This window comes from Fluviispira multicolorata (assembly GCF_009208585.1).
GTDB classification, from domain to species: domain Bacteria; phylum Bdellovibrionota_B; class Oligoflexia; order Silvanigrellales; family Silvanigrellaceae; genus Silvanigrella; species Silvanigrella multicolorata.
In genome coordinates this window covers 376,156-606,841 of the sequence record NZ_WFLN01000005.1, presented here as the reverse complement: position 1 = coordinate 606,841, position 230,686 = coordinate 376,156, and the positions used below count along the sequence as shown (strand labels likewise).

The following is a 230,686-nucleotide window of genomic DNA, read 5'->3' as shown; positions in this document are numbered from 1 at the left end:
GCTCCACCCTTTAAATGGGCACTTGCTTTTTCGCCATCAGTAAAGAGTCCAGTGCACTCAAGTACGATATCTACGCCATTTGCAGCCCATGGAATTTCTGCAGGATTGCGAATTGCAGAAATTTTAATTTCTTTTCCATCAAGAACAAGTGAGCTTTCTTTTGTTTCAACAACTTGTTCAGCCTTGCCATGAATAGAATCGTATTTATAAAGATGAGCTAAAGTCTTTGCATCAGTCAAATCATTAATAAGACAAACTTCAATATCACGTTCATTTTTTAATGCTCTAAGGACGCAACGACCAATACGACCAAAGCCATTGATACCAACCTTAATTGTCATAAGATACCCTCCAAAATATGAAAAAAGACTTAAAGATAGTCTTTCTATAACAGAACGAAAGCATAGAAATGACTGTCGCTCATAAAACTCTTATACATATATCTGAAAAAAGAACAGAATCTGCAAGCATCAATTATGAGAATCGTTGCTTGTACTATCGAGGAGATATAAAAATTCTTCGGCATTTTTACAATCAGAGAAATTTCTTCCAACAATATTACGACCATTAACTTTTAATGGTTCATCCATAATGATTTCTAAATTAGAAAAAATGCATTCTTTGAATTTACAGTTTTCAAAATCAATGCCTTGAAGATCACAGGTATCAATTTCACAATCTTGAAAATCGACCGTATGAAAATTCAAACGGGAAAGACGACTGCCAGTGATAGTCGTTTCTGTAAAATCAGATTTAACCACAAGATTTTCTGTGAAATCAGACTCTTTGATGCAAACATCTGAGATAGATGTACGCGAAAATTTATTATTTTCTAAACGTGCCTCTTGCATTGTTACGTTACTTAGGCGTGCCAAGCTAAATTGTGATGTACAAAAATCAGTTCGAATAATTGCTAACTCAGAAAACTGTACAGCTGTGAATTTATTATTCTTTACTTCAGAGTTTTCAGAAATATTGACTCCAAACCATTGCGAGCCAACAACAAGATTATTTTTAATAAGGCAATCCGTACCAGAATGAAAAGCTCTAAAGACAGAAAGCTTTGATTCAAGCCCAGAAATATTTGGAGAAAAACCAATTGGTTGTAAATTATGTGCTATATTTTCTTGTATTTTTTCTATTTGAGGCATATTTTCAGAAATTTGACTTACTAAATTACTTGATATTTTTATTAATTCCTCAATATTTACGGTTTTTTTTAATTTTTCAAAAGCACTTTTCAAACCCTCTTGAGATTCTTCTTTTGCATTTTGAAATTCTTCAGAAAATCCTTTTTTTTGTTTTTTTAATACATAATTTTTTTCAATTAACGATTTTGCTTTCTCAACATTCATGTTTCCATTCGCAACGGAATCCAGAATAGAATTTAAATCCAACATATATTTACTGTCCTTTATCTAATTTTCTTATAAGCAGGTAACTTAACATTGCCACTAATACATTCATAGACCATGCCGCAATAAAAGGGTTGAGCGCACCTTTCACAGCAAAGCTACGCAGTGCCATATTTCCAAACCAATATATTAGAGCCGCAATGAGACAAATAACGATTCCAATATATGTTTCTTCTTGCCGTTCTTTTTTTAATGCAAAAGGCAGAGTTAAAAAAACAAACAGCAAATTTGCAAAAGGAGTGCTGATCTTCATATAGAGATCTACTACTCTATCAGATATATTTGTTCCTGCAATCTCTGCTTCGTCTATCAAACGTCTCAAATCCCAAAAACTTAATTGACTTGACTCACTTTCCCTTTTTAATATTTTTGGAGGAGCAAAATCAATATTCGTCACATAGAGAGGTTTTATTTCTGTAATTGTTATTTTATTTAAAGTTTCAAATTGTCTAACAAGTGCAGAACGTAAAACCCATTTACCAATATTGTCATCAAAATAACTCGACTTCGCATGAACGATTTGTTTTAAGCTTTTAGAATTCTCTTCTTTAAAGTATTCAATATTAACAAGTTCCTGTTTATTTTCATCATATTTGTGAAAATGCAAAATTGTATTTGGAGCCTTTAACCATTGACTTTCTGTAAATACATTATTTGGTTTCTTTTTTTCAATCTCTACATTTCGGACTCTCAAATACTGAGTGGAACTATTTGGAATTATAATTTCACTCAAAGTAAATTGAATTGCAGTAAATAATATACCCACACTTATAAGTGGGAGAGAAATTTTAAGCATTGACATTCCTGCTGCCCTTAAAGCTGCTATTTCACCGTGCTTTGCTAAAATCCAATTTGTTATAATTCCCGCCACAAGAACTGAAAAAGGGAGAAATTGAACTGCAATTGAAGGAAATTGCCAAAAATAATAAAAGAAAATAGTTCTATTTGAAGGTTTGTATTTATTAAAATAATGCTGGCTGTCTTCCATATAAGTTAAAATAAAATAAAGACTCAATGAAAATAATAAAACACCCAAAGCTGTTTTTAAAAACTGAGTGATAAAGTAGAGCCATATCCTCATAGTTTAATCCTTTTTTGTGAAAAATTTAATTTTAATTAAGTCATCTCTCACAAAAGCGATGAAACCCGTTGAGGGGGGATGGCGCAATCGCCATCGTAATAAGAAAAGAATAATAAACATCAAGACGCATGGAGTCACAAATAATATAGAAAATGGACTGATAATAAAACTCAGTGCCAACTGCTGACAAACTGATAGTGAAGCATATAATGAAAAAATAACAAGGCCAATTGCAAAATAAACACCATACTGTTTCCGTCTTGGATCTTGAATTCCTAAACAAACACCTATTATTGGCAAAAATAAAGTTGAAAGAGGAATGGATATTTGTTTTAAGATAAAAAGATATTTTTCAATGATCGTCCGATCATTTTTCCAGTCCGGACTTTTTGCTTTTTGTTGGTTTAAATATTTAAGGAATTCTGCAGGATAAAATTGATCTGCACCGCCCGAAACAGTTGCATCTGTTTTAAACTTACTTTTAAATGTATTAACTAAAGAAATATCCATATCTTTAAATTCAGTAATAATTAAATCAGACGGTTTTGGAAAAAGATTAAATGCGCTGTTCGCAGGTAAAACTTTTGCTTGAAAATAAGTATTTGGAAATTCTTTTGTCAAATTTAATAAGGTCTGTTTACTTTCTCTTTCTGAATACGCAGTCCCATTATGTAAAGAAAAAACATAATCAGGCAATCCATTATTAAGCGTTTTCTTTAATCCACCGGTTTCAGAGACGACAATAGAAAAAAAGTTTTCATTTGGAGGCTTAATACCCATAAAAACATCTTTAAATTCACTTTTATCAGTTGAAACATTTTGGAAATAAAGTGACAAATTTACCTTTTCTGAGGAAGGAACATCATATATAAATGATTTCTCACGTATTGTATTTGCTAATACAGCTTCGACAACTCCCCTTGTTTGAATCCATTTAAATTTATTAAACTGTTGAGTTGAGTATGGTTCAAAATAAAGTGCGCTGAATAAAGAAATAAGCATTACAACAATTCCTAGAACTGTTGGCATAGCAGCAAATCGAAAAATACTGACACCGCTTGCCATCCAAGCTTCAAGCTCTCTATCTGCAGCCATTCGGATTGTAACGATAGCAGAGGCAAGTAAAAGAGATATTGGTACAGTTAATTTAAGTACATTTGGGAAAATATAAAGTAACAACATTAAAAAAGTTGTTACACTGTCGGGGGCTGAAAATAGTAAATCAGCATAACGCGGCAGCTTAGCCATAATCATTATTGAGCTGAGACTTGCCGTAACGACAAAGGTCAATGATATTATTTCAGTTGCCATCAAACGATCGAGTTTTTGTAAAACGGCCATTCTGGCTCCAAATCAAACAATGTGCAAAATCTGCACTGAGTCAAGTTCATTCCCATATGTTATGAAATTCATAATTGCAATGCTTTAAACATGATTGCAATTGATTTGCGGAATGTGAATGATAAAATCAGAGCGAAAACTTCGACTTCGAAAAACACATTCATTGAAACTTGAGACTACTTGTATCTTGCGTTACAAACAAGCCGCTGTTAGCCTTTTCGTTGTGGAGGAATATTATGAGCGAGCAATCTAACAATGTTAAATACGAAAAACGGATAATTGATAATGCCGTGTGCCGACGTCGATTTCATTTAGTTTACGAAGAAGGCACAAAAAAAGAAAGTCATGTTGAAATAAAATGTCCCCACTGTGGAGTGATTTTATTTGAAGAAAACAATCATCCGACGACTATATTAGCGCGTGATGAAAACTTAATTAAAAGCCCAGATGGAACTGAGCCAATAGTCTATGAATGCAAATTTCTTAAATAGTTTCTTTTTGCAAACTTACTTTGGCATTGCTTTTGTCTGTCTTCTCATGGTATTTTTTACGGGAAGGCTTTCTTACTACGCAACATATATTTTTAATTACTTACATTGGCGCTCTTTAATACTTCCATATCAAATAAAAATATTTAATAAGATATTGTTTATTATACGAACTATTGTAGATAAAGTACCTTTTATTAGCTTACTCATTTTAACAACAGAAAAGCTTCATATTTCTTTACTCTATGCATCATGTATCGGCTTCTTATTAGGTCTTATTCGACTTGCATCCACACAAGATTGGAACTCAAATATACCAAATATAAACAAATGGAGATTTGAACTTGGTCTTCTCCACTTAGAAAAAAAACTTTCTTCAATCACCTTAAAAAAAATGATTGTTAAAAATATAAAAAAGCTTGCCGCACCAAATGCTAATAATAAATTTGAAATATCAAAAGCTGATTTTCGCTGTTATATTGCTTTATCTTTACTATTATTACACGTTTACTTATATCGAGATGGTTACCAATTCATTAGATTAGATCTCATTGCATTTTTTTTAATTTCTTGGTGTTCTATAGATGCTCTCTTCTGGAATTTTAGGTTGAACCACAAACCGCACTCTTCGGTCGAAACTTTTTTAGAAAGACCAAGCGAATTTTTTAAGAAATATTGGATTCGCTTAACTTGTCTTCTTATAATATTATCTATTCTTTATCTTATTAATTATTGCTTGGGCAATGATTTTTCAAGATACAATGTTGCAAGTTTTATTCTTTTTTTTATGTTTATAAATAAATTTTTAAGAATTTGGAATGAAGCCCTTATTGCAAAACTTAATTTACAAAAACAATACTACCCAGCAAGCTATACTAAAAATCATATTTTTAAATTTGAAAATGTGCGCATTTGGCGTGACATTGGTGCACAAAGAAGTCAATCCATCCACCCGTTTGTCAGACTGGTTATGTTTAGAACTATTTTTGAACTCTCTGACAGAAGTATTTTTATTGGCATTATCACACATCTTGATTTAATAGTTGCATCCTTTTTCTATATCCTTTTAATAGCGAAATAAATATATTTTTTAAATATAAGGCTGAATTTGAGAACCTAATATTTCAAATGATGCCTTAACTTTTTTACCAATATTTTCAATAATCAGAAATTTTCCTGTTAACCAAACAGGTCCATATGACATTTTAGCTTTTTTTCCAGACGCCATTTTTACGTGAACAATTTGATTCGGGGGTGGAGGTGGAACGTGTATACATGCCATTGGTGAAGGCACAAACAAAAATTCATCAACAAAATCTTGATTATCTTCAAGAGGAATTATAAATCCAGGAATTTTAACTGTATGCCCGTTTAATGCATTTAAATCTTTAGGGATATTACCTGTGGACACGTCGAGTTGTTGTAAAAAATTCCAATCTATTTCTGTTACTCGAGTGCTCATATATTGTGAATTATTCTGTTCAACTGATTCTCCACTCGACAATAAATAAACAGCCAAACCACCAATTAAAATTCCAAATGCTATATATAAAATAATTTTAAAAGAGATTTGCATTTTATGAACTCATTTTAGATTGATATAAAAACATTTTCCTCATCTACTGTACTCCTTCGCAAAACCGTCGTAAACAGGTGTCGTACGAAATGAGTGAGGTCTATGCAAACAGATTTTATCCAAAAATGCGAAGAATTCGCAAAGAATAATTTTTCCCTTTCTGAATTACGTCCCGCCCAACGGGAAGTCCTTGCGCAAATTTATGAAAAAAGATTTGTGATTGCAACACTTCCAACGGGAGCTGGAAAAACTCTTCTTTATACTTTACCAGCTTTATTTTTTGAAAATGAACCTGTTCTCGTTATCAGTCCCTTAATTTCATTGATGCGTGACCAAGAGAGACGCATGAGTGAAGCCTCAATTCCATGTGTCATTTTTACTTCAGAACAATCTGAAGAGGAACGAAAAGAATCATGGAATAAGTTAAAAAGTGGAGAAGCTAAAATTATTTTTGCTTCTCCAGAACGTTTTGTGTTACCTTCTTTTATAAATGCAATTTCAAAAATTAATTTAGGAATGGCGGTTGTTGATGAAGCGCACTGTGTGGTTGCATGGGGACATAATTTTCGTCCAGAATATTCTGAAATTGGAAAAATATTAACAAAATTGCAACCACCCCGTATTCTTGCAATCACAGCAACAGCAGGACGCAACAGCAGGCAAGATATTATTAAAAGAGTTTTCCCTGAAAACATTCAAGTTACTGAGTATATATCAAAGCCTTTAGCAGAAAATATTTTTGTTGAAAGCCATCGAGTTTTTTCAATTGAAGAGCAGTGGAATAAACTCGTTGAGATATTAAAAGATTCTAATTCACAAAAAATTCTCGTTTATTTTCAATCTCGCATTCTTTGCGAAGATTCTGTTCGAAAGTTAAGAAAACTTAAAATACACTCTGTCGCTTATCATGCTGGTTTACCCAAATTAGAACGCAAAAGTGTTGAACAATATGCGCATGACACAACACAAAAAACTGTTATCTGCGCCACAACTGCATTTGGTATGGGAATTGACGTTTCAGGCATTCGACTCGTTGTCGTTTATGGTTTCCCGAGTAATATTGAAGAGTTTTTTCAGATGCTCGGAAGAGGTGGCCGCAGCGGTGAGCCTTCAAAAGGTTTGTTACTTTGGACGGGTTCCGATCCAATCAAAAGAGAGTTTCAGTTTAAATCATCCTTTCCAGAACCCTCTTTATTTTTAGAACTCAGCGCATTATTTATACGATTTATGCCCACTCATTTTGGTGAGAGTTGTTTTGTTAATAAAAATGATCTTCTTGAAGTTATTAAAACTAAAAAAGAACAAGATAAATTAAAAAAATTAGAAAATATTATTGCAGGTCTCAGAATTTGTAATGCATTAGAGGATACACGCACGGGAGATACTTATTATATTATTAAGGTAGCAGCTCATTTGACATTTATTGATATTCTTGCAGGTCTTCCCGAAGGCATAACAAAACGTAAAAAAATATTAGATGGACTTACATCTCTTGTAGAAAAGTGTTGGCTTTCGCTGCGAGGAGGACAATGTGTTGTTTCTTTAAAAAAACTTATGGATGCATCGGAAATGAATGTCACAAGTTGTGAACAAGTTTTTTTGCACTATAATGAACAAAAAATCATAAATTTTGCTAAAATAGATAATGAACAAGCAAAACAAGGTGTAATATTGAAAAATGGCTATGCGCATTTGCAAAAAGAACTTCCGAGATATATTTCTGCCCGAAGCCATTTTCATGCAAGCTTGCGTGAACTTGACAAATTGTCTACTTCAACAACGTGTAGGTTGTCTGCAAGCTTTGAATTCTTTGCCCCACGACATATACAAGGTGCATCAAAAAACATTTGGCGTTGCATGCAGTGTGATATTTGCATTAGAAAGAGGACGGAATGAAAAATAGCAAAAGAACGGAAGCATCACTTACTCAAAATATATTACAAAAAAGAGAAAAAGAATTTCCAGTAGCCCTGAAACTGCAAAAAACCACACTTGGGTTTCGTCGCCTCAATGCAGAAGAAGTTTATAGATTTTGTGATTTACAGACGACTGCTCAAGATAAAAAAGCCAAATCTGAGCCAAATTATGACATTATTTCACAAGTAAGAGCTGTGCGGGCAATTAATTTAGGTCTTGGTATTCAAAAGCCAGGATATAATATTTATGTTGCAGGCGTGCAAGGAACGGGTAAAACAAGCGTTATTCGTTCTTTTCTCAAAAAAACAGCAGAACGCTGCTCCACTCCAGGCGACTGGATTTACGTTTATAATTTTAAAAATCCTGAGTCCCCCCACGCAATGGAACTCAAAACAGGAGTTGCTAAGCGCTTTAAAAAGCAAATGGATGAACTTGTTGAACAGCTTACAGTTGAACTCGTAGATGCATTTCAATCTGAAGAATATGAAACCAACGTCAATTCAACGGTAAATGTGAGCAATGAGAAAAAAGCAAAGTTATTCAGTGAGCTTGAAAAAACTGCAAAGGTAAAAAACTTTGGCGTTAAATCAACACGCATGGGCATTGTCACGGTACCTATCATTGATGGAAAACCATTAAGTGAAAAAGACTACTCTGAATTAAACGATGAACAAAAAGAAAAAATTGAAGGGGAAAGAAATCTTTTAGAACCTGAGGTTCTTGATTTTGCACGAAAAGTGCGCTCCATTGAAAATGATACAAAAAATAAATTAGAAGAATTACAATCTGAGCTTGGTGATTATGTCGTGAGTCAAGCGCTTATACCATTTTTAAAAGAGTATGAAGCTCAAAAAAATGTTCTCGAATATTTAGAGGATGTAAAAAAACATTTGCTTGAAAATTTAAATGAATTTTTACCGGATGAAGAAGAAGGCGAAGGTGAAGGCGAAGAAATATCAACTCCAAGTTCTTATCATCTTAAAAAAGGTGATCCTCATCTACCTTATCGAATAAATGTCTTTGTCGATAATACAGAAATCGAAGGCGCTCCTATTATAATTGAAAATAATCCAACCTTTTATAATTTATTTGGTAAAATTGAGAAAAATATCGAATATGGCGTTTACACCACTGATTTTAAAATGATCAAAGCAGGTTCTCTTGCCAGAGCAAATGGCGGGTACCTTGTTTTAAATGCGCTTGATATTTTAAGAGCACCGCAAGTTTGGGATACTTTAAAAAGAGTTGTAAAAAATCAAAAATTATTTATTGAAGATCTTGGCGAACAATACAGTATTTTAGCAACAAGTGGCTTACGTCCTGAACCCATTCCATTAAATGTAAAAATAATTTTAATCGGTTCTGATTGGATATATCGCATGCTTTATCAACATGATGAAGATTTTAATAAGATATTTAAAATTAAAGCTGATTTTGATGCACAAATGGATAGAAGTAAAAAAACCATGGAGGACTATGTTGAATTTATTTCTACCAGAACAAAAGTTGAAAATTTATTGCCATTTGATGACACAGGAATTGCAGCCATAATAGAATTTGGCAGCCGAATTGTTGATGATCAAGATAAGTTAACAACACGCTTTAGCTTAATTAAAGATATTACTATTGAAGCTGATTTTATGGCAAAGGAAAGAAAAACTAAAAAAGTTTCTCGTAGCGATGTTGAAAAAGCAATTGAAGAACGTTACATGCGATCTGCAGCAATCGAAGATCATATCATCGAAATGCTTAAACGCAAAGATATTATTATTTCAACTTCTTCCCGCAGAGTTGGCGAAATAAATGGTCTTGCAGTTTATTCCTTAGGTGATCTTTCTTTTGGTGTTCCCACTAGAATCACTTGCAGAACTTACAAAGGAAAACCAGGAATATTAAATATTGAAAGAGAGGCATCTCTTTCAGGCAAACTTCACAACAAAGGTGTTAGTATTTTAACAAGCTGGTTAAATGCAACTTTTGCAAGAAAATCTCCAGCAAATATTTCTGCCACAATCTGTTTTGAACAAAATTATAATGGAGTCGATGGAGACAGTGCTACACTTGCAGAATTATGTCTAATTTTATCTACTATTGCTAATATTCCAATTGACCAAGGAATAGGTGTTACGGGATCCGTAAATCAATTTGGAGAAATTCAACCTATAGGTGGAGTTAACGAAAAAATTGAAGGATTCTTTAAAACCTGTCATTTACAAGGTTTAAATGGCCGTCAAGGCTGCATAATTCCAGTTCAAAATGTCAAGCATCTCATGCTCAATCGCGATGTACGAGAAGCCATTGAAAAAAATGAATTCCATATTTGGCCTGTTTCTCGTGCAGAAGAAGCTTTTGAACTCCTAACAGGCTTTCAAGCAGGAGCTTGGGACGAAAAAAAATCTCATTTTGAAACTGGCAGCGCATTTGATAAAATTTACAAAACCCTTCACCAAAAAAGCGATCATAAAGATAAAAAGACAAAATCAGCGCAAAAAAAAGTAACAAAAGTTAAAGCGAATGCAACGCGCAAGTCACCTTCAACAGCTCGAAAAAAAAGTAACAAAAAATGAATTTCAAAAAAAACACTCTTCTTTTACAAAACTTATTTGAACTTCGTAAAGTTCATTCAGTCACAAAAAGGCAATCAATAGGAAGAGTGTTTTTTATAAATTCGCACATGGGTCTTTGTGATTCCTCAGGTTCTATATGGCCTGTTTTATTACATAAAAACATAGCCATAGAAAATTTAAAGTCTGGAGATATTCTTTCATTCAACTGTGAAATTATTTTTAGTAACACAAAAAATAAAAACAGTTATGAAGATAATTGTTACTTAATTGAAATAAATGAAATAGTAAAAAAAATTCCATGCCTTGAGGATTGGAAAAATGCAGTTATTCCCTCCCCCCTACCCACAAAATCTTTTTTGTTTCCCCAACAGATTATTACTGAAGAAAGACTCAGTAACACTCACTTTTATCCCTCACCTTCTTCAGAAAGAATTAAGTATATTAAACAACGAAATCGTTGTTTAGAAAGAACTAAAACTTTTTTTAATAATCGAGGATTTCTAAATATCGAAACGCCTACACTCGTTCCAAGTGGGGGGGTTGAGGTCTATTTAAATACCTTTGCAAGCGAATATATAGATCACCGCGATCAAAAATGGCAACTCGAACTGCCAACAAGCCCTGAATTTGCTTTAAAAAAAATTATGTCTGAAGGGACCGATAAAATATTTCAACTCTCACGAGCATATCGTAACAAGGGTGAGTTATCTCATCATCATGAACCTGAATTTATTATGCTTGAATGGTATCGTTCAGGAGCAACTTTACAACAAATAATGCATGACACTCAAACACTTGTGCAAACTTTAGCTTACTTTTTAGGAAGCAGTGAAGAGCTGCCTAAACAGTGGCCACAATATAGAGTGGATGATCTCTTTAAAAAACTTATTCATATTGATTTAGAAGAAGTCCAAGACAGAGATATATTTTATGCAAAAGCAAAACAATTAAGTCCATCCATCATAGAAACAGACGATTGGGATTCTTTATTTTATAAACTCTTTATGGAAAAAATAGAACCTTTTTTAAAAGAACAAACTGCTTGTTTCGTTACTCATTATCCTATTCAAATGGGAGCTTTAGCGGCACAAGAAGTTATATTTGTAAAAAATAAAAATCAGCAAAGCAATAGCACAAAACCTTTTGCGGAAAGGTGTGAAGCCTTTTTATTTGGGGTTGAAATTTGTAACGCATATTTAGAACTTGTAGATGCAGAAAATTTATTAAATCGCTTTCAAAAGACAACTCAATTCAGAAAATCTCTTAAAAGAGATCCCATTTTTGAAAATACCATGCAATTTGGCCTGCCTCCCTGTGCAGGAAATGCTTTGGGGATTGACAGAGTGATTGCTCTTTTACTTGGATTAAAAGATATTTCAACTCTTTATCCCATCCCCTTCTTAAGCCAATTTATTGCAGAAACGGTTGCCAAAGAATAAGCCAAACTTCCCACGACAAAATTTCTTCAGAATTAAAAAAGAAACTCAACAAAACTTTTTCTCCGTGCTAAGATAGTTTGAATGAGTGTTGAGCACTTTATTTTACTTTTATTTTGGATAAGTAATGTCGTCAGAGATTTCAAACACTGCAGTTTTTTCAAAACGATTTCAATCGCTCGCCCGTTGGGTTGTGGTAATCGTTCTTTGGCTTATTATTGGATCAATTGCAATTGGAAAAGCTGGAATTTCAAATTTTATGGAACTGATTAGTGAACGAAACATTTTAGCTCAAACAAATATGGAAATTGAAATTCAAAATCAGGAGCTCGAGCAAACGATTTTTCGCCTTAAAAATTCTCCCAGTAGACAAGAACGCTATTTAAAACAAAATTTTGGTTACGTTGAACAAGATGAATTTATATTTCAATTCAATACAAAAAATTCATTTTCATTCGGTGCTAATAACAAAACATCTCCTATTCTTTCAGCTGAAGCTAATCATTAAAAGACAGATTTATTTTTTCTTAGGTGCTTATAATTTTTCTACCTTTATTTATGACTATGCCTTTTTCATTTTCAAAAATAAATAATGTCATACTTTAAACTTCAAATGCATTGTTTCAAATGGGTTGACTTTTTCATATAAAAATATCTATAAAACATTCATTGTTTTTATTTTTAATAATAAATTCATGTTTATAGCAAAATAGCAAAGCACTATAAAATTATTAAAACCATTATATAATAACATAATTATTATATAATTTTAATTATAAAGAAAGATAACAAATGTTACTTAGTCGTTATATTAATAATTTTTTAAATAATATAACTTCCGAAAAATTGCTTAAATCGCAATCTTTTTTTATTTCATGTTATAATACATTTGGAGAAATCGTTTACGTCAGCCAGAACTGTGATGAGTTTTATGGATATGCAAGAGATGAGTTTACGAAAAAGCTTGTTCATGAATATTTAGTGCCAGACGAAATTGAATATCTCAGTGAAGAGGTACTCAGTATGATTTATAACGTTGAAAAAATTCATAAAATTAAAGCGCAGATAAAAACAAAATCTGGGAAAATTATTGCTATAAAAGCCTATGCAAAAGGAATATATATAGAATCTTTAGAAGAGACATTTATCATTATTATCTCTCAAAAATGTAACTAATTTTGCAAAACTAAATAGAAATTTTATAAAAATTACCAAAATTATATTGACTTATATATCAAGACATATATTTATAACTGATAGATATTTTTTTTGGGATTTTACAAATGAACCATTTAGATATAAAAATAAAATCTTTAATTCAAATTGAAACAGATATGTTTCAAAAGAATCAATTTCATCAGAACTTCCCTTTTATTATTCTTAATATTATTGGAGAAATCATTTATACTCCGCAATCATTTATCAATCTCATTGGATACAATTCTAAAGAGTTATTAGGAAAGTCAGCTTATAATTTTACTTTAATTGAAGAAAATGAATTCATTTCAAATGCTCATTACAATCTTATTAATAACTTAGGATCCATTACAAAAATATCATTTAGAATTATCCATAAGTCAAGGAATGTTTTTTGGGTCGAAGGAACCTCAACTTCTGTGCACATTCCTTTACTCGAAGAATTAGTTATAATTAGCTCATTTAAAAAGCTTAATAGCTTTTAATCTTTGCACATCATGTTGAATAATGGGGTTTGGGTAATCAACCCCAAGCCTGCATTTAGCTGAGTTTAAAACTTTATGATTGGCACTGCTGGGAGCATGAATACTTTTCTCGTCAAATAACTTTAATTCAGGACAAAATTGTCTTATATAATTTCCATTTGGATCAAACTTTTTTGATTGAGCTTCAGGATTAAAAATTCTAAAATAGGGTTGAGCATCACAACCTGTTGAAGCACTCCATTGCCAACCCCCATTATTTGCAGAGAGATCATAGTCTAATAAATTTTCTGCAAAATATTTTTCTCCTTTTTTATAATCAATAAGAAGATCTTTACATAAAAAAGAGGCCACAACCATTCTTAAACGATTGTGCATCCAGCCTGTTTTATTAAAATGCCTCATTGCTGCATCAATAATTGGATAACCCGTCATACCCACACACCATTTTTCATAAAATTCAGAATTATTTTCCCATTTTATATTTTCATATTCTCTTTTAAAACTTGAATTTTCTACATTTGGAAATTGGCAAAGAATCATTTTATAAAACTCACGCCATATGAGTTCATTTTTCCATATGACAGCACCCTGAGAATTGTGTTTATCCGCAAAGCAAAAAAGTTCTCTAATAGATATTGTGCCAAACCTTAAATGCACAGAAAGTTGTGAAGTTCCATCTTCATCAAAGAGATCACGATTTAAATGATATCTGTCAATTTTTTTTGCAAATATTTTTAGCTTTTCTAAAGCACCCTCACGGCCTGGTAAAAGATGTATTTGAGAACTTTTAAATCCAATATCTTGCAAAGAATAATCTATTTTAATTTCTTTAATATTATTTAAATCAATTAATTTATCTTTGTTGAAAATATGCTGTTTAAGATTCACTTCTTTAAGTTTTTTGAGCCACATATTTTTATATGGTGTAAAAACTTTGTAAGGTTTGTCTTGTAAATTTAAAATTTCATTTTCTTCAAATATGACTTGATCTTTTAAGGAGTAAAAGGAAATCCCACTCCCATTCAATTCATTACATATATAAGAATCTCTTTTTTTAGCGTAACCCTCATAATCTTTATTACAAAAAACAGCTTCAATATTTAATTTTTTTACAATTTTTGGAACTTCAAGCATTGGATCGCCATAAAGTATAAGCAATCCTTTCTTAGACTCTTTAAGCTCTGCTTCTAATTTCTTTAGAGTTTGAAAAATAAAACTCACTCTGCGATCTTCATTATTTTTCAATTGATTTAAAATATTTGTATCAAAAATAAAAATAGGAATTACGCATTCAGAAAGTTCACAGGCTTTGCTCAAAGCTACATTATCTTGCACTCTTAAATCTCTTCTCAACCATACAATCGTTTTCTTATACTTCAATTTATACCTCTGTGTATATGACATTAATTTGCAAATCAAATTGAAATGTTAATATCAAACTCAATGAGTTTGTCTGATTTTAATTAAAAAAAAAGTCTCGCTCAAAAAAAAAGAATATGTTAATATTTTTGTTCAGTATTTATTTTTGAGGGTTTATATGCTCCAATACAATTATGATGGTTTTGAAATCTATGAATACAGTCCAACTCAAAATGAAAAAATAGAAAAAGCTCTCTTTTTCGCCCATGCAAATGGCGTGCCAGCCCAAACATATCGAGCTCTTTTTGAAAAGATGGCCCTTCAATTCAATTGGCTTATTGTCACATATGACATGCGTGGGTTTGGAAAAACAAAGGCAAAAGCTAAATTAATAAAAGACAATTCCTCTGACTGGACTTGGGATCTTTTAATCCAAGACCATATTGCAGTCTTTCAAAAAGTAAAAGAGCAAAAAAACAAAAATATTTCTTGGTTGTTAGGGGGGCATAGCTTGGGGGCTTGGTTAGCACTTCTGTCAGCCAATAGACTGAAAATTGATGATTTAATTCTTTTAGATCCCGCAATTCTTCCCCCAAAAATTCTTTGGAAATGGAGTTTCATTAGCTTTTTAAAAATGAAACATTTGAGTCCTATGGGGAAAAGAGTAAAAAAAAGAAAAATCAAATTTCCTTCTGAAGAAATAGCTTTAACTGAATACAAAAAAAGTTCTTTTATGCAAAAATGGAGCGATGAATCAATTAGGGACTATATTAAGGGGAGTTTTTTAGAACAGGAAAATGAAATACACCTCAGTCACGATCCAAAGTGGGAGGCAATGATGTTTGAAGAATATCCAGCTTTGGCAACCATCGCTTTTCTAAAAATACCATTTCAAACCCGAAAAAAAATACGCCCCCTTTTCTTTGTAGGTGAACTGAGTGACACATGCTATCCAAATGCAGAAAAATGGGTTAAACTATTTTTTCCAAATCTAAAATGGATTCTTATTCCAGAAGGAAAACATATGTTTCCTATTGAAATGCCAGATCTCCTTATTCAAATAATTCAAGATCACTCATAGGATTTTTGATCCCAACAAATAAATAATCACTTCTTCCGCCATTTAAACGCATTTTAGTCATAGCCTTCATTTGTATTGTCTCTTTAAATAGATCCTCTTCATCTTCAAGCGCTTGTAATTGAATAAGAGGATCTATTTTAAGTGTTGCAAAAGTTTCTTGACACACTTGTTTTACCTCATTCCACAATTCTTTTTCAGAGATTGAATAATTTTTATACAAATCAATAATAATTTCACCAATATTATTTTGGAAAAAAGAATAAAATAAATTTTTATGTAATGTACATATATTTTTACAAAATATTGGGGCATCTTCACTGATTAAATTTAATGTGAAATTTTGTTTTTCTAAACGTTCTTTATATATACGAATATGAGAAAAATCTCGAATAAAAAATGCCACAGGCTCTCCCCGAGAAAAAACGGGAACGCAGTTTTGTAAATGTGCCGATAAACTCAAACCGTAGCGACTTAATAAGGTTAATAAAGAAGGAATTGAAAGTGATATATATTTTTTAAAAAAAGATTTTGCAGCCTGTTCGATGAGTGTATAATTACATTTTTCACAATATTCTTCAATGAACTCTACCATAATACTTTTACCGCTGATGGGTGATTTTTCGAGCAAAGCGGCAGCCGGTAAACACACTTCATTTGCTTTTAAATTATCTTCAGGATTTTCGCGCAAAAGACAACTTAAATTTTGACTTAGTTCTTCTTTTTCTATTTTTGAAAACTTATCTGAATATTCAATATAACTGACACCAGAAACCTCAGCGTGAATTCTAAATTGACCTGTTTGAAACCCTTTTAAGTCTCTTTGAATAGACTGAAGCATTTTTGAAACACGTGGAGCATATTCTGTTACTTTTGAAGAAAGGAGTCCAAAATCACTCGGTGATAATAGATTGAGAGTGGTTTTAATATGATGACGCTTATGCTCAATACTTTGTTCAGGGGCAAATGATCGAAATGAAACCATAGAAAGCGAAGGAATATTTACAGACTTTAAAGGAATAATCTTTAAATCTGCAATTTGGGTTTTAAATTTATGTAAAATTAAATTTTTACGCTGCCATGGATGCACAGGAACAAAATCATAATTTATAAAATCAACACCCTTATTTTCCAGTTCTATTTTTATCTTTTCAATGAAAATTGGGTACTCTTTAAATAAAAGATCTGAAAAAGAGTAACCTTCAAGCAATGTCAGTTTACAATGTGATTTTTTAACTGCCACTAACTCTAAAGAAACAACATTTCTCCATTCAGGTGAATAAGATATAAGTTCTTCAATATCAAAGCCGATCTTTGTTTTTGCGCTTGGGTGTAATGGATGTCCTTGAATTACACATTGCTCATAAAATGAAAGAGGACTAAATTGACAGTTCAGTGTTTTTTGCAATTGAATCCATTGCAATGATGATTTCACATTGCTCTCTTGAGAAGATTTTTGATACTCATTTTTAATGAGCTCATAAGAGATTTCAGCTAAAATTAAATTTGACAAACTATTGTTTATTTCTTCACAAAAATTATTGAAATTATCTTTACTGCAAAATTGATCAAAAAAAGAATTGTCTTTTAAAAGCTGTAATAATTCAAGTGGGTGGTTGATATTTTGCACACCTTGCTGCGAAACATACTGCAAATCACTCAGGAGATCGAATCTTTCGAATGAGTTAAAAGAATCAATCAGAGCGATGAGTTTACTTTCATCCTGAAGAGTAATTTCAATGCTATTATCAATTTTACATATTTTAATGCTTTCTTTATTGAAGATCGATTCCCTAACGAGAGCTTGCAATAATTTACTTAAGATTGTTCTTTTGGCATGCTTTTTATCCACTTTTAACCTCATTCCGATTTTGCTAATTTATATTATTTTTATTTATTTTATTGTTTCAGATCTTTTTTCATAATTTTTTGTTGAAAAATATTTTTCATAGGCCACTCCAATGAATCACATAAATGAGAATGATTCTCAGTATCGATCTTACTGATATTCTTTCTGGACAAAAAATCAATAGAAAGGTAAAAAAAGATGTCTCTGTATCAGAGTTATGCTTTTTTATAAATAAATAAAAATATTTATAAAAATCGAAACTCTCTTAATAATTATATATTTAATAAAACAAAATAGGATTTTTATGTATATCAAAAATAATACAGAAATTAACAAAGATTACATTGATTATTCTGAATTATTAGCCGCTCTTAAAAATCTTCTAGAACATGAATCAGACTGGCTTGCTAATTTAGCTAATATCAGTTCTCTTCTAAACGAATATATTCCTCATATAAACTGGGTTGGTTTTTATTTTTATAAAAAAAAGGAACTGATCGTTGGTCCCTTTCAGGGAAAAGTAGCTTGTACGCGTATTGCTCTTGGCAAAGGAGTTTGCGGAACAGCTGCAGAGCAATTAAAAACAATTCTTGTTAAAGATGTTCATGACTTTATTGGACATATATCCTGCGACAGCGCTTCTCGCTCCGAAATAGTAATACCCCTCTTCAAAAATCACGCTCAGAAATCTTTAGACACACTCATTGGCGTTCTCGATATTGATAGCCCTAAATTAGCACGATTTACTGAGGATGATAAAATAGGTTTAGAAAAAATAGCAAATTTAATTTCTGAAAAAATAATATGGCCTGAACTTTTTATTTAATCTTTTTCATCTTTTAAATTTTTGTGTAGCTTTGTTTAATAATTCTTTTAAATGGGTAGGTGCAAAAAATTTAATAAGGAAAAAATTTATAACACAAAAAACAATTCCACCAACACTTAAAATTAAGAATTGACTCACAAAATTAAGCTCAAATGAAATATACCTGCTAAAATCTTGCCAAAAATATTTAACTAAAACAACGCCGGATAATCCTAAAATATATGCTAAAAAAGCAAAACAGAAAATACGTAAAGTAAATTTACTTCCCCCTTCAATATATGGACTATCGCCAAAAAAATTCTTTTGAAATCGTCTTTTTAGAAAATAAAAATTGAGGAAAAAATCAAACGCTGTAGAAGTTCCATAAGAAATTCCCAGTCCTAATATACCAAATTTAGGTGCTAAAATTGAACTCAAGGTTGCATTTATTACTAAATAAAAAAAAGCATTGTAAACAATTTGTTTTGTACTATTTATCGCATAAAAAGCATTTAATAATATTTTTGAACCCGACGCAAATATTATTCCAATTGAATAGGCACAAACAGCTATTGAGTTTTGCAATGTATCATTATAATTAACAGCTCCATGTTGAAATAAAACAGCATAAAATGGCACAATTAAAAATGCAAAACAAGCTGTCGTCATAGCTGCGAGCCACATTGCAGTGTCTAAACTTTCTACTAATAAGTTTGAAAACCTTTTATTTTGGCCTTCCACAATTGCTTTGCTTAAAACGGGGAGAGCCGCAAATCCTGTTGCAACTCCAAATAAGCCGATTGGAACTTGAATTATCATCGTAGCTGTTATGATATAAGTTAACGCACCTGCACCTACTTGAATTGCAAAAAAAGTATTAATTAATAATGCTAAAATCATGGCTCCTTGCCCTAAAGCCCTAGGCAACATTAAAATCAAAACTTCATGTAGAGGTTTATATGAGATCCATTCTTTTATATTAAAGCTTGGCCAAGTTAACATTCCTAATTTATAGAGGGGTAAAAACTGATAAATCATTTGGAATATCACTCCCAGCATAGCTCCAATTGCAACAGCAACAACAGGATTAAAACCAAAATGTTGAAAGAAAGGCGAAGACAATGCCATTCCAATAATTCCCACATTTAAAAATACAGAACCATTCATTGCTCGGAAGGTCTGACCCAAAACACCTAAAACAGCCATAGCGACTGCATTTAACATTGTAAAAGGCAAATAAAACGCTAAGATCTTAAATAAAAATGAAGCGAGATCAAGTCCCCCAGATCGTTTAAATTCATCACTTCCAATAAATTCCATAAATGGATAAGAAAAAAAAGCAGCAATGATTGCAATTGAAAACGTAACAAAGGAAAAAAAACCAATCACAGTTCTTATCAGTTTCTTTTCTGCATCCCCCCCCTTAGTTCGTTCTTCTACCAAAACTTTGATAAATGATGCTGAAAGCGCCCCATCTGCAAATAGATCTCTTAAACTATTTGGAAAACGAAAAGCGGCATTAAAAGCATCTAACGAAACATTCACACCAAAAGTTGCATTAACCACGGAAGTTCTTACCACTCCCGAAGCACGTGAAAAAAGAACACCTGCTATTGCTGCAAAACTTGCTTTTTTTAATTTTACCGATTCATTTTCTGTTGCAATGCTTGAAGTTTTATTATCAGACATAATTTATTAATTCCTTAAACTCTCATATTGCCATTGCTCGATTGCCATTCTATAAGTTTATCAAGCTCGGTAAATCCGAATGCTTAGATATTACATCAGCCGTAACGAATTTTTTTAGAATGCGATAGATAAACACTGGAGTGATTATGAAGACAAATGAAATTCGCCGTAAGTTTATTCATTTTTTTGAAACAAAAAAGCACACTTACGTGCCAAGTGCCTCTACAATCCCCATTGCCGACCAAACCATTTTATTTACCATTGCAGGCATGACTCAATTTAAAGCTTGCCTCACTGGTGAAGAAGTTCGTTCTTACAAGCGGGCAACCAACTCGCAAAAATGCATCCGAGTGGGTGACCTCGATGATGTGGGCAAAGATGGACGCCACTGCACCATGTTTGAAATGTTGGGTTCTTGGAGTTTTGGCGATTACTATAAAAAAGAAGCTATTAAGTGGGCTTACGAATTCACTCGCGACGAACTCAAACTCGATCTATCACGTTTTTGGGCGACAGTTCACCACACAGACGAAGAAGCTCTTGAAATTTGGAAATCCATAGGCGTACCCGAAGAACGTATTGTGCGCCTAGGAGATAAAGATAATTTTTGGGCAATGGGACCAACAGGACCCTGTGGCCCATGCTCTGAACTCTATTTAGATCAAGGTGAAAAAGTAGGTCAATGTTATGAAAAAGGTCTCATCTGTAAAGGACCTGGTTGTGACTGTGACCGTTACTTAGAGTATTGGAACCTTGTCTTTATGCAATACAATAGACAAGAAGATGGGACACTTCTCGATCTTCCTATGAAAAGTGTTGATACAGGAATGGGTCTTGAGCGGGTTGCGGCTCTCTCTCAAGGTAAAACAGCTCTTTTTGAAATCGATTTATTTGAAAAAATAAAGGAAGAAATTCTTTTAACCGCAAAAATAAATGCAAAAATAAATGACTTATCTGAACAACAAAAAGAAAGTTGTAATGTGGTCGCTGATCACATTCGCTTATTAACTTTCACAATTGCAGATGGAGCAAATTTTTCTAATGAAGGACGTGGTTATGTATTAAGACGTGTTCTTCGTCGTGCCGTTAGACATGCACATCGTCTTTCCCCAAATTGGCCTAAAGATCAATCATTTTTAGAAAAAATAGTTAAAACAGTTGTGACTGAAATGGGTGAGTTTTATCCTGAAATTGTTAAAAATAAAACAAGAATTGAAGAAGCAATCCGCAATGAAGAATTACGTTTTAGTAGCACTTTAGAAAGTGGCCTTGCAAAATTCAATCACTTTGTTGAAGAAGCTAAATCGAAAAATTTAAAAACAATTTCAGGAGAAAATATTTTTATTTTACATGATAGCTTTGGCTTTCCTTCAGATTTAACGAGAGTTCTTTGTGAGGAAATCGGTTTTAAAGCTGACCTTGAGAATTTTGATAAACACATGCTTGAGCAAAAAGAAAGAAGCCGAGCAGAAGCAAAATTTTATAAATTTGATCAAGATGACTCTCCTTGGTTTGAGCTAAATAAATTAAATCAAAATGATGATAAAAATTTTGCGGGATACAACCTCAAAGTAACAACAAAATCAAAAGAAAATATTGAATACTCTGAAGTGCAAATTCCAAATTCAAATATTAAAAGAGTTCGTCAATTAAAAAATAAACTGTTTGAAATTATTATTGCCAATACTGCTTTTTATCCTGAAGGTGGTGGACAAATCAGTGATATAGGATATATTGTTGCACTAAGTAAAGAGATAAAAAATGAGTTTGAAGTTCTTGATGTAAGAAAAACCGTTTCAAGTATAATTCATCTTTTAAAACATACCGAGTATAGCTCTGAATCCGCAGATTATTTAAAGCATGATCAAATTAAAAATTTATTTGCTAACCAAAATAAAGTAACTGCTCTAGTCGATTTTTCTGCACGTCAGTCCACTATGCGTAACCATACAGCGACCCACTTAGCACATAGAGCCTTACAATTAGTTGTTGGTGAAAATGTAAGACAAGCTGGTTCGTTAGTAAATTCACATGCTCTTCGTTTTGATTTTTCACATAACAAAGCAATGACTGCTAAAGAAATAGAACAGGTTGAGCTATTAGTAAATTCAGAAATATTAAAAAATATTCCAGTGAAAACCCTTGAAAATGTTCCTTTAGCAAAGGCAAAAGAAATGGGTGCAATGGCAATGTTTGATGAAAAATATGATGATCATGTTCGCATGCTCGAAATCGCTGGATTTTCACTTGAACTGTGTGCAGGAACTCATGTTTCAAGCACAGGTCAAATTGGTTTATTTAAAATCATCTCTGAAGGAAGTGTTACAAGTGGTGTGCGTCGAATAGAAGCTGTAACAGGTTTTTCGGCACTTGATTATATTAAAAAAATTAAAAATACTCTTGCACACACTGCGGAAGTCGCGAAATGCTCAGAAACTGAAATTTCACAACGCATTCTCGCTATGCGTGAAAATGCAAAAGATCTTGAAAAGAATATTGCTCAATTGCAAAGCAGGCTTGTGAATGCGCAAATTTCTGAATTGATGCTAAATTCGATTCAACTTAAAAATAATATTCGCCTAGTAGTTACTTTAATTGAGACATCCGATGTTAAAGAAATGGAACTTATGTGTGACCGTTTAAAAGAGAAATCAGACATGATTGCAGTTATTGCTGCAATATTAGATAATCGTGTGCTTATAATGTCTGCTATAAATCCTACCCTTGTAAAACAGAACAAAAAACTTTCTGCTGGAAATATTGTTAAGCAATTATCCGAGATGCTGGGCGGTAAAGGCGGAGGTCGTCCAGACTTTGCTCGTGGCGGAGGCATAAATACCGAGCAATTACCATCCGCAATAAAAAAAGTTGAAGAAATTGTAATTCAAATGATTAGTTGATTAAAAAATAAAATTGGTCACCTTCTACTTAGAAAAACTAAATATGAGGTGACAATATTTATTAAATTACAAATCAATTCTCATCTTAAATACGTAAACGATAATATTCGATCATTTTTATATATTTGACTAACCAGCAAAAAAGAAATAAGTAGGGTATGAAAATTAAAAATGGGTTTTTACTTTGGGAATCTTCAGTATTTCCTTTAAGAGATCCTTTACTATAAATTATTTTAAGTTCGGAAGGGGAAAGTCAACCGTGAAACTTAAACGAAGTATTGGCTGGTTTGGAATAATGTGTGCCAGTCTTGGTGGGATTGTAGGTTCAGGCTGGCTATTTGGCTCTTTATTTGCAGCCCAAATGGCAGGTCCTGGAGCTATAATTGCTTGGCTAATTGGTGGTTTTGGTATCATGTTTTTAGCACTCACATTTGCAGAATTAAGTGCCATGTTTCCTATATCTGGAGGCGTTGCTGCTTTCCCAATTTTTACTCATGGTAAACTTGTTGGTTTCATATTAACCTGGCTCACATGGATTACTTATGTGGTCTCTATCTCTCAAGAAGTTCAGTCTACAGTGCTTTATATGGGCAACCGCTTCCCTTCGCTTGTTCAAAAAGTAGATGGCGTGACTGTTTTTACTTCGTTTGGATTTGCAATTTGTTTTGGAACTATGCTGATTCTTATTTTATTAAATAGTTTTGGTGCAAAATTCCTTGCTAATGCAAATAGTATTATAAGTGTTTGGAAATTAATTGTTCCTTTTGCTGTTGTCATTATGTTTCTTATAACTTCCCATAACTCTGAAAATATGGGACTCAGCGCGACCTCAACTCAAGAGTTTGCTCCCTATGGAGTCACAGGTATTTTATCTGCAGTTGCTCTAGCAGGTGTTGTTTATTCTTACTGTGGTTTCCAACATGCAGCTCTTTTAGCAGGCGAATCTAAAAAACCACAACGTGATATTCCTCTTGCCCTTGTTGGTTCTATTCTTATTTGTATGGTTCTTTATTGTGGTCTACAATATTCATTCATCACTGCACTTCCAGAAAGTGCAATTGCAAACGGCTGGAACAATCTCTCTTTCGTAGGTGACGCAGGTCCGCTTGCTGGATTAGCTGCAACTCTTGGAATTTATTGGCTTGTCAGTGTGCTCTATGTTGATGCAATTATCTCTCCTCTGGGCACAGGTGTGCTTTATGTTGCCTCCAGTGCACGTATCGTTCAAACTATGAGCCAGTCAGGCAACTCTCCAAAGTTCTTTGGAAAAATTGCAAGATCAGGTATTCCAATGCGTGCCATTTTCTTAAACTTAGTTGTGTCAATGCTTGCTTTCCTTCCATTTAGTGGCTGGAAATCTATTGTTTCCTTCCTATCATCTGCACTCGTCTTTTCTTTTGCGGTTGGCCCTATTTGTCTTGTTGCGCTTAGAAAACAACAACCCGAAAGATTTAGACCCTTTAAGTTACCCTACTATCAATTTATGTCATTTCTCGCTTTTTATGTCTGTAACCTAATGATCTACTGGTCTGGTTGGAATGTTGTTTGGAAACTGGCTGTGACAGTAACAGCGGGACTGGCTGTTTTTGTTGTGACGAATTTTTTAAATAGAAATAGACTTGATGTTGAACACATAGCAACAAAACTCGACTATAAATGTTCACTTTGGCTCTTCCCATATATGGGTATTTTCTGTATTCTTTCTTACTACGGTTCATTTATAGGTGGAACACAAGACATTCCACTTGGAATAGATTTTATTCTTGTTGGTATATTTAGCCTTATTATTTTCTATCTATCTCAAAAAATGTGTCTACCAAAAGCAGAGTCTGATAAAAATACAGCCTCCCTTTTAGAAAAGAAAAAGTCAGCTTAATTTCTTAATATTGTCACTTAAAAAGATCAGATCTGCTTAGCTTAAATTAAGCAGATCTGATCTTTTTATTATTTAATTAATTACAATAAAGATTTATAAAAAATAAAATATTGAGTCATTTATAAGAAATAAACAAATCCAATTTCTGGAGTGATTTGATATGTTCCAAACTGATAACCAAAATTTAATCCTGCTAAAAGATGCAAATTATTTGTCAATAGCCAATGATAACCAGGAATAATTCCACCTATAGGATCTTCGTATTTTTCCCAATTTCCTGAATCTTTTTTAATTTGTACAGATTCAAATCCACCAGCAAGAGCCAAATAAATTCCATTTTTATTAATTTGAGAAAAATAATAGGTCATTCTATATTCTGCAAGCCAACCTTCTGCCTGAGGATCAAGATTCCGAGTCGAATAATAAGTTCCTGTCATTCCAACTTGTAAATTAGATGTAATAAAGGTTGAAATACCTAAAGAATATACCCCAAAAATAGGTCCTAATACACTGACTGTGAAACCAATATTAGGAGACAAATTCGTGCTCGCATACTGAGCATAAGAAGATGAATGAATCAAAATAGTAAAGACTGTAATGAACAACTTATTTTTCATTTCAGCTCACCATATTTTTCAATCCGTGTCATTAATTTTGATGTTTCAAAATTTGGTTTAAAATCGTTCTCATTTAAATTAAAGTGAAGTATATAAGAACCCGATAAAAACCCTTTTTTACAACTTAATATCTCTATCTGAGAATCAAATTGTTTTGAATTTTTTTTCAAAGGATTTTCAAAAGATATTTGCAACATCTCAGTACATCTCTCACCTGTATCAAGAACTGAAGAAAAAAGAATTTTTTCAGACATGCCATTTTTATTAATGCGCACAGAAATAAGCTCAGAGTGCACATCAACCTGAGTACTTTTTGTTCTCTTACCAACAAAAATAAAAAAACCATCTTCATCTTTAAATTCAAGAGGAGGTGAGTCAAATAGAATATTTTGAAAAAGCTGTTCTCTGCGCCAACCTCCAAAACCCTTTCGCACGATAAGAACAGAGCCATTGTCATCACTGCGACCACAACCTTTCATAAAAATGACTGCTTCTTCTTCTCCTTTTCGTAAAAACGAGCCCCTTACAGAAGAAAAATATCGGAAATTATTATCATTTGTAACCTTTGCAAGATACTTAGGACAATAAGCGCATCCAGAAAATGTTTGTGAAAGATTTATCCTTGGGATTTCTCCACACACTGCTTCATAGATATCTGAATTCAGAAAAATGGGGACATTTGGTAAAGTAACTCTCTTAGGAGAGTTTTCTATAGAAATTGGCTTTTTAATGGGAGGTCTTTCAATTTGTATATACATTTCTAGGGGAGGATATTGCTTAACTATTTTCACTTTTAATATTTCAATTAAATTTTTCGAATCTGATGGATAATAGCGATATAAAACAAGCCCAGCTAATATTGATGGTAAAAATAAAATAATTAAAAATAAGATTAATTTTTTCATTGCATCCAAAGAACTCTTTTAGATTTAATAATGTTGCAAATGTTGTGTTGCTAATTTTACAGCCGATGAAACCTCTTGATTGCTAATCCCAAGTTTATCTAAATCTACTGAATTTACACGGGTATCTCTATAATAATTTAAATATGCATTTCCAAAGCGATGTGCAATTGTATCTGATAAACAGAGTACGCTAATGCAATTATTTTGTTCGCTAGTTAAGTTCTTCGATCTAAAAGCTTCTTCTGTATGATGATTTTTTACCAATAAAATAACTCCATCTGGAAATTGCCAGTTCTTCAACAGATCAGCTCCCAGAACTTCATGGCCATCTAATTTTAATTTTTTTTCAGCTGAATTAAAATCAATTTTTTCAGAAACACAAGTTTCTGTTATTTTTTTCATAAGTACTTTATCTGAAATAGCTCGCACAAGTAAGCCGATATCATGAAAAAGTCCCGCAACTAATAGATCAGTAATCTGTGCAGTTTTTACAACCTTACCAAGCTCAAATGCTACTTGGGAAACCCACGCACCATGTTTTGTAAAGGCCTTAATATTAAAAAAATCAAAAGAATCAAATTTAAAAAGATTTTCTACAGAGTACTTAACTAAAATTTGCATTAAAGAGGTCATGCCAATGCGAGTTATTCCAACTTTTAAATCACTTGTTGACTTTCCTACACCGTATATAGATGAATTCGCAAGCTTTAATACACTTGCTGTGATACCGGGATCTTTTTGTATTAGGTTCGCCATTTTATTAAGATCAGCTTCTAAACTGTACATCTGCGCAAGGCATTCACGAACAGTGTCAGGCATGGAAGGCAGTTTGAGATCTTTTGAAGAAGTTTTATCTACCATATGTTTTTGTTCACTCCATTTATTGAAGAAACTTTTGCCACCCCTGCTCTAAATCCATAGCAGCTGCACAATAAGCACTTAGTTGAAAGGGGGCTCCCCACTCAAACAATGCCGACAAAGGCAATGGCTCCATTCCATGCTTTAAGCACATTTCTGAAAAATCAATTGTTGCTTTATCACCATATAGCAAATTATTCAGTTCACACTTTAATAATAGAATAGGATAAAAGAGATTGGATTCCAACCAACAGAATCTCCCTCTTTTGGCTGCACCTAAACCCAAGATAAAAACTCTTTCTGCATTCAAAGCATTTTTTTCTGAAAGAAAAAGATTTTCATAAAACTTAGAATAACTCTCATCTTTCATAATTTCTTTCTTATTATCTATTAATATATTTTCATAATTATCTATATCTAATAAATGCTGAAATTCATGAATAACTAAGGCCGCCTCAAAAAGATCAAAGTTTTCAGATTTAGGTAAAAATAAATGGCATCTATGTTCTTTCCCAATGATTGAAAAATATCTATCAATTTTAGGAATAACTTGCACACTGTACTCAGGTTTTAATTTATTTCCAAAAAAGTATTCTTCAATTTCTTGCAAAGAAAACTTTCGATTGGGTAAGACGCCTAGGGGAGAAAGAATAGGTTTCCAACTCTCTTCCAATAATGAAAAAATGGTATCAATATATTGTTTTGGAATTCCATAAACTCTTTCTAAGAAAAACATTAAAAAATTAAGAATACTATTTCTTTCTTGTTTTAAAGGTTGATTCCAAATTCGCGCTAATTCTAATAAAACTGAAAAATGATTAAGTGGTTTTTGATAAATATTATCTTTTTTAGGCATTAAGATTGATTGTCTTTTCTCTAAAGCATTCTTTAATAAGAAATGATCTGTTTTTTCTCTTGGACTATTTGAATTCTTTTGCCAATTTAAAGAAAGCCAGCTATAATATCTTAGATAAATTTTTTGAAAGACTATATTATTATCTTTTTGATATTCATTGATCACTGTTTGAGCTGCAATAACTTTTTGCAAATAGGAATGCTCTGCATAAGATACATTTCCATGCTCAATTTTTAAAACAAGAGATGATATATAATCCAAATCAAAAAATAAATTCACAGAGAATCTCCCAACAAAAAATTGAGGTCCTATCTTGAATAGTCAAAAAACTACGTTGTGGCAAAAGTTTTCGTTTTCAGATGTCACACCCGTCATGAAAAAACTAGCAAAGCATTCTATCGATAAATCAGACTTAAAATCTGTTCCTTTTATCAATGATACTTTGGCAAAAGGAGACGATTATCCCGACTTTGAAACATCACTCAAGGATCTAAGACAATCCCCTTTTAAAGCTCTTATAAAATATGAAAGAAAACAATTTGTATATATGTTTTGCATTCATATTACAGATGTCATAACTTCATTAATTTCTGCTTTAGCAGCCATTCAGCTTTTAAGAAGTTTTGAAAAGTCATCCTCAAATTTCAAATTGATAAATCTTTTTTATCATGAATCCACTCCAAATCAAACTCTTATTTTTACTATAGCTCTTGCTGTCGTGATCTTTCTTTTAAAAATTTTAGCTGCAAGTTTACATGCCCAAAAAATTGAAAAAGAAATGCTCCTTTCCTGGCGTATACCTTTTAAACTTATGCAATCACTCTATTTACAACTTCTTAGAATCAGTAAAAGGGATCGATCTCAATATCAATCAGGAGATATTACAAATCTTGCACAAAATGATTCAAGATTTTTAGGAAATTTTCTTGCACATGCACTTGTTGATATTCCAGTTCTAATTGTTTCCTGTGCACTTGTCTTAATTTTAATGATCTCAATTCTTGGGAACGTTGCTTGGATTGGCTTTGCTGTTATTTGTATACAAATTCCTCTTTCACTTTTCTTTTCTTGGATTGGAAATATTCTACACGAAGAAATGATGAAACGAGGTGACAAAAGATTACAACTTATCACGGAATGGATTCAAGGGATGCGGCTGATTCGTTACTTTGGCTGGGGAAAATATTTTAAAGAAGAAATAAATCAAGCAACCCTTTCTGAATTCATACAGGATATAAAAATTACAGTTAAATATTGTTTCGCATTTGCTCTAACTCTTAATTGGTGGATGGTGGTTAGCAGTGCTATTTTTGCAGGAATTGTTTATTTTAATGGACAAAAAAGTGCTTCTACCATTTTTGCAGCCATTTGGTTATCAAGTATTTTAGGTCAACAAATCACTCCATTGCCATGGTTTGTCAATGCCTGGTCACAAGCTTTAGTTGCTTCACGCAGATTAAAGTCTTTTTATAAAATGAGAATCCAAGAAGAAGAGTTTAATTTAGAAAATAGTATAGAATATAGTGAAGAAGAAATAAAACTTATTGATAAAATCATCAATAAAAAAGTAACTGACGAAATATCAATTTCTTTTTCAATAAAAAATGTTTCACTCCGATTTTCAGAAAATGAACCATACGTATTAAAAGATATAAACATTGAAATTCCTGCAAAAAAAACTCTTGCAATAATTGGTCCAGTTGCAAGCGGTAAATCATTGCTTATTCAAGTTCTCATGGGTGATATTATTCCAAATTCAGGAGAAGTTTTATTTTTTATTCACATTAATGATAGTCAATATAAAATAAATTCTATAACTGGAAATGTACACACCTCTATTGGATTACAACTTTTAAGATCCATTCAAAGCTATGTCCCACAAGAAGCATTTATAATTAGTAGCTCTATTCGAGAAAATATTCCGCTTAAATATAAGTATATTGATGAAAATTATGAAAATGAAAATGCAATTATGAATTCACTTTATGTTGCTAGTTTCCATGCTGATTTAAAAGGATTTTCCCATGGAATTGACACAGAAATTGGAGAAAGAGGAGTTAATTTATCTGGCGGTCAAAAACAAAGAATCAGTTTATCTAGAAGTTCGTTTGCAAATTCATCACTTATTTTTTTGGATGATCCTTTAAGCGCTGTTGATGTAAAAACTGAAAAGGAACTTGCTCAAAATATCTTTCAAGGTGAATGGGGAAAAGAGAAAACGGTTATTTGGTCAACTCATCGCTTAGATTTTTTGAAATATACAGATGAGATTATATTTTTAGACAATGGGAAAATATCAGAAATAGGCACTTACAAAGAACTAAAAGAAAATATAAATTCAAGACTCAATCAATTCATTTTAGGATTAAATGAAAATGACCGAAAAAATTAATTTTATTGCACAAGAAGAAAGACAAACAGGAACAATTGGATTGGGAGTTTATTCCCGATATATTGCTGCAATGCAATTGCTTGCTCTTTTTGTGCCTCTTATATTAATCCTTCTTGTTTTAACAAGTCTAGGAGAAAGTGGATTTCGCTATATTGTTTCTTTATGGACAACGGATTGTAATCTTATTTCATGCGGAGATCCAACTCAATTAAAAAATGTAATTCGAATTTGGTTACAGAGTGCCAATGCATTTCATTTAACACTTTTCTTTTTCTTATTTTGTCTAGCAGCCATTCTTTTACGAGCAATCAGTTGGCTTGTATTAATAGGATTTTTAGCCAATGGCGCACGTATTTTACACAATCAAATGGTTGAAAGTTTTTCAAACGTTCGTGTCACTTTTATAGATGAAAACCCGACTGGTAGACTTATTAGGCGATTTAGTGGTGATTATATTCAGCTTAAAGATGAAATTCCTAATATATTCACTGACATTATATGCTCAATTATAGAACTCTTAATTGTGTCATTCATAGTCATTTTTCAAGCTCCAAGTGCAATTATTTCTGTTATTCCATGCATATATTTTTATTATGCTGTGCAAAATTTATTTAAAACTGCATCGCGTGAAGTACAACGATATACTAAAGTCCTTGAAACACCCATTTGGAGTTTATTTACTGAAACCGTTGTTGGTTATCAAACCATTCGAGCTTATGGGAAAAGTAAAAATTTTTATAATCGATTGATCCATATTTCAAATGATTATGCAAAATCCGTTTTACTACAAAGTAGAATGTTGCGATGGCTAAATTTACGTCTTAAAATAATCTCAGAGTGCTTTGGTTTATCAGTTACATTAGTTGCCGTTTTTCTTGTCGCAAATGAAAAAATTGGCGTGGGTGAAGCTGGTTTTCTAATGAGTTTAACTATTGGTCTTGATGCAACAATGCAATGGCTCACCCGCAGTCTTTCTATGATTGAATCAAAAATGGTATCTGTTGAGCGTGTTATTGAATATAAAAGTTTACCAAGCGAGCACATCGAACATAAAGTAACAATAAAATCTTTAAAAAATGACTGGCCTCAAGAGGGAGAAATCATACTTGAAAATATTCAAGCTTCATATAGAAAAGACTTACCAATCGTTATAAATAATTTATCATTACGATTTGAAGCTGGAAAAAAAACAGGCATTATTGGTAGAACAGGCGCAGGGAAAAGCACATTATTTCAAGCCTTTTTTAGAATGCTTTATTTACACACAGGTCGCATATTAATTGATGGAATAGATATTACTCAACTTCCACTTGAAGAAGCTCGAAGTGCATTTGCAATTGTCCCACAAGAACCTCATCTCTTTTCTGGTACTTTAAAATACAACTTAGATAGAACTGGCAAATATACTGAAGATCAAATGTGGGAAGCTTTAAAAGAAGTTCAATTAAAAGATTATATTGAAACTCTTCCAAATAGACTTAATTATATTTTAACAGAAAGAGGACATAATTTTTCTGTTGGTCAACGCCAACTCATTTGTATGGCACGTGCCATTTTAAGCAACGCTAAAATAATTCTCATGGATGAAGCAACCGCAAGCGTAGATATGGAAACAGAAGGCCTCATTCAAGAAACCTTAAAAAAAGCTTTTGCACATAAAACGGTCATTATAATTGCCCATAGGCTCGAAACGTTAAAAAATGCGGATAATGTAGTTGTACTTGGCAATGGTCAACTCGTGGATTATGGTACGCCAGCTAAAATACTCTCAAAATTAGGTGAGAGTTTACATTCTCATTTAACTTAAGCCATAGGAAAAATACAGATGGAAAAGGCAGTTAAGATTCTTATTACAGGTAAACTCCATGAGATAGCCCTCAAGCTATTAAACCAGCAACCGCCTGAGCTTACTGTTTCTGAGTCACTTAATATCGTCTATCTTCCAGATGCTCCTCGCGATGTTATTTTAAAAGAAATTGAGGACACAAATGTTCTCATCAGTCGCTCCGAAACCGATGTTGATGCTGAACTTTTGCGAAAAGCAAAAAAACTCAGTGTGGTTGCCCGTGCTGCTGTTGGTTACGGCAATATCGACTGTGATCTCGCAACCGAAATGGGTATTCTTGTTGTCAATACTCCAGGTAAAAATACCAATTCAGCTGCTGAACTAACTTTTGGCCTGTTGCTTGCCCTTGTCCGTAAAATTCCTCAAGCCCATCTCAGCACCAGCGCTGGAGGCTGGAATCGTCACAAATTTTCAGGAACTGAACTTGGGGGTAAAACCATAGGTTTAGTTGGACTTGGGAATGTTGGACACCGCGTGGCACGCTTTGCAAAGGGTTTTGACATGCGTGTGATAGCTTATGACCCTTATATTTCTGAAGATGTATTTCGTAAAAACCATGCAGAACGTAAGAATACATTAGAAGAATTACTAGCAGAATGCGATATACTTTCAGTTCACGTTCCTCTTAATAAAGAAACAAAAGGAATGGTCTCCACTGTTGAACTTAAAAAAATGCGTAAAGGTGGAATTGTATTAAATGCTGCACGAGGTGGAATTGTTTCTGAAAAAGCCCTTCTTGAAGTTTTAAATGAAGGCTATGTTGTAGGAGCAGCGGTTGACACATTCGATAATGAACCAAAGCCATTACAAGAACTTATCAAACATCCAAACGTCATTGTGACACCCCATATCGGAGCAAGCACAGCCGAAGCACAATACCGAATTGGTGAAACAATTGCCATCCAAGTTCTAAAAGCACTGCGAGGAGAAATTGTCGACTATCCTGTAAATCTGCCGCATGTTTCTTTACTTGGCACAAATGATCTCAGAGTTTTCTCAGTCCTATCTGAAAAAGTTTCTCGCTTTGGTGCCCAAATATTTGACTTTCAACCAGCACTTTTAAAGCTCTCTATAAAAGCAAATATCAATAAAGAAGATCTACAAGTTTTAAAACTTTCTAGCATTAAGGGTTTTTTATCACACGCTTCTGATGAATTTGTTTCTTATGTAAATGCGGAAAGACTCCTCACCCGCAAAGGTTTAAAATTTGAAATAGATATAATGCCTTCTACATCAACTAAAAATGAACTTTTATTTGAAGTTTTTGGCAATGGAACAAATGAAAAAATCTCGGTTGGCGCAGTCATCTATGATGGAAAATACGTAAGATTGAGTTCAATTAACGATTTTCTTTTTGAAATCGAACTTGATAGCGACCTCATAGTTATGCAAAATCATGACAGACCGGGTGTGATTGGTGATGTTGGATCCTATTTGGCAAAGAACAATGTTAACATTGCTCAGTTTGAACTTTCTCGCAATCGGCGTGGGGGAATGGCTATGAGTCTTATCCGTATTGATGGAGAACTCGAAAGCGAAGTGATTGCTGGACTTCGTAAACTCCCAAATTTAATATCGGCACGTTTGGTAAGTGGGCTCTAATATTAGACACAAAAGGCATTGAAAGAACAAATGCCTTATGTTACATACAACAGTTGCTCTATTTTATCTCACAAGGAGATTCCCTTTGAACCCAAATTATGAAATCATTGAACAACTCTATCGTTTAGACATCGACTCTGGACTCGTCACTCAAGACCAGCGTGTTGCTCAAAAAGAACTTTCTGAACTTGCTAAAAAATCTCGTATCAGCGAGGAAATTATTGCAAAAACACGCACAGACATGGTTTTCCACGAAGCTGAACTCCGTCGTCTTTACAAAAAACTCGATGACCTCGATGAACGTAAAGCAGAACGTTCTGCACGTTTATTTGCTGCTAAAAATGACGATGATCACCGTGGACTCAAACGTGAGCTTGACCATGTAGAGCGCGATATTCGCGAAACTCAACGTCGTGCCGACGAAACCGAAAGTCGTATTGAACAGTCAAAAGCTGTCTTTCAAAAAGCTGAAACAGAATTGTCAGCATCTATCAGTGCATCCGAAGGTGAACGCAAAAAAGCTCAAGAAGCAGAGAATAATTCCGCTGGCCGTTTAAATGAAATCAATAAAGTACGTGATTCTTATTTGTCACGTCTTGATGATCGCATTGCGCAGCACTATATGCGCGTTTCTAAAATCACTCGCAATCCAAATGGCCCTATTTGTCGTGTTATTGAAAGAGCTTGTGGCAATTGCCGCATTGGCCTATCTCCGCAAATTCTAAATAATATTGCCCGTGGAAAATCTGTAGAGTTTTGTCCAAACTGCTCACATGTATTGCTTCCACAAAATAATAATTAATTATTTTGATATAATTTTCTGTTATATTTAATAAAAAGATCTTGGTATTAAAACCAAGATCTTTTTATTATTTAGCAGAATTATTATTTCATAATTTTAATATCAAAAATATTTCTCTAAATTATTGAGAAAAATACTCATCGATTTAAATAAAAGCCCTTGCTATTTTTTTCATCAGCCATATCTGCAAATATTTTTTGGAAAACGAGACGATCATTATTTAAAACATCATCACTTGTCTGTCTGTAAACAAAATCTGACAGCACCCCAGAGCCTTCAATATAGCGTTCTTTTTCATTTGCAGCATTGTGACGGAAAATTTTGTTCCAAGCAAAACGAATTTCACTTCCACGGGGCAAAGGTTTTCCGTTAGGAATAATAGAGGATTTTGTTCCATTTGCATCAATTACAACGGGTTTTAAAAAGTCTCCCCATTCAATAACATTTGCACCACCACCACCTGTCTGTTTCATTGTTCCAAATATTTTTGCAATTTTATAGTCTTTAAATAAAGAAACAAAGACATCGCAAGCTGAATAGCAATTGCTATTTGACAGGACTGCAATTGGTTTATCAGTTAAAATTGGCTTTAAAATATCTGTTGTATCTTTTTTATAAGTGTCAGGCAAAGCATCATTTTCATCACCATCATACCGATCGGCTGGAGCAAGTATTAAATTCCTATTTTTAATTTGATCTTCATATGCAATGTCATTTAAATACTTATCCATTTCTTCTACAGTACTGAGCATTGGTTTTGCCAAAGGATCAACTGTATTTAATCTTGAAAAGTAACGAGCCATTTCTAAATTATAAAAGGTATCTCGATTTACTTTTGAAACAATAGGGCGAACGCTCATATTTGAGACAAATTGATGCGTAAATGCATTTGCAATCAGTTGTGGAAAGCTTCCAAAACCTCCACCATTGCTCCGTACATCAAAGAGAACTCCATCAATATTATTTTTATTTTGCTCAATAAAATTTCTTATGTCATTTACTTCAGAATTTATGTATTCACGTGCAGTTAAGTAATCTGAATAATCAAAATTTCCATCAGGAATAAACATATTTAAACGAATAACAGCAAAACTTTTGTTCTTAAATTGTACAATTTTTTTCTGAATATTTCCACTATTCGAGCCAACAGTATAAAAATCTTTGACAAAAAACTCTTCAACTTTTTTATTATTGGTAATAGCATTATTGTTAGATTCTAATAAATCATTTTGCTTTTCTCTTCCTTTATTTTTCTTACTAGCAGCATAATCTGCACAAATAACTTCATTAGAAAAGTAGGAAAGCCATGGAAAAGTATAACTAACAATACGCCCATCCGAAACCTTCTTTACTTTTAATGTAAATTTTCCTTCAGGAATTTTTATATAACGACCGCTTCGAGAAAAAAATCTCTGAGCTGCTCGACTGTTAAATGCTTCTGGATTGGCTCCACGCCCAACTGCACCTACTAAATTAAGTGCATTATTTGCATATATTTCTTGATTTTCAAAACCTTCAATACCAACATTTCTTATGGTCAGAATTTCGTCGCCTGCCTCAATGGCTTTATAATCGTCTATTTCCTTTTCATTGGCGATTTTTGGATTTAATTCTTTTAAAAGTTTTGCAGAAATAATTAGCTTTTCTTGGTTATTTTCATAAGCTAACCCGACGGTCAATGGAAAACCACCTGTATAGCAACGAGCTGGAACAGGATAAATAAAACCAGTGTGCAAATCTTTAATATTAAAAAATATACTCATTGTGTTTTTAAGTAATGTTGCAGAATCCATGCTTTCATTTAATTTATTCGCTTCAATAATTGCATCATAATTAAATTCTTTTTTCTTTTGATTTCGATTAACATAGTAGTCATTAAAGACAATTTGAACAGAGGAAATGAGATTTTTTTTCTCTTCTAAAGTTAATTCTGGCAAGCCCCACTTTTTGTCATTTTCGTTCACTGGTATATTTGTTTTATTTAGCTGATTTAGTAAATCATTTGAAATATCCTTATCAGACTTTTGACATGCCGTGATTAAAATTAGAGAACTAAGCAAAATAGATTTCTTTAGTTTTATCATAAAACAAAGCCTTTTCAAAATTGAATTTTTATAAGCAAAGGTATAGTAATAATTTGCGAATATATAATTATCGAATTTTATTGTCAAGAATCAAATAAGGAATTATTTTATAGAAATTTATAAATTGAAAATAATATTTTTTTATTAATGATGTATATTTTTTATTAAAAAATTAAAATAACATGAAATAAATTAATATAATTTATTTCATGTTATTTTCTTGCTCTTCTATTTAAAAAGCGCTTAGTAGACTAATCATCCATTTCAACATAAACAGTTTTTAATTGAGTGTAACACTCAATAGCGGCTAAACCATTTTCTCGACCAAAACCAGAACCTTTCATACCTCCAAATGGAACTTCAACTGGAGAGATATTATAGTTATTTATCCAACACATTCCTGCTTGTAAATTTTCAATCACACGATGGGCTCTCTTAATATTATGTGTTAAAACACCAGCAGCTAACCCATATTCTGTATTATTAGCTCTTTGAATAACTTCATTTTCATCTTCAAATTCGAGAATTGACATAACGGGTCCAAATATTTCTTCTTTAACAATTTTCATTTCATCATGACAATTTGTAAATACTGTCGGCAAAATGAAATTTCCATTTGCAAATTTAATTTGACTTGGGCTCCATTCCGGCTGTGTTCCACCACATAACAAGGTTGCCCCTTCTTCTTTACCAGATTCAATGTAACTTAATACTCTTTGTAAATGTTGTTTGCTTATTAATGAACCCATTTGTGTATTTGAGTCAAAAGGATCCCCCACTTTAATTTTTTCAACTTTACTTAATAAACTTTCTATAAATTTTTCTTTAATTTTTTTATGAACAAAAACACGTGTCCCATTACAACAAATTTCACCTTGAGTGTAGAAATTTGCAAGAATTGCAATAGAACTGGCCCTGTCAAAATCAAAATCATCAAAAATAATAAGAGGTGATTTTCCCCCAAGTTCTAAACTAACATGTTTTAAACTCTTAGCAGAGTTTTCCATAATTCGTTTACCGGTTGGAATTGAACCCGTTAAAGATATTTTTCTAATTTCAGGATGCAAAGACAACATTTCTCCAACCTCACGGCCGCCTTGAACAACTTGAAAGACACCTTCAGGAACTCCTGCTTCCAAATAAATTTGCTCTAATTTATTTGCATTCATGGGAGTCAATTCAGATGGCTTAAATATCATTACATTTCCACATGCTAGAGCTGGAGCTGATTTCCAACAAGCGATTTGAAAGGGGTAATTCCAGGCACCAATTCCTGCACAAATACCAAGAGGTTCTCTTCTTGTGTAGGCAAAAGATTTTCCTAATTGAATATGCTCCCCCTGCACACTCGGAGCTATTCCTGCAAAATACTCTAAAGCATCAGCCGATGTGGGAACATCAACTTCAAGCGCCTCTGTAATAGGCTTACCACTGTCAAGAACTTCAAGTTGTGCAATTTCGAAACTCCGTTCACGGATTATGCGAGCAGCTTTATTTAATATTTTCCCTCTTTCTAAACCACTCATTCTTGACCAGATTTTAAATGCGGACTGCGCTTTACGAATGATATTATCAAGAGCTTGCTCGCTTGTAATTTCGATTTCACAAATTTTATTTCCTGTTGATGGAGAGTAATTTGAAAAATATTTTTGCATGATATTTCCTTTATTTTAAAGTTACACTTCTGGCAATATACAATGTACTTAATAATTATACGATTTACAAATTATCAATTATTATAAAAATCTTAAAGCTTATCATTTGAATTTATTTATTCGATTTTTTAATATAAATATATCTCAAGACTTAAGCTCTATCCCATTGCAAATTAACAAAGTCTATGTGAAAGATGAAAGGGATTGTGACGTTTTATTTTAGGAGAGCGACAACATGACACAAGAAAAAAGACTAGTTTTAGACTGGACAAAAGTACACGATGTTTTTCCTATAGAAAAACATCTAGCCAGTGAAGCAAATAACCTTATTGCTGCAAAAAAAGCCCTCGTTTCAGGTAAAGGAAAAAGCCCAGAGTTCACAGGTTGGGTTGATTATGTAAAAGAAGAATCCCAATCCGTATTAGGATCAATCAAAAAACATATCGACACAATTTGCAATCACTCCGATGCCGTTGTTGTTGTCGGTATTGGTGGCAGTTTACTTGGCACAAAAGCTGTCTATGAAGCATTGACTCATTCTTTTGCAATTGTAAATCAGGAAACCCTTCACCGACGCCCTCTTTTATTCTGGGCTGGCCATCATATTGCTATAGATGAACTTTCCGAACTTCTTGATGCTCTTGACTCCTACTCCCCCAGCCTTATCGTAGTTTCTAAATCTGGAGGAACAACCGAGCCTGCCTTAGCATTTCGTGTTTTAAAACAATATATTGATGATCGTTTTGGCAGTGAAGAAGCGAGTCATCGAATCTTTGCAATCACAGATCCAAATGATGGGACACTCTTAAAAATTGCCAAGGAAAATAACTACCCACATTTTCCAATCCCTAAAAATATTGGTGGGCGCTATTCAATTTTTACACCTGTTGGTTTGTTACCTTTAGCAATCGCAGGAGTTAACGTAACTGAATTTGTAGCAGGTGCACAACAAGCATTTGCAGACAGCACTTCAGAAAAAAATCATTCACTCGAAACAAATCCAGCACTTTGCTATGCAGGAGTTCGTAATATTTTATATGCAAATAAATATAAAATAGAATCTTTTTGCACTTGGACACCAAAGGCAAAAGGAATAGCAGAATGGTGGAAACAACTTTTTGGTGAAAGCGATGGAAAAGAAAACACAGGTATATTTCCCGCAAGCGCTAATTTCACAACCGATTTACATTCTCTTGGTCAGTATTTTCAAGAAGGTGAACGCCATTTATTTGCAACTCATTTAAAAATTGGTGATGAATATTCTTTAACAAAAGGATCCTTAAAAAGAAAAATTAAAATACCTGACCCTTCCTTAAAAGATGGTTTTGATTTTCTCACAGGCATCGATCTTTCAAATGTTCAAAATGAAGCTCAACAAGGAACTTTCTTAGCTCATTCCGATGGAAAAGTACCCACCCTCATTTGGGAATTGCCAGAATTAAACGCATGGTGGCTTGGGTACTGGATGTACATAAATATGTTTGCTTGTGGTGTGGGTGGATATGCGAGAGGAATCAATCCATTTGATCAACCAGGCGTTGAGGATTATAAAAATAATATGTTTGCTCTCATGGGTAAACCTGGATATTCAGACAAAGCGGCTCATATTCGCAGCCGATTGAGCAGCAGCAGTCGATTGCGCTCGCTTGGTCACACAAGCAAATAAAAATTGTTTGATGCCTAAATAAGTAGAATATTATTATGACATAAATGCTTTTAACTGTCTTATATAAGTTTCCAAAACTTCAAACAGTTTTTACCTTTAGATGCCCCTTTCTTATACAAATAATCAAATAATTCTTTTAAAGTTTTTTCTTGACTGTCTTTTTCTGCTGTGGAGTTTTTAATAAATTCATTTACTATATTAGGCAGAGCATTTAAATCACTTAAAGTAGAACAAGCTAAATAATTATAATAAATTTGAAAGGCAGTAATCATCATTCCTGTACGCCCTTGCCCAAAACCACAGTAAACCAGTGCTGCTTCGCCTTTAGGGGTTTTTTCTAAGTATTTACATGCGTTTATAATCTCACTGACTTTAGGGGCGCAAAAATCTTTTACTTTTAAATGATGAAATTCAATTTTATTTTTAGCTAAAAAAGGAGTATTTGCTTTTTCATAATTCAAACTTAAAATTCTTTTAATTTTAGCTGTTTTAAGTATATTTATCGTTTCTTCAGTATACATTTGATATGAATCATGAGAACCACCATAGTATGGTTGTGAACTTCGAAATAGACATGGATCTGCCCCACTGTTGAATGGAAATGAAATACCTAAATCTGGAATACTAAGTAAACTAGAAGAAGTTGATGTCTTTCTTAATGGAGCTGGAGTGCTGGGAGTCCTTAATGGACTTTGAGTGTTTGGTGTCCTTAATAAAACGGGAGCCCAATTTTGAAAAACAGGCCTTTTCCCGTTACTTGGTACATTTTCCACATAATGAGGAAGACTTGAAACAGATTCATACATAAATTATTCCTTTTTGCTTTATTCCGACAAGTCATTTCATTTACTAAAGTAGCGGTTTATTTTAACTTCAAAATTTTAATTTGTAATAGAAACATTAAAACTAAAAATTTTTCACATAAAAAATTTAGAAATATTTTTAGAACTGAGTTTCGAATTTTTTCTAAAGTAAAAAAAAATAACCGTCCATAAAAAATGGTTATGGAATTTTTTTAATAGCAAAACTATCAAACTTATGTCAAATGTATTTTATTAATAATAATTAATACCAAATTAATATTAATTTAATTGCAAAGTTTTTACTTTATTTTAATTTATTTTGTTAAAATAATAAAATATATATATAAAATAAATATTATAAATAATTTGCCGAATCTGCAAGCAATCTAAATAATCATCTTCTTCATTATTTGAGAAAATGCCCTACTTATTCTTAAGAAATTTATTAATGACATCTACAAATCGATTATTAAAACCATTAAATTCAATTTCTTGTGCAATTTTCTCTGCTTTTATTTTAAATGAAGAGTTACGGATTACTTTACGAATTGCACTTGTTAATTTTCTTTTACTTAATGAATCTGCTGGAATTGTTAAACCAATCCCTAAATTAACAATTCTTCGTGCATTATCTGGTTGATCATGTGAAAATGGGATCAATATTTGAGGTTTTGCCGCAGCTAAAGCCTGACCCGTAGTTCCTATTCCGCATTGATGAACAACAACGGAGCAATGTGAAAAGAGTGCAGAAAAAGGTTCATAATCTGAAATATGAATTCCTGAATCCTTATATGCTGCGATAGGAACTCTATTTGGAGTTTTTCCAACTAAAAATATAGCGCGCAGGCCAATTTCTTTTACGGCTTCATATGCATTTTCATAAAAACTATTTGATGAACGTACAACTGTTGATCCCAATGTAAAAACAACGGGTGCCTCACCCTTATCTAAAAATTTTTGTGTTTCATTTGAGATTGTCGCAGAACTCTCTTGATCAAAGAGTGGAAATCCTAGTTGATGGATACCCTGTGGCCAATCAGATTGTTTATTAGCAAACTCCTTAGGGAAAAGAGCAATAATACCTTTTTGTGAGAACTCTCCAAAATGCTGTTTATGACTTAATTTAGGTTGACCTAGTTTTAAGCGCAATTCATTCACTGGAGATAATACTTCATGCCAATTGCGAAATAAAAATGGATGAATTAAATTTAAAAACCGTGGTCCTAAAAATTTAAAGTAACTTAAATATTTTAAATTACCTATATAAGGTGGGTCATATACAGAAAAAATTGCTGAAGGCTGCAAAAGACATGAAAGCCATGGAACTTTGTATTTATCAGCAACTAAGGGAGCAGCAAAAGTCAAAAAGTGAGGGATTACAAGATCATATTTAGGAATTTCTTTTTCTAATAATTGAAAACTTTCTTCAAGATAAGGTAATATTAATTCTTTTATAAAATATTGAGTGCCTGTATTAGGATTATGAGCTTTTTCCGCCCAGTTTATATTTGCAATAAAATCTTCTTCACTTGGGCGCATAGCTATAAATTTAAGGCCAAATTTTTCAACATTTTCTTTATATTGTAAATGAGAAATAAGTGTCACTTCATGTCCTGCGGCTAATAATGCTTTTCCCATTCCAATATATGGATGTAAGTCCCCGTATGATCCATATGTAATTAACAGAATTCTGCTCATAAAATTAATCCTATGAATTTTAGATAAAAATATATTTGAAATTATTGCTTATAAAAAAGAAAATGTCTATTCATATATAAAATTAAATTCTATCCATATTTTTAAATAATAATAATTACAATATCAATTATGGGAAAAAATAATTATTTTAATAAAATAAATATGAAATAATTGCATTAAAATTTAATATACTATAACCGCCAGAAGAACCAGAAAGCATAACGCCATTATAACTAGAATTTCCGTAGTCTGCCACACCCCGTGCAAGAAAGAAACTTGCTCCAATTGCAAAATTATTTGTTAAGTTAATAGATGCTTTAAAACTTGCTCCAATATTATAATCTGAATTCACAGTAGGATTGGCCTGCCCAGAACTTCCATTAACTGCAATATCATTTTCATAAGCTGCAAATGGTGAAATATTTATAGAGACAACTGCATATAAATTTAACCAATTTGTAGGAACTATTTTAAAACCGATATCCCCACCCAATTGAATCACTTTATATTTGCTTATTATAGAAGAAGAATTACCATTGGTAGTATCTGACGAAGAAGCATGTGTCATTTCAGCACGTGCGCCAGCACCTAATAAAAGCATAAATGTATCAGAAGACCCCGGATAAAAATAACACCTTAAACTTGCATTTTCTCCCGTAAGGCTTGTTCCTCCTAATTTTACTTTAGAGTAACCACCCTCAGCCATTAATTCATATGAATATGCCTTATTTTCCTCTATTGAAACAAATAGGATTATATAAATAAAAATAGTATAATAAAATATTTTCAAATACACTGATAAGACTCCTTTTGCGGATCATTGAATATCTAATAATATATTTTAATTATCTTCTATTAATGCTACAATTTTTTATAAAATCTATTATTTAAAATTTGACACATTTCATAAGATACCAATTTTAATTTAAGCATTTATTTAAATGGAGTGCCGCACTTGCTTTCCACTCACATAAACTTCAGGTAATCTCAAAATGACCCTGATTTGGGAAAGGACGAAAAATGACAAAGACTGATTTCAATAAAAATCAAGAACTAATTCAAATTGGTAATATTACTGTACGCCTTGCAAAAGAATATGAAGTGGACGCTAATTGGATGGGCAATGATCTTGCTTCACATCAGCTTAGAGCTTCTTGGTTACGTCTTTCCGATGATGACCTTCCCATGAACCCTCGCCTTGTTGGAAAACCAGGAGTTGGAAAAACCACTTTAGCAGTCGCAGTTGCTCGTGAACTCAACTTTCCTGTTTACCTCATGCAAGGAACCAGCGACACACGTCCTGACGATCTTATTATCACTCCAGTTATAACTGAAGGAAAACAAATTTCCTATGTTGCAAGCCCGCTCGTAACAGCAATGTTAGTTGGAGGCGTCTGTATATTAGACGAAGGTAACAGAATGTCCGAAAAAAGTTGGGCAAGTCTAGCCTCATTGCTCGATCATCGCCGTTACGTTGATTCTGTCATTGCAGGCATTCGTTTGCATGCACATAAAGAATTTCGTTTTGTTACAACGATGAATGATGATTCAAGTGTTTATGATCTTCCCGAATACATACAAAGCCGACTCAATCCTCAAATTTTTCTTGATTTTGCAGATATCGAAACAGAAGCACGTATTGTACGCTATGCAGTTCCGTATATTGAAGAAAATCTTTTAACTTTACTCGTGAGTTTTTTATCCATTGCCCATAAATATGATGAATCATATTCTGTTCGTGATGGAATTCAAATTGCTAAATATGCACAACGGCTTCGTTCCCTTAATAAAGAATTAACTCTACCCAAAGCTTTAAAAACCAGTGTATATTCAATTTTAGGAGAAGAAGCACTGAAGTATTTTCCACCGGACGAGCAAATGCAAAATGAAAACAATCCGTCTTCCCGTCCAAATTTAAGACCTGTATGATTATGAAGCAAAAAAATTTAGATAAAAAAATACAAATATCAGAAAATTATTTTTTTGAATTTGATAAAAATCTTCTGGAAAAATTTAAAAATGAAGAAAGTTTCTTAGGTTGGGAATATACAGTTGGCAAAATTCATTCTGCATTGCTTGAAAAGTTTATACCTCATTGCAATGTTACTTTTTTACCGATCATGGGGAGCAGTTTACAAGAAAATTGCATTCTTAAAAATTTGCCAGAAGAAGCAGAAATTTTTCTCCCAAAAAATATGCAAATATTAGTTGATTGGCCTGAAGAAGGTTCAGAAATTATCACACAGATCATAAAAAGTTTTCCAAGTTGCGTTTCTCTTGCAACTCATAAAACAGTTGATCAAAATGCTTATATTGAAAGCAATGACAGTCTCGTTAATCAAATTCAAAATAATCCGGTTGTATTTATAGAATCTCTTGACTCTCGCCGCTTTTTACTCAACAAATTATCTAAAAATACTAGCTCTGTCCATTGTATTGGAGGAATTGAAACATATTTGCAATGGCAAATTTTAAATAAAATGTCTCCCTATCAAAACTTTAACATTCCTTCTGAATTACAACTTTCAGGTGCAAGTCTGACTTGGTTACAGCTAAAAATGTATGAAGTATTTTCATTTGATAACGACACACATAACTTCATTCATAAAAAATTAGAAAAAGCTGTCTATAAAACAATACAACATATTATTGCTCATAATTCAAAACCAATTCTCATTATTTGTGGAATTGAACTTTTTAAAAAAATTGAAAATACATTAAAAATTATTAAAAATAAAACAGAGTTTAATAATATATTCAGCAAAAAAGTTGTTCAAATCAAGAAAAATCAAGATAAAAATAATGCAAATAATCTTTTACTGTGTCAACCTTCTAAAGAAACAGCATCTGATTATATAAATCTTCCTAGTTTCTTTGCCAATGATCTCCTTAAATTAAATGAGAAAATAACCAGTTGGCTTGATTTCGCAAGACATAGTTTTGCTCAAGCATTCATACGAACTTCTGATAGATATGCAGAATGGACAAAGTTTAAAATAAATGCGAGTCAAGAAAGAGATTATTTTCGCTTTGTTTATAGGCTGGCCAAAGATCGAAATATGATCTTTCCAAATACCTTCGATCTCCTTCTGTCAGCAAGCGCTGTCATAGATTCAAACTTTGCCTTTGAATTCTTAAAAGAATGCAAAGACTATCCTACAAACCCTAATTTTGTGGCAGCTTTACCAGTGGTTGATTTTCCTTTAAATCATTTTATAAAAAATACAGCAAAAATTAGCATTCAAAAATTTGAAACTCTGCAAAGTAAAAAAACCTTTAAAAAAGCAAAATTAAAGTCAGTAGATAAAATAAAAAAATTTTATAAACCCGTGCCAGTCAATGAAGACAAGTACGCTGATAATACCTGGGTCAATGAAGATCATCCCTATTCCTGCTCATTTCCCAGTGAAGATATTTTCATGGAAAGATTAGCTGCAAATGTAAAAAAGAATATGAACGAAAAAATTCGTTCACAAGAAATTGTCTTTAGAGAATTACAAGCCGATTTTTGTGATGGTCTCGATTTACGAGAAACAATACGCAATTGGCATAAAGAAAAAATAATAATTAAAGATCTACTCAATGTTGGAAAGGCAGATATTGGTGCCGTTGTGTTTAGTTTTGCAGACTCCCAAAAAGATAACTTATACTCATGGAAATCTTTTTGGTTAGCAGAACAGCATGATGATAGCAACCTCATGTTTTACGCAACTCCTTTTAAGGATAATCTTATTGGCCCTGGAATTGCTAAAAGTGAATTCGGTGGATTTGCAGTGATACCACTGCCAAGCGCGATGGAAAATCCTTGGGGAAATCCATTTATTTCACATTATGCACAAAATTCAACAGAATGTTTAATATTAGCAGGAGCCTTATCTACAGAGCATAAAAGTATTTTATTTATTTCTAATCATCCCCCTTCCCAACACATCTCAAAAATTCTAAAACAAAGTGGGAAAGGCATCATTTATGCAAAGCTCGATGAGTTCCCTCCAGAGGACATACGCCTTGTCCGTACTTTCCATATTCTTGCTGAAGCTGGCGTAAGAGAATATGCTCAAAAATATATCAGAAAGGATTAATTAAATATGCGCAATTTAAATATTAAACAGAAGCGCAAGAATATTTTTTACTTTTTTGTAAAAAATTATTCTCTAGCGGTGTTAAATTTATTTCCTATAATCGCTCATGCGAAAGTAGATGATACTAAAATAAAACACTCTATATCTAATAATATTAATCATGTTGTAGCAATTGATACTAAACTTATTCAATCCACATCTATTATTCCTGGGTCAACCATACAAGCGCATCAATATATATTAAATAATGGATTAAAACTTATTGTTGTTCCCGACAATAGAAATCCAATTGCAACAGTTCATTTTATTCTAAATGCTGGAAGCAATCGTGAGCATAAAGGAACAACTGGATTAGCTCACTTTTTTGAACATATGATGTTTCGCAAAACAAAAGACACTCTCGAAGGAAATTATGACCGAGTTATAAATGCGGTGGGTGGAAGCGGGAATGCAGGTACAAGTGATTCTTTTGTGACTTATTATTCAACTTTCCCAGGTCCTGCATTAGAAACAATGTTAAAGCTTGAAGCCGATCGTTTCATACACCTCGATTTAGCAGAACCTTATTTTTCTATAGAAAAAGGAGCTGTTATTTCTGAAAGAAAATTACGGGTTGAAAACGATCCTTTGCAAAGAAGCAATGAATTTATACGTGCCATTACGGAACGAGAAACTCCTATGGAGTGGATGACCATTGGCTCGAAAAATGACGTCGAAAATATGAGTATTGCAGCCGCAAAAAGTTTTTATGAAAATTATTATACACCAGACAATACCACTATGATTGTAGGTGGACCCTTCGAACAAAAAAATGTAGTGAATTTAGTGCAAAAATATTTTGGTAATTGGCAAGGTAAAGTTTCTCATCAACAAGAAAAATATCCTACAGATTATTTTACAAGAGATTTTGGTAAAAAATTTATTTGCAGCGCACCTGTCTTTAATAAAAGATTTAAAATTGTCTATCCCGCTGCTCAAGGTACTTTAAAATCACTAACTTATTCTTTAGTTTTTCAAGCTATGCTTGATGATCATCCCAATGGAACATTTGAACGTAGACTCGTAAAAGATAAACTTGCAACTGATTTAAGTTTTTATAAAACATATTGGCAAGATCAAAACAATCCATTTGTCGTTAATTTTTCTCTGACAAAAGAACAGAAATATGAATCTGTTGTTCAGTTCTGGCAAAAAGGAGTTCAAGAAGTTTTAAATAAACCTGTCAGTGAAAAAATTAAAAGGCAGATTTTAAAACAACTTGCTGTTTCAAATGCCGATACAGCAGAACGCATGACTGCACTCACAAATACAGTACTTGATAATTATTTTTTCTTAAAAGATTTTAATGCATCTGGACAAGCCGAAAAAATTATTCAATCGATAACAACAGAAAATTTAAGACAATGGGTTCATGAAAATATTTCACCTCAAAAATATTACATCACTGGAATAGTAACTCCAAACGAAGCCCATAGCTGTGCTGATATGTTTGCTGAATTTCAAAAAAGCAATTAATAAGGAAACAAATCATGAAAAAAAATTTAACTTTATTCATATTATCATGTAGCTTTTTTACAAATTCATTTGCCCAAGACTCTTTACAAAGTAAACGGCCTAGCGTTGTTGTAAAACCCTTACAACTCGATTGGCGTTCCATCAAATGGCCCAGCGTTAACTACACTCGAACTCCTGTCGATGGAGGCGCTGCAATATACAGTCTGCACAGCACATCTGCTTTAAAATTTAAATTAACTTTTATTTTTCCAGGTGGAGTTTATACTTTTCCACAAGTTGAAAGAACTGCGTTTGGAGCATTTGCAGATCTTATTACTTTAGGAGGATTTGGCGATCTCAATTTCGACCAAATTCAAAATTATACGACTGAATATGGAATAAATATCCGTACAAGCGTTACCCCTTATGGACAATTCGTCATCACAGCCGATGCCTTGTCACAAGACTTCCCTCGCTTACTTGCACTCATAAATAATATGGTATTAAAACCAAAGTTTGAAAAAAATGCTCTTGACCTTTGGAAGCAACAAGCCATTGACTCTTTTAAAAACTTAATCGACAGCAATACATTGGATAAACAGTTTCGCTTTGTCGATCTTGAAGCAACCGCTCTCGCTTTTGGAAAAGATCATTATATAGCAAAAGCAATTGAGCGCTCATCCCCAAGCGTCGTTAATAAAGTAACTTACGATCAAATCAAAAATATTTATGCAAAAACAATCACACGGAATGGTTTAAATGTTTCTATCTCAGGCTCTTTCTCACAAAAAGATTTTGACTCATTAAGACAATTTATAGGGAAAATTCCATATTTGGAACCATCTATAAAAACTTGGTATCCATCTCGTAAAATGAATGAAAGCAATTCTAAGAAAATTCGCACAGAAATAATTACAAAACCTGATATGACTCAATGTAATATTTCGTTACGTTATTATTACCCTAAATTAGGCAAACTTAACTCTATAGAAACCACTCAATTCGATTTATTAGAAGAAATATTTTCTTCTACAGGCGGAGTCATAGGGAATGATCGCTTCTCTAAAGCAATGCGCGCAGATTCGGGTATCAGCTATTCACCTCATGCTTATTTTAATGATACATTGCTTTTTCCAAATACAGATGTTGGAGTGTTTAATCTTAATTTTCAAAGTCCAAATGAACGCCTAGCCGAAGCTATTAAATTAGCCACTCAAACATGGAATAAATTTATTAAAGACGGTATTTCCCAAGATGAACTGGACAACTCTAGAACTTCACTCATTAATAGAATGCTTGCCAGTGAATCCACTGTTTTTAACAAAAGTGATGAAATCATGTCACAGGTGATAAAAGGTCAGTTGCCCAGTGTAAATCCTATTGAATTTACTTTAGCAAAACTTGAAAAACAGCATTATGCAAATGCATTAAATGAAACACTTAAAAAACTATCCTCTTCAGAAATTGTACCTGTGCTTGTTATTATGGGGAACCCAAATGCAGAACAGATTAATTTATTAAAAAAGATAGACGAACTTGACTTAATTGGCGTGAAAGATTTAACTTCTCTAACGAAACCGTTATTGTAAACACTTTTTGGAGACCATATTTATGATTAAATCCTTTGCAGTAGAGTCTTCTTCTCCTGCTGATTTTATTAAAAAAGTAACCGACTCTTTAACAGGCAGAGAACTTGGCAAAATTGCCAGTATGACTGTTAAAGAAAATAATATCGTTATTATGTTCTCTAAACTTGGTAAAAGTGAAGTTATCTTTAATGTAAAAAACGAAGGCAGTGGTTTTAGCTGTAGCCATAGCTCCGAAAAAATTGCTCTCACACACAAAGCTCTCCGCAAAGATATCGAAGGAAAACTTGCAAAAGTTCTTGAATCAAACGGAGCTAAAGTCACAGAAGGATAAAAATCTCTCATTAAATTGAGAGATTTTTCAATAGAAAACTGCACTTAAAATTTAATTTAAATTTTTAGCTTTTTCTGTTAAATAGACTCCTGTTAATGAGAATTTTCTTTTAACATCCACTTTCAAACCCTTTACATTTTCTTTTAATAGAAAACTCATTGTACCGCTATAAATAGGCATAACAGGAACTTCCTCAATTATAATTCGACCTAACTGCTCCTGCATTTTTTGTCTTTTACTTGGGTTTAATTCATTCTTAGACATTTCAAAATATTTATCAAATTCAACATTTTTAAATTTTGAACTATTTGTATTACTCTTTGAAGTAAAATCAATTAAAAAGTCATATGGATCGTTTAAATTGGCAACTCCCCCCATTCGCATCACCTCAAATTTGCCAAGCTCTCGTGTATCAAGCATAGTTTTCCATTCTTCGTTAACAGGCTCTGCAACAATGCCAAAAGCCTGTTTCCACATAGAAGCGATGGCGACTGCTACTTTTTTATGATTTTCGCTCGTATTATACAAAATTTGTATTTTTAAAGATTTACCATCACTATAACCAGCTTCTTTGAATAATTTTTTTGCTTCGAGCAGTTGTTTTTCCCGTGGCCAATCTTGCCAATAAGCTTTATTTTGTGCGTAATTTTTCATTCCATAGGGAATTAAATCATACAATGGTTTTTGACCAAGCCCTAAAATTGTTTTTGTAATAATTTCTCTGTCAATAGCAATATTTAATGCTGTTCTAAGTTTTTTATCTTTAAATTTAGGATTATTTAAATTAAATATATAAAAATAATTTGACAAGTAAGGTTTATTATTAAATTCTTTGCTATATTTAGCTTGAATTTCTTTATATCTATCCGCCGGGATTTCATAGGTTTTATGCAATTGTCCTGATTCATACATACGGTATTCTGAATTTAAATCATTCGTTATTATAAAATTAACTTTATCTAAATAGATATTTTCTTTATTCCAATAATGCTCATTAGGTTCAAGAATAATTTTATCACCATTTCTTCTATAAAGTAATTTGAAAGCGCCATTGCTTACTAATTTCCCAGCATGGTTAAACTCTTCAGAACCATATTTTTCAAGATTCTTTTTTTGGACAGGATAGGTATTTAAAACCGACATTATTTCTAAAAAGTAGGGTGTGGGTTTGCTTAACACAACTTCAAGGATATTATCACTTAATGCTTTCACTCCTAAAGTATCGACTGACTTTTGACCAGCTGTAATTTCTTTGCCATTTAATACATTTTCAAGAAATGAAGACTGCTCTGAAGCGACTTTAGGATCTGCAAGTCTCTGCAGAGAATACACATAATCATAAGCTGTTACTTTTGATCCATCAGACCATTTAAGGTTTTTTCTTAAATAAAAAGTATATACTTTTCCATCGGGGCTCATACTCCATTTTTCTGCTTGCGAGGGACGTATTTCTCCATTTTCATCGGAACGAACAAGACCTTCAAATAATTTATCTATAATGTCAGAACAAACTGTTTCATTGCATTTTGTAGGATCTAAAGTCTGAGGTTCTGAACCAGCCCCAATATTAATTTCTTGAACTTTTGCAGCTAGAGGATCTTTAGGAACCACAGCAAAAACAGTCTGTGTCATAGTAAATGAAAGGGAAATAAGTTTAAATAAATATTTCATAGTAAGTCCTCATTTATTAATTTAAATTTTTATTTTTATCTCTTAAATAAACACCTTTTAAGTAATAATTATTCATAGCATTATATTTCAAACCTATGACATAGGGTCGCATTAAATTTGTACTTACGTAACTATACATTGGAATAAGAGGAACTTCATCGACTAATATTTTGCCCGCTTTTTCAAATAATTCTTTTCGCATTTTAAGATTGCTTGCATAAGATGCCTTATCTAATAAAGCATCATATTCTTTATTTTTAAAATGGGCATGATTTTGCGGATCATTACTGCGCATTTGCACTAAATAATTCACAGGATCGTTAATATCTGCCCGAAACCCCAAACGAATAATTTCAAAATCACCACTTTTTCTTTTATCAAGCAATGATTTCCACTCCTCATTCTGCGGAATAGCGTTCACTCCCAATTCTTTTTTCCACATCGAGGAAATGGCTGTAGCAATTTTGCGATGAGACTCTAAAGTATTATACGAAATGTGCATAGTTAAAGGATTTTTTTCAGAATAGCCGGCTTCTTTTAGGAGCTTTTTTGCTTCTGCCAATTGTTTTGCACGTGGCCAATCTTGCCAATAGGTCTTAGCCTGCGTGTAACCAAAAATTCCATAGGGAACAAAATCATACAGTGCCCTTTGTCCCTGTCCTAATAAGGATTTTGTAATAACATCTCTATCAACAGCAATGCTTAAAGCTTGTCTTACTTTTACATTGTCAAAGGGAAATTTTTTTAAATTAAATAAATAATAATAACTCGATAAATATGGAGTGTTCATAAATTCTTTTCCATATTTTTTTTGAATATTCTTATATAAATCTAATGGAATAATAGCAGTGACATCGAGCTGACCCGATTCGTACATTCTATATTCTGAATTTGCGTCTGTAATAGAATAAAAATTAACTTTGTCTAAATAATAATTATCTTTATTCCAATAATTTTTATTTTTTTCTGCAGAGACTTTATCACCAACTTTTCGTCCTGATAATACATAAGGTCCATTAGACACTAAGCGTCCAACAGCTGTAAAATGATCTGTTTCATTTGCAAATTTTTCAACATTTTTTCTTTGCACAGGAAATGTTTGATTGAGAGTTAAATACTGTAAAAAATGTGGTGTCGGTTTAGCTAACTTTACTTCGAATGTTACATTATCAATTGCTTTCACGGCAAGCGAATCAGGATTTTTTTTGCCGTCTAATATATCTTGAGCATTTTCAACACTCTCTAAAAAGTTTGCCAATTCTGAAGCCGTAGCAGGATGAACCAGTCGCTTAAAGGAATAGACAAAATCATGGGCTGTTAAGTCTGAACCATCAGACCATTTTAAGTTTTTTCTTAGATGAAAAGTATAAATTTTTCCATCAGGACTTATTTTCCAACTTTCTGCGGCAGCTGGTTCTATTTCTCCTGATAAAGTATTTTTAACTAGCCCTTCAAACAATTGGAGCAATATTCTACCACAATTCACTTCATTACAGTTTGCTGGGTCCAAAGTTTTTGGATCGTCTAGATTTCCAATATTTAATTCTTGAATTTTTGCTGCTAGAGGATCATTTGGAGATGCAGCATAAGCAAAAGAGGTTATTAAAGTAGATAATGCAATATACTTTTTCATTGTTATTCCTTTATAAGTAAAATTAATTTATTTTTTTCCCTTTATCTTTTAAATAAACACCAACAAGTGAATATTTATCCATTGCATTCTTTTTAAAACCAACAACATCATCACGCACTAAATAATTTTTAACATAATTGTATATTGGGGAAAGAGGAACTTCTTCTATTATAATTTTTCCTGCTTTTTCAAGTAAAATTTTTCTTTTTTCTGGATCAAGTTCATTATTGGAAAGCTGAACTAACTTATCATATTCAACATTATTAAATTTTGAATCATTATTTATATCAAAGGAACGAAACTGACTAAAGAAATCATATGGATCATTCATAACTGCTATATTCCCTAAACGCAAAACTTCAAATTGACCCGTACCGCGCTTATCAAGCATACTTTTCCATTCTTCATTAACCATTTCAACCTGCACGCCTAAAGCTTGTTTCCACATAGAAGCAATAGCTGAAGCTAACTTTCTATGTCCTTCACTGGTATTGTAAAGAATTTGAATTTTGAGTGGATTCTCATTAGAATAACCGGCTTCTTTGTATAGTTTTTTTGCTTCATTAAGTTGTTTTTCGCGAGGCCAATCTTGCCAAAAAGCTTTATTTTGTGTGTACGATTTCATACCATAAGGAATAAAATCGTAACTAGGAAGTTCGCCTGAACCTAAAATTGATTTTGTTATTGCTATGCGATCAATTGCTATATTTAATGCTTGTCTTAAGTTTCTATTTTTTAACTTTGGATTCCTTAAATTATAAATATAATAATATGTAGCAAGAGATGACTCTGTTTTAAATTGAGTTGGATATTTTGATTTAATTTCTTTAAATTGATCCCCAGGAGTTTTCGATGTCACATGCAATTGTCCGGACTCATACATACGAAATTCTGTCGTTAATTCTTTTATAGAATAAAAATTTACTTTGCTTAAATAAATATTATCTTTATTCCAATAATTATTATTAGGTACCAATACAATTTTATCACCTACTTTTCTTTGCGCTAAAACAAAGGGACCATTGCTGACAAAATTATTCTGTTGAATAAAGGAACTTTTTCCATACTTTTCTATATTTTTTTTCTGCACAGGTGCAACACTTGATACAGATATAGCATCTAAAAAGTATGGAGTGGGACGTATAAGGTTAATTTCTAAGGTATGATCATTCAATGCTTTCATACCAAGAGAATTTAAAGGCATTTTTCCAAGATTAATTTCTTTAGCGTTAACAATATTTTCAATTAAAGAAACATTTTCAGACGCTATTTTAGGATCAACTAAACGTTGAAATCCATAGATATAGTCATAAGCTGTTATATTTGTTCCATCAGACCATTTTAAATTTTTACGTAAATAAAACGTATATTTTTTCTTATCCGCACTTATATCCCAACGCTCTGCTTGAGCTGAAACAATATCTCCCTTATAATTAGTATTGACGAGGCCTTCAAACATCTGTTCAATAATGACTGCACATGCCGACTCATGGCAGACATGCGGATCAAGTGAGGTTGGATCATCCGAATTCCCAATATTTAACTCTTGAATTTTAGCCGCTTGAGAGTCTTTGGGTATGGCAGCGAATGCAGCGTGCGAAAAGGTAAGCGAGATAGCACAGATCTTTAAATATCGATTCATAGCTTTTCCTCTCTAGCATAAATAAGGGTCTGTCAATTAATGAATTTATCTTTTTCCTTTAAGTAAACACCTGTTAAAAAGTACTGCATTAAATTATTCTTTTTAAAACCAACTATATATGGTTTCTGTAAAAAATTATTTTTATTACTAAAAATCGGAATAAGGGGAGCTTCATCAACTAATATTTTTCCTGCTTTTTCAAGAAGATCTCTTCTTTTTTGGAGGTTTAATTCAATCATAGCAGCATTTACTAATTGATCATACTCTTTATTACTAAAGCGAGCATCATTTTGTGGATCATTGCTGCGTAACTGAACTAAATAATTGATAGCATCATCAATGTCTGCAACATAAGAATAGCGCAAGAGATCAAAATCGCCATTTATTCTTCTGTCTAGTAAAGTTTTCCATTCTTCATTTTGTAGAATGGCATTCACACCCAATTCTTTTTTCCACATTGAAGAGATGGCTGTTGCAATCTTTCTATTAACATCAAGAGTATTATAAGAAATATTTATTGTTAAAGGTTTCCTTTCTGAATACCCTGCTTCTTTATATAACTTTCTTGCTTCTTCTAATTGCTTTTCTCTTGGCCAATCGAGCCAGTAAGGTTTGGCTTGAGTGTAAGCATTTATTCCATAGGGAACAAAATCATATAAAGACCTTTGTCCACTTCCTAAAATCTTTTTTGTTATTGCATCTCTATCAACAGCAATACTCAATGCTTGTCTTAAATTTTTATTTTTAAAAACTTCTTTTTTTGTATTAAATACATAATAATAGCATGCTAAAAAAGGATTACTTTTGAACTCATTTTTATATTTTTCTTTAATTTTATGATAAAGTTCAACTGGAATCCCTTCAGTGATATCAATTTGCCCTGTCTGATACATTTTATATTGAGTCATCATGTCATTAAACGAAATGAAATTCACCTTTGTTAAATGAACAGAATCTGCATTCCAATAATTTATATTTTTTTCAATTATAATTTTATCTGATATTTTTACTGTAGTTAACTTAAACGCTCCATTGGACACAAGTTTACTTGGTTCAGTGAAATCAGCTTCTCCTTTTGATTTCTCTTCCACATTTTTTTTCTGTACTGGAAAAGTATGATGCATAGTTAAACTTTGTAAAAAATGCACCATAGGTTGTTCTAAATTTATTTCAAGAGTTAAATCATCAAGCGCTGTAACTCCGAGTAAATTTGATTTTTTATTACCTAATATAATTTCTTTTCCATTGACCACATTTTCAAGCAATGCTGCAAATTCAGAGGCCATTTTAGGGTCAACAAGGCGCTTGAGAGAGTATTCAAAGTCATACGCAGTGAGTTTAGATCCATCGGACCATTTTAAATTTTTTCGCAAAGTAAATGTATAGGTCTTCCCTGCATTCGATATCTTCCAACTTTCAGCAGAAGCACCTTCTACCGTGCCAGAGTCGCCAATCATTACAAGGCCTTCAAACAATTGAAGAAGAATTAAATCGCAGGTTGTCTCATTGCATCTTATAGGATCTAAACTTTTTGGATTGTCAAACATACTAATATTTAGTTCTTGGACTTTAGCAGCTTGAGCATCTTTTAGAAGGCTAGCGAAGACATTTTGTGATAAAAGAAAAGGAATTACAGAAAAAAACAATAATTTCAACATAATAAACCTCTTAACTTTCTAAATATTAACTTAGGCTACACTTTTATCAAAAATTTTCATATTTAGCCAGTCGGTCAACATAATATTTAAGACAATCGGAATTTGAACTTAAATGTGACAAAGGAGAATAGAACTTGAGTCTCTAATAAGCTTGCGCTATGTGGTAAATTGACTTTTTGGTCTGACTACTTAGGAGATAACTATGACATTTACTTCATCCGCAGTTTCTTTAGAATGGAACCGCAATAACTTGATCCTTCGCCGTGGAGCAAGCCAGCTCCTTATCGATGCTGAAAAAGTACAAAATTTACGCACACAAGATTCCGAAACAGGGTTCAATCAATACTTTCGTACGACAGCCTTACAAAATCGTGAAGCACGTCGTGTATTTGAAGCTTGGGAACGCAAAGATAAAGAACTTCTTACTAAGATTTACAAAGAAATGATGTCTTAATTATTGGCATCATTTTTATTTTAAAAATTAAATATAAACAATGAGTAGATCTCATTGTTTTAAATTTCAATACTTTACAAGGTGAAATTTATGACTAGCACATGCCTTTCTGCTTCTCATCCTTATGTCAACATTGCATATTATAAATTCGTTGAGATCGAAAATCTAGAGTCCTTTCGAGAAACTCTTTTAAGTTTCTGTAATAAATTAAATATTAAAGGAACAATTCTGCTTGCCCATGAAGGAATTAATTCCTGTTTGGTAGGAAGCGATGACAGCATTCAACAATATATTGATTATATGCATGCTGACAGTCGTTTTGCTGATATCGAATTTAAAAAAAGCTACAGTGATCACATTCCATTTCGCCGCATGATTATTAAAGTGAAAAAAGAAATTATTCCAATGGGAATGGACTCTATTAAACCTGCTCACTTTACAGGCAAATATGTCGAAGCCCTTGAATTAAAAAAATGGCTTGATGATGGCGAAGATCTTGTTATTTTGGACACACGCAATGACTACGAAGTGGATCTCGGAACTTTTCGTGGTGCAATCGACCCACGCTTAAAACAATTCCGTGACTTTCCTCAGTGGATTAAAAGTAACTTTGCTGAACATAAAAATAAAAAAGTTGTTACTTTTTGCACGGGTGGCATTCGCTGTGAAAAAGCAACAGCTTTTATGCGCCAAGAAGGTTTTGAAGAAGTTTATCAACTCCAAGGTGGTATTCTTAAATATTTTGAAGAGACAGCAAATAGGGCATCAAATGAAGATAATTATTATGATGGTGATTGTTTTGTATTCGACTACAGAGTTGCTGTGGATAAAAAGTTGAACGAAGCAAAATATGAAATCTGTTATGCGTGCTGGTCTCCTTTAAAGCCTGAAGATCTCACAAGCTCTCAATATAAAAAAGATCATCATTGCCCTCACTGCTTTGAAAAACATTTAGAACGCGAGTCAAAGCGCTCTGAAATAATGCGCATGAATAACATGAAGGCATTGCAAGTACGCCAAGAAAGAGCTAAAGAAGTGCGTGCAAAATGGGAAAAAGAAAAGCAAGAATCTACCTAAATTTAATATTATTTTTGCAGTAAGAACTTAATTATTGAAAAAGGATTATCCCAAAATACGGCGTGCCCTGAATTCGGAAAAATTTCTGTAATATCAGAAAAGTGTTTTTTTAAGTATTTTAAATTAATTCTAGGATCCTTTTCACCAACCAAAATTTTTACTTTTTCTCTTTGCTTTTCGACACATTCCTTTGGACTTAAGCCTTTCATTTCCATTAAGGATGCAAAACTGATTTCACGCATGTTTCCGTTGGCTCGTAAAAAGGCCTCTATCACTCTTTGGACACTTTGAAAGCTGTGGATTTGGGTTGAAACAATTCCACCTTTCTTCAAACAATCAATTGCTTCATCATATGTGTAAAATTTTTTAATAATAAGACGTGCTACTTTATTAAAAAAATATGCTTTGCGGTGATTATTTTGAATATATGAAACTGGGGTGCAACTATCAATTAAAATTTTTTTAATTCCAGAATATTTTTCAAGCAATTCAATTGCAATAGAACCTCCCATAGACCAACCATAAACCGTTACATCTTTTGCATCTATACTGGTTAAAAATTCGGTAATAACATCAGAAAATCCACTTACAGTATAAACATATTCATGATCATGAGTCGCATTTTCACTTGCACCATGACCTAATAAATCAATTGCAATAATACGGTATTGATTATTCAATAATTCAATTTGTTTATAAAAAACTTCTTTACTGACTGAAAGACCATGAATAAAAAGAAGAATATCTTTTTCTAATTTATTATCATAATAACACATCTTTCCAAAGCGAGAAGAATATAGATAGCAACTATTATCATGCATAAAACACCCTAATTTTTATAAATATCAATATTTAAATAATACCACTTTATTTTTAGCGTTAGAATGTCTGTCATTAAATTTTGATAGAAACTTTTTTGCAGGGTAAATATATAAACATATATTTATTTTCTAATTTATCTATAGTTTTAATTAAAAAATTAATGGACATCCTATATAAATTAATATATGAAAAAAATGCCTTGTTAAAAATGAAAGACTCTTTTTAATTGATTTGGGAATTTTATAAAAATGCACTCTTTAGCTCTTCTCACAAATATACGTATAAAACGAACTTCACTAAGCTTATAAAGCATTATAATTAAATACATATTAAATGCGCAAAAATTTTTTTATTAAAATAGAAAATATATCTTTAATAAAATCCATAGTTCTAAAATTAACAATTATATTCTTTTATTAGGAAAAAATATGAAACGTTTCATAAACAAAAACATACTCGTCACAGGCGCTGCAAGTGGAATAGGAAAAGCGACAGCTTTACGCATAGCATCGGAAGGAGGAAACCTAGCCCTCCTCGATAATCATGCTGATAATTTAATAACTTTAGTTGAAGATCTTAAAAAATTTGATGTCAAAATAGTCTACTCACAGTGCGATGTCTCTGAGTTTGAGCAAACTAAAATCTGTATAGATAAACTGTGTAATACCTTAGGTGGAGTTCAAGGTTTAAGTCATAATGCTGGAATTTTAAGATCCTATAAGACACATGAAATGCAACTCAGTCAATGGAACGAGTTGATTGCTGTTAATTTAACTGGAACATTTAATGTTAACAGACATGCTCTCCCATGGTTGTTAAAAAATGAAACCAGCTATTTAGTAAATACCTCATCATCAGCATGTGAACAACCTCACCCTTGGTTAGCAGCCTATGCCGCAACAAAGGGTGCTATTAAATCTTTTACCCGTTCTTTATTTGTAGAGTATTTTCAACAAGGATTACATGCAAATTGCATTTTACCCGGAGCAATAATAACTGATCTTGGAAATTCATTTGATATTCCGAAAGGAGTCAACCCAGAATTAATTAAAACCTTAAACCCACTTGGTAATAAACTTTATGCAGAACCTTCAAAAGCTGCTGGTGTAACTGCTATGCTACTTTCTGATGAAGCATTTCATATAAATGGTACAGAAATATCAATTGATGGCGGGAAAGTTTAAATTTATTTTTAAATCTCATTCCCATGCAAACGCATAACCACATCTTGCACACTGGCAATAACTCGCTTCCAAGGTTCATCTGCTAAAGTTGGGAAACTATCTCCACAGCAATAAAGACCTTTGATTCCCATTTTAGTCTCTTTCACTTCGATATTCACAGGAATATTATTGGGAATAGATTGCGCTACTGGTAATAAAACAATTCTCTCTGTTACTTTATTTTGAGGAATACGCGCTCCTCTTTTAATTTCTTCCGCAATTTCTGGTTTAACAACACGTGCAACGGCTCGGCGCAATCTTGCAACGGCTTCACGCACAGCAGGAGCTTGCAAAGAATCCTCATAATCAAGTTGAGTCGAAAAGAGAAGGCGTCCATCCGAAGTTAAAAATCCTTGCACACGTTCCACTGGAAAAAGAAGTCGGTCGCAAGCCCCAACATTATCAGGCCAATGTTCTGAACGCACAGAAAGAAAGTCTGAAATTTCTGACACAACAAGAGAAAGTGGTCGCACCCGGGAAACAAAGCGAGATTGCTCTGGGGAAAAGTTTTCTTTTGCAATTATTCCCAAACATTGCACAAGGGGAATTGCGAAGACAAGTTTCTCACATAAAATTGTTTTATGACTCGGATTAACCTCATCGGCTAATATTAGATTGAAACTTGTTTCTTTATTATGATTAACACGCAGTACTTCACACAATGTACGAACTTCAATTCCGCGTCCTCTCAGAATATTTTCAATAAATAACTCAAGAGCAATTTTTCTTTTAAAAAATTTTGGTAAAGGTTCTTTGTATGCGTTAAAAAATGTCCATAAACATTTACAGACATAAATAAAAGTTGATTTTTCCCACTCAGGCCCAATAATAGAAGAAAAAAGAGCGCTCAAAGTTTCTTTACTTGCTTTTGAAAGCTCATTCCATTGTGATGATTTTTCAAATGGAATGTTGTTTCTTTCTGTATTTTCCTCATACGAATTCTGAATGGGAGAATAAAAATCAAAAACAAAAGAACGCAATAATTCTGCTTCTCTCTTTGTTAATATTTCAGAAGACCCAGAGAGAATTTCGCTGTCAGTTACAAATTCTTTTTTTATAAAAAAACAACGATTTCTTCTTTCAGATTCAAGCTCATCGATCCTATTAATATACTCTTCAAATTGAACACTCTCTTCATCTGTTAAATGAGATTGTAGATGTCTTAGCATTGCATTTAAAGATTCAACATTCATAAACTCAAAACCTGGTCCACTTAAATGCTGAGAGTGAGATGAATGAAACAAAATTTCTTGATTTATTTTACTATGGGATTTGCCAGAAAAGCTAAGAGGAGAAGAAAAAAAATTACGCCCCCCCAGTTGAGGTTGTTGCTCAATTAAAACAATTTTCTCGTTAAATTTTTCTTTATCTCTGGAAAGACGAAGTGCCAACAAAATACCGGAAAGGCCACCACCAACAATAGCAATATCAAAATTATTTTTGTTACTTTCTTGTGTGCTTGACATAAATATGACCTTTTCTTTTATTCTTCTTCAACTTTTATTCTCATAATTTCTTTAAGCTGTTCTTCACCGATATTTTCATGATTTTTATTTTTTAATTGCTCTTCATCTCTCATTTGTACTCGAGCTTTTAAATCGGCAATCATACCAGCATCAGTTGAATCACCTTCTCCTTCACGAAAACTCAAACCTTTTAAAATACCAAGGTAACTGCGATAGCGTTCATAAGAAATTTTAGTTTCTGCAAGCGCTTCCTTTACCCCACAACTTGGTTCATGATCGTGTGAACATTCACGATATTTACATTTAAATGGGCGAAATTCTGGAAAACAATGACTTAACGTAATCGCATCGTATTGACTGATATTAAAGGAACGAATACCTGGGGTATCAATGGCATATGCGCCAATATCAAGTTGTAATAAACTGTTATAAGTTGTTGTGTGACGTCCCTTATAAAATATTTCAGGATTCTCATCAACAATTTGTTCAAATTCAGGACGCATTAAATTGAGGATACTGCTTTTTCCAACTCCAGAATGTCCCGCAAAACCGACTAGTTTTCCTTTAAATAAACGACGCAATTGTTTAACAGATTCTGGTGTTTTTTTAGGTTTTAATGCACAAATTTCTACAACTTCATAACCGATGTTACGATAAATTTCCACACGCCGTTTATAAGTTTCAAGAAACTCTGCATTCGCAAGATTTGTATTTGTTAAAAGATCAACTTTATTTAATACTATGACTGCTGGAATCTGCTCAAGCTCGGCTTGCACCAGAAAGCGATCAACAAGCCCCCAACGCACTTCAGGGTTTAAAACAGATGCAACAATAACAACCAAATCAATATTCGCAAGCATGACGTGCTCCCAATCAGGGTGCATGGGATCTTTACGAGATATTTTACTGGTTCTTGCAAATGAATGTTGCACGACTCCACGAGGGAGATCGGTGTTAAGAGGTTGCCCCTCAGTATCAAACTCAATGGTGCTATCAGGTTCAAATAAAATGCGATCGCCTACAACAACGAAATTGCGTTCTTTATGAGCTCTTTGAAAATGTCTTTTTGCCACTGAACAAAGCCAAAGATTTTCAGTTTCAGGCAGTCCTTTTTCATTTTCTTCGGCAATAAAAATGTTTCTTTTTTGCACTTCGATAACACGTCCTCTGCGCATACCATTTTTTAATAAATTTTTTATATATTCTTTTATTTCTATTTTTGACTTATTTTGTTCAAGAGAGTCAACAATCCAATCATCTTCATTACGGCCACGTACGGATCTTTTTTCTTTTTTTATCTTTTCAATTTTTTGAAAATGATCACGTCGCTCATCCTGATTGATGTAATTTTTACCACGAGCCACGTATCTACTCCCTATTGAAGTTTGTTTATAATATGTTTATACATCATCCCGCTACGCTTGGAAACCAATCTACAAACGGTGTGTGATTCTTATGGAACATGAAAGCAACATTGACAATAGCTCTATGAATTTTCTTCGCAAAGATGCACTTGAGCGTCTTGAATGGAATAAACTAACAAAATATCTTTCCGAATACTCGATTTCCCCTCATACTAAAACTCAATTATTACAATTAGATCCTTGGCTTGATGCATCAGAAAGAGATTTCTTTTTTGTAACAACCGCTGAAATGCTTGATTTGACGACTCAAGGAAACAACTTGACACTCGAAGCATTCGATTTAGAAATGTTTGAAAAGCCTTTAAAACGCGGTGCGCTTTTATCACCCCATGCTTTATTCCAAGTACTGATAGTAGTAAGACTTTGCCACATTTTACAAGCTTTTTTTAAATTTGAAAGATCAAGAGCTCAACGCTTTCCAAAACTATATGAATTGATATTAGAGCTTAAACCTCAGGTAAATCTTTGCGCAAAACTACAAAAAAGCGTTGATATTGAAGGACATATTCTTTCTTCAGCATCAACTGAACTGCACTCTGCACGCAGTCGATTAGAAAATGCTAAAAGACGGATAGTTGAACATCTCGAAGATATTTTACGAAAACAAGAAGTTAAAAATGCTGTGCAAGACAGTGTTTGGATGTTGAGAGATGGTCGTTACGTTCTCCCAGTGAGAGCAGATAGAAAAGGCGATATCGATGGAATTCCTCGCGGTGTCAGCCAATCTGGTTCAACTATTTTTTTAGAACCGCATGCACTTGCTCAACAACACACTCAACTTGAAAAAGCACAAAGTGACGTTGAAATTGAAGAGCAGAGAATAATAAAAGAACTTTCAAAAGACTGTTACCTTGTCTGTGAAGATATAATAAATTCTTCAGATATTTTAACCAAATTAGACAATATATCAGCACGCACTCGCTTTGCAGGTGCCATTGTAGGAACAAAACCTAAATTTTTAAATGCAAATGAAAAAACAAAACGTTTTTCTTTAATTGAAGCAAAACATCCACTTTTTTTACTTGAGAAAAAAAAGTGTGTTGCCAATGATCTCGAATTAAAGCCACAAAAAGAAAATCATATTTCCCCTAAAATTTGGGTATTAAGTGGTCCCAATGCAGGTGGTAAAACTGTTGCTATGAAAACAGTTGGTATGACTGTCTTAATGGCAAAAGCAGGTCTTTTTGTAGCCTGCGAAAAAGCAGAAATTTTAGATTATGAAAATATTTTTGTTGAACTCGGCGATAGACAAAATCGTGAAGAGGATCTTTCTACATTTTCAGGACATCTTTCTCAAATAAAAAAGGTAACAGAAGCTGCCAATGAATTTTCACTTATTTTACTTGATGAAGGTTTTGTCGGCACAGATCCAGCTATTGGAGTTGCCATGGCAAGAGCAACTCTCGAACTCTTTGCTGAAAAGAATGCAACCGTTATTATTACAACTCACTTTTCAAATTTAAAAACTTTAGCCGATGGCGACCCACGCTTTTATAATGGCAGCATGGAGTTTGAACCGCATAAACTTTTACCAACCTATAAAGTATTATCAGGAATTCCGGGACAAAGTTACGCCATAGAACTTGCTGAACGGATGGGTTTGAGCAAAGATATTATTTCTAAAGCTCGCCAATATTATGGTAATGAATCACAAAGAATGGAAAATATTCTTCGTGATCTTCAATTAAAAAGAATTCAAATTAAAGAAGAATTAAGTCAACAGGCGGAATTAAGCAAAAATTTAGAATCAGAATTAAAAGCTTTAAAACATGAAAGGGAAAAACTTTCAGAGTTACGCAATGATCTTGTCGATGGATATCGTGCAAAATTGCAAAAACGTTTGAACGCCTATGAAAATCGTCTTGATATTCGAGAAAGGCAATTTGAAAAACAAAAAGAGAGTTTTTTAAAAGATTTAAGAAATGAACATTCTGAAAATATAAATACAATTGAAAATATTGGATCGCAGTCAGATGATTCTTCGGCAGTAAATAAATATACAATCCCTACAAAAGAAATTCAAAGCAGAGATTCATCAAAACCACAAAAACTTTCTGGTTTTGATGCCCTTGCCGGCTTAAAACTTCCTAAAAAGAAAAAAAATGAAGAAGAAAAACAATTCACTTCCTTAGATGAACGGGCACAAAAATTTCGTGCCCCAAGACATATGTCAACACGCTCATTGCTTGATGAAGCAAAAGAAAGTCTTGAACTCCTAAATGATTCATTTGATGATATTGAAAGTAATTTAGAGGATGACATTCACTCGCTTGAAGATCTTGAAAATAGCACAAAAAATAAGGCTAAAAAAGCCAAAGAAACCGCACAGACCATTCAAGCACAAGGTCGCACTGCTGATCACTGGCAAGTCGGAATGAAAGTAAAGTCATCTAAATTTAAAGATAATGGAACAGTATTACGTTCAGCTGATGGCAAGGGAAATGTTGAATGTCAATTTGGCATTATGAAAGTTAAAATTCATTTTCATGAATTAAGCGAAATTGATGATCAAATTAGCAAAGCGCAAAATAAAACAATTAAAATAAACGGAAAGTCAAAAAATAAAACTCAATTAAATTCACAAAAAAAGTTTACAAATATTCAAGATCATGAAATTCCACCCACACTTCAACACTCAGGTAATACAATTAATTTACGAGGTAAAACAGTCGACGAAGCTCTCGATAAATTAGATATTGAACTCGATAAAATGAGCCGTCTGGAAGTGGATCGTGTTGTGATAATTCATGGTCATGGTATGGGCAAAATCAAAGAGTCTGTACGAAAATTCCTCGAAGATGCTAGCTATAAATTAAAATTTAGGGCAGGCAGACAAGGAGAAGGAGGCGATGGAGTTACGATAGTTGAATTTGAAAATTAAAAGTACCATTTTCATTCTCACGTATTTCTTAAGGTTATGAATATGTCAAAACTCCGCTTGATTTTATAATAGTATATATGAAATAATCTTTTCAGAAACTTTTATAAAAACTGAATAGGAGGATCCCCATGAGTCGCGAAGATCTCTTGAGCGTGGAAGGAACTGTCACTAATGTCTTTGCTGGAGGAAAATATTCAGTAAGTCTTAAAACAGGTCAAACCATATCTGCTAAAATTTCAGGCAGAATGCGTAAATATCAAATAAGTGTGATTATAGGTGATAAAGTTACAGTGGGCTTATCTCCCTACGACTTTAGCCATGGATTGATTATTTCACGAGAAAAATTATCTGCAAGAAGTCGTTAAAAGATTTTTTTTAATATCAATTATTCTATACATTATTGCTTGCTACTAACCTAATAGAATTTAATTTAAGATGATTGAAAATAAAGCCAAAACATTCCCATCAATAAAAATAAAAAAAATATGAAATAAAAAGAGGATTTCTTTTTTAATTTTTTTGACATTCTACCCCTCTCTTAGACTTATAGTATGTCATACAATATTTAATTATTTTTTTCAAATTAAAATTTTTAATCTTAATATTGTAACTATTTATACTTTAATGCAAGAAGCTTTTTAAATTGCATAGAAGTTAAATAATATGTCAAGAATTTAGAAACAACATAACCTAAAAATGCTCCTGCAATGACATCACTGACAAAGTGATAGTGCATACCTATTTGGCCAATACAAACTGCAAGCATGGGAAGAATAAATAAATACTTAAGTTTTGGATAATATAAAATACAAACTGTGCAAAATGCAAAAGTAACGGTGGTGTGACCTGATGGAAATGAAGAACTCGCTTTTTGAAAAAATTGAAAACCATACACATTATTAACAATTAAAGATGGGTTATTATTAATCCAAGTGTCAGCCCAATAACGCCCAAAAATATATTTTAAAAAATCTTTAATTTGAGCGGCCATAAGAACGGAAAAAGTTGCACTAAAAAACATTTGAAAAATCTTATGATTCATGTACTTCTTAAATAAAAAAGGCGATAAAATCACAAAAAAAACGAGTATTGGAATAATTAAATTAGGTGTTTCTGATAATTTTTTCAAAATATAGTATTTATTAATTTGATGGGATTCAATGTAAAAAACTACATTCACATCAATATAGTAATATGAAATAACAATACTAGCCAATGTAACTAAAAAAAGTATTAATAACCTCAAACACAGCTCCTTTTCAGATATTATAAAAATCAATGCTCTTGTAACGCACTGAGAACTCTATTTTTATGTTCAGCTGTTTTATTGGAAATATGCAAATGAACATCTCGCTGAGGAAAAGGAATTGTTATTCCAGAATTTTCAAGCGACTCCTTAACAACCATATTTAAATTATAATTTATATCCCAAAAATCATCCACTCGAGTCCAGCAGCGCATAAGAAGCTGAACAGAATTATCTGTTAGAGATGTTACAACGACTAAAGGAATAGGGTCTTTCAAAATTCTTTTATCAGATTCAGCAATGTTCAAAAGTAACTTACTCGCGATGTTAAGTTGATCTGAATAAGCGATTGAAACAGTGAAGTCAAGTCTTCTTAGACCATTGCGAGTATAGTTTTTAATGGAAGCATTCCATAACAAATTATTTGGAACAAATAAATAAAGCCCATCAACCGTTTTTAATGTTGTCGTAAATAAATTGATTTCAATGACTGTTCCAGAATTTGAATTGCACTCGATAAAATCATTAATATTAAACGGGCGTAAGAAAATAAGCATAATACCTGATGCAATATTTTTTAAAGTATCTTGTAATGCAAGAGCAAGACCTAAACCAGCAGCACCTATAAAGGCCACTATTCCATTTGTATTTGCCCCAAAAATACTTAAAATAACTAAAATAGATATTACAAAAGCTGTGTATTTAATTACAGTCACTGTAACTGGCATTAACGTAGGATCAATTTTTTGAACTTTTTGATTGGTTTTTAAAAGTCCTTTTATAATCAAGACTCTAATAAAATAAATAATAACAAAAGCAACAATGGCAAGAATAACCTTATAGGCCGTGTCAAGCATAGCTTGAGATTCAAAGTTAATATAGTTAAACATTTATGAACATATCCTTCTAAAATGGAGATTTGAAAGCAAGTTAAAATTTAAAAAAATGTAAAAGTCAGTCAAAGACAAGACAAAAAAGAATACAAAGATCAATCAAGCAAAGCAAGTTAGTAAATCGTGTTTTTAAACAACTATTGTTAAACAGTTAAAATTATTTAAATTAGGCAAATACCTTCAATCGCTCATGGAAAATCCAGAAATAGGACTTAGCTTAATTTTACTTAATAGCATTTGAGCTTTTAGTTTCAGTGAATATTTATTTTTAATATCTTCAATAATTTTTCCTGCAACCTCTTTTGCTTTCAATTCTATTCTATCAAATTCCAAAACTGCGGAAGTTTGAAGGCTCTCTTCTAATTTGTTCCAAGAATGCACTCCCATCATGTCAAGCCGACGACTCGAAATTTCCATTTTTTTTAAATTTTCAGATGAGACTTTTGCTTGAGCTTCTAAAATAAAATCTGCTTTTACTTTATTTGAACTTTTATAAGGATTAATATTTGTGCAGGAGACTTCTACAATCCATGTGTCCCCATCAAGATCGAGAAAAGTAAAATTCAAAAGTAGCCATGGGAATTTATGCTCTGGGAGTTGTTTTAAAGGATCTCCTGTGCAAATTTTTTCTAATTTCTCATAACGTTGATTATGCCAAAATACCATTTGTCCTTCTCCCTTAATTTATATTTTTTGATCTATTTATAGCTTAATTGAAGAACTGATTTCAAACAAAGCATATTTTTTTCTAGAATTTTCTTGACATGGGCTACATCTATTATATGTGAAAAACGGGCTTCCTTCGCTCGCAAAGATTTTGCGAACATTCTTTTTAACTCCTTTTTTGAATGGGGGTGTGTCGATGTTGAAAAACGTCATTCAAGAGTCTCGTGACCTTTATGGTATTGATGATTGGGGATCTGGTTACTTTGGTATTTCCGATAAAGGAACAGTTGAAGTCTATCCTTTTGGAAACAAATCCACTTCTATAGAGCTGGCAAAAATTCTCGAAATTGCCGCCGAAAAAAAAGTTCAAACTCCCCTCATTGTTCGTTTTCCTCAAATTCTCGACACACAACTGACACGACTGCAAAATGCTTTTCGCAGTTCAATGGAAGAATTTAAATATGAAGGAGATCTTCGCGCAGTATTTCCATTTAAAGTAAATCAAAGAAAAGAATTTATTGATGAGCTAGTAAAAAGCGGTCTCAAACACGTTTACGGCCTTGAGGTTGGTACGAAACCAGAACTCTTCGCTGCTCTCGCCTATGACCTCCATCCTGAAGCTCTTTTTGTCTGCAATGGATTTAAAGATTCACATTTTATTGAATTAGCTTTTGATGCCAAAAAAATGGGTAAAAACGTCGTACTTGTTATTGAAGGTACTGATGAACTCAAATTTATTATAAATCATGCAAAAAAAGTAGGATACTGCGTAGACATAGGCTTGCGTGCAAAACTGTATGCTAAAGGTTCTGGAATGTGGGAAAAATCCGGGGGCATTGGGAGCAAGTTTGGTCTCAATAGCGTTGAAATGATGGAAGCCCTTTATCTACTTGAAGAAGCCGGGTTTAAAGATCATTTAGCCATGATTCACTACCATATCGGATCACAAATTACAGAAATAAAACGTGTAAAAAATGCTATGAAAGAAGCAGCACGTGTTTATGCAAAAATATTAAAAAGCGGATTCAATTTACGTTACTTAAATATTGGTGGTGGAATTGGCGTTGACTACGACGGAAGCAAAACAAGTTTTTATGTTAGCCATAACTACACAATGCAAGAATTTGCAAATGACGTTATTTATATTATTCAAGACATATGTAAATCTGAAGGATGCAAAGCTCCCCATATTGTCAGTGAAAGTGGGCGTGCCGTGGCAGCATATCATGCAGTGCTTCTTACAGATGTACGTGAAGTTGAAAAAACGGGCGGCGACATTGAAGAATGGAATATCGCTGATACAGATCATAAATTACTTGCAGATATGATGAACGCTATAAAGCATATGAACGGTAAAAATTTCGTCGAATATTATCACGATACTCTTCAATCACGTGATGAACTTTTTACATTATTTAATTTGGGTTATCTTGAAATTGAAGAGCGTGCTAAAACTGAAGTTCTCTATTATGAACTCTGTAATAAAGCATTGTATTTTTATCGTCAATCTGGAATGCAACTCGAAGAATTTGACGAACTCGAAAAGAGTCGTTTTGGTAAGTACATGGCCAACTTTTCAATGTTTCAATCCATTCCAGATGTATTAGGAATTGATCAACTTTTTCCTGTTATGCCAATTACAAGATTAAATGAACGTGCTCAGCACCATGGTGTCATTATGGATCTCACATGTGACAGCGATGGATGCCTCGATAAATTTGTTGATAAAAGAGATATTAAGCATTCTCTCGCTTTACATATTCCAAAATCAAATGAACCCTATCATATTGGATTTTTTCTAGTTGGTGCTTACCAAGAAGCTTTAGGAAACAATCACAATCTATTTGGAGCTGTGAATGAACTTATCGTTAGAATTGGAAAAAATGGTGATTTAGAGTCCATTGAAGAAGTAAAAGGTGAAGATGTCGGCGAAATCTTGCGTATTATGAATTATCGTGATGAAGATATATTCATGGGCTATAAAAATCAACTCGATAGAAATGTTAGAGCAGGTCTTATTACTCAGCAAGAATGTGATCGAATATTAAAAAAAGTAAAAGGGTTTTTTAGCGAATATCCTTATCTATTAACAAAGAGTTCAATTGAAATTATTGGATAAAGGTTTTAATATGAAGTTTTTTTCTCGTGCACAGAAGTTAGGATTTATTTTACCCGATTTCTCTAAAACAGCTCAAGTTTACGAAGGAACAAATTGTAAAATAATGGATGGCAAGACATTAAGTACAAACTTAATTTCACAAGCCAAAACTTTAAAAGACGGAAAAAAAGTTCCCTGCCTAGCCGTTATTCTTGCTGGGGAAAACCCAGCTTCCCATGTTTATGTAAAAAACAAAATAAAAATATTTAAGGAAGCTGGATTTGATTCTCAGAGTTATATTATTTCATCAGATGAAATAAGTGAAGAAAAAATAATTTCACTTATTTTAAGTTTAAATAAAGATAAAAATGTAGATGGAATTCTAGTCCAATTACCTCTTCCAAAAACTATCAACACCGAAAAAATACTTAATGCCATCTCACCCCACAAAGATGTAGATGGTTTTCTCGCACATAGCATTGGTACCTTAGCTACAGGCGAATTTACAAACGCAATTGCCTGTACCCCTTTTGGAATCTTAGCTATGCTTGTTTCTTACGGAATCGAAATAAGCGGAAAAAATTCTGTGGTTGTTGGTAGAAGTAATATTGTTGGCAAACCCATGTCGTTACTTTTATTAAGCTCCGATGCCACAGTTACAATGGCGCATTCAAAAACAAAAGATTTAAAACAAATTTGTAAAAATGCAGATATTCTTATTGCTGCTGCCGGTCAGCCAGAATTAATCGATAAAAGTTATATTAAAGAAAATGCTGTGATCATTGACGTAGGTATACATAGAAAAGAAAATGGAAAACTTTGTGGAGATGTGCATTCGAATGTGAAAGAAATAGCATATTCTCTAAGTCCTGTTCCTGGCGGCGTTGGTCCTATGACTATCGCAATGCTCATGCTCAATACAGCTCTTGCTGCTTGGGCAAAAGATTAAATTTCTTTTTTTAAATAAACAACAATATTTAAATTCTCTTTTTCCATAGTATCTACAAAATTTTCACTCATTTTTAATATATGATAACCAAAGGGTAAAATTTCTGGATTTATTTTTAAATTTTCAATTTTACCTCTTTTTAAAATTACTTTATTCCCGACATATATTGCATCTGGAATAGAAATTATAGAATATCCTCCAACATTATTTACTATATTTTGTAAATTCTCTTCTTTTTTATTTTCAACCAACACAAATCTTAAATTGACGACTGTGTAATAAGGAATATCAAGTTCAACTTTCTTTTCAAGATCATTTGTTTCTTTCAATATTTCAGACTTACTTTCTATTGCACCTTTTTTTATTTTAATTTCGAAATTTCCATTTTTTTCAACATCAATAAATTCATAATACCCCTTGTCGTCTGTTTTAGTTTCTCGAATTTCCTTACTCGGGGATGTTAATTGTACTTCCACATTTTCCTCTGGAATATTTAAATTAGAAAAAACATGCCCTTTTATTTTATGAGTTTTCATATAGTTTATTGCATAATTTAAACTATTTGTAGGATAATATGAAATACCTGTAGAAAACTGCCAATTTAAATCTCCCCAATTGTTATCTCCTGTAGGTTTGAGTAAGAGCGAAGAATAAGCCACCCACTGCGTTGCTTCATAGTCAAGAGTCACTCTGACAGATGAATCTTGATTTAAATAGACAAGAGGAACACTCAAAGTCGCATAAAAACTATCGAAACGCTGTCTTAAATTCATTAAAGAAAAAAATCTGAATTGCGAATCTGAAACATTTGTTTTCGTAACATCCGATTTTTGAAAAAAACCGATAGGATCAAACTTCTTTGAGTAACCCAAAAGAATATCAGACTGATTCCAAAAATATTTTTGCAAGAAAAGATCTACGCCATGTGGAATAAAATTATACTTTAACTGTAAGCGAGTCGTTAAATTTTGAAAGTTAAAGGTCGTTAATAAATTATCAACTTTACACGTATTTGATCCAATACAAAAAAGATCCGAATTAATTTGTTGATAAATAAATGAAGAGAAAAAATAAGTGCTAAAATTATTAAGAATATAAGAATCTTCGACTGTTGCTTTTTGATTTGAATTATTTAAATCAATTTTTTTATACTCTTTTTCTGCATTTAAAAAATGGTAACTTTGAAAGTTATTTATTCCAAATGAAAAAGCTCTTTGAGCAGAGTATTTTTCTCCCCCATCTGTTTTCCTCTCATAGGTCAAATACAAGCGAATAGGATTCGGTAAATTAAGTGAAAGACGCCTACTATAAACGCCTTCATTGATATATTTTCGATGCTGATAAGATAAAATATAATCATATAAACCTATCCCAGATTGAAATGTAAAATACTTTCCATTGGCATCATTTCCATTTCCTAAGAATAAACCGCTGTAAAAATTATTTTCAAATTTTGAATCAGATTTATCGCCAGTATAATTTAACTGTAAATTATTCTCAAATTGCCCTTCATCATATTCAAAACGTGCAGATTTAAAATATAAGTTAGGAGAGGAGGTATCAATATATTGAATAGATTGGACTTTTGAGTTATTGCTATCAATTTTAAAATTATAGTTTAAAAATGTTCTTCCCTTAAATTCTCTCTGATAAAATAATGAGGATTGAGAAAATCCATGTTTATATAAAATTCTATAAATATATTGATCCCTTGCACAATCAAAAATGACAGTAGCACTTTTTTCATCAACTTTATTTGCTTTTATAAAAAAATAATTATCTGATTTTTTTATAACTTCATAATTAATACTATTATCCAAAATAAATTCACATTTGCTATCACTTAAGGAAACCTTATAAGAGTCATCTTCTATATTTAATTGTATTGTTTCATAAATTAGAGAATATACTTTTTTAGTATTAAACAAGGAAATTAAAAGAGTAAGGAGAAATGTGAAAAATTTTAAATTCATGTACAAGTGGGTGATTTTATTTTATAAGCAGTGTTAGATGTCAATTCTTGCAACAATAATTCATAACAAAGACCTTTTTCGTTTTCCTTACTTTTATCAATTTCTCCTTTTAGCACTAATTTTTTTCTTCTTGGATCAATTAGCTTCTCTTTGCCTAAATCTAAAAATCTAATAAGTTTATTTGTTTTACTATCAATTATTTTTGCATTTACACTTACAACTTGAGGATTACTCAATTTTGATATATCAAAAACAAAATTTACACTTCTAACGCCTTCCTTAGAATTTTTTGCTTTAAATTCCTGTAAATCTAATTTTGGACTTGCAGAATTCCAAGAAAATAAAATTCCAGGCACAAATTTAAAATCAAATCCTAAAGAGTTTTTCGGTCTATCAACATCTGAAGCAACAGTAAATTCAGGAGTAAAAAATGCTGAAAACTCTTCTTTTCCATTTGGTTTATTCAATAATTTAATCGGAATCTTTTTTTGAGTATTGGCTGGTAATGTAATAATATTATCTTGTAACATACCAGAAAGATCAAAAGAAAAAAACTTCTCACAACCTTTGTCAACATATTCTACTTTATTTACTATACATTTACTTTTAAAGATAAATTTTCCAAGTGTATTTGAAGTATTCGCTAATGTTAAGAACATTTCATCTGAGTTTACCGAAAATGCGGAAATAGGAGATACAAAAATACTACCTATAGGTTTATTTTCCTGCGCTAAACTTACCTCTATAAAAATAGGAGATAAATTAATGCAAATAAAGATCAATGAATTTTTTAAAATTATTTTCTTCATACTCTTTCCTTATTCTATATAAATTAATGAAGCATTCACTCTGCATGAAAAAGTTCCGTAATGATTATTACTTAAGCCTTTAATACGCACAGATATTTCAGCTCCATTATCTCCATAATTAAAATCAGTGACACTTAAATATTGATATTCAAGATATTCTTTAGAATTGACAAGTAAAAAAATATTTGAATCTGGAATATTTTCTCCATTGCTAAAGCTGCAACCACTCATTTTTTTAAAATTTACTCTTGAATTTTTATTTTTGGCATTTACAAGTTTTACAAAATAGCTATTAAATTCAAGTATGCCATTTGATGACAAAAATTGATTTGCATTAAAAACAATTGCATTTAATTCATCACTGCCATTTACAATCCAATGAGGAAAATCATCTTTTACAGGAAATGCAAAAGATGATTTTATATAAAAACAAAATAAATAGTATTTATACTTTGACATGATTTTTTCCAAAAAACTGTCTTAATAAATAAAAATCATGTCAATTTAAACTTATTTAAATTAATAAATATAAGTTAAACTACCATTTGCAGGACATGACAATGCACCTTGAACATTTTGGCTTAAACCAGATATTCTAATACTTGTTGCACCATAGGAGCCAGTGTCAGGAAATTCTGCAACACCGATTGTAGCATTATTTGCATAGGTATTATTATTTACAACAAACTGAGTATCATTAACGCTAACTGCAGTTCCACCAGGACCACCAATTGTGCAGTTTGATGGAAGTGATAATTCAACATTAGATGAAGCGCTCACAGGATGAACAAGTGAAACACCAACAATATTTGTATCAATTACGCCATTAGCAGGTACATACCCGTTGTAAGAATAAATAACTTGTTTAGCAACTGAAACGCCGCCATCTGTGCTCCAAAATGGTGTCTGAGTAATAGTACCATTTAAAAGCAATTCGAGAACGGATGAATTGGATGCAAAAACATTGAAAGTGCATAAAACCGAAGAGACCAAAACGAGTTTCTTTAGCATAAGTCTACCCTTTCTATGATAGATGTATTAAGTACACGAACAAACATCTTTAAGTTTCTATTTGTAATGAAAATAAATCATGAATATTTTTATGTCAAATAATTTTAAATTTTTTTTTATTTTTTTTTATTTAAAAATTTAAGCCTATGGATAGAAAAAATAAATTAGATACTCTTCTAAATTTTTTGCTATTATTTGCAAGAGCAACATCTGTTGTGTATTCTGAAAAGTAATGAGATAATCCAGTTCTTAAAAGAATAAATTCTTTATGTGTATAAAATATATAAAACTCTGAATTAAGACTGCCAAGATCATTTATATTATAAAGAAACAAATTATATTGAGCAGGATTTGCTTTTACATTTGAATTTTCGACAATTTTCTGGCCGCCAAATGAAATACCAAAAAGATCAAGATTAAAACCAAAACCTAAGTTAGAAAGAAAATCAATATTCCCGACAAAACCTCCATTTAGCGAATAAATATTTGGAGATTTTATCTGTATTGAATTTGCAGAGGATTTTTCAGAGGAACTTGAATCAGTATAAAACAGATCAATATTTGAACTAAAATTACTAAAACGAATAAGATAACCTAATTTAATTCTATCAAGTGGATCATTTAATTTAAAATCTTGATAAAAAAATGTTGAGTATGCTGAAGCTTGACCGTCTGTCCCATAACTTATACTAATTCCTTTTTCTGCAGAAACCGAAAAATCTATATAAAGTAACAATACTAAAATGTAATTTCTTAGAAAAGAAATCATATATTATATAAAACCTTTTTTCTGGGCCCAATTTCTAAATTCAGACTCCAATTCATCAAAAGATTCTATTTCAAAAAGCTGATCTTGCATATGATGAATGTCAAAATCAGTTTCACTAATTACATCTAAAGAAAAAGGATGTTTTTTTACTTTATCAGATAAACTATAAACAATCTCTCCGCATGACGAAGCGATACCTGCACCATATATTCTACATTGATTATCAACTCTATTTCTTCCGGCATGTGCGGTAGGATTTATGAGTCCAAATTCGACGGTAAACCAATAAATACGATTAAACCACATCACTTCTTCGTCATCTTTTGCTTGCGCACCCGCTATTCCAAATAAATTAAAAAATTCTGCAAATCTATGATTTGTAATCATAGCTAAATGGCCTGCTTGATCATGAAAAGTATCCGGAGCAGGTGTGTAATCAATTTCTTCAATGTGTCGAATAAAATCAGTACAAGGAAATACTTTATTTGCGAGCAATGCAAAAAAATATTTTGGAGATACGAGACCTTCAGCGCGAATAATTTGCCAGCCTGTGCTCTTTTTCAAACTTTCACTTGAATGAGACAAAGAAGGGATTTTTTCTTTAGGAAAATTTAATAAATTCATCCCTTCGAGATATTCTTTACACAGATAATCTTTAACAAGTTGAGATTGCTTTTTCAGCATTATTTTCCATGTTTCATGCTGTTCTTGAGAATATGTGGGAGAAATAATTTCTGCCCCAATAGTACCTTCACAGGATGGGCTTGCTACAATTGGATAAGAAGACTTAGCTTTATATGCTACCTCTATGGAAAGCGCGCCTTCTGGAATTGGAATATGCAATTGTTTATGCATCAAATTTGAGTTCATAAAATAATACCGTTATTTAAAGTTAAAAAGGAGTGACTGTACATTTAGGTTAAAATCATAACATGTCCGTTTCTATTTTGTCATGTAACCTTAGTGTGCTTTTTATCTTTTTTCGAATTTTTACTATTTTGCATACTTTCTTTATTTTCATTGACGATTTTATGATTAGAGTAATCCATCTGTCTAAATAAAAATGGATAATGTTTTTTATGATTTTCATCATGAATTTTACGCATTTTCTTTGAATTTTTTGAATTTATTTTTCTATAAATGAAAAAAATAAAAATTGACAAAGGTGTTCCAAAAATAAGAATAAAACCGACATACATGAATGAGGACTCTTTAAAAGGCATACTTTCAAAATTCATTCCGAATATTCCAGCCAATACGCTCATAGGTAACAAATAAGCAGATAGCATGGTTAATTTACGCATTTGCTGATTAGATCGTTCTCCCGCAGAACCATAATAAATATCCATTAATGCCATGGATTGGAAGCGTAAGTGCATTACATTTTCCAAGAGACGATTATGGTGATCAACAATATTTCTCATTCGAAACTTTTGATCTAAATTAAACTCATACTTTTCGAGTTGATGAAAAATAGTGCCAACTGCACCTACAGTTTGTTCCAACTCATTCACAAGATATTTCATACGCAACATTTTTTTCGGATTGATTTGTTTCGTAACAATTCTTTTTTCAAGGACATGCATGCCATACTCAAGAGCTGCTACATACATTTCAGAATGTTCGACAAGAACATCAAACATTTGGCAAATAGCATCATATAAAAAAATACTTTGTCCTTTTGGAAAGCAAAGCATCTTCCAATCTGTAGCTATCCGAAGAGGAGTTTCATTGGTTATAAGTAAAAGAAAATCTTTTCCAAGAACAATATGTAGTTCTATTGGCTTCTCTAGAGAGGGATTAAAATAATACCAAACGATAAAATGATATTCACCAAAAGATTCTACTTTAGTTCTTTGATTTCTATGTACACAGTCTTCAACTGTTAAATAATGAAGTTTAAAGCGAGTGGCAATGCCCTGCATTTGAATGTAAGCATCTTGAGAGGTTTGGCTTAAAATGAGCTCTTCAAAAATATAATTACGACCCTGAAATTTTTTAGAAAGTATAATTTCAGACAAAAAAAACCTCCTGTTTTTCTTGTTCGTCTTCTAAAGACTTAACAAAGAACATCTACGAAGGCATTTCGTAAGAAAACAAGGAGATCTTAATTGAATTAACAAATATTAACCGCGTTGCGCGTAGTATTCAACCACAAGGCGCTCATTAACTTGAAGAAGAACTTCTTCACGTGAGCAAACGCTTACAACAGACGCTTGAAGCTTGTCTGCGCTGAGGCTTAAAAATGCAGGTGGTTGTGCATTTTGACGGTGAACGAGATTGTTTTTAACAAGGCTAAGAGTTGCCTCTTTGTTTGTTGGAACAATAACTTCGCCCGCTTTGCATTGATAGCTAGGCATGTTTACTCTACGACCGTTAACATGAACGTGACCATGACGAACGAGCTGACGCGCCGCTGGAATTGAAGGTGCAAAACCAAGACGGAAAACAACGCTATCGAGGCGCATTTCGCACATACGGAGAAGAGCTTCACCAGTAAGGGTTTTTGCCTTACGAGCCGCTTTGACATAACGTTGCATTTGTCTTTCAGTAAGACCATAATTGAAACGAATTTTTTGTTTTTCCTCAAGCGCAATAGCGAACTCCGACTTTTTGTGTGGAGCAGCGCCGTGCTGGCCTGGACGAGATTTTCTTTTAATTTCTTTGCTTGTAAGCCCTGGTAATGTGCCAAGACGACGAGCGATACGCATGCGTGGACCAGTGTAACGAGACATATGTACTAAGTACCTCCATAAAATGTTCAAAACACAGGCGCACTATATGTTTTTTATTTTCATAAGGAAAGCCCTTATTGAAAATCTTTACAACGTTTTTTAAAAAAAGTTGTCTTTATTGACGTAACAATTTGATATTATAATAATAAAAAAATTTAAGCTCCTCTTATTTTATGCTCTTTAAAAATCTTTCGCCACGAAATTCAGGAAAAAAATGCTCATTTCTGTCTGTAGAAAAGAGAATTCCAACCATTTTACCGTAAATTGAGTTTTTATCCACATAACCAAATGCTCGACTATCATATGAATTGTCTCGATTGTCCCCCAGAACAAATAATTTATCCGTAGGGACAACAAAACGACGGCTTTCAAAAAAAGTTTGCCCTGCTTCGCGAGCAGAGAGAATAGAATGTTCAGGTAAGCCAAATTCATCTGACTTTTCAATGACTTCTATATATTCAAAGTGCTCATAAGTAATCTTTTGTATGGGCGTCTCATTTACAGAAACTCCATTTACAAAAAGAATTCCGTTTTGAAAATGAAGAACGTCGTTAGGCAAACCCACAACTCTTTTTACAAATGTGTTTTTATCCTTTGGTGACAGGAAAACTATTATTTCTCCTCTTTTAGGTAAGCTCCAGTTGAATAAAGGCTTACTCATAAAAGGTATACGTAAACCATAGGCAAGTTTATTTGTAAGAATACGATCCCCAAGAATGACCGTAGGCATCATGGAACCAGATGGAACATAATAAAACCACAAAGCAGATGATTTTATTAGAATTAAAAGAAAAATAAATGCCAAAACCCAGATTGATTCAATTAAAAATTTCTTATTCAAAACTCATCCTTTGTTCGATATTTAAGAAGGACAATCACTCATTACAGTGGATTTATACACTGTCTCTTCTTTTTAAGGAATTATCTTAAAAAACTGTACGGATATATTATAAATTTGCTATACCCTTCGCATTACTGGTGAATCCGGTTTCCACTCAAAAGATGAGTAGGATATGTATCTGTAAGATTTAATTCTTACAAACACGAGTTGTAAGAGATATACAAACTTATATAAGTTTATGATATCTCTTTAAAATAAACAAAAGTGACAAATTTCAAAGGGAGTTTCAATGCAAGTCGAAAAACCAGCCAGGGGAATTGATTTCCCTGCGGTAGAGAAAGAAATGCTTAAAAAATGGGATAATGAAAATATCTTTCAACGAAGCATTTTGGAGCGCCCTGAAAATAAAAAATACAACTTTTATGATGGCCCTCCTTTTGCCACAGGACTTCCTCATTTTGGTCACTTTGTCCCTAGCTCTATTAAAGATGCATTTCCTCGTTATTTTACAATGAAAGGAAACAGAGTTGAAAGACGGTTTGGCTGGGATTGTCATGGAGTTCCTGTAGAGCTTCTAGTACAAAAAGAACTTGGTTTGAATGGAAAACTTGATATAGAAAACTATGGAATTCCAAAATTTAATCAAGCTTGCCGCGAATCTGTTGTCCGCTATACAAGAGAGTGGAGAAACTACATACGCCGTCTTGGACGTTGGGTGGACATGGAAAATGAATACCGCACAATGGACACTCCATTTATGGAAAGCGTATGGCATGCTCTCAAAACTCTTTGGGACAAAGGCTTTATTTATGAGAGTAAATTTGTTGTAAGTTACTCATCAGCATTAGGAACAACTCTATCAAATTTTGAAGCAAGCCTTGACTATAGAGATGTGCAAGATCCATCTTTAACTGTTAAAGCCAAACTAAAAGGCAAACACGCCGCTAAAAACCTGCTTGTGTGGACCACGACACCTTGGACACTTCCTGCAAACTTAGCTATCGCAATTGATGGAAAAGGAATTTATGCAGAGGTTCACGACAGTGCTTCAAACGAATCTTTCTATATTTTAAAAGATAGGATTTCTGCCTACTGGCCTAAAGAAAACACATATAAAATTGTCCGCGAAATTTTAGGTGAAGAACTTGAAAATACAAGTTATGAGCCTTTCTTTACCTCATGGCTCGAAGAAGCAGGTGAAAACGCATTTAAGGTATATGCAACAAATTACGTATTACACGACACAGGTACGGGAGCTGTACATACGTCTCCTGCCTTTGGTGAAGATGACTTTAACACTGCTAAACGCTATGATTTGCCTATTTTAGACCATCTAGATACCAATGGAAAATTCAAAGAAGGAAATCATCCAGAACTTGTAGGCTTAGATTTTAAATCTGCTGATAAACTCATTATCTCGGATCTTAAAAAGCGTGGTTTTGTCTTTAAACACGAAACCTTTGTTCACAGTTATCCGCATTGCTATCGTTCAGGCTTACCTCTTATGTATAGAGCTGTTCCTTCTTGGTTTGTAAAAATTGAAGAAAATAAAGAACTTCTCTTAAAAATGAATAGCCAGATAAATTGGATGCCTGATCATATAAAATCAGGACGTTTTGGAAAATGGCTTGAAAATGCTCGGGATTGGAATATTGGTCGTTCCCGTTATTGGGGAAATCCAATTCCAATCTGGAAGAATGCTGAAACAGGCGAAGAAATATGCCTAGGCTCTGTTGCAGAACTACAAAAATATACTGATAAAAAAATCACTGATATTCATATGGAATTTATTGATGATATTGTAATTCCATCTAAAAAATATCCTGGCACGGTCTTAACTCGTGTGCCGTTTGTACTTGACTGTTGGTTTGAGTCAGGCTCAATGCCTTATGCTCAACATCATTACCCTTTTGAAAGGGCAGAAGAATTTAGAGACCTTTTCCCTGCAGATTTTATTTGTGAAGGTCTCGATCAAACTCGAGGTTGGTTTTACACATTAACTTTACTTTCTGGCTTGCTTTTTGAGAAACCTGCTTTTAAGAACGTGGTTGTGAATGGCCTCGTGCTTGCTGAAGATGGCCGTAAAATGAGCAAGAGCCTCAAAAACTATCCCGACCCCATGGCAACACTTGACGAATTCGGAGCAGACTCCGTTAGACTATTCTTACTTTCTTCGCCAGCCACTGTTGCTGAAGAAGTTCGCTTTAGTGTCGATGGTGTAAAAGAAAGCACCCGTCGAGTGTTGTTACCTTTATGGAATGCTTATTCATTTTTTGCCACATACGCTTCAATTGACTGTTGGGATCCTGAAAAAGATCTTGTTAAAAGTGAAAACTCTTTAGATAAATGGATCTTATTACGTCTTAATGAACTTGTAAAAAACATAGATGAAGCTATGAATTCATACCAAATTGCGAAGGCAGCACCTACAATAATTGAATTTTTTGATGATTTAAATAATTGGTATATTCGCAGAAGTCGTAGACGTTTTTGGAGTAGCAATAAAGAAGCATATTCAACATTATATGAAGTTCTCTTACAAGCAACTCAAATTCTTGCCCCATTTGCTCCTTTTGCAGCGGAATATTTCTTTGGAAAGCTTGCACTTACAAAAGAACTTAAAAAAGTGGGAAGTGTTCATTTATCAATGTTACCTGAGCACAGGGAATTAAACTCTACGGAACAAGCTCTCTTAAAAGAAGTTGCAATTGCTCGCAGAGTTGTGGAACTTGGAAGAACAATTCGAGTCTCACATAAATTAAAAAATCGGCAACCTTTAAAAAAACTAACAGTAGGCGTTCTTTCTAAAGAATATGGCGAACAAATTTTAAAAATGAAGCATGTTATTTGTGAAGAGTTAAATGTCAAAGATGTATTGATTACATATGATCCATCTGAACTTGCAAAAATTATTGTTAAACCTAATTTTAAAATTCTTGGTAAATCTCTTGGAGATCGGATAAAAGAATTACAAACACTACTTTCTGACATTTCTCAAGAAAATGCAGCCAAGGCCCTTCGTAAAGAAACAATTCAAATTAAAGATTTCATTTTACATCACGAGCAAGTTCTTATTGAGTTACGCCCAAGTGGAAGTAATTTAGTAGCTACCGACGCAGAATTGGTAGCAGCACTTGACCCTACATTGACTGAAGAGCTTCGCTTTGAAGGAATTGCAAGAGAACTTGTTAGCCTTATTCAAAAGGCAAGAAAATCAGCTGATTTTAATGTTGAAGATAAAATGTATTTACAATTAAAAACAAGTTCTGCGCTTGCACATGCAATAAATTCTAATAAAGAATATATTGAAGATGAAACGCTTTCCCAAATTGTAGATACTTTAAAAGTAGAAGCAAAATATGTTGCTGAATTAGATTGTGAAGGGGAAAAAATAGAAATTTTAATGGCTCTAATAAACTGAGAAATAAATTAAGGCAAAGTTTATAAAAATTTTGCCTTAATCTCAATGCTTACTTTAAAATCTTCTACTGATTCAAAAGAATTTCCTGTATCTAGATGAGTTGCAAAACTCATCTCAGTATTATTTTTTAAGTTAACTTCTTTAAATTGAATTGGCTTCTCTACTTTTTGACGAACTTTTTGAACGAATAAAAAAATATTATTTAAGTCGTTTTGATTATAGAAATCAGGAGTGTAATAAGTACTTGGAGTAACAACAAAAACCTTAGTATACATTTTGATAGTCTTAATTTTTTTAATTCTTAATTTTGATTTCTGTTTATTTAATGCATGTTCAATTTTCTGATCATAAGCTTTTTCAGTCGCAAATAATTTAAATTGAAACAAACAAAAAATAATAAAGAATATGCTCTTAAAAAAAGCCAACTTAAAGACCTCTTATTTTTTAATTTTGGGTAAATATTTTGAGAACGAATGACTCGAACTCGTAGATGTAATATATTAGCACAAACAGGAGTTGAAATAAACAAATTTTATTTTTATATTATATTAATATTTATAATATGTTACAATGAGGTTTATTTATTTTTTATATTTTCAATAACTTAAATGTCGCTTCAAATAAAAAAAACACCCTTTTGGGGTGTTTAAAAACTCTTTTTCTTCTAATTAGTTAGAAGCAGGAGCTTCTGCTGCAGGCGCATCAGACTTAGCAGCTTCTTTTTCTTTCTTATTTTTCTTGCTTGCCTTGTTCTTATGCTGAGCTTTCTTCTTATGTTCAGCTTTCTTCTTGTGCTCTTCTTTCTTTTCAGCTGCTGGAGCTTGTTCAGCCGACGCAGTTGCTGTAGGAGCTGCTGCAGGCTTAGCTGCTTCAGAAGCAGGTGCTGCCGCTGCAGTAGGAGCTCCAGGCGAAGCAGATGGTTCGTTACCTTGAGCAAAAGCAGAAACAGAAGACAATGCAAAAACAGATGCAATTATTGTAGATACAAGTTTCATAATAAAACCTCCATAAAGAATCAATATTCAAGGAGCAAATCATGCTCTATTATATTAACGACTCTCTAAGAAGGTTTATTCCAAGATACAAAAAAATTATTTTGTATCTGTATTTTCGGCTGTGTATTCTACTTTAGCCGTTTCAAGAATTTTTGAAATAACTTTACGAATCATGACTTGACCACGAAATTCATCATAAACCTGCGCACCAGCACGCTTTACAAGCTGCTGAGGATCCATTTGATTTGCCATAGCATAGGAAGCCATGTCACGAAGCATTTCATCATCTGTGACAGAAACGCCTTCTTGGCGGGCAATATGACCAAGTGCAAGAATTCCACGTACTTGCTTATTTGCCCAATCACGGTATTTAGTACGTGCTTCTTCGTTTTCTGGCTTAATTTGCGCATCTTTAGCAAGGCGTGAGTTCGCATCAGCAATAGCCCTGTCAATTGTACTTTCTATAAGACTTTCAGCAACTTCAAACTCATTTGTTGTTAACACTTGTTCAACAACTTGCTCGAATGCAACGTTTGAACGCGCTTCTTCATTGCTTCTCTTAATAGTTTCTCTTAAGTTATTGCGCACTTCATCCATTCCCGGATAACCAAGACGCTTAGCAAATTCTTCATCAAATGCAGAAGGGACAAGAGTTTCAACGCTATTCAATACTAAAGAAAATTGTACCGTCTTTCCTTTAAGATCAGCATCCGCAAAGTTTTCGGGTAAATCTACTGGAAATTCTTTGGTTTCTAAAGCTTTCATTCCAACAATAGCATCTTCAATTGCAGCCAGATTTGAGCCATTGAGTTCAATTAATTGATTTTTTGCTTCTTTTCCTTCAAGTAGTTTACCATCATGAGTTACAGTATAACTTACGTTTGCAACATCACCTTTGACAATAACTCGCCCTGATTCATCCTTTTCAGTTTTACCTAATGCACGTGCATAATTATTTAAAAGTTTTTCAACTTCTGCTTCAACATCTATTTCAAGATTTTTGTTCATTTTAATAATAATTTGCTGATAATCTTTAATCTCTATTTTAGGATTGATATCAACAGTTGCTGAAAATTCGAAATCTTGGCTTTCATCAAATTGATTTACAGGTTCGATGTGAGGATGGCTTACGATTTGAAAGTCAACAGTTTTTGAGGCACTTGAGTAAGCCTCATTGATAACACGATCGGCAGCTTTTTTAACAATATCACCCATATAAAATTTGCGAATGAGAGTTGCCGGCGCTTTTCCTTTACGAAAACCACGAATTTCTGCGGTTTTTTGAATTTCTGTAGCCACCGCTTGAAAAGCATCTTTGATTGAGGATGCTGGTACGGAGATTTTAAACTTACGACGTGTGCTGTTTACTTCTTCGATTGTTGAGGAAAATGTCATTTTTTGTTCCCACTTACAAAATAATCCTACAAAAGGATTTTGCTTTAAAAATTGCCAAGCCCAAATAATAAGTACAAAGCAAAGGCTATTAGCTTGGATCAATTACTAAAGAGAGGCTAATAGGTCAATACGGAAGTGCATTTTCAGTCATCAAAATGATAAATTATCATCAAGAAAGCAATTGTGAGTTATCTTTATAAAAAGTATGCAAAACCTGCCAAACCTGCTTCCGCCAAATCGGAAAACTTAAGAGATCTTTTATACTTGAAAGATAAAACAACCTTGCTACAGAATTCTCGTATTGGAAAAGAGAAAGCTCTTGATTTTCGTTAAGAGGCACAGCAATGGGACTGCGACTTATAGTAGAAAGAGAAAGTAATGAGCGATGACCAAAACAAAATATAGCATGTGGCTTAAGTTTAATAACTGTCTCATACAATTTGGGATTCACATGCTCTGAAAGTGTGTTCGAAATAAGGGGTGAGGGTATATAATTGCTCAATGTATACGCAAAATAAGCATCATCGATGATACCTAATTTTTCTAATAAATTTACAATTAATCCTTTATTATTCGCAATTATACTTAAAAACCCTTCAGAGATATTTTCTTCATGAATAGGAAAATCAGATAAAATAAGAAATTTTTTATCTGATTTTCCTAATGATAATATAATATTTTCATTCGTGTTTTTTAATATTAATATATTACTTGGCAATGGATATCTTTCAACACCTTCATTGACATTTGCTAAAAGTTTATCTTGAACTTGTTTTTGAATTTTTTGTAATAAGTCCATTAGATCGATCATGCCCTAAAAATAAACAAATAAAACACATTTCCTTACAAGCTATAAATTTAAAATGAATTCAAAACAAGAATTTATTTTATTTCTTTTTCAGCTGCAGAGACTCCAATATCATCACGCCTCGGTAAAGCATGAGTGTATTTCATAATTAATTTCTCGAATTTTGGAAAAAATCCTATGGAATTTAAAAATGAATTTAGCCAACCTGTTGTTATGCAATAATATTTATTAAAAGGAGGAGTATGATGGATCTGATGATGTTCTGGATTTAAAATAATATGCGCATTTTGAAGGAAAATTAATATTTTATTTTTCTTTTTTGTGTGGGCCCACTTATGTATTTGGTTTGTAAATAAAACAAATATTGTTAAAAAAAAGACAAAAAATGCGATAAATGAAGAAATTGGAAATTCTTTCCCCATTTTTAAAAATAAACATGAAAATAATATCGGCACACCAGCAAGCGCACAAGCTGCATTGGTTTCAATAAAGTCATGGCGGGTGATTGCATAAGGATCTACATGATGCTCCCTAAAAGGGCGAATAAGTGCTGGTCCTAAAATAGGCATATCAACCGATCCCCAAGTGTCTCCAGCCCAGTGAACAAGACCACCAATAAAATCGCTAAAAATCCACCCTAAAATAAGAGATGGCAGAATAAAGTACCAAAGCTCATTTGCTACGATGGAAATTCTAATTGCAATAATTGCAACGAGGATAAAAAAAAGAATAAGACCAATTGTCTCTAAAAATCTAAACCATTTTGGATATCCTTTAGCAAGTTCATCTTTATCTCTCTGAACGATTACTGATGGAGTAGATTGTTCCTTGTCTTGCATAATCCAATCTCCTATTTCAATTTTTTTTTGAAACATTCAATTAGAAATATTATCATTGAAGTAACAATAAGGAAACAGTAATGAAGATGGATCAATTTACCTGAGTCAAAAATGAATTATTGAAGTTGTTTGAGAATCTTAAAAACTTCATCAACATGGTTTGTCACTTTAACCTTTCTCCACTCTGCAACAATAAATCCTTCAGGATTTATTAAAAAAGTAGAGCGCTCTATTCCCATATATTTTTTTCCATACATGCTTTTTTCTTTCCAAACAGAAAACGCTTCACACATTTTCCCTTCTGTGTCAGATAAAAGCGTAAACTTCAAATTTTCCTTAGTTGCAAACTTTTGATGACTCACGCAAGAATCTTTACTCACACCAACGATTTGACAATGTACAGATGAAAATTTTTTTGCTTGATTTTGGAAATCAATAGCTTCTGTTGTACAACCTGAAGTCATATCTTTAGGGTAAAAATAAAGCACAAGCCAATTGTCGGTAAAATCAGCCAAAGTTACTTTTTCTTCATTAGAATTTAAAGTGCTAAATTTAGGACACTTATAATATTTTTCAAGTATTGGAGTTATTACTTTTTTCTTTGAAGGCATATTGTCTCCTCCTAAAAAACGGGGGCTTCATTTTCTATTGAACCCTTCGTTTGGAATTTTTTTAAGTCTGCTGTTGAAAATGAAACCGGAGAAACATCATGAAGAGGTTGTAAATCAACCTTTAAACCCAACTGTATTCGTTCAAAATCGACAGATGAAGTTCCGGGATTTAATAAAATAAGCGGAAGCGAAAAAGCTTCTTGAAATAATTTTTCAAACTCACTTATAACCGCAGAAGAAGCAGATGTAAGCCAGATTTGATTGGTATCTAAATGCCAAATAACTTCGATGAGACGCACTGAGGGAAGTGAGGATTTTAAAAGCTCTTCTTTCAGTCTGTCTTTAATAGACTCTCTTACTTTTTTTCCGACCTTACGAACATTTCCATGTTCATCTTCTTTCTCATGACCAAGCACCTCAAATGCAGCACGCAGTTGCAATTTCATAAAAGTAGCAGGTATTTTCTTTTTGTCTGCCCGAATAGCAAATAAAAATGCATTTTCATAAATCAACGAAAAAGGATCTTCTATTTTAGGCTCACCAGTAAAAGGATGGCAAAAACCGATTGACTCTTCTCGTGTATCATCTAAGCCTATAGGAGATATAAAAGCTTTAGCCATACGCTCCACAATCCAAGAAAATGGGGTTTCCTTTATGGGAGTTAGTATTTGAAATCGCTTGAGAGCGAGTGATCCAGAAGCTATTGACATAATTATACTCTCTAATAGTCAAAAAAATTTAGTCCCAATATAATGGGCATTATCTGAATACACCCATAAATCATAAAAGTGAATTCATTTCAAATATAAAATCAAAATTAGCTTAAAAAAAAGGCGAACACTCATGAATGGTAAATTTAAAATTTGGTTATCTATTTTAATTAAAAAAATATAATATTGAATATACATAATAAAAATTCATAAAATACAATATAAAACATACGCATTTATATAATAAATATATAATATAAAATTATGAATCATATCTTTATTAAAAAAAAATAATACAAATAAATCTATATAAGTAATATAAATAACGAAACATTAAAAAGTAAAGATCCTTTTCTATAAAAAAAATCAACATTAAAAGATAGTATTATTCATTTTTTTTATATGAGATACTTTAATATAGAAAAAATAGTTAAAACTAAATTTGCAAATTTAGCTTTTTTAAATTATTTAATAATTCGGTTTATAACAACCAACAAAAAAAAATATTCACAGGAGTGTAAAGTGATCAATTTATTAAAAAATTGTAAAAGCAAATCATGGAAGATAGCAAAAATCACAACCTTATCTATAGCATTTCAAGTGACTGTAAATGCACACAATACTAACCAAAATATGAATATAGAATACAAATAATACAGATGATATTATAATTTTATTTTTTAAATTCAATAAAATAATAAATCATTTATAATCAAATCGAAATAATAATATAAGAAAGTTATTTTTTTATGATAAAAAGAAAATTAAATAATTTAAATAAGAATTTGTTAGTGAAAACAAGCTTTGTTCTTTTGAGTAACTTAACTTTAACAACACTTGCATTTGCAAATCAAAATGACATTGCTTCAAATAGAGACTTTGACAAGTCAATTGAAATATGTGAAAAGAGTATTAGTGAATATGCAACAACACAACAACTCATCAATAATATTGGCAATTTAAATTTAAAATGTTTTAATAAACTTGCGACATTTGAAAAAGACAAAATTGCTCATTTCATCGATCAAAAAAGCATGTTAGAAATTGCAAAATTAGCTTCGAAAATTGTAACTGATCGTTATAATCAAATTAAAGATAGATTAAAAGATGAAAATTTTGGAATAGATATTTTAACTGAGTCACAAAGAGATGAATTACTTAAATACTCTAGTATACTGAACAATGCATACTATATTCATTCAATAACCAAAAACTCCACAACTAATAAAAAAGATGATGAAAATTTGAAAAAAATTATTGCAGATATTGCAATGAAATTTTCTATTCTTACATATAATCAAAATATTACTGGTAATGAAAAAGATCATTCTGATGTAATGGCTAAAAAGAAAAAATTTAGAATTTTAGCGAAAGAAGTTTTTGCTCTGATTGGTTCTTCAAAAGGTTTTGAAGAAAATTTAGATTTAATAAAATATATAACAAAAAACTCTGATTACATTACAAATAAAGATACATTATCCGTATATTCAATTTTACCAATACAAATGGCATTGGCATCATCACATGACGCAGGTGGAATTTATTTTAAAAATAAAGCGAATCAAGAAAAGTTTATAAAAATATTAGAAAATATTCGAAATATTATAAAATCAAATGCCCAAATTTTAAATATTAGAGACTCTGCAGTTAATAAAGGTAAGGATTTAAATGAGTCTTTTTATGAAGATCCAAAAAACAAGAAAAACATCAATGAATCTTTTTATGAAAATTATATTTTAGAACTTGGTAAGTTTCTTAGATATAAAGAATACCAACCTGTAATAGTAGATACATTAAAATTTGTAATTAACAATACAACAGGCGGCGACTTTAATGATCTAAAATTGAAACCATCGACATTTTGGTTAGAAGCTACATCTGCATTAGAATATTACAAACTTCTTAATTTTGAAAATTGCGCTGAATTTACAGATAAAAATGGGAATGATGCTTGTAAAGTAATATCTAAATTGAGCAAATCTCTGTTCAAGAATCGCTATATTTATGATGAAGGTGCAATTATTATATACACAGCTTTATCTAAAAATGAGGCTGATAAAATTTATTTTTCAATGAAACAAGTAGAGAGTCAATTTAAACAAGGTATGCAACTATTTAACCCAATTGTAAACGATAAAAATAATCGTTTATATGTTTATATATATCCAACTCGCCAAGACTATATGGATTATAAACCATATGCGAGCGATTTAGATAAACAAGAAGATGGCGGCGTATATATAGACTCTAAGGGCGCATTTTATACCTTTGCTGGCAATGAATATCTTGAAGATTATGTAAAGCATGAATATGTTCACTATTTAAATAGTAGATACTTATATAAGAATTTTGCTCAGTCCAAGAATACGGTCAAAGCATGGCAATATATGGATTGGTTTGTGGAAGGAAGTGCGGACTTTTTTGCTGGTGCGAAAAAAGATGGAATTGGAATCACATCTTTAAGATATAATGCGTTTACACAAGAAAGAAGCAAACAAACTATTATAAAGCCTGTTTTTGAAATACTTGACTCTAAGTATGAATCAGAATATTCAGATCGATTTTTATTCACTCATTTCTTATATAATAAAGAGAAAGATACTTTTGATAGCTTAGTTCAAAGTATTAAAACAAATAATGTTAATTCTTTTATGAAGATTATCAATTCTTTACTCACAAATAACAAATTAAATAATGATTTTATATATTATGTTAATAATTTACATTTTAATGAAAGTGATAAAGCTAAAATAAATTCAAACATTGATTCTTTTTTTGCGGGAAAAAAAGAATTTGAGGATAGTTTTAAAGAATTAAATGCAAATACAAGTTGTAGTGTAGTTGCAAGTTCTGATATTTTTTCTGATTTTGATAAACCGAATGAACAAGCAAGAGTCAGTTGTAAAGTGAATGTAGCTAAAGATGATCAAAGATTATTTAATTTAATTAAGACAGACTTACATAGTCAAACAAATTGCAGTTATCTAGAGTTACAAAATGCTTATATCTGTGAAGGTTCAGTTTCAAGTGCTAGAAGGACGGAAATAGCACCAGATTTAATACAGAAAATTGACAAGGTAACAAGCGAGCAATATGATAGAATTTTTCCAGTCATTAACGACAATTATAACTTCTTCACAGGAGATATCTATTCTTCAACATTAGCGAAAGGGAATCGCGAAGAAGGATGGTATTACACTTATTATGTAAATAACAATGAAACAGACTTAAAAGTAGACGAAGATGGTGAATATTCCTTTAAAAAAATTAATGGCTACGATAAAATTACAAAAAATGTAACAATTAATGGAAATAATGTGGAATTGACTTTTCTTAGATTTGAAGAATTTGATAGAAGAATGTTTGCTAAAAATATTCTCGTACAAAATTTAAGCGCTGGTAATGGAGAAAAATATGCATTTGCTTCACATTCACTGTATAGAAATGAAGCTAGTATAGAAGATATCGATGACGGATTTAGAGTATTTGATTCAAAATTTAGATACGATGAAGTTAATGATTTTGATTTTAAAGAAGATACAAATTCAATCCCTGAAGGAGCAACTGTCGAAGTGAGCAATCGTTATATACTTCGATATGTAAATTATAACCCTAAAGAAGGTGATTCAGTTAAATTCAATGTCTCTAAACATGGCAAAAATCTTGGAAAAATCACATTAAATGTTGTAGATAAAATAAAAAGTAAACATAAAGATGAGATTAGTAAAAATCCAATTGAAATAGCCCAAGTATTAAACATTGAAGTAGATGCAACTGATCGTAATAAAATTAATTATAAAGATATATTTATTTATAATTATTTAGATGAAGGCATGATTGAACCAGGTATTTTATATAATTACACTTTTAAAGATGCTCCAACTTGTCATACAAATTCTAATTTACGTGAAGATGGTCACTTAAGATTTGTCGAAAACAAGGAATGCGATATTTTAAAAGAAGAATTAGTTGTTGCAATTTCAAGAGTTACAAATAATGGTCCTTTCCACGAAAAAAATATTAAAATTATTTATACGATTCAAAAATAAATAAAAATAATAAAGACTAAGTTATTCCGCTCAGTTTTTATAAGACTTCTAATCACTCTTCCACAACTGGAGGGACTGGACCCGAATCTGGTTTTACATCAGATGCGGGTTGCTCAACTCTAGGCTCAATGGGTTTTACTGGCTCTGTTGGTTCCGGAGTTTCAAGAGTGGCTTCACTTTTAGGTGCTTCTGCTTCAACAGGTTTTTCTTCTACTTTTTTAACAGGAGCAACATCTTCCTCAATACTTAATGGTATTGATTTTGTAGAATCCCACACACCACTCTGTAAATTTAAAGCTGAAATTTTAATAAACCATTTTCCTTGGCCAAGTGCATTTGCAGGAAGGGAAGTTTTAACAGTAGAAAATGTTTTTAATTTATTTGTAAATTCTGCATCACTAGCTACTTCAACTCGATAAAATGAAACTTTACCAGTTGATGTCCAAACCAATCTATCGGTTAATTTTAATTGAGGAGGAATATCTGCGCGCAAGCCTGAAGGGATTGGAGGTAGAATTGTTAATTTACGAGCTGCCTTTCCCTCTTCTTTCCAATAAACTTCTCCAGGTGGTGGCACTGATATTCTATATTTCCCATCTGAAGCAGGAACCCCATTTAGATAAATCGTTTTAAAACTAGGATCACGTGAAATTTGTACTTTTTTATTTGCTGGGATTGAAATTATAGGTCCACCATCTTGAATGTTATAATTATATGAATCTGGGCCTGAAGATTCTTTATTATCATTTTCAACTGGAACAGGAGTATTTTGTTTTGTTTCTTTCACAATTGGCTTAGGTGGAAGTGGTGCAATTGCTACTTGTGGAGGCGGTGTTTCTTTTGGTTTAGGAGTTGCCGTTACTTTATGTGGTGCTTCTCTTGCCACTTGTGGAATAGGGGCAACTGCTAAAACAGGTGGTGTTGTATGCTCTGGTGTGTGTGGAACTATCACGGGTGCTACTTCCGGTTGAGAAGGTGGAATAGGTTTTGTTTCTTTAGCTAGATTAACTGGTTTTTCAGTTTGTTTCACTCCGAAAGGAGAATAAGGGCCAAAAAAAAGTAATGCAGCCGCTGAAGCTCCTGCCACGGCAACACCTGCAGTTATACCAGTAAGAATCATTTTTCTTTTACGTGTCAATTCGTCTTCGGTGGCATCTGGAAAGGGCTCGTCTTTTGGTTGTACAGTTTCTTTTTCAGAAACTTCTTCTTTATTCCGATTGTGATTATCACCCTTCTTTAAACGAATATTTGTCATAATCCCTACCTCTATATAATTCATTCCTTATACAGAGTTTATATCGGAAAGTTATTTAGTTGATTAACGTTACAGAAATTGCCTATAGGTAAATTGTATGTAGGAAAATTGTCAGTTAAGTAAATCTTGGATCATTTTTTTAGATTTTAATGCAAAACCGTGTTTAGCAAATTTATGTGCAATAGCATCATATGAATTTAATATTTGAGAAATTGTGCAGCGATATCCTAAATCAACTAGTTCAGTTCGAATATAATATTTCATTGGATTTCCTGCCATTGCTTCCATAACATCATCTGTTGGCTTAAAAATTACAAAATCGACATCAGGATTATTGTCCATTGAGTGCATTAACATCGAACTTGATCTTGTTTGAACAAGACTTTTTACAGCTTGAACTAAAGTAAAGTATCCACCTTTTTTCATAACTGCACCTGGTTGATTACTTGTATAAGGTACCATGGGATCTATATAAACAACCAAACCAGCACCTTTTCGAATTGCAGTATTAAAATCAGAAGCGCTTGTTAATTGTCCGTCTGTAAACCAATGTCCCTTAACTTTTTCAGGCAGATAAAATGGAGGCAATGCCGTGCTTGCACGTATGGCTTGACTGATCCTAATGTCTTTCCATGGCTCTTCACCAAAAACAATATTTTCTCCCGTGTCTTGATCTGTTACGCTAATATAAAGTTCTTTTTTTAAATTTGCCATATTGTCATCAATGCCAAAGTGGCGCATTTGTCTTTCAAAAAATTTCTTTAATTTTTCACCCTTAAAAAATCCGGTAGGCACTGAATTTTGTAAGCGACTTACCAGTTCTGCAGAATCAAATGTTGAAAAGGCACGAATAAAATCAAAGACACGTCGGAAAATTTCAGCTCCAGCAGGATCAAATATTGTATTTAAACCTAAAGGCTCAAGGCTTGTATGTTTTCGATAAATTTGTTTGACAAGATCGTCTGAGTGAACTCCTACGGCTAAAGTGCTTGTTACAATAGCGCCTGAGGATACTCCACAAAAAATATCAAAATCACCACATTCACGATCAAGTAAACAATTATCAATTGCATTTACAACACCAATTGAGTAAATATATCCTTCAAGCCCTCCACCTGAAATACAAATACTTGTTTTTTTATGATTGAGACGAAAATCATATAATTGACGTGTTGCAATTAAAAATAATTCTACTGAATCAGGCGGATCAATGATTACGGCACGCACATTTGCAAGACTCAAACGAAATTCTCTATTTGTTGTCTTAGCAGAATTAGGTAACACAACAACCACTCGTCGCATGGTGTAATGAAAACCTCTTGGGGTGAATTTTTCAATTGCAGACTTTAAATTTTCAAAGGTAACAGGAATCTCGTGATCTTTTTGCTCTGATATCGTTGATGAAGAATGTAAAACTTTTGAATGATCTAATTTATTAATTTCTTCATCAATCTCATACATTTCATTTTCATTTACTTCACTCTCATTTTGCGTAAAGCGCTCATCAAGAATAATTAAATCCGCATCAAAAACAGGAAGTTCTTGGGCAAGTTGATAAACATCTGTATAAAAATTAATTGTTGCCCCAGGAAAAGCATTGGCAGCCAAAGCAAGACGACGAAGAACATAGGAAGAAACAGAAAAAGAATTGCTTTTTTGTGGATCGAGATTTCTTGCCCCTGCATTCAAAAAATCATGTTTTAAAGACTCTATGAGAGCTTCAACGCCCACATACATAACTCTATACTCTTTAAATCCAGCAAATTTATCTGACACAGAGAAACTCTCCTTTAGTTAGAAAGAAGACATGGTCTCAAACGAGAAGACCACCTCAGGTCGTAGCTTTTTTTTCTTTAGGATACATAACATATTGTAAGAACTTACACTGCAAACTTCCATTATAAACAGAAACTTTTCGCGTAGGACGTAAACCAACAGCTTTCATTGCAGATTCATTCGCAGTAAGAAGCCAAGAGTTCCAATTAGGATACTTATGTTTCCAAAGATCGCCCATGGACTTATAAAATGGAGCGAGATCTTCTCCTTCTTCAAGTCTTTCTCCATAAGGAGGGTTGACTATTTGCATACCACAGGAAGCATGGGGTTTGCTTAAAAATGCATCTTTCGTTTGAAACGCTATGACGCGCCCGACGCCTGCTTCTTCTGCACAGTCTCGTGCAACATCAATATTGCGGTGAAGAATATCGCTTGCTCTAATAGGAGCGAGAATATCATCAAATACTTCAATATTGTTTTTCTGTGCATAAAGCTTAGCTCTGACAGGTAGATCTGCAAGAGGTTTTTCATTAGATAAAATTTTTGTTTTTAAATCGCGCAATGCTGCTTTCATTTCTGGTACTTTATCGGGACAGAGATCCATAAATGCAAATTCATTACGACGTACATTAGGTTTCCAATGCAAAATAGCAAGAGCAGCTTCAATTGCAAGCGTGCCAGAACCGCACATGGGATCAACAAAAAAAGGGGAAATTAAAACTTGTGTTGGTATTTTTTTACCTGAATTTTCATTTACACCTTTACGCTCTAAATAAACAGCATCAGTAGAGTTCCAAATACTATTTGCAAGTTTATTCCAACCCGAAATGCGAAGAAGTGCAGCAGCTAAAGACTCTCTTAAAGGAGCTTCGACTCCACCCACACGATATCCTCTGCGAGAGAGTGGCTCACCTGTAGTATCAACCGAAATACTTAATTTTCTGCGAACAAGGCGAACAAATATTTTTACATCTGGATTTTCAGTATTTACATTTGGACGTTCACCAACTTTACTACGAAATACATCACAAATTGCATCTTTAATTCTTAATGATGCAAACATAGAATTATTAACAAAAGAGTCACTCACCGAAGCATTTACTGCAAAAGTGAGATCTTTTGAAAAAATTGTGGACCAATCTATTTGTGATGCAATGAAATGAAGCTCTTCTTCACTTTTTACTTCTGCTTCAGCAAGAACTAATAAAACACGACTCGAACACATTGAAGCTAAATTAGCTGCAATACAAGCACTCCATGGGCCTTCCATATAACAACCCGCAGAACCTGTCCAAACTGTTGATTTAATTTGATGGGTTGCGCAAATTTCTTCGAGTTCTTCTTTTAAAATGTCTTCAAATCCTCTGGAAGTAGAGACAAAAAAACGAGGGCGAGAAAAAGGGGATGCCAAATATTCGTCAGTATGAAAACTATGGGGGTGACGCTGTTCCTTTGTTATCATTTTTATCCTTATATGGAGCACACAAACCAAGCTCTCTTAACATTTCAAATTCTCTGCCAGAGCGAATACGTGTATAATACTCCAAAAATTGTGTTGCTTTTGCGGGCGTTGAGTTTTCAAGGAGCTTTGTAACTTGACGTGCTGGCAAACGGCTCAATAGGGCTATTACCAAATCTCTATCCATCGTATCCATGACGGGAGCAACTTTGCGTGGTTCCATTTTTGAAACAAACTCCACAGCCTCTTTCACCCGCTCCTCTTTTAGTTTCTTCTCTTTTTGAAGAGTTTCGTCAAGCAATCTTCTTTCTTCTTCAATTTTTTTAAGCTGAGTATCAATATCAAGTCGCGATCTATCGTATGTTTTTTTGGCTTCATCAAGGCGCACAAGTTTTTCTTCCACATCACTGCGAATGAGCTCCAGTTCATCACGAATGCGCATAGCTTCAGAGGCTGTCAACTCATTTTTTGGTATATTTGGTAAATTCTCAGCTTTTATGCTCATTTGAGAATAAAATAAAATAAGAATGAATAATAATTTTATTTTTTTTATCATTCTTCGCCTTTTTCTTGAAATTGAGTTCTCAAATATTTTTGATTACCAACTTCATCAAGAACAGATTGCTCTTTATATGATTCTTTTCTACGAAATTCTTTTTCTTTTATTTCTTTTAATTTTTCAATTATTTTTTGATTTCTTCGTGCTTGTATGAGGGTTTGCTGATAAACTTCTAAATCAGATTGACAGGATCTTAAATTATCTAACAGCTCCATAATTCTACCTTGTCGGATGTTTAAAGATCGTTCGTAAATTGTTACCTTATGAATTTGTGCTTTTTGCACACAAAGATTTAATTCATCCCTATCAGAAAAATAAAGATCCCTTTCTTTGTGGATCATATTTTTTAATTCTGCAATAACTCTTTTAGCATATTCGACTCTTAGTTCTGCATCAATTGTTTCTTGTTCTCTTAAATTTAAAATTCTTTGTAATGAAAATCTAAAACTCATGTACGATCCTCTCCTAACAATTCATGCAATGAGTTTAATGAATCTTCAAAAGAGCATTTTAACATACGATCTTGTTTCAAAAAAGCCTCTATTTGAGGAAGAAGTTTCATTGCTTTATCTAACTTTACATTCATCCCAGTATTATATGCACCAATGTTAATAAGGTCCTCATTTTTCTGATATTCAGCCATGAGATCTCGAAGAATCGTAACTGCTTTTAAATGTTTTTCATCTGCAATGTCTATCATAACGCGACTTGCACTCGACAGAATGTCAATTGCAGGAAAGTGATTTCTTTCTGCAAGTGAACGGGAAAGATTAATATGGCCATCGAGAATACTTCTTGCAGAGTCGCAAACAGGATCATTAAAATCATCGCCTTCAACTAAAACTGTATATATTCCAGTTAAGGATCCTTGTGTATCACTATTACCAGCACGTTCTAAAAGTTTAGGTAACAAAGAAAATACAGATGGAGTGTAACCTTTTGTCGTTGGTGGTTCACCAACCGATAAACCAATTTCTCTTTGCGCCATAGCCACACGGGTCAATGAATCCATTAAAAGTAAAACTTTTTTACCTTGATCTCTAAAATATTCTGCAATTGCTGTGCCCACATGTGCTGCACGCACACGGCTCAGTGGAGATTGATCACCCGTAGAAACCACAACAACACTTTTCTTTAAACCTTCTTCACCAAGATTTTCTTCAAGAAACTCACGAACTTCACGCCCACGTTCACCTATTAAAGCTATTACGTTTATTTCAGCATCTGAATAACGTGAAATCATACCCATTAAAACACTTTTTCCCACACCTGAACCAGCCATTATTCCAATTCTTTGTCCTTCACCAAAGCTTAAAAGTGCATTGATAGAACGAATACCTGTATCAAAATGCTTTGAAATTCTTCGGCGCGTTAATGGATTGAGCGGTTCACGAACAATTGAATATGAATTTCCTAGATTGCCTATAAACTCTTCGCCAACCATAGGACGTCCATAGCCATCAATAATTCTCCCAATTAAATGCTCTCCAATTAATATTTTTTGTTCACGCTCTATACATTGTACAAGTGAATTTGCACACACTCCAATTGGATCAGAAAAAGGAACGACAAGTGATCTTTCTTTGCGAAAACCGACAACCTCACCTTCAATTGAATAATTTCTTTCTCTGTTAAAAATTCTCACAAGTGCTCCAAGCGGAGCATCAGTCAAAGTTGCCTCAATAACAGTCCCAACAATTTGGATAACTTTTCCATATTTTTCAAAGGGGGTCTCAATAAAATGATTTTGTCTTTGTTTCTTTAGTTTTGAAAGGGCTTCATTTGAAAACATTTTAAGCCTCTTTCTTTTCTATTTTTTGTGTATCCTTTTCTATATTATTATTTTCTTGAAATAAATCCTTTTTTATATTTTCTATAATAACATTAACACTTTTCTTTATATCTACTAATGAAACTCCTGTATCACTTTCTACATGGAAAGCTCCATTTTCTAATGAGTCATTTTCTTTAATTTCAATTTTAGATGAATCTTTTTTTGTTTCAAGATGTTTACGAATGCGCTCAGCATCCTTAGAATTCATTTCAATAGTCAAAGAGTTTTTAGAATTGTAAAGTTTTAAAACTTCATCAAATAAATGAGCTAATGATTCATCATTAGATTTTATTTGCTCTTTAAGAATCTTTTCACAACAAAGCTTAGTTAGTTCAACAAATATATCTTTACCCTGGTTTAATATATCTTCTTTTAAATCTGTTAACTGTTGTGCAACTTCTGAAATATTTTCAAACGCCTTTTCAAATTTTGACTCTGCTGCGGCCATCCCACGTTCTTCGCCGCTTTGAAACCCTTCGCGTTCTCCCGATACAAAGCCTTCTTTTTTGCCAGCCTCTATTCCTTCTTTCTCACCTTTTTCAAACCCATCTCGCTTTGCTTCGGCAAATATTGATTCATTTTTTTCTTTAACTTTTTCTAAATCTTCTGTTTTTTCTTCCCTTTGTGCTTCTGATTTCATCTCATTTTTAACTTCATTTGGTTGTTCCTGAGGAATAAAACTCATTTCTTGCGAGTTGTTACCTTGCCCTTCTGCTACCTTAGATTGTTCTAGAGATTCTTTGTCAGATTTCTGATCTTTTACTACATTTTTTTTTGCAGTTTTGACTTCAATCTGATGCTCCATTTCTGATAATTCTAATGCCATCGCCTCTTCTTCATCCATCATAGTTCGCCGTCTGCGAATAACCATTTCCTTACGACCTTTTTCAAAATCCAAAGTCATATCTGTGGGAAGCATTATTTTTGCACGAGTTCCTATTTGCTTTTTAAAATCACGGGCCGTTTTAATCTTTGCTTCATATTCTTGAGGATCATGCATTTTTTGTAATATGACACTCTTTCTTGGATTGTCTGGAAAAATAACGCTTTGATCGCTAAAATTAAGCCACGGATACTTTTCTATTTCCAAAGTATTCATAACTTTTGTATTTTCTTTTTTTACAAGCCTGCCAGTTTTTGATCCCACAAAAACCTCATCATACGAGTGCGTTTTCACCACTAGCTGAAATTACAATCTTACCTTCATCATTCAAACGACGTGCAACTTGTACAATTGCAAATTGCGCCTGCTCTACATCCGAAATTTTTGCTGGTCCCATTATCGTCATTTCTTCTCGCAAGTTTTCCGCAGCCTTTTGTGACATATTTTTGAATATTAATTCTTTAACACCTTCTGAAGCTGTCTTTAATGCAAGTTTTAATTGCTCTGGTTTAACTTCACGCATAACTGTTTGAATACCTCTGTCATCAATCTTAATGAGGTCATCAAAGACAAACATTAGTTTTCTAATATTTTCAGCTAAATCAGGATCTCTTTCTTCAAGCCTATCGAGAATATTTTCTTCCGTTGCTTTATCCATAAGATTGAGCATTTCAACAATTGGTTCAATTCCACCAACTTTTGAACTTGTTACGTTACCTAATTTTTGAATTTCATTACGTAAGACATCATCTATTTCATCTATAATTTCTGGAGAAACACTTTCCAAACTTGCAACTCTTAAGATTAATTCCGTATGTAAACTTTCGGGTAATATTTTTAATGTCTCACCAAATTTTTTAGGATCAAGATGGGCCAGAATGAGAGCCATCGTTTGAGGGTGTTCATTTCTTAAGAAATTTGCCAACATTTTTGGATCTATCAACTCGAGTGATTCTAGATTTGCATTGGATGTTAATGATAATTCATCAATAAGAGCATTAGCTTGATCACTTTTAAATGCTGATTCAATTAATTTCCTAGTAAAATCATTACTTCCTAAAAAATATTTTTTATTGGATTGAAGAATGTGATAAAATTCTTCCATAACCATATCAATTGCATCACTATCCACCCGACCAAGACGACTCATTGCGCTACCAATGCGCTTAATTTCAAATTCAGTCATGTGCTTAAAAATTTCAGCCGAAATTTCCTCGCCAAATGCAAGAAGAAGTATAGCTGCCTTTTGAGGGCCTGAATATTTTATGGCCACATGTCCCCCTTGAAAAAAAATCTCCTTACTTAAGTTTAAAGCCAAATTTTTTACTGTAGTAGAAAAAGTCAGCATTCAGTCAAAAAGAAATTAGGAAATTATTTCCAACTCCATTTCAAATTTTTGGCTCAATTTTTTGCACTTCTGCAAATTATTAAGCGTGTTAAAATAATTTGAATGAACTTTATTAAATTAAAAAATGAGAGATTTATTATGATCAATTCTAAATTCAATTTTCTAAAAAAATTATTATTTTTTATTCTTCTGATATTTTTTTTGCAATTGCCGCTGTATGCAACAAAGGATATTCCACCGGATATTAAAAAAATTATTACACGCGGAAAACTTATAGTCGCATTAAAAAATGGAAATTACCCTCCCTTTTTTTATGAAGATGATAAAAAAGCTTTAATTGGATATGATATAGAAATGGCTCAAGATATTGCAAAGAATTTAGGGGTTGGAATTGAGTACAATCGAAATGCTCAATCTTTTGCAGATGTCATTAAACTTGTCGAAAATGATTCTGCTGATTTAGGAATCAGCGCATTGAGTTCAACACTTTCAAGAGGACTATCTGTTAACTTTTCTGATCCCTATTTATCACCAAATCAATCCCTTATCTTGAATCGTATCTTAGAAATTAAACTTAAGAATAATAATGATATTGATAAAAGTGCCTTGAAAATTGCTGTGCTTAAAAATTCTGCATATGAAGATTATATCAAACAAAATATAACCAGTTTTGATGAACTCTTAAAAAATACAGAAACAATCCAGTATGATGATCTCGAAAAAGCATTAACTGATGTTATGAATGGTAAAATACTCGCACTTTATGTTGATCAAATATATGCAAATTATATTATTAAAAACAGAAAACTTGCGAATATTTATGTACGAAGAAAAGATATCGACGGAGAAATTGATCCCATTTCTATTGTTGTGAATTGGCGAAACCAAAATCTTTTAAATTGGATAAATCTTTATGTAAAAAGAATGAAGTATGAAGGAAGAAATAAATACCTTTCTCAAAAATATCTGAAAGATTTAAAATGATAAAAAAGATTAAAAGTCTTCTTCTAAATCATTGGACAATATTTATATCGATGTTTCTTGGTGCATTATTTGGGATTTTTGCGCCAAAGATTGCAAAACAAATTTCATTTCTTGGAGATTTATACCTAGATTTCCTTCAAATAACAGTCATACCAATCATGATGTCAGCACTCATTTGTAGCTTTTATAACATTTTCCACTCCAGTGATTCAATTTATTATTTAAAACGCCTTGTCATCATTTTCTTTTCTTGCATGATTGCTGTTACATTTATATCAGTATTTCTTTGTATCATCATAGGTCCTGGCAATAATCTAAGCACTAACGCTGTACAATTATTAAATAACAGTATTGGAAACTCTGAAAAACTTATACGTAGCTTCACACCAAGTAGTACAAGTCATGTAAATTTTATAGAGTATTTTGAAAATATTATTCCAACTAATATTGTTAAATCAATCTATGATAGAAAAGATATCTCTATTTTATTATTCTCTATTTTACTTGGTATTGCCCTTGGTATTACCAATAGTCCGAGTGTTAAAATAGCTGTTTCATTCTTTGATGCCATTTTTTTATCTTTCTTAAAAATGGTTGACATACTCATGTATTTTTTGCCATTTGGTATTTTCTTTTTGATTTCAGGATTTCTTTCAAATGTTGGCATACAAACACTTAGATCTTTATTTGACTTAATAGCTCTTATTTATGCGACTATAATAACATTTTTCATTACTTTTAGCATCATTATTTCTCGAACGCAAAAAAAACCAATATTGACATGTTTGAAAAAATTAAAAAATGCTTATTTAATTGCATTTGGCACTTCAAGCAGTTTTGCAGCTATGCCAACAGCTATGCTTGCTCTGACACAAGATTTTAAAGTAAATAAGCAAAGTGTTGAGCTTGTTATGCCATTAGGCGTAAGTTTATTTAAACCAGGAGTCATGATTCGAAGTATAGCAATTGCCATTTTTCTTATGAATTTATATAAAATTCCAATCAGCATTTCTTCCATGACAACTTTATTCTTTGCCAGTTGGGCCGCCTCCATTGCAAGTACGGCGGGACCTGCAATTTTGAGTGCAACATCATTTGGAATTGTGCTTTCACCTTTAGGCATACCCCCCTCAATTGGCATTTTTCTTTTGCTTAGTATAGAGCCACTTATTGATCCATTTATTACTATGCTTAATATTCAAGGAAATTGTGCTGTAACTTTAATGGTAGCAAAAAAAGAATAAAAAAAATGAAAGTACTTTCTTAAAAATAGACTGGAATACTCTCTATATTTTTTTTCTGAAAATGAAAATGATTTTTGAGATCAAGTACCATAGCTTTTGATTTCTCATACCTTTGCAAATTCAATGGCAGCAATTTAAAACCAAACTGCTCATAAAAAGAAGGCTTGATATCAGAAAATAGAAAAAATGCTTTAACATCTTTCCCATGGTTTTGTTTTTGCGTGATCTCTTTCATTAAATAAGTCACATAACCTCTGTTACGATACTCTGGCAATGTTGCAACAGAACCGATTCCTACGGTATTTTCATCAAGGCCAAAAGAATTTCTATAGCAAATGAGACTGCTGACAATTTTATTATCAATTTCAAGAACAAACCACTGCCCACTCTCATATTTATCAGATTCACTGCATTTTAGAGCATATTGTTCAAGGGTGAGAGTTTCTCCCCATGTGTCATGCCCCATAAAATATATAGAAGGAAAATCTTTTTCAGTAGCTTTTCTCACTATCATGTCTTTCCCCGAGCTCATATAAATGATAAACATAATTTTGTTTAAATTTTACTCTAATTTATTTTAGTTAATTTAGCAAGAAATTGAGAAAGAAAAAGGAGGCAATTAATGGGGAAGTAATGGCTGGGGCACTAGGATTCGAACCTAGGAATGACGGTATCAAAAACCGTTGACTTACCACTTGTCGATGCCCCACCAGCGGTGAAACCTGTATGCCAACCTTCCAAGACGTTGTCAAGCTTCTGGCGAAAAAAAAAAAAAAAGTTTATGGTCGTGACTCAGAGACGAAACCCTTTCGTCTCTCTCGCAAAGGGAATAACATGATAAATAAAAGAAATTTAGTTAATGAAAAGAAAGATTTTAAGATTATCAAACTTCTACTGCCAAAACACATGCGTAAAACTCCTCCCACTTCCTCAGAAGCAATCCCCTTTGGAGCTGTTACTACCGACCATATGCTAATCTGTGATTACATTCCTCATAAAAATGGCTGGCAAATCCCTGAAATTATTCCATATAAACCATTTACTCTCAACCCGAGCGCACTTGTTTTTCATTACGGACAAACAATTTTTGAAGGATTAAAAGCCTACCGTTCAAAAGAAAACAATGAAGAAGTTTATCTTTTCCGCCCCGAAAAGAATGCTCAACGCTTGCGTCTTTCAGCATTGCGCCTTGGGATGGAACCCATTCCCGAAGATCTTTTTGTTGCCTGCGTTGAAGAACTTGTTAAAGTAGAGCGTAAATGGATTCTTCCTGCGCCCGACTCTCTCTATATTCGTCCAGCCATGATTCCCCTCGACGAAGGCGTTTCATACAGAGCTTCAAGAGCCTACCGCTTTTTTATTATTCTAAGTCCAGCAAAGAGCTACTTCTCAAATGAAACCGGAGTTTCAGTATTTATTGAAAGAAAACTTTCAAGAGCTGCTGTGGGTGGCTCTGGCGAAGCAAAATGCGGCGGAAATTATGCAGCCGCACTTCCGCCTATGGTTAAAGCAAAGGAATATGGAGCAGAACAAGTTCTCTGGCTCGATTCAAATGAACATAAATATGTTGAAGAAGCAGGCGCTATGAACGTTATGTTTGTTTACGGGAAAAAAATTGTAACCCCTGCACTCAGTGGCAGCATTTTACAAGGAATCACCCGCGCCTCAATTTTAGAACTTGCAAAAGATTTAGGTTTCGATGTTGAAGAAAACAAAGTTGAAATTTCAAAGGTAATTGAAGACATTAAAAACAATAAATTAACAGAGATGTTTGCATGTGGAACAGCCGCAGTGATCACTCCAATTAATATGCTCATTGATGAAAACGAAAAAATAGAAATTAATAATGGTAAAATTGGAGAAATTACACTTAAATTAAAAGATCATTTAATTGGTATTCAAATGGGCAACTTACAGGACCCTTATGGATGGAGAATTCCAATTGTTTAAATAAAGCAATTGGAACTTAATTTATTTAACAGTGTCCAAAATAATACCAGTCAATTCTCCGACACACTCTGTCCTAAAAATTCATATATGTATTTCTTGAGGAGCACTCACTGTAGATCCTCAAACCTATAAATGATGAGATCATCAAACTTAAAAATAATGGATAAACAAAGATTACTATATTATTTGCTAGTATGAGGAATATATAATGAAAACAAATTCTGACATTGCAAAAACACCCTCTGAAATTGCTTCTGAACTTTTTCAGGGAACTAAAGTTGAATCTGCTTTTGATAAAAGAGGAAAGTTTAGTCACTTACTTGCACGCTTATCAAAAAATGAATTTTTTAAACTTTATTCTCCAAACACAACAGTTACAATTTTTATTCAAGGATATTGGTTACAGTTATGCCTAAAAGATAAAAATAAAATAATTTTAAATCGTGAAACAAATAGTCATTTAGCTCTTGAAACTCTAGAGAATGAATTTGGATTTACAACTTTAATACTTTCTCATATGGGAAAATACGTTGGGAAATTTAAATTTAGAAGCATGACATCATCTGAAATTTTTGAAACCTCTGAAGGATATTATGCCATAGCACGAGCGGCAGTGCGTGTTTTTACAAAGATTCAAAGTTCTTTTGCACTGAGAAAAACAGAAATGCATTATTTACCTGTTGTTCAAATAATGCCAGAGGAGGATTTAGAAATACAATTTGATGCAAATTTAGTTAATATTCAATAATTAATTATTACGATCGAGACTTTTAATTAAAGTCAAAATATTTTGCGAACTGTTACTTTGTGCAAGCAAACTCGTTCCAGCTTGTACAAGAATTTTTGCACGCGCTAAATTTGTTGATTCCGTAGCATAGTCAACATCACGTATTCTAGAATTTGCCGCAGCAACGTTTTCATACGCAACATCCAAAGAGTGCATTGAGCTTGTCAATCGTGAAGTCACTGCACCAAACGAAGCTCTATGTTCTGATAATTTTAACTGCGCATCATCGAAACTCGATGCTGAATGATTCGAATCAATATTAAATGTATCCATCACCTCATCCAATGAAACACCATCTTTTGAATTTGCAAGATGTTCTGCAGAAATAAGACCAATATCTTTTGGACGCGCATTGATTTCATCGAGTTTTTCAACGCCAATTTGATTTAAATCTTTTCCATCGGCAATGACTGGCTTCCCCACCTTCGACCAAAATGACTTTGCATTTGCGGAGGTGCCTACTCCAGAAACATCAACAGAATTCGTATGATCTAATATATTGCGACCTGCATATGAGGTTGTTGCTGCAACTCTATCCATTTCATCATAGTGAGCTTGATATTCTACAAATATGAACTGCCTTTCTTTATCTGAAAGGGAGGGGTTTAATGATTGCGCGACAAGTTCTTTCAAATGAATTGTTGTATTCGTCATTTGACTCAAGGCCGAGTCAGCTGTTTGAGTAAAACTCAAACCTTCATTCACATTTTGTTTATAAGAATTAATTTCTTTCATTTTAGATATTAAGGCATCAGACTGCGCTCTTTCAACCGGCATAGGTTCGCTTCGAGTAAAACGAATCCCACTTGAAAGTTTCTCTAAACTGTTTTCCACTTCTTTTTGAGATTTAGCAATATTGCTTTCAAGCACTCCATTGCCAGTAATTCGAAGTCCCATAGTTCAAGTTACATCCTTAGCACTTTCACTACTTCCCCCCGCGTCTTTATTAATAGAAGACACGCTGCTATCTGTCTCGGAAAATTTTCCATCATCTTTAAGGATCAAAACCTGCCCCGGAGAGCCTATTTGTAAAGTAACACCATTGGTAAGCATATTTTTTAGATATTCACTTGCAAGTATAACTTTATCTACGCAGCTAGAAATATCTTTACCAACATTTTGCATAGACTCAAGTGCTGATCTATCGGTATCAAGGTGTTTGAAAGAAAGTTCAACTTGGTGCAATCCACTTGAACATTGACTCGCAGCCACTTCAGAATCCGATTTAGCCTCACCTAAAGCGACGGCCACATGATGCACCCAATCATGAACCTGTCTTGCAACACTTTGCGCTTGTTCTAAACTATTAATATTTTCTACTAATTTTTTAATTTCAAGCTGTATTGCAGCTAAACTGCTGGTCCCAGCAGCTACAATTCCAGTTAAACTCGTCTCTACTTGAGTGACTAAATCTCTTGCAAAAGTTGCTGTATCAGAGATTTTACGAATGCTTCTGAACATTTCGCGAGTTCTTGTTTTGTTACCTTCAGATAGGTTTTTTGCCGTACCAAGTTGATCATCGAGACCAATTGCTTGACGAGAAAGTTGTCCTATTTTTTCTCTTAATTCTTTTAAAAGCTCATCTGCTGTAGCCGCTTTTTTAACCCCAGCCTCTATAACAGCATGACCTTCTCGAATAGCACTCATTGCCCCCGATGTTTCTTCTTGAATAGCTTCAATTCTATCATAAATATCCCTTGTTGCTGTAGAAGATCTTTCTGCTAATTTTCTAATATCATCTGCAACAACCGCAAATCCTTTTCCTTGATCACCTGCACGCGCAGCTTCAATACTTGCATTTAACGCAAGTAAATTTGTTTGCTCAGAAATATCATCAATAACTTCAATAATACTTCCAATATCTGCAACTCTATTTGCTAAAATAGATATTTTTTCTTGAACAGCATTCATACGGTCACGACCACCAATCATTCCCATAGTAACGCCTTGAATAGCTTCTCGCGTAGTCTGTGAGTGCTGAAAGACTTCATTTTGTAAAGATTGTGTCTTATTCATAAGCTCATCCCAGCTTTTAATGACTTCAGTGAGCTCCTCCATTTGATCTTGGAAAGTGTTGAAATCATGCAAGAGATCAGATCCCAAACGTCCCCATGCTCTGCTACGGTCTGCGGTTTTTCGAGTTTCAGCAAGAGAATGTCTACTCATTACAATGCTTTCTCTTATATAATCAGCAGTAACATTCAAGGTAATAATGCTTTCACCAATAGCTTGTCGAGTGCTATCTAAATTAAAGGATGCACGTTGGATTTCTCTATCTTTTGTTTTTCTAAACTCTAATAAATTACCTAAATTCTCTGTTACGTTAGCTACGTTGTCGCTAATCTTACGAAATTGTCCTTGTAAAGCAAGTAAAAATTGTCGATTTGCTTCAATATCTGTGCTTTGCGAAAATGCCACAAGCTCATTTAATCGGCGTATAGCAATCAATAATTGCCGCTGGGCATTTAACATTGATGCCATGCAGTCTGATGCAGATAATTTTGCATTCGATGAGTTGATATCGTTTTCCACAAAACACCTCACATATAAGAAATAGCAATTTCAAAAAATCACGATGCATCTTTCATTTTAATAACTCTTTTTATAATTGGCTCAATTGCAAATGCAACTGAGTTTTCTTCAGGTCTAACGACAGAAGAAAGATCTCCTTCTACAGAAAAATCATCTCCTTCAATTAAATATTTTTCATCCTCTCGCAAAGTAACAGAAGTGTTAAAAGGTTTTAATAACGAATTAATCATTTCAATTGCTTGATTTTTATCATCTAATAAAGACAATTTTACAAGCGCTAAACTTGCAAGCGAAGACAATTGAACAGTCATTGATTCTGTCGGTGCCTCAAATACTTTCTCTTCTGAAGGTGATATATCAACCTCCATTTCACTGTCATCGGTTAAAATGTTTTCTGCCGCTTGCATATCAAGTTCTTGTGGCTCTTCTGCAACTGGAGTTGATTCTGATAATTCTTGTGACTCTTCTGCAACTGGAATTGATTCTGATAATTCTTGTGACTCTTCTGCAACTGGAGTTGATTCTGATAATTCTTGTGACTCTTCTGCAACTGGAATTGATTCTGATAATTCTTGTGACTCTTCTGCAACTGGAGTTGATTCTGATAATTCTTGTGGCTCTTCTGCAACTGGAGTTGACTCTGATAATTCTTGTGACTCTTCTGCAACTGGAGTTGACTCTGATAATTCTTGTGACTCTTCTGCAACTGGAGTTGATTCTGATAATTCTTGTGGCTCTTCTGCAACTGGAGTTGATTCTGATAATTCTTGTGACTCTTCTGCAACTGGAGTTGATTCTGATAATTCTTGTGACTCTTCTGTTACAGGATCTTGCTGTACGGCTTCAACTTTTTCGTTTTCTACACCACTCTCTTCATTTTGAGATAATGTTGCTTGATCAACTTCTCCACTGCTGCCATCAATAAAACCAACTGTTGGCATTTTTTCAGATGCATCTGTATCTTCAGCAACAGAAATTTCTGCTGATGGTTCTGTACTCATTGCTTTTTCTGTTTTCTTATCTCTTCCTTTTTCTCGTTTTTTTGTTACAACGACTTCATCATCACCAGATTCAGAATCTTTTAAATTTGAGCTTACAAAGTCATCGTCAATACTAATCGCTTCCGCTTTATGAGGAACTTCATAACGAATTCCACCAATAACTCCTCTTGTATTTTCAAGTATTGTTGTTAAATTTAAAGCTGATTTATGCACTTTATATATTTTTGATAAACCTTCTGCTAATTGAAAAACAGTTGCGGAAACTCCAATAATTCTTTTATTTAAGAAAAATCTTAGCTGATTTATAATTCCACGATCAGAAGGATCTTCCAATGCAATATAAAGCGCATTGGCATCTTCACCTAAGCCAAAACAACTAAAATGAATAGCAAGATCGATTGGAACCAGTGATTGATATGTTTCATCCAACATTGCAAGAGCTTGCTTCCCAAGCGCACCCACACCAAAATATCTTTGTAAATAATCTTGAATTTGTTCTGGAGAAGCAATATTAAGAGAGCGTAACATTCGTACTGGATTTTCACCCAAGTCTTTACAAGTCTTTCTAAGAGCTAATAGCTCTATTGAAGACAGATACCCATCCTGCTGCATAATTTGAAGCAAATCATACATGTGACAGTTGTTAACTCCCTCTTTCACACTGTTTGTTTGAAATTCTCTTGACTCGTTGCACTTAGATCTTAAGCTGTTTGTGTTTCAGAAGGGATAACAGTTCCTTCCTAGATATGAATTTGACGTCACAATACAGGAATATAAATTATGAACCGTTCCGACCTTGCTTCAGAAAGAAAAACTCAAATTATAAATGCGACAATCGAATGTATTACTCGTTATGGTTATAATAATTTTTCTATGCAAGACGTAGCCCGTGTTGCAGACGTATCAAAAGGAATTATTCATTATTATTTCCTAAATAAAGAAGATCTCATGATGACTGTACTTGACTATGTCAGTACAGACATTGAAAACCTTTTGCATGCAGGTGATTTAAATACGGATCCTATTGCAAAACTTTCAAATGTCATCTGGATGTGCTCAAGTGTGGTGCAAAATAAACGAGAGTACTACAGAATAAACATGGATTTCTGGACTCAAATCGATCAAAAAGAAAAAGTTCGTCAAGAAATTGCAAGTCATTATTCAAAATTCAGAGCAGCAATTGCAAACATAATTCAACAAGGAATCAACCAAGAAGTGTTCCGCAAAGGTGATTCTCTTCAATTTGCTAGTCTTATTATTGCTTTAATTGACGGAATAGCTTTACAATGGCTTTTTGATGAAGGCGTCTTTAACTATGATGAAATTGTGAAAAATTGCGAAGAAACGATCATGAATTTTTTAACCAAATAAGACATCTTGTCTCTTAGGAAATAAAATATTGTGCCTATAATTAAAACATATGGGTTTAAAAAAATCTTAATTTTCCTTTTTCTTTTCTATAATATACATATTATTTTTAATCACGACAAAGTTTTTGCACAAGATTTAGATACTAAACTAGTAGGAAAAGAAGTTCTTCCGATAAACGCGAATAATTTAATAATAAAAAATATAGAAATTAATGGAAATACCCAAACAAGTGACGATATCATACTAGAACAAATTACTTTAAAAGAAAATAATAGATTTTATGATTCTGATTTAAAAAATACAATTCAAAATTTAAAAAACTTACAAATATTCTTAAATATAGAAATTAAATTATATAAATTAAATTCAGAAGAAAATAATATTTACTTAAAGATAAATGTAGAAGAGAAATGGACCCTTTTACCATATTTCCTAACTGGATCAGGGGGAGGAAGTAGTTACCTTGTCGTTGGTTTATATGACACAAACTTTCTAGGGCGACTTTATACATTCAACTTTACCTATGGCTGCAAAAACGATAATTGTTCAACATTTATTTTTTTTAGAAATCCTAGCATTCTAGGAGGACCTGTCAATCTTGTGATCAATGGCGCAAGACAGCACGATATCTTCCACACCTATGATAAGGATCGCAATATCACTGGTTCATTTTCAAATAAAAGAAATATGTTGACTTCTTATGCTGATATCAAAATAACAAATGCTTTGTCATTAGGTGGTGGATTTATTTTTTATGAAAATAATATAAATACAGATGGCATCAGCAATGAAAATATAGCAACAAACAATAATTTAAATTATAATTTACCACCTTCAACCACATCCTTAGCACTTGAAGGTCGTTTAACATTAGGCTCAATAAACTATGATGGAATCATAAGCAGTGGAGTCAATTTTACTTCAATTCTCGATACAACTGCTAATATGTATACAAACCCACAGAATAATTACACCGCATTAAATAACACTCTCTTATTCTTTCACCCAAATATTCCATTCGGATTATTTAACATCCCACTCCCACGTCAATCCTATTTAGCAATTAGAGCAAACTTGAGTCTGACAACGAGTGATATATTACCCCAACAATATTTTTTAGGGGGATTAGACAAAATTAGAGGATATTACGACAATGAGTTCTCAGGAAAATTTGCTTGGTTTAGCAACATTGAATTGAGAATTCCAAGCTACATTGGTGAATACTTAACCCTTCAGCATGCAATATTTAGTGATGCAGGCAATGCAACAGAAAAATTTGAAAATATTGTTTCACCTCGCACTGCAACCAGCGTCGGTGTTGGCATTCGCTTTCTGCCAATGAAAATCAATCGCGTGGCAATCAGACTTGATTATGCTTATACTTTGACACCATTCCATACTTTTGGCTTTAGCTTTGGTTTGTTACAATTTTTTTAAGAAATTGCTATACTCACTCATGCAAGTTTATAATTTAAGATGAGTCTCACTAAGAATAAGCAAAATCTTAATATTATACTTTTATATATTATAAAACTCTTTACTCCAGCGGAGTGAGCTGATTATGCCATTAAATCTAACTGCCCCAACAAAAATTTACAAATCTCTGATCCAAAGAAGTCCAATTCAAGTTGTTTCATTGATTGGTATTAATCAATACCATACATTAGACTCAAAACAACTCTATCCAATTGCGTATAATTTAGATGAAGCACCGAAGGATGAAATCATCCCACCCAATCAAACTCATTTAAAAAACTTAGCAAAAAGAACTTATATGTTGATAAATGGTGGACATAATATTATTTTAGATGACAAATTCTTATCAGAAAAAAAAGATGTTATCTTAGCATTAGCTGCAGACAGCATTGGTCTTGCTTGTTATGATTTAGCTCGCTTAGCACGAATACCGGTGACTCCTATGACATCAGCAGATCAAATTATTAAATCACTTGAAAAATTAAGCTTTGATACAGATGACACAGGAATAATTGCTAAACCTTCTATTATTTATGGATTAAGAGATAACTTATTAAAAGGACGAATTTCACACTTTATTACAGGTAAATTAAAAACAAAAAATGTTATCGATTATACTTATCCAATATTTACACCAGCAGTAGCAAATGAAGAAATTATAATTTATAATATTCACGACTCATTTGTGATTGCAGATCCTGTTTCTATTTTTCTTACTGAACATAATCAAATAGCAATTGAATTTAAAATTGATATTCAAAATAAAGATGCAATTGAAATATATTCCATACAAAATTCGTAAATACAATTTATTTTAAAAAATATACTTAAGACAAAACAAAGATTAATATTTTAATTAAAAAATAATAATCTTTGCGAAAAGAGTTAATATAAATTATAATCAGCCTAATAAACGCAACGCTGCACCAGGGCTTTGATTTGCTTGCGCAAGCACAGCAACACCACCTTGTTTAAGTATATTAGACTGTGCCAATTTCGCTGTTTCTTCTGCATAGTCCGTATCACGAATACGGCTATTTGCCGCTGCATAATTTTCAGTCTGAACAGACAAGTTTGCAATAGTTGAACCAAGACGGTTTTGATATGCACCCATTTCAGCGCGAAACTCTGCAACTTTTGAAATCGCACTGTCGAGTTTATTTATAGACAATTGAGCACGCATTTTTGAGTCGGTGAGTCCCCCCCCTTCCAAAAACACACCCGTCGATTCCATACTTTCTTCACTGGCACGACCAAGTTCTAAGCCCACTGTGCTAGTGTTGATGTTTTGGAAGTTAAGACGAATAATATCAACTGGGTTACGTCCAAATTCACCATCCGCATCTGAACCATCGGTTTCTTTAAACCAGTTTTTACCAACTTGAATTTCAAGTGGAGGAGGGTTCGATTTAGAAGTTAATGCTTCAGGTAAGCCTTCAGCAGTACCTGTTAAAAGCATTGTTCCGTTAAATTCGGTTGAATTTGTAATACGATCGACTTCATCTTTAAGCGCATTAAATTCTTTGTGAATAAAGCTACGCTCCTTATTACCGACCGTATCGGAAGCACCTTGCACAGCAAGCTCACGCAAGCGAGTCAACATATTTCCAATTTCATTCATACCACCTTCGGCAGTTTGAAGAAGCGAAATACCATCGCTGGCATTACGTCTTGCCATATTAAGACCACGAATGTCTGCTTTCAATTTTTCACTGATTGCAAGACCGGCAGCGTCATCAGACGCTTTATTGATGCGATAGCCTGAGCTCACCTTTTCGATGGACTCATCATTCGCCTGTGTGGAAATTCTCAAAGTTCGTTGAGAATTGAGAGACTGAATGTTGGTTTGTATACGCAAACCCATAGCTTGTTTCCTCCATGAAACTCACTTCAATCCAAAGCTACTGGAAAGAGTGCGACCATCCTTGGTCAGACGAGTAAAAATGTACCGCATGCAAATTGCACCGTGTACATTTTGCATATCGGATAAAATTTTCACCTCTGTAGGAAATTTTTTCTATTTTTGGGAGTTAAGAAGAGCATCAATTGAGAGAGGACAAATAGGTTCGATTAGTTTTTTAATAGCACGGGCAAGATTGCGAATTTCAAGTTGTGCACCTTCGTGATCACGAAGTTTTATAAAATTGACTGTTGCTTCAAGTGAAGCCGTCCAAATTAATGAATTTTTAAAACTCAAAGGCATAACCATACGCGCCTGTTCCCCACAAACTCCTAAATCAAGGAGTTTTTTATAGGCAGCAAAACTTTTTTCCATTGCATCTAAATAAACAGCACGTGCTTCATCTTCACAATCAACATTTTCGCCTTCAACAGAAGCTTGTTTGTTGCTTGCACTCTGTTTGCGAAATTCGGAAGGAATATGAAATTCAGGTTCGAGTTTTACATAACGCCCAGAAATTTCATTCCATGTCGTTGCTGCTTCTTTAAATTCACCGCTCGTGTAAGCACACCCAACTTGATGTTTATAAAGCTGGCGACACACCACTTCGGACACACCTTCAAGAGTAAAAGTAAAAATGACGTGACGAAAAGGACTCATATGCTTATGGGCACCTAAATACTTTATGAGTTTGACATCTTTGTCATCCATTTCTGTTTTACGTTTTCCAAAACTCACGCGAGCAGCATTGACCACTGACAAGTCAGAACCCATAAAATCTGTAAGAGTGACCTGGCCATCATCAACTATAATTGTTGAGCCTTTTATTTGATTTATCACTTGTAAAGTCTCCTAAATTGGCAGAATAGAAAAATTCTGCTTACCAGCAAAAACTACAGTCCTTTTGCCAAAAAAGCAACACACCTAAATAATTGATTAATGCAAGAGCTATCTCATAAACTTTGATCAAGACTCATTTAAAAAATTTCTTTAAGAGGAATTCTACAGGTGGAAAAGCCATCAAATTCAGCGCTTAAAAGTTATGAAGATTTAACCTCAAAGCTTTCGTTTCGCTTTTCAACCACGCTGGCAAAAAGTGATTTTTATATTTTTTATGAAAAATGGATTAATCTGCATATAAATCTATTTTGTAATCTAAAAATTGATAGCAAAGATTCAATTTTAAGTGAAAAAGAATTAAATGATTTTTCACAAAAATTTATGAAAAAAAGAAGTGCGCTGGTGTCTTCTTATACACAAATAATAAAAAGAGAGAATGATTCAAAAAAAAATTTTCTCTTATTAAAAGATTTTATTTATATTCATGATGAAAACTTTAAAACAATATTAAAACAAATATTAGATGATTTTTCTAATGAATTGATTCGACTACAGTCCCTACGTAAAGCAACTTTTGCTTATACGCATTCTCATATATCTTCGGGAGGATAATTTACAATGAAAACCACTAGCTCCCTTGAAAATATAATCAAGGATGCAAAGAAATCTAGTTTTTCAGATCTGATCAGTCTCATTGAGGGTGAAGGCGGGAAAAATCTTGCGAACTTCCAACAACAGCATGCGGCACATATTTTAAGTGGAGCAAAAAGAATAGCCTTTGTAGCTCCCCAATTGCCCCATCCTTGTGAACTTGAAATTTGGAATATGTGCGCAATAAAACTTGGTATTGAAGGGGCTCTTTATACAAGCCATAATGAAGACCGAGCTTTTACCCATTTTGCTAAAATGATGAATCTATCAAATACCCCTGTATATTTAACATGCTACACAATGGATTCCATGCCTGAAAATAAAACCTTTTTATCAGGACTTGAAAAAGAATTAGAGCAATATCCTCTCATTATTTCCCTCGGAGAAAACTCCTTAGCAAGCTATCAAGCTGCGAAAACCAAAAGAATAAATCAAGCACGTCTCATTATTTGGCAAAATGCTCCACGACCTCCTCATGCCAATGTCGGTACACGATCTCCAAATGGATCTCCACTCCCAAATATTGCAAGAGAAAAAACAGTGCGCAAAGAGATCTTAAAAAATGCAGATCTTATTCTTTGTTTTGATAAAGATGGAGCAACTTGGTCCTATTTAGAAGAAGTCAGCGCACAAAGAATTCGCAGGGTAGCAAGAACAATTAATACAAAAAGATATTCTACTGAAATTTCCATCATGAGACGCATAGAACTGCGTACAGCACTCGGGCTACCTGAAACTGATTTTATTTTCTTCCATTTGGGCCCACTTGAGATTGAATCAGGAGCACTTGATTCTGTCTTTGCTTTTAAAAATCTTTTGCAAAGCAATCCAAGCTTTCAAGGCAATGCGCGACTTTGTTTTTGTGGCACGGGAGCGGCGGGAGCTGATATAAGACAAAGTGTTGTGGAAATGGGTTTAGATGATCACGTCTATTTTTTAAATCCAAATGGAGATGATTTAAAAGAAATTGCAGGCAATCAGTTTTCATCCATTATTTCTGTTTGTGATGCAATTATTCATGGCCCAATTGCTCCAGTCAATGGAAATCCACTGAAATGCCTCGACAGCACATATGATGTTATGTGTGCGCTTTCGTCAGAAATTATAACTATTTCAAATGGACACAATTGGATAGGAGAATGGATAAGTCGTTTTTATAAAACTTATTCTTCTGGCAGTATACATTCTTTAGCAAGATTAATGCAAGAAACTATTGAAAAGCAAGATAAAGTAACAAATGTAAAACTCGCAATAAAAAAAGCAATTGCAAATGAATTTCCATTTGAAAAAAATATAAATGAAATTTCAGAAGTATTTAAGTCTCTAATTGTTAATATTCCTTCTAATGAAATAGAAAGTTCAACTAAATTGATAGAACAAATTGAAGAAATGGTTATTGCTAAACAATATATTGATGCAATAAATTTAATATCTCTCGCATTTCAAAAAAATACCCTTTCTGTTGTTCAACAGGCAAATTTATTTCGTTTAATTGGTGATTGTTTTACAAAGCTTGGAGACCTCGACAATGGAGTGACAAATTATACAAAAGCACTCGAACTCGATCCCTATTGTGCTAAATGTTATATTGGCTTAGGTACAGTTGCATTACAGCGTAATAATTATAATATAGCAGTTCCTCAATTCCAAAAAGCAGTGAGTTTAGCTCCAAATGACGATATGGCAAGTCTTGGCCTTGGCCTATCATTTGAAGGATTAAATGAATTCAAAGAAGCACTTTCATGGACAGTTAGAGCTTGCCACTTAAAAGCAGACAATACTGTTGCTATTTATAATTTAGTTAAACTATCATTTGAAATGAATGAATTTGCCGACGCAGAAAGAGTTTTAATACGATATATTAGCTTACATCCTCATGATGTCAATATGATTTACACTCTAGGAACAATTACATATAAAACTGGTAAACAAGATATTGCTCTTCAACTCATGGAAAATATTCTTGCACTCGATCCAATGAACAGCAGAGCTCACTCTCTTATTTCCCAAATCCAAAAGTCAGAACAGCAAAGAAAACCAGCTTAAGTATGAAATATTATCTAATTGATAAACTGATAAGGAGTAAAAAATGGCTGATGTAAGAGTAAATGGAAAAAGAATCCCCCCTCTTCAAAGTGTAGATACTTTAGCAACATTAATGAAAAGACTTGAAAATATTGCTCTCAATAACAACAGTGCACTCACTTCACTAAGCATTAATAATTCGTCAATTGACATTGATAATCCTGAATATCTCAGACTAAAACTTGAAACAGATGACAAAGTTGATGCGCGATTAGATACTGCGGAACAGCTCTCATTTGAAAGTTTGCAAGTTGCCCTTGATATGGCTGCTCTTCTTGTTTTTGATTTAAAAGTGGTAACCTTAAAGTTATGGGACTCTGGGAAAAATTATGAAAAAAGTCTTGAAACATTATTGAGTGATTGTAATTTATTTCTTACACTCGCATCGAGACCTATTTATTTATTAAATAAAGATCCAGAACAGTTAGAACCCGAAGCAGAGACATGTTTAAGAGAACTCGATAAAATTGCAAATCATCTAGAAGATGCTACACTTCTTGCAGTTCATGAGCATGGAAAAGAAGCCTGTCATGTGCTTGTTGGCATGGTAAAACCCTCCATTGAGCGCTGGATCGGATTGAGTGCAAAATTCGCGCAAATACTTGAAATTAATACTGTAACAAACGCTTTCAATATATCTGAAAACCTCCTGCAAGACAATCATTTGCAAAATAATAAATAATAACAATAATCTCTTGCCTATATAATTCATTTGATATATCAAAAAAAACTGTTACGTTACCTTTCATTTAAAAAATGACCTAACGTGAAGTTCCTATCGTTTCTATGCAAGGAGTTCTTATAATGGCAACTAAAGAAAGAATTGACAAACAACATCGCTATCCATGGCCTGTAATTGAAACCGCTGTGCAATTATATTATCATGAAAATATGACTTATCGTTCTGTATCCGAAAAAATGCTTGCCCATGGCGTTGAAGTTTCACATAAGACAATTTATGAATGGGTTCAAAAATTCGGAAATAATGTGGATCAAAAAACTCGCAAGCGTATTCCAAACTATGAAATTGAAGAGTCATACGTAAAATGTAATGGTGACTGGAAATATATGTATCGCGCAAACGATCGTCAAAATACAACTTTAAGTGTTTGCATGCGTGACAAAAGAAATATGGCTGCTGCAAAATCTTTTTTCAAAAAATCTTTGGAAGCAAATGCATAATTTAAGTCATAAGATTTTTTTAAAAACTCTCAATAATTTTTTATTGAGAGTTTTTCTTTTATCACAGAAAATATTATAGTAAATCCACCTTTCTTTATTTTTAAAAAATATCAAATACTTAGACAGACAAAAGCTTATTTTAAAAAACTTGACACAGATAAAGATTTAGACTAATTCTAATTATAGTATCTATAAAAAAATAGATGCTATAAAAATAGTGTTTTTACAGTTTCAACATTTTACAGGAGTTCTATATGTCAAGAATTTTAAGCATTGCTCAGCCTTTTCCCAAATTCTCAGTCTCCGCAGTCATTTCATTAGAACCTGGAAAAGAGTTCGCTACTTTGAGCAACGAAAATATAAATGGTAAATGGGCTGTCTTCTTCTTTTGGCCCCTCGATTTTACCTTTGTATGCCCTACTGAAATTGTTGAATTTAATAAATCAATTAAACAATTTCATGATCGTGATGCTGAACTTTATGGTGTCAGCACAGACAGTCAGTATGTTCATCTCGCATGGCGAAAACACAACGATGATCTTAGAAATTTAGAGATTCCAATGCTTGCAGACAACAAAAAAGAATTGAGCGAAGCATTGGGTATTTTACACCCAATTGAAAAAGTTCCTTTAAGAGCTACTTTTATTATTGATCCTGAAGGTGTTATTCGCTGGGTTGCGGCAAATGATCTCTCCGTTGGACGCAATGTAAAAGAAGTTTTAAGAGTTCTCGATGCATTACAAACAGATGAACTGTGCCCATGCAATTGGGAAAAAGGACAAGCAACTCTTAAATAATTTCATTATCTAAATTTAAATAATTCAGTTTTTAATAAATACACAATAAAATAGAAATAAGATCGCTTGCTAAAAGGCGATTTTATTTTAAAAAAAAAGGAAAATGGCATGACAAGACAAATCGTTATTTTATCTTATCTTGAAAAACTAACCGAATTTACAAGCGGAAAAGCAGTGAGTGATTTAAAATTAAATTTTGAAAAACTTACTGATTCAGAAGAACTTTCAAATGAAGAATATGCTCTCCTTTTAATTTCATTAGGAAGGACATTAAAATTTGAATCCTTAGAAATAGTAGCTCAAGAACTTGCAATTCAGTCTCAAATTTCAAATGATATTATAAATGAAGCAAAACAGATTCCTGCAATAATGGGAATGTTAAATACTTACTATAAATTTCGTTTCTTTGTAGAAAAAAATGATGAAAACGCCGCTAAAGAATATGGAATTCCATCTTTACGCATGAATTCTCTTGCAAAACCTTTAATGCCTAAGGAAACTTTTGAACTTATTTCAATAGCAGTAAGTATTTTAAATAGTTGTGAAAAATGTGTTATTGCTCATGAAAAAGCGCTAATGGATTTAAAGGTTTCTAGAACTAAAATTCATGACGTAATGCGGATTGCTGCTGTTGCAAAAGGACTCAACGTCCTTTAAAATTTTAAATAATGATTTTTTGTTCCTTTAAATTGTCACTGCATATTTTGCAATCGAAACAGAAAATAGTTATTAAAGGTGGTGTCCAATGTCAGTAAGAAACAAATCCAAAGTAACAGCTTCTCCAAAAGGTAAACTTCATCAGACAATTTCAACAAATTCGGGCGCACCCATTCCAAGCAATGAACACTTACTGACAGCTGGAGATAGAGGCCCTGCTCTTTTACAAGATTACTTTTTCATAGAAAAAATAGCTCATTTTGACAGAGAACGCATACCCGAAAGAGTTGTGCATGCAAAAGGCGCAGGTGCTTTTGGATATTTTGAAGTCACACACGAAGTGTCAAAATATACAAAAGCTGATTTCTTAAGAGAAGTTGGATTAAAGACAGATATTTTTGTGCGTTTTTCCACTGTGGGAGGAGAAAAAGGGTCATCTGATTTTGACAGAGATCCAAGAGGATTTGCCATCAAATTTTACACTCAAGAAGGTAACTACGATCTTGTTGGCAATAATTTACCTGTTTTTTTTATAAGAGATCCACTTAAATTTCCTGACATGGTACACACTCATAAAAGAAATCCACAATCAAATTTAAAAGATGCAAATGCCTTTTGGGACTTTAATTCTTTGAGTCCCGAGACAGTGCATATGTTAACGATGCTCTTCTCCGACAGAGGAACACCAAAAACCTATCGAAATATGCATGGTTTCGGTGTTCACACTTTTAAATTTGTTAATAAGAAAAATGAAAGTTTCTTTATCAAATGGCATCTTAAAACGGATGCAGGAATTCAAACATATTCAGCAAGCGAAGCTGCACACGCCGATGTTGATGGTGCCACTCGAGATCTTTTTGAACATATTAAAAAAGGTGGTAAGGCGACTTGGAAAGTATATATTCAAGTTATGCCCACAAAAGAAGCGAATACTTATAAATACAATCCTTTCGATCCAACAAAAGTCTGGTTATATTCAGACTATCCGCTTATTCCAGTAGGAAAACTCATCTTAAATAGAAATCCAGAAAATTTCTTTCAGGATGTAGAACAAGCAGCATTTACTCCTGCTAATTTAGTTCCCGGTATCGAGGCTTCCCCGGACAAACTGTTACAGGGCCGTATTTTTTCTTATGCAGACACCCAACGCCACCGTTTAGGTCCAAATTATGCACTCCTTCCCGTCAACTGCCCCTATTCTAAAAAAATTTCAAACTACCAACGAGATGGAGCAATGCGAATTGATGGAAATGGAGGTTCAACAATAAATTACTCACCTAACAGCTATGGAGGTCCTCGCTCCAATCCTTTAACCACAGAACAACCCATTGCATTGGTTGGCAACAGCGGCAGAACAGAGTATCCAAAGAAAGACGACTTTGTACAAGCGGGTTTACTTTATGAAGTTTTTTCAGAGGAAGAAAAGAAAGCTCTAACCTCAAACATTGCTGGACATATGAAACCTGTTGAAAAGGAAATCAAAGTCCGCCAGCTTAGTTACTTTTATCAAGCAAATAAAGATTATGCTTTGAGAATTGCTAATATATTAGGAATTTCTGAAAAAGAAATTAAAGCTTATATGTCTTAATGCTAAGGAATAATAAACAGAGTGATTTTATTTTCGAATTCTTTCATTGATCTTATTATTGTTGGGATGGCAGTCACTTTTTTTGCTTCTTGCTTAGGTGCTCTACCCATTTTCTTTGCAAAAAATATTTCTATAAAAGTAAGAGATATTTTAATTGGAATAAGTGCAGGGGTAATGCTTGGAGCCGTGTGCTTTTCTTTATTAAATCCGGCAATTTCTTTAGCTGAAAATAAGTATCATAATAAATTACTCACTGCTGGATTAGTTTCAATCTTTGTCATTATTGGCAGTGTTGGCTTGAGTTTTTTAAATAAAATTATTCCACACGAACATTTTTTAAAAGGAAAAGAAGGAATTGAAAGCAAATCTTTAAAAAGAATTTGGCTTTTTATTTTAGCAATAACAATTCATAATTTTCCAGAAGGCCTTGCAGTCGGAGTCGGACTTGGCAGCGGTGAAATAAATATAGCATTGCCAATTATCATTGGAATTGCATTACAGGATATACCTGAAGGATTAGTTGTTGCATTATCATTAAAGGCTTATGGTTTTTCAAATAAATACGCGATAAATGCAACATTAATTGCCGGTATTGCTGAGTCTATTGGAGCACTTTTGGGCTGCATTGCCACTGGCTTTTCGCATTCTCTATTGCCGGGTGGACTGGCTCTAGCGGGCGGAGCAATGCTTTATGTTATTTGCGGAGAAATGATTCCAGAACTCCATCGTTCAGGAAATGAAGCAAAAGCAACAGCAGGATTTATATTTGGTTTTGTACTTATGATGTTCTTAGATGTTGGTCTCAGTTAGCTATCTTTTTAATCTTTTCACAAAAATATTTAATCCCCCTTGTCCTTAAGTCTAAATTTTTCTAAGAGAAAGTGACCGCGTGAAGAGATAAAATTGAACGGAGGTTCGCATCATGATTGAACGTTATTCCCGCCCAGAAATGAAATCTATCTGGTCTGAAGACTCTAAATATGCATCTTGGGCTGAGGTCGAAAAAGCTCATCTATCTGTACTTATAGAGACGGGCGAAGCTCCTGCAGAAGTCCTCAGCATTTTTGACAATGCTTATAAGTCCAAAAGTCCTTCCGATTATTTAGCTCGAGAGCAAGAAACCGGTCACGATGTAATAGCATTCGTGGCAGAAGTGGGAGACTCAATGGGTGACAAAGGTCACTTTCTCCATAAAGGTCTTACGAGCTCAGATGTACTTGACACCAGTCTTTCCCTTCGCACTCGAAAATCCCTCGAACTTATTACAAACTCACTCCAAAAATTAAGAGAAAACCTTACTAAAAGAGCATTTGAACACACAAATACAGTTTGCATAGGTCGCACTCATGGAATTCATGCAGAACCCATGAGCTTTGGCCAAGTCTTAGCAAGCCATTTTTCTGAATTTCAAAGAGCTCACACTGAAATTATAAATGCGCAAAAAATTATGTCTTTCGGTAAATTATCAGGAGCTGTCGGCACCTATTCACAAATGACTCCTGAGTTTGAATTGTCTGTTTTACAAAAACTCAAATTACAGCCAGAAGCTGTTGCTACTCAAGTTATTCCTCGTGACCGCTTTGTCACAGTTGCGTCAGCCATACTATCAGCAACCAACGCCGTGGATCGCTTTGCAACAAATATGCGCCATTGGGCTCGAACAGAACTGGGTGAAGTTTTAGAACCGTTTGGTAAAAAGCAAAAAGGCAGTTCTGCAATGCCTCATAAAAAAAATCCAATATTAGCAGAAAATCTTTGTGGATTGGCACGCACCATTCGTGGATTCGCAGGTATGCTTTCCGAAAATGTAGCACTTTGGCATGAACGAGACATTTCGCATAGCAGTGTAGAACGCATGGCTCTCCCTGATATTTTTGTCACAGCTGACTTTATGCTTTCTCGTTGCGCAAATCTTGTAGAAGGAATGCAAATTCGCCCCGAAGCAATGCAAGCAAACCTTTGGAAATCAGGTGGATTGTGGGCAAGCCAAAGTGTGTTGACAGCTCTTGTGACAAGCGGAATGAACAGAACGGAAGCTTATGAACTTGTACAAAGTATAGCTCTGGAAATTTCAGGAAAAGTTGCAACAAATCAAATCAATAAAAAACAATTTCTCGAAGATCTCTTGCAAAATAAAAAAGTGAAAGAAAAAGTTGGAAGTGACAAATTGACAGGGTTATTCGACACAGATCGCTATTTAAGATCTCTACCTGTTACTTTTAAAAGGGTTTTTGGAATAACCCCCGAAGAATATAATCGTAAGAATTCCGAAGCTATCCAGAATAAAGTTCCAGCCCTCCAAAAAATTATCAAAGTAACTGTTGAACTTCTTCCTGATGTCCTTGACACAGAAGCAAAAACGATTGCAAATGACATGCGCTTATCTGGAAATGCTGTAATAGATATGCGCCAACAAAAATGTTTCTTTATTCGTATGCCAGGGAATTCAAACCCAGATTGTATGGATAAATATGCAAGTGAAGTTTTATACAACCCTGTCATTGAGCAGTTCAAGGTTGAGGTTATTCAATGAAAAAAACTCTTCTCCCCGTTTTTCCTGGAACAAATTGCGAAAAAGAATCGCTTTTATGGATCGCTGACAATCTCGAATCAAAAGCAGAATTTCTCGATCTGAGTAAACATTCTACTTTAAAAGCAGATGATATCGACGCAATATTTGTTCCTGGTGGATTCAGTTATGGTGACTATTTAAGAGCGGGCGCAATTGCAGCTCGCTCCGATGAAATGGCCTTTGTGAAAAAAAGAGCCGTGGAAGGAGTTGCCGTATTAGGAATTTGCAATGGATTTCAAATATTATGCGAAACGGGCTTGTTACCAGGCGCTTTGGTCAAAAATATCACGCGCCGGTATCATCATTTTCCAGTGTCTATTCGCATTGAAACTGCTTACATAAACAAAAGTAACAGCAATAAAAAATGTGTTTGGATTCCTGAATTCAATGAAAATGAACAAGAAGAAGTGCAAAAAGAATTTACAACTGAATTCAGCGTGCCTATGTCTTGTGGTATGGGAAATTGGATTGCTCCAGTTAATGAATCTGATAAAAATATTGCTGAAAATAATGCAGTTATTTATTACAACCACAATGAAAATGGCAGTTATAAATCAATTGCAGGAATAACAAATCAAGCTGGTAATATTTTAGGAATGATGCCGCACCCTGAAAGGGCCTCCGACTCCGCAGTTGGTGGAGTGGATGGTCTCATTTTTTTATTAGGAATTTCACAATCTCGAAATATTAAAATTCGAGCTGGAAGTGAATTAGAAAAATTTGCTGAAAAAATAAAAATGGGGAGAACTCATTGATGTCCAAAAAAAACCTTATCACAAATGAATTTCTAGAATTGGCTACTCACTACGGATTAAACAACGAAGAAGCCGCCGCATTTTACAATAAACTAGGTCGTATACCTTCCAAAGAAGAACTTGCCGTCTGTGGCGCTTTGTGGAGTGAGCATTGCTCCTATAAATCCTCACGAGCTCATTTAAAACGCTTTCACACTGAAGAACCATGGGTGTTACAAGGCCCAGGTGAAAATGCGGGCGTTGTCGCAATTAATAAAAACTTTGGCATTGCCTTTAAAATGGAATCACACAACCATCCAAGCTACTTAGAGCCTTATCAAGGGGCTGCAACGGGGGTGGGTGGTATTTTACGTGACGTATTCTGTATGGGTGCTAACCCAATTGCAAGTTTAAACTGCTTACGCTTTGGTGAGGGGACTTGGAATGCAACTTTGTTACGTGACACGGTACGTGGAATTGGTGACTATGGAAATTGTGTTGGAGTCCCAACTGTAACGGGAGATATCAGCTTTCATCACAATTATAATAAGAATATTTTAGTAAATGCATTTACGGCTGGAATAATTCATAAAGATAAAATATTTAGAGGAATACTTTCCGATGCAAGTGAAGATCAAGTCGCTTCACTTAAAAATAAAACAAAAGAAATTCTTCCTCAATTAAAAATAAACTCTGAAGTAACAAAAGAAATAGAGTCCATTTTGTTACCTGAAGGTGAGAATATTTTAATTTATTTTGGTTCTGCAACGGGTCGTGACGGGGTGCATGGAGCAACCATGAGTAGCTCCGAGTTTTCGAGCGGGGGAACAACTTTAAAACCAACTGTTCAAGTGGGTGACCCTTTTGCTGAAAAAGTATTACTCGAAGCAACACTTTCCATCATCGAGAAAAAACTTGCCATAGGATTGCAAGACATGGGTGCAGCGGGTTTAACCTCAAGCTCTGTTGAAATGGCGGGTCGCTCGGGCTGTGGTGTCGCTCTCGATCTTGCAAAAGTTCCTCAACGAGCTAGCAATATGCAAGCGTGGGAAATTCTCTTAAGCGAATCTCAAGAACGTATGCTGTGCGCCGTTAAACCTGAAAATTTAAATGAAGTTTTAGCTGAACTTAAAAAGTTTAACCTTTCCTATGCAGAAATCGGCAAAGTAAATAGAACAGGTTTATTTGTTTGCATATTCGACAATCAAATAGTAACAGCAACTCCAATTCCAATACTCATTGAAGATGTCCCTCGTTATAATTTGCCAATCCAAAACAAGGATGAATATTTAAAGAATCACAGTGTTATTCATAACGAAACAAGCGAAAAAATTTGGTTAGGTGAAGCAACACAAGGCAAACCTTCATTGTCGCTGAATGCACAAAATCTCAGTGCTCATAATGACATTTTATCTGGAATTAATTTAGAAAATTTAGTTGAGAAATATCCAAATTTAATTGAACATTTATTTGCCCACCCTGCAAATGCAAAACGTTCTCCAGTTTATCACAATTACTGCTCTACAGTTCAAGGAAATACTGTGGCAGGCTGTGGTGCAATGCAATCAGCTGCAGCAGGTGTGGTACGACTTCCTCACTATGCACAAGAAAAAGATAAAAACAATAACGTAACAAAAACAGGGATTGCAATTTCAGGCGGCTGCGATGAGCGCTGGGTTGAAATAGATCCCTTTAATGGCTCTGCACTGTCAGCCCTAAAAGTGGCTCGTAAAATTGTCGCGACAGGGGGAGTTCCTCTTGCTATGACGGACTGTCTTAACTTTGGCAGCCCTCGCTCTGCCGAAGTCATGCGACAGTTTTCAGATGCTGTTGATGGCATTAATCTAGTTGCAAAAGAATTACATATTCCAATTGTAAGTGGAAATGTGAGCTTAAATAATCAAACATCTGGAAATCCAATTCCACCTACTCCCATGATCGGAATGGTAGGTCGCATTGATGACGTAACAAAGGTTCCATTATTTTCATTACCATCTCGTTACTTTGAAAAATCAGAAAATAAATCTATTTTTTTAATACATATTTCTGACAATAAAGCCAGCGAGCTTTCTAGTTATAAAGCTTCACAAACTGCTTGGATTCTAGGAAAAGCCAACTCCCATTGCCCTGAACTAAATCTCACAAGCGAAAAAAGTTTATGGAAATACACTCTTTCTGCTATATCCGAAATTAAACCAAAAATATGCTTTCCTGTCGGCCACGGAGGATTACTTGGAAGCTTAATTTCTTGTTCCCTTAGGTCAGAATGTGAGTTAGAGTTAAACGAAAATATTTGGAAGAAATCCAGTCAAGATCTCTTTTCTGAAGGTAATATGGGTTTTATTTTTGGATTCACAAGTAAAGAAGAAACTGAAAAATTCTTACAATTATATTCATCAAATATTTCGTCTGAGTGCGTTGCAATTTTAAAACCTGCAGGCACTTCAATTCAAAAAACTGTCCTTAATTTCAATGCCGTATTTAAACTTTATTCTGGTTCATTAAAGCGTTATTTTGATACACTTTCTTGCGAATATAAGGAAAAATAAACATGTGTGGTGTTTTTGGAGTTACGAATGCAGAAAACGCCTCAAAAATAGCATATCTTGGCCTCTTTGCTCTTCAGCATAGAGGACAAGAAAGTGCTGGAATTTCTACTATTGATGAAGAAAAACTTCCTCATTCTTTCAGAAATTCAGGCTTAGTTTCCGATGTTTTTAAAGAAGAAGAACTTTTAAAACTCAAAGGAAAAAACGCGATTGGACACGTTCGCTACAGCACCTCAGGTGGAAATTTAGGTGCAAATATCCAACCTATTACGGCACGTATTGGTGGAGTTCCTGTCTCTCTTTCTCACAATGGAAACATTGTAAACTCAGAAGATCTTCGACAAAATCTCGAAAAAAATGGCGCTATTTTACAAGGTACGGCAGATACTGAGCTGGTCCTGCATCTGATGGCACGAAGTACCAAAGAAACCTTTATTGAACGTTTAAGAGAAGCCTTTGAAAAATTAGCAGGGGCTTTTTCTTTGCTTATTTTAACTCCTACGCACCTTTATGCTGTAGTAGATGCCTGTGGTTATAGACCCCTCTCTCTTGGACAATTGCCAACTGAAAAAGGTGAAAAAAGCAGTTGGGTTCTTTCAAGTGAAACCTGCGCTATGGATTTAGTAGGAGCAGAATTTATACGAGATATTGTTCCTGGAGAAATACTTTCGATTGATTTAGCAACAGGTCATAATGAAAGTTGTTACTTTAATATGAGTGCATTCCAAAGCAAAAATAAACAGAAAGCCAAATGTATTTTTGAGCATGTTTATTTTGCTCGTCCTGACAGCCTTGTCTGGAATATTCCAGCCCACGATGCGCGCTTTGCCATGGGTGAAGAGCTTGCCCACATAAGCCCTGTAGAAGCCGACATGGTCATAGCTATCCCTGACAGTGGCGTCCCTATGGCTATGGGTTACGCCAACGCCTCAGGAATTCCATTCAAAATTGGTTTAATTCGCAACCATTATGTAGGTCGTACTTTTATTGAACCCACACAAAATGTGAGAAATTTTAGGGTTCGTCTTAAACTCAACCCCGTACGTGAAACAGTCCGAGGCAAAAGAATAATCGTTATCGATGATAGCATTGTGCGCGGGACAACCTCACGAAAAATCATAGAATTACTCAGAGAAGCAGGTGCAAAAGAGGTTCATATGCGAATTTCTTCTCCACCAGTAAAGTTTCCTTGCTTTTATGGAATAGACACTCCCAAAAGAAAAGAATTACTCGCCCAGCATATGACTCCAAAAGAAATGAATGAATTTTTAAAATCCGACTCTCTAGAATTCTTATCAGAAGATAGTCTTTTATCTGTCATGAATAAATTTCAAAATAAAAACAGATATAAGGTAACAAATTTCTTTCATGAAGAAAAATCAGAAAGTGCAAATGGTGGATGGTGCACTGCTTGTTTCTCTGGTGATTATCAAGATATCACGGCGCAAAAAATCGCATGTCCAGAAAACTTTGGGGATAAAATAGCATGACAATAAATTCTTGCATCAGCATTATTATGGGGAGTCATTCCGACTACGAAACATTAAAAAGTGCGGAAGATATTTTAATTGAATTTACTATCCCATATGAAATTCAAGTTATGAGTGCTCATAGAACTCCCGAACTCATGTATGAATTTGCAAAATCAGCCCGTGAAAAGGGAATTAAAATTATAATTGCAGGAGCAGGTGGCGCTGCGCATTTACCTGGAATGGTGAGCGCTTTAACCACTCTACCCGTACTCGCTGTGCCTATTCAATCAAAAGCTTTAAATGGCATGGACAGTCTTCTCTCAATCGTTCAAATGCCGGGTGGAATTCCAACAGCTACTTTTGCAATTGGCAATGCCGGAGCAACAAATGCGGCTCTCTTTGCTCTACAAATTCTTTCTCTTGAAAATAAAGATCTCGAACAATCCCTTGCACTTTGGCGTAAAAAAAGAGCTCAATTGGCACTTGATGGTAACAAAATTGTTCAAGAAAAAATAAGCTCCTCAGTTTTTAAACATCAGCTTTAAGGAAAACCGAAAAGATGAAAACAGTTGGGGTTTTAGGTGGTGGACAGTTGGGCTGTATGCTTGCTGATGCGCTTTTTAAGCTTGGTGCAAAAGTTCAATTTTATGATCCTGATCCCACTTCTCCTGCGTATTTTAGAACTCAAAGTTTTGTTCAAGGCGGCTGGGAAGATAAAAAAAAATTAGAAGAGTTCTTTGCAACATCTGATATTGTTACTTATGAATTTGAAAATGTTTCGGTTAACTTACTCGAAGAAATTGTTCAAAAAACAGGGACTCAACTCTTCCCTTCAGCGCAGGTTTTAGCAACCACACAAAATAGATATTTAGAGAAAACATTTCTAAAAAATAATGACTTTCCTGTCTGCCAATTTGCACTTGCAAAAAATATACATGAAGCCAACATCATTTCTCAAAAATTTAACTTCCCTTACATTATAAAAACAGCAACAGGTGGTTATGATGGAAAAGGACAGTGGCTCATTAAAAATAAAGAAGATTTTGAAAGTTTTATAAAAGAAATTTCAATAAAATTTGTTGAAATTATTTTTGAAGAAAAAATACAAATTGAACTTGAAGCAAGCTGTATCGTTGCGCGCAATTCAAATAACAAGGCTGTATGCTTACCCGTATTTGAAAATGTACACAAGAATCATATTTTATATAATACAACTCTCCCCGCACATTTACCAATTTCAGTTCAAGAAAAATTAAAATCTATCGCTCTAAAAGCTGCTAATAAATTAAATGTAACAGGACTTTTAACGACAGAATTCTTTCTATCACGAAAAATAAATCCTTATTATAAATTTGAGTGTATTGAAGGTTATTATATTTATATAAATGAATTTGCACCAAGACCGCACAACTCAGGACATATATCCCTTAATGCCTGCAATATAAGCCAATTTAATGCACTTGCTCACATTTTATTAAATATTCCCTTACAGACACCAAAACTTAATGATGGTTTTTACTGCATGGGAAATCTCTTAGGAGATACTTGGATTGAGCAAGGAAATAAATACCAGCTTAATCTAAATGCGTGGGAAAAGAATCCAGAAGTTATTGATGTTGTTTTATATGGTAAGAGTGAAGCTAAGAAAAATAGAAAAATGGGACATTTTGTGACCCATTCTCTTAACAGAGAACAAAGTATTTTAGATGCAGAAAAATTTAGGAGTGATCTAAATGAAAAATTATAAGAATATAAATTTTTGTCTTGGCATAGATCCAAATCCGACCCAACAAAATTTCGAAAATTTTCGCACAGCTCTCTATGCACATATGGAAATACTCGACTTTTATGGTAATAATTTAAATGATAAAATTCTAAAACCTCAGCTTGCATATTTTCTTTCTTTTGGTAGCAAAGGTATTTCATTGCTTGAAGAATTTGTAAGCAGATATAATGAAAATTATACAATCATTATTGATGCAAAATTCAATGATATTTCGACAACTTTAAAAGCATATCTTCATTTTATTTTTGGTACTTTAAATGCACATGGATTGACAATCAGTCCTTTTTTAGGCGAACAAACTTTGCAATTAGCATTCGAAGAGTGTGCAAAAAAAGCAGATCGCAAAGGACGTGTTTATGTGCTTTGCGCTACAAGTGAAAGTAGCAAAGGAGATCTGTCTTTTATCGATGAAAATTGGAAAAAAACCTTACAAGCCTGCCAAAATTTACGCAATACAGTTTTTTCAGGACAGGAAGATCTCAATAAACTTATTGGCGTTGTTATTGGTGCTAATAGAGAAAATATTCTCTTTTCTGATGAGTTAAAGTCCAGTGAGTTGTCTGTTCTGTCACCGGGTTTAGGAGCGCAAGGAGCTGACTGGAAAATCATAAGTAAGTGTGCTCAACATCCAAATGAAATTACATTTCCAGTGAGTCGAGGAGTTTTTGCGGGTGGAAATATTAATTTAGAACAAATGAAAGACAATTTGGTTGCTATACAACGCTACTTTTAAAGGAATAAGAGATGACTACAGTTCAAAATATTTATATTGGAAAAGTACGTAACAGCGTTGTCCTTGATAACCAAACAAGAATCATACAAACGAGCAGTCGTATTTCTGCATTCGATTTTATTTTCCCATTTGATGTCGAAAAAAAAGCTGAAATTCTCCAAGCTCTTTCTGTTTACTTTTTTCAAAAAACATCTCATATTATTGAAAATAATTTAATCGGCTGTTTAAATGCAACCCATACTTTAGTCAAAGAAGCAAAAGTATTCCCCATTGAAATTATTGTAAGAGGTTTTTTAACAGGAAGCCTTTGGCGCCTTTATCAAAGCAAAGGAGTTGACGGAGTTTATGCAGAATATGGAGTTTATTTGCCGCACAACATGCAGCAAAATCAAAAGTTCGAAAACCCTATTATAACTCCATCAACCAAAGCAGAGAGTGGTCATGACCTGCCTCTTACTTGCGAAAAAGCAGCTGAAATAATTGGAGAAAAAAACTGGGATTATGTTCAAAAAAAAGCGCTTGAATTATTTGCTTTTGGACAACAAGAAGCTCAAAAAAAAGAGCTCATTTTAGTCGATACAAAATATGAAATGGGCTTATATAATAATAAAATAATTTTAGTAGATGAAATCCACACGCCAGACTCTTCTCGTTATTGGCATCAAAAAGATTTAAATTTACAAAATCCAAAGCAACTGTCTAAAGAGTTCTTAAGAGAAGAGTTAATTAAAATCGTTGGAAAACCAGAAGAAATAATTGGTAATCCAGCCGACCATCCTATTTTTAAAAATGTAGACGTAACAAAATCAATTGCAGAAAATATATCAGCTCGCTATCAAGAATTATTTAAAATTTTTGTCGGCGAAATTGATCCTTATGATATTTGTACACCTTGCCTTGTTCCATGGCCTATTTCACCTGAAACGGTTGAAAAATTAATTTCATCTGCAATCATGCCTGAAAATATACTTATCATAGGGAATGGTGGTAGAGATTACTCCTTATTTTCTTCATTCGCAAAACTTCCTGAAGTTAAAACAGTTTATTGTGCGGCTGGAAAAAGAAAATGGGAACATGCAAAATATAAAGAATGTCCCTTTTCCAAAGTGACTGATATTGCTAAATTTGCAAAAGAAAATAATGTTCAACTTGTTATAGCAGGGCCTGAACTTCCAATTGCGCAAGGAATTCATGCTGAATGCCAAAAATATAATATACCAGTTCTCGCTCCTTCTTTGGAGTGTGCATCACTGGAATCTAGTAAAATTATTTGTAAAGAAGTCATACAAGCTGCCGGCATTAAAACGGCTGCATCGACAATTGTTAAATGGAATGACTTAAAAACTCAGTTACTTAATTATTTAAAAAGAGAAGACACAACTCAATTTAAACTGCCTTGTGTGCTTAAATACGATGGACTTGCAGCTGGAAAAGGGGTTTTTGTTTTATTTAATAAAGAAGATGTGCACAATGCACTCATTTCAATTGAACAAAATTTACCAGAATGGGAAAAACTCTCAGCTCAAGTTAAGACTCCAACTTATAGCAAACAAATAAATGCTCCTTGCTTCCTTATAGAAGAAACTTTAATAGGTGAAGAAATATCTGCAATTGCTTTATGTAATGGAGACAGTTTTCGACTTTTACCTATGGCTCGTGACTATAAACGACGCAACAATTCTCAAACAGGCTCAAATACAGGAGGAATGGGTACAGTCAGTCCTGTTCTTTTAAATGAAGAATTATTAGATCAAATAAAAAATACCTTCGCCAAAACATTAAAAGAATTGAGCAAAAGAAAGACTCCATATAAAGGATTTTTATTTGCAGGATTTATGGTTGATAGCGAAAATAAAGCTTGGCTACTTGAATACAATTGTCGCTTAGGCGATCCTGAAACTCAAGTTTTATTACCTGGCTTACAACGAGATTTTTATATTGAAGTATTGAGAACAGCAAAAAATCTTCCCTTTTTAAGTCCAGAAAAATTGGGGGGCGAATTTAATCATGACAAATTAAAACGTATTTTTGTTGTTGCAGCTTCACCGGAATATCCTGAAAAATCAGCTCCTCGTCGAGAGCTTATTTATAAAAATGAATTTAAAAATAATTGTGAATTTATTCCAACTGCTATTGAACCAGATAACTTCACAACGGGAGGGCGTGCTTTTGGTCTATTAGCATGTGGAGAAAACTTTGAAATAGCTCGAAATAAAATTTATACGCAACTTAAAAACTATACTCTAAAAAATCTGGACGGATCATCTTGTGCACCACATTATAGAACAGATATTGGACTTGAGTTTTCTGAAAATGAATTAAATAAAACTATTTTGCGAGATGAAAAATGATTGTTGTTTTTGCAAGTGGATCTGGTACAAATTTTGAAGCGATTGCAACGGCTTTTCCTGAACAGATAATTGCACTTATTTGTAATAAAGAAACTGCACCCGTTATAAATAAAGCACATGCTAAAAATATACCCTGCTTTGTTATTTCTCATAATAAATTTTCTTCACGAGCAGATCATGAAATAGAAATAATAAATAAACTAAAAACTCTAAAAAACATTAAAGTTATTGCTTTAGCAGGCTATATGCGAGTTTTATCACCAACTTTTTTTAAAGAGTTGAAAAAAATAACTCCAACACCTCTTCTCATTAATTTGCATCCAGCCAATTTAGAAAAATATAAAGGTGCTCATGCTTATGAACATGCAGTGGAAAATAAATATAACAAATGGGAATTAACAGTTCATGAAGTCATTGAAGAATTAGACTCTGGTCGCGTTCTCAACTCCACTGAATTTGAAATTTATCCCAATGAATCCTCTGCACAAGTTCAAGCACGCGTTCGTCCACTAGAACATAAACTTTTAATAGACACACTTTCAAAAATTCTATTTACGGAGAGTCTTTCCCAATGACAACTCAAAATTATGAAAAAGCAGGAGTTAATATTGTTGCAGGCGAAAATCTCGTCGAAAAAATAAAAGAGATCAATCCAGCTATCGGTGGTTTTGCAGGGTTATATGCATTTGACGAAGAACGCTCCCTAGTCGCTTGCACAGATGGAGTTGGAACAAAACTTGAACTTGGAATAAAAATGGAGCGCTTTGAAGATCTGGGACAAGATCTCGTGGCAATGAGTGTCAACGATTTAATCGTCTGCGGCGCACGTCCACTTTTCTTTCTAGATTATTTTGCCACAGGAAAGCTTGATGTAAATGTAGCGCATCGTGTTATCAAAGGGATTGTTCGTGCCTGTAAAGAGTCTGGTTGCCTTCTTTTAGGTGGAGAAACAGCAGAAATGCCAGGTTTTTATGACAATAATAAATTCGATCTTGCTGGTTTTGCTGTTGGTGAAGTCTTTAATAATGAAATAATTGATGGTAAAGATATTGTTGAAGGCGATATTATTGTTGGACTGCCAAGCAGCGGCTTTCACGCCAATGGCTACTCACTTGTTCGTAAAATTATGCATGACCATCACATTGATTTAAACTCTCCATTTGCAGATAAAACCATTGGAGATTATCTAACCGAACCAACTCGTCTCTATGTTAAAGATATTTTAAGATTAAAAAAGCAGATGAAAATAAAAGGGATGGCACACATTACGGGTGGCGGACTGACAAATATTAGTCGCATTCTTCCATCACATGTTACTTATTCCATAGAAAAAAATAACATTCCCACACCTCCAATTATAAAATACTTTCAAGAAATAGGAAATATTTCTGAAGAAGAAGCCTTTATTGTTTGGAATATGGGTATGGGTTTCACGCTCATAATTGACAGGAAAGATGTTATAACACTGAAAGAACTTTTACCAGAATCTTTTATTGTTGGAAAAATTTCAAAAAAATAATATAAAATTTGTTAAGACTTCTCTCTAACCAAGCTCATGCCCAAAGAATTTAAAATACAATCATCTTAAAAAGTTAAAGTAAATTTAATAATTTATAGTTTTTTTATTTATTCTTAATAAAAATTACTTCATAAAAATTGATAAATTATAAAATTTGTATTTACTAAATTATATTATTATGTAAATAATTTATCAATTTAGTTTTTCTAAACTTTTATATAGAAAAATTAAATTGATTTTATAAGGTGAAATTAAAATATCAAAATAATCTCATTACCTAATAAATATTTTATATAAAAAGGAACGCATATGAGATACAGTTTAAACAAGTCTGACCTCTTAATTAATAATAAAAATAATTATATCTTTGGCTTTTCTTACGATGAATTGCTTGAAGAAAACATCGATTTTTCAGAAAAAATACTTTCAAAAAATCAATATATATTAAATATCAATAATTTTAATGGAATAAAGAATATTGATATTAAAGATTACCAGTTTTATTGTACTTATGATAAAGAGTATATAAACAAAGAAAAACAGTATGTATTTTTAGGTACTAAAAATATTAAAAATTCACAAACAGAAATTTTATGCAAAGGTCTTTTCTTACCATTTTTAGAAGAAAATATAACAGCCTTCAGCATTCAAAAAAGTGGAATGAATTTAGGACTCGGAATTTCAAAAAATTTAATGCTATTTACCGATAATCTGAGCGGTTGTATTCTTTATTTATTATTTTCAAATACTCATACATATGTATTACATTCAAATTTAAAAGACAAAGTGACAGGAGAAGTTGATTTAACTAAATCAGATATATTTGTTAATAAAATTTCAAAAATATTAAATTGTTATAAAATTAAAAAATTAGACAAGAGTCTTTATTTAAAAGGCTGTGAACACCTTAGAGAAGATAATGTTCTATCAACGTTTGCTTGTATGTTTGTTAAAGAAAACAATTTTTTCACAAAAGATGACATTCATATATTTTATCAAACTGTTAATTTAAAAGGTAGAAATAGCAAAATATTACTAACGGGTTTAATCTAACAACAAATTAATCCTGTTGTTTATTTTTCAAGCATACAGTTTAAATCTTTATATATTTAATCGTACAATTTTAAAAGCCACCCGCTAAATGACAAATGAAAAAGCATTCAATAATAAATAAAATGTACAGCCTATATTTTCTTCTCATTTATTTTGCTAACCTATATGTTTAACTGGCTAGCCTATTCTAATAATCGGAGTTAGCTCTTTATTATATATTTTTTGAAAGATCCGACCAATGAAATATAAACAGCCCAAGGGTATGTATGTTCTAGCATTCACTGAAGTTTTTGAAAGACTCAGCTATTATACACTTTCTTTTTTGCTTGTTCTTTATGCTTCTGCATCAATTGAAAAAGGTGGTTTAGGCTGGAGTAATGAAAATGCTCTTGCACTTGCAGGTTTATATACTATGGCAGCTTTCACGCTTCCCATTTTAGGTTCATTTATTGCCGATATGTTTATTGGGCGCTATAAAGCCGTCATTTTTGGTGGTTTTACAATTATTTTAGGGCACTTTCTTCTTTTATTTTCTGAAAATATAAATTTCTTTTATGCAGGTCTTGCTCTCGTTACATCTGGAACAGGTTTTTTTAAACCTTGTATGCCCGCATTATTAGGACAATTATACTCACAAGATGACAATCGTCGTGAGTCAGGCTTCAGTTGGTATTATTTTGGAATCAATTTAGGAGCCATGGTCGCTGGTATAAGCAGTGGACTTCTCCTACAAAAATTTGGTTTCCGCATTGCCTTAGCCTCTGCAGGAGTTGGCATGATTTTAGGTATGCTTGTTTTCTTTATGGGACGCAAATATCTTGTTCTCGATAAAGTCAATAAAAAATCAAATACTAAACTAAAAGACAGTCATCCTATTACGCGTAAGCAGAAAAAAGCTCTGCTATCACTCATGTTTGCTTTTATCTTTTTTACATTTTGGGCGGTCGTTTATAATCTTGCTCTTTCGGGTACCTTAACTTTATTTATTGAAAATCAGACAAATAAAATTGTATTTAATTATGAAATTCCAACAACATTTTTTCAATCACTTGAAAGTCTGACAATCATATCCTCAACACCTATAATTACTTTTTTCCTTGCAAAAATGGCTCTTCGCAATAAATATCCGCATTTTTTCACACAAATGAATTTTGCAGTTTTACTCTGCTCAATAGCATTATTTTATTTTTCTTATTTAGCATTTATTGGTCAAGGTTTTCTTGCAGGCGAAAAGCCATTCCAATATTATGAAATCGCATTTTTTATAATAATATTTTCAATTAGTGAAACAGTTATTTCACCCGTCATGATGTCAGCAATCAGTATGATTGCTCCATTAAAATTGAAGTCGCTTTTTCAAGCATTTTATTTAGCCACTTTTGGGCTCACAAGTCTTATTGCTGCTAAAATTGGAGCTATTTCACTGAAATCTCCTTTTGAAACTTTTTTAACATTAAGTATTATCATGCTTATTTTAGCAATAATCTATTTCTTCTTAAAGAAAAAAATGATAAAGGCTGCTATGGAATCAGCAAAAGAACAGGCTGCTCTCCACTATGGTAGCAAAAAATAAGTGTTTTAAAGGAATGACATGTATTCGTTTTTACAGGATAAAGATTATGTTCAAAATATCTTTACTTCAGTCATCATATTTTTAACATTACTTGCAATTAGATTTGTAGTTATTAGGCAAATATCACAACTCAAAATCACTCCTGCAGAATCAAAACGAAATATCACAGTCAGAGTGAAAAACGCATTTATTATTATAATTTTTTTCTCGCTTGTTACCATTTGGTCAAGTGAACTCAAAACAATTGCCTTGTCATTCGTCGCAATAGCTGCGGCACTTGCAATTGCGACCAAAGAATTTACTTTGTGTTTTGTAGGAGGCTTTTATAAGTGGATTGCCAAACCATTTTCTGTTGGAGATCGAATAGAAATCGCCTCCTATCGCGGTGATGTGGTCGACTACAAGTTTTTAACAACAACATTGCTTGAAATAGGACCTATCACAAGTCTTTCTCAATATACAGGACGCACATTAATTATTCCAAATAGTGTATATCTAACCTATACTGTTTCACGCGAAAGTCATTTAGAAAAATACATTTTTCATGCATTTATAGTTCCGCTTGCAAGCACTCAAGATTGGCGCCAATGCGAATCTCATCTTCTATTTGCAGCAAAGGAAATAACAACTCCTTATTTAGCTGAAGCAAAAAAATTCTTTAACAGTAAAGACAATGCTTTTGTACTTGGCCCTGCAAGTCTAGAACCAAGAGTTTCCATTTCGCTACCGACTCCAGAACAAATCGACCTCATAGTTCGCATTCCATGCCCTTGCATGCAGACAAATCGAACTCAGCAAGCAATTTTGCGCAGGTACTTAGAACTGTCCTCCCAGGAGGTTAAAATTAGAGCAGATTTAAGAAGCGGCGCAACAATCTTTGAAAATTGAATCATAATTGTATTAAGTACACTTAAAATATAGAAATTTGCTATATCTTTTTGCTATAAAAATTAATTATAATGACTTCATCTTTACGAATTCAAAAAAAATGAGATTTTAATTAAAATTATAAAATTAAAATATTCTTTAATTTTAATTAAACTAAATTTATTATTTCAATAATAACATATATAACTAGCTGATTAATACTTTAGGTTGAAATATTTATTTTGCGATTTTTTTGTATTTACTACAAAATTACAGAGAAAAAAAAGCTTGAAATACTTCTCTCATCCACTAAATTCATATTTGTTAGTAAAAAAATTTTATTTTTGTCCTTCACTTAATTTTTTAATCTTTATACATGAAAGAAAAGATGATGACATTATCACATCCAAAAGGCATGTATGTTCTTGCCATGACCGAAGTTTTTGAGCGTTTAAGCTTTTATACGCTCTCTTTTTTACTTGTTTTATATGCATCAAGCCCTATTTCTGAACATGGATTGGGCTGGAGCAAAGCAAATGCGCTTACCTTAGGTGGTTTATACACATTAGCTGCTTATATTTTTCCCATATTTGGATCATTAATTGCTGATAAATATTTAGGCCATTTTCGCTCAATATTATTTGGTGGTGCAGTCATTATGATCGGGCATTTCTGTATGCTCTTTTCTGCTAATATTAATATTCTCTATTTAGCTTTATTTTTAATTGCATCAGGAACAGCATTTTTTAAGCCTTGCATTCCTGCACTGCTTGGTAATTTATACAAATGGAATGATCCTCGCAGAGAATCTGGATATTGTTGGTATTATTGTGGAATTAATTTAGGAATCATGCTTGCGGGAGTTATTGGTGGACTTTTATTGCAACAGTATGGCTATCATATTGCTTTAACCTCAGCAGGATTTGGAATGGCAATTGGTATTTCATTATTTTATTTTGGTAGAAAATATTTAGTATTTAATTCTGCAAAAAGCGTAAATTTAAAAATAATAGTACCTAAAATGACTCAAAAACAAAGTAAAGCACTTTATATGCTCATACTCTCAATTGCTTTCTTTGCACTCTGGGCAGTTATCTATAATTTAAGTGCTTCAGGAACTCTCTCACTTTTTATAGAGCATCACACACATAAAACAGTATTTAATTATAATATACCAGTGACATTTTTCTCTGCACTTGAAGGTTTGACAATCATGATCACTACACCAATTATTACCTACTTTCTTGCACGTCGTTCTCTCAAAAATAGATATCCACACTTTTTTTCACAAATGAATTTTGCTTTATTTGTATGCGTATGTGGATTATTTTATTTCACTCTTTTAACATTAAAATTTGACAATCAAGCATTTATGCCAAAACCTTTTCAATATTATGAAATTGCACTTTTTCTTATTATTTTCTCTGTAAGTGAGACAATCATAAATCCTGTTATTATGTCTGCTATCAGTATAATTGCACCGCAAAACTACAAATCATTTTTTCAATCTATTTACTTATCTTGCTATGGAATTACAGGACTGATTGCTGCTAAAATTGGCTCCTATGCAATTGAAAAACCATTTTACATATATTTATCCATTACAATTTTTATGGCAGGCGCTGCAATCATATTCTTTTTCATAAAACCTAAGATGATCGAAATTGTGAATGCGGCACACCAAGAAAAGAAAAATACACTCAAACAAAGTGCTGCTTAAAGTATGGTCATTATTCGTTCTACTAAAACCACTCTATTGTTAGATTCAATAATTGGTTCATGAAATATCAAAGTATGATGACCTTCTATCTCCTGTGAAAAATATTTTTTTAACTTTTCTGAAAATGCAACGTCATTAACAAGTGAATATTCAAAGAGCAATGACAATTGCACATCAGTTAAATAAGTAGCAAAATTTTCAAATATCAGTTTGGCAGTTGCAAAATCAACGTATGGATTTGTTTTTATTTGTTCCTCCCCAAATTTCTGGGTTAAATAAAGCAATCTATTTTCTGGAGATAAAACCATATCAAACATACTTTGTATTGACTGAGAATCATAACAATTTTTATAATTTATAAATTTATCACTGATATATTTTAAATTAACAGGTTTCTTATAGTCTTTAAAATTTTTTAAACTTGCAAGAACTGTATAGTTTACAAAATTACATATATATTCAGAATTATAAAAAATCTTATCGAGCATTTTATAAAATAACACATGAGAAAAATCAACATCATAAACTAAAGAATACTCATACAAACGTATAAAATGTTCTTCATAAAAAAAATTTTCAAATCTTTTATAAATAATCCTAGCAGCTTTATAATCTACAAAAGGCTTGTATCTAATTTTAAGATAGTTTTGTCCATCTCTCGTAAACGCTTTAGGCATAAAAGTGTTAAACATTTTAAAAATCAACTCTTCATTAAAACAATAAGAATAATTCTTTGTAATCTTAATTAAATACGATTTATCTATTTCTTTATGATATTTAGTATGATTTTGTAATGATTCATGAATAAACTGATTAATTTCTAAACAAACAGACTCTGGATTTTTTTGAATTTCATTAAATAATGAACTAAAGTCATTAAAGCCAGCTTTTTCATTTGACTCCTTTTTGATAAAATATTCACTTCTTAAAAATTTATACGCATTTGATTCATTAGATTTTAATGAAAGTAAAAAAATTAAAAAAAAGATTAAATTGTTTAAGAGTTTTTTAATGTACATAATTTTTATTACCTTTAATATTATTATTTTTTAAGATTTCTTAAGAAAGCTCAAAACAGCGCATAGATAAAGTTGAATATTGAAATCCCTCGAAAACAAACTTTATTTTGTCGCTCTCTCTTTTTAAACTCATTGCAAATAAAAGAGGAAGATAATGCTCTACGGTTGGCACAGCTAATTTAGCACAATGTCCAAAATTCTCATAATGAATAAGATCACTTATAGAATTATTTAAGATTGACGCTTTAACTTTTTCATCAAATTCTAACGCCCAATCGTAAGGATTAGCCTCTATTTCTTCTCTTATTCCAGCAAAAGAGTGAACAATATTTCCACTGCCCAAAATAAGCGCTCCTTCATCACGCAAAATATGAAGATTTGAATAAAAATTCACGTGCTCTTCAAGACTTAATTTTTTATTCATACTCAACTGCACCACAGGAATTTGTGCCTTTGGGAATAAATGCGCTAAAACACTCCAAACGCCATGATCAATACCTCTTGCATCGTCAGTGCTTATTTCACCCTGATCATATATTTCTTGAATACGTTTTGACCATTTTTTTGAGCCTTTATACATGTATTTAAACTTATTTAATTTATCCCCAAAGCCAAAAAAATCATACATTATATTAGAATCTTCATTATTTGTTACGATAAATCGATCTACAAACCAATGCGCCGACACACAAAGCAAAACTTTAGGTGGATTTTTTATTAAACGCATTCCCCAAGCGTTTAATGCTTCAGTAAAATTTGACTTCTCTATTGCATTCATAGGAGAGCCATGTCCAATAAATAAAACAGGTTGCGTTCTCAAAATATAATACTCCATCAAGAATGCGTTGTTGACAGAACAATGCGCGAAAGAATATGATAATCTGCTTGATTTCGCAATTCTAAATTTTGATACATTGGCTCTGGTTTTGCACTGTGATTCACAACATGAAAATGAGTGATATGTTCCTTTTGAAATTGACTTTTTATATACAAATACTCATCTATAAGACGGATATCATCAATTATTGCTAAATCTAATTTATCAGTATCTCGTCCATATTGAATGAGCTCTACAATTTGTTTAGCCCAATAAATATTATTTTTACTTTTTTTTTCTTTTCCAAGATCATCAAGCATTTGATGAACTGATTTGCCTGTTTCTTTAACAATCGTGTTATCTTTAAAGCTTGGTGATTTATTATACCAATCATATTTTGGATATATCTTCTCGAGTTCCTTGCGGATCATATTTGCAATGGAGTACATTTGATGAGAGCCACTTGCTATCCGCTTTGCAAGGTAGGTCTTTCCAGCTCCATGCCCATCACCCGAAATAAATATTATTCTCATTTTCGCTCCCATAAATTTATTAAGTATCGTTTAGAAAATAATCTGAATTATAATTTAAAATCAAAATAAGAACAATTTTTATAATATTCTCAATTGATCTCACATCTATCATACTGAGGTGAAAATAAAGTCCCCCATATTACTAAACATACAGGTAAATCCTCTCTTCGATAAGTTAAATACTCAAGATCATACCAGCTAAATATACTGCGAAATGAAATTTTTACATCTACAGATTTTACATTACTTGGTAGAGTAAAAATTGCAGAACTGCCATAGTGCCCCCACCATCCATAATACTCTGGTTTATCCCCATCCAAATGATCATACAAATAATCCATTTGAATCTGAGCATTAAAAAAAGCATTATTTTTAAATTCAATATAGGCAGGAGAAAACTTTTGCGAAACTCCATAAGCTTTAATGAGACCATTTTTATCACCTTCACTTAAATTTTCTTTTGCTCCTAAAACGGCTCCCTCCTTAAGTGGTTTAATTGTGCTCTCGGTTAAATCTATTTTTATATTTTTTCCAAATGAATCATAGCTATAATGCATGATTGAATCATAATCATACTCACCAAAACGAATAGTAGATTCTCTTCTTTTTAAAAAATTATGCATTTTACTTGGATCAATATTTTCTTCGACAATTTTTACAAATTGATCTCTATCAAAACGCGAATGTTCATGGTAAAACCCAAGTAAATGCATTAATTCATGCATAAGTGCAACTCGTTTAAAACATATTCCATTGTCAGAAAGTACAATGGTTTGTTTATAGTTGTTAAAAATTTTTTTAATATTACCAATACCACTTGAGCATTTATTTCCTTTTTCAATGAGTACATAGTTATCATTCTCTTTGATATTTATTTTTTCAATAAATGAAATATCTGCGACTGAGGATAAAGCTTGCATTGCACTTCGCACTTGCGACTTTTCTTCCGCACTAAAATCATTGTCATTAAACTTATATTGAACAATTCCATTGTCCCAAAATAAAATATCTTCTACAGGAGCATTTCTTTTTGACTTTCTGTTTACTAAAGTCTTTGAATTGAGATTTGTTATTGGATAAGTTGTTTCAATAGGAGAAGCAAATAAATGTGAACATTCTAAAGTGAATATAAGACCTATAATAAAAAAATTCCGTAATTTTTTTCTTGACATGCTAAAATCCCTAAATAAATAAAATTGCACTATATTTAATCAAATACTATGATAAATTATAAAAATATAGAACTTTCTATATTTAGTTTTTTTTATTAATATTTTTTTAAAAAATTTACAAATTTAAATATTTTTTTATTTTACTCTTAAACAGTTAACCAATACACTAAAATAACTTATATTTATTTCAAACTCAGTTAATTGCATATTTTTTAAACATTATTCAAAAATAATATCATTATTTCAGAATGATTCATTCAATTTTTTATTTAAATTTAAAAAAACCTAAATCCACACTCTTTATCTTAAAAATAAAAATTGTAGTATTTCGTTTTATTTAACTAAACAGTCTCTTCTTTTTTAACAGGATGCGCATCAAAACATTTTTCAACTTCGTCTTTTGAAAAATATTTCTTTTTACAGCGGGAACAAACATATTTAGCACCATCCCGTGTATATTTATCGCTAGGATTTTTTTCCTTTTTAGGATTCATATTCATAATGGAGTCCTCCCAAAACCACTTATCGGAGACTTTTAGCCTCTCTTAATAAATAATTAACATATAAAATCTTAAAGTAACTTTTGCTATTCTTTTTCCATAATAGGTTATCGTTTTTAATACACTTTTTAACAGATCTTCAGTTCCTACCCCATTTTTGCTTATGACATAGAATATGGATGACTTAGTTGATTTAAAGCGATAATTATTGATTTAATTCAATTATTTTATGATATACACATCCAAAGATCGCCTCCATTTTATCTTTTCCCTCCTGATTCTTCCAAAATCTTAAACTTTTATCATTTGGAATTAATATGACATTTATTGTGAATCCATTTCTACGTATCAACTTGAAATGAGGATTACGATCAGGCATTAAAAATTAATACAATTGGTCCGATCCTCATGTTTTATACATAATATATTAAATATGTCTTTCTAATGCTCACTGAGGCTTAAAGTGTTAAGAGTCTATCCCTTATAGACTAACTCTGAAGGAACGACCTTCAGCACTTGCACAGCATTGCTAAAATATCTTTCTATATTTACCATGCATTCATGATACTCTTTGACAAATACTAGCTAATCGTAATATTAAAATTGAAGTAATAGGAAAAACGGGGGTATTTCCTGTATTTGAAAACTATTTAATTTCATCAATTTTTTCAAAAAAACCTATCTAAAAAATGAAATTTTAGATTTAATTAAAAAAATAATATATTTATTGTAACATAAGGAGTTTCAATTGAAAAATCTATCATTTTTAATAAAAGCATCTGCTTTAGTTCTTCCAATAGCTTTTGTTTTCACTTAATATTGAAACAAGTCAAAATTGATCCCGCTTTATCAATTTATAAAATGAACTCATTTACTTTAGGAGGAGCCTCAAAAAGAGGTTGGGCAACATGGCTTACAGCAATAGCTGATACAAGAATAACCGCAATAGTTATTGATGTTTTAAATACCAAAGAGCTCATTAAAAAATTCAAAAAAATTTATGCGAATAATTGGCCAATTGCATTATATCCTTATTTTAAAGAGCAATTATTTCAATATACTAACAAAGATAGTTTTAAAGAACTTATGAATATAGTTGATCCATTTGCATATAAAAATACATCAAAGAAAAATCGTTTAAAAATTCCAAAACTCATTTTAAGTTCAAGTGGTGATGATTTTTTTCCTCCTGATAAGGTGTTTGAAAACTATAAAGATCTTAGTGAAAAATCATATTTTCGCTACGTACCAAATTCAAGTCATTATGTGTCACATAAAGTAATAGAAAATTCAAGAAATTACTCTTAAATTGAATCCTAGCATTAAAACCGTCTCACTCTGGCAAGCTATTAATGAAAAAGAAAGAGATTTTCGCTATGCATGTGGCATAAAATACAATGAAATAAAATATCAAACACCGCAAAATCATCAACTTAAAATTACAATCAAAGAGCCCAATACAGGGTGGAGTGCATCTTTTATTGAAGTAACAGATAATGATGGATTTATTCAAACCACGCCCAATATTGTTTTACCAAGAAATAAATTTCCTGATTCTATTGACACAAATAAGAAAGATGGATGCAGCGTATTATCATTACATTAGAATCTAAAAATAAACATTCGTTTTCCATATGTCAGTAAAGAAGTTCGGGTGAGCCATTCAAAGAATTATTTAGAAGTTTTTTATTCGAGTGGTGAACTTTTATCAACCCATAAAAAATTAAAAGGTATTGGAATAAGTAATTTCTCTCTGCTTTTAATCCAATTATTTTTCTACGACAAAATGGGTTGACTGTTGTGCTTACGATATTGCAAAGTTCAAATCTAAAATTTTTATATACTTAGAATCGTGTTAAAAAAAACTATAACGAGTTCTTTAAAATCATTTTTAGAATTTTTTCTGGCTGGCTTTTCTTAAAAATATATTTAATATATTTTTTTTTAAGAATTTTTTGAGCTGCATCAGAAAATATAATAATATTTGATAACTTAACATTTTCATTTATTAAATTTTTATACTTTTTTTCATAAATATCATAAAAATGACAATCTGGAAAATAAAAATCTACTATAATGTAATCAAATAAATCTATATTACAATAATTTATAAAAAATTTTATGTCTTTTTGAAAAACTAATGAGTGAGAAGATAAATTTTCTTTCCAATAAAATAAAAATTCATCTTCATCATCAATAAAAGCAATATTCATATATACACCACCGATTTTTTAAAGGGAATTTGAATTTGGCAAATAAAAATATTATCTTTTATATCTATTAGACTAGAACCACCTTGGACCTCAGTTAGTTTTTTAATAATAGAAAGTCCGCGACTTTTAGAATTTAAATTGATGTGATTTAAATTCGTATAATTTGAAATTTTAATTTTAAAACTCCAACTTTTTAAGCAACTTTCAAATTCAATATATGCAGATTTTTTACTCCCATGATTTGCAATATTACTAATTATATTGCTCGCAATACGGCTCATAAATAATTCATTTGAAAAAATAAAATCAGAATCATTATTATTATTATTAATAAAATTCAGATCAATAGAAGTACCTAACTCTAACTCAAGTTCAAAAGCTGCTTGTTCAAATATATTTTTAATTGAAAAATAATTTTCTCTGAATGTTTTTTCGATTAAATTTAACTCTAGAAGATTTGACATACTCTCCATAAGTAATAAATTTTTTTCAGCTAGTTGTAAAATATTTTTTTCTTTGCTAAATGAACAGTATTTTTTTATAGAACGACTTAATTTCTTACCATCATGCAGTAGATCAAGGCACTCAGAAGATAAATTAGACGATAATAAATACATACGACTCAATTGAGTTTTCTTTTCTTTAAAGATCCAAAGCTGTTCAAAAGTAAAAATAGAGCAAAAGAAAGAAGGGAAAATATAGCAATAATATATTTGCACAATATTTCCATTCATAAAATTTATATAATCAATAATTCTGATTAAGCTTATGATCAGAATAGTAATAGCCACTAAATTAAAATAAATTTTATCTTTTAACGAGCTTTTTTTTGAAATAACATAATTTGATTTATTTAGAAAAATAAAGAAACTAGGAATTAATGCTGTAAAGAAAATCATTATAAATATGAAATATTTTTCGTTTACTTCTACAAAAGTAAAGACCTCGTTAAAAAAAATGGATAAAACTCCCAGAAATAAAATGCAAAAAGTGGGAATCAATATAAATAATTCCATAACTTTAGATCTTTTTAGATTTAAAAAATTACTAGCAGAAAGATATAAAAAGAAGTTAAAACAATATTTTGAAAATAACCCTATAAAAAAAATAACTGAATTATTCGTATCAAAAATCTGAATTCCAGGAAAAAATGCGATATAAAAAATCGAAAAAAAAGCAAATAAAGCAATATTAATAATAGCTTTATTTAGAAAAATTAAACAGAAATAACCTAAAATTATAAAATTACTTATTAAAATGAAAATAGATACTATTTTTAAATTACTATTAAAATCAATTATAATACTAAATGAATTTAATAAAATAAATTTAATTAATATGAAAATGATAATATAAGTTGTTAATAAGAATAAATTTAAACCCAAAAAAATTATCAATTTTGGAAACATATTTATATTTAATTTTTGCAAAATTTTCATTATAAATTTTCCTTATAAAAGGATTTACTGCCATCGGTAGCAGACCTTTCAAGAATAAACTCAGATACTTCCTGTAATAGAGAATTACCACCATACAGAATTGTGCAAAATACTAGGAACAAATGATCAAAATATTTCTCTCTTTTTTTTAAATTAATCTTTTCCTTAATAAGATTTGAAAATAAAGATAATCTCCTTTTATTAAGAATAAAAAAAAGTGTTTTAATCTGAAAACTAGCTTCTTCAGTATTTTTAAATACATTTGAACGATTCTCGAGGAATAAGATAAATTCTGAAAGAGTCATTCCTTCGAGACAAGCAAAATCATGAAGTAACTGAAGTGATTTTATATAATTACCATTAATATCTTTAGTAATTCTTTCGAATTGTCTTAATGAATATCCAAATTTATTAGCTAGATTATGATTAAATATTCTATCTTTTCTTTTTACTCTTTCAAGATAGAACCACATACTTATTAAATAATGCTCTTTATCTAAAAATTTTTTACTCAAGAAGAAACCTTTCATAAATAAGGAGTTAACTATTAATAGATTTTTAAATATTTAGCAAGGTTGATATTAAATAAATTCTATATTTATTGGTAATCTATCTGAAATCATATTTTAATTTGGTAACCTATTTTAGAAACTATTAAAACATATAGTCACAATTATAACCATATGTTTTAATAGCAAATATTTCTCCGAATTAAAAAAAATACGACATTTTATGACATATTATAAAAGTGAAAATTTGACGCTCTTTAAAAGTTAAAGTATTTCTCTATCGAGCAGTTTTAATTAATGGCTTTTAAATTATAATGGAGATTTTTGAATGAATCGTTGCAAAAACATTGGATTACCTAGAAAGAAATTATTTTTATCATTAGAAGATTCAAAATTATTACGCGTTGAAATTGATAATTATATAGACGGTAAAATTGAAGAATTTAATCAAAACATTCCTTTTGCAGAACATTTTAAAAGAGAAGAAAGTTTGCATTTAGGATATTATAAAAGATTTTTAATAGAAACAGTTTTAAGAATTAGGCTACTTCGGGTTGTAGAGTCAAAGGCACTAGTAGAAATTACAAAAATCTCACCGGAAGCTGCTCAGGTTTGGGCTAACTATGAAATGGAAGAAATGATCCATGATGAATTATTCATGTCAGATTTAGAACAATTAGGAGTAAATAAAAAAGATATATTTAAGATTGAACCATATTTATCTACAAAATTATTAAGTGGATATTTTAATTATTTATTGGATCATGAAGGACCATTAGGAGTTGTAATATATTCCTATTTAGTTGAGTATGTAAATGTTAAATTAGACCCGAAAAAAATTGAATCATTAAGAAATAAATTAACCGAAAAACAACTAAAAGGCTATAATTCGCACTCAAAAACAGATATATTTGATGATCATCCAGGAGAGGTATGGAAAACAATCAGATACCTTATTAAAGATGAAATTGATATTAAGAATATTTATAAATATATTGATGAAAATCAATCTATTTTAGGGATGTTTTTTAAAGAAATCTATTCGGAAACAATTGAAAGAAGATCATTATGAACAGAGGGGTGATTATTCTTTCCCATAGAGGGTTTTCTTTTTTAGAAGAAACTATTAAATGGATAAAAATTAGAAATTTAAAATGTTTTGTACTTAGCTCTAGTATTGATTCAAATAGTATATTAGATAGACATAATTTTTTAAAAAATAATACTGATAATTATAAAATAATCGAACATAATTTTCTTGATAAAACTGATATAAAAAAATATATAGAAGAACTTGTCATCAGCGGTTACTTTTTACTAGGCTGTATTTCAGTTTGGGAAAGTTATCGTTCTATTATGGCTTATGCAAATAAATTAATTTGCGTTAATGATTTAACTGAAGAAAATGTAAATAAAATTTCAGATAAGTATTTTCTGCGAAAGAAACTAAATGATTTTGGATTAAGTTCAATAAAATCATATATATTAACAAGAGAAAATATAGAATATATAAAAAAAGAAAATAGAAAAATGTTTCTTAAACCTAGAATTGGAATGGCTTCATTTTTAACAAAAAAATTAGATAATGATACATATGATGAACTTATAAAACATCTCTTTATCGCTGAAAAAGATCTTGATTTTAATGGCACCATAAATTCAAAAACTGATTTAATTGTAGAAAATTTCATTGAAGGCAAAGAGTATAGCTTTGAGGTTGTATGTTCAAAAGAATTAATTCAAATTTTGGCCGTAAATGAAAAATATTTTATTCATCAAACTGGATTTGTAAATTTAGAAACAGCTTGTGTTTGTCCTCCAATTTCATTAACAGAAAATGAATTACAAAATGGAATAAAATATATTACTGATGTTTGCTCTATTTTGTCTTTAAATAATGGTGTGTTTCATATTGAGGCAAAGTATGAAAGATCCATAAATAAATGGGAAATAATTGAAATTAATTGCAGAGTTGGTGGAAGCTTTATAAATAAAAGCTCTGAAAAATGGAGCGGCATAAATTTAATTGACATTTGGCTAGATATTATTTTAGGTAATGAAGAAAATCTCCATAAAAAAATAATAAAATCGATTAAATACGAGGGCATTTCTTCTTTTTTCCGAGTTTATTTTGGCGAACCTGATAAAAAAATATTATCCGTTTCTAGAAATGAAGTTGAAATTGAACCAAATGAATGTCAAATTCTTATAAAATTGCCAATTTTAACACCTAAATCTCAAAGAGAAATTTTCATTGCTCAATCTATATGGCATATGAAAGAAATAGACAATGAAAAGGCTCATAAAATTATGCTTGAATCTAATAAATTATTGGAGATAAAATATGCTTAATTCAGTTATTATAATCGACTATAATCTTACTAGATTTAATGATGTAAAAATAATGTCAAATTATATAAGAAATAAATACAAATTACATGTTATTTTGATTCGAGAAAGTCCAAATAAGATAGATTTTAATCTTGCTGATCATGTTATTGACCTACAGGTATTAGATAAATATTTTGTTGATAAATCTGTCTATCAAATAGAAAAAATGAATATTAATCCTGTCGCTATTATACCATTTTCTGACAATTCTGTTATTAACGGCTCTGCACTTGCAGAGCATTATAATCTAAGATCAGATCTATCAGAAAAAGCACTAGCAGCATTTTCCAAAATTGAATATAGATTAAAAGAACAACAAGAATCAAATATTGAAAATTATTTATATAGACCTTCATTCTGTATTGTAAATAATAAAATAGATATTGATTTATTTTTAGAAAAAAACACACTCCCATTTTTTTTAAAAGCTGCATGCGAAGGTAATAAAAGAGGAATTATTAAAGTTAAATCTATAGAACAAATTGAAAATTCATTTAGAAAGGTAGAGCAATTTTTGGAAGCAGGAGTCTCTTGTGAAGAATCAATATCATTTGAAAGAGAATTTTCTGCAGACGGAATAGGAAAATTAAAATTTATTACTGAGAAATTTACTGATAAAGAAGGAGAACATCCTGTTGAATACATGCAGATAGTCCCAGCTTTAATAGATAAAAATATTGAAAATATTATTCATTTATCTTCAAATTTTGCAAATAAAATCTGTGGGCGTTTAATAGGCCCTTATCATAATGAGATAAAAGTCAACATTGATTCACAAAAGGCGGCCATTATTGAACCTAATCGACGTCCTGCAGGTATGAAAATTTGGTATTTGGCTGAAAAAGTTTTTGGAATTAATTTATTTGAATACTGGATAGATCTTTTAGTAAATACTAATCCTAATTTTGAAGACAAGCTTGTTCCGAAGGGGATTTGCGCAATTAAAATGTTGAAAGCTCCTAAAACAGGAATTTTATATGAAAATCTAAATAATAATGACATTCTAGAACAAATATTGTCACATTTGAATATAAATAGTTTTTATAGTCAAATAAATTTTTTAGAAATATTTGATTTGGAAATATTTATTCATAAAAAAAATTCAAAAACCATTTCTGACTTGCAAAATAATTCTGACTTTATGGGTAGCATATGTCTTTTTATTCCTACTCAAAATATTACAGAGAAAGAAAGAAATTATATAATTGATATTTCAAGAACTATAGAAAATATTTGGTATGAAATTATAAATAAAAAAATAAGGTAATAATTTATAATGAAAATTCTAATTTTACATCGCATTCCATATCATAAAATTGATTATCATTTAGGCATAAATCATAATAAGCATAGTGTTTTTTATATTGGATTAGAGTCATCCCTCTCTTCAATTCCTAGTGAATTGAATTGTCATAAAATAATTAGAAATACTGAAATAACGTATTTAGATCAAGTTATATCTTTGTCAAAAGAAGTTAATGGTTTTGACGATATTATTTCACTTTCAGAATATGAATTGCTTGAAGCAGCACAATTACGCGATTTTCTTTCAATTGGAGATAAAAATTCATTTTCACGCGCAATGCTTGTACGTGATAAGGTTTTAATGAAAGAAGAATGTGCAAAAAATAATATTAAAATCCCTGTAGTTTTTAATTTAAAGATGTTTTATGAAAATAAATCATATAGAGAGAATATATTATCTAAATTTAATAAATTAATATTAAAGCCACGCTCAGGAGCTTCAAGCGAAGGAGTAAGTATAATTGATTCCAAATCATCTGAATCAAAAATAAAAAGTATTAAAAATATAGAAGATTTTGAGCTTGAAGAATTTATTGAAGGATCTATATTTCATGTTGATGGAATTGTAAATAATGGTAATATACTTCGTTGTGTATCTAGTAAGTACATTAATACTTGTTTTGATTATGCTTACAATAAACTTCCTTTAGGTTCAGTGCAGCAATATAGTGATATTACGAATAGAGAATGGATTCAAAAAATTATTTGTGCACTAAAAATAAATGAAGGAAGTTTTCATCTCGAATGGATTTTAAGAGGCAATGAAGCAATCTTTTTGGAAATTGCAAACCGAGTTGGTGGAGCGGATGTTGTTGAAACTTTTCAAAGAAAAACGAAAATTCATTTGCCTTCTGCTGAACTTGCATTAAGAGTAGGTGAAAAGTATACTTCTGATTTTAGCCATTCATATGAGAGTGAAAATTTTTATGGATGGTTTGTTTATCCTGGTCATATTTATAATGAATCGAGAATAAAGATAGATGGTTTTTCAAAATTTGTAGAATCTAAATTATTAATCAACTATAATAAATTATCAAATAAAACCTCAAAGAATATGACATACCAAGCTTATGAAGTACCTTTATCAGGAGTGGTCGTTGGAAAAAGTCCTGATGAAGTTAGAACTTTTATTGAAAATATATTTTATGATGTAAATATTCAACCTATTTGAGGTTTTTTATGAAAGCAGGATTTTATAAAAAATTTTCTATATGTTCATTTTTTTCTACATTGGGAGATCAATTTACTTTATATGCAATTCCTTTAATCGTTTTTAAATTAACTCAGAGCATTGCGCTTTCTGGGTTAACTTTTGCAATAGAATGGATTCCTCGTGTTTTAAGTCTACCCGTCGCAGGTGTCTTTTGCGATAAGATTTCTTCAAAAAAAATCTTTATGATATCAGAGTTTTCTAGAATGTTGCTTCTTATTCTAATATTTTTGAGTTTAAGTATATTTCAAGATATCTTTAACTTATTAATTTTTTTTATTGCTCTTTTATCTATTTTTAATGCATTTTCATTCGTTAGTTTAGATTCGGCCATTAGTAAATATTTTTCAATTACTGATTTAAAAAAAGCGCAGTCAATTATGCAATCAAGTAATCAAATAAATAGTATATTAGGACCTGCCATAGCCGGAGTATGTGTAAGTTTTTTTCAAATGAATATTATATTTTTATTTGGCGCTTTTTTTTATTTTTTTTCATTATTATTTTTTATATTAAATAAAAATTATTTTTCTTCTTTAGATAATTTTCCCATTCGTTCAAGTGATAATATTTTCATATCTATTTTTAAAGATAATTTAAAAGCAGGAGGAATTATTTTTAACAATATTCAATTAATTTATTTTCTCATTTTTTCAACTCTAATTAATGTAATTTATGGTATGATTTTAGCTCTTCTTGTTCCAATTATTTCACTTTCTTTAAAATTGCCATTATATTATCTGTCATTTTTTTCAATATTTGCTGGATTTTTTTGTGTATTTACACTTATATCTATCAATTCATTTTTAAATAAAATTGATCTCCAAATTTTAGGATGTTATTCACTTTTTTCCATAGCTATTAGTGCGATTTTTTTTGGCTATTTAAATAATTTATATTTTATGATTTTTGCATTTTCCATTCTAATTACAAGTATAAGTGTTTTTAACATATTTATCCGAAGTGAAAGATCTAGGTTAATACCATCAGAAAATCTTGGTAAATGCACCGGATTAATTGTAATGATATCTCAATTAAGCTTACCATTGAGTGGTTTTTTCATTTATCAATTTAGTAATAAAATACCACCAATATCATTATTGAATATTATTAATACTCCAGTTTCAATATTGATTATTATTTTAACTCTTTTTTATTTTTTAAAATTAATTAAAACAAATAATCTAACAAAAGTTGTATGAGGTAATTTCATCATTCTTTTTCCCGGATAATCTAACATTTTTTAAAAATATATATTTTTTTATCTTTTATAATTTAACTGTAATTTTATAAATTTATAGTTAAAATTTATCTATTTCAAAGTGCTTAATAAGTAGAAACATGATAAATTAATATAAGAATAAAATAAATATTTTCAATGGAGATAGATATTTTTTGCTTCTTAAGAGTATAATTAGGGTGTGTTCTCAAATTTTCCTCCAAATGATGCAACACCCGTAGGCATCTAGAAAAACAATACTATTTAGTATCACTCACACCATATTGCTGCAGTCTTTCTTTATGGTGTGCTTCAATATCTTTTAACTTATCTGATACGCTATTGAGTTTTGAATTTATTATATAACTTTTTAGTATACTTATTCTCTTATAAATTTTTGAGTACTGCTCTCTTTCTTCTTTTGATAAACTATTTGAATTTAATCTCTCAACAGCATTTTCTAAATCAAGTTTTTTTTCTAAGTAAGTTTTTTCTTCTTCAGCTAACTGTAAATTATTAGGAGTATTTTCCTTATCTTCCATCGTATTTATAACGGGTGCTTCTTCTTTTTTAGCTTCTGGTTTAATCTCATTTTTATGAACTGATTGATCTGCCGTCACCTGAGTTATAGGAGTATTCTTATTTATAACCATTTCATTCTTTAAGTGATTCTTTATATATATGACAATTAAAGAAATTGATATTATAGATATAAATAAAAAAATATACTTCTTTTTCATGCTTTATTTCCTTCTATTCTCTTCTTTATATAGTTATATAATATATCTTATTAAATTATTTTTGATACTCATAAACCACCTTTGCATTATATGGTATTGAATTTATTTCTTGAATCTGCATCGCTTTATACAAACTATTATTATCCATATTTAAAATAATTCTACCATTATCTGGAGAAATTAATCTTTCAAAAATTGCAATAAATTTTTTGTGCTCTATATTGTCAAGATTTATCTTTTGTAAAGATTCTTTTAAATATAAGCCTGATAACAACATATTTCTGTCTCTTGAATTGTAAACTGTATTATCATAGTATTCAGAATTATGAGTTAACATATTCTGATATAAATTAACAATTTCATTGTTTTCAAGAAGCTGCGATACAGTACTTTGTTTTCCAAATTTACCTGAAAAATTCATTTTAATTTTTGCTTTACCTGAATATAGATCACATACTAAATCACTTAAAGACATTTCAAAATTAGTAGAGCCGCCTGTAAACATAGTTTGTGTAAGAAGTAAATCTGTTTGCGGCTTAAATTCTTCTTTGAGCCCAATAATGTTTGAAATTGCATTTTTATCATATTCAATTATATAATTTATTTTATCAATAGAAAAACTATTATCTAATTGAAAATTAGATATATCAATATTTTTTATCTCAGCAGCTTTTTCAAGAATTCTTTTTCTGAATGTAGCCAAGTTAAAATGGATACCAGAATCAGCCGCTATTAATACAATATTAAATTTTCTGACAAACTTTTTTTGTTCATTTCTTACTGTTTCAGGAAACATTGTATTGACGGCATTAAGGGCTTTCGTCTCAATTTGTGCACAACTTTCTTTTGTAATACCTGATGGATAAAAAGATCCAATACTATTACTTTTTAAATTTATTGTGCCTGTCAGATTTTTTGGAAGAGAAACAAAAGAGACTTGATTGTATTCGTCAATTGTAAAAGTAACAGGTTCAGAACTTTCTGGTATTTGTAAATTATAATTTACTGCGTAAATATTAAATGAAATTATAGAAAAAAAAGAAATTAAAAAAAAATCAACGTATCTCATAAAAAAACCTTTCAAAATGCGATTAAAAAATCATTTTTTTAATCGCATTTTTTTATAATTTACTAGAAAATGTCAGAGTTGAACTTCTATCTAATATTTGATATCCATTCACTTTATCTTCTACCCAAACATTTGTATTTGTCTTAAAATCAGATACTGCTGTTGAATTACCAAAAATTGAACCAAATGTTCCAAGTACAAAAGAACCAACTTGGCAATAATAATAATAACACCTTCCTAACTGAGCTGAAGCATACATAATTCCAGATGTAGGAGGAGGATTTAAGCTTGGCGGAGTTGAACCAGAATTAATCATTGCAAATTGCCTTAAAGCTTTATCAACTAAAAGAATCTTTTCCTGACTTGTTATTTCATCTTGCTCTTGTTTAGTATATTGAAACTCAGAAGAATCTCCATCAAAAATAATTGAAAACCAATCTTTAGATTCTTTATCTTCTATTACAGAATTTACACTTGTTGTTGAAAACCATCCTCCATTACTTGTTTTTCGTTCTACTCTAGAAAACATATTATATAGATTATAAGTTGCTTTAAAAGATCTTCTTGCTTTTAGTTGATAAGTATAATTTACGTTCAAAGCTAAATTTGCAGAAATATTATTTATATTATTTGCAGCAATTGGTTTATTTACATCTTCATAATAAGTACATGCACCATTTAAATTCAATCTAATTTTTCCAGAAATACTTCCAAAAGGTGATTTACCTTCACTCTCACTATCATTGAGTGTTGGAGGAGTTTTAGAGGAATCAATATTTTTTATAGTTTGTGCTTTTAATCCAGGAATATTTGCATCTATTAATGTAGAAACAGTTGAATCAGCTTCCCCCGTGCTGTTTTTTAATGAACTGCTAAACATTGCATCTTTTATTAACATTGGTTGCCAATGAAGATTTAAATTTTGATTCAACTGCTGATATTGTTGAACTAATGAATTTGTGTCTACATCAAAAATAACTTGAGCAGTAAGTCCTTCTAAAATAACATATCTCTGATAAGAATTAATTGCTGCACTTGATATATTATCTACAGATGTTTGAAGATCCAATAATGGCTTAATAGCTTCCACATACTTATTATTTTGATATACATAATCATCAGAAGCTTTATTTCTTTCTTTTTTTGCTTGATAATAATTCTCTTCAGCCTTATTAAATACTGTTGCTAAAAAAAACTTATAGTCATTCATTAATTTATCTAAATATTGCTTTGCTGCTAATGTTTCTGGAGAAGTAGGATCTATCCTCGATTGTCTTGAATATGTGGCTCTTGCTTCATCAATTTCATCCGTATATTTTTTATCTGTAGTTTTAACGTTTTCATATATTGAGCTAGCTACATCATAGACAGATTCTTTCTCTGTAAGTTTTAAATGTAATTTCTCTTTCTCTTTATAAATTGGTTCATAGTCTTTCACCATTTTGCTAATTTTTTCTATTAAAATTAACCTTACTTTAGTACTTTCTTCCAGTGCTTTTAAATCATTCTTTAGTGCAGGGCAAATTCCCAAATTTGAATTTTGTTGAACAGCAGATACTGTTACTTTCCCAATATTAGGAGGTAATACATACCCAGTTGTACATTCTTCATCAAATGCTATCCCACTTGCATTATTAGGATGTTTAATATTACTTAATGCACATTTATTATTAATTGTTGGGCCACCTGCAAAAGCATTGTAACTAAGTAGAGCAGGAATAAGCAATCCAAAAGAAACTGGTTTGAAGCTCACTAAATCCTCCTAAAGGAATTAAAATATTCTATTAAATATCAATTACTTAACTAATATTTAATAAATATAAAAAAATAAAATGTATTAATCTAAAAATCTGCTGGCTATCATATTTGAAAAAAAAAATTAATCAAAAAAATTTGAGCATTTTTTTGATTAATTTGCTTTAATATTATTAAAATCACATTACTATATTATTTATTTTTTGTTAAATTAAATAATTAGTATATGATAATTTCCCAATACAACTTTTTCGCAAAGGAAAGAAGGCGCTTTAAATCTATAATATATACGGATTTTGGATTTTTTGAAAAAAGCTTTGCATATTTTTTTTGAGCTAATTTTAAAAACGCTTAACACTATCATATAGTTTATAAAAAATGTGTTATAATCAAATAATCATTCAATAATGAATCAGATAAAGTGAAGTTTAGTCAAAACTAAATAATTTCTATAGGAATATAATAAGCAATACTTTTTGGTAGTATTTTAATACCATATTCTTTACATTTTTCTTGCACAATAAAATCATCATATCTACTAGTAATAAGAATTGATTTATTTGTTAAATCATACTCTTTAATAAGATCAATTCCCGTTAAATTTGAACCGATAAGTTCAAAGTCTAAAAAGAAAAATATTTTATCTTTTTGATTAAATGATTTATAAAAATCCATAAACTGCAATTGGTTTTTAAAATGTTTAACAATAATATTATATTCAGGCTTAATTATTGATTTTAATTTATGGCGCATAACATCATGTATTGACTCATCATCATCAAATATGACTAAAGTACTATCCTTTTGTAAATGAACAATTTGTGGAAGCCAACTAGGAGAATCTGAAGCCGGCAATTTAATAGTAATTACAGTTCCTTCATTTACTTTTGAAGTTATACTGAGATTTCCAAACCAAGACTTTATAAAATCAATTGAGCTTGATAAACCTATACCACTTCCAGTTTCTTTAGTAGTTAGACCACCTTCTTTCACCTTTTGTAAAATTTCCTCCGGAATTCCACAGCCATTATCTTCTATTTTAACATTAAAAATATTATTGATGATACTTAAAGAGACATTCACATATCCATTATATTTTATTGATTCAACAGAATTATTAATTAAATTTGATAAAACCGATTGAAATTTAGAACTATTTACTTCAGATGTTTGAGTTAACACATCATTGTCAATAAATGCATTGATTTTAATATTTTTATTAGAATACTGAACTCTTTTTTCAGAAACAATTTTGTCAATTAATATTGAAATAATCTCTTTAGAAATGGAATTTTCACTTAAATTAGATTTTTTATTTAGTTTACGAATAAGATTATTTGCAATATCATCAATTCTTTCTGTAGCATTACGAATAAATACTCTTTCATTTTCTGGCAAAGTACTTATTCTTTTTAAATATATATTTAGAACTGACAAAGGTGATCGTATATCATGTACAACTTGTGACGCTACTTTAGCTATAGCTTCAGATTCAGTTTTTTGAACTAATTGTTTTTGAGAAGAAACAATATTTTTAGCCATATATGCTACAGAGTTAATTAAGTTTTCTATTTCATAAAAGTTTGATTTAAAACTAATCTTTTGAACAGCAATTTCTTCAATAGAGGAATTTTGTAATAAGTAAGAAATATTTTGAACAGGATTTCCAAAATATTTACTCATATAGTTCACAAAAAAAGCCAATATAATAGCAGTAACTACAATAATTAGTATAATGGCATAAATTGATTTCATTAAGGCATCTTTTATTGATAAATCTGAATAATTTGCTATTGTAGTTGAAGCTACTTGATTCCTCCTTTCATCAAAATATGTATTAGTTTTAATATAACCTATACTATGAGTTATATTTTTATTAATTGGAAAATTACATATTACATTACCATTTGAGTCATGCACTTGGAGAGCCTTAAGACTGCCAGAATCATAAAATAATCTACACTTTCTAAATACTTCAGCGTAAAAACCAGTTAAAATGTCATTTTTGATTGAATCAGAAAATAAATTTTGAGACATTAATATTTTTTCTTTAAATGATGTAATTAAAGTATACTTAACAATAAAAAATGTGCTCAATGCATATATTATAAACACTAAAATAAAAAGCAAAAAAGTAAATAAAAAAATTGCTCTTTTAAAATTTAATTTCATACGGTACCTTATATATTATTTCCAAAATATTTTCCATAGCTCACCCTCATATCGAAATTTTTCCTCAGGTATTACAATATTCTTCTTTTTAATTATAGGTAAACTAGCTTGAAATAATGGAATGAAATAAAATTCATTTTCAAATCTTTTAAATGAATCAGAATATTTTTGTAATCTCTCCACAGGTTCACTTATAAAACGATATTTTTCTAATTCTTTAAATAAACTATCAGTAGGAATATTACCAAAATTAATGATACTATTACTTTTTAACGGATCCAAGTATCCATCTGGATCAGGAAAATTCCCAACATATCCTGCAATTAGTAGATCATATTGATTCTTTTTAATTTCGTCTATAAAATTTAAATCTACAAAATTCCATTTTACTTTAACTCCTAGCTTTAAAAAAGTATCTTCAAATATTTGAAACATTTTATTATTTATATTCCCTTTTTGCACTAATATTTTAATATTTTCTAATAAGTCTAATTTCTTTGACGAAAATACATAATCACTATTGACACTTTTTTTATAATACTCAATTGGCATAACTCCTTTGGGAAAATAATAAGGATTATATGAATAGAATTTTGAAAAATCTGAAGAACTATTGAAAGATTTTTGAATAGCATTACTTATATATTTTCTCGCATTTTTATTTTTAAATCTATTTTTACTCAAATTAAAAAATAAATGAGTATATATTAAACCACTCATTTTTTTTAACTCATATTCTACTGGTAATACTACATTTTCTATTTCTCCTCTTGGAAATCCAATAATAATATCAATATTATTATTTTTTAGTAATTCATTTTCTTCTACAGTATATTTCAATTTAAAAACAGATATTTTTTTAATGCTAGGCTTAATATTAGAATAATTTTCATATCTTTTAAAAATAAGTGATTCAGAGTCACTTGAGTACTCTGCTTTTAATGGTCCTGATCCAATAGGTATTTTTGTAGATATATTACTTTTTTGTAGAATAGAAAATGCTGGCATACTCAATATATAAATCAATGCAGGATAGGCACTTTTTAAATGAAATTGAATTGTATAATCATTTATCACATTTATACTTGGATGAATTTCTCCATATTGCAATAACTTTGAATTGCTTAAAACTTTTTCAAGGTAACTACCTGTTATTGATTCTGATTTCGGCCAAAAATGTCTTGACATGCTCCAAGCAACATCATCTGCAGTAACTAAATGCCCATTATGAAATTTTGTATTTCTATTTAAATAAAAAGTATATATTTTTTTATCACTTGATATTTCCCATTTCTCAGCAAGATCTCCTACTATTGAACCACTTTCATCAAAACGAATTAATGTCTGAAAAGCACATTGAACTAATAAATAATGCTGATAATTCCAAACCTTAACCGGATCTAGAGTTTCTGGAAATGCTGACACAGCAACATTAATCATATTTAAATTTTTTCTATAATGCGACTGAGATAATGAGGAAAGAGGAAAAATTAAAAATATCACTATGAATATCATTTTATATTTTATAAACATTTACATCCCCATAATTTATTTTTAAATTCAATTTCAATATATTCTTTTCTTATAAGGAGTTTTAAATTTTTATATATTTTATTATCTCTTCCTTGTTTTAAATATTTCAATAATTGTAATGATCCAGCTTTTTTCAGGAGATTTAATGATTCTTTTATATGATTTAATTGAGTTTTTGATGAAAACATATTTTCTTCTAATAACTTCTTTATCTCATCATTTAAATCTGCTAATTTGTATTTTCCATTATTGATATTATAATAATAAATTTCTTTTGAATCTATATATCTATAGAAATAAGGAATATCATTTCTTAATAATTGTTCTTTCTCTGATTTACTTATAATATTTTTATTATAAAAATAATTTTTATAAATATTAGTATTGCAAGGAATTACTCTAATAGGTTTTTTTTGAATTCTCTTACTATATAGTATTTTCAAATAAATATCATTATATATATCAAAAAAGCTCAAATAACCATATATTAAAGATGATATATAAAAGCCACTAGGGTTTAAATTGAAAACATCTTTTAACTTTGATAAACCGCAACTTTTATCAAATGTTGGATTTAAAGGCAATAAATGAGTTTGTGATAATAAATGCAATTTATTAAAGATGCATTCAATATCAATGGCACCAAATTTAATTTCATTATCAATATTCTTTCCAAATATTATATTTTCATAATGCAAGTCTGTAATTCCAAAAAATGAAAATAATGCTATAATTGCACCAAATGACTCCCAATTATTTTCATTTAAAATTGGTTGAGTTATCTTTTCTACTTTTTGATAATCAATATAGCCAGAAGAATAACCACCTTTATCAGGTAAAAAATTCAATGAAGGCAGCAAACTGTACCAATAAGGATACAAATCACTAGTATTAATTAAATTATTCTTAAAATGATTAATTAAAAAACTATTTTTACCTAAAAACATCCATTCCCAATAGATACAGCGAGGTTTATAAATTTTATTATCTGCATTGATATAAACTCTTTTTTGGCCATTATGAGGATCTCCAAGAAATATCATTGCTTTTCCTCATAATACTGTTCCAAAAAATTTAAACGATTTAATTTCTAATTTATCTAGATCCATACATTCTAATTTATCTAGATCCATACATTCTAATTTATCTAGATCCATACATTCTAATTTATCTAGATCCATACATTCTAATTTATCTAGATCCATACATTCTAATTTATCTAGATCCATATTTATGCATTTTTTTTCTTGTAAATTATTAATTTTATACATATTAAATATACTCCATAATGATTAATTGATAATCTCTTTTAACTCCGCATTTTTTAGTATTGAATAAAATAATACTAAAAATATTGCTAAGATTAAAAATAGCGCCCTTATTGTATTGTCATAATTTATAAAACTATAAATTATTTCAAATATCCCCAAAATAATTTGAGAATATATTAATCCAGCAGCTGAGATACCTGCTGCTTCATGCGGTTTACTTATTTTAAACCATTCACTGTTTATTTGTAAGCTTATCAGTGGATAACAAAAAAATATCAATGAAAATAAAACTATTTTCATTGGAAGAGAATTAGAAATCGGAAGAAGAATCAGTGATAAAATAATAATTGACAATGATATTAATACTAAAGGTATACTTAGAGATATCATATTTCCTTTATTTCTTAATTCAATAATTTTACCCCCTATAAAATAAAAAGAACCGTATAATATTAATGATATTGCATAACCATATTCATTACCAAAAAAATTTTCACCATATTTAAAAAGCATTATATTTGTTCCACCAAATCCAGCACAAACTAAAATTTCAGTAACTAAAATTACTTTTCGTGCTGGAGTAGAAATTAAGGATAAAAACATTTCCTTATACTTATTTGATTTTGATTTATTTGTAATCTTACTAAATTTCTTCATTTTCCAAAATATTATAGCTCCAAATAATGAGCCAATTGCGTCTAGCACAAGGACAACTTTTGCCATTTGTAAAGAAGGAGCTATCAATAAAAAAATCCCCACAAGACAATACGAACCTTGCATTAACACATTTGCTAATAAATTTAATCTACTTGTTTTTTGAAAATCAGGTAATTGCTTTAACCATGCGAATCTTAAAATAGAAATAGCTCCACCAATAACTCCTTTAAAAAAAGCACAGACAACAAATAACTCGATTGACTTTATAAAAACAGCTAGCAATATTAATGAAGTTGTAGAAAAAAATAATAATTCTGCCACAATTCCTATTTTATGTGGTGCAAATTTATTATGAATTAATGGAGATATAATGCTTCCAACTACATTTCCGATTCTCATTAAGAAAAAAAACATGCCTAAACTTAGCAAAGATGTTCCAAATGACGAACTTAAAATTGGTATAAATCCATTTGTAAGCACCGTTGGTACATTTGAAATTAACACCTGCAGAACAAATGGATTTACTTCAAACATACTTATTCCCTTAATTGCAATAAATTATTGGAATTAAATTTAAACTATAAAAATAAAATACACTGTCCATTATTAATAGAATAATTTTAAGTTGTCAATTTATTATTTTTAAATTAATTGGAGGTCTATTTAAATTTTATAAAAATTTAAATAATTTATATTCAATAATATTATATATATCTAAATGTAAATTATAAAAGAAAACCAACAGTTCCTTTTATATTAATTTTATTTTATTAATAAATACCTGCATAATTGTAGCTCTCCATTTCAATCTGGCACTTTTCAATAAAAAATAGAAGAGTCAATGAATCAGATCGCAATGCTACGCAGAAGATTTGGATACGATGATAAAAGAGTTGGGTTTTTATAGAATCTTCTGACTTAGTTTCACTACCTTAAAGAATCAGGAACACAACCACATTCCTTGGTTTCTGTGGTTCTTGAAGTTTTCAAATTGTTTATATGGTCATAATTAATGGTTTTTTTAACTATTGAACATTGAAAATGCACTTCTAAGGTAACTTTGGAAAAGAAATTATGAGCTCGACAGGGATCAATATTTACTAAATATCCTAAGACTGCCCCAATTATAAAACAACCCAACCCAAAAATATTATATAATTTATTTATTTGCTCACTATTATCTTTATTTCTTTCATATTTTATTAGTCCAAAATCTTTTTTAAATCCTATATACACATTATTCTCGGAAGCTTTTTCTTCAAACTCTTCCAAATATTTAAAAACTCCTTCAAGTTTTGGTCGATATATCTGTACCTCAATTATTTTTGTAAACAATACTAATAAGACAGATATTATACTAAAAACAAATATAAAAGGAATCTTTATATCATGTATTAATAGTGAATTAAAATCTTTATAGACAGTTATATATGAAAGAGCCGCATTGCTGTCTGTTGAATTTAGAATAAAATCTTTTATCAGACCTATAACTGGCAGTGCTATAGCTGCTCCGAATGCCAGCTCTCTAATATTCGTTATAGTGTCATAAATATGTTCAGCTCGCTTTATTGCTTGGAAATAAACACTTAAATCATCTTTCTGCTTTTTCTCTTCAGTTTCCTCACCCATTTCTGTATTTCCTTTCCAAAAATGAATATCGGAATACTAAAAGATAAGTTGATTTTTTGAAAAAAAACTAAGTATTATTTATAATTTACATATAATTAACAATGTAGAGTGCAAAAACAAATAACAATTAATTTAGTATAAATCATGGCTTTATTAGAATTTTTGAAAGATTGAAAGCTCAACACTCACAACATTTATATGGCGCAAAGGTAGATATCTGTCGTCGCATTCAGATAACGAAAAAAATAGTTTGTAATTTTTGAAAATGATTATCTTAAAAGAAATGAGTTGTTTTTCTACAAAACTCTGTACTTATATAGGTTTAAAATGGCGGAGAGCGGGGGATTCGAACCCCCGGTACCCTTGCGAGCACGCCTGATTTCGAATCAGGTACATTCAACCACTCTGCCAGCTCTCCAACCGGTTTGGAGTGTTTAACATACTTCTAAATAAAAAATCAACGCACATTGTTATGTTGTTTTTTCTTCTGATTTGCAGTTGCCACTTTTTTGCCCGAGTTTATTTTCTTTTTCAAAGTCACTGAGCGAGTTACTTTTTTTGCATTAATTGTAGACTTATTCTTTTTAATTGAAGATTTTACAGTTAATTTATTATGAATCTTATTTTTTACAACTAAATGTTTTTTATGCTTTCCAATTTTAGAATATTTTGCATTTGCATATTTACTTGATGCCAGTCGTGCATATTGCCCCGTTCCCAACGACACTGGAATATATACGACTTGGCCTTTCTGCAGATTTGAGTTTGCTTTTAAATGAGCATTTGCCTTTAAAACAGAAGCTGTCTTTATGCGATAACGAGCTGCAAAAGAAGTTACTGTTTCACGCCGTTTGATACGAGCCGCAAGCATATATTGAGTTGGAGCATTTGGCAGCATATCTATGGAAGCCAAAGCCATATCGAACTTACTCGCAGGAACTTCAAGCTCAAAATTCCCTGCTGAAGTTGCATGAGGAGGGGGAGTGATGCCAAGACGCAACTCAGGGTTTAACGACTCCAAAGTATTTTTATCTACATTAATTGAACGTGCGAGATCACTTAATGAAATAGAACGGGACAACTGAATGGTTTTTGTAGGAGAAGATAATGGAGCTGCTGTGATATCAAAACCAAATTTATCTGGGTTTTTAGAAATAATCATGGCTGCAATAAGTTTTGGAACATAATCAGCCGTTTCTCTATTCACCACCCCCATTGAAGTGAGATCAAAGAAAGTTGAGTCTTCCCCATAATTTCGAAGAGTCCTTTGCACACGCCCTGGACCACCATTATAGCTTGCTGCAGCTAAATGCCAACTTTCAAACATGCCATAAAGATTTGTTAGATATCGTGCCGCTGCTTTAGTTGATTTTTTAAGATTTCGTCTTTCATCAACATAATCGTTAATTTTAAGCCCATATTCACGCCCTGTGGCTGGCATAAACTGCCAAAGACCCACTGCTCCAGCAGAACTCAATGCTTTAGGACTATACCCCGATTCAATCATAGAGAGGTAGACAAGATCTTTTGGAAGTCCATGTATTTCAAGTGTTTTTTCCATTTCAGGAATAACGGCTCGACTGCGTTTGAGCCAAACAACAAAGCTTTTTCGACCGGATCCTCTAAAATAGTTAATCCATTGAAGAACTTGAGAGTTTATTACAATTGGAAAATCAAACTCCAAACGATCAATCGTGGGATATGCTATTTGAATAAAACGATTTGTCCGTGCTTGAGAAAGTGCTCTATTTCTACTCACATTTGTCTTATAATTCTTGCCATTTTCTTCGATCCAAGTTTTATCAAATTGTTCTTGCCATGAATTATAATAAACACTGTCTTGGCACAAAAGAGCACTGTCTTCATTAGTACTTGCAGCATTCATGTCCTCTGAACTTACATTGTTAAGAGGATCTTCGGCTGATAATGCTTCATCAGTGGAATTTAAAATAAGATTTTCTTGATCATCGAGATCTTCGGAGTTAGGAGAAGAGCTGTTCTCTTCGGATTCGATTAAAAGATTTCCTTCAGATGAACGAGATTTAAGAGTGGGGACATTTGCTATTTTTTTTGATTTTTCAGGAGATTTTTTTTCTAAAATTAATTTTTCTTTTTCATTGTTCAATTGTGCTTCTTTATTTATATTTCCGTTTAACACAATACTTTCATTTGAATTAATTTTATTATTTCCTGATAATTCTGTGCTAGGTTTTTTGGCTGTAAGGGACTCAATATGTGAAATTTCATGATTATTATTTAAGGAAATTGTGTTCTCATACAATCCACTTTGACAGCCCGCAAAAAGAGGTAAAAGGAACAATGGAAAAAATTTGCCCACACGAAAAGTGCACCTTACACCAAAACTTGGCACAGCACTTAGAATGTCTTTTCTTTTTAAATTCTTATCATTCACCTTCAATGCTCCGTATTGCGACAGCATTATCTGTCCTTATCGGCATGATCGCACGCATATTAATATGCTACAAAAATTGAAATGATGTTGTAATCAACACAATCAATCCATTATGTTTAGTCTTTGACGAAAAGAGTGTCAATCATGAATAATCAATTCAAAAGTTCAGAGCATCTTATTTTAAAATTGCAAAACAGTTATGAATTGCAGAAAAGCACCTCTAACACTGCTTTCTTTGAAAACAAAGTAACTGAACAAAAAAATAAAATTATTTTAGATTTTAATTATATACTAAAACCTAATTTGACAATAAACAAGGGAATGACATTCAAGATATCACACAAGGGTATTTTGCAGTGCGTTTCTTGTCAAAAAACAGTTAAAAAACTATTTTCTGGTTTTTGCTTTCCTTGTTTAAAGAGAAAAGCATCAGCAGATACATGTATCATGAGTCCACATTTATGTCATTATATGAATGGAACTTGTAGAGAGCCTGAATGGGGTGAAAGCTTTTGTTACAAGCCTCATTATGTTTACTTATCATATACAGATAAATTTAAAGTGGGAATTACGCGTATCTCACAAATTCCCACACGTTGGATTGATCAAGGAGCAACAAGTGCAAAACTATTAGCTAAAGTGACATCACGCCACCAAGCGGGAACTATTGAAAATGCATTGAAAGAAATTTTGTCTGATCGAAGTCATTGGATAAAGATGCTAAAAAATGGAAATTTAAGGCCATCCGAGGAAGATTTTAATGAAAAATACGAGGAAGTTAAAAATTGGTTGGCTAATTTTCCTGATTTTATAAATAAAAAATTAATCGTAAATACTCCTCTTCATTTAAACTTATCAAATGAAATTGAATTCTTTGAAAATCCACCTTTAGTTGAAATTAACTATGACTCTCCTGGAGAAATTGCTTCAATAAAATCATTATCTCTTGATAAAAATCCAGAAATCGAAGGTAAAATTACAGGAATTAAAGGACAATATTTATTTTTAAGCAATCATGTTTTTAATATGAGAAAGCATGAAGGTTATATTGTTGATATTGAAGTTTTAAATGAATAAATAAGCATAAAAATTTATTTTCTATTTCTTGTAAAATTACGACTTAAGCCAAACAAAATTAAATTTTCAAGTTCCTGAGTCGACATAGGCAATAAATGCATTGAAAATTTTAATCCACTAATTTTTTTTCTTAAATACCAAAGGATTGCTTCTAAAATTAAGATTTTAATTCTGAAAAAACTACCGTAAGCTAAATTTGCTAACAAGACATCTCCAAACTTTTTCTTTTGCGAAACTAAATAATTTTGTTTTGAACTTTCTTTCCAAGATTCAACGCTCATTAAAATACGCCAAATAAGTTTAGAGCTATATGGTAATCCAGAAAATACAGACTCCCAAATATTTGCAAAACGCAGTGAGTATAAATTTCGTGCAGCAATTCTTACCTCACCAATAAGTTGGGTTTCTTCCACCGTTCTAAGAAAAGGATCTTTGCTCCACGCCTCTACAATTCGCCAATAATCATCTAATGAATTTCTTCGCAATTGTTCAAGACATTCTATAGTACAAAAACTTCTCGCAATACTTGCTAACTTAACAAACTCTTGTCTTTCTTTTAACCATTTTCGCGACGGTGTCTCAATAACATAACGAACACTTGCAGGCCTTACTTTTGTAATAATTTCAATATAAAGATCGCTAGTAATTAAAAGCATTTGTCCGTCTTGACTTATTTTTAAATTCGGATGATCTTCAGGAGAAACACGACGAAATAATATGTGGCAAACATTTGCTTTTGCTAATTCGTGAGTTCTTTCAGAAAGCATTGATATATCCCGTTCATCAAGAACGGGGCCAATGTCATATTCAGGCATTTGCCGAGTAAACTCAAAAAGTGCTGATAAAATAACTTTAGAAACACGAATAACCCCTACATTCCAAACCGTACCCACAAGTTCTTTTAATGTAAATTGCTTTCTTAAAATGGTACCAAAATGATTTCGTGCCGAAATAGAAGATGTCGTAAGTGCAATTTGACTTAAACCACGCAATGCTGCTTGCACTTCTACTTTTAAATCCACTTGATTTTCACTTAAAGTTTTAATGAATTCACCTACAAATCTCGTGAGACTAGCACTTCCCATAGAAAGATTTAAAAATCGTCCTAAATCATCTAAAATAGTATTTGAATGGAGCGATTCTGGATTTTCTACTAAGTGATAGAGAGTCCGATAAACTCCAGCTGCATCACGTAGAAGCAATCTATAAATAAGATGCTTGAACTCTTCTCGAGTCATTATATCCCATACAAAGCATGGATTTAAATCAATCATCGAAACCTGATTGGTCAAATCATCATATAATATATTTCCTGGATGTGGATCAGCCCAAACGACTCCTTTATTGAAAACCAATTCAATATATGCTTTTGCAATGGTGTCCGCTATTTCTCGACGTTCTAAATATTTAGTTTGAATTATTTTTGTTACTTTAATACCGCTCATTTTTTCCATGAAAACCGTGTCAATGTGAGTCTGAAAAAAACGCGGAACTTGAATTGACTTATTTTCTCCTAATGCAATTCTTACTTTTTCTGCATTTTTTTCTTCTAGGGTAAAATCAAGTTCTTCTTGACTTTGCTTATGATAATTTAAAACAGCTCTTCTTAACGTCGAAACTAAACCCAATAATTCAGATTTTACATCTGATGTTAAGGTTAAATCTTCTAAAAGCATCTTATGTGCATCATCTGTTAATTTTAAAATATGCTCACTTTGAATTGCAAATAGTTCACGTAGTTTTGGTCTTTGTATTTTAATTAAAATATTATCGACCCCAAATCTTTCTTTGCCCTCTTTATTTAATTGAATATTATAGAGAGCTCCTACGCTGGCACTCGCAAAATGTCTGATTGGATTTTTTGGAATTATTAAATAAGGTTTCCAAAAAGAATATTCTTCTAGATCGAGAGTTTCTTTAAAATAGCTCCATGATTTTTCTATACTCGGAAAGATACCTCCTGCATCGTCCTGACTTGTTCTTAACTCTCTTGCTAAACTAGGAGGGCAAAGTTCAGAAATAACCTGAGATATTTTAATATACAATCCACCAATTTCTTGAATAGCAATAGCAATAACACGTCCATTTGAAAATTCATTATGTGGTGTACAAGCAATTGAGAGCAAGGCATTGATACAACTTTCGCCTGGTATTGCTTCAATAGCGCCACTTAAAATAGGTGCTAATACCTTTCCTCGAGGATCGGATGAAAGAGTTTTATTTAACATTGGAAAAACTTTTTCTTTATAAACCTCACCTAATATATTTTCAGCTAAAATATAAATTTGATTTCTTTCTTCTTTATTTAACTGAAAAAGTGAGTGAAAAAATGTTTCTTTAAGATCAGGAAATTTTTCTGCTGCTTGAGAAGATAAAGCAGGAATTAGAGAAACCATCCCAGCTATTCTTTCACCCAATGGACCAAAAGCTTCTTCCAATATTTGTGGCTGGCCAAATAATGCTATAAGCTGTGGATTTGCTTCTACAGCAGTACAAACAGTTTCAATAAATGGAGCAAGTAATTCTTGGGTAACTTCGGTATCTGTTAATATTTCGGAAGAAATTTCACCAATACTCTCCTGCAAAGTACGAATTGATTTTTCTATTTTAGTTAAAATAGTATCGCTTTGTGGAAATAAGATACGAGTTAGACCTTTCATAAGTGTGAATCTATTTACAGACATCTTTTGATTTAATAAAGGTGTGGTAGCAATATCAGAAAAAACGAAGGAAATAAATTTCGCGAGTATATTTGATTTTGTTCTAATATTTTTAGCTAAAGGGACCACCCAGCGATAGTCCATTGCTGCTACTTTTTCTAGACTGTCTTTATAGTTCTTTTTCTTTTTTTCGAGAGCTTGTCTTTTTTTTCTGATACGTTCACTCTGCATGCGTCTTTGCCCCCAAATGAAGATCAATACCTTTATTTACGGGTATCATCCCATTTATAGAATTGTTGACATGCTCTTAGCATTTTGCGAGCCCTATGTCAGATAAATACTGATGGCGGATTTTTCACCCGCCCCTCAGAGGAAGGCAATTTAAATGAAAGCAACGAAGCTCGGTTCTCACATTCGCAATGAATTCCCAATTTTTCAAAATAATAAAAAAATTGAAGATGGACAAACAAAACCATTTTCATATTTAGACTCAGCTGTTTCAGCGCAAAAACATGAAAGTGTCATTAAAGCTATGACACATCACTTAGAATACGATTATGGCTCCGTGCACCGTGGAGCATATGGAGTCTCCATCAGATCATCTCAAATGTATGAAAACACCCGAATAAAAGTAGCTAATTTTATTGGAAAATCAGTCAAACCAGAACAAATTGTATACACGCGTGGAGCAACAGAAAGTCTTAATATTTTAGCCAGTGGCATAGGCGAAGAGTTCTTAAATGAAAATAGCAGAATTGTAATTCCAGCCGCTGAACATCATGCTAATTTAATTCCTTGGCAACAAGTGGCTTTACGCAAAAATTGCGAATTGGCATATATCTCCTTTGAAGGAAAAAGTGGAGATAAATTAAAACTTAATTTATCTGAAGCAAAAAAACTTATTACAAAAAATACCAAAGTAGTTTCCTTAGCACATGTTGGAAATGTTTTAGGACAAATAAATCCAATTCATGAAATAATTGAAATCGCTAAAAAAGTAGATGCACTTGTTATTCTTGACTGCGCACAAAGTATGACTTGCATTGATGAAGACCTTTTTGCTTTAGGTGCCGATGCAATTGCTTTCAGCCCACATAAAATATATGGCCCATCTGGAATTGGAGTTCTGGCTATGAGCAAGGAACTTATGGAACGCTTGCCTCCATTTACATTTGGAGGAGCGATGATTTCAGATGTTACTTTAGAAGGTAGCCAATGGACTTCCGGTCCTGCAAAATTTGAGGCAGGTACCCCTCCTATTACTGAAACAGTAGGTTTAGGCGCAGCAATCGACTGGGTTGCAAAGGTTGGAAAGCAAAATATTCATGATCATGCGGCCGCTCTTGCAAGCGAATTTTTAAATAAAATACAAGAAATACAAGATATTGAAGTGTTTTCACCCTCTACAGGTCAAGAAACAATTATTTCATTTCGCCATAAAAAAATACATGCACATGATTTAGCTACCATTTTAGATGCAGATAACATTGCCATGCGAGCAGGTCATCACTGTGCTTGGCCTCTCATTCGTTTCTTAGGCGTTGATGCTCTCGTAAGATGTAGTTTTGCCGCATATTCTGACAAAGATGATATAGAAATTGCCTTGGCAGCTATAAAAAAAGCTTCAAATATAACCTAACTTCATTGTTATTTTTTATAGTTTGTTGTTTTACCGTCGCATTTGTCGATCTTACGTTAATCTAGTGGTATTCCTTATAAGAGCGCGATTGTTCGCGTTATTATTAAGCATTTTGGAGTTTAGTGAATGACAGAAAGTCTTAAATCCTCACAATCAGTCGAACTCAATGCCCTGTACCAAGAGGTTATTGTAGACCATTCAAGGAATCCTAGATTTAAATCTAAGAATATGCCTTGTCGATTTTGCCAAGAAGGCAAAAATCCTTTGTGTGGAGATAACATCACCGTCTATTGCCAAGTCGAAATGAAAGAAAAACAACCTATATTATTTGTAGGCTTTGACGGCACAGGTTGTTCCATTAGCCAAGCAAGTGCGAGCATAATGTGCAATTCTTTACAGTCCGTTACCTTAAATGAAGCACGCAACCTTATACACGAAGCTGAAAAAATTTATACAGGAAAAACGCCTGTTAATTCTGATGATCTTGAGCATGATATTGAAGCACTGCATGGAGTGAGCAAATTCCCAGTTCGAGTTAAATGTGCAGCTCTTCCTTGGAAAACTTTACACCTCCTCTTAAGCGATAACTTTGATGAAGCGGGATTGCCAAAACAAGGATGCGATAAACTTATTAATTGCGCTCAATCAGCATTAAATCAACGTAAATTAAAGATTGTTTCTACAGAAAATTAAAATTTTGTTCTTTGTTCTTTAGGAGAAGATTCCGTATGCTATCCATCAAAAATGTTAAAGCGTCAGTAGGTGACAAAGAAATATTAAAGGGAATTGACCTTGAAATTCCTGCAGGGGAAATTCATGTTATAATGGGACCAAATGGTGTTGGTAAATCTACTCTTGGTCATGTAATTATGGGTTCAAAAAACTATACTTTAAATACAGGAAAAATCTTGATTGATGGAGAAGATATTACTGGACTTGACACAGCGGAAAGAGCCAAGAAAGGTCTTTTCTTAGCATTTCAATACCCAGTTTCCATTCCAGGATTAAAGATCTCTGAATATTTAAGAAATCTATATAATCTACGTCACTCAAAACAAGTGAGTGTTTCTGAGTTTAGAAAAATATTAAAAAGCAAACTCGAATTATTAAATATTGAACGTGCCTCATTGCAAAGATATTTAAATGATGGCTTTTCTGGGGGCGAAATGAAGCGCTTTGAAATGCTCCAACTCATGCTTATTGAACCCAAAGTTGCTATCCTCGATGAAATTGACTCAGGCGTTGACGTCGATGCTCAAAAAATTGTTGCAGAAAGCATCAAGCACATTGCAAAAGAAATCGGCACAAGCTTTATCATAGTGACACACTATCAAAGGCTTTTAAACTTTATCAATCCCGATAAAATTCATGTTATTTTAGACGGAAAAATCAATCAATCTGGCGATATGTCTTTGGTTGAAGAGCTCGAACGTGAAGGATACGAATACATCCGTCAACCTAATTCTTCAAGTCTTTAAATCTAGCTTGAAGAGGAGCTGCATATGAAAAACGATAAAAACTCTACATTAATTGAAGACTTTGATTCTTCACAAGTCGATATCTTAGACGATTACAAATATGGCTTTCACGTAAAAGAAAACTACGTTTTTAAAGGCGCTAAATCAGCAAAAGGGCTTACAAAGGAAATTGTAAAAGAGATTTCTGAATTCAAACATGAGCCACAGTGGATGCTCGACATTCGCTTAAAAGCTCTAGATATTTTTAATGAAAAACCAATGCCAACCTGGGGCGATACCAAAGCTCTAAACGAAATAGATTTTACAAATATTCACTATTTCGTACGTCCTACAGAGCGAGTGGGAACCAATTGGGATGACGTTCCTTCTGAAATCAAAGATACGTTTGACCGCCTTGGTATCCCTGAAGCTGAAAGAAAATTCCTTGCCGGTGTTTCTGCGCAGTTTGAATCTGAAGTTGTTTATCACAGCATGCAGAAAAGCCTTGAAGAAAAAGGAGTTCTTTTCTTCGACATGGATACAGCTCTACGCGAGCATCCCGAAATAATTAAGAAATATTTTGCTACCGTGATTCCTGCTAATGACAACAAATTTGCCGCATTAAATACGGCTGTGTGGAGCGGTGGAAGCTTTATTTACGTACCAAAAGGCGTGCATGTTGACATACCATTGCAAGCATATTTCCGTATTAATACCGAAAATATGGGACAGTTTGAAAGAACGCTTATTATTGCGGATGAAGGATCATCTGTACATTATATCGAAGGTTGTACAGCACCCGTTTATCGCAGTGACTCTCTCCACTCTGCAGTGGTCGAATTAATTGCAATGAAGGGTTCTAAAATACGCTATACAACAATACAAAACTGGTCAAAAAATATTTATAATCTTGTGACCAAACGTGCTTATGCTTATGAAGATGCTTCAGTGGAATGGGTCGATGGTAACATCGGCTCTAAATTAACAATGAAATATCCCGCTGTTTACTTACTTGGACCACGCGCAAAAGGTGAAATACTTTCTGTTGCTTTTGCAGGCAATGGAATGCACCAAGACGCAGGCGCCAAAATAATTCATGCGGCACCGAATACAACCAGTGTCATTACCTCAAAATCAATTTCCAAAGATGGTGGTTGCACAACCTACCGTGGCCTTGTTAAAATCCCGAAAGGTATGAAGGGCTGCAAAAGTAAAGTTCAGTGTGATGCTCTTTTAATGGACGACAAATCAAACTCCATAACCTATCCAACTATGCAAATAGAAGAACAGGATGGCACCGAAGTTGGGCATGAAGCAAGTGTAAGTCGTGTCAGTGATGATCAAATCTATTACCTTACAAGCCGCGGTTTTTCTGAAAGACAAGCGACCCTAATGATTATTAATGGATTTATCGAAGAGTTTGTTAAAGAACTACCTATGGAATATGCGGTTGAACTCAATCGATTGATTGAAATCGAATTTGAAGGAGTGGGTTAATTTTTATGTCACTTATTCACCTAGAAAATAAAAAACTTGCCCTTTGTCCTAAGTATCCTGAGGAAAGTTGGCGTAAAACAAATCCAGAAATATTCTTTTTACCACAAGAAGAAGTCTTAAATTTTCAAGGCCACAGCGTCCAAGAAAAAGTATCCTCTTTTTTGCCCTGGAAAGTATCTTATAGAAATCCACAAGACACTCTCACTCGTGTTTCTTTATTAAAAAAATATTTTGGTGATTCATGCGAGAATATTTTTCAAAATGAACTGCGCAGAATTATTCTTGTTGAAATTGGACATGGTGTAGTTGATATTTATTCTGCTACAGAATTGAAATCCTCTATAGAGTTTTTATCTGCCCCATTTGAAGCAATATCAATTGCTCCAAAAAGTGATATTGGTTTTGCCTTAGCAAGTAGATTAAAAGCAAGCTCTCCCCATGAAATTGTTATGAAACTTGCAACACATTCAACTGAAAAACCGTTAATTATAGTAACAAATCATTTGAATTCTAACTTTTCACAAATTTACAGCGCATTTAAATTAGTTTTATCTAAAGGGAGCCAAGCAGAACTTATATTAATTGAAGGAAGTTCTCAGTTTGGAATGTTAAGACATTCTCTCATTTTAGAAGAAAATTCACAGCTCACTCAACTTTGGCTAAATGTTACTGCAGGTGAATTAAAAAGTTCAAATACTTTATTTGAACGCAATGTTTCATTAGGAGAAAACTCTAAGTTTATTGATGCGCAAATTATGAATCCTCAAGGTAACACAAGAGTGACTTCAAACATTGTATTTTCTGGCAAAAAAGCCATCGCTAAATCTTCTGTTGCTGTACTTTCAACACAAGGAAATTTTGACTACGAACCCATTCAAGAACATAAAGTTTCTCAAGGGAATTCTCATTTAAATATAAAAATGATTATTGCCAATCGTACCAAATGTGTTTTTCAAGGCCTTGTAATTATCGATAAAGATGCACCTCAAACCTTAGCAATGCAAGTGAATAAAAATTTATTGCTGAGTAAAAATGCACGGGTAGATGCTTCTCCTCGCCTCGAAATATTACCAAATGATGTTATGTGCAAACATGGCAGTGCTACTGGTGAAATCGATGCAAAACAACTTTATTATTTGACCACACGTGGGTTTTCTATTGCAGAAGCTCGTAAACTTATAATTAAAAGTTTTGCACTCGAAACTCTTTCTAACTTAGAAAGTGAAAGTCTGTTACTAAATGTTGCCGAACATTCACTTGAAATTGCTCTCAACCAACTTCCTCAAGAATAAATAAAAGAAAGAGATATTAAAAAATGGCATATTTTAAGGTATGTTCTCTTTCTTTATTATCTACAGATAAACCAAAAAAATTTACCGTAGATGGTCTTGACGTTCTTTTGGTAAAGGCATTAAATGATAATAAAGTTTGGGCATTTGATAACACTTGCACCCATGCAGATAAATCTTTAGAAAATGGTTTATGGAATTCAGAAACAACAGAAATCACTTGCCCTTTTCACAAAGCTGTCTTTAATATTGCTGAAAATGGAGCAGTAAAAAAAGCACCTGCTTGTGTCTCTTTGCCTGTTTATCAGACTGAAATTAGGAATGAATCCGAAGATAATATCGTTTATATTTTCCTCGATTGAGTTGTTTGTTCTGATTTAAAAAATAAGCAATAACTAAACACTCGAAAAAATTCTATTCCAGTTTGCGGAAACTTCTCAGTCACACCTTTCCTAAGACTTGCTGAGTATTGATTTATATATTTATCCATCATTTTTTTGTCTTTTAAATAAAAAGTTGCCTTGTAAGTAGCTGCCTCCTGCGTTTTAGCAAATGAAACAGATAAAAAACACCCCGTTTGGTAGAGATCAAGCAAATGTCTATCGATCATAAAATCAGCAAATCTTTTTTCATATTCATGATCTTTCAAGATATATGTGACTTCATATAAGATCATTAGAACTCTCCAAATAGAATTGAATCCACTCAAAACGCTTTTTTCTATTTAATTTAATCTTTACATGAATTCAATTTTAAATCCAATTGTTAAAAAACACCCCATTTTGCCCTTTTTGCTGCTTCTGATCAGCTTAAAAAGTTGCGGTTGACAAAACAATTCAAGTCATAGAATGATCTGGGATTATAATTAAGAGGTGGGACAAATGGAAACCTCGCAATAACTCAGGAGACTCATTTATGCCAAGTTTTGATATTGTTTCAGAGGTAAATATTCAAGAAGTCGACAATGCAATCAACCAAGCGCAAAAAGAAATCGCCTCACGCTATGACTTTAAAGGAAAAAAGTACGAACTCAGCTTAGATAAACAAAAAGCTGAAATGAAATTTTCAGCCGATAGCGAATCACACGTGATGGCAATTGCAGACATTATTAACTCTAAACTTTTAAAGCGCGGAATTGATTTAGGAGCGCTTGATATTGATAAAATCAAGCCAATTGGAGGCATGATGCTCAGCCAAAGCATTCGCATCAAACAAGGTCTCGAAACCGATATGGCAAAAAAAATCACGCGTACAATTAAAGACTCTAAAATAAAAGTGGACACCCAAATTCAAGACAAACAAATTCGCGTTACTGGAAAAAAAATAGATGATCTGCAAAGCGTAATTTCACTTTTAAAAGAAAAACAGCAAGAATTAAAAATACCGTTGCAATTTGTCAATATGAAGAGTTGATTTTATTGAAGTTTTAATCTAATTATTCACTTTAAATAGCAACCTTAGTTTTCTAATATTTTCAATATTTAAAATAATTGTATTATAAAAATATTAATTTGTTCTAATTTAAGTGCCCATTAACTTATAGAAAATGAATACCATGAAGATGTAGAATTATCAGCGGGTTGAGTGGACTCATCTTTTTTACAAAATTTAACTATTCTTATATGCTCATTTGAAGTTGTAACGAAAACAAATGAAAATGGATCAAAATTAATTCCATATACTATTTGTTCATCGCGCCTGATTACTTTCCAATAACCTGTTGCAGTAACATAATTATTATTTGTATCCTTTGCCCACCTCCATTGAGAACGATCTTTATCAGAAGAACAGAAAACATAAGTAGTCGTCATTGGCAAAATAGACTCTCTAGAAAATGCTGGAGTAGCTATTATTGTAGATAATATTATAAATGTTTTTTTAAGCATAAAAATTCCTCTCCTAATAATTGATTAGAGTCATTTGACTCATTGTGAATCTACTTCAATAACTTATATCGAATTATTAATTAGATCAAATCTTGGTTATGCTAGGCTTATATATTAAGATATAAATTATTTATATAATATAAAGAGCTGATACTTTTCGTATAATGAAATAGAGATCTCGAAGAATTATCTAGTTTAAAAGCAAATTCAATTTATATCTGAAAATTATATCCAGATAACTCTATTCATGCTTCAGCTCAGCTCTCCAATCATCACTTTCCAGATAATAATGAACAGCTTTATCATAACCACCATTCTTTTTCCACTCACCTAAAAAGTTATTGAATTCTTTTAAAAGAGCCGTGTCCTTTTTTCTAATACCTACAGCTAAATCTTCATAATTAAGTTTATCCTTTAAAATATATAATTTACCTTTGTGCTCACTAGATGCCATCATTGAAAAAATAGAATCTTGCGCAAAAGCATCGGTTCTATTTTCAAGGACAGCCGTGATTAAATCGGCATTGGTATCAAAACGTAGAATCTTTGCGTGCTTTAAAACTTTTTTAAGAAAAAAATCGGCTGTGTTTCCCGTTTTAACCGCAATTTTTACACCAACTTTATCAAGATCTGAAAGAACTTTATATTTGTCTTTTGCTTTCATTGAAACAACTAAAGAGTTTCCGCTTTTATAAATAGGATCACTGAAGTTAATCACCTTTTCTCGTTCTTTGGTTACTGACATGCCTCCAGTAATAAAATCACATTTCATTGCTAAGAGGGCTGGAAAAACGCCTTCCCAACGTATGTCAAGCATATTTAATTTTACATTCAACACTTTAGAAAAAAGTTCAAACATTTTAATATCAAAACCGACCCATTCACCGCTCGAGGATTTCACTTCAAAAGGCGCATATCCGGCAGAAGTACAAACCCTAAGTTCACCTTCTTTTTTTATACGTGTTAAAGTTTGAGAAAATGCGCTAAAATTTATAAATATAAGTTGCGATAAAAATAAGAAAAAAAGTTTTTTCAAAGTCAATTCTCCAGTCTATAATTAAGGAAACGAGAGATCGAGCGATATTGGGCAATGATCTGAACCATAAATATCAGAATGAATGCCAGCATTCTTAATATTCTTTATAAGGTCTTCTGATACAAAATGCGAATCTATTCTCCACCCAATATTTCTTTGCCGAACCCCAGGGCGATTGCTCCACCACGTATAGTGCCCTCCATTTTTTTCAAACATGCGAAACGAGTCAACATATCCATCTGCAAGGAAACTCGAATACCAATCTCTTTCTTCAGGTAAAAACCCTGGATTTTTAAGATTTTGCTTAGGATTTGCAAGATCAATTTCGGTGTGGGCGATGTTAATATCACCACCTAAAACAATAGAAATATTATTATTTCTTAATTCTGCTAATATTTTCTGTAACTTCTGACAAAAAGCAAGCTTATATTCTAGTCTTTTTCCTTCTGGTTGACTATTTGGAAAATAAGCACTTGCATAAAAAATATTCTTATAAAAAAATCCTAAAAATCTTCCCTCATCATCAAATTTAGGATCTCCAATTCCCATTTGAATATCTGACTCTGAAAAGGAAAGTTTTGTATAGATTGCGACACCACTGTATCCTTTTTTCTGGGCTGGATGCCAAATACTTTTATAGCCAAATGGTTCAATTTGTTCAGAATTTAGCTGAGATGGCAAGGCTCTCACCTCTTGTAAAAGCACAATATCTGCCTGTGAATTTTCCAGCCAATTAAAAAAACCAGCCTTAGCAGAAGCACGAATACCATTAATATTCCAAGAATAAATTTTAAGCGACATGTTATATTGACTCCCAATATTGATTTAGCTAGAGCTATTCAACCTAATATCTAGGACACTTTGATTCCTTTTTAGGTATATTTGAGACAGTATAAAATTTAGATTAAGGTTGCAAAATGCAAAGACATATTTCAAGAGTAGCAAATAATATAATCTTTAGGCTCATTCTCGCCCTTATTTTTGGTCTATTTGTAGGCAAATACCTACCTATCCTAATTCAATCCATTTTCTACGCAATCAGCTTAACTTTAAAAGAGTCACTTATTTTTTTATTGCCTTTTATCATTTTTAGCTGTATTTTTTCTTGCTTACTTTCTTTTAAATCAGATGTTTTTAAATTTATTATTATTTTAATTTTATGCATTTGTTTATCGAATTTTATTTCAACAATAATCGGTTATAATGTTTCGCATATAACATTATCGAATCTTGAAAATTTCTCTAATATAAATAATACTACAAAAGAATCACTCAATCCATATTGGGACTTTAAAATTCCAGTTCTTATTTCAAATAACGTTGCTCTTTTTTCAGGATTAATTGGCGGACTTATTTTTTCAAAATTCCGCAAACCACGTATTGATTTTCTATCTAATAAACTACGTGACTATGTTACTTTATTTTTAAATAAAGCGTTTATTCCAGTGCTCCCAATTTTTGCATTAGGTTTTATCATAAAGCTTGAAAGTGATGGGATTTTATCTCAAATTTTAAGTTCTTACCTTCCTCTTGTGCTTGCGATAATTATCACTCAATTCGTTTATATTGCCATTTTATATTTTATTGGTTCTGGTTTTAATATTAAACAATTTATTTATTTTATTAAGAATGTTATGCCAGCAGGAATCATGGGATTTAGTTCCATGTCAAGTATGGCCGCACTTCCCCTTACAATTCAAGCAGCAGAAAAAAATACAAAAAAAGTTGATCTCTCAAGAACAATTGCACCCGCAACTGTAAATATTCATTTAATTGGGGATAGCATAGCTATACCTATGATTGCACTTGTTATCATGAGCACTTTTGGCTCAGGCTTTCCTGATTTTTCTACATTTCTTGTTTTTTCATTTTATTTTGTCCTTGCTAAATTTGCGGTCGCAGCTGTCCCTGGTGGTGGCATTCTTGTTATGATCACAATTCTCGAAACACATCTTGGTTTCACTCCTGAAATGGGAGGACTTATTACTGCACTCTATATTTTACTAGACCCAATAATAACATCTGCAAATGTTCTAGGAAATGGTGCATTTACAATTATCACTTCTAAAATACTCAGCGGCAAAACAGTCAATTAAATGACTATACAACTCCTTAAATATTTCCTTATAATATTATATAAAAATGAGGTAATTGAGTTATGAGTTATTTTATATTTTCACTAATTGTAAGCATAAACATTTTTTTATTAAATTCAAATTCATACTCATATAATATAAATGACATTACTATTTATACTGAAGAAGATATTCCTTATGTCACAGTGAATGAAGCTAAATTAATTGAAGGAGGTTTAGCAACTGAAAAAGTTTTTAAACTTTTAGAAAAACTTCATCTACCAAAAGATAAAATTGAAATTGTTCCTTGGGCACGTGCCTATAGCGAGGCCATCAATAAGGAAAATATTTTAGTATTTCCAATAGTTAAAACAGAAGAAAGACTCAAAAAATTAAATTTTATAATAAGATTAGTTGACTCATACACCTATTTATATAAATTAAAAGCTCGTAAAAATATTACAATTAAAAAGATGAATGAAGCAAAAAAACACAGTATCTGCGTCGTACGTGATGATTTTAGACACGAATATTTAAAAAAAGAAGGCTTTAATAATTTAGAGGTATCAAGTGATTCTCTTAGAAATGTTAAAAAATTTATGGAAGAAAGATGTGATCTTATTATTTCATCAGAGATTGGCATTAAAAATAAACTTAAATCTTTAAAGTATAATTTTGAACTTTTAGAAGAAATTTTCCAGCTTAAAAATTTAGATAGTTCATTGTACTTAGCAATTAATAAAAGTACAAATCATAAAATCATTGATAGAATAAAAAACGCAGCAAAACAAATTAAATAAAATCAATTTAAGTGTTTAAATATTTCTTCAGCTAATATTTTCTCAATAGCTACATATTCAATTTTTGGCGTAGGAGTATCGCTGTTACGTGAGTTTTCTTGCACAGCAATTTCTAAATTAATAACACCCCTTCCCCTTAATCCACAAGGCACTATGGAGGAAAATGTATCAAGCGTATTATTCACATTAAAAGAAATCCCGTGTTTCGTTACTTTATTTGCAATGCGAATTCCCACTGCACCAATTTTATTTTGGCCAACCCAAACACCCGGATTTATTTCATCGCGTGTTACATTAACTCCAAATTGAGCAGCTGTTGATATCATTGCTTCTTCAAGTAAGTGAACATAAGAACGCACTGATTTTTTAATTTGATCCATATGAACAATAGGATAAATAACAACTTGTCCGGGTTCATGAACAGTAACACTGCCTCCTCTGTCTATTTTATGGAAGGCAATGCCTTTGAATTTTAGCTCCTCAGGAGGGATTTTCATATCTTCGTAAAGCTCACGCTTACCCATAGTTACAGTTGGGGGGTGTTGAACAACAAGTATAACCCCCTCACGATTTGGATCTTCAACACGTTCTTTATGGATTAACTCCATAATACCAAGGGCATCTCCGTACGGTAATATTCCAAGGTAACGAATTTCCATTTTATTGAATTGCCTCGCGAATACGTGCAGATAAAAAGTCCATGCACCAAACAACTAAGAAAATAAGGAAAGCAAGACTACCCACTTGAGTCCAACGCGCAAGCATTTGCTCTTGAATAAGAATGCTACCAATACCACCGCCCCCTACAAGACCAATGACAGTCGCCATACGCACGTTGATGTCCCAACGATAAATAGTAAATGCTAAGAAAGGAAGAATAACCTGTGGAACGACCGCATACCAAACTACTGCAATGCGATTTGCACCCGTTGCCTGTAATGCTTCAATAGGTCCTTCTTCAACACCTTCTACAGCCTCAGAATACTGTTTTACAAGACTTGAAACACTATGAATCATAAGGGCAAGTGACCCAGCAAAAGGACCAATACCAATCCAAACAGAAAAAAGAATAGCCCAAATAAGAGGTTCAATTGAACGCGTGATATTCATATAAGAACGGATAAGGACATAAACCAAACGCATTGCACGGCTGTGGCGAGTTAAATTTCGTGAAGCAAAAAATGACAATACAAAAGCAATTGGAACACTAAAGAATGTTGCAATAAATGCTAGATAAATAGACTCTGCTAATTTTCCGATAGCTTTACTAAAGTAACTTAAATCGTTAGGCTGACATGAAACTGAAAAAAGATCTACATGATTTGAAAAAACCGCATTATGTAACTTAACAAATAAATTTAAGAACCATTGCATTGCATCGTATAAAGAAGACGAACCAATATTTTCACCAACTCCAGGAATGCCGCAAGCAAGTTGTAAACTTAATCGCCCTGCTCCTAATAATCCATCAATTTGGAAAACTTTTGCAATACTGACATTTGTTAAAACCCAACCTGTAATAACAGTGACAATAACAAGAATAACAGCTTCAATACGTGCGAACTTCCAGTGATTGTGTAGTTTTAATGAATCTTCAGGATTGTTTACTTGCAGTTTTGAAATACTTGCAATCCAAGAACCAAACCCTTTGCATTTTATAGAAATAATAAAACCAATAACAGCTCCAATTCCCATTATATTAAAAAACCAAAGCCATGGGAATTCAAAGTAACGACTGTCAAAATTAAGAGTTTCAATTATATTTAAAGCAGTATTATTGGGTGGATCATTATATGCTAAATATTCTATTCCAGGTAATATTATAGAAAATACCAAAATTTTACTTAAGAATATAAGAAAATATCCCCAAATAAACATTTCAATAATAACACCAGCAATTTGTCTTTTACGACGTTCAGATTCAACAACAGGAACAAAGAAAGGAAATCGCATTAGTGTATCTCCACTTCACGAGCATCAGAGCCATAGATATCTTTAAACCATTTTTCAGTAATATCAGTTGGTTTACCTTCAAAAACCAACTCACCATTTTTCAATGCAATCACATGAGTGGAATAATCTCGAACCAAACTTAAAAAATGTAAATTACAAACGACAGTTATATTATGTTTTTGATTTAGATCGCGTAAATAGTTCATTACGGAATAACTTGTGGAAGGATCTAATGAAGCAACAGGTTCATCGGCCAATAAAAGATCGGGATGTTGCATAAGCGTTCGTGCAATTGCAACACGCTGTTTCTGACCACCCGAAAGACCATCTGCACGAATAAGTGCTTTGTCTTCAATACCAACAATACGAAGAGCTTGATAAGCTTCTTCAATCCATTTTTCAGGCCATTTTTGAAAAATTCCACCCAGAAATTTATTTTCAAGCCGTCCTAATCTTCCGGTTAAGACGTTATTTAAAACATTTCTTCGATTGACTAAATTGAAGTGTTGAAAAACCATCCCAATTTTTGTACGGGCTTCTCTTAATTGCTGCTCTTTTACATGTGTAATATCACGTCCTTCAAAAATCATCGAACCTGAAGTTGGTTCATGAATTCGATTTATACAACGTAACAAAGTTGATTTTCCAGAACCGGATAGTCCTATCACAGCCAGAAATGCCCCTTTGGGAACGTTAAAGCTCACTCCCTTCAAAGCTTTTGTTCCGTTAGGATAAGTTTTAACAAGGTCTTTCACTTGCAAAATAAACTCGTAATCTCGTGCTGGCTGAAATGTCACGCAAAAACTCCTCAGTTTTCTAATCGATCTAAGCTAAAAAATATCTAATCTTGTATTAGGACTTGGAATAGACTCTCCACATTCCAAGCTATAGCCGTCGCCTATTCCTAGATGTACTCTGTAATACATGTCAAGGTATCCTAGAACTTTTGCAACGTATTTTTTTGTTTCTTGATAAGGTATATTTTCATAAAACTCATCCACAGTTAGACTATTATTTTGATTTATCCAGCGATTTACAGCTTCTGGACCACTATTATAGGCTGCCGTTGCCAATAAATAATTTCCTTTATAAATAGTCAGCAACATTTTTAAATACCAAGCAGCAAATGCAATTGATTGGGAGGGACTCTTTAACGAACTAATTTTAAAGTCATCTTTCCCAATATTATTAGCAATATTAATACCCGTATAAGGCATGATTTGCATCAATCCTATTGCACCAACTGGGCTTTCTGCTCGCGAAAGATAACGCGATTCAGCCCGCATGATAGATAGGATCCAAAAGGGATCTAAATCAAGTAATTTCGCAACTGAAGAAACATCAGGCCAATAAGCCAATGGAAAATTCAGTTTCCAAAAATTAGTTTTTTCAGTCCAAACTTCTTTATAACTATAATCATCAATAGGGTTTGCAAAATAATTTCGAGCGAGATCCCCTGCATTTTTATAGTCATATGAAGAATATGCTAAATTTGCCAAAATAATTGCTTCATTCTTTTTAAGTTTCTTATTCTTAAAATCATCAATATACAATGATGCAATTGAACTCAAATCATATTGTACAAGACGTCTTAAATGCTCGATTTTCTTATTATTAAGTTTTCCTTTAAAAAAAGGATTCAGTTTATTGTTATAATAGTCTTTAAAACTATTGAAGTGCATTTTATCATTTTGAGGATCTGACCATTTAAATTTATTTAGCCGCCAGCGCGAAAAAATTGGATAAGGATATTCTTCTACTTTTTTGCCAATAAATTCTAATTCCTTTTTATATTCTACATTATAAAATTTACCTTTATCTAAAAGAGAAAGCCAATATTGAAATCGTGCTATTGTACTATTTTGTTTTTTAAATTCCTTTACAATATAATTTTTTGCCGTTTTTTCAGCTTCATTTTTTTGTGAAGATAAATAATATTGCCAAAATAATGACCAATTTTGTTCTTCATTCGTGGGAAAAACAATGTTTTGTAACAAATAATTTGCTGATTCTGAATGTCTTTTTGCAAAATGCAGTGAAGTGCTGTACTTAATACGCGCAATTTCTGCCATCTTTGAAATTGGAAATTCTGTAAAGAGTTCTTTATAGTTTTGAGCTGCTTTTACAGGTAATTCAAGTGAATTTAATACTCTGCCACGCAGTTCAAGAATTTTGTCACGACTAAATATTTCATTATAGTTTTTTGCACCAATTAAATAATCTAACATTTGATTGGCCAAATAGTATTCTCGAGCTGTAACTAACATATTTGCAAGACCTAATAACCTCTCCTTTTCAGTCATTGGCAAAGACTCAATTTCTTGTGCAGGATGAACACTTGCTGGATTAACTCCAATCAATGATAAAATATAATTTCTTGAATCAGGTTGTTTTCCAATTCTTTTAAAGATTTCCCGTGATAAATATTGCATACTCTCATCTCTAAAATAGAGACTGCCAAGGCTTCCTCCAGAGCATTCTATAGTTGAGAGAAGAATCATGGCATCTCTTCCAGATTTTTCTAAAGGGTAAAATAAAAGTGGCTTTTTAAGATAAGAAAGAGAGAGGTTTGGATTGTTGAAAGTCAAAGCTGCATTTGCTAACTTTACTAATAATTCATTTAATTTTTCCCAATCTATATTTTTATCAATCACCTTTTTGTATTTAGCATAATAATCTAAAGCTTCAGCTTTTAAATTTGAACTTAAAAGAGCATCAATATATAGTGGAGATATTATTGAAAATAATACAGAATCCGATCTATTTGCAATTGATTTTAAAACCAAAACAGAACCAGAAAAATCTTTTTGCTGATTAAGGTATTTTCCAAAAAGAGTTTTATATATTTCATTTTCATCTGAATTTAAATATTTTCTATTCTTTTTTAAATTATATATCGCAAATTCGGCATAAATTTTCTCCTCCCCTTCAATTGCAAGATTTAACATACCTAAAAGAGTGTAAATTTTTTCTGAACTTTGCTTTTTCTTTAAAAAAGTTTGTTTTAATTCTTCTAGGTAATCCCTTTCTCTTAGATTCTTAATCATAAGAAAATCTTTATAAAAATTGATATACTTTTTTCCCATTATTTCTGAATTTAGGTTTTCCCTAGCATGAGAAAACTGTATATTCATCGTGCAGCACATGACAGCCGCAATGAAAAGGACACGCATGTTTAAAAAACTTAAATGGCTTTTACATCCCATATCGATTCTCATTCTAGCCCAAATTAGTTGGGGTCTATTAATGTTTGTCTGGATCAGATGGTACATTCTTAGAAGCCAAGAAATAAATAGTCTCATCGAAAAAATTTCTGTGCCTGCTACAAGTTCAGGACAATGGGTCATTCTTGCACAAGGGTGCATTCTCATGGGATTTATCCTTATTGCTCTTTATATGATCTTTGTCAGCCAACGTAGGCTCTCTCGAATTACTAAAATGCAAGATACAATATTAAGCAGTGTCACACACGAGTTAAAAACTCCTTTAGCAAGTATACGACTTTATGCAGAAACCATGCTTCTTCGTAATGTCAGTGAAGACGAGAAAAAAAAATTTTTAAACCGCACTTTAAGCGAGACAAATCGATTACAAAGATTGATCGATACTGTGCTCATATCTGCTCGCCTTGAATCAGATAAATCATCGCTCGCACATGGCCGTGTAAACTTGAGTGAACTCCTTTCTGGTTGTTGTTCTCAGGTAAAAGATCGTTTTGGTGACAATAGAGTTTTTGCATTTGAATTAAACAAACCAAATGATGAAAGTGAATTTTTTATTTGGGGAAATCCCTATCATTTGTCAATGCTTTTTGATAATTTGCTCGATAATGCTGTTAAATATACTGAAAAAGGTGGTTCAATACTAGCAGGAATTTTACAAAAAAAAGAATGTGTACAAATATACGTCAAAGACAATGGACAAGGAATTGAAAAAAACAATTTAAAAAAAGTTTTTAAAAAATTCTATAGAATTGAAAGAAATTCAAAGTTAAAAGTTCAAGGATCTGGTCTTGGCCTTTCTGTTTGCCATTCCATAGTAAAAGAACATCATGGAAAAATATTTGCCATGAGTGATGGACTTAATAAAGGAACAACGTTTTATGTCGAATTCCAAAGAATTCCTCCTCATAGTGGAAGATGAAGAATCTATTGGTGAGGGTTTACAATACAATTTTGAAGCAGAAGGATTTGAAGTTGCCCTTGTCTCAGATGGAAAAGATGCAATTCAATTTATAAAAGAAAATTATGACAAAATTTCTACAATAATTCTTGATCTCATGCTACCTCAAATAGATGGATATGAAATTTTAAAAAAAACAAGAATTCTTGCTGAGAGAATACCCATTTTAGTTTTAAGCGCAAAAAGTCTTGAAGTTGATCGTATTAAAGCATTTGAATTAGGTGCAGATGATTATGTAACAAAACCCTTTAGTCTTTCAGAAATTATTTTGAGAGTGAAAAGACTTGTACAAAGAAGAAAATGGTATAAACCAAACGGTAAAGAATCTATTCAAAAATTTGGATCCTCTCTTTTTGATCCTGAACAATTAACAATAACCACTTCAGATGGAACCACTCACAGGATTTCTCCAACAGAAGGTTTACTAGTTCAAATTTTTATTGAAAATGAAAATAAAATTCTCGCTCGAACCGATTTATTACAAAAAGTTTGGCAATACGAAGCCACTATCGAAACAAGAACAGTTGATGTATTTGTAGGTAAACTTAGAAAATATATCGAAAAAAATGCCGCAAAACCCATCCATATTATTTCAGTTCGCGGAGTCGGCTATACCTATGTAACTAATAGTGTAGAAAAAAATTAGCATCACCCGACGACACACTTGTCACAAAATTCTTTTCATGTCATGATCGTATGTCAATGTTTCTTTAAAGATCTTATCAATTTATAAAATACATTGAATTACCTAAACTCTTTTGTTCTCTCGCCCATTGTGGCTGTGTTGTGTGGTTGTCCACTGTGAGACAAAATATTATGGAGTGGGTCATAAAATGACTAATATTCTTTCCAAAACACCAAACGGTTGTTGTCGTTCTTTTCGTAAATCCCTTGCCAATGGAGAGTACATTCTTTTGGGGGGATCAACAGGTTCTCTTCTTTATGAAAAAGGCATATTTATAAATCGATCATTTGATGAAGTAAATTTGTCTCAACCTGATCTCGTAAGTCAAATTCACAGTGATTTTATTGCTGCTGGGGCGCAGATCATTAGCACAAATACTTGGGGCGCTAACGCTTTTAAATTAAAATCATTTGCCTTAGAAAACAAATCTACAGAAATAAACATTTCAGGTGCACAAATAGCTCGAAAAGCTGCTCACAATCAATGTTGGGTTGCAGGCACAATGGGACCTTTAGGTGTGCGTATTGAACCATGGGGACCAACTTCATTAGATGAAGCCAAAGATGTTTTTAAAGCACAAGCAGAAGCGCTCATAAAAGGAGGTGTTGATTTATTTATTATGGAAAGTTTTGCTGATCTATATGAAATTCAACAAGCCATACGTGCAGTAAGAGAACTCGGAGATCTTCCTATTATTGCTATGATGAGTGTAAATGAAGAAGGCCATAGTTTATATGGAACTGAACCTGAATGGTACATTCGCAAACTCGATGAATGGGGTGCAGATGTTGTTGGAGCTGATGGAGGAAATGGTCCAACCCCCATGCTTGAACTGTTAAAAAAATTTAAATCATCAACAAAAAAACCAATTATTCTTTGCCCCAATGCAGGTCAACCACGTATGGTCGATGGCAGACTTATTTACATGGCAAGTCCTGAGTATATGGGAGAATTTGCTCGTCAAGCTTTCCTTAAAGGAGCTCGTTTATTAGGTGGAAGTAGTGGAACTTCTCCTTCCCATATAAAAATTATGGCAGGCGCTTTACGGCAAGCAAAAGCATTTGATCAAGTTGAAATTAAACACAATGAAATTATTGATCACAAAATTGTCCACCCAACAACTGTGCCTAGAGTTCAACAAAGTAACTGGGCCAAAAAAATTGCGGATGGACAATTCGTAGTCTGTATGGAACTGCTTCCCCCGAAAGGTCTCGAAACTGAAAAAATAATTGAACGTTCTGAAATATGTAAAAAACATGGAATTGATGCCATTAACATTCCTGATGGTCCTCGCGCATCAGCGCGTATGAGCTCTTTAGCAACTGCTTGTATTATTGAAAGAGAAGTAGGTATAGAAAGCATACTTCACTATGCTTGTCGTGATAGGAATTTACTCGGAATTCAAAGTGATTTACTCGGTGCATCAGGTCTTGGAATTAAAAATATTCTTTGCATCACTGGTGATCCACCTAAAATGGGTCCTTATCCAAATGCAACTGCTGTTTTTGACATCGATGCAATTGGACTTGTTAACATGGTAACAAGACTCAATACAGGTTTTGATTTAGGTGGATCAAGCATTGGTAGGCACACGAGTATGAGTGTTGGAGTGGGGGCTAATCCAGTCGCAATTGATCTCGAAAAAGAAAAATCTCGTTTTCGCTATAAAGTTGAAGCTGGCGCTGAGTGGGCTATTACTCAACCTGTTTTTGATGCTGAATCTCTTTTTCGCTTTCTTGAATTTTCATCTCAATTTAAAATTCCTATTATTGCTGGAATATGGCCGCTTAAAAGTATACGCAATGCAGAATTTATGGCTAACGAAGTTCCAGGAGTTTTTATTCCAAATAAAATATTAGAACGCATGCGCAAATGTAAAACAGCCGACGAACAAGCAAAAGAAGGAATTCTTATTGCGCGAGAACTCATAGAAGAAATTAAATCTTCTGTACAAGGTCTACAAATAAGTGCACCGCTTGGTCTGGTTGATTTTGCATTAAAACTTTTATAAAAATTTATATATTTTTTTGTTACATTATTAGGAATGAATATGTCAAAACCTATAGTTCATTTTGATTTAGAAGACATGGATGTCGAAGTGCCAATTGGAACGCCTTTTCAAGAAGTTGTCGATGCTTGTCAAGCAGATGTTACTTTTGGCTGTCGCAATGGAACTTGCGGAACCTGTCGAATACGAATTGATGAAGGTTCAAATAATCTTTCTGAAATGCAGAGAGAAGAAAAAGATTTCTTAATATCCATTGAAGCTGAAAACAATGAAAGACTCGGTTGCCAAGTTAGTATCAACGGTAACTGTAAAATAAGCTATATAGGCCTCTAAAAATGAAAAAATCGATTAAAGAATTAATGCAAGAAAAAGTTCTCGTTCTTGATGGTGCAATGGGCACTCAAATATTTGCAAATAATCCAACTATAGAAGATTATGGTGGAGTTGATTTTGATGGATGTGTTGAGCTTTTAAATGAAAGAAGAAAGGAATGGATTCAAACCATTCACAGCAATTATTTTAATGCAGGATCAGATGCTGTCGAAACAAATACATTTGGCTGTAACGAAGTTGTTTTAGCAGAATTTGGTATTGCGCATAGAACATGTGAATTAAATACTGTTGCTGCTAAACTTGCGCGCGAAGTAGCTGATAGTTATAAAACTCCAAAATATGTCATTGGCAGTGTTGGTCCAGGCACAAAAATTATCACCTTATTACAAATTGATTATCCAACTCTTTACAAAAGTTATTATGAACAAATGAAAGGTTTATTGTTAGGTAGGGTTGATGTTATTTTAATTGAAACATCACAGGATATCAATCAAGTTAAAATTGCTATACGAGCTGCTAAAAATGCAATGCGTGAATTAAAAGTTAAAGTACCAATTTGGACTCAAGTGACTATTGAATCATCAGGTACAATGCTCGTTGGAAGCGATATTCAATCAGCCTTAACCGCAGTTGAATGTTTAGATATTGATTTAATTGGTATGAATTGTGCAACAGGTCCAGATGAAATGAGATCCCATATCGCCTATTTAGCACAAGCAGCCCCATTTGCATTAAGTGTTTTACCCAATGCTGGTTTACCGCAAAATATTGGGGGAAAAACAGTCTACCCACTGGGGCCAACTGATTTCTCAAGAAAAGTAATAGAAATGGCAAAGGATTTTTCTCTAAATGTTGTTGGAGGATGTTGCGGAACAACTCCTGAACATATTAAAGAATTAGTTACTTTAGCTAATAGACTCCCAGCGGGTATTCGTAAAATAAATTTAGAACGCAGCGTAAGCAGCTTATACTCATCTGTTTCATTAAATTTAGAACCAAAGCCTCTTTATGTTGGTGAAAGAACCAATGCAAATGGATCCAAAAAATTTAGAGATCTTCTAGCCCTAAATGACTACGATGGACTCATTCAAATTGCCAAAGGACAATTAAAAGAAGGTGCACATATTCTTGATGTCTGTGTTGCATATGTTTCACGTAACGAAACAGAAGATATGGAGCATTTTTTAAAAAAACTTGTTACCCAAGTTAATATTCCAATAATGATTGATTCGACTGAAGTCTCTGTTATTGAAAAAGCTCTTCAACTTACTCCTGGAAAATGTATTGTAAACTCAATAAATTTTGAAGATGGTGAAGAAAAAGCAAGAAAAATTCTTACCCTTTGTAAAGAATATGGTGCAGCCGTTGTGGCCTTAACAATTGATGAAGAAGGAATGGCAAAATCAGTCGAAAGAAAAATTCTCATAGCAGAAAGAATTTATAATTTAGTTGTAAATGAATTTAAAATAAATGCAGGCGATCTTATTTTTGATCCTCTGACTTTCACTTTAGGCAGTGGTGACGAAGAGTTTAGAAAATCAGCCATAGCAACTCTTGATGCCATTAAAAAAATTAAAGATAAATTTAATGGTGTGCGAACAATATTAGGATTGTCTAACGTCAGCTTTGGTTTAAATCCTTTCACTCGGCAAATGCTAAATTCAATGATGCTTTATTATGCAGTCAAAAATGGACTTGATTTAGCCATTTTAAATGCATCTAAAATAATTCCCATTGCACGAATTGAAGAAGAAGATAGAAAAATTTTTACAGATCTTATTTATGACAATCGTGCAGAAAATTATGATCCATTAAAAACAATATTAGCTAAGTTTTCCAACATAAAAAAAGATAATATTTCGAACGTATCTAAACGCAACAATATGTCTATTGAGGAAAAATTAAAACTCGATATCATTGATGGCGAAAAACAATTTATTGTTGAAGACTGCAATGAAGCTTTAAAAACATACGCGCCACTTCATATTATCAATTCAATTTTACTTGATGGCATGAAAGTTGTAGGAGAACGCTTTGGCTCTGGTGAAATGCAATTGCCTTTTGTCCTTGAAAGTGCCGAAGCGATGAAAACTGCTGTAAAAGCTCTTGAACCTTTTATGGAAAAAAAATCTAACTATAGCAAAGGAAAAATTATTCTTGCTACAGTTAAAGGGGATGTGCATGACATTGGAAAAAATTTAGTTGAGATTATTTTGTCAAACAATGGATTTGAAGTTGTTAATTTAGGTATAAAACAGCCTATTGAAAGCATAATTGAAAAATACCGAGGTTCCGATGCCGATGCCATTGGCATGAGTGGATTGCTAGTAAAATCTACAGTTATAATGAAAGAAAATCTTGAATATATGAATGAAAAAGGTTTTGACATTCCTGTTATTTTAGGAGGCGCTGCACTCACACGAGAATTTGTCGAAAATGAATGTCAAGCAACTTATAAGGGACCCGTTTTTTATGCTTTCGATGCATTTGAAGGTCTTAAAGTTATGGAAGGTCTTTCTAATAAAAGAGGTCAAATAACTGCAACAGAAATACTTGAAATCCGTAAAAAATCCAAAGCGATTCCTAAAGAAATTAAAGAAGAAAATGACAATACAATTAAAATTATTAGAAAAGGTGAACCTAAAATTTCACTTGACGAAAATTTACAAAGTGCATGGGTGAGAAAAGACGAAAAAATTCCAAAACCACCTTTTTGGGGAACCCAAATTATCACAGAACCTCTGGAAAATATTTTTGCTTTTCTTGATGAGTTTGCTCTCATTCGCAGCCGCTGGGGCTTTTCTCAAGGTAACAAAAGTGATGCTGAATTTGATGAAATATTAAATACAAAAGCCTATCCACTTTATAAAAAAATGAAGAATGAAATTATTGAAAATAAAATAATCCAGCCCAAAGCAATTTATGGATATTATCCCGCTTGTTCAAAAGAAAATAAAATACTTATTTATAAATTAAGCACAACAGCAGATATTCATCCAAATAAGAGAGAAATTATTGCTGAATTTGAATTTCCACGCCAAATTTCTGGTAGAAGGTTATGTATTTCTGACTTTATTTGTCATGAAAACACAAAAAAAATTGATACACTTCCAGTACAAATTGTAAGTATAGGTGCTGAAATCTCTAAAGAAACAGAAAAACTATATAAGCAAGAAAAATTTTCAGAATATTATTATTTACATGGAATTGGTACAGAACTAACCGAAGCCTATGCTGAGTTGATCCATAAACGTATACGTTCTGAGCTTGAAATAGTTAAAAAAGATGCTAAATTATTAAGACAACTCTTTAGTCAAGGATACCAAGGTTCGCGCTATTCTTTTGGCTACCCTGCATGCCCTGATATGGAAAGCAATGTTCCACTTTTAAAACTATTAGGTGCAGATAGAATTGGTGTTAAAATATCTGAAGCTTTTCAGATGGATCCTGAAATGACAACAAGTGCTCTTGTCAGCTGGCATCCACAAGCTCGTTACTTTTCTACTTAAAAAATTTATTTAAAATTTAATTTTCTCAATTCTTTTAATTCTTCTTCTTCTTTCACATATCTGTTATCCAAAATCTGCTGACCAATTGATAATAAAATAATTGCAATCATTGCAAAAAAAGTTACCCAAGCATACCAGCTATTAATTATTCTTGAACAAATACAAATAAGAATTGCTTCAATGAGAATAGCTCGAGTTACCGAAAATTTTAAAACAAAAATATGCACAAAAGTTTCTAATAAAAGTGCAGAACAAATTAAAAAATTTAATGTACTGATTAAAGAATAAGCAACAATGCTGTCATTTCCGAATAAATGAAAGGTCCCAAATAGACTACAAACAACGCTTAAAATAAAAGCAACACATGAAAAAAAGCGTATTGGCATATGTCCTCTCCTTAATGAAAAAAAGTCTATTATATTTACTTATTTAAATACTTTACTATTCTCATGCAAACTGTTTAATTTGTCTAGAATTTTAAAAATAGAATATAAATGCAGCGGTTTTTCATTGACACCCGAAAAAAAATCGGCTAGTAAGTCAATAAGTAAAAAATTATTGTTCCGGTGGCGTAAAATATTGTTCCTTCGATATTGGAGAAATCATTATGGCTCATCATAAATTCTTTGCATATACATATCTTACAAGCGTTGCATTTCTACCTTTTGCATCCTTTTCACATTCAGCTTTTGCTGCAGATGTCCCACCAGGAACAAAGCTTGCTGCAGACCAAGTTTTAAATGTAGGAGTGGGTTCAGAAGCACCGTCTTTAGACCCTCAAAAAATGCAAGATAATGTGAGCAGCCGAATTGGTGAGGATCTCTTTGAAGGACTTGTGTCAACCAACGACGCAGGAGAATTAGTTCCTGGAGTTGCTGAGAAATGGGATGTTAGCGGCGACGGACTGACTTATACCTTTCATTTACGTAACAATGCAAAGTTTTCCGATGGCTCTCCTATAACTGCAGAAGACGTAGTTTTTTCTTTCCAACGAATTGTCGATCCTAAAACAGGTTCTACTTATTCTGATTTTATAAATATGGTTAAAAATTCCAATGAAATAAATGAGGGTAAACTTAAGCCTGAAAGTCTCGGTATAAAAGCTTTAGATAAAAAAACTATTCAAATTAATCTTTCTAGAACAACTCCTTTTTTCTTAAAGCTCGTTGCATTTCACACCTGCTTAATCGTAAAAAAAGAAAATGTTGAAAAATATGGTGATAAATTTACTCATCCCGGTAACCTTGTTACAAGCGGTGCTTATTCTCTTAAATACTGGAAAGTAGGCGATAAAATAACCGCAGTGCGCAACTCTCATTATTGGGATAATTCAAAAACAGTCATCAATACAGTAAATTATTTTCCCATAAGCGACTTAAACACTGAATATCAAATGTATCAAACTGGACAACTTGACTTCACTTACGAGTTTCCTGCAGATAAATACCAAATGCTTAAAAAAACTTTGGGCAAAGAAGTACAAACAAATCCATATTTAAGCATTTACTATTTCGATTTTAATAATAAAAAGCCGCCATTTAAAGACAATCTAAAATTACGCCAAGCTTTATCCATGGCAATTGATAGAAAAGTTATAACCGAAAAAATTACAGGACGGGGCGAAGTTCCTTCTTATGACGTAGTTGCGTGGGGCACGAGCGATTACAAACAAAACGCTCCAGATTGGGTTAAATGGCCACGAGAAAAACAGGTAGCCGAAGCAAAACGTCTCTATAAAGAAGCTGGCTATTCCCAAGAAAATCCGGTAAAATTTAATATTTTATATAATACGAACCTACAGCATAAGAAAATATACACAGCCATTGCTTCTATGTGGACAAAAACTCTAGGAGCGCAAGTCACTCTTGAAAATAAAGAATGGAAAGTCTTTATTCAGGATCGCCTCGATGGAAACTTTCAAGTAGCACGAGACGGTTGGATCGCTGATTACAACGACGCAAGTTCCTTTACCGATATGTTTCAAACAAAATACAAACAAAATAATTCTAAATACGCTAATAAAAAGTATGATGCGCTTATAGTCGAAGCTGCAAATGAAATGAATTTACGAAAAAGAGCTGAAATTTTACAAAAGGCCTCAGCTATCATGATGAACGATTACCCTGCAGTGCCCTTGTTCACTTATGTGACCACACACTTAGTAAAACCATATGTAGGTGGGTATACAGGCTTGAATTCTCAAGACAAACAAAAATCACAATATTTTTATATTACCAATCGTCAAACAACTGCTGAACGTTAACTAAAAAAGCGGTTCATTTGAAAATATCAGCCGCTTTTTTTTCCTGATACATACTTTTCAAAAGGCTGGTTATTTATGGTTTCCTACACTATAAAAAGATTTTTTGGTGCATGGCCGACTCTTCTTGTCGTAGTCACACTCTCCTTTTTTTTAATGCGACTTGCCCCCGGTGGACCTTTTTCAGGAGAGCGTGTTCTCACCCCAGCAGTGCAGGCAAACCTCGATGCAAAATATCATTTAAATGACCCTGTAATAGTGCAATATTTCGACTATTTATGGTCATTGCTAAGAGGTGACTTTGGCCCCTCTTTTAAATATCCAGACTGGACCGTAAATCAGCTTATCGCACAGGGTTTTCCTGTTTCGATATGGCTTGGTGGTTGGGCAATTATTATTGCAGTTTTTATTGGTATTCTAATTGGATCATTAGCTGCATTTAAACAAAACACTTGGATTGACTACCTTGCAACAGGAATGTCAATGACAGGGATTTCTATTCCATCTTTTGTAACAGCACCAATGATGACTCTTTTATTTGCCGTTATCCTTCATTGGCTTCCTGCAGGTGGTTGGAACGATGGTGCATTTTCAAGCATGGTTTTACCTGTAACAGCATTAGCCCTTCCGCAAATTGCAATAGTCAGTCGAATTATGCGTGGCAGTATGATTGAAGTTTTAAAAAGCAATTATATTCGAACAGCAAAAGCAAAGGGAATTCCAAACAGAATTATTATTTTCAGACATGCAATCCGGCCTGCAATTTTACCTGTAGTTTCCTATTTAGGACCTGCTACTGCTGGAATTATAACCGGCTCAGTGGTCATTGAACAAATCTTCAGTCTACCAGGACTCGGTAGTTACATTACAAAGGGCGCATTAAATCGAGATTATACGTTGGTACTAGGAACCGTTATCCTATTTGCAGCAATTATTATTGCATTTAATTTTATTGTTGATGTTCTTTACGCCATTATTGATCCAAAAATTAAATATTAAGAAATAGGTGGATTATGTCAGTTATACCAACAACAGCAGGTTTAAATAAAAAAACACTCGCAATGCAAACATTAAATAAAAATTTAGAGGTTAAAGGACGCAGTCTATGGAAAGACGCTTTTAATCGGTTGTCAAAAAATAAAGCATCGGTTGTCAGTATTATTATTCTTTTTCTTGTTTCTTTAGCGGTGATATTTGCCCCTTATTTATCTCATTATCAAATGGAAGACACAGACTGGGGTTCCATAGGCCTTGCTCCTAACTTTTCGACTCTTCATTTCTTTGGCACAGATGATCTCGGTCGTGATGTTTTTGCACGTACACTTTATGGCGGCAGAATGTCGCTGATGATAGGCATAATCTCGAGTGTCGTCAGTATTGTTATTGGTATTACTTATGGTGCAACAGCTGGTTATATTGGTGGAAAGACCGATGACATCATGATGCGCATTGTAGACATAATTTATTCTCTTCCTTTTATGTTTTTTGTAATTCTTCTTATGACATTTTTTGGACGAAATATATTTCTTATATTTGTAGCCATTGGGGCAGTAAACTGGCTTGATATGGCACGAATAGTACGGGGACAAACATTAAGCTTAAAAAGCAAAGAATTTATAGAGGCAGCTCATGCGGGCGGTGTTAGTTCAGCAGTTATTATATTTCGTCATATTGTTCCAAATATTTTAGGCATCGTAATTGTTTATGTTACTTTAACTATTCCACAAGTTATATTAACAGAATCTTTCCTCTCTTTTCTTGGCTTAGGTGTTCAAGAACCAGCAACCAGCTGGGGAGTTTTAATTAACGACGGAGCGCAAAACGTAACAGTTGCATGGTGGCGTTTGGTTTTTCCAGCTGCATTTTTAGTTGTTACTTTATTTTGTTTTAACTTCATCGGAGATGGTCTACGCGATGCACTCGATCCAAAAGATCGTTAAGTTTTTGGAGAATTAAAATATGTCTTTGCTCAGTGTTAATAATTTAAATATCGCTTTTTCGACCACTGATGGTGCCGTGAGCGCTGTAAATGGCATCAGCTTGTCCTTAAATAAAGGCGAAGCTCTTGGTATTGTTGGAGAGTCTGGTTCAGGAAAAAGTCAACTTGTCCTTGGTATTCTAGGACTACTTGCCCAAAATGGAAAAACTTTTGGCAGTGTAAAATTCCATGATAAAGAACTCATTGGCCTATCTCAGAATGAATTAAATAAAATTCGTGGCGATAAAATATCCATGATTTTCCAAGATCCCATGACCTCACTCAATCCTTATTTGCGCATTTCTAAGCAAATGACAGAAGTGCTCATGCTCCATAAAAATTTAAGTTATGCTGAAGCAAAAAAAGAATCTATCCATATGCTTGATATGGTGCGTATTCCCGAAGCTAAAAATAGAATAGACATGTACCCGCACGAGTTCTCAGGTGGTATGCGACAGAGAGTCATGATTGCCATGAGTCTCTTATGTAAACCCGATCTTCTTATTGCAGATGAACCAACAACAGCACTTGATGTAACAGTACAAGCACAAATTGTTAACTTATTACAAGATCTCAAACGCGATCTCGACACAGCTATTATTTTAATTACACATGACTTAGGTGTTGTAGCAGGAATTTGTGACAATGTGATGGTTATGTATGCTGGTCGAACGATGGAATACGGATCAGTTAATAATATTTTTTACAATCCTCAACACCCTTATACGCAAGGATTGTTACGTTCCATCCCACGTCTTACGGACGACTCCTATTCAGATCTCCCTACTATTCCTGGCAATCCACCAAGTTTGCTCAATTTACCCATTGGTTGTCCTTTTCAAGAGCGTTGTGAGTATTCAGTAGAAAAGTGTTCTATTAAACCTCCCCCCTTGGTTTCTTTAAGTAACAATCGTAAAAAAGCTTGCTATCGGGAGTCAGTACAATGAACGAACCTATTCTTTCAGTAAAAAATTTAAAAGTTCATTTTCCTATTTCTAAAAAAGGAACATTCTTTCAAAAAGTGAATTTAAAAGCTGTTGATGGTGTTACATTAGAAGTTTTTAAAGGAGAAACGCTTGGGGTTGTTGGAGAATCTGGATGCGGTAAATCTACACTTGCTCGTGCCATAATGCGCTTATTACCTTCTACCGAAGGTACAATTACGTTACTAGGAAAAAACTTATTATCTTTAAATAAAAATCAACTTCAAAATGCACGTAAAGATATTCAAATGATTTTCCAAGATCCTTTGGCATCTTTAAATCCACGTATGACTGCAGGACAAATAATTGCAGAACCTCTAAAAACATTTTATCCAAACTTAACCAACAATGAAGTTAAAAACAAAGTATCACAAATGATGAACCTTGTTGGTCTTATTCCAGAACATATCAATAAATATCCTCATGAATTTTCAGGTGGACAGTGCCAACGCATTGGTATAGCAAGAGCACTTATATTAGAACCTAAAATAATAGTCTGCGATGAACCTGTCAGCGCATTAGATGTTTCTATTCAAGCCCAAATTGTTAACTTACTTAAAAAACTACAACGAGAATTAGGATTGACTTTAATTTTTATTGCACATGATCTCAGTGTGGTAAAACACATCAGTGATCGCATATTAGTTATGTATTTAGGTCGTCCCGTTGAAATTGGCACTCGTGATCAAATTTATAAAAATCCAAAACACCCATATACAATTGCACTTTTATCTGCAGTGCCCATTCCTGATCCCGAATTGGAAAGAAAAAAAGTTGTACAGATTTTACAGGGAGATCTCCCCTCACCTATCAATCCTCCAAGTGGCTGTCGTTTTCGTACGCGTTGCCCCTTAGCAGAAAAAACCTGTTCTGAAATAGAACCTGAACTTAAAGAAGCAAACAGCGGAGCAATGGTAAGCTGTTTAAAATTTAGTTAGTTTTATAATATTTAATCTAAAATAATTTTAGACAACTTTAGAAACATAAATTCCTCAAATAAACAATTGTTAACAATGTAATTAAAAACTATTGTAAATATATAAATTTTTATTTTTCAAAATAAGCATATCTTCTTTCAAAATCAAAAACGAAATTTTTTGCAAAAATACACTTGTAATATTCAATAAGACATTGTAATTACCTTCAATATAGTTTCAAGCAATCATTTTAAAAAAATTATTAAAATAATTTTGTGGTTAATTATCTTTTTATAGTTAATACATCTTAACTATTATAAACAGTTAATTTTACCCATTTATAAATTTAATTTTTTTAAACTAAATATTTCTAATTCAAAAGGAGCATTTGCATGCCAATTTCCTTTGATATTGTTGTAGGAGCTGATAGATCATCGTCAAACGTAACTGCAATAGGTTATGAATCTCATATAATCAGACAAGATGAAAGAGAACTCTTTCAAATTGGGAAAAACTCTCAACTTCTAGATGTCGTTGAAAACCATTCAGGCAATCGTCCTGAAGATGTAAATTTAACCAACAGCGATGAGCCTTGGGGTAGTTTATATGATAAATATGATTGGCAACCCGTAACAAGTAATTATATGATTAAAGACATTGTTGTAACAGAAATTAAACAAGTTCCAGTCATTATAGCTAATAAAGTGTTTGAAAATAAAAGTCGTAAAATTGCAACCTACAATGCTTCTATTTCAGACTCTGTAGCAAATACCGTAGAAAGCACTTGGAATACATCAAATAAAATATCAGCAGGTTTTAGTATTAAAGGAAAAGTACAAGTTTACGGAGCCGAAGTTGAACCATCCCTTTCCTTTGGCTTTGAACACGCTTGGGGAAAGGGGGGCACCACACGACAAATGACAACAGTCGGATCAACAACTGGTCTATCTGTAACATTAAATCCAAATGAATCTGTAATTGCTGAACTCGTCGCAACCAGAGGTAAAATGAATGTTAAAATTAAGTATTACTTAATTTTAACAGGATTTGCTGCAGTTAATTATTTTCCAGAATTTAAAGGTCATTACTTTTGGGCATATCCAATTAATAATATTTTAAATGGCGAAAAATATAAAGTAATAACAGAAAATATTCAAATTGATTATTATTCAAATGCAAAAGTCGTTCTTAAAGATATGAAAACTTCCAGAGTATTGCAAAGTAAATCGTTCTAGAGGATTTATGATTCTTTGTAGTGCTGTGAAAATTTAGTCAAGAAATAAAATTATGTCATATTATTCCATTAGGAAATCCATGGCACAAAAAAACAGCCAAAAATAAATGCATAAAAATTATATTTTTATGCAAAATAATATATATTGACAAAAAATAAAAAATACATATAAACAGATCGATTTAATATAAAGTTAAATCTTTTTATTATTAAGGAGTAAAAAATGATAAAAATATTATACTTGGGATTGCTTTTTAAATTTGCATTTCTAAGTTTTTCTGCTTCAGCTGAGTATCTTTTTTGCATCAGTCAAGAAGATGCTAAAAATGATAAATGGGGAAATTGGCACTGGGCAAATATCACACAAAATGAAAAAAAAGCTCTCAGTCAAAAACCAATCTCTATTATAAATAACTGGATTTACTTAAATAGCACACCTTCAATTTATTTTTCCTCAAATTCGGGGTATGTTTCGATTCCAAATGAACCTGAAACACTCAATTATAATTTTAACTCTCTTGATAAAGCAAAAGATTTTTGCAAAGTATTGCGCGATATATGCAAAAAAAATTCAAATGATTTAAATTTCTATTATGTTGGACAATCTATCTCATCTCTTAGTCAGTGGCGCAGCATAAATGTGAAGTATTTGTCTGAATTAGGAGAGCCTAAAAAGCATACATGTCCAAACTGGAATACTAATAATGAATGAAATTTAAATTCAACTATTCTTCATAAAATTACCTGAAATTAAAATATAGTTCAATACAATTTTTTAATTCTCCGTGACATTTCGAACCGATCAAAAATCAGACACCTCTTGCAATTATTAATAATTCTGCTACCATAAAAATGATAAGCGCTCATTTGAAAATCAGCTTGCAAGCGCTCAAAAAATATAGCTAAAGCGGGAGTCAGTTTATGTCTTTTATCTTCATTATTTTTAATCTATTTACTCTCAATTTTTTCAATTTATATCTTTACTCTCTTCGACATAGTTTCCAGTAAATTCCGTGCTCACAACAATTAAATATTTTTTCAATCGAAAGGAAAATAAAATGTCAGATATTTGTAACCATATTTTAGGATTTCCAAGAATTGGCAGCCAACGCGAGTTAAAAAAAGCAACAGAAGCATACTGGAAAAATGAAATCACCGAACTGGAACTAAAAAAAATTGGGAAAAAAATAAGAGAAGAAAATTGGAAAATCCAAAGTGAAGCCGGTTTAGATTTTATTACAGTCGGTGACTTTTCTTTTTATGATCAAGTACTGGATACCAGTTTATTATTTGGAAATGTTCCAGATCGATTTTTAGAAAAAGGCAGTGAAGCTAATTTTGACACTTTATTTTGCATGGCGAGAGGACACGCACCAAATAATATAAATGCACGTGCATGTGAAATGACCAAATGGTTTAATACAAATTATCACTATATTGTTCCAGAATTTAAGCAGGGACAAAAATTTAAAATTTCTTTAAATTCTTTACTTGAACAAATTGAACACGCATCGTCATTTGGATACAAAATTAAACCAGTTCTTATTGGACCATTAACCTATCTTTGGCTAGGCAAAGCCTCTGAAAATGACTTTAATAAGTTAGATCTGTTAAATAACTTAATCGAGGAATATACAAAGATTTTTAATTTATTATCATTAAAAAATATCGAATGGATTCAAGTTGACGAACCTATTTTGACTTTAGATCTCAGCCCCGAATGGAAAGAGGCATTTTATAATGTTTATACAAAATTTGATTTTAAAAATTTAAAAATTTTACTCACAACTTATTTTGGTTCAATTCAAGATAATATTGACATTGTTAATAAAATTCCAATCCATGGATTGCATTTAGATTTATGTTCAAATCCTGAGCAAATAAATGAAGTTATAAAAAACTATCCAAAGAATAAAGTTTTGTCCCTTGGTTTAATAAATGGTCGTAATATTTGGAAATCAAATATTACAAAAATAACAGACACAATTTGTAAGATAAAGCAAAAGTTTTCGGGCGAATTGTGGTTGAGTAGCAGTTGTTCACTTATGCACAGCCCCGTGGATCTAGATCAAGAAAAAAACTTAGATCCCGAAATTAAAAACTGGCTAGCATTTGCAAAACAAAAAGTATTAGAAATTAAACTTTGTTCCAATATTATAAATAGTAAGGATACAAAACAAAGTGAATTGTTACTGAACGAGAATGCACAAGCAATTGAAAGCAGAAAAAATTCAAAGAGAGTTCATAATGAGGCTGTCAAAAAGAGAGTTTCAGAGATCAACAAAAAAGACGGTGATCGAAAAAATCCGTACTCAATTCGTGCCTTAAAACAAAAAGAAACTCTAAAATTACCACTTTTTCCAACAACAACTATTGGTTCATTTCCACAAACTCAGAAAATTAGAAATGTAAGAAATAATTATAAAAATAAAAAAATAAGCAAAGAGGATTATACAAAGGAAATACAAAATCATATTTTAGAGTCTATTCGAAAACAAGAAGAACTCAATATAGATGTTCTTGTTCATGGTGAAGCAGAGCGCAACGACATGGTTGAATATTTTGGAGAGCTCCTCGAAGGTTTTGTTTTTACTTCCAATGGCTGGGTGCAAAGTTATGGAACACGCTGTGTAAAACCACCAATTATTTTTGGTGATATTTCAAGACCAGCCTCAATGACCATTGATTGGATAAAATATTCACAATCGTTGACACAAAAACACGTAAAAGGAATGCTTACCGGTCCTGTCACCATATTATCATGGTCATTTGTCCGAGATGACCAACTTCCTAAAGAAACAGCATTGCAAATTGCTCTCGCCCTCCGCGATGAAGTAATAGATTTAGAAAAAGCTGATGTTAAAATAATTCAAATTGATGAACCTGCATTTAGAGAAGCTCTTCCATTGAAAAAATCAGAATGGCAAGAATATTTAACTTGGGCTGTAAACTGCTTTAGAATTTCAGCTGCAGGAGTGCAAGACTCTACTCAAATTCATACGCATATGTGCTATTCAGAGTTTAACGATATTATAAAATCAATTGCAGATTTAGATGCTGATGTCATTACAATAGAATGTTCACGCTCAAATATGGAATTGTTACAAGCTTTTGAAAATTTTGCATATCCAAATGATATAGGACCAGGAGTTTATGACATTCACTCTCCACAAATTCCTAGTAAAAAGGAGATTAAAGAATTATTGGAAAATGCGTTGAAATATATACCTGCGGAAAGACTTTGGGTAAATCCTGATTGTGGTTTAAAAACCAGAAATTGGCCTGAAGTAGAAATTGCTTTAAAAAATATGACAGAGGCCGCTTTTGACCTTAGAAAACAATATAGTCATCGCGATCTTTAAAAGGAGAGAGTGGTTTTTCTGCAAACATTATTTAATCTTTGCAGAAAAACTTAAGTAAAATAAAATATCAATGAAAGAAACCAATAGGTTCATCAAATTTAGAATTGTCATCTGAGTTCCCATTATCCTCATTTAGCAATTCAATAAACAAAGAAGCTTTTGCACCAAGGGCATAATAAAGACCCTTGTCATTTATCCTCAAGTCTGAGCTATTTAAACATTTTATCATATCGAGAATTTCTCTTTTCATGATATTACAATTTGAAGCTTTCATAATTTATCCTTAAAATAGATTTTTATTTTTTAAACATTGCTAATTTTAAATTCTTTTTTTAATTAAAAAAAGAATTTATTTGGAAGTAAATTAAATAATATTATTATAAAACATCAGTGCTCTCCTTTACTTTATGAGCACCTTTGTGTATCCTAAGTTTGCAGGAGAGGGTACACAATGTGTGCTCTTTTTTTTTTGAACAAAATTATTTTACATTATCTCCTTGACGCTATTTCTCATTTATGAGAAATAAATTATAGAAAAATGATAATTCATAAGTAACATATTGTCGATATTCTGTCAATAAAGGCATGAAATTAATGAAAAAAAAAGTTTCTTCTGTAAAATGTTCCTCATTAAAAACAAAATTAGCTCAAGAGATAAATAAAACACGAAAAGAGCAAAATCTTACAATAGCGCAAATTGCAAAGTACCTCGAAGTTTCCACAGCAAATGCAGGAAAATATGCAAATGCAAATGTTGAATCTCCCCCATATCGAGTTATTGCATGCCTTGCACGTTTGCAAGGGAGAAAAGTTTCAGACCTAGTAAAAGAAATTGAAGAAGAAGATAATTATAAAGAGAATGATAAATTTGATGATTATATGGATGTTATTAATTTTTTAAATTCAGACTTAGAAAATGAGTTTACTCTGTTATTTAAAATGATTCGAAAGAAATCATCCTTCCATGCAAATATAAAACTTAATATTGCTTGTCTTTTACGAATTTCTCGATTTCTATTGATGATTGACTATGATCTTTTATTAAAGAAAGAAGATGAGTTTCATATGTTTGTTAAATTATACTTAATGGCAAATAAAAATATAGATTCGATTGATGAACAGGATCTAACCGAAAGCAAGTCAACCATTATAATGGAACATGATAAACTATTTAGAATAAGTGAAGCAATTAAAGAAAAGTATTTAAAAAAAAGTCAAAATGCTTCACTAAAATAAATTAAATTTATCTATGCAGGTTGACCAAATGCAGGTTGACCCCGTAAATATCTTTCCAATTCAAAAGAAGGAAATTCTAAAAAAGATTGAAATTTTATTTTCGACATGAAATAACTCCTCTAATTAAATAATTTTTAAGCATTTTCAATTCGCATAATAAATGCATAATCTACAACACACTGATCTTCTTTTGTATTTGCAAAAGGTGCGGTCATTATTTCATTTAAAGCTTTTCGAATAATTTGCCGTCGTTCTTCTACATACATTTTTGATCGCTTTTGCACATGTTCAAAAGAATTTGTAATATTAGTCTGATTATCAGAAATAGCACACTTATTAGCTATTGCAAGAGCTGCTTGAGCTGTATATTTTGAAGTATAATATTTATTGTCTCCAAAAACAACAAAAACTAAATCATAATCACATTTTAGACCTCCTTCACTTTCATAAATAATACCATCCAATAAGAGTGCAGGTATTATTATTTTTTTAGCATATTCAACATTTTCAGTCGTTCCTAAATACTTAAAAATATCGTTTGAATTATCTTTTATTGATTGAACTATTGTATTAATTGTATATGCATAATGTGAATCAAAAATTCTATTAATGAAAGGCGCAGTGTCTTCAGACACATAAAAAATTTTTTTATTTTTAAATGGATCCGATTGTTCTTCACTACACTTCATATTTATTTGCTCCAGTATAGATTGACTTACCAGTCAATCTATACAATTAAAAATTTAATTTCAACAATAATTATAATAATTTTTAAAATATATAATTTTAATTTTCTAAAAATTATTTTAAAAACCTTACTTCATTTACTTTAAAAAAAATAATAAACAAAAATAATATTGTTAAAATTAATTAAAATATTAAAAAATGTTATACTTATTAATTTCAATGCTTACCAAAACATATTTTAGTAATTTTATAGATATAAAATTAAAATATTAACAAAATTTTCTTGCGCTTTATTATAAACTTAAGTATTAACATAAAAATGACGATCTCTTATCAAAGATAATAATTTCTTTAAGGAAATAATAAGTGAAACTAAGTTTAAAGATGAATAAAAGTTATTTTTTAATTTCAGCTCATTATTTTGTTACACATATTCCTTTTTTTGGATTTCTGGCAACGTTGGTTCTCATTCTCTCAAAAAGAGAGATAAGCTCAGAATTTATTGCTTTAATTTCTCTTATTTATACTATTTCATACAGAGCATCAAAAGTCTTCTTTGCACCTTTTCTCGATAAATTACATAATGAAAAAGGAATTTACATAGGCTGTCTATTATCTTCCCTTGGTTTTCTATTCTTTTACTTATCAACACATATTTATTTAGTTATAGCCTCAATTATTATTATCGGCTTCGGAATATCAATAAATGGTATTGCCACCAAAGTACTTGTTATGAACATTGCTGATCAAAGTGAAAATAAAGCAAATATTTTCTCAATTATTACAACGGTCGTAAATATTGCAGCAGCCCTGTCACAACCAGCAGCACTTTTTTTGTTTCGCTATAATTATGAAGATGTGCTTTTAATCTTATTCTCTATTTCTTTTTTTATACCATTTCTCTATTTTTTTAATAGATCAAAAAATGTAAATCTAGTTATTAAAGAAAAAGTAAATAATAATTCTTCGAGTTTTAACGTTTATATGCATTTCTTAAAAAGCAAATCTTTTCTACTTTTCATTGCACTAAATATGCTTATTTGGTCACTGTTTGGGCAAATATTTAATACTTTTGCACTTCATATAGGTCAAACACTCAATAAGCCTGATTTACTTGGTACCTTATATTTTGTTATCGCAATTTTAATTATTGCCCTACAAATTCCTATTAGCAATTGGACAAATAAACTCGATAAAGGAAGTCCTCACCAGAATTTATATAGATCTGCAATTGCATATGGATTAGCTTTTTTATTGATTTCTTTCAATTGTGAAGATTATATCTTCTTGGCTTTGATTGTTGCTTTTCTTGCTCTCGCTGAAGTCCTTTTTGGCCCATCCCTAGACGTACTAGCTTTGTCTGTTTGCGGAAAAGAGTATAAAAATATTTGGATTAGTTTAGTCTCTATCAGTACTGCCATAGGAGAATCTTTTGGAGGCAGCTTAGGAATATGGTTTTATAGCTTATTTAAAAATAATAATTATTATTGGTTTTATATAGGATTATTCTCAATTATATTATCAATTACCTTTTATTTTAGCAAATATTTTATAACTTCTGTACCACTTTTTATAAAAAATAGGAATGAAAATTCAAACTATTCTTTGCAAGAAAGTGAAGAAAACAAATCCATTTCATAGAAGTTTCTCAAAATATTGTCATTCACTCACTTTTTGCAAGAACTCTAAACTTTTAATTTTATAAAAAAACTCTTATTCCAAAACGATTTAATCACACCCTATCAAAAAGCAGACACACTCATTTTTTAAAAGTATTCTTTAATACTATACTCAAAAAAGCTGAGTGAAAAAAATTTGTGAATTTAAAAATAATAATCTGATATGGGCATTTCTATGAAAAACAGTGGCACAAAAAATTGGTTTAAGCTTCTTATACTGGCTTTTTCGGTCATTTTTATTCTTGGACAAGGGCGATATTCTAAAAATACAAATTCACAAGAACCAAAGAACGATCTTCCTATTGTACAAATAAACATGCTTTCATTTGACGACGTTAATGCAGTCTTAACATCAAAGCTTCAATTATTCTTCTCCCCTAAATTAGTCAATGAAAGTGGAATTGTGCAAGATGAGTATAATTTTATAGATGTTCTTAACTTTAATGAATCTATTTTAACTATTAAAGGCAATAAAAGATATGCAGCATTTGACAATGGTCTCTCCTCTAACTACCAACTTGATAGCACGCTGAATCACTTTTATTATCCCTTCGACAGTTACAAAATCAACTTAATTTATTTTTTAGATAAAACAAATTCTAAAGGTGTCATTGAAAGAGTACCATTTAAAAACAATTGTGATTTTTGTTCTATTAGAGGCTATCAGATCAATACAAAAGATATTTTTGATAAAAATAGAAATATCTTAACACTCGAAACACATATAATGCGACCTATTTCAACAAAAATTATAGTTATAATAAATATCATTGTTATGTGGGTCTTGTCATTGGTTATATTGTTTATGACAATTAGCATAGCAAAAAGTAAAATTAAACCTGATATTGGCACATTTGGTTTTATAGCAGGACTTCTTTTTGCTCTTCCACTTATTCGTAATATTTCGCCAATGATTCCATATATGGGAGTTTTTATAGATTTCATTGGATTCTTTCTAAATGAATTCACTGTCGCTTGTTGTATGGTTGCTTCTGCTTATTGCTGGATATTACGTAAAGACTCTGCAAGTCATTAAAAATATTTTAAAATTTTTCTTTAATTATAATATCAATGTACTATTATAAATAATAAAAAAAAACATAGGTTAAATAAAATTAAAAAAAATTTGACCACCATTTACAAAAAATATAAGTTAAATTTTAGAATAAATTGTATTTATTTTTTATTTTAATAATTAACTACTAGATACATTATTATAATATATCTATTTATTAATCTCTACAAAATGGATGAAAATTTATGACTCCAAAAAAAATAACTCTATTAGTAAAATATTTAAAATCACTTAATAAGAGTGTGAGCTGGAAAGAGTTAGAAATTGAAATTGAAAATTTATCTATCGAAATAAAAGACATATTAAATTACCTAGAAGATCCTCTTAATTTACCATATGGTCGAAAGTTAGTTTTTAAATCTTCTTTAATTGAATGTCTTATTATGACCTGGTCAATTGAAAAAGCTTGCTTACCACATGATCATGGAATATCCGAAGGAGCCATATATGTTGTTAATGGTCAGGGAAAAAACAGTATATTTAATTTTTCAAATAAACAAAGTAATCAAAGAGAACTCATAAATACATTTCTAAATAAAGGAGACTTTATATATGTACCAAAAGGAATAATACATTTAATGCAATCACTGGGAGACGATCGTTTAGTTACTCTCCACTTTTACTCTCCCGCTATCCATGATATGAAAGTTTTTGATACTAAAAATAATAGACAAGGGATTGTATCGGACGATTGTGGTGCTTGGTGGCCAGAAGTTCCAGAAAAACTTTTGCGAGAAGAAAAAATAGATGAAAAATTTTTAAATATACCAAATAAAATTCTGTAGGATTTTAAATGATAATTTTTAGCTGGTGGTAAAATGGAAAATCAAGCTTATTTTAATGATAATAAATTTATGAATTTTCAAAATATAAATGATATTCGAGCACTCATCTTTTCAGGAAATTTTACTACTAAAATTAATTTAGAACACATAAAAGATGAAAAAGAAAATATTTTTTATGAAAGCAATTTTTGCCGATTAAGTTTATACAGTGCCACTCATGAAATTGCACATAAACAATTAACAAATTCAATTGAAACAATCCTTATTCCTATTAACGGTGTAATAAGTTTAGGCATACTCAAAGAAAATTTGAATGATTTGAATCAACAAGAATTAAAAGATTTAATCTTAATTGGCCCATCTGAACCTTTTACAATTATAGAACCCTCAAAGTTTATTTATTTGACAAAAGAAAAGACACCTGTAGATCTTATAATTTGTGAGCTAGGTGAATTATCTAGCAAGATTTCAACAACCGAACTCATCGAAAATGAATCCATTCATCTAAAAAATAAACTTTTATCATTAAATGATTATTACTATGGCTATGAAAGGCGATATAAAAAAGTTTATGACGAAGGTGCATTCTTATGGGAAAGTGACTCTCCAAATGAAATTTTAGTTCAATTTTTAGAACATTTTCCAATAGAAAAACTAGGTAAGAAACTCATTGATCTAGGGTGTGGAGAAGGACGGGATTCTCTGTATCTTGCAAATAAAGGTTTTGAAGTGATAGGTGTTGACGTTTCAGCAAGTGCCCTCAAACGAGCACGTGAGATTGCAGAAGAAAAAAATATTTCTCTATGTTTTTTAGAACGTGACGTTATATACCTTAGGAATTTACCATTTGAAGGATTTGATACCGCTATCAACATGGGCTGTCTTCATATGATTTCTGATTTAAATCATAGACTATTGCATATAAAAAGAGTTTATGAAATTTTAAAACCGGGCGGATATTTTCTTGTTGCCCACTGTAAATCTGAGTGGGGAAAAGGATTTTTTTCTATACCACATTGGGAAAAAATCGGAAAATTAAATCCTGGAGAAATTATTAATAGAAGGATTAAGTTAATGAATAATAATGAAAAATTTATCCCATTAGAAGTGGTTCCTTATTTTGAATCCGATGAAAATAGTTTAATCAATGAATTTGTAGCTGTAGGCTTTAAAGTACATGAAGCATACTGCAAAAACACCGATGCATTTGGAAATACAGCAGTGATCTTATTTAAAAAGCCAATCTAAATTTTTTTAAGTATATTTCTATTTAAAAAATGGGGTAAATAAAGTGGTAGCATATGTATTATCTGTTCTATTCTATCGTTTAGCAAATGGATGCCTAGTGCTCGCAATCAGTTGGATTCTATTAAACCACAGTCAAGCTGCTGAAAAAAATTTAGTCTGGGTGGTTGTTGGAAGTTTTTTGCCAGCACTTCTTGTTGCACCACTTACAAATCACATTTTTAAATATTTTTCTGCTATAAAATCTACTCTCATCGCTTGTATCAGTATTATTGTGTTTTCTTTTTTTATGATTTTATTCATACATAATCCATTGATCATTATTATTTTAAATTTTCTTTTATGGTGTGTATTTTTCCTTCTTGAAAGCACATGGGAAGTTTGGTTTGCGGATATTGTTTCAGGAGTAAAAGGCGATAGTGCAAAAAATCTTAATTCACTCACAATGACAATTTCACAAGTGTCACTTATGTTAGGTCCACTTCTCGTTGGGCCAAGTTTAAGATACGCTGGTCAACAAGGGCCATTTTATACTGCGATTATTTTATACTTAATAGTAATCAGTTGTATTCTGTTCTATGAATTCAAATATCGATTATCTAAAAAAATAGGTTATGGAACAAATTCTAAGAAAATACAGCAAAAAAGTATATTAGAAATTTATAAAAAAGGCCCTTCCCTCTTTTTATTTGCATCATTAATTTTTATCTGGCCGGTTCTTGGCATGGTAAATATGATGTTACCCATTCTTGGCAAAAATAGATTCAATGGTGTCATTGATAAAGTTGCTCTGCTCGATGCCATGTTAAGCTTAGGTATGGCGGGTGCGGGTCTATTTTTAGCTACATTTATTGGTAAAAAAATGTTTTCCTCTAAAGGAATGTGCATTAGTTCAATTTTGGGAGTTTTTTCTGTATTTACATTATGTCTTTTAATTAAAGATTTTAATTTAATGATGCTTATTATCTTTATATTTGGCTTTTCTTTTGGTGGATTGAGAATACTTTTACGCAATGAACTGCTTGCAGTGTTAGAACCAGCAGAAATTGGCAGAATAATTGGTTTTTCAAATGCTCTTGGATTCCCCGTTGTTGTTACATTTGCCTTTGTTTATGGATTTTTCCCTAATACTGGTGAAGTTTCTCCATTGATGACGTTTTTATTATTCTTTGTATTAATTATTTTTAGCGTTCTACTTCCTAAGAAAAAACCAATTCAACCTGAAGTTAATGCTTCTATTTTATAAAAAAAATTGAAACACAAATGAAAATATTTTATAATTACATCATTTCTTTTTTCACTTTAAAACTCACAGGTGCTTGTACCAAAGGCAATACGATAATTTCATCTATATTTATATGCTCAGGTTCTTTTAATGTTTGCAAAATAACACGAGCAATATCTGAAGCTGTTAATGTTTTTACTTCAGCATAGACTGAGTCTGATTTTTGTTTATTACCATAATAACGAACAAAACTAAAATCTGTTTTTACCATGCCAGGAGAAATTAAAGAAACACGAATATTTTTGTCGTGTGTTTCTTGACGAAGAACTTCACTAAAAGCTCGTACTGCAAATTTTGTTGCACAATAAACAGAGCCACCTTCATAAGTAGAATGTCCAGCAATGCTTCCTAAATTAACAATATGACCTGATTTTTTTATAACCATTCTTTTAACCACAGCTGACGCCAATTTAAATGCTGCTGTAACATTAGTGTGTATCATTTCGTCAAGATCAGTAAAGTTAATATCAGCAACAGAATCTCGTCCACGTGCAAGTCCTGCGTTATTAATAAAAATATCGACATCTAGAGCATTTTCTTTTTCAAGAACAGATAAAAAGTCATTTTGCATAAGATCAAGTGGAATAATATTAATTTTTAATTCAGGATAAAGAGCTAAAATTTCTTTTTTAAGTTCATTTAATTTTTCCAGTCGACGCGCAACTAAATAAAGGTGAACACCTTCACGCGCAAGCCATGCAGCCGTTGCAAGACCTATTCCAGAACTAGCACCCGTAATTAAAGCTCTTTTATTTTTTAATTGTGTTTCATTGCTAATAAAAATATCATCTAAAAGTTTCACTGTGTTCATCTCCATGTGGATATTGAACTGTGATTATAGTGCCATCAAGCGGACTTTCAAACTCCCAAGTATTATTTTTACATTCTTTTGCAGTGTGTGTATTTATAGCAATCTTACCGCTGCCTCCAGGTATATCAATAATAAAATGCGGAATACAAAGTCCAGATATTGTGCCACGTAAACCTTTTACAAGCTCAATAGCTTTTTTAAGCGGAATACGGAATTGTTCTGTTCCTTTAGCAAGATCTGGGTAATGAATATAATAGGGCTTGACTCTGTTTTCAATAGCAACCTTAAATAAAGAAACAAGAGTTTCATGAGTGTCATTAATTTCTTTTAATAAAACACTCTGTAAAAGAACTGGAATTCCATTGTCGATGAGTTTTGCTAATGCGATTTTTGCTTCGGGTGTGAATTCATCTGCACTGTTCATATGCGCAGCAATCCAAATACTTTTATTTGTGCTTTTTAGCAGTTGAATAAGTGAGTTTGTGATACGAGATGGTAACACCGATGGAATACGACTGTGGAATCGAATCACTTTAACATGATCAATTGCAGCAATTTCAGATAAAATTTCTTGTAATACTTTATCTGTCATGACAAGAGGATCGCCTCCTGTTAAAATGACTTCCCAAATTTCAGAATGATCTTTAATATAATTTATTGCTGTCTTTGCATTTTCACTTTTTAAATTATGAGATGCATCCGACACTTTATTGCGGCGAAAACAAAAACGACAATAAACACCACATAAATAAGTTGGCTTAAAAAGAACTCGATCTGGATAGCGATGCACAATCCCTTCTACAGGTGTCCAACGCGCATCTCCAATAGGATCTTCGAGCTCTTCGGGTAAAAATATGATTTCATTTTTTGAAGGAATAAATTGTTTTGCGAGAGCTGTGTTTCCTTGTATTATATCTTCAATAAATAATTGTGGCACTCGGATATCAAAAGTGTCTTTTACTTTTTGTAATTCAGTTACTTCACTTTCACAGATCATTGCTTTTTCTGAAAGTTGATTTAAACTGATTAATGATTTTGCTAATTCTTGTGCCCAATTTTTTTCTGAAATCATATTTTTAAATTACCAATAAACCCTTCTAATTTTTTGTTACTTTTAGTACTGCTTTGCTTAGCTTGTACAAAACTGAATGTTATTATTCCACTTGAAACTAAAGAAACATCTTGTGACATATCTTGAGGTTCAAAACGAGAAACTCCACCAATAAGATATATTTTCATATTTTTATTATCTTTTGGAATCATTTCATCAAAGTTTGGAACATAGAGAGATTCTCCTCCACATTCAGCAATAGATGCCTTTCTTGCTTTGATAGGAACATTGATATTTAAAATTTCTAAACGTGGCCAATCAAGTGTGTGAGATTGTTCAATGACCTGACCAACAAGTTGAGCTGCTTTTAAAAATGCCTCATCAATTTCTGCTTGCGATCCTCCTCGATTGTCGGAATCAGCTGAAACAGCTATGGCTTTGTAACCAATCATGGCGGCTTCGGTTGCTGCACCCACAGTGCCACTGTAATTTACGTCAATCCCAACATTCATACCGTGATTGATTCCTGAGATAACAAAATCAGGTCTATCCTCTTTTAATATTTGCCCAAGAGCCAAAGCCACACAATCGGCAGGAGTGCCGTCAACAGCATAAATTTCTTCGGAAATTTTCTTAACACGAATGGGATCATAAAAACTCATAGCATGGGATTTCCCACTGCGTTCGCCATTTGGTGCAACAACTGTTATTTTATGACCTAAGGATTTGAGGTGGTTCATAAGAACTTGCATACCTTTTGCCAAATAACCATCATCATTAGATAGGAGAAGATGCATAGTGAAAAAAACCTCATTGATTTGGACTATTTTATGGATTGGACTGCTAGGAAGGCAATCATTGTTTGCTTCTCCCCTTACTTTTCAAAATTCTTCACATTTTTCAGAAGAAAATATGAAAAAGTCGTTAGCTTGGTATACTTTAAATCCCCACCCAATGGGAAGCGAAAATCAGACTAAAGTTGCACAAACTTTAGAACTCACACTCAAAAAACTTGGTTGGAAAACAACAAAACAAAAATTCAATACTTTGGTACCAAACGTCGACTCAGAAAAATTTAATGGTGATCATAAAAATGAAAAAGCAACAAAAACCATAAATGGGTATAATATTATTGGAACCTTAAGTGGAAAAGAGCATTGCTCTCTTATAATAGGTGGTCATTATGATACAAAATATTTTAAAAACTTTCGTTTTGTGGGAGCAAATGATGGTGGTTCCTCAACAATTTTTATGCTTGAATTAGCACGTCTTTTAAAAAAAGAAAAATTTAAAGCTGGTACCTTAGGAAGTTGCTCAATCTCTCTTGTTTTTTTTGATGGTGAAGAAGCTTTTTTACCAAATTGGGAAGAAGGTAAATTTCTTTTAGGAATTCAAGATAATTTATATGGATCACGTGAATTTGTTAATAAATATATTCATAAAAAAAACAATGTATATTATTTTGAAAATCGCCCCATTAATCTTACTATTATCCTTGATATGATAGGACATAAAGAACAAAGCCTTATGATAACAGATGGATCAAACGATGTTTACTCTGAAGCATTTATTAAATCAACAAAAAATACTCAAATAAAAAAAACATGGCTTTCAATGGAAGATGATCATATACCATTTAAAGAATTAAATTTACCTTTTTTACATATTATCGATTGGACAAATATAAGTGAATGGCACACTGCTAAAGATACAGAAGAAATAATATCATTTAAAAATCTAGCTGACTTTGGCAAAACTTTTCTAAACTTTCTTTCTCACAAAAGGCTTGAAAATGGAAAATAATCAATCAACCCTTGCTCTTTTTTTAGGAGGAGCTCATTCGGGTAAAAGTCAATTTGCTGAACAGTGTGCGGCAAAATGGAAGTCTGTCGCCTATTATGCCACAGGAGGACAAATTGAGAATTCTCCTGAATGGGAGAGTCGTATCCTAAAACACAAAGAAAGGAGACCAAGCCAGTGGCTTACCATAGAATATCCAATGGAAATTGAAGATGTTTCCTCCGTCTGCAAGCAAGAAAATCCCGATGCTTTGATAATTGACTGTTTAACACTTTGGATGGGTTGGAAGCTTAGTAAAAGTTTTCAGAGCTATTCACAAATTCAACTTTTAAAGCATTTAGAAACAGAATCAAATCATTTATTAAAAGAAATTCAAAATATAAAACGTCCTATCCTTGTAGTTTCTAATGAAGTGGGGGAAGGTGTTGTCCCAAGCTCAGAAAGTGGGCGACTCTTTCGCGAATCTATGGGTTATATAAATCATTTATTTGCTGATGCAGCACAAATAATATCCTTTAGTATTGCAGGTCAGAATCTTCTTTTAAAAAGTTCTCACATGAAAAGGCAAAATGGATTTTCGCCCCTTGGGATAATAAATTCTGAATATATTTTTTCTGAATTGAATTTAAATTAAATTACTTTGGAGCTCTTTATGTCTATTGATACGAAACAAAATCAAGAAATGATTTTAAGCGAAAAGTCTTTAGAAGTTCAAAAAATGTTCGATAAAATTTCTGGAAAATATGATTTTCTCAATCGATTACTCTCTGCTGGACAAGACATTCGCTGGCGAAATTATATGATTAAGAAATTACCAAAAATTCAAAATAAAACTGGCACACTCTATGATGTAGCCTGTGGCACAGGTGACGTTTTATTTTCTACTGCCACAAAACGAAATGATTATCAAAATCTTACAGGTTTTGATATTTCAAACGGAATGCTAGAACAAGCAAAAGAAAGAGGAAAATCAAAGTTTTCACATATATATTTTCAACAAGCCTCTGCAGAAAATATTCCGGCACAAGATGCTTCAGCAGATGCTGTTACTATATCATTTGGTTTTAGAAATGTTGATAAACGAGAAAAAGCATTGCAAGAGTTTCATCGTATTTTAAAAAATGGTGGTACTTTATTTATTTTAGAGTTTTTTCCTGCTAAAAATAATATTATGGCTAAATTATTTGATTTTTATTTTAAAAAGATACTACCCAAAATAGGTGGTATCTTTTCAGATAAATCCGCATATGAATATCTGCCAAAAAGTGTCTCTTCAATGCCAAGTGGAAACGAATTTATAAAAACACTTTCAGAAATTGGCTTTATAGAAATCGAACAAAAATGCTGGCTCGCTGGCGCAACGCGACTTTTCAAAGCAGTTAAAAAGAGTTAAAAAAATTATACTCAGCTTGTTTTGATTAAAAAAAACAAGCATTATGCCAATCGAGTTAACTTACGAATTGACTGTTTCTTTATTGAGGAGCTAAAAATGCTAAAGAGACCTAAAATTACTGTTGTGGGTGCTGGTGGAAATGTGGGCGCATCTGTTATCCAGTGGTGTGCACAAAAAGAACTTGGCGACCTCGTTCTTATTGACCTCAAACCAAATGTTGCTCAAGGACGTGCCTTAGACCTTTCTCAAGGTGGTGCTTTTGCAGGTTTCAATGCAACCTTTACGTCTTCTGATGACTCATCATATATGCAGGATTCTGATATCGTAGTTATCACTGCAGGTGTACCACGTAAACCAGGACAAACACGCGAAGAACTCGTTGGAATTAACGCCGGCATTGTTAAAGCAGTCTGTGAAAATGTTAAGCAATATGCTCCAAATTCAATTGTCATTATTGTTTCTAATCCACTGGATGCTATGCTCACTGTTGCACAAAAAGTAACAGGCTTTCCACGTGAAAGAGTTATTGGTATGTCTGGTGTGCTTGACTCTTCTCGTTTCCGTTCAAACATTGCACGCGCATTAAACGTACATATTAAAGATGTTTCAGCAATTGTCATGGGAGCACACACCGATAAAGACATGGTTCCTATCACAAGTACAGCAACAGTTGGCGGCGTTCCTCTCAATAAACTCTTAAAAGCAGAACAGATTGCAGATGTCGTGAGCAGGACAAAACGCGGTGGCGCAGAACTTACAGAACTCATTGGAACCTCTGCTTGGGTTGCGCCTGGGTTTGGCGTGACAGCTATGGTAGAAAGCATTGTATTAAATCAGGGACGAATTTTGCCTTGTTCTGTTGAACTCAAAGGTGAATATGACATTTCTGAAGGCGCATGTCTTTGCGTGCCAGTTAAATTAACAAATAAAGGTGCTGAAAAAGTATTTGAAATAGATCTTTCTTCTGACGAAAAAGCAGCCCTTAAAGCAGCTCACACTGCTTATCTCGAAGTCAGAAAAATCGCTTTGAGCAGCATTTAAATCTAGTAAACACTTTTATAAAGTTAAGTTTAAAATTCAATTCATTAGAAGCCCTTTTATATAAAATACGAGGGTTTCTTTTTTATTCTAAAAAAGTTATATTCCTTCAAACTAAAAAGTTTGAAGGAATTCATATGACACAGAATACAATAAATATCGAATTAAGCATTATTATTCCTGTCTTTAATGAACAAGAAGCTTTGAACATATGTTATTTAGAACTCAAAAAAGTTTTTTACCATTTAGAAAATAGGATTGAATTTATTTTTATAGACGATGGCAGTAAAGATAAAACTTCTGAAATCATGAAAGAAATTTCTTATCATGATATGAGTGTAAAATGTATTTTTTTATCGAGGAATTTTGGCAAAGAATCTGCAATGAGTGCAGGTCTTGACTTCGCTAATGGATATTTTGTTGCGCAAATAGATGTTGATTTACAAGACCCACCTGAACTCATACCAAAAATGATCGAAGTGCTTAAACAAACACAGTCTGATGTTGTTTATGGAGTGCGTTCAGAACGAGAAGGTGAATCTTCTATTAAAAAACTAAGTTCATATTTATTTTATAAAATTATTGATAAAATGACCCATATTGACATTCCTCGCAATACCGGTGATTTCAGAGTTATGACACGCGAAGTGATCCTGGCCCTGCGCAGTTTAAATGAAACACAGCGCTTTATGAAAGGGCTTTTTGCATGGGTTGGCTTCAAACAAATTGCATTTCCTTATAAAAGAAAGGCAAGAATTGCCGGCAAAACAAAATTCAATTATATTAAGTTATGGAATTTTGCCTTAGAAGGAATCACGTCTTTTACAAACATGCCTCTTAAAACAGCTACCTATTTTGGTTTTTGTATATCGACAGTCTCGTTTCTTCTTTCACTTTTTTACATTAGTAAATATTTTTTCTATGGTGAAAAAATTCAAGGATTTCTCACTCTCATCGTTGCAATTTTATTCATGGGTGGAATTCAGCTCATGTTTTTAGGTATTCTAGGTGAATATTTAGGAAGAACATATATAGAATCGAAACGTCGACCTGTGTATCTTATAAGAAAAAAATTGAATTTAGATTAATTTTTATTTTTGCAGGCATAAAATTCTTGAATATTTTCACAAATAAAATTATCTTTATAGGAACTTACTTCAAATACTTTAATATTTTCATTTAATACAACGTAAATGGTATCATTTGGAATTTTTCCATTAATAATATTCTGGTAAGTATTCGCATCATTTTCCAATATTTTTTCTGAGTTATTTCTAGCAAAATAACCTATATTAACAGAATAATGGTATTTCGACGCTAACATCCAAAAATCAATATATGAATATTGTCGGTTGGGATAAAAAATAATTTTATTTTTATTTCCCGCCATAAAATGAAGCCAAGGTGCTAAATTACGCTCTATATTAAAATCATTTTTATAATTTAAATTCACGGGTTTGTATAAAGGATAAATATCGATAAACTGCAATAAAAGAGCAATCAATAAGAGAGTACATTTTTTAATAAGACTTCGCTCTCTCATGAGCAAAGATAGTAAAATAAATATAACTATAAAATAATAGGTTGGCCAAATAAAGCGCCCAACTGAGCGATAAACACCATAAAAACTTTCTAAAACTTCAGGAATTGGAGTATTTATTATTGTCAAAGTCCCAAATTTTATTTCATAACTCAATGATAGACAGGTTAATATCGCTAATATCCAAATAAGAGGTTTATTTTCTTTTATAAATACATATTTTTTTTCTTCCCATTTTTCAAAGAGAAGAACAATCAAAATAATAAGCAAGCCTACACCTAAATAAGCAAAACCTTCATAGTGACGAGGACCAGCACCAAGCGGTTGCATTAATTTAGATTTTTCAAAAGGGTTAAACAGAGTATTTAAGTTAATGCTAAATAGGACATTTTTAGGATCATTTCCACCATCTAAATAAAAATAACCAATTAAATACCATGAAGAAAAAACTAAAAACAAGCTCATAAGAAAATATGATAATAATTCTTTTAAATATTTTTTATTCTCAATATATAATTTTATAAATAAAGCTGTTTGCAAAGCAAACATCAAGAAAGTGATGTAAGGATGCACCCAACTTGAAAAAATAACAATCAAAGTTTGCCATTTTGTTTTTCTTTTTACAGATATTTCTTTAGAAAAGTATAAGAAAAAACTAGCTAAAATCATCCAATGACAATTAAGTGCTAAATGTCCGAAACGATCTAATAGTACCGTAGACATTATAAGAAAAGGCACAGCAAGCAGTTTTAATTTCATTGAGCACTTGAAATTTTTGAATATTTGTGCCGCAAAAAAACCTTGTAAAATATAACAAGAAAACACCCAAATTCCAAAATATTGAAAGTATTCTGGTAGGAAATTTGTAAAAAGTTTAAAAAGGAAAGCTAAAAAAGGAACACTATCAGAATACCCTACTGATGTTCCAATTGGATAATTTATATTTTGCATAACTCCGAAGGGGAAATCCCATGGAGAATTTCTAAAAACATGCCAGCCTAAAAAATTTTGTAAGCTATCGGTGCCTAAAGATTTGATCCAAAACACTCGGGTTGGATCAATTATAAAAAAAGAAAATCGATAATAAAACAAAAGCAAAGAAAAAACAACTGAGAATGAGATCAAAAAATGAGCACTTTTTTTTGTTTCTAAATTTTCAAGCTTAATACTCATTAATTTTAAAAACTTAAATATTTCATCCGTAAACAAACATACATTTAACAACAAAAAAATAGTGATCGGTAATAAATACAATCTTTCAAATTTATAAACACATGAATTTGAATTTTTTCCAAGTGTGCAATTTAATAATATCCAAGAGTCCTGATTAAAGTAAACCAACAACGCAGTCATAGCTGAGATTATTATAAACACGAAGAATAATATTTTACTTTTTCTTATTTTCTTCAAATAAGAAAAAAAATTCTCATTTTCCATAGTCAATTTAGAACTCCATCAAGACAACTAGGACGGTGCTATTTTTTCATGATTTCAATTCCATTTTCCGAGTTTTCAGGTTAAAACCTATTAAATGAAAAAGGGCAAGTGCTTCCATTCATGTTTTGCTGATTATAATTTTCATGAAAGAGAAAATCAAATGCGCCACAAATTGAAAATATTATTCACATCACCCTTACTTTTAGTAGGATGTACTGAACACGCGCCTCCAAATACAACTCAAATTTCTGCAGCTTCGTGCCCAATTGCGCCAATGAAAGTCCTCTCTGTATCTTATAATGAAGACAGAGGAAGATACACCATTTTTCACACCACAACGAATGGTGGCGAAAAAATTAAAAATCCATTGAACACTGAAAATATTCAAATGGCACAAATTCCTATGCCACAAGGAGAAAGCTCCGATTTTGCACGTCTGCAATTTAAAAAAGACAATGGTTCTTGCGAACCTGTGCTTGAAATGACTCAAGGTTTTAAAATTGAACTGGCAGCTCCTCCAAAGGTTGTAAATAATACAACTGGCAACGGTGAAGGCGGCGGACATTCAGGTTCAAGCGGAGGAAGCTCTTGGGCTCCATTCTTAATGGGAGCATTGGTAGGAAATGCTATTTCATCTGCAATGCAACCTCGCTATGCGCCAGCATATTATTTGCCACCACCCGCAGGTGCAACAGGTTCAAATGGCCTTGTAACGGGAGGGGTGTCTGGAAAAAGCCCAGATGAATTAAATAAAAAATACGAATCAACTTACAATAAACCAGCTAAGAAAGGATTTTTTTCTAAAAAATCAAATCTCAGCAATTCAAACGATTCTCAATCTAATAAAAAGAGTTTCTTTTCTAAAAAAGACAATAGCAGTTTTTCATCAGGCAGCGATAGACCAAAAAAGAGTGGGTTCTTTTCTGGTGGTGGTCGTTCTGGAGGATCACGCAGAAGGTAACAAAAATTTATTAAAATTAATTAGCTCTAATTAATTTTAATTGTTTTTCTATAAAATGTTCAATTAACTAAGAGGAGTCTCTATGTCCGGATTTTATGCAGGTGTTGTTAGAAAAAAATATACTTTATTTTGCATTGCACCAGATGGTTCTCAAGTAGAAATTATATCCTGCTATGATCAAAATGCAGCAAAAACAAGTAAACAAGCGACAGAAAGATTACTAGATCTTATGTCTGAAAGTTTTGATATGGAAGAAGGATTCGCAATTAAAATAGCAGAAAGTATGGAATCTGCAGATGACATACCACTCGCTGAAGTCACCGATAAAAAAGAAAATAGAGTTTAATTTAATATTTTAATAACCTAATTGTTGAAGTATTCTTTTAACTTCACTTCCTCTATTTTCTTTCATTCTAACTGCAGCAATAGGTCCTGAAACCACACGCTGAATTTCTTCTGACAATTCAAATAGTAATATGTTAACATCAACAAGTTCTTTAATTGAATGATCGCTTTTTTCTAATATTTTATCATTTGTATGAATTGCTTGAGTCACCTGTTCTAATATTTCTGAGGCGTTTTTTATCACACTTTGTTGCATATTCGTACCTTCATTTATTATTTGAACCTTCTCTTTTAAAATAGCAACACCTTCTTTCATTCTTTCAAATGCAGAAAAAGCCTGTAAACTTACGACTTCTCCTTCTTTAATTCTCTCATTCATTGTTCTTATTATTTGAGTAACTTTTAAAGAGCTTTCGTTTAAAAGATCTTTAATCTGTTTTGCAGACTTTCCACTGGTCCTCGCCAAACTCTCCACTTCTTCTGAAACCACATAAAATCCTTTGCCGTAATCACCTGCTCGAGCTGCCTCTATAGACGCATTCATTGCTAAAAGCTCTGTCTTTGCAACTATATCTGCTATAACTGCTGACTTTAAACTGATTTGATTGATAATTTGCACCATTTTATCCATATCTTCGGTGGCACTTTTAATAATTTCTATAGAAGTAGCAAGTTTTTTCATCAATTCATTGCCCTCCTCAACTCTTCTTTCGGTTGTTTCAGTAATTGCTATGCAGTCATTGATTTGATCATTTGTTCGCCCAATCATCTGGGTTATTTCAGCTATTGCTGCCGCTGTTTGATTGATAAGATCAAATTGATGATCAAATGACTTTTCTATGTTTTTTCGAGGGTATTCAAACTCATAACTTATCTCATGACTTTTTTGAATGTAAGTTTGAAAGAGACTTCCCACTATAAATGAGCGCTGCTGATTTCTATTTAACTTACTTGCTAAAATTAAATGAAAAAAAAGAATAACTGCACTTATGCCAATGACATGATAATAAAAAATACTTCTATCCCCTAAAATATAGACAAATAAAAGTGTTAAAAAAGACACTATAAAATTAGAAAATCCTAATAAAATGGTAATTTTTGTTTTAAACCCTGATTTTTGCTGATTTTCTAATAAAGTTTGCTTATCCATATATCCTCTTTGGAAACTTAGGATGACATATTTTTATCTTTTTCTTTCTCTAAAATAGGTCCAACTTCTATTTCTTTAATACCATCATTTATATTTTTAATAGGTTTTTTCTTTACTTTCACAATTTCTTTTGTTTTACCCAACCAATAATCATCAATCGTCATTGCAATTTCATTTATATTGTTAAAATTTATTTCATTCGCTTTAAAAATTTTAATTAAACTGACAGTGTCTTTTATATTCTTTTTTAAGATATTTTTAATTTCATCTGATCCTTGATTGACTTGATCAATACCAACCTTTTGCTCCCATGTGGCAGCACGAATATTTTCAGACCGACTCGAAATACCAAACATTTCTGTTTTAATTGCTGAAAATAACGCTAATGCTTCATTGCTTGCGACTTTTCCCACATCCACTCTTTTTTGATTGGCTTCAATAATTGTTTGAATTTGCTGTTGGCTCACAGCAACAATATTCTCAATTTCCTTTGCTTCAACACCACTGTGCTTTGCGAGATTTCCTACTTCTTCGGCGACCACAGAAAACCCCTTACCCGCCACTCCTGCACGGGCTGCTTCTATAGAAGCATTTAATGACAAAAGTTCAGTTGTTGAAACAATGGTATGTATCGTTTGGGTATCATTGCTTATTTTATTTATAAGAGAAGAAATTTCGGTTAAACCTTCACGGGTTTTTTCAATGATGAGAACAGCAGAAACCATTTTCTGCATAATTTCATTGCCTTCATTTACATCTCGAGTGACTTTATCAGAGAGATCCTTTGTTGATTCTGAGTCTTTTGTAGTCCCAGCAAGCATTTCTGAAACATTTACCATAAGTTTTGAACTCTCTCGTAAATTATCGAGTTGAGAGCCTGAAGTTTTTATAAAATTTGTAAGATCATCCCTAATTTTAAGTAAACTCTCTTTTCCTTGTCCAGAAGTTTTACTCATTTTTATTGAAAGATCTGACATGCCATTCACAAATTCATTGATATAAACTCGACTCAAAAAAATAGAAATAAGAGTAATGATACCTAATAAAATGTATAAAAAAATATGATAAGGACTGACTAAATGATTACGAATTATTATTGCTACACAATAAAATAAAATAACAACAAGATTGCCTATACATAATATCCAAAGTTTATTTTTTACGGACACACGCCATAACAATCGCAGCATTTTTCTACTCTCTCAAAAAACCTTTATAAGATCTTTCCTTGATAAGGTTCGGTTAGATTTGTAAAAAACAAATTTGCGAAGTAGGTAAATATGTTTCAGTATCTAAAGTATTGGCGCTCAAAGTGGGAGAGAATATTATGAAATCAAGGATTATTGAACCAAATATTAAGGGCTTAGCCGAAATACAAAGTGAATTTGATAAATATCAAAACTGTGCATTTGAACAACGAGAAGCAAGTTTTTTTTCTTTAGAGCTTTGTGGTGAATGTGGAGAACTCGCCAATCTTGAAAAAAAGATATGGAGAGATCCAAGTGAAGTGATAGATTTGGACAAGCTTGCTGATGAAGCAGCGGACGTTTTTATAGCCCTTACAAATTATTGCAATGCTAGAAAAATAAATTTAGAGGCCTCTGTTCAAAATAAATTAAAAAGAATCGAAGACAGAAGACTTGCAGGAAAAATGGGTAAAACCAAATAATTATTATTTTAAATCTGCAATTACATTTAATTTTTGCGCTTGAATTGAAAAAATTACAGGGGCAAAAAAAGGTTGCTCTCCATCACATTCAATTGGAATGAGCGAATTTTTTAAAGGAATAATTTTTATTTTCTTTGCCGTTCTTAAAATAAAATCTTTTTCGAGACCTGAAAAATTGCCGGAATAAAGACGCTTTGTTAAATATATTGATTTTAATTTATTCATTTCTCTTACCTGAATAATTTGAAAAAACCCGTTATTTAATTGAGAATAAGGGGATACTTCCATACCCCCTCCACAATATCTTCCATTGCAAATAAAAATAACACGTAAGTCAATTTCAAAAGGAGCTTCATCATCATAAGTAATTTGCACTGGGAAATGATTGTTTTTTAAAAGAGTTTGAACTGCTGCAAATATATAGGTCCCGTTTTTTCCTAATCTTTTATGAGAAAGATTTACTCTTTGCGCAACCTCACCACTCGCACCCGCACCGCCAATATTAATAAAGTAACGAATATTCTTTGAATTTGTGACGTCTATATTCTCTATAACTCCTACATCACAATAAATACTTTTATTATTTTTTAAAATATGAATTGCTTTATTTAATTGAATTGGAATACCAAGTGAACGAATAAAATCGCTACCCGTTCCCATCGGCAAACAAGCAAAAGTTGGGATATTATTTTCAATATTATTATCTAAAAGTAAATATCCATGAATTCTATGTTGAAAATCTTCTAAAAAAACCAGTGGATTTCCTAATAAACCATTGACAACTTCATTTACTGTGCCATCTCCACCAACAGCCACAACAGTCTTATAACCACATTTTTTAGCGTAAAATGCATAAAATGAGGCTTCTTTTTCTTTTTCAGTAAAAATCCAAGCCGCTTGTTCAAAATTATGTTGAA

At 32.2% G+C, this 230,686-nt stretch carries 199 protein-coding genes and 2 tRNA genes (2 of these 201 running past the window's edge); 105 read left to right on the top strand and 96 right to left on the bottom strand.

Features of this window, described 5'->3' with window-relative positions; genetic code table 11:
* The 4 genes from gap to GCL57_RS06160 form a co-directional block, all read right to left on the bottom strand.
* Positions 1-341: the 5' end (the start) of a type I glyceraldehyde-3-phosphate dehydrogenase gene (gene gap, locus GCL57_RS06175; RefSeq protein WP_152212470.1), read on the bottom strand. The gene continues 667 nt to the left of window position 1, outside the view; the window shows 341 of its 1,008 coding nt (coding positions 1-341); its start codon is at positions 339-341; the stop codon falls past the left edge of the window.
* A 129-nt stretch (positions 342-470) separates the two neighbouring features.
* On the bottom strand, positions 471-1,400 hold the full coding sequence (locus GCL57_RS06170) for a pentapeptide repeat-containing protein (protein ID WP_152212469.1): 930 nt from the start codon (positions 1,398-1,400) through the stop codon (positions 471-473).
* A gap of 4 nt (positions 1,401-1,404) precedes the next feature.
* Positions 1,405-2,496: an LptF/LptG family permease gene (locus GCL57_RS06165; RefSeq protein WP_152212468.1), complete on the bottom strand. Its 1,092-nt coding sequence runs from the start codon at positions 2,494-2,496 to the stop codon at positions 1,405-1,407.
* A 3-nt stretch (positions 2,497-2,499) separates the two neighbouring features.
* On the bottom strand, positions 2,500-3,837 hold the full coding sequence (locus GCL57_RS06160) for an LptF/LptG family permease (protein WP_152212467.1): 1,338 nt from the start codon (positions 3,835-3,837) through the stop codon (positions 2,500-2,502).
* A 236-nt stretch (positions 3,838-4,073) separates the two neighbouring features.
* Here GCL57_RS06160 and GCL57_RS06155 point away from each other — a divergent pair, with 236 nt between their 5' ends.
* Positions 4,074-4,328, top strand: coding sequence for a hypothetical protein (locus GCL57_RS06155; RefSeq protein ID WP_152212466.1), 255 nt, complete (start codon positions 4,074-4,076; stop codon positions 4,326-4,328).
* Positions 4,306-5,406, top strand: coding sequence for a hypothetical protein (locus GCL57_RS06150; protein ID WP_152212465.1), 1,101 nt, complete (start codon positions 4,306-4,308; stop codon positions 5,404-5,406). The genes GCL57_RS06155 and GCL57_RS06150 overlap by 23 nt, the downstream gene beginning before the upstream one ends.
* A gap of 9 nt (positions 5,407-5,415) precedes the next feature.
* On the opposite strand, the gene GCL57_RS06145 is transcribed toward GCL57_RS06150, so the two are convergent.
* Positions 5,416-5,901 (bottom strand): DUF3299 domain-containing protein, encoded by a 486-nt coding sequence (locus tag GCL57_RS06145; RefSeq protein WP_211363231.1) that lies wholly within the window; start codon positions 5,899-5,901, stop codon positions 5,416-5,418.
* A gap of 102 nt (positions 5,902-6,003) precedes the next feature.
* Here GCL57_RS06145 and GCL57_RS06140 point away from each other — a divergent pair, with 102 nt between their 5' ends.
* From GCL57_RS06140 to GCL57_RS06115, 6 genes are all read left to right on the top strand, one after another.
* Entirely contained in the window at positions 6,004-7,797 is a 1,794-nt protein-coding gene (locus GCL57_RS06140; RefSeq protein ID WP_152212464.1) for a RecQ family ATP-dependent DNA helicase, read from the top strand.
* Positions 7,794-10,385 (top strand): Lon protease family protein, encoded by a 2,592-nt coding sequence (locus tag GCL57_RS06135; protein ID WP_152212463.1) that lies wholly within the window; start codon positions 7,794-7,796, stop codon positions 10,383-10,385. Before GCL57_RS06140 ends, GCL57_RS06135 begins: the two co-directional genes overlap by 4 nt.
* Positions 10,382-11,824 (top strand): amino acid--tRNA ligase-related protein, encoded by a 1,443-nt coding sequence (locus GCL57_RS06130; protein WP_152212462.1) that lies wholly within the window; start codon positions 10,382-10,384, stop codon positions 11,822-11,824. The genes GCL57_RS06135 and GCL57_RS06130 overlap by 4 nt, the downstream gene beginning before the upstream one ends.
* 124 nt (positions 11,825-11,948) lie before the next feature.
* Complete coding sequence (locus GCL57_RS06125) at positions 11,949-12,329, top strand: FtsB family cell division protein (protein ID WP_152212461.1); 381 nt, start codon at positions 11,949-11,951, stop codon at positions 12,327-12,329.
* A 284-nt stretch (positions 12,330-12,613) separates the two neighbouring features.
* Positions 12,614-12,997: a PAS domain-containing protein gene (locus GCL57_RS06120; RefSeq protein ID WP_152212460.1), complete on the top strand. Its 384-nt coding sequence runs from the start codon at positions 12,614-12,616 to the stop codon at positions 12,995-12,997.
* 107 nt (positions 12,998-13,104) lie between these two features.
* The gene (locus GCL57_RS06115; RefSeq protein WP_152212459.1) at positions 13,105-13,503 is read left to right on the top strand and encodes a PAS domain-containing protein; all 399 of its coding nucleotides are present in this window, start codon (positions 13,105-13,107) and stop codon (positions 13,501-13,503) included.
* Here GCL57_RS06115 and GCL57_RS06110 read toward each other — a convergent pair.
* Positions 13,477-14,907: a cryptochrome/photolyase family protein gene (locus GCL57_RS06110; protein ID WP_152212458.1), complete on the bottom strand. Its 1,431-nt coding sequence runs from the start codon at positions 14,905-14,907 to the stop codon at positions 13,477-13,479. The two genes, GCL57_RS06115 and GCL57_RS06110, sit on opposite strands and share 27 nt — an antisense overlap.
* Positions 14,908-15,040: 133 nt before the next feature.
* Between GCL57_RS06110 and GCL57_RS06105 the strand changes: the two genes are divergently transcribed.
* Positions 15,041-15,943 (top strand): alpha/beta fold hydrolase, encoded by a 903-nt coding sequence (locus tag GCL57_RS06105; RefSeq protein ID WP_152212457.1) that lies wholly within the window; start codon positions 15,041-15,043, stop codon positions 15,941-15,943.
* Here GCL57_RS06105 and GCL57_RS06100 read toward each other — a convergent pair.
* Positions 15,915-17,792 carry an IucA/IucC family protein gene (locus GCL57_RS06100; protein ID WP_161597629.1) on the bottom strand — a complete coding sequence of 626 codons (1,878 nt, stop codon included), beginning with the start codon at positions 17,790-17,792 and terminating at the stop codon, positions 15,915-15,917. The two genes, GCL57_RS06105 and GCL57_RS06100, sit on opposite strands and share 29 nt — an antisense overlap.
* A gap of 301 nt (positions 17,793-18,093) precedes the next feature.
* On the opposite strand from GCL57_RS06100, the gene GCL57_RS06095 reads away from it, so the two are divergent.
* Positions 18,094-18,615 (top strand): GAF domain-containing protein, encoded by a 522-nt coding sequence (locus GCL57_RS06095; protein WP_152212455.1) that lies wholly within the window; start codon positions 18,094-18,096, stop codon positions 18,613-18,615.
* A 6-nt stretch (positions 18,616-18,621) separates the two neighbouring features.
* Here the strand turns inward: GCL57_RS06095 and murJ are convergent, their stop codons facing one another.
* Positions 18,622-20,283: a murein biosynthesis integral membrane protein MurJ gene (gene murJ / locus GCL57_RS06090; RefSeq protein WP_152212454.1), complete on the bottom strand. Its 1,662-nt coding sequence runs from the start codon at positions 20,281-20,283 to the stop codon at positions 18,622-18,624.
* Positions 20,284-20,429: 146 nt separating this feature from the next.
* On the opposite strand from murJ, the gene alaS reads away from it, so the two are divergent.
* Together alaS and GCL57_RS06080 are read left to right on the top strand one after the other, a co-directional pair.
* Positions 20,430-23,183, top strand: a complete 2,754-nt coding sequence (gene alaS / locus GCL57_RS06085; RefSeq protein ID WP_152212453.1) for an alanine--tRNA ligase — start codon at positions 20,430-20,432, stop codon at positions 23,181-23,183.
* A 259-nt stretch (positions 23,184-23,442) separates the two neighbouring features.
* Positions 23,443-25,059, top strand: coding sequence for an APC family permease (locus tag GCL57_RS06080; protein ID WP_152212452.1), 1,617 nt, complete (start codon positions 23,443-23,445; stop codon positions 25,057-25,059).
* Positions 25,060-25,178: 119 nt separating this feature from the next.
* On the opposite strand, the gene GCL57_RS06075 is transcribed toward GCL57_RS06080, so the two are convergent.
* The 4 genes from GCL57_RS06075 to GCL57_RS06060 are packed head-to-tail and all read right to left on the bottom strand — an operon-like array spanning position 25,179 to position 28,574.
* The gene (locus GCL57_RS06075) at positions 25,179-25,676 is read right to left on the bottom strand and encodes a DUF3575 domain-containing protein (protein ID WP_152212451.1); all 498 of its coding nucleotides are present in this window, start codon (positions 25,674-25,676) and stop codon (positions 25,179-25,181) included.
* Positions 25,673-26,581: a hypothetical protein gene (locus GCL57_RS06070; RefSeq protein ID WP_152212450.1), complete on the bottom strand. Its 909-nt coding sequence runs from the start codon at positions 26,579-26,581 to the stop codon at positions 25,673-25,675. Before GCL57_RS06070 ends, GCL57_RS06075 begins: the two co-directional genes overlap by 4 nt.
* 24 nt (positions 26,582-26,605) lie before the next feature.
* Positions 26,606-27,442 (bottom strand): HDOD domain-containing protein, encoded by an 837-nt coding sequence (locus tag GCL57_RS06065; RefSeq protein ID WP_152212449.1) that lies wholly within the window; start codon positions 27,440-27,442, stop codon positions 26,606-26,608.
* Positions 27,443-27,461: 19 nt separating this feature from the next.
* Positions 27,462-28,574: a hypothetical protein gene (locus tag GCL57_RS06060; protein WP_152212448.1), complete on the bottom strand. Its 1,113-nt coding sequence runs from the start codon at positions 28,572-28,574 to the stop codon at positions 27,462-27,464.
* Between the two features lie 34 nt (positions 28,575-28,608).
* Between GCL57_RS06060 and GCL57_RS06055 the strand changes: the two genes are divergently transcribed.
* The 4 genes from GCL57_RS06055 (at position 28,609) to GCL57_RS06040 (ending at position 34,937) form a co-directional block, all read left to right on the top strand.
* On the top strand, positions 28,609-30,687 hold the full coding sequence (locus GCL57_RS06055; protein ID WP_152212447.1) for an ATP-binding cassette domain-containing protein: 2,079 nt from the start codon (positions 28,609-28,611) through the stop codon (positions 30,685-30,687).
* Complete coding sequence (locus tag GCL57_RS06050; protein WP_161597628.1) at positions 30,671-32,494, top strand: ABC transporter ATP-binding protein; 1,824 nt, start codon at positions 30,671-30,673, stop codon at positions 32,492-32,494. The genes GCL57_RS06055 and GCL57_RS06050 overlap by 17 nt, the downstream gene beginning before the upstream one ends.
* Before the next feature lie 18 nt (positions 32,495-32,512).
* Complete coding sequence (gene serA / locus GCL57_RS06045) at positions 32,513-34,135, top strand: phosphoglycerate dehydrogenase (RefSeq protein WP_152212445.1); 1,623 nt, start codon at positions 32,513-32,515, stop codon at positions 34,133-34,135.
* An 85-nt stretch (positions 34,136-34,220) separates the two neighbouring features.
* On the top strand, positions 34,221-34,937 hold the full coding sequence (locus GCL57_RS06040; protein ID WP_161597627.1) for a zinc ribbon domain-containing protein: 717 nt from the start codon (positions 34,221-34,223) through the stop codon (positions 34,935-34,937).
* Between the two features lie 137 nt (positions 34,938-35,074).
* Here GCL57_RS06040 and GCL57_RS06035 read toward each other — a convergent pair whose 3' ends face one another.
* Together GCL57_RS06035 and betB are read right to left on the bottom strand one after the other, a co-directional pair.
* Positions 35,075-37,021, bottom strand: coding sequence for a S41 family peptidase (locus GCL57_RS06035; RefSeq protein ID WP_152212443.1), 1,947 nt, complete (start codon positions 37,019-37,021; stop codon positions 35,075-35,077).
* Positions 37,022-37,272: 251 nt separating this feature from the next.
* Positions 37,273-38,676, bottom strand: coding sequence for a betaine-aldehyde dehydrogenase (gene betB / locus GCL57_RS06030; RefSeq protein WP_152212442.1), 1,404 nt, complete (start codon positions 38,674-38,676; stop codon positions 37,273-37,275).
* Positions 38,677-38,911: 235 nt separating this feature from the next.
* On the opposite strand from betB, the gene GCL57_RS06025 reads away from it, so the two are divergent.
* Positions 38,912-40,342 carry a glucose-6-phosphate isomerase gene (locus GCL57_RS06025; RefSeq protein ID WP_152212441.1) on the top strand — a complete coding sequence of 477 codons (1,431 nt, stop codon included), beginning with the start codon at positions 38,912-38,914 and terminating at the stop codon, positions 40,340-40,342.
* 59 nt (positions 40,343-40,401) lie between these two features.
* Here the strand turns inward: GCL57_RS06025 and GCL57_RS06020 are convergent, their stop codons facing one another.
* The 3 genes from GCL57_RS06020 to GCL57_RS06010 form a co-directional block, all read right to left on the bottom strand.
* On the bottom strand, positions 40,402-41,148 hold the full coding sequence (locus GCL57_RS06020) for a phosphatase domain-containing putative toxin (protein ID WP_152212440.1): 747 nt from the start codon (positions 41,146-41,148) through the stop codon (positions 40,402-40,404).
* Between the two features lie 420 nt (positions 41,149-41,568).
* Positions 41,569-42,843, bottom strand: coding sequence for a glycosyltransferase (locus GCL57_RS06015; protein ID WP_152212439.1), 1,275 nt, complete (start codon positions 42,841-42,843; stop codon positions 41,569-41,571).
* Positions 42,844-42,991: 148 nt separating this feature from the next.
* A complete protein-coding gene (locus GCL57_RS06010; RefSeq protein WP_152212438.1) occupies positions 42,992-43,639 on the bottom strand; it encodes a hypothetical protein in 648 nt (215 codons plus the stop codon).
* A 224-nt stretch (positions 43,640-43,863) separates the two neighbouring features.
* Between GCL57_RS06010 and GCL57_RS06005 the strand changes: the two genes are divergently transcribed.
* The 5 genes from GCL57_RS06005 to GCL57_RS05985 are packed head-to-tail and all read left to right on the top strand — an operon-like array spanning position 43,864 to position 50,339.
* Positions 43,864-44,772 carry an AAA family ATPase gene (locus GCL57_RS06005; RefSeq protein WP_152212437.1) on the top strand — a complete coding sequence of 303 codons (909 nt, stop codon included), beginning with the start codon at positions 43,864-43,866 and terminating at the stop codon, positions 44,770-44,772.
* 2 nt (positions 44,773-44,774) lie between these two features.
* Positions 44,775-46,925 (top strand): hypothetical protein, encoded by a 2,151-nt coding sequence (locus GCL57_RS06000; RefSeq protein ID WP_152212436.1) that lies wholly within the window; start codon positions 44,775-44,777, stop codon positions 46,923-46,925.
* Positions 46,926-46,931: 6 nt separating this feature from the next.
* Positions 46,932-48,440, top strand: a complete 1,509-nt coding sequence (locus GCL57_RS05995) for a M16 family metallopeptidase (protein WP_152212435.1) — start codon at positions 46,932-46,934, stop codon at positions 48,438-48,440.
* 14 nt (positions 48,441-48,454) lie between these two features.
* Entirely contained in the window at positions 48,455-50,008 is a 1,554-nt protein-coding gene (locus GCL57_RS05990; protein ID WP_152212434.1) for a M16 family metallopeptidase, read from the top strand.
* A 22-nt stretch (positions 50,009-50,030) separates the two neighbouring features.
* Positions 50,031-50,339: a hypothetical protein gene (locus GCL57_RS05985; protein ID WP_152212433.1), complete on the top strand. Its 309-nt coding sequence runs from the start codon at positions 50,031-50,033 to the stop codon at positions 50,337-50,339.
* Between the two features lie 51 nt (positions 50,340-50,390).
* Here the strand turns inward: GCL57_RS05985 and GCL57_RS05980 are convergent, their stop codons facing one another.
* From GCL57_RS05980 to GCL57_RS05965, 4 genes are read right to left on the bottom strand one after another with little or no spacing between them, the layout of a single operon-like run.
* Positions 50,391-52,010 carry a peptide ABC transporter substrate-binding protein gene (locus GCL57_RS05980; protein WP_152212432.1) on the bottom strand — a complete coding sequence of 540 codons (1,620 nt, stop codon included), beginning with the start codon at positions 52,008-52,010 and terminating at the stop codon, positions 50,391-50,393.
* A 16-nt stretch (positions 52,011-52,026) separates the two neighbouring features.
* Positions 52,027-53,643: a peptide ABC transporter substrate-binding protein gene (locus tag GCL57_RS05975; RefSeq protein ID WP_152212431.1), complete on the bottom strand. Its 1,617-nt coding sequence runs from the start codon at positions 53,641-53,643 to the stop codon at positions 52,027-52,029.
* Between the two features lie 22 nt (positions 53,644-53,665).
* Complete coding sequence (locus tag GCL57_RS05970; RefSeq protein ID WP_152212430.1) at positions 53,666-55,285, bottom strand: peptide ABC transporter substrate-binding protein; 1,620 nt, start codon at positions 55,283-55,285, stop codon at positions 53,666-53,668.
* Positions 55,286-55,317: 32 nt separating this feature from the next.
* A complete protein-coding gene (locus tag GCL57_RS05965; protein WP_152212429.1) occupies positions 55,318-56,943 on the bottom strand; it encodes a peptide ABC transporter substrate-binding protein in 1,626 nt (541 codons plus the stop codon).
* A gap of 202 nt (positions 56,944-57,145) precedes the next feature.
* Between GCL57_RS05965 and GCL57_RS05960 the strand changes: the two genes are divergently transcribed.
* Together GCL57_RS05960 and trhO are read left to right on the top strand one after the other, a co-directional pair.
* Complete coding sequence (locus tag GCL57_RS05960; RefSeq protein WP_152212428.1) at positions 57,146-57,397, top strand: hypothetical protein; 252 nt, start codon at positions 57,146-57,148, stop codon at positions 57,395-57,397.
* A 90-nt stretch (positions 57,398-57,487) separates the two neighbouring features.
* Entirely contained in the window at positions 57,488-58,474 is a 987-nt protein-coding gene (trhO, locus tag GCL57_RS05955) for an oxygen-dependent tRNA uridine(34) hydroxylase TrhO (RefSeq protein WP_152212427.1), read from the top strand.
* Positions 58,475-58,482: 8 nt separating this feature from the next.
* On the opposite strand, the gene GCL57_RS05950 is transcribed toward trhO, so the two are convergent.
* Positions 58,483-59,295: an alpha/beta fold hydrolase gene (locus tag GCL57_RS05950; protein ID WP_152212426.1), complete on the bottom strand. Its 813-nt coding sequence runs from the start codon at positions 59,293-59,295 to the stop codon at positions 58,483-58,485.
* A gap of 429 nt (positions 59,296-59,724) precedes the next feature.
* On the opposite strand from GCL57_RS05950, the gene GCL57_RS05945 reads away from it, so the two are divergent.
* Positions 59,725-60,480, top strand: coding sequence for an SDR family NAD(P)-dependent oxidoreductase (locus GCL57_RS05945; protein WP_152212425.1), 756 nt, complete (start codon positions 59,725-59,727; stop codon positions 60,478-60,480).
* 8 nt (positions 60,481-60,488) lie between these two features.
* Here the strand turns inward: GCL57_RS05945 and GCL57_RS05940 are convergent, their stop codons facing one another.
* Both GCL57_RS05940 and rsgA read right to left on the bottom strand, forming a co-directional pair.
* Positions 60,489-61,985: an NAD(P)-binding protein gene (locus GCL57_RS05940; protein ID WP_152212424.1), complete on the bottom strand. Its 1,497-nt coding sequence runs from the start codon at positions 61,983-61,985 to the stop codon at positions 60,489-60,491.
* Positions 61,986-62,002: 17 nt separating this feature from the next.
* Positions 62,003-63,349 (bottom strand): ribosome small subunit-dependent GTPase A, encoded by a 1,347-nt coding sequence (gene rsgA, locus GCL57_RS05935; RefSeq protein ID WP_152212423.1) that lies wholly within the window; start codon positions 63,347-63,349, stop codon positions 62,003-62,005.
* A 91-nt stretch (positions 63,350-63,440) separates the two neighbouring features.
* Between rsgA and GCL57_RS05930 the strand changes: the two genes are divergently transcribed.
* Together GCL57_RS05930 and infA are read left to right on the top strand one after the other, a co-directional pair.
* Entirely contained in the window at positions 63,441-66,290 is a 2,850-nt protein-coding gene (locus tag GCL57_RS05930; protein ID WP_152212422.1) for an endonuclease MutS2, read from the top strand.
* 128 nt (positions 66,291-66,418) lie between these two features.
* Positions 66,419-66,655: a translation initiation factor IF-1 gene (gene infA / locus GCL57_RS05925; RefSeq protein ID WP_152212421.1), complete on the top strand. Its 237-nt coding sequence runs from the start codon at positions 66,419-66,421 to the stop codon at positions 66,653-66,655.
* A 245-nt stretch (positions 66,656-66,900) separates the two neighbouring features.
* Here infA and GCL57_RS05920 read toward each other — a convergent pair whose 3' ends face one another.
* From GCL57_RS05920 to GCL57_RS05910, 3 genes are all read right to left on the bottom strand, one after another.
* Positions 66,901-67,536, bottom strand: coding sequence for a phosphatase PAP2 family protein (locus tag GCL57_RS05920; protein ID WP_152212420.1), 636 nt, complete (start codon positions 67,534-67,536; stop codon positions 66,901-66,903).
* A 29-nt stretch (positions 67,537-67,565) separates the two neighbouring features.
* Positions 67,566-68,426: a mechanosensitive ion channel family protein gene (locus GCL57_RS05915; protein ID WP_152212419.1), complete on the bottom strand. Its 861-nt coding sequence runs from the start codon at positions 68,424-68,426 to the stop codon at positions 67,566-67,568.
* A gap of 183 nt (positions 68,427-68,609) precedes the next feature.
* Positions 68,610-69,095: a hypothetical protein gene (locus GCL57_RS05910; protein ID WP_152212418.1), complete on the bottom strand. Its 486-nt coding sequence runs from the start codon at positions 69,093-69,095 to the stop codon at positions 68,610-68,612.
* Between the two features lie 196 nt (positions 69,096-69,291).
* Between GCL57_RS05910 and speA the strand changes: the two genes are divergently transcribed.
* Both speA and GCL57_RS05900 read left to right on the top strand, forming a co-directional pair.
* Positions 69,292-71,214 (top strand): biosynthetic arginine decarboxylase, encoded by a 1,923-nt coding sequence (gene speA, locus GCL57_RS05905; RefSeq protein WP_152212417.1) that lies wholly within the window; start codon positions 69,292-69,294, stop codon positions 71,212-71,214.
* A 103-nt stretch (positions 71,215-71,317) separates the two neighbouring features.
* Positions 71,318-72,142, top strand: coding sequence for a bifunctional 5,10-methylenetetrahydrofolate dehydrogenase/5,10-methenyltetrahydrofolate cyclohydrolase (locus GCL57_RS05900; protein ID WP_425483334.1), 825 nt, complete (start codon positions 71,318-71,320; stop codon positions 72,140-72,142).
* Here GCL57_RS05900 and GCL57_RS05895 read toward each other — a convergent pair.
* The 9 genes from GCL57_RS05895 to lepB all read right to left on the bottom strand — a co-directional run bounded on the left by GCL57_RS05895 (position 72,139) and on the right by lepB (position 80,280).
* Positions 72,139-73,962: a TonB-dependent receptor gene (locus tag GCL57_RS05895; RefSeq protein WP_152212414.1), complete on the bottom strand. Its 1,824-nt coding sequence runs from the start codon at positions 73,960-73,962 to the stop codon at positions 72,139-72,141. The two genes, GCL57_RS05900 and GCL57_RS05895, sit on opposite strands and share 4 nt — an antisense overlap.
* 149 nt (positions 73,963-74,111) lie before the next feature.
* Positions 74,112-74,924: a hypothetical protein gene (locus tag GCL57_RS05890; RefSeq protein WP_152212412.1), complete on the bottom strand. Its 813-nt coding sequence runs from the start codon at positions 74,922-74,924 to the stop codon at positions 74,112-74,114.
* A gap of 9 nt (positions 74,925-74,933) precedes the next feature.
* Positions 74,934-75,383, bottom strand: coding sequence for a hypothetical protein (locus GCL57_RS05885; protein WP_152212411.1), 450 nt, complete (start codon positions 75,381-75,383; stop codon positions 74,934-74,936).
* Between the two features lie 60 nt (positions 75,384-75,443).
* Complete coding sequence (locus tag GCL57_RS05880) at positions 75,444-75,935, bottom strand: hypothetical protein (RefSeq protein ID WP_152212409.1); 492 nt, start codon at positions 75,933-75,935, stop codon at positions 75,444-75,446.
* A 130-nt stretch (positions 75,936-76,065) separates the two neighbouring features.
* A complete protein-coding gene (locus tag GCL57_RS05875; protein WP_152212407.1) occupies positions 76,066-76,704 on the bottom strand; it encodes a hypothetical protein in 639 nt (212 codons plus the stop codon).
* 3 nt (positions 76,705-76,707) lie between these two features.
* Positions 76,708-77,574, bottom strand: a complete 867-nt coding sequence (locus GCL57_RS05870; protein ID WP_211363229.1) for a hypothetical protein — start codon at positions 77,572-77,574, stop codon at positions 76,708-76,710.
* 80 nt (positions 77,575-77,654) lie between these two features.
* On the bottom strand, positions 77,655-78,725 hold the full coding sequence (locus GCL57_RS05865) for a CorA family divalent cation transporter (protein WP_152212405.1): 1,071 nt from the start codon (positions 78,723-78,725) through the stop codon (positions 77,655-77,657).
* Positions 78,726-78,830: 105 nt separating this feature from the next.
* Positions 78,831-79,439: a 30S ribosomal protein S4 gene (gene rpsD / locus GCL57_RS05860; RefSeq protein WP_152212403.1), complete on the bottom strand. Its 609-nt coding sequence runs from the start codon at positions 79,437-79,439 to the stop codon at positions 78,831-78,833.
* 166 nt (positions 79,440-79,605) lie between these two features.
* Positions 79,606-80,280: a signal peptidase I gene (lepB, locus tag GCL57_RS05855; RefSeq protein ID WP_152212401.1), complete on the bottom strand. Its 675-nt coding sequence runs from the start codon at positions 80,278-80,280 to the stop codon at positions 79,606-79,608.
* Positions 80,281-80,569: 289 nt separating this feature from the next.
* On the opposite strand from lepB, the gene ileS reads away from it, so the two are divergent.
* Positions 80,570-83,701, top strand: coding sequence for an isoleucine--tRNA ligase (gene ileS / locus GCL57_RS05850; RefSeq protein ID WP_152212399.1), 3,132 nt, complete (start codon positions 80,570-80,572; stop codon positions 83,699-83,701).
* A 20-nt stretch (positions 83,702-83,721) separates the two neighbouring features.
* Here the strand turns inward: ileS and GCL57_RS05845 are convergent, their stop codons facing one another.
* The 7 genes from GCL57_RS05845 to rdgC form a co-directional block, all read right to left on the bottom strand.
* On the bottom strand, positions 83,722-84,126 hold the full coding sequence (locus GCL57_RS05845) for a hypothetical protein (protein ID WP_152212397.1): 405 nt from the start codon (positions 84,124-84,126) through the stop codon (positions 83,722-83,724).
* A gap of 243 nt (positions 84,127-84,369) precedes the next feature.
* A complete protein-coding gene (locus GCL57_RS05840) occupies positions 84,370-84,696 on the bottom strand; it encodes a hypothetical protein (protein WP_211363228.1) in 327 nt (108 codons plus the stop codon).
* A gap of 96 nt (positions 84,697-84,792) precedes the next feature.
* Positions 84,793-86,091, bottom strand: a complete 1,299-nt coding sequence (tig, locus tag GCL57_RS05835; protein WP_152212395.1) for a trigger factor — start codon at positions 86,089-86,091, stop codon at positions 84,793-84,795.
* A 169-nt stretch (positions 86,092-86,260) separates the two neighbouring features.
* Positions 86,261-86,890 carry a hypothetical protein gene (locus tag GCL57_RS05830; protein WP_161597626.1) on the bottom strand — a complete coding sequence of 210 codons (630 nt, stop codon included), beginning with the start codon at positions 86,888-86,890 and terminating at the stop codon, positions 86,261-86,263.
* Between the two features lie 83 nt (positions 86,891-86,973).
* Complete coding sequence (locus tag GCL57_RS05825; RefSeq protein WP_161597625.1) at positions 86,974-87,738, bottom strand: fatty acid desaturase family protein; 765 nt, start codon at positions 87,736-87,738, stop codon at positions 86,974-86,976.
* Between the two features lie 116 nt (positions 87,739-87,854).
* Positions 87,855-88,349: a thioredoxin-dependent thiol peroxidase gene (gene bcp, locus GCL57_RS05820; protein WP_152212389.1), complete on the bottom strand. Its 495-nt coding sequence runs from the start codon at positions 88,347-88,349 to the stop codon at positions 87,855-87,857.
* Between the two features lie 11 nt (positions 88,350-88,360).
* On the bottom strand, positions 88,361-89,059 hold the full coding sequence (rdgC, locus tag GCL57_RS05815) for a recombination-associated protein RdgC (protein ID WP_152212387.1): 699 nt from the start codon (positions 89,057-89,059) through the stop codon (positions 88,361-88,363).
* Positions 89,060-89,581: 522 nt separating this feature from the next.
* On the opposite strand from rdgC, the gene GCL57_RS15060 reads away from it, so the two are divergent.
* Together GCL57_RS15060 and GCL57_RS05810 are read left to right on the top strand one after the other, a co-directional pair.
* Positions 89,582-89,713 (top strand): hypothetical protein, encoded by a 132-nt coding sequence (locus tag GCL57_RS15060; RefSeq protein WP_281349642.1) that lies wholly within the window; start codon positions 89,582-89,584, stop codon positions 89,711-89,713.
* A gap of 95 nt (positions 89,714-89,808) precedes the next feature.
* Entirely contained in the window at positions 89,809-93,108 is a 3,300-nt protein-coding gene (locus GCL57_RS05810) for a collagenase (protein WP_152212385.1), read from the top strand.
* Between the two features lie 52 nt (positions 93,109-93,160).
* Here the strand turns inward: GCL57_RS05810 and GCL57_RS05805 are convergent, their stop codons facing one another.
* The 8 genes from GCL57_RS05805 to fliG all read right to left on the bottom strand — a co-directional run bounded on the left by GCL57_RS05805 (position 93,161) and on the right by fliG (position 102,147).
* Positions 93,161-94,363: a hypothetical protein gene (locus GCL57_RS05805; protein ID WP_152212383.1), complete on the bottom strand. Its 1,203-nt coding sequence runs from the start codon at positions 94,361-94,363 to the stop codon at positions 93,161-93,163.
* A gap of 111 nt (positions 94,364-94,474) precedes the next feature.
* The gene (locus GCL57_RS05800) at positions 94,475-96,139 is read right to left on the bottom strand and encodes a patatin-like phospholipase family protein (protein WP_152212382.1); all 1,665 of its coding nucleotides are present in this window, start codon (positions 96,137-96,139) and stop codon (positions 94,475-94,477) included.
* A gap of 55 nt (positions 96,140-96,194) precedes the next feature.
* Positions 96,195-97,601, bottom strand: coding sequence for a THUMP domain-containing class I SAM-dependent RNA methyltransferase (locus tag GCL57_RS05795; protein ID WP_152212380.1), 1,407 nt, complete (start codon positions 97,599-97,601; stop codon positions 96,195-96,197).
* Positions 97,570-98,154, bottom strand: a complete 585-nt coding sequence (locus tag GCL57_RS05790) for a MotE family protein (RefSeq protein WP_152212378.1) — start codon at positions 98,152-98,154, stop codon at positions 97,570-97,572. The genes GCL57_RS05795 and GCL57_RS05790 overlap by 32 nt, the downstream gene beginning before the upstream one ends.
* On the bottom strand, positions 98,151-98,609 hold the full coding sequence (fliJ, locus tag GCL57_RS05785; protein WP_152212376.1) for a flagellar export protein FliJ: 459 nt from the start codon (positions 98,607-98,609) through the stop codon (positions 98,151-98,153). Before fliJ ends, GCL57_RS05790 begins: the two co-directional genes overlap by 4 nt.
* The gene (locus GCL57_RS05780; protein ID WP_152212374.1) at positions 98,606-99,949 is read right to left on the bottom strand and encodes a FliI/YscN family ATPase; all 1,344 of its coding nucleotides are present in this window, start codon (positions 99,947-99,949) and stop codon (positions 98,606-98,608) included. The genes fliJ and GCL57_RS05780 overlap by 4 nt, the downstream gene beginning before the upstream one ends.
* A gap of 1 nt (position 99,950) precedes the next feature.
* Complete coding sequence (locus GCL57_RS05775) at positions 99,951-101,138, bottom strand: FliH/SctL family protein (RefSeq protein WP_152212372.1); 1,188 nt, start codon at positions 101,136-101,138, stop codon at positions 99,951-99,953.
* 10 nt (positions 101,139-101,148) lie between these two features.
* Positions 101,149-102,147 carry a flagellar motor switch protein FliG gene (gene fliG / locus GCL57_RS05770; protein ID WP_161597624.1) on the bottom strand — a complete coding sequence of 333 codons (999 nt, stop codon included), beginning with the start codon at positions 102,145-102,147 and terminating at the stop codon, positions 101,149-101,151.
* Between the two features lie 213 nt (positions 102,148-102,360).
* Here fliG and GCL57_RS05765 point away from each other — a divergent pair, with 213 nt between their 5' ends.
* Both GCL57_RS05765 and GCL57_RS05760 read left to right on the top strand, forming a co-directional pair.
* Complete coding sequence (locus GCL57_RS05765; RefSeq protein ID WP_161597623.1) at positions 102,361-103,206, top strand: ABC transporter substrate-binding protein; 846 nt, start codon at positions 102,361-102,363, stop codon at positions 103,204-103,206.
* A complete protein-coding gene (locus tag GCL57_RS05760; protein WP_152212366.1) occupies positions 103,203-104,450 on the top strand; it encodes a dicarboxylate/amino acid:cation symporter in 1,248 nt (415 codons plus the stop codon). Before GCL57_RS05765 ends, GCL57_RS05760 begins: the two co-directional genes overlap by 4 nt.
* A gap of 19 nt (positions 104,451-104,469) precedes the next feature.
* On the opposite strand, the gene GCL57_RS05755 is transcribed toward GCL57_RS05760, so the two are convergent.
* Together GCL57_RS05755 and GCL57_RS05750 are read right to left on the bottom strand one after the other, a co-directional pair.
* Positions 104,470-104,964: a GNAT family N-acetyltransferase gene (locus GCL57_RS05755; protein ID WP_161597622.1), complete on the bottom strand. Its 495-nt coding sequence runs from the start codon at positions 104,962-104,964 to the stop codon at positions 104,470-104,472.
* Positions 104,965-105,084: 120 nt separating this feature from the next.
* A tRNA-Gln gene (locus tag GCL57_RS05750) sits at positions 105,085-105,159 on the bottom strand.
* A 125-nt stretch (positions 105,160-105,284) separates the two neighbouring features.
* Between GCL57_RS05750 and GCL57_RS05745 the strand changes: the two genes are divergently transcribed.
* Positions 105,285-106,400 carry a branched-chain amino acid aminotransferase gene (locus GCL57_RS05745; protein ID WP_161597621.1) on the top strand — a complete coding sequence of 372 codons (1,116 nt, stop codon included), beginning with the start codon at positions 105,285-105,287 and terminating at the stop codon, positions 106,398-106,400.
* Positions 106,401-106,608: 208 nt separating this feature from the next.
* Positions 106,609-107,148, top strand: a complete 540-nt coding sequence (locus GCL57_RS05740; protein WP_152212360.1) for a hypothetical protein — start codon at positions 106,609-106,611, stop codon at positions 107,146-107,148.
* On the opposite strand, the gene GCL57_RS05735 is transcribed toward GCL57_RS05740, so the two are convergent.
* From GCL57_RS05735 to GCL57_RS05725, 3 genes are read right to left on the bottom strand one after another with little or no spacing between them, the layout of a single operon-like run.
* Positions 107,149-108,084 (bottom strand): flagellin, encoded by a 936-nt coding sequence (locus GCL57_RS05735; RefSeq protein WP_152212358.1) that lies wholly within the window; start codon positions 108,082-108,084, stop codon positions 107,149-107,151.
* Positions 108,085-108,087: 3 nt separating this feature from the next.
* The gene (locus tag GCL57_RS05730; protein WP_152212356.1) at positions 108,088-109,719 is read right to left on the bottom strand and encodes a methyl-accepting chemotaxis protein; all 1,632 of its coding nucleotides are present in this window, start codon (positions 109,717-109,719) and stop codon (positions 108,088-108,090) included.
* 38 nt (positions 109,720-109,757) lie between these two features.
* Positions 109,758-111,353, bottom strand: a complete 1,596-nt coding sequence (locus GCL57_RS05725; protein ID WP_152212354.1) for a GspE/PulE/PilB domain-containing protein — start codon at positions 111,351-111,353, stop codon at positions 109,758-109,760.
* 147 nt (positions 111,354-111,500) lie between these two features.
* On the opposite strand from GCL57_RS05725, the gene GCL57_RS05720 reads away from it, so the two are divergent.
* The 3 genes from GCL57_RS05720 to GCL57_RS05710 all read left to right on the top strand — a co-directional run bounded on the left by GCL57_RS05720 (position 111,501) and on the right by GCL57_RS05710 (position 114,369).
* Positions 111,501-112,091, top strand: a complete 591-nt coding sequence (locus GCL57_RS05720; protein WP_152212352.1) for a TetR/AcrR family transcriptional regulator — start codon at positions 111,501-111,503, stop codon at positions 112,089-112,091.
* A 30-nt stretch (positions 112,092-112,121) separates the two neighbouring features.
* Positions 112,122-113,528, top strand: a complete 1,407-nt coding sequence (locus GCL57_RS05715) for a POTRA domain-containing protein (RefSeq protein ID WP_161597620.1) — start codon at positions 112,122-112,124, stop codon at positions 113,526-113,528.
* Positions 113,529-113,652: 124 nt separating this feature from the next.
* A complete protein-coding gene (locus GCL57_RS05710) occupies positions 113,653-114,369 on the top strand; it encodes a hypothetical protein (protein ID WP_152212348.1) in 717 nt (238 codons plus the stop codon).
* Positions 114,370-114,468: 99 nt separating this feature from the next.
* Here the strand turns inward: GCL57_RS05710 and GCL57_RS05705 are convergent, their stop codons facing one another.
* Both GCL57_RS05705 and thyX read right to left on the bottom strand, forming a co-directional pair.
* Positions 114,469-115,431 (bottom strand): flagellin N-terminal helical domain-containing protein, encoded by a 963-nt coding sequence (locus tag GCL57_RS05705; protein ID WP_152212346.1) that lies wholly within the window; start codon positions 115,429-115,431, stop codon positions 114,469-114,471.
* Positions 115,432-115,584: 153 nt separating this feature from the next.
* On the bottom strand, positions 115,585-116,307 hold the full coding sequence (thyX, locus tag GCL57_RS05700; protein ID WP_152212344.1) for an FAD-dependent thymidylate synthase: 723 nt from the start codon (positions 116,305-116,307) through the stop codon (positions 115,585-115,587).
* Positions 116,308-116,475: 168 nt separating this feature from the next.
* On the opposite strand from thyX, the gene GCL57_RS05695 reads away from it, so the two are divergent.
* The 22 genes from GCL57_RS05695 (at position 116,476) to GCL57_RS05590 (ending at position 142,196) form a co-directional block, all read left to right on the top strand.
* Positions 116,476-116,919, top strand: coding sequence for a hypothetical protein (locus GCL57_RS05695; RefSeq protein WP_152212342.1), 444 nt, complete (start codon positions 116,476-116,478; stop codon positions 116,917-116,919).
* A 6-nt stretch (positions 116,920-116,925) separates the two neighbouring features.
* A complete protein-coding gene (locus GCL57_RS05690; RefSeq protein ID WP_152212341.1) occupies positions 116,926-119,004 on the top strand; it encodes a tetratricopeptide repeat protein in 2,079 nt (692 codons plus the stop codon).
* Between the two features lie 43 nt (positions 119,005-119,047).
* On the top strand, positions 119,048-119,725 hold the full coding sequence (locus tag GCL57_RS05685; RefSeq protein ID WP_152212340.1) for a hypothetical protein: 678 nt from the start codon (positions 119,048-119,050) through the stop codon (positions 119,723-119,725).
* Positions 119,726-119,847: 122 nt separating this feature from the next.
* The gene (locus tag GCL57_RS05680) at positions 119,848-120,225 is read left to right on the top strand and encodes a DDE-type integrase/transposase/recombinase (RefSeq protein WP_161597619.1); all 378 of its coding nucleotides are present in this window, start codon (positions 119,848-119,850) and stop codon (positions 120,223-120,225) included.
* 254 nt (positions 120,226-120,479) lie between these two features.
* Positions 120,480-121,022, top strand: a complete 543-nt coding sequence (locus GCL57_RS05675) for a peroxiredoxin (protein WP_152212336.1) — start codon at positions 120,480-120,482, stop codon at positions 121,020-121,022.
* 108 nt (positions 121,023-121,130) lie between these two features.
* Positions 121,131-121,679: a carboxymuconolactone decarboxylase family protein gene (locus GCL57_RS05670; protein ID WP_152212334.1), complete on the top strand. Its 549-nt coding sequence runs from the start codon at positions 121,131-121,133 to the stop codon at positions 121,677-121,679.
* A gap of 88 nt (positions 121,680-121,767) precedes the next feature.
* Positions 121,768-123,267 carry a catalase gene (locus tag GCL57_RS05665; RefSeq protein ID WP_152212333.1) on the top strand — a complete coding sequence of 500 codons (1,500 nt, stop codon included), beginning with the start codon at positions 121,768-121,770 and terminating at the stop codon, positions 123,265-123,267.
* Positions 123,268-123,288: 21 nt separating this feature from the next.
* Complete coding sequence (locus tag GCL57_RS05660) at positions 123,289-124,077, top strand: ZIP family metal transporter (RefSeq protein ID WP_211363227.1); 789 nt, start codon at positions 123,289-123,291, stop codon at positions 124,075-124,077.
* 112 nt (positions 124,078-124,189) lie between these two features.
* Positions 124,190-125,800: an adenylosuccinate lyase gene (gene purB / locus GCL57_RS05655; RefSeq protein ID WP_152212331.1), complete on the top strand. Its 1,611-nt coding sequence runs from the start codon at positions 124,190-124,192 to the stop codon at positions 125,798-125,800.
* A complete protein-coding gene (gene purQ / locus GCL57_RS05650) occupies positions 125,797-126,594 on the top strand; it encodes a phosphoribosylformylglycinamidine synthase I (protein WP_152212330.1) in 798 nt (265 codons plus the stop codon). Before purB ends, purQ begins: the two co-directional genes overlap by 4 nt.
* A complete protein-coding gene (locus GCL57_RS05645) occupies positions 126,594-129,122 on the top strand; it encodes an AIR synthase related protein (RefSeq protein ID WP_152212328.1) in 2,529 nt (842 codons plus the stop codon). Before purQ ends, GCL57_RS05645 begins: the two co-directional genes overlap by 1 nt.
* 2 nt (positions 129,123-129,124) lie before the next feature.
* Positions 129,125-130,612, top strand: coding sequence for an amidophosphoribosyltransferase (purF, locus tag GCL57_RS05640; RefSeq protein ID WP_152212326.1), 1,488 nt, complete (start codon positions 129,125-129,127; stop codon positions 130,610-130,612).
* Positions 130,609-131,139, top strand: coding sequence for a 5-(carboxyamino)imidazole ribonucleotide mutase (gene purE, locus GCL57_RS05635; protein ID WP_211363226.1), 531 nt, complete (start codon positions 130,609-130,611; stop codon positions 131,137-131,139). The genes purF and purE overlap by 4 nt, the downstream gene beginning before the upstream one ends.
* Positions 131,140-131,153: 14 nt before the next feature.
* Entirely contained in the window at positions 131,154-132,341 is a 1,188-nt protein-coding gene (locus GCL57_RS05630; protein ID WP_152212324.1) for a 5-(carboxyamino)imidazole ribonucleotide synthase, read from the top strand.
* Positions 132,328-133,113 (top strand): orotidine-5'-phosphate decarboxylase, encoded by a 786-nt coding sequence (gene pyrF, locus GCL57_RS05625; protein WP_152212322.1) that lies wholly within the window; start codon positions 132,328-132,330, stop codon positions 133,111-133,113. Before GCL57_RS05630 ends, pyrF begins: the two co-directional genes overlap by 14 nt.
* An 11-nt stretch (positions 133,114-133,124) precedes the next feature.
* Positions 133,125-135,464 (top strand): phosphoribosylaminoimidazolesuccinocarboxamide synthase, encoded by a 2,340-nt coding sequence (locus GCL57_RS05620; protein WP_152212320.1) that lies wholly within the window; start codon positions 133,125-133,127, stop codon positions 135,462-135,464.
* The gene (locus GCL57_RS05615; protein WP_152212318.1) at positions 135,461-136,039 is read left to right on the top strand and encodes a formyltransferase family protein; all 579 of its coding nucleotides are present in this window, start codon (positions 135,461-135,463) and stop codon (positions 136,037-136,039) included. The genes GCL57_RS05620 and GCL57_RS05615 overlap by 4 nt, the downstream gene beginning before the upstream one ends.
* Positions 136,036-136,983: a phosphoribosylformylglycinamidine cyclo-ligase gene (purM, locus tag GCL57_RS05610; RefSeq protein ID WP_152212317.1), complete on the top strand. Its 948-nt coding sequence runs from the start codon at positions 136,036-136,038 to the stop codon at positions 136,981-136,983. The genes GCL57_RS05615 and purM overlap by 4 nt, the downstream gene beginning before the upstream one ends.
* Before the next feature lie 309 nt (positions 136,984-137,292).
* The gene (locus GCL57_RS05605; RefSeq protein ID WP_152212316.1) at positions 137,293-138,036 is read left to right on the top strand and encodes a hypothetical protein; all 744 of its coding nucleotides are present in this window, start codon (positions 137,293-137,295) and stop codon (positions 138,034-138,036) included.
* 238 nt (positions 138,037-138,274) lie between these two features.
* Positions 138,275-139,609: a peptide MFS transporter gene (locus GCL57_RS05600; RefSeq protein ID WP_152212314.1), complete on the top strand. Its 1,335-nt coding sequence runs from the start codon at positions 138,275-138,277 to the stop codon at positions 139,607-139,609.
* Positions 139,610-139,627: 18 nt separating this feature from the next.
* Complete coding sequence (locus tag GCL57_RS05595) at positions 139,628-140,497, top strand: mechanosensitive ion channel family protein (RefSeq protein WP_152212312.1); 870 nt, start codon at positions 139,628-139,630, stop codon at positions 140,495-140,497.
* A 367-nt stretch (positions 140,498-140,864) separates the two neighbouring features.
* Complete coding sequence (locus GCL57_RS05590) at positions 140,865-142,196, top strand: peptide MFS transporter (RefSeq protein ID WP_161597618.1); 1,332 nt, start codon at positions 140,865-140,867, stop codon at positions 142,194-142,196.
* On the opposite strand, the gene GCL57_RS05585 is transcribed toward GCL57_RS05590, so the two are convergent.
* From GCL57_RS05585 to GCL57_RS14760, 5 genes are all read right to left on the bottom strand, one after another.
* Complete coding sequence (locus tag GCL57_RS05585) at positions 142,193-143,215, bottom strand: hypothetical protein (protein ID WP_152212310.1); 1,023 nt, start codon at positions 143,213-143,215, stop codon at positions 142,193-142,195. The two genes, GCL57_RS05590 and GCL57_RS05585, sit on opposite strands and share 4 nt — an antisense overlap.
* A 40-nt stretch (positions 143,216-143,255) precedes the next feature.
* Positions 143,256-144,035: a dioxygenase family protein gene (locus GCL57_RS05580; RefSeq protein WP_161597617.1), complete on the bottom strand. Its 780-nt coding sequence runs from the start codon at positions 144,033-144,035 to the stop codon at positions 143,256-143,258.
* A 14-nt stretch (positions 144,036-144,049) separates the two neighbouring features.
* On the bottom strand, positions 144,050-144,565 hold the full coding sequence (locus tag GCL57_RS05575; RefSeq protein ID WP_152212307.1) for a hypothetical protein: 516 nt from the start codon (positions 144,563-144,565) through the stop codon (positions 144,050-144,052).
* Between the two features lie 89 nt (positions 144,566-144,654).
* The gene (locus tag GCL57_RS05570) at positions 144,655-145,737 is read right to left on the bottom strand and encodes a M12 family metallopeptidase (RefSeq protein ID WP_152212305.1); all 1,083 of its coding nucleotides are present in this window, start codon (positions 145,735-145,737) and stop codon (positions 144,655-144,657) included.
* 341 nt (positions 145,738-146,078) lie between these two features.
* The gene (locus GCL57_RS14760) at positions 146,079-146,237 is read right to left on the bottom strand and encodes a hypothetical protein (RefSeq protein ID WP_161597616.1); all 159 of its coding nucleotides are present in this window, start codon (positions 146,235-146,237) and stop codon (positions 146,079-146,081) included.
* 819 nt (positions 146,238-147,056) lie between these two features.
* Between GCL57_RS14760 and GCL57_RS05565 the strand changes: the two genes are divergently transcribed.
* Together GCL57_RS05565 and GCL57_RS05560 are read left to right on the top strand one after the other, a co-directional pair.
* Positions 147,057-147,545: a PhoPQ-activated protein PqaA family protein gene (locus GCL57_RS05565; protein WP_152212303.1), complete on the top strand. Its 489-nt coding sequence runs from the start codon at positions 147,057-147,059 to the stop codon at positions 147,543-147,545.
* 1 nt (position 147,546) lies between these two features.
* On the top strand, positions 147,547-147,843 hold the full coding sequence (locus GCL57_RS05560) for a PqaA protein (RefSeq protein ID WP_152212302.1): 297 nt from the start codon (positions 147,547-147,549) through the stop codon (positions 147,841-147,843).
* 259 nt (positions 147,844-148,102) lie between these two features.
* Here the strand turns inward: GCL57_RS05560 and GCL57_RS05555 are convergent, their stop codons facing one another.
* The 3 genes from GCL57_RS05555 to GCL57_RS05545 form a co-directional block, all read right to left on the bottom strand.
* Complete coding sequence (locus tag GCL57_RS05555; RefSeq protein ID WP_152212301.1) at positions 148,103-148,450, bottom strand: hypothetical protein; 348 nt, start codon at positions 148,448-148,450, stop codon at positions 148,103-148,105.
* A complete protein-coding gene (locus tag GCL57_RS05550) occupies positions 148,447-149,169 on the bottom strand; it encodes a hypothetical protein (protein WP_152212299.1) in 723 nt (240 codons plus the stop codon). Before GCL57_RS05550 ends, GCL57_RS05555 begins: the two co-directional genes overlap by 4 nt.
* Before the next feature lie 719 nt (positions 149,170-149,888).
* The gene (locus GCL57_RS05545; protein WP_152212298.1) at positions 149,889-150,404 is read right to left on the bottom strand and encodes a hypothetical protein; all 516 of its coding nucleotides are present in this window, start codon (positions 150,402-150,404) and stop codon (positions 149,889-149,891) included.
* Positions 150,405-150,726: 322 nt separating this feature from the next.
* Here GCL57_RS05545 and GCL57_RS05540 point away from each other — a divergent pair, with 322 nt between their 5' ends.
* From GCL57_RS05540 to GCL57_RS05520, 5 genes are read left to right on the top strand one after another with little or no spacing between them, the layout of a single operon-like run.
* Positions 150,727-151,470, top strand: coding sequence for a hypothetical protein (locus GCL57_RS05540; RefSeq protein ID WP_152212296.1), 744 nt, complete (start codon positions 150,727-150,729; stop codon positions 151,468-151,470).
* A complete protein-coding gene (locus tag GCL57_RS05535) occupies positions 151,467-152,750 on the top strand; it encodes an ATP-grasp domain-containing protein (protein WP_152212295.1) in 1,284 nt (427 codons plus the stop codon). Before GCL57_RS05540 ends, GCL57_RS05535 begins: the two co-directional genes overlap by 4 nt.
* Positions 152,743-154,056, top strand: coding sequence for an ATP-grasp domain-containing protein (locus tag GCL57_RS05530; RefSeq protein WP_152212294.1), 1,314 nt, complete (start codon positions 152,743-152,745; stop codon positions 154,054-154,056). Before GCL57_RS05535 ends, GCL57_RS05530 begins: the two co-directional genes overlap by 8 nt.
* A 9-nt stretch (positions 154,057-154,065) precedes the next feature.
* On the top strand, positions 154,066-155,265 hold the full coding sequence (locus GCL57_RS05525; RefSeq protein WP_152212293.1) for an ATP-grasp domain-containing protein: 1,200 nt from the start codon (positions 154,066-154,068) through the stop codon (positions 155,263-155,265).
* An 8-nt stretch (positions 155,266-155,273) separates the two neighbouring features.
* Complete coding sequence (locus tag GCL57_RS05520) at positions 155,274-156,506, top strand: MFS transporter (RefSeq protein ID WP_152212292.1); 1,233 nt, start codon at positions 155,274-155,276, stop codon at positions 156,504-156,506.
* Positions 156,507-156,783: 277 nt separating this feature from the next.
* Here the strand turns inward: GCL57_RS05520 and GCL57_RS05515 are convergent, their stop codons facing one another.
* The 11 genes from GCL57_RS05515 to GCL57_RS05465 form a co-directional block, all read right to left on the bottom strand.
* On the bottom strand, positions 156,784-157,263 hold the full coding sequence (locus GCL57_RS05515) for a hypothetical protein (RefSeq protein WP_152212291.1): 480 nt from the start codon (positions 157,261-157,263) through the stop codon (positions 156,784-156,786).
* 55 nt (positions 157,264-157,318) lie between these two features.
* Complete coding sequence (locus GCL57_RS05510) at positions 157,319-158,332, bottom strand: hypothetical protein (protein ID WP_152212289.1); 1,014 nt, start codon at positions 158,330-158,332, stop codon at positions 157,319-157,321.
* 52 nt (positions 158,333-158,384) lie between these two features.
* Complete coding sequence (locus tag GCL57_RS05505) at positions 158,385-160,085, bottom strand: hypothetical protein (protein WP_152212287.1); 1,701 nt, start codon at positions 160,083-160,085, stop codon at positions 158,385-158,387.
* A gap of 440 nt (positions 160,086-160,525) precedes the next feature.
* Positions 160,526-162,259 carry a sensor histidine kinase gene (locus tag GCL57_RS05500; RefSeq protein WP_152212286.1) on the bottom strand — a complete coding sequence of 578 codons (1,734 nt, stop codon included), beginning with the start codon at positions 162,257-162,259 and terminating at the stop codon, positions 160,526-160,528.
* 15 nt (positions 162,260-162,274) lie between these two features.
* Positions 162,275-163,792: an ABC transporter substrate-binding protein gene (locus GCL57_RS05495; protein ID WP_152212284.1), complete on the bottom strand. Its 1,518-nt coding sequence runs from the start codon at positions 163,790-163,792 to the stop codon at positions 162,275-162,277.
* On the bottom strand, positions 163,783-164,835 hold the full coding sequence (locus tag GCL57_RS05490; protein WP_152212283.1) for a glycoside hydrolase family protein: 1,053 nt from the start codon (positions 164,833-164,835) through the stop codon (positions 163,783-163,785). The genes GCL57_RS05495 and GCL57_RS05490 overlap by 10 nt, the downstream gene beginning before the upstream one ends.
* A gap of 9 nt (positions 164,836-164,844) precedes the next feature.
* Entirely contained in the window at positions 164,845-165,063 is a 219-nt protein-coding gene (locus tag GCL57_RS05485; protein ID WP_152212282.1) for a hypothetical protein, read from the bottom strand.
* Positions 165,064-165,084: 21 nt separating this feature from the next.
* On the bottom strand, positions 165,085-166,254 hold the full coding sequence (locus GCL57_RS05480) for an MFS transporter (protein ID WP_152212280.1): 1,170 nt from the start codon (positions 166,252-166,254) through the stop codon (positions 165,085-165,087).
* Between the two features lie 393 nt (positions 166,255-166,647).
* On the bottom strand, positions 166,648-167,349 hold the full coding sequence (locus tag GCL57_RS05475; protein WP_152212279.1) for a hypothetical protein: 702 nt from the start codon (positions 167,347-167,349) through the stop codon (positions 166,648-166,650).
* Positions 167,350-167,677: 328 nt separating this feature from the next.
* Positions 167,678-167,767: transfer RNA gene (locus GCL57_RS05470), tRNA-Ser, on the bottom strand.
* Positions 167,768-167,806: 39 nt separating this feature from the next.
* Entirely contained in the window at positions 167,807-169,789 is a 1,983-nt protein-coding gene (locus GCL57_RS05465) for a lytic transglycosylase domain-containing protein (RefSeq protein WP_152212277.1), read from the bottom strand.
* A gap of 117 nt (positions 169,790-169,906) precedes the next feature.
* Between GCL57_RS05465 and GCL57_RS05460 the strand changes: the two genes are divergently transcribed.
* Positions 169,907-170,839: a DUF2797 domain-containing protein gene (locus tag GCL57_RS05460; RefSeq protein ID WP_152212276.1), complete on the top strand. Its 933-nt coding sequence runs from the start codon at positions 169,907-169,909 to the stop codon at positions 170,837-170,839.
* Positions 170,840-170,853: 14 nt separating this feature from the next.
* On the opposite strand, the gene GCL57_RS05455 is transcribed toward GCL57_RS05460, so the two are convergent.
* Positions 170,854-173,730 carry an AarF/UbiB family protein gene (locus tag GCL57_RS05455; protein ID WP_152212274.1) on the bottom strand — a complete coding sequence of 959 codons (2,877 nt, stop codon included), beginning with the start codon at positions 173,728-173,730 and terminating at the stop codon, positions 170,854-170,856.
* A 154-nt stretch (positions 173,731-173,884) separates the two neighbouring features.
* On the opposite strand from GCL57_RS05455, the gene GCL57_RS05450 reads away from it, so the two are divergent.
* From GCL57_RS05450 to GCL57_RS05425, 6 genes are all read left to right on the top strand, one after another.
* Positions 173,885-175,138, top strand: coding sequence for an aminotransferase class V-fold PLP-dependent enzyme (locus GCL57_RS05450; protein WP_152212273.1), 1,254 nt, complete (start codon positions 173,885-173,887; stop codon positions 175,136-175,138).
* A gap of 126 nt (positions 175,139-175,264) precedes the next feature.
* Complete coding sequence (sufU, locus tag GCL57_RS05445; protein WP_152212272.1) at positions 175,265-175,831, top strand: Fe-S cluster assembly sulfur transfer protein SufU; 567 nt, start codon at positions 175,265-175,267, stop codon at positions 175,829-175,831.
* Between the two features lie 35 nt (positions 175,832-175,866).
* Positions 175,867-176,616 (top strand): Fe-S cluster assembly ATPase SufC, encoded by a 750-nt coding sequence (gene sufC / locus GCL57_RS05440; protein WP_152212270.1) that lies wholly within the window; start codon positions 175,867-175,869, stop codon positions 176,614-176,616.
* A 24-nt stretch (positions 176,617-176,640) separates the two neighbouring features.
* Positions 176,641-178,092 (top strand): Fe-S cluster assembly protein SufB, encoded by a 1,452-nt coding sequence (gene sufB, locus GCL57_RS05435; protein WP_152212268.1) that lies wholly within the window; start codon positions 176,641-176,643, stop codon positions 178,090-178,092.
* 5 nt (positions 178,093-178,097) lie between these two features.
* Positions 178,098-179,384: a SufD family Fe-S cluster assembly protein gene (locus tag GCL57_RS05430; protein WP_152212267.1), complete on the top strand. Its 1,287-nt coding sequence runs from the start codon at positions 178,098-178,100 to the stop codon at positions 179,382-179,384.
* Between the two features lie 23 nt (positions 179,385-179,407).
* Positions 179,408-179,743 carry a Rieske (2Fe-2S) protein gene (locus GCL57_RS05425; protein WP_152212266.1) on the top strand — a complete coding sequence of 112 codons (336 nt, stop codon included), beginning with the start codon at positions 179,408-179,410 and terminating at the stop codon, positions 179,741-179,743.
* On the opposite strand, the gene GCL57_RS05420 is transcribed toward GCL57_RS05425, so the two are convergent.
* On the bottom strand, positions 179,725-180,057 hold the full coding sequence (locus GCL57_RS05420) for a DUF4286 family protein (protein ID WP_152212264.1): 333 nt from the start codon (positions 180,055-180,057) through the stop codon (positions 179,725-179,727). The two genes, GCL57_RS05425 and GCL57_RS05420, sit on opposite strands and share 19 nt — an antisense overlap.
* Positions 180,058-180,296: 239 nt before the next feature.
* On the opposite strand from GCL57_RS05420, the gene GCL57_RS05415 reads away from it, so the two are divergent.
* Positions 180,297-180,794 carry a YajQ family cyclic di-GMP-binding protein gene (locus GCL57_RS05415; RefSeq protein WP_152212263.1) on the top strand — a complete coding sequence of 166 codons (498 nt, stop codon included), beginning with the start codon at positions 180,297-180,299 and terminating at the stop codon, positions 180,792-180,794.
* Positions 180,795-180,913: 119 nt separating this feature from the next.
* Here GCL57_RS05415 and GCL57_RS05410 read toward each other — a convergent pair whose 3' ends face one another.
* From GCL57_RS05410 to GCL57_RS05400, 3 genes are all read right to left on the bottom strand, one after another.
* Positions 180,914-181,267: a hypothetical protein gene (locus GCL57_RS05410; RefSeq protein WP_152212261.1), complete on the bottom strand. Its 354-nt coding sequence runs from the start codon at positions 181,265-181,267 to the stop codon at positions 180,914-180,916.
* A 241-nt stretch (positions 181,268-181,508) separates the two neighbouring features.
* On the bottom strand, positions 181,509-182,303 hold the full coding sequence (locus GCL57_RS05405) for a transporter substrate-binding domain-containing protein (RefSeq protein WP_161597615.1): 795 nt from the start codon (positions 182,301-182,303) through the stop codon (positions 181,509-181,511).
* 21 nt (positions 182,304-182,324) lie between these two features.
* Entirely contained in the window at positions 182,325-183,104 is a 780-nt protein-coding gene (locus tag GCL57_RS05400) for an exodeoxyribonuclease III (RefSeq protein WP_152212258.1), read from the bottom strand.
* 116 nt (positions 183,105-183,220) lie between these two features.
* Here GCL57_RS05400 and GCL57_RS05395 point away from each other — a divergent pair, with 116 nt between their 5' ends.
* Positions 183,221-184,399 carry a cation:dicarboxylate symporter family transporter gene (locus tag GCL57_RS05395; protein WP_152212257.1) on the top strand — a complete coding sequence of 393 codons (1,179 nt, stop codon included), beginning with the start codon at positions 183,221-183,223 and terminating at the stop codon, positions 184,397-184,399.
* Between the two features lie 62 nt (positions 184,400-184,461).
* Complete coding sequence (locus GCL57_RS05390) at positions 184,462-185,178, top strand: substrate-binding periplasmic protein (protein ID WP_152212256.1); 717 nt, start codon at positions 184,462-184,464, stop codon at positions 185,176-185,178.
* Between the two features lie 2 nt (positions 185,179-185,180).
* Here GCL57_RS05390 and lipB read toward each other — a convergent pair whose 3' ends face one another.
* Genes lipB through GCL57_RS05370 form a run of 4 tightly spaced genes read right to left on the bottom strand, consistent with a single transcriptional unit; the run spans position 185,181 to position 190,178 of the window.
* Positions 185,181-185,837 (bottom strand): lipoyl(octanoyl) transferase LipB, encoded by a 657-nt coding sequence (lipB, locus tag GCL57_RS05385; RefSeq protein ID WP_152212255.1) that lies wholly within the window; start codon positions 185,835-185,837, stop codon positions 185,181-185,183.
* A 1-nt stretch (position 185,838) separates the two neighbouring features.
* Positions 185,839-187,131: a phosphonate ABC transporter, permease protein PhnE gene (gene phnE, locus GCL57_RS05380; protein ID WP_211363225.1), complete on the bottom strand. Its 1,293-nt coding sequence runs from the start codon at positions 187,129-187,131 to the stop codon at positions 185,839-185,841.
* On the bottom strand, positions 187,131-187,928 hold the full coding sequence (phnC, locus tag GCL57_RS05375) for a phosphonate ABC transporter ATP-binding protein (RefSeq protein WP_211363224.1): 798 nt from the start codon (positions 187,926-187,928) through the stop codon (positions 187,131-187,133). The genes phnE and phnC overlap by 1 nt, the downstream gene beginning before the upstream one ends.
* A 33-nt stretch (positions 187,929-187,961) precedes the next feature.
* Positions 187,962-190,178, bottom strand: coding sequence for a lytic transglycosylase domain-containing protein (locus GCL57_RS05370; protein WP_161597614.1), 2,217 nt, complete (start codon positions 190,176-190,178; stop codon positions 187,962-187,964).
* Between the two features lie 124 nt (positions 190,179-190,302).
* Between GCL57_RS05370 and GCL57_RS05365 the strand changes: the two genes are divergently transcribed.
* The 5 genes from GCL57_RS05365 to metH all read left to right on the top strand — a co-directional run bounded on the left by GCL57_RS05365 (position 190,303) and on the right by metH (position 197,848).
* The gene (locus tag GCL57_RS05365; RefSeq protein ID WP_161597613.1) at positions 190,303-191,274 is read left to right on the top strand and encodes a sensor histidine kinase; all 972 of its coding nucleotides are present in this window, start codon (positions 190,303-190,305) and stop codon (positions 191,272-191,274) included.
* Complete coding sequence (locus GCL57_RS05360) at positions 191,234-191,959, top strand: response regulator transcription factor (RefSeq protein ID WP_161597612.1); 726 nt, start codon at positions 191,234-191,236, stop codon at positions 191,957-191,959. The genes GCL57_RS05365 and GCL57_RS05360 overlap by 41 nt, the downstream gene beginning before the upstream one ends.
* Before the next feature lie 187 nt (positions 191,960-192,146).
* Positions 192,147-194,009 (top strand): bifunctional homocysteine S-methyltransferase/methylenetetrahydrofolate reductase, encoded by a 1,863-nt coding sequence (locus GCL57_RS05355; protein WP_152212251.1) that lies wholly within the window; start codon positions 192,147-192,149, stop codon positions 194,007-194,009.
* A 39-nt stretch (positions 194,010-194,048) separates the two neighbouring features.
* The gene (locus GCL57_RS05350) at positions 194,049-194,339 is read left to right on the top strand and encodes a 2Fe-2S iron-sulfur cluster-binding protein (RefSeq protein ID WP_161597611.1); all 291 of its coding nucleotides are present in this window, start codon (positions 194,049-194,051) and stop codon (positions 194,337-194,339) included.
* 2 nt (positions 194,340-194,341) lie between these two features.
* Positions 194,342-197,848 carry a methionine synthase gene (gene metH / locus GCL57_RS05345; protein WP_152212249.1) on the top strand — a complete coding sequence of 1,169 codons (3,507 nt, stop codon included), beginning with the start codon at positions 194,342-194,344 and terminating at the stop codon, positions 197,846-197,848.
* 5 nt (positions 197,849-197,853) lie between these two features.
* On the opposite strand, the gene GCL57_RS05340 is transcribed toward metH, so the two are convergent.
* Positions 197,854-198,234, bottom strand: a complete 381-nt coding sequence (locus GCL57_RS05340) for a hypothetical protein (protein ID WP_152212248.1) — start codon at positions 198,232-198,234, stop codon at positions 197,854-197,856.
* Positions 198,235-198,455: 221 nt separating this feature from the next.
* Here GCL57_RS05340 and GCL57_RS05335 point away from each other — a divergent pair, with 221 nt between their 5' ends.
* The 8 genes from GCL57_RS05335 (at position 198,456) to metE (ending at position 208,582) form a co-directional block, all read left to right on the top strand.
* Positions 198,456-200,111, top strand: coding sequence for a peptide ABC transporter substrate-binding protein (locus tag GCL57_RS05335; protein ID WP_152212247.1), 1,656 nt, complete (start codon positions 198,456-198,458; stop codon positions 200,109-200,111).
* Between the two features lie 75 nt (positions 200,112-200,186).
* A complete protein-coding gene (oppB, locus tag GCL57_RS05330; RefSeq protein WP_152212246.1) occupies positions 200,187-201,107 on the top strand; it encodes an oligopeptide ABC transporter permease OppB in 921 nt (306 codons plus the stop codon).
* Positions 201,108-201,121: 14 nt separating this feature from the next.
* Entirely contained in the window at positions 201,122-202,048 is a 927-nt protein-coding gene (gene oppC, locus GCL57_RS05325; protein WP_152212245.1) for an oligopeptide ABC transporter permease OppC, read from the top strand.
* Positions 202,049-202,067: 19 nt separating this feature from the next.
* The gene (locus GCL57_RS05320) at positions 202,068-203,033 is read left to right on the top strand and encodes an oligopeptide/dipeptide ABC transporter ATP-binding protein (RefSeq protein WP_152212244.1); all 966 of its coding nucleotides are present in this window, start codon (positions 202,068-202,070) and stop codon (positions 203,031-203,033) included.
* Complete coding sequence (gene oppF / locus GCL57_RS05315) at positions 203,030-204,007, top strand: murein tripeptide/oligopeptide ABC transporter ATP binding protein OppF (RefSeq protein WP_152212243.1); 978 nt, start codon at positions 203,030-203,032, stop codon at positions 204,005-204,007. Before GCL57_RS05320 ends, oppF begins: the two co-directional genes overlap by 4 nt.
* A 371-nt stretch (positions 204,008-204,378) precedes the next feature.
* Complete coding sequence (locus GCL57_RS05310) at positions 204,379-205,221, top strand: ETX/MTX2 family pore-forming toxin (protein ID WP_152212242.1); 843 nt, start codon at positions 204,379-204,381, stop codon at positions 205,219-205,221.
* 222 nt (positions 205,222-205,443) lie between these two features.
* Positions 205,444-205,932, top strand: a complete 489-nt coding sequence (locus GCL57_RS05305; RefSeq protein ID WP_152212241.1) for a hypothetical protein — start codon at positions 205,444-205,446, stop codon at positions 205,930-205,932.
* Positions 205,933-206,278: 346 nt separating this feature from the next.
* On the top strand, positions 206,279-208,582 hold the full coding sequence (gene metE / locus GCL57_RS05300) for a 5-methyltetrahydropteroyltriglutamate--homocysteine S-methyltransferase (RefSeq protein ID WP_152212240.1): 2,304 nt from the start codon (positions 206,279-206,281) through the stop codon (positions 208,580-208,582).
* A gap of 67 nt (positions 208,583-208,649) precedes the next feature.
* Here metE and GCL57_RS05295 read toward each other — a convergent pair whose 3' ends face one another.
* Entirely contained in the window at positions 208,650-208,856 is a 207-nt protein-coding gene (locus GCL57_RS05295; RefSeq protein WP_152212239.1) for a hypothetical protein, read from the bottom strand.
* 320 nt (positions 208,857-209,176) lie between these two features.
* Between GCL57_RS05295 and GCL57_RS05290 the strand changes: the two genes are divergently transcribed.
* Entirely contained in the window at positions 209,177-209,818 is a 642-nt protein-coding gene (locus GCL57_RS05290) for a hypothetical protein (RefSeq protein ID WP_152212238.1), read from the top strand.
* A gap of 134 nt (positions 209,819-209,952) precedes the next feature.
* Here the strand turns inward: GCL57_RS05290 and GCL57_RS05285 are convergent, their stop codons facing one another.
* A complete protein-coding gene (locus GCL57_RS05285; RefSeq protein ID WP_152212237.1) occupies positions 209,953-210,507 on the bottom strand; it encodes a hypothetical protein in 555 nt (184 codons plus the stop codon).
* Positions 210,508-210,871: 364 nt separating this feature from the next.
* On the opposite strand from GCL57_RS05285, the gene GCL57_RS05280 reads away from it, so the two are divergent.
* The 5 genes from GCL57_RS05280 to GCL57_RS05260 all read left to right on the top strand — a co-directional run bounded on the left by GCL57_RS05280 (position 210,872) and on the right by GCL57_RS05260 (position 216,535).
* Positions 210,872-212,146 carry an MFS transporter gene (locus tag GCL57_RS05280; protein WP_152212236.1) on the top strand — a complete coding sequence of 425 codons (1,275 nt, stop codon included), beginning with the start codon at positions 210,872-210,874 and terminating at the stop codon, positions 212,144-212,146.
* Positions 212,147-212,359: 213 nt separating this feature from the next.
* Positions 212,360-213,220 (top strand): DUF4436 family protein, encoded by an 861-nt coding sequence (locus GCL57_RS05275; protein ID WP_161597610.1) that lies wholly within the window; start codon positions 212,360-212,362, stop codon positions 213,218-213,220.
* A gap of 224 nt (positions 213,221-213,444) precedes the next feature.
* Positions 213,445-214,044: a cysteine dioxygenase gene (locus tag GCL57_RS05270; RefSeq protein WP_152212234.1), complete on the top strand. Its 600-nt coding sequence runs from the start codon at positions 213,445-213,447 to the stop codon at positions 214,042-214,044.
* A gap of 33 nt (positions 214,045-214,077) precedes the next feature.
* Positions 214,078-215,292 (top strand): class I SAM-dependent methyltransferase, encoded by a 1,215-nt coding sequence (locus GCL57_RS05265; protein ID WP_211363223.1) that lies wholly within the window; start codon positions 214,078-214,080, stop codon positions 215,290-215,292.
* 43 nt (positions 215,293-215,335) lie between these two features.
* Complete coding sequence (locus GCL57_RS05260) at positions 215,336-216,535, top strand: MFS transporter (RefSeq protein WP_152212233.1); 1,200 nt, start codon at positions 215,336-215,338, stop codon at positions 216,533-216,535.
* Positions 216,536-216,569: 34 nt separating this feature from the next.
* Here GCL57_RS05260 and GCL57_RS05255 read toward each other — a convergent pair whose 3' ends face one another.
* From GCL57_RS05255 to surE, 3 genes are read right to left on the bottom strand one after another with little or no spacing between them, the layout of a single operon-like run.
* A complete protein-coding gene (locus GCL57_RS05255) occupies positions 216,570-217,376 on the bottom strand; it encodes an SDR family NAD(P)-dependent oxidoreductase (protein ID WP_161597609.1) in 807 nt (268 codons plus the stop codon).
* On the bottom strand, positions 217,360-218,457 hold the full coding sequence (locus GCL57_RS05250) for a KamA family radical SAM protein (protein ID WP_152212231.1): 1,098 nt from the start codon (positions 218,455-218,457) through the stop codon (positions 217,360-217,362). Before GCL57_RS05250 ends, GCL57_RS05255 begins: the two co-directional genes overlap by 17 nt.
* Complete coding sequence (gene surE, locus GCL57_RS05245) at positions 218,454-219,233, bottom strand: 5'/3'-nucleotidase SurE (protein ID WP_152212230.1); 780 nt, start codon at positions 219,231-219,233, stop codon at positions 218,454-218,456. The genes GCL57_RS05250 and surE overlap by 4 nt, the downstream gene beginning before the upstream one ends.
* Position 219,234: 1 nt before the next feature.
* On the opposite strand from surE, the gene GCL57_RS05240 reads away from it, so the two are divergent.
* The 5 genes from GCL57_RS05240 to GCL57_RS05220 all read left to right on the top strand — a co-directional run bounded on the left by GCL57_RS05240 (position 219,235) and on the right by GCL57_RS05220 (position 223,755).
* On the top strand, positions 219,235-220,239 hold the full coding sequence (locus GCL57_RS05240) for a M28 family peptidase (RefSeq protein ID WP_152212229.1): 1,005 nt from the start codon (positions 219,235-219,237) through the stop codon (positions 220,237-220,239).
* Complete coding sequence (locus GCL57_RS05235) at positions 220,229-220,870, top strand: bifunctional adenosylcobinamide kinase/adenosylcobinamide-phosphate guanylyltransferase (RefSeq protein ID WP_152212228.1); 642 nt, start codon at positions 220,229-220,231, stop codon at positions 220,868-220,870. The genes GCL57_RS05240 and GCL57_RS05235 overlap by 11 nt, the downstream gene beginning before the upstream one ends.
* Positions 220,871-220,888: 18 nt before the next feature.
* A complete protein-coding gene (gene ubiE / locus GCL57_RS05230; RefSeq protein WP_152212227.1) occupies positions 220,889-221,629 on the top strand; it encodes a bifunctional demethylmenaquinone methyltransferase/2-methoxy-6-polyprenyl-1,4-benzoquinol methylase UbiE in 741 nt (246 codons plus the stop codon).
* 96 nt (positions 221,630-221,725) lie between these two features.
* Positions 221,726-222,670 (top strand): malate dehydrogenase, encoded by a 945-nt coding sequence (locus tag GCL57_RS05225; protein ID WP_152212226.1) that lies wholly within the window; start codon positions 221,726-221,728, stop codon positions 222,668-222,670.
* Between the two features lie 134 nt (positions 222,671-222,804).
* On the top strand, positions 222,805-223,755 hold the full coding sequence (locus GCL57_RS05220) for a glycosyltransferase family 2 protein (protein WP_152212225.1): 951 nt from the start codon (positions 222,805-222,807) through the stop codon (positions 223,753-223,755).
* On the opposite strand, the gene GCL57_RS05215 is transcribed toward GCL57_RS05220, so the two are convergent.
* Positions 223,752-225,644: a DUF6311 domain-containing protein gene (locus GCL57_RS05215; protein ID WP_246164808.1), complete on the bottom strand. Its 1,893-nt coding sequence runs from the start codon at positions 225,642-225,644 to the stop codon at positions 223,752-223,754. The genes GCL57_RS05220 and GCL57_RS05215 overlap by 4 nt on opposite strands.
* A gap of 160 nt (positions 225,645-225,804) precedes the next feature.
* Here GCL57_RS05215 and GCL57_RS05210 point away from each other — a divergent pair, with 160 nt between their 5' ends.
* Both GCL57_RS05210 and GCL57_RS05205 read left to right on the top strand, forming a co-directional pair.
* Positions 225,805-226,605: a hypothetical protein gene (locus GCL57_RS05210; protein WP_152212223.1), complete on the top strand. Its 801-nt coding sequence runs from the start codon at positions 225,805-225,807 to the stop codon at positions 226,603-226,605.
* Between the two features lie 82 nt (positions 226,606-226,687).
* Positions 226,688-226,951 carry a hypothetical protein gene (locus tag GCL57_RS05205; RefSeq protein ID WP_152212222.1) on the top strand — a complete coding sequence of 88 codons (264 nt, stop codon included), beginning with the start codon at positions 226,688-226,690 and terminating at the stop codon, positions 226,949-226,951.
* Positions 226,952-226,960: 9 nt separating this feature from the next.
* Here the strand turns inward: GCL57_RS05205 and GCL57_RS05200 are convergent, their stop codons facing one another.
* Both GCL57_RS05200 and GCL57_RS05195 read right to left on the bottom strand, forming a co-directional pair.
* Positions 226,961-228,100 carry a methyl-accepting chemotaxis protein gene (locus tag GCL57_RS05200; protein ID WP_152212221.1) on the bottom strand — a complete coding sequence of 380 codons (1,140 nt, stop codon included), beginning with the start codon at positions 228,098-228,100 and terminating at the stop codon, positions 226,961-226,963.
* Positions 228,101-228,117: 17 nt separating this feature from the next.
* A complete protein-coding gene (locus GCL57_RS05195) occupies positions 228,118-229,290 on the bottom strand; it encodes a methyl-accepting chemotaxis protein (RefSeq protein ID WP_152212220.1) in 1,173 nt (390 codons plus the stop codon).
* Positions 229,291-229,427: 137 nt separating this feature from the next.
* On the opposite strand from GCL57_RS05195, the gene GCL57_RS05190 reads away from it, so the two are divergent.
* Positions 229,428-229,769 (top strand): MazG nucleotide pyrophosphohydrolase domain-containing protein, encoded by a 342-nt coding sequence (locus GCL57_RS05190; protein ID WP_152212219.1) that lies wholly within the window; start codon positions 229,428-229,430, stop codon positions 229,767-229,769.
* Between the two features lie 3 nt (positions 229,770-229,772).
* Here GCL57_RS05190 and GCL57_RS05185 read toward each other — a convergent pair whose 3' ends face one another.
* Positions 229,773-230,686: the 3' portion of a diacylglycerol/lipid kinase family protein gene (locus tag GCL57_RS05185; protein ID WP_152212218.1), read on the bottom strand. Its footprint extends 88 nt past the window's final position; 914 of the gene's 1,002 nt are visible here — the last part of the coding sequence; its start codon lies beyond the right edge, outside the window — the gene reads right to left on this strand; it ends in the stop codon at positions 229,773-229,775.

Bases quoted from the DNA above. Each gene is read 5' to 3' on its own strand.
- GCL57_RS06050 (WP_161597628.1), top strand. From the start codon at position 30,671: ATGACCGAAAAAATTAATTTTATTGCACAAGAAGAAAGACAAACAGGA.
- GCL57_RS05520 (WP_152212292.1), top strand. From the start codon at position 155,274: ATGAAAGCAGGATTTTATAAAAAATTTTCTATATGTTCATTTTTTTCT.
- GCL57_RS05425 (WP_152212266.1), top strand. From the start codon at position 179,408: ATGGCATATTTTAAGGTATGTTCTCTTTCTTTATTATCTACAGATAAA.
- GCL57_RS05475 (WP_152212279.1), bottom strand. From the start codon at position 167,349: ATGGGTGAGGAAACTGAAGAGAAAAAGCAGAAAGATGATTTAAGTGTT.
- GCL57_RS05805 (WP_152212383.1), bottom strand. From the start codon at position 94,363: ATGACAAATATTCGTTTAAAGAAGGGTGATAATCACAATCGGAATAAA.
- surE (WP_152212230.1), bottom strand. From the start codon at position 219,233: ATGCATCTTCTCCTATCTAATGATGATGGTTATTTGGCAAAAGGTATG.
- GCL57_RS05205 (WP_152212222.1), top strand. From the start codon at position 226,688: ATGTCCGGATTTTATGCAGGTGTTGTTAGAAAAAAATATACTTTATTT.
- GCL57_RS05880 (WP_152212409.1), bottom strand. From the start codon at position 75,935: ATGCTAAAGAAACTCGTTTTGGTCTCTTCGGTTTTATGCACTTTCAAT.
- rpsD (WP_152212403.1), bottom strand. From the start codon at position 79,439: ATGTCTCGTTACACTGGTCCACGCATGCGTATCGCTCGTCGTCTTGGC.
- oppC (WP_152212245.1), top strand. From the start codon at position 201,122: ATGTCAGTTATACCAACAACAGCAGGTTTAAATAAAAAAACACTCGCA.
- GCL57_RS05945 (WP_152212425.1), top strand. From the start codon at position 59,725: ATGAAACGTTTCATAAACAAAAACATACTCGTCACAGGCGCTGCAAGT.
- GCL57_RS05395 (WP_152212257.1), top strand. From the start codon at position 183,221: ATGCAAAGACATATTTCAAGAGTAGCAAATAATATAATCTTTAGGCTC.
- GCL57_RS05825 (WP_161597625.1), bottom strand. From the start codon at position 87,738: ATGCAAGACAAGGAACAATCTACTCCATCAGTAATCGTTCAGAGAGAT.
- GCL57_RS05200 (WP_152212221.1), bottom strand. From the start codon at position 228,100: ATGGATAAGCAAACTTTATTAGAAAATCAGCAAAAATCAGGGTTTAAA.
- infA (WP_152212421.1), top strand. From the start codon at position 66,419: ATGAGTCGCGAAGATCTCTTGAGCGTGGAAGGAACTGTCACTAATGTC.
- GCL57_RS05915 (WP_152212419.1), bottom strand. From the start codon at position 68,426: ATGTTTAACTATATTAACTTTGAATCTCAAGCTATGCTTGACACGGCC.
- GCL57_RS05540 (WP_152212296.1), top strand. From the start codon at position 150,727: ATGAATCGTTGCAAAAACATTGGATTACCTAGAAAGAAATTATTTTTA.
- GCL57_RS05250 (WP_152212231.1), bottom strand. From the start codon at position 218,457: ATGATTTCAGAAAAAAATTGGGCACAAGAATTAGCAAAATCATTAATC.
- GCL57_RS06095 (WP_152212455.1), top strand. From the start codon at position 18,094: ATGTATATCAAAAATAATACAGAAATTAACAAAGATTACATTGATTAT.
- GCL57_RS05590 (WP_161597618.1), top strand. From the start codon at position 140,865: ATGATGACATTATCACATCCAAAAGGCATGTATGTTCTTGCCATGACC.
- GCL57_RS05350 (WP_161597611.1), top strand. From the start codon at position 194,049: ATGTCAAAACCTATAGTTCATTTTGATTTAGAAGACATGGATGTCGAA.
- GCL57_RS05900 (WP_425483334.1), top strand. From the start codon at position 71,318: ATGGATGGCAAGACATTAAGTACAAACTTAATTTCACAAGCCAAAACT.
- GCL57_RS05285 (WP_152212237.1), bottom strand. From the start codon at position 210,507: ATGAAGTGTAGTGAAGAACAATCGGATCCATTTAAAAATAAAAAAATT.
- lipB (WP_152212255.1), bottom strand. From the start codon at position 185,837: ATGGAAATTCGTTACCTTGGAATATTACCGTACGGAGATGCCCTTGGT.
- GCL57_RS05265 (WP_211363223.1), top strand. From the start codon at position 214,078: ATGGAAAATCAAGCTTATTTTAATGATAATAAATTTATGAATTTTCAA.
- GCL57_RS05720 (WP_152212352.1), top strand. From the start codon at position 111,501: ATGAACCGTTCCGACCTTGCTTCAGAAAGAAAAACTCAAATTATAAAT.
- GCL57_RS05355 (WP_152212251.1), top strand. From the start codon at position 192,147: ATGACTAATATTCTTTCCAAAACACCAAACGGTTGTTGTCGTTCTTTT.
- oppB (WP_152212246.1), top strand. From the start codon at position 200,187: ATGGTTTCCTACACTATAAAAAGATTTTTTGGTGCATGGCCGACTCTT.
- GCL57_RS05795 (WP_152212380.1), bottom strand. From the start codon at position 97,601: ATGATAACAAAGGAACAGCGTCACCCCCATAGTTTTCATACTGACGAA.
- fliJ (WP_152212376.1), bottom strand. From the start codon at position 98,609: ATGAGTTTTAGATTTTCATTACAAAGAATTTTAAATTTAAGAGAACAA.
- GCL57_RS05630 (WP_152212324.1), top strand. From the start codon at position 131,154: ATGAAAACAGTTGGGGTTTTAGGTGGTGGACAGTTGGGCTGTATGCTT.
- ubiE (WP_152212227.1), top strand. From the start codon at position 220,889: ATGTCTATTGATACGAAACAAAATCAAGAAATGATTTTAAGCGAAAAG.
- GCL57_RS05950 (WP_152212426.1), bottom strand. From the start codon at position 59,295: ATGCATGATAATAGTTGCTATCTATATTCTTCTCGCTTTGGAAAGATG.
- GCL57_RS05210 (WP_152212223.1), top strand. From the start codon at position 225,805: ATGCGCCACAAATTGAAAATATTATTCACATCACCCTTACTTTTAGTA.
- GCL57_RS05225 (WP_152212226.1), top strand. From the start codon at position 221,726: ATGCTAAAGAGACCTAAAATTACTGTTGTGGGTGCTGGTGGAAATGTG.
- GCL57_RS06115 (WP_152212459.1), top strand. From the start codon at position 13,105: ATGAACCATTTAGATATAAAAATAAAATCTTTAATTCAAATTGAAACA.
- GCL57_RS05420 (WP_152212264.1), bottom strand. From the start codon at position 180,057: ATGATCTTATATGAAGTCACATATATCTTGAAAGATCATGAATATGAA.
- GCL57_RS05765 (WP_161597623.1), top strand. From the start codon at position 102,361: ATGATCAATTCTAAATTCAATTTTCTAAAAAAATTATTATTTTTTATT.
- GCL57_RS05510 (WP_152212289.1), bottom strand. From the start codon at position 158,332: ATGAGATACGTTGATTTTTTTTTAATTTCTTTTTTTTCTATAATTTCA.
- GCL57_RS05690 (WP_152212341.1), top strand. From the start codon at position 116,926: ATGAAAACCACTAGCTCCCTTGAAAATATAATCAAGGATGCAAAGAAA.
- GCL57_RS05745 (WP_161597621.1), top strand. From the start codon at position 105,285: ATGATAAATAAAAGAAATTTAGTTAATGAAAAGAAAGATTTTAAGATT.
- oppF (WP_152212243.1), top strand. From the start codon at position 203,030: ATGAACGAACCTATTCTTTCAGTAAAAAATTTAAAAGTTCATTTTCCT.
- GCL57_RS05450 (WP_152212273.1), top strand. From the start codon at position 173,885: ATGAAAGCAACGAAGCTCGGTTCTCACATTCGCAATGAATTCCCAATT.
- GCL57_RS05810 (WP_152212385.1), top strand. From the start codon at position 89,809: ATGATAAAAAGAAAATTAAATAATTTAAATAAGAATTTGTTAGTGAAA.
- GCL57_RS05535 (WP_152212295.1), top strand. From the start codon at position 151,467: ATGAACAGAGGGGTGATTATTCTTTCCCATAGAGGGTTTTCTTTTTTA.
- GCL57_RS05305 (WP_152212241.1), top strand. From the start codon at position 205,444: ATGATAAAAATATTATACTTGGGATTGCTTTTTAAATTTGCATTTCTA.
- GCL57_RS05275 (WP_161597610.1), top strand. From the start codon at position 212,360: ATGAAAAACAGTGGCACAAAAAATTGGTTTAAGCTTCTTATACTGGCT.
- purB (WP_152212331.1), top strand. From the start codon at position 124,190: ATGATTGAACGTTATTCCCGCCCAGAAATGAAATCTATCTGGTCTGAA.
- sufU (WP_152212272.1), top strand. From the start codon at position 175,265: ATGACAGAAAGTCTTAAATCCTCACAATCAGTCGAACTCAATGCCCTG.
- GCL57_RS05645 (WP_152212328.1), top strand. From the start codon at position 126,594: ATGTCCAAAAAAAACCTTATCACAAATGAATTTCTAGAATTGGCTACT.
- GCL57_RS05465 (WP_152212277.1), bottom strand. From the start codon at position 169,789: ATGCTGTCGCAATACGGAGCATTGAAGGTGAATGATAAGAATTTAAAA.
- GCL57_RS05360 (WP_161597612.1), top strand. From the start codon at position 191,234: ATGTCGAATTCCAAAGAATTCCTCCTCATAGTGGAAGATGAAGAATCT.
- GCL57_RS05370 (WP_161597614.1), bottom strand. From the start codon at position 190,178: ATGATTAAGAATCTAAGAGAAAGGGATTACCTAGAAGAATTAAAACAA.
- GCL57_RS05735 (WP_152212358.1), bottom strand. From the start codon at position 108,084: ATGGGACTTCGAATTACTGGCAATGGAGTGCTTGAAAGCAATATTGCT.
- GCL57_RS06145 (WP_211363231.1), bottom strand. From the start codon at position 5,901: ATGCAAATCTCTTTTAAAATTATTTTATATATAGCATTTGGAATTTTA.
- GCL57_RS05460 (WP_152212276.1), top strand. From the start codon at position 169,907: ATGAATAATCAATTCAAAAGTTCAGAGCATCTTATTTTAAAATTGCAA.
- GCL57_RS05480 (WP_152212280.1), bottom strand. From the start codon at position 166,254: ATGTTTGAAGTAAATCCATTTGTTCTGCAGGTGTTAATTTCAAATGTA.
- GCL57_RS06120 (WP_152212460.1), top strand. From the start codon at position 12,614: ATGTTACTTAGTCGTTATATTAATAATTTTTTAAATAATATAACTTCC.
- GCL57_RS05390 (WP_152212256.1), top strand. From the start codon at position 184,462: ATGAGTTATTTTATATTTTCACTAATTGTAAGCATAAACATTTTTTTA.
- GCL57_RS05310 (WP_152212242.1), top strand. From the start codon at position 204,379: ATGCCAATTTCCTTTGATATTGTTGTAGGAGCTGATAGATCATCGTCA.
- GCL57_RS05910 (WP_152212418.1), bottom strand. From the start codon at position 69,095: ATGGTATTTTGGCATAATCAACGTTATGAGAAATTAGAAAAAATTTGC.
- GCL57_RS05195 (WP_152212220.1), bottom strand. From the start codon at position 229,290: ATGCTGCGATTGTTATGGCGTGTGTCCGTAAAAAATAAACTTTGGATA.
- GCL57_RS05220 (WP_152212225.1), top strand. From the start codon at position 222,805: ATGACACAGAATACAATAAATATCGAATTAAGCATTATTATTCCTGTC.
- GCL57_RS06140 (WP_152212464.1), top strand. From the start codon at position 6,004: ATGCAAACAGATTTTATCCAAAAATGCGAAGAATTCGCAAAGAATAAT.
- GCL57_RS05670 (WP_152212334.1), top strand. From the start codon at position 121,131: ATGACAAGACAAATCGTTATTTTATCTTATCTTGAAAAACTAACCGAA.
- GCL57_RS05870 (WP_211363229.1), bottom strand. From the start codon at position 77,574: ATGAACTCAAATTTGATGCATAAACAATTGCATATTCCAATTCCAGAA.
- purM (WP_152212317.1), top strand. From the start codon at position 136,036: ATGACAACTCAAAATTATGAAAAAGCAGGAGTTAATATTGTTGCAGGC.
- GCL57_RS05340 (WP_152212248.1), bottom strand. From the start codon at position 198,234: ATGCCAATACGCTTTTTTTCATGTGTTGCTTTTATTTTAAGCGTTGTT.
- GCL57_RS06170 (WP_152212469.1), bottom strand. From the start codon at position 1,400: ATGTTGGATTTAAATTCTATTCTGGATTCCGTTGCGAATGGAAACATG.
- GCL57_RS06160 (WP_152212467.1), bottom strand. From the start codon at position 3,837: ATGGCCGTTTTACAAAAACTCGATCGTTTGATGGCAACTGAAATAATA.
- GCL57_RS05570 (WP_152212305.1), bottom strand. From the start codon at position 145,737: ATGTCAAGAAAAAAATTACGGAATTTTTTTATTATAGGTCTTATATTC.
- GCL57_RS06035 (WP_152212443.1), bottom strand. From the start codon at position 37,021: ATGATAAAACTAAAGAAATCTATTTTGCTTAGTTCTCTAATTTTAATC.
- GCL57_RS05490 (WP_152212283.1), bottom strand. From the start codon at position 164,835: ATGATATTTCTTGGAGATCCTCATAATGGCCAAAAAAGAGTTTATATC.
- GCL57_RS05410 (WP_152212261.1), bottom strand. From the start codon at position 181,267: ATGCTTAAAAAAACATTTATAATATTATCTACAATAATAGCTACTCCA.
- GCL57_RS06130 (WP_152212462.1), top strand. From the start codon at position 10,382: ATGAATTTCAAAAAAAACACTCTTCTTTTACAAAACTTATTTGAACTT.
- GCL57_RS06125 (WP_152212461.1), top strand. From the start codon at position 11,949: ATGTCGTCAGAGATTTCAAACACTGCAGTTTTTTCAAAACGATTTCAA.
- GCL57_RS05525 (WP_152212293.1), top strand. From the start codon at position 154,066: ATGAAAATTCTAATTTTACATCGCATTCCATATCATAAAATTGATTAT.
- GCL57_RS05530 (WP_152212294.1), top strand. From the start codon at position 152,743: ATGCTTAATTCAGTTATTATAATCGACTATAATCTTACTAGATTTAAT.
- GCL57_RS06105 (WP_152212457.1), top strand. From the start codon at position 15,041: ATGCTCCAATACAATTATGATGGTTTTGAAATCTATGAATACAGTCCA.
- GCL57_RS05290 (WP_152212238.1), top strand. From the start codon at position 209,177: ATGAAAAAAAAAGTTTCTTCTGTAAAATGTTCCTCATTAAAAACAAAA.
- purE (WP_211363226.1), top strand. From the start codon at position 130,609: ATGACAATAAATTCTTGCATCAGCATTATTATGGGGAGTCATTCCGAC.
- GCL57_RS05270 (WP_152212234.1), top strand. From the start codon at position 213,445: ATGACTCCAAAAAAAATAACTCTATTAGTAAAATATTTAAAATCACTT.
- GCL57_RS05980 (WP_152212432.1), bottom strand. From the start codon at position 52,010: ATGAAATATTTATTTAAACTTATTTCCCTTTCATTTACTATGACACAG.
- GCL57_RS05710 (WP_152212348.1), top strand. From the start codon at position 113,653: ATGCCATTAAATCTAACTGCCCCAACAAAAATTTACAAATCTCTGATC.
- GCL57_RS05605 (WP_152212316.1), top strand. From the start codon at position 137,293: ATGAGATACAGTTTAAACAAGTCTGACCTCTTAATTAATAATAAAAAT.
- sufB (WP_152212268.1), top strand. From the start codon at position 176,641: ATGAAAAACGATAAAAACTCTACATTAATTGAAGACTTTGATTCTTCA.
- GCL57_RS05875 (WP_152212407.1), bottom strand. From the start codon at position 76,704: ATGATTTCTTTTCTAAGAAATTACATTTTAGTATTGTTACTTTATATA.
- GCL57_RS05675 (WP_152212336.1), top strand. From the start codon at position 120,480: ATGTCAAGAATTTTAAGCATTGCTCAGCCTTTTCCCAAATTCTCAGTC.
- GCL57_RS05235 (WP_152212228.1), top strand. From the start codon at position 220,229: ATGGAAAATAATCAATCAACCCTTGCTCTTTTTTTAGGAGGAGCTCAT.
- GCL57_RS05485 (WP_152212282.1), bottom strand. From the start codon at position 165,063: ATGTATAAAATTAATAATTTACAAGAAAAAAAATGCATAAATATGGAT.
- GCL57_RS14760 (WP_161597616.1), bottom strand. From the start codon at position 146,237: ATGAATATGAATCCTAAAAAGGAAAAAAATCCTAGCGATAAATATACA.
- GCL57_RS06070 (WP_152212450.1), bottom strand. From the start codon at position 26,581: ATGAAAAAATTAATCTTATTTTTAATTATTTTATTTTTACCATCAATA.
- GCL57_RS05705 (WP_152212346.1), bottom strand. From the start codon at position 115,431: ATGGGTTTGCGTATACAAACCAACATTCAGTCTCTCAATTCTCAACGA.
- GCL57_RS05985 (WP_152212433.1), top strand. From the start codon at position 50,031: ATGATTAAATCCTTTGCAGTAGAGTCTTCTTCTCCTGCTGATTTTATT.
- GCL57_RS05830 (WP_161597626.1), bottom strand. From the start codon at position 86,890: ATGGACTTATTACAAAAAATTCAAAAACAAGTTCAAGATAAACTTTTA.
- GCL57_RS05780 (WP_152212374.1), bottom strand. From the start codon at position 99,949: ATGTTTTCAAATGAAGCCCTTTCAAAACTAAAGAAACAAAGACAAAAT.
- bcp (WP_152212389.1), bottom strand. From the start codon at position 88,349: ATGCCTTCAAAGAAAAAAGTAATAACTCCAATACTTGAAAAATATTAT.
- GCL57_RS05995 (WP_152212435.1), top strand. From the start codon at position 46,932: ATGCGCAATTTAAATATTAAACAGAAGCGCAAGAATATTTTTTACTTT.
- metE (WP_152212240.1), top strand. From the start codon at position 206,279: ATGTCAGATATTTGTAACCATATTTTAGGATTTCCAAGAATTGGCAGC.
- GCL57_RS05335 (WP_152212247.1), top strand. From the start codon at position 198,456: ATGGCTCATCATAAATTCTTTGCATATACATATCTTACAAGCGTTGCA.
- tig (WP_152212395.1), bottom strand. From the start codon at position 86,091: ATGACATTTTCCTCAACAATCGAAGAAGTAAACAGCACACGTCGTAAG.
- GCL57_RS05975 (WP_152212431.1), bottom strand. From the start codon at position 53,643: ATGAAAAAGTATATTGCATTATCTACTTTAATAACCTCTTTTGCTTAT.
- GCL57_RS05885 (WP_152212411.1), bottom strand. From the start codon at position 75,383: ATGTCAAAGTATAAATACTATTTATTTTGTTTTTATATAAAATCATCT.
- GCL57_RS06110 (WP_152212458.1), bottom strand. From the start codon at position 14,907: ATGTCATATACACAGAGGTATAAATTGAAGTATAAGAAAACGATTGTA.
- GCL57_RS05680 (WP_161597619.1), top strand. From the start codon at position 119,848: ATGGCAACTAAAGAAAGAATTGACAAACAACATCGCTATCCATGGCCT.
- GCL57_RS05960 (WP_152212428.1), top strand. From the start codon at position 57,146: ATGACATTTACTTCATCCGCAGTTTCTTTAGAATGGAACCGCAATAAC.
- GCL57_RS05320 (WP_152212244.1), top strand. From the start codon at position 202,068: ATGTCTTTGCTCAGTGTTAATAATTTAAATATCGCTTTTTCGACCACT.
- GCL57_RS06075 (WP_152212451.1), bottom strand. From the start codon at position 25,676: ATGAAAAATAAGTTGTTCATTACAGTCTTTACTATTTTGATTCATTCA.
- GCL57_RS06165 (WP_152212468.1), bottom strand. From the start codon at position 2,496: ATGAGGATATGGCTCTACTTTATCACTCAGTTTTTAAAAACAGCTTTG.
- GCL57_RS05840 (WP_211363228.1), bottom strand. From the start codon at position 84,696: ATGAAACTTGTATCTACAATAATTGCATCTGTTTTTGCATTGTCTTCT.
- GCL57_RS06135 (WP_152212463.1), top strand. From the start codon at position 7,794: ATGAAAAATAGCAAAAGAACGGAAGCATCACTTACTCAAAATATATTA.
- GCL57_RS05585 (WP_152212310.1), bottom strand. From the start codon at position 143,215: ATGTACATTAAAAAACTCTTAAACAATTTAATCTTTTTTTTAATTTTT.
- GCL57_RS05615 (WP_152212318.1), top strand. From the start codon at position 135,461: ATGATTGTTGTTTTTGCAAGTGGATCTGGTACAAATTTTGAAGCGATT.
- GCL57_RS06020 (WP_152212440.1), bottom strand. From the start codon at position 41,148: ATGTATGAATCTGTTTCAAGTCTTCCTCATTATGTGGAAAATGTACCA.
- GCL57_RS05495 (WP_152212284.1), bottom strand. From the start codon at position 163,792: ATGTTTATAAAATATAAAATGATATTCATAGTGATATTTTTAATTTTT.
- GCL57_RS05190 (WP_152212219.1), top strand. From the start codon at position 229,428: ATGAAATCAAGGATTATTGAACCAAATATTAAGGGCTTAGCCGAAATA.
- murJ (WP_152212454.1), bottom strand. From the start codon at position 20,283: ATGTCTGATAATAAAACTTCAAGCATTGCAACAGAAAATGAATCGGTA.
- GCL57_RS06015 (WP_152212439.1), bottom strand. From the start codon at position 42,843: ATGAGCAGAATTCTGTTAATTACATATGGATCATACGGGGACTTACAT.
- sufC (WP_152212270.1), top strand. From the start codon at position 175,867: ATGCTATCCATCAAAAATGTTAAAGCGTCAGTAGGTGACAAAGAAATA.
- GCL57_RS05940 (WP_152212424.1), bottom strand. From the start codon at position 61,985: ATGTCAAGCACACAAGAAAGTAACAAAAATAATTTTGATATTGCTATT.
- phnE (WP_211363225.1), bottom strand. From the start codon at position 187,131: ATGCGATTTCCTTTCTTTGTTCCTGTTGTTGAATCTGAACGTCGTAAA.
- GCL57_RS05990 (WP_152212434.1), top strand. From the start codon at position 48,455: ATGAAAAAAAATTTAACTTTATTCATATTATCATGTAGCTTTTTTACA.
- GCL57_RS05970 (WP_152212430.1), bottom strand. From the start codon at position 55,285: ATGAATCGATATTTAAAGATCTGTGCTATCTCGCTTACCTTTTCGCAC.
- GCL57_RS05790 (WP_152212378.1), bottom strand. From the start codon at position 98,154: ATGATAAAAAAAATAAAATTATTATTCATTCTTATTTTATTTTATTCT.
- GCL57_RS06000 (WP_152212436.1), top strand. From the start codon at position 44,775: ATGAAGCAAAAAAATTTAGATAAAAAAATACAAATATCAGAAAATTAT.
- GCL57_RS05760 (WP_152212366.1), top strand. From the start codon at position 103,203: ATGATAAAAAAGATTAAAAGTCTTCTTCTAAATCATTGGACAATATTT.
- GCL57_RS05665 (WP_152212333.1), top strand. From the start codon at position 121,768: ATGTCAGTAAGAAACAAATCCAAAGTAACAGCTTCTCCAAAAGGTAAA.
- GCL57_RS05890 (WP_152212412.1), bottom strand. From the start codon at position 74,924: ATGAAGAAAATAATTTTAAAAAATTCATTGATCTTTATTTGCATTAAT.
- metH (WP_152212249.1), top strand. From the start codon at position 194,342: ATGAAAAAATCGATTAAAGAATTAATGCAAGAAAAAGTTCTCGTTCTT.
- GCL57_RS05515 (WP_152212291.1), bottom strand. From the start codon at position 157,263: ATGAAAAAGAAGTATATTTTTTTATTTATATCTATAATATCAATTTCT.
- purQ (WP_152212330.1), top strand. From the start codon at position 125,797: ATGAAAAAAACTCTTCTCCCCGTTTTTCCTGGAACAAATTGCGAAAAA.
- GCL57_RS05685 (WP_152212340.1), top strand. From the start codon at position 119,048: ATGGCTGATGTAAGAGTAAATGGAAAAAGAATCCCCCCTCTTCAAAGT.
- betB (WP_152212442.1), bottom strand. From the start codon at position 38,676: ATGCAAAAATATTTTTCAAATTACTCTCCATCAACAGGAAATAAAATT.
- GCL57_RS05215 (WP_246164808.1), bottom strand. From the start codon at position 225,644: ATGGAAAATGAGAATTTTTTTTCTTATTTGAAGAAAATAAGAAAAAGT.
- alaS (WP_152212453.1), top strand. From the start codon at position 20,430: ATGAAGACAAATGAAATTCGCCGTAAGTTTATTCATTTTTTTGAAACA.
- GCL57_RS05740 (WP_152212360.1), top strand. From the start codon at position 106,609: ATGAAAACAAATTCTGACATTGCAAAAACACCCTCTGAAATTGCTTCT.
- rdgC (WP_152212387.1), bottom strand. From the start codon at position 89,059: ATGTCAATAGCTTCTGGATCACTCGCTCTCAAGCGATTTCAAATACTA.
- GCL57_RS05415 (WP_152212263.1), top strand. From the start codon at position 180,297: ATGCCAAGTTTTGATATTGTTTCAGAGGTAAATATTCAAGAAGTCGAC.
- GCL57_RS05595 (WP_152212312.1), top strand. From the start codon at position 139,628: ATGTATTCGTTTTTACAGGATAAAGATTATGTTCAAAATATCTTTACT.
- GCL57_RS05930 (WP_152212422.1), top strand. From the start codon at position 63,441: ATGGAACATGAAAGCAACATTGACAATAGCTCTATGAATTTTCTTCGC.
- purF (WP_152212326.1), top strand. From the start codon at position 129,125: ATGTGTGGTGTTTTTGGAGTTACGAATGCAGAAAACGCCTCAAAAATA.
- GCL57_RS05455 (WP_152212274.1), bottom strand. From the start codon at position 173,730: ATGCAGAGTGAACGTATCAGAAAAAAAAGACAAGCTCTCGAAAAAAAG.
- GCL57_RS06155 (WP_152212466.1), top strand. From the start codon at position 4,074: ATGAGCGAGCAATCTAACAATGTTAAATACGAAAAACGGATAATTGAT.
- GCL57_RS05965 (WP_152212429.1), bottom strand. From the start codon at position 56,943: ATGTTGAAATTATTGTTTTTTTCTGTAATTCCTTTTCTTTTATCACAA.
- GCL57_RS06065 (WP_152212449.1), bottom strand. From the start codon at position 27,442: ATGGTAGATAAAACTTCTTCAAAAGATCTCAAACTGCCTTCCATGCCT.
- speA (WP_152212417.1), top strand. From the start codon at position 69,292: ATGTTGAAAAACGTCATTCAAGAGTCTCGTGACCTTTATGGTATTGAT.
- serA (WP_152212445.1), top strand. From the start codon at position 32,513: ATGGAAAAGGCAGTTAAGATTCTTATTACAGGTAAACTCCATGAGATA.
- GCL57_RS06005 (WP_152212437.1), top strand. From the start codon at position 43,864: ATGACAAAGACTGATTTCAATAAAAATCAAGAACTAATTCAAATTGGT.
- GCL57_RS05620 (WP_152212320.1), top strand. From the start codon at position 133,125: ATGACTACAGTTCAAAATATTTATATTGGAAAAGTACGTAACAGCGTT.
- GCL57_RS05400 (WP_152212258.1), bottom strand. From the start codon at position 183,104: ATGTCGCTTAAAATTTATTCTTGGAATATTAATGGTATTCGTGCTTCT.
- GCL57_RS05725 (WP_152212354.1), bottom strand. From the start codon at position 111,353: ATGTATGATTTGCTTCAAATTATGCAGCAGGATGGGTATCTGTCTTCA.
- GCL57_RS05430 (WP_152212267.1), top strand. From the start codon at position 178,098: ATGTCACTTATTCACCTAGAAAATAAAAAACTTGCCCTTTGTCCTAAG.
- pyrF (WP_152212322.1), top strand. From the start codon at position 132,328: ATGAAAAATTATAAGAATATAAATTTTTGTCTTGGCATAGATCCAAAT.
- ileS (WP_152212399.1), top strand. From the start codon at position 80,570: ATGCAAGTCGAAAAACCAGCCAGGGGAATTGATTTCCCTGCGGTAGAG.
- GCL57_RS05575 (WP_152212307.1), bottom strand. From the start codon at position 144,565: ATGAGAATAATATTTATTTCGGGTGATGGGCATGGAGCTGGAAAGACC.
- GCL57_RS05500 (WP_152212286.1), bottom strand. From the start codon at position 162,259: ATGAAATTAAATTTTAAAAGAGCAATTTTTTTATTTACTTTTTTGCTT.
- GCL57_RS06025 (WP_152212441.1), top strand. From the start codon at position 38,912: ATGACACAAGAAAAAAGACTAGTTTTAGACTGGACAAAAGTACACGAT.
- GCL57_RS06150 (WP_152212465.1), top strand. From the start codon at position 4,306: ATGAATGCAAATTTCTTAAATAGTTTCTTTTTGCAAACTTACTTTGGC.
- GCL57_RS05295 (WP_152212239.1), bottom strand. From the start codon at position 208,856: ATGAAAGCTTCAAATTGTAATATCATGAAAAGAGAAATTCTCGATATG.
- GCL57_RS05755 (WP_161597622.1), bottom strand. From the start codon at position 104,964: ATGATAGTGAGAAAAGCTACTGAAAAAGATTTTCCTTCTATATATTTT.
- GCL57_RS05600 (WP_152212314.1), top strand. From the start codon at position 138,275: ATGAAATATAAACAGCCCAAGGGTATGTATGTTCTAGCATTCACTGAA.
- GCL57_RS05555 (WP_152212301.1), bottom strand. From the start codon at position 148,450: ATGAATATTGCTTTTATTGATGATGAAGATGAATTTTTATTTTATTGG.
- GCL57_RS05365 (WP_161597613.1), top strand. From the start codon at position 190,303: ATGTTTAAAAAACTTAAATGGCTTTTACATCCCATATCGATTCTCATT.
- trhO (WP_152212427.1), top strand. From the start codon at position 57,488: ATGACTAGCACATGCCTTTCTGCTTCTCATCCTTATGTCAACATTGCA.